This window comes from Brevundimonas sp. (genome assembly GCF_030682035.1).
In the GTDB taxonomy this organism is placed as follows: domain Bacteria; phylum Pseudomonadota; class Alphaproteobacteria; order Caulobacterales; family Caulobacteraceae; genus Brevundimonas.
The window spans coordinates 225,665-446,939 of sequence record NZ_JAUXQZ010000025.1; the positions used below are offsets into that span (position 1 = coordinate 225,665).

Genomic DNA, 221,275 nt, shown 5'->3' on the forward strand with positions numbered 1-221,275 from the left:
CTGACGCCTCCTACTGGGTCTACATCGTCCATCTGCCGCTGGTCATCGTCGGCCAGATCCTGGTGGTGAACGAGACCTGGCCATGGTTCGTCAAGTTCGGCGCGGTCGTCAGCGGGACGATGGCGATCAGCCTGCTCACCTACGAACTGCTGGTCCGCCACAGCTTCGTCGGCCGATGGCTGAACGGTCGCCGCATCCCCTGGCGTCGCCGGCCGGACGCCGAACTCGCCCCCGCCGAATAGCTTGCCATTACCCGCCGGCTCGTCCACCCCAAGGGCGAGCCGGCCCCGGAGAATCGCCCCATGTCCGCCAAGCCCCGCCTGCATTCCCCCGCGGACGACCTCGCCTTCATGCGCTCGATCGTCGAGGGCGGGGGACGGCCGCCGATGACCCTGGCGATCTGCTATCTGGCCGGTGGCCTGCTGTACGGCCTGCAGTGCCTGTTCCACGTCGGTCAGGCGACCGGGCTGATCCGCTGGCCCGATCTCGCCAACCTGGCCTTCGTCGCCGCCATCACCGTCGCCTTCCTGTCGATCCTGACCTGGGCCATCCTCAAGGATCGCAAGACCGGAGCATCCAATCGCGGGCCGATGGCGTCCCGCACGCTCAACGCCGCCTTCAGCGCCACCGGCATGGCCAACGGCGCCGTGATCATCATCTTCGGCGTGGGCGCATACAGGGACCAGGATTTCGCCATCTGGCTCTATTACGCGGCCATCGTCTTCGCCCTGCAGGCTGCCGCCTGGTACATGGCCTGGACGCTCAAGCGGAAGGGCTGGATGCTGGCTGTGGCGCTGGGCGGCTGGACCACGGCGGTGGCGCTCGGCGTGCTTGTGCGCGAGCCCCTGTGGTATCTCGGCGTCTGCACCGTCGCCCTCTTCCTGCTGTTCGCCCTGCCGGGCTGGATCCTGTTCCGCGACGCCCGCGCCGCCCCGAAGGGGGCCTGAGCGCGTCATGGGTCTGGCCGATCTGGGACGGATCGACGAGGTCATCCACGGCCGCATGCGGCTGGGGATCATGGTCTATCTGTCCGACGCCGACAGCGCCGACTTCACCGAGCTGAAGACCGTGCTCGAGGCCACCCAGGGCAATCTGTCGGTCCATCTCAAGAAGCTGGAGGAGGCGGGGTTCGTCGCCATCGACAAGAGCTTTCGGGACAACAAGCCCCTCACCCGCGTGTCGATCACCCCCGCCGGCCGCAAGGCGTTCGGCGCCTATCTCGACGCCATCGGCAGCCTCATCGGGGGCAAGGACTGATGGCGCGGCCCCCGGGACGACCTCGGGTCATGGGGATCGTCAACGTCACGCCCGACAGCTTCTCCGACGGCGGACATCTGGCGTCCGTCGAGGCGGCGGTGGCGCATGGGTTGCGGCTGGTCGAACAGGGCGCGGACTTCCTCGACATCGGGGGTGAAAGCACCCGGCCGGGGGCCGATCCTGTCGATCTGGACGAGGAAATCGCCCGCGTCGTCCCGGTCATCGAAGGCCTGCGCGCGTGCTGGCCCGGCCCGATCAGCATCGACACGATGAAGCCCGCCGTCGCCCGCGCCGCCGTCGCCGTGGGAGCAACGATGTGGAACGACGTGACCGCGCTCGGCTTCGCTCCGGACAGCCTCGCCGTCGCCGCCGAGCTCGGCTGCGACGTGGTGCTGATGCATATGAAGGGCGAGCCGCGCACCATGCAGGCCGATCCGCACTACGACGATGTGGTCGCCGAGGTCGCCGACTGGCTGGCCGCCCGGGCCGACATGGCGATGGCGGCGGGGGTGGCGCGTGAGCGGATCTGGCTCGATCCCGGCCTCGGCTTCGGCAAGACGGCGGCGCACAATCTGGCTCTGACGGCGCAACTGGGCCGGCTGACCGCGGCCGGATTTCCGGTCCTCTACGGAGCCAGCCGCAAACGGACGATCCAGTCCATCGACCCGACCGCCACCGACCCCGCCGACCGCCTCGGCGGCTCGCTGGCCCTGGCGCTGGAGGCCGCGGGGCGCGGGGCGTCCATCCTCCGCGTCCACGACGTGCGCGAGACGGTGCAGGCGCTGGCGGTTCAGGCGGCGGTGGCGACCGCTGCGCGACAGACTTGTTCGTCCGGCCCGTCTGCCGCATGGGACAAAGATGCTTGACCAGCCCTCCTTCCGCGGACGCGTCCTGATCATCGCCGGCTCGGACTCCGGCGGCGGGGCCGGGATTCAGGCCGATATCAAGGCCGTGACGATGCTGGGCGGATACGCAGCCACAGCCATCACCGCGATCACGGTGCAGAACACCCTCGGCGTCCACGGCGTGCATCCCCTGCCGCTGGACCTGATCGAGGCGCAGGCAAGGGCGGTGCTGGACGACATCGGCGCCGATGCGATCAAGACTGGCATGCTGGGCTCGACAGAGGTGGTGGAGCGGGTCGCGGCGATCCTCGATTCGTCCGAGGCCCCGGCGGTGGTCGATCCTGTCATGATCGCCAAGGGCGGCGCGGCCCTGCTGGCGGACGACGCTGTGGCCGCCGTGCGGGCGCTGATGATCCCGCGCGCGACCCTGCTGACCCCCAATGCGCCCGAGGCCGAGGCCCTGACCGGGATCGCCGTCGCCGATCTGGACGGCCAGCGCCGCGCCGGCGAGGCCCTGCTCTCGCTGGGTGCGCGGGCGGTGCTGATGAAGGGCGGCCATGTGCCGGGCATGACCGTCATCGACCTCCTGCTGACCCCGTCCGGCGAGACCCTGCTGGAGGGCGAGCGGTTCGACACGCGCAACACCCACGGCACGGGCTGCACCCTGGCCAGCGCCTGCGCGGTCGGGATTGCGCAGGGCCTGCCGCTCGAGGTCGCGGTGGCCAATGGCTGGGCCTATGTGGCCGAGGCGATCCGCCGGGCGCCGGGACTGGGCGGCGGACACGGACCGCTGGATCACGGCTGGCCGATGAGGGACCGGGCATGAGCGATCTGGAGGCCCGGCTGGTCGAGGTCGTCCGTGCTGACCCGGGGCTGATGAACGTCCTCACCACCGTGCGCGGCCTTGGTCTGCACGACTGGCGCGTCTTTTCCGGCGCGGTCTATCAGAGCGTCTGGAACGCCGTGACGGGCCGTCCGGCCGGCTATGGCCGCAAGGACTATGACCTCGGCTATTTCGATCCGGACACCAGCTGGGACGCCGAGGACGCCGTCATAAAGCGCGTCGCCGCCGCCTTCGACGTGCCTTTCCGGAGCGACGTCGAGGTGCGCAATCAGGCGCGCGTGCATCTGTGGTTCGCAGATCGGTTCGGCGAACCCTATGCACCCCTGACGGGCACGGACGAGGCCTTGGCCCGGTTCGTCGCCCCGGCCTTTGCGGTCGGGGTGCGGCTGGAGGAGCACCACACGATCAGCATTGCGGCTCCGTTCGGGCTTGAGGATGTGTTCTCGATGACGTTGCGGCCCAACCCCAACCGGCCGCTGGCGAAGGGGTGGGACAGGGTGGTGGCCAGTGCGCGCGCGCGCTGGCCGGAGTTGACCGTGATCGAATCGGAGCCTGCCTGATGCGCCAGTGGACCGTCGACGCCTTCGCCACCGCCCCGTTCAAGGGCAATCCGGCCTGCGTGGTCGAGCCCTTCGACCAGTGGCCGCCCGATAGCTGGATGCAGGCGCTGGCCAGGGAAAACAATCAGGCGGAGACGGCCTTCCTGCTGAAGACCGCAGATCCCGCCCGGTTCGGTCTGCGCTGGTTCACGCCCGGCATGGAGGTCAATCTGTGCGGCCACGCCACCCTCGCTTCGGCCCATGTATTGCTGGCCGAGCTCGGACTGGAGGCCGTCGCCCTGACCTTCGACACCCGCTCCGGCCCGCTGATGGTGGCGCGGGCGGGTCAGGGCTATGAGATGGATTTTCCGTCCGATCCGCCGGTCCGAACTGCGACGCCGGGCGGTCTGGCCGAGGCGCTGGGCGTGGCGCCGGTCGAGGTCTGGGCCGGGCGCTATCTGGTGGCGGTGCTGGAGAATGCGGCGGCGGTGCATGCCGTGAAGCCCGACATCCGTGCGTTGGCGGCGATTCAGGGCGCGGCGGGCGAGATCGGGCAGGTGATCATCTGCGCCTCGGCCGATGCGGGTGACGACGTCGATGTGGTCGACCGCTTCTTCGCGCCCGGCTGCGGGGTGGACGAGGATCCGGCGACCGGCTCGGCGCACTGCATCCTGGGGCCGCTTTACGCCGACCGGCTGGGCCGGGCGACGGTGCGGTTCCGGCAGGTGTTTCCGGGGCGCGGCGGGGACATCGCAAGCGAAATGCGGGGCGACCGCGTGCTGCTGCGTGGACAGGCCGTCACCGTGATCGAGAGCCGGCTCAGGCTCTGACACAAAGGAAAGGGGCGCGACCCTTCCGGATCGCGCCCCTCGGACCTTCGGGGAGGAAAGTCGGGCCCTAGTGGGTGTAGCCGGCGTGGTCCTGACGATGTTCGCGCGTCATGGCCGTCAGGCGGTCGTAGCGGTTCTGCAGATCCTGCCGTTCACGCCACGACAGGCCGCCCTGCTGGTAACGGTACTCAAGGCGGATCAGCCCGTCGACCTCCGTCTGAACATAGCGAGCCTCGCGGCGGCTCAGCCAGCCGTTGCGCAGGCCCCGGTCGATTAGCCGTTGCAGCTGGGTCCTGCGCTGGGCGATAGGCTGCCAGTTTCGATTATCGTGTCCGTAACGATCGCCGCGGTCGTCCAGGTCATAGCGGTCACCACGGTAGTCGCGGTCACCACGGTAGTCGCGGTCATCATGGTGGTCTCGGTCACCGCGGTAGTCCCGATCCCTCCGATGATCCTGTTCGTAGCCGCCCCGACCATCACGGTCCTGATGACCGTAGGACTGGGCCATGGCGGGGACCGCGACGGAAGCCGCGGCCAGGGCGAGGGCGGGGATGAAAAACTTCCTCATCATCGGACTTCTCCTTGAGCGTTCCACGCGGACCGGGTGGCCGGCGTTGATGCGAAAAGACCATTTCCCGGCTGAGTGCGAACTGAACGACGCGTGTCAGCTTTCATTCATCGACATGGATTCCTCCTGCCGCCCTGAGCGACTACTCTAACCGGCAAATCCGCGCCGTGCCCGGGGGGCGCGCAAATGGTGAAATATGTCTACACTTGTCGTTCAGCCGTCGTTCAGAGCCCGAGGCCTAGACGCTTTTCATGATCCGTCCCTCCGCCATCCTGCTTGCAGCCCTGATCGCCGCCGCGCCCCTGTCGCAAGCGGTGGCGCAGGACCGTGTCCAGCGGTTCGAACGCGAACAGGATCGCCCCGAGCGCCAACTGCAGGACGAACGCCCCCGCGTCAGCGTGGGCGAGGCGGTGCAACGTGCATCCTCGGGCCGTCCTGGCCGTTTTCTGGGCGCCAGCAACCGCGGCGATACGATTGTGGTCCGTTGGGAGTATCCCGGCGGCCGCGTGGCGGACATTATGGTGGACGGCCGTAGCGGTCGGGTCGTCGGAGAACGCTGAATGCGAGTCCTGCTTGTCGAGGATGATATCGACCTTTCTCGTCAGCTGAAGCTGGCTCTGGGCGACGCCGGTTATGCCGTCGATCACGCCGCGGACGGGGAGGACGCTCATTTCCTCGGCGACACCGAACCATATGACGTGGTGGTCCTCGACCTCGGCCTGCCGAGGATCGACGGCGTTTCAGTGCTGGAGCGCTGGCGTCGCGACGGCAAGACCACGCCGGTGCTGATCCTGACTGCGCGCGGCGCCTGGTCCGACAAGGTGGCGGGCTTTGACGCCGGGGCCGACGATTATCTGACCAAGCCGTTCCACACCGAAGAGCTGCTGGCCCGTCTGCGGGCCCTGTTGCGGCGCTCCGCGGGCATCGCCTCGGCGACGCTGTCGTGCGGCGGGCTACGCCTTGATCCCCGCGCGGCCCGCGCCACGGTCAATGGCGAGCCGCTGCGGCTGACGTCCCTAGAGTACCGGCTGCTGCACTATCTGATGATGCATCAGGGGCGTGTCATCAGCCGCACCGAACTGGTCGAACATTTGTACGATCAGGACTTCGATCGCGATTCCAACACTATAGAGGTCTTCGTCGGCCGCCTGCGCAAGAAGATCGGTCCCGACCGGATCGAGACCGTGCGCGGCTTGGGCTACCGCCTGACGCCGCTGGCCGGGGAGTCCGACGGGGCGTGACCGAAGGGGCGGGGGGCGAATTGGCTCCGGCCGACGACAGGTCCTGGGGCCGCTGGTTCGGGCGACCGGGCCGCAGCCTGACCCGACGACTGATCTGGCTGGCGTCCGGCTGGATTGTGCTGGCCCTCGTACTCACCGGCTGGGCCCTGACCAGCCAGTATCAGGAATCCGCCCTCCGACGACTCGGCAACATGCTGGGCGACACCATCGACGAGGTGGTGATCGCGACCAATGCCGGGCCGGACGGCGTGGTCGTGGCTGAAATCAGGGACGCACGGACGGACCGGGCGCTTTCCGGAAAATACTGGGCTGTCGCCGAGCTGGACGGCGCGGGCGGCGTGCGGTTCATCGCCGGCTCGCCCTCCCTGGCCGGGGAGCAGCTGGCCGTCCCGCGCGGTCTGCCGGCACGGCTGGGGGCCGCCACGGGCACGACGATCAGTTTCAACGACCCCGGCTTTCTGCGCCCCCCGCTGCGTCAACCTCTGCGCGTCGCGGCCAGCCTCAAGTCGCTGCCGGGGCGCAGTGAGCCGCTGATGTTCATGGCCGCGATCGACCGGACCAGTATCGAGAACGACACCCGCCAGTTCGCGACCTTCACCTGGACCTCCCTGCTGCTCCTCGGCCTGGGACTGGTCATCGCCGTCTTCCTGCAGGTGCAGATCGGCCTGCGTCCCCTGTTCAGCCTCAGGAACGAGATCGCCGACGTGCGCATGGGCAAGGCCGCCCGCATCGGTCGCACCTATCCGATGGAAATTCAGCCGCTGGCAGAACAGGTCAACCGCCTGCTGGACCAGAATCAGGAGACGGTTGAGCGCCAGCGCACCCATGTCGGCAACCTCGCCCATGCGCTGAAGACGCCCCTGTCTGTCATGCTGGCCGAGGCCGGCTCGCAGAAGGGCGACCTGCCAGACATGGTGCGCAAACAGACCGAGGTGATGAAAGCCCAGGTCGATCACCACCTGCGCCGCGCCCGCGCTGCCGCCCGTGCCCAGCTGCTGGGTGAGCGCACGCCTATCGCCGGTGTGCTGGACGAGATGGCGGTCATGCTGGAGCGGGTATTCGAAGAGAAGTCTGTCGAGATCGACTGGCGCGCGCCGGATGAACTCGGCTTCCGCGGCGAGCGTCAGGACCTGCAGGAAATCCTCGGCAATCTGATGGAGAACGCCTGCAAATGGGCGAAGCGCCGCGTGCGCGTCTCGGCCGGCCCGACCGGCCTGGGTCAGATGGTGGTGGTGGTCGAGGACGACGGACCCGGCCTGCCTGCCGACCAGCGAGCGGCGGCCCTGGAACGCGGCGCCCGCATGGACGAAACCACCCCGGGCTCCGGCCTCGGCCTCTCGATCGTGGTCGAGCTGACGCGAGCCTATGGCGGCAAGATCACCCTCGCCGACAGCGATCTCGGCGGCCTCAAGGTGTTGCTGGAACTGCCCGCGGCCGAGGCCTGACTCGTCCGTATGGATAGCGGTTGTTAACCCTGCCTGCCCATAGTTCCGCTTGACCGGGTGGGTTGGGTTCGGGGTTTTTCTTATGGCAGGGCTCACTGTCCCCCATCGCGTTGCGCTCACTGCCCTGCTGGCGCGGTGTCCCGAGGTTGCGCTCAAAGCCGTGTCCGCCGCTGTGGCGCCCATGGGCGGCGGCCGGGCGGCGGAACTGCGGATACTCATCGGGGAAGAAGCCCGCGACCGGCTGCGCCGCGCCAAGGTTCTGGCGCCGCTGATCCCCATGTTCCGTGCCCGCGCCGATGGCGTCGCCGCCTTGACCTTTCCGTCTCACGTCCTGCCGCGCCTGTGGCGCGCCGCCAGGGAACGCGAGCCTGATCATCTGCCCTACCTGGATCGGGATGAGCCCTCGACCATCGCCGTGGCGGACCGCTTCTGCCAGGCCGCGGCCCGCGTCGTGCGCGACCAGCCCGACCTGGTGTGGCCTCCTGGTGGCGATGAGACGGCGCGTCAGGCCGCCCTCGCCGACCTGGCGGCCTGCCTCGATCTGGCCCATCTGGCGCGACGGGGCCTGCCGTCTCTGGAGGTCTGGCTCAAGCGTCCGGACGGCGATCAGATCGCCGAACTGCGCCTGCTGCTCAAGGACTGCGCCGGTGTTCACGTCGACGGGGCCCAGCGCGTGCTGGAAATGCTGTTCGCCCACCTGGACGACGCCGTCCTGATCCTGCGCATCGTCATCCAGACTTCGCTGGCCGCTGGACGGGAGGGCTTCCTCAGCGAGTCGGAACTGGCCGGCTTCGTCGACCGGTTGATCGTCGGCGTCGACGTCCGCGCCCGAAGGATCGAGGCGTTCAAGCCGGGCGCTGATCTGGACCGGGTCGAAACGGTCATCGCCGACCTCAACTGGTGTGCCGCTGTGCTCGGTGAACTGGATGTGACCCTGACCCTCAATCCGCAGAGCGTATGGGGCAAGTCGGTGCGGGATGCGCGAGTCGTGATCGCCCGACGCCTGTCCGGCCTGTTGCGCGCGGCGGACAAGTCGGTGGATGAGGCCCTGCCGCTGGAGCGTGTGCAGATCGCCGGCCGCATGACCCGCAAGGCGCCCCGGCTGTCGACGCCCGTGGACGGCCCCACCGTCGACGCCGCGCTCAGCCTGCTGAAACTGGTCGGATCGGCGCGTGGCCCGGCCTCGACCTTCGGCTGCGAGGCCGATCGCAAGACCCTGGTCGACGCCCTGACCGACCGGCTGTCGGACCATGCCGACCAGACGCTGCGGATGATCAATGACGGCGAGGCCGAGGACGAGGCCCATGCCTTGGGTCTGGTCGAACTGGCCGCTGTCTGCCTCGATCACATCGACGCCGTCGAGCCCGCCCGCACGGTGCGGCGTCGGGCCGCGGTCGCGGGCGCCCCTGCAAAAGGGTCCGAGGCCTCGTCGCGGGCCGCCTGATCGGCTACATCGCCGGGGATGACGTCATTCTGGATCATGGCGGCGCTGCTGACGGCTCTCGCCGGCCTGTGCGTGCTGGCCGGCGCGCGTCGCGGCGCCGACGCCGATGAGACCGTTTCCGCCGCCGCTGAACTGGCCGAGCTGGATCGACTGAAGGCGCGGGGATTGGTGGATGAGGCCGGCTGGACCGCGGCCCGCGCCGAAGCCGGACGCCGCATTCTCGTCTCTGACCGGGAAGCCGCTCCGGTCCGGGCCGGAACGAAGGACCGGATCTGGGTGCTGGCCGGGCTGGGAGCCACGGCCGCCGCCGCGCTGGGCCTCTACGCCATGGTCGGCGCGCCCGGCCTGCGGGATCAGGCCTATGAGCGCCGCGTGAACCTGTGGGCGACCGAGCTGGAGACGCTGCAACCGCCACAGCTCGCCGCGGTGGCCGCCCGCGTGGTGCAGGAACGGCCGAACGATCATCAGGCGCTGACCATGCTGGGCGCCGCGCGGTTCGAGGCCGGTGATCCCATCGGCGCGGCCTCCGCCTTCCGTCGGGCCGTGGCGCTGCAACCCGACGACGCCCAGAGCTGGTCACGGCTGGGCGAGAGCCTGACGCGGGCAAACAGCGGGACGGTCGGCGGCGACGCCGAGGCGGCCTTCGCCCAGGCCCTGCGCCGCGACCCGGGCCAGCTGGGCGCGCGCTATTTCCTCGGCGAGGCGGCGTTGGTCCGCGGCGAGGCGGCCATGGTCCGGGCCATGTGGGGGCCGCTGATCGCCGCCCTCGACCCGGCCGATCCGCGCCGGGCGGACCTGCAACGGCGGATGCCGGGGGGAACGGAATGAGCTGGTTGCCCAAATCGCCCAAGGCGCGGCGTCGCCTGTGGGTTGTCGCCGCAGTCGCTCCGGTGCTGGCCCTCGCGGTCGGTCTGTCGCTGTACGCCATGCGCGACAACGTCACCTTCTTCTTCTCGCCGTCCGAGGCTACGGCCCAGACTGCGCCGGCGGGTCGGGTCATTCGCCTCGGCGGGTTGGTCGAAACCGGCAGCGTGGTGCGCGGCGCCGACGGCGAGGTCGCCTTCGCCATCACCGACAACGCCGCCACCACCCGCATTGTCTATCAGGGCGACCTGCCCGACCTGTTCCGCGAGGGGCAGGGGGTGGTCACCCAAGGCGCCTTCCTGCCCGACCGCAGTTTCCGCGCCACCCAGGTCCTGGCCAAGCACGACGAGACCTACATGCCGCGTGAGGTCGCCGACCGGCTCAAGGCCAAGGGCGAATGGCGACCCGAGGGCGGAGCGTCGGTCCCGGGAGCGGCCACCCGGTGATTGTTGAACTGGGCGCCTTCGCCCTGATCCTGGCGCTGGCGCTGGCGGTGCTGCAGACGGGTATGGCTGCGGCCGGCCGTCTGCGCCGCAGTCCTGTCCTGGCCGGCGCGGCCGAGGGCGCGGCCATGGCCTGTGCGATCGCTGTGGCTCTGGCTTTCGCCGCCCTGATCCAGGCCTTCGCCGTCTCGGATTTCTCGGTCGCCAATGTCGCGGCCAACAGCCACACCGACAAGCCGATGCTCTACAAGGTCGCCGCCGCCTGGGGCAGCCACGAGGGCTCGTTGTTGTTGTGGTGTCTTGTGCTCACCGGCTTCGGCGCCGTCCTGTCGCGGGCGCGCGGCCTGCCGTTCGGGCTCAAGGCCTCGGCGGTGGCGACGCAGGGGCTGCTGGGCGTGCTGTTCCTCGCCTTCGCCGTCTTCACCTCCAATCCGTTCGAGCGGATGGACCCGGCCCCGTTTCAGGGCGGCTCGCTGAACCCGCTGCTGCAGGATCCGGCGCTCGCCTTCCACCCGCCGCTTCTCTACCTCGGCTATGTCGGGTTTTCGGTCTGTTTCTCGCTGGCGGTGGCGGCCCTGATCGAGGGTCGGGCCAACTCCAGCTTCTGGCCGGCATGGGGCCGCTGGGTGCGGCCATGGGCCCTGGCCAGTTGGGCTTTCCTGACCGTCGGCATCACACTCGGCGCCTTCTGGGCCTATTATGAGCTCGGCTGGGGCGGCTGGTGGTTCTGGGACCCGGTCGAGAACGCCAGCTTCATGCCGTGGCTGGCCGGCGCCGCCTTGCTGCACTCCGCCGTGGTCACCGAGCGGCGCGGGGCGCTGGCGGGCTGGACCACCTTCCTGGCGCTCCTGGCCTTCACCTTCTCCATGCTCGGGGCCTTCCTCGTCCGTTCGGGCGTTCTGACCAGCGTCCACGCCTTCGCCGTCGATCCCGAGCGGGGCTTGATGCTGCTGGCCATTCTCGGCGCGACATCCGGGGCCGCCTTCGCCCTGTTCGCCGTGCGCGCGCCCCGGCTGAAGGGCGGGGGGATGTTCGCCCCCGTCAGCCGCGAGGGCGCGCTGGTGCTGAACAACCTGTTCCTGACCGCCGCCTGCGCGATGGTGCTGTTGGGCACCCTGTATCCGTTGATCCTGGAGGCGGCGAATGGGGCGACCATCTCGGTCGGCCCGCCGTATTTCGCCCTGACCTTCGTGCCGCTGATGGCCGTCGCCCTGCTGATCCTGCCCGCCGGGCCGCTGCTGGCCTGGAAGCGCGGCGACCTGAAGGGCGTGGGCCAGCGGCTGGCCGTGGCTGCGGGTCTGGCCATTCTGATCGCGCTGCTGGGCTGGATGGCGTTCGAGCCGAAGAAGGCCCTGTCCGCCGCCGGAATTGGCCTCGCCGCCTGGTTGATCCTCGGAACCCTCGCCGAGGTCGCCGAGCGGGTCCGTCTGTTCCGTGCGCCGCCCTCCGAGACCCTCCGCCGCGCACGCGGCCTGCCGCTCGGCGCCTGGGGCACGACCCTGGCCCATGCCGGGCTGGGGGTCTTCGTCCTCGGGGCCGTGGTCGAGACCGGCTACCGCGTCGAGGCCGCCCGTCCGCTGGCCCCCGGCCAGACCATCGAAGCCGGCAAATGGGCCGTACGCCTCGACTCGGTCCGGGTGGTCGAAGGCCCGAACTATCTGGCCGAACAGGGCCGGCTGACCGTGACCCTGCGCGACGGCGGCACCCCGAAGACCGTCACCGCCGAGCGCCGCTTCTTTCCCGCGGGTGGGCAGACCACGACGGAGGTCGGGCTCGATTTCCGTGGGCTGGACGACGTCTATGTGGTGCTGGGCGAGCGCGGCCGCACCGCCGCCGACGAACCGGCCTGGAGCGTGCGGGTGTGGTGGAACCCGTGGGCCCGGCTGATCTTTCTCGGCCCGGCGATCATGGCGCTGGGTGGGCTGCTGTCGCTGCTGGACCGCCGCCTGCGGCTGGGCGTGAACCGGCGAAAGGCGGGGTCATGAAGCGCGCCTTGCTGATCGCGGTCGTGTCGCTGGGCCTGACCGCCCCGCCGGTCGCCGCCCAGGAACCCCCGCCCGCTCCTGACCGTCCCTTGGCTGATGTGGCCCAGGAAGCCCGCGCCAAGGCCCTGTTCGCCGACATCCGCTGCGTCGTCTGCCAACACGAGGCCATCGCCGACAGCCCCGCCGGCATCGCCGCCGACATGCGACGACTGGTGCGGGAAGAGATCGCCGCCGGGCGCAGCGACGAACAGGTTCGGACCGATCTGGTCCGCCGCTACGGCGACTTCGTCCTGTTCACCCCGCCGTTGCGGGCCGGGACCTGGCTGCTATGGTTCGGGCCGCTGGCCGCCCTGCTGGCGGCGGGGGCCGGCCTGCTGTTCGTCGCGCGCCGCCGCCCGACCGAGACCACGCCTCTGTCAGCCGCTGAAGAGACTGATCTGGCGCGGATACTCGCCGATCAGGCGGTTCGCCCCGATCCTGACGCAAAGCCGTCTGACGACTAGGCGATGCGGACCTATCATTGCGCCCCAAGTCCGCATTGGGGCGTTGGTGAAACAGGCCGCAGACCTATATTGTAAGGCCGAACGGGCGTTCGGCGCCCGACGAGAGGATCGCAAGACACGCCTATGATGAAGCGCAAGGAATTCATGCTGGGGGCCATCGCTGGCCTGACCTTCGCCGCCGCGGCGACCGCCGGCGGCGTCATTGACTGGCCCTCGGCCCAGGCGGGTCCCGTAGCGGGCGTTACGGGCCGCCTCTCGCCCAACGCCGGCGGCTCCGGCCTCGCCTTCGCCCCACCCCAGGGCGCGCCCCTCAGTTTCGCCGACATCTTCGCCCAGGTCGCTCCGGCGGTGGTGCAGATCGAGGTCAGGACGCGGGTCCAGTCGCGCCAGCGTTTCGTGCAAATCCCTGGTCTCGGTGCGGTACCGGTCCCCGGAGCGCCACCGACCGAGGACGGCGAGGACGCCGAGGCCCCCACGGCTATGGGGGCCGGGTCCGGTTTCTTCATCGCCGCCAATGGTTTCATCGTCACCAACAACCACGTGGTCGCCGACGCCACAGAGATTCGCGTCAAGCTCGCCGATGGCCGTGAAATGGAGGCGCGCCTCGTCGGTCGTGACGAGAGCACCGACCTTGCGGTGATCAAGGTCGAGGGGACCGACTTCCCCTTCGTCAGTTTCGAGGAGGCAGCCGTCCCGCGCGTGGGTGACTGGGTCATCGCGGTCGGGAACCCGTTCGGTCTGGGCGGCACGGCGACCGCCGGCATCGTCTCGGCCCAAGGCCGGGACGTCGACAGCGCCTATGTGGGCTATCTGCAGATCGATGCGGCGATCAACCAAGGCAATTCCGGCGGCCCGACATTCGACATCTACGGCCGCGTCATCGGGGTGAATTCGGCCATCTATTCGCAGACCGGCGGATCGGTCGGGATCGGCTTCGCCATCCCCGCCTCGGTGGCCAAGCCGATCACGGATCGCCTGATGCGCGGCGAAACCATCGAGCGCGGCTACGTCGGTGTCGGGATCCAGAATCTCAGCCGCGATCAGATTGAGGCGCTGGGCCTGCCCTCCGACTTCACCGGCGCCTGGGTTGGAGAGGTCACCCCCGGCGGCCCGGCCGAGGCCGGCGGCGTCCGGATCGACGACATCGTTACGCAGATGAACGGGGTGCCCGTGCGGGACCGCACGGATCTGACGCGCCGCATCGGCCAGGTTCGGCCTGGCGAGACGATCCGGCTGGAAGTCCTGCGGGATGGTCGCCCGCTGGCGCTTTCCATTCGTGTGCGCGTACGTCCGCCCGAGTCGGAACTCAACAACCGGCCCGGTCAGGAGCAGGACGATCCCGCGGTGGTCGAGGGCGCGGGCGTGTCGGTCGGCGGCCTGACGGTCGCGCCCATGTCGGACACGCTGCGTCGGCGATATTCTATCCCGGCCGCGATCGACGGCTTGGTAGTGACGACGGCCGAAACCGTGGGCGAACTCAATTTCCGTCCCGGCTACGTAATCACGCGCAGCGCAGCCGGGCCTGTTCGGACCCCCGCGGACTTCGAAGCGGCCATCGCCGCCGCTCGCCGCGCCAACAGAGCGGGTGTCTATCTGGTTGTCTGGACGCCTCAGGGCCATACACCGATCGCTTTACCTCTTCCCAAACCTGAATAAGCCTTAACTGCCCCCATCGCCGCCGATGCGCTAACATCGGCGGCGATTCACGTTCGAGGGGCTGATTCCATGCGCATTCTGGTGGTCGAGGACGACGCTGAAGCCGCGGCCGCCATGGTCCGGGGACTTTCGGAAGCCGGGCACGAGCCGACCCACGCCGTCGATGGGGCCTTCGGGCTGCTGGAGGCGCAGAAGGGCGGCTATGACGTCTATGTCGTTGACCGGATGATGCCGCGTCTCGACGGCATCGGCATGGTCGAGACCGTGCGCAAGGACGGCGACCAGACGCCCGTCCTGTTCCTGTCCGCCCTCGGCGAGGTCGAAGACCGCGTCATGGGGCTGAAGGCCGGGGCCGACGACTATCTGGTCAAACCCTATGCCTTCTCCGAGCTGATCGCCCGGGTCGAGGCCCTGGCGCGCCGCCGCGAGACCGGGTCGGTCGCCACCATGCTCAAGGTCGGCGACCTCGAGATGAACCTCATCGCCCGCACCGTGCACCGCACCGGCAAGGAGATCGATCTGCAGCCCCGCGAGTTCCAGCTGCTGGAGTTCCTGATGCGGCACGCCGGCCAGTCCGTCACCCGCACCATGCTGCTGGAGAAGGTCTGGGAATACCATTTCGACCCCCAGACCAATGTCATCGACGTCCACATCAGCCGCCTGCGCGCCAAGATCGACAAGGGCTTCGACCACGCCATGCTGCAGACGGTGCGCGGGTCGGGGTATCGGCTGGAGCCCTGACGGCAGCCAGTGAAACTTCCCTCCCTCCTACGCCGCACGCCCTTCCGGCTGACGCTGCTGTTCCTCGCCCTGTTCGCGGCGGCGGCCAGCGCGATCCTGGCCTACGTCTATTTCGCATCGGCGGAGGAGGCGCGGGCCCGAACCGAGGCTGAGGTGACGAACGAGTTCACCGTCCTGACCGAAATCTACAGGCTGCGAGGGGTCGAAGCCCTGAACGCAGCCTTGATCGACCGGACGATCCGGACCGGACCCTATCTGTACATGCTGATGGACGCCCAGGGTCAACTGATCACCGGCAGCCTGACCGAGTCGCCGATCGAAATCGTGCCGCGGGGAACGGGAGACGAGGGTTCTGCGCCGGCGTGGGAGACCTTCCGCTACACCGACAATGACGCCAGCGGTCGGGTGACTCGGCCGGAGTCGCTGGGCGTGCAGGCGCGGCTGTCGGGCGGCGAAATCCTGTTTGTCGGCGAATCTATGGGCGACACCCAGGCCTATCTTGCGCGCCTGACCCAGGCGTTGTGGATGGCCATGGGCATCGTGCTCCTGCTCGGTCTGGCCGGCGGGGTGCTGGTCAGCCGTAACCTCGAACGCGCCATGGGCCGGTTGAGCAAGGTCGTCACGGCCGTGCAGGAGGGCGATATCAAGGCCCGGGCCGTGGTCCGGAACTCCGGCGACGAACTGGATGAACTGGGTGCCGGGCTGAACACCATGCTGGATCGGCTGGAGGGGTCGATGGCCTCGATCCGCCACGCCGGAGACGCCATCGCCCATGATCTGCGCTCGCCCCTGACCCGGATGCGGGCCAAGCTGGAGGTGGCGCTGATGGACGCCGAGGCCGGCAAGATCGACGGCGTCGACGCGGTCCAACTGGCCCTCGACGAGGCCGACAACCTGCTCAAGACCTTCAACACCGTCCTGGCCATCGCCCGTCTACAGGCGGCCGCCGGCCGTACGCCGGACCCCAGGGTGTTCGACGCCGCCGATCTGGCCGCCGACATGGCCGAACTTTACGAGCCGGCGAGCGAGGACAAGGGGCTGGAGTTCTCCGCCGAGATCGAGCGCGGCCTGATGATTGAGGGCAACCAGCCCTTCCTGGCCCAGGCCCTCGCCAACATCATCGACAACGCCATCAAATACACGCCGACCGGCGGCGCCGTCATGCTGCGCGCGCGCCGGCGTTCATCGGGCGAGATCGAATATTCCGTCACCGACACCGGGCCCGGCGTTCCCGAGGAAGACCGCGAGCGGGTCATCGAACGCTTCGTCCGGCTGGACAATAGCCGCACGGAGGCCGGCTCGGGCCTCGGCCTGTCGCTGGTCGGGGCGGTGATGGAGGCCCATGGCGGCCGCATCCTGTTGGATGAAGGCCCCGGCGAATACGGCGGCTTCGGCCCCGGCCTGCGGGTGGCCCTGGTCCTGCCGGCGACGGAATGAGCGGGTCGCTCGGCTCGCGGCTCGCCCCCTGTGGCCCGGTCGTAGACGCCGTCGCCGCCGATCGGGTCCATGAGCGCCTGTCCGGGGCGGCGAGCGAAGGCGGGTGGTCGGACGCGTTTGAAGCCGCCTGGCCCGCGCTCGTCCCCGTCTTTGCCGCCTCGCCCTATCTGGGCGGTCTGGCGCGCCGCTGGCCCGAGCGGCTTCGGCTGACGCTGGAGGCGGCGCCGGAGGATCGGCTGGCGGCGATCCTGTCCTCGACTACAGCCTTGGGCGGCGGCGCTGACGAGGTCCGCGCGCCCCTGCGCTGGCTCAAGGCCGAACTGCACCTGCTGACCGCCCTGTGCGATCTCGCCGGCGTCTGGGATCTGGACGCTGTCACCGGCGCGCTCAGCCGCTTCGCCGACGCCTCGACCCAGGCCGCCCTGCGGGCCGTCGCCCATGACCAGCGCGAGCGGGGCAAGCTGGTCTGCGCAGCCGACGATCCGCGCGGCCCCATACCTGGCCTGTTCGGCCTGGCGATGGGCAAGCACGGCGCCTTTGAGCTCAACTATTCCTCCGACATCGACATCAGCCTTTTCTGGGAGCCCGAGGCTTTGGAGAGCGCCCTGGCCGAAGGCGTCGAGCCGCAGAAATTCTGCGACCGCGCCGCCCATGCCCTGGCGTCGCTGATGCAGGAGCGGACCGGCGACGGCTATGTCTTCCGCTTCGACCTGCGGCTGCGGCCCGATCCTTCGTCCACCCCCCCCGTGGTCGCCGCTTCCATGGCGCTCGCCTACTACGAAAGCGTCGGTCAGAACTGGGAACGCGCCGCCTTCATCAAGGCCCGGCCGGTGATCGGCGACCTCGCCGCCGGCGCTGATTTCATCAAGGCGCTGAGGCCCTTCATCTGGCGGCGCAGCCTGGACTATCCGGCCATCCTGGACATCCAGTCGATCAAGCGCCAGATCCACGTTCACAAGACCGGCGAGGCCATGGAGGCCGCCGGGGCCAACCTGAAACTGGGCAGGGGCGGCATCCGCGAGATCGAGTTCTTCGCCCAGACGCAACAGTTGATCCTCGGCGGCCGCGACCCTGCGCTACGAAACCCACGCACCGTCGACGCTCTCGCCGCCCTTCGCGATGCCGGACATGTCAGCGTGGAGACCTGCGCCGGACTGACGGCCGCCTATATCGAGCTCCGGGGGCTCGAGCACCGCGTGCAGATGCTCGATGACGAACAGACCCACATCCTGCCGGCCGACCCCGCGCGGCGCGCGGCGGCGGCGGCCCTGGCGGGGGAGGGCGATCTTGCCGCCTTCGACCAAGGGGTCGAATCCCTGCTGGTGGAGGTCAACCGCACCTATGGCGAGCTGTTCGAGGGCGAGGAGGCCCTGTCCTCTCCCTATGGCTCGCTGGTTTTCACCGGGGTCGAGAACGATCCCGAGACCTTGGCGACGCTGGAGCGGATGGGTTTCACCGAACCGGCCGGCGTGGCCGACGCCATCCGCAGCTGGCACCACGGCCGCATCCCGGCGACCCGTTCGGCGAGAGGGCGGGAGCTGTTCACCCGGCTGGCCCCTCGCCTGCTGACCGCGCTGGCCGACATGTCACAAGGGGATGGGGGCGCGGCCGACGCCGCCTTTCGCCGCTTCGCCGTCTTCTTCGCGGGTTTGAACAGTGGCGTTCAGGTTCAGGCCCTGTTCCTGGCCCAGCCGAAGCTGTTTGACCTCGTCGTCGGCGTCATGGCCTTCGCCCCCCGGCTGGCCCGCACCCTCGGCCGCTATCCCGCCGCCCTGGACAGTATGCTGGACGCCCGTTTCGCCCGCGCCATTGACGAGGATTCCGGCCTGGTCGCCCAGATGAAGGCCGACGCGGCCGCGGCGCCCGATTTCGAAACCGCCCTCGACATCGCCCGCCGGGTGCACCGCGAGCAGATGTTCCGTATCGGCATCCAGACGTTGACGGGGCACGCCGGTCCGGAGGCGGCCGGCCGCGCCTATACGGCGCTGGCCGACGCCGTCATGGACGCCCTGGCTCCCGCCGCCATGGCCGAGGCGGTGCGTCAGGGCGGGGTCCTTCACGGCGGCGCGGTCGCCGTGGTCGCCTTGGGCAAGGCCGGCTCGCGCGAGATGACCGCCGGCTCCGACCTCGATCTGATGACCCTTTATGACGCGCCGGCCGAGGCCGTATCCGACGGCAAGGGCTGGGCCGCCGGGGTATTTTACTCCCGCTTCACCCAGCGGCTGATAGCGGCCCTGTCGGCGCATACGGCCGAGGGCGGCCTTTACGAGGTCGATATGCGGTTGCGGCCCGGCGCGGCCAAGGGGCCGGTGTCGCTGCGATTGTCGGCGGTTGAGGATTATTACGCGACCGAGGCCGACACCTGGGAGTTCATGGCCCTGACCCGCGCGCGGGTAGTCTGGACCGACGACCCGGACTTCGGCGCACGGGCGACAATGGCGCTGGAAGCCATACTGCGCCGGCCCCGACCGGACGCTGATGTCGCCGCCGACGCCCGCCGGATGCGCGATCTGATGGCGCGCGAGCGGCCGGGGCAGGGGCCGTGGGATCTCAAGCTCGCGCCCGGTGGTCAGGTCGACGCTGAGTTCGTCGCTCAGGTTCGTCAGTTGAAGTTCGCTGCGGCCGGCGGCCCACTGACGGTCTCGACGCTGGAGGCGCTCGCGGCGGAACCCGCTCTGGCCGAGGCTTGGCGACTGCAACAGGCGCTGGGCCAGATCCTCAGCGCGGCCTTCGACGAAAGGCCTGACCCCGAACACGAACCCGAGGGCTTCCGCCGCCGTCTGGCCGAAGCTGCGGGCCTGACCGATTTCGAAACCCTCAAGGCCCGGTTGGCCCAGGTTCGGACGGCCGCCCGCGCCGCTTTCGAATCGGTCCTGCCGCCCCCCCGCGACGGAAACTGACGGCAACGCCGTTTTAGTCTGCAGACAGGGACTGCGGCCGCGCAGGGCGGCCATGGAGATCACAAAGATGCACAAGACCCTTCTCGTCGGCGGCCTGGCCGCCCTGATGCTGGCCTCGGCCGGCACCGCCTTCGCCCAACAGGCTCCGGCGCGGCCCATGCGCGCCGATGCGGACGGCGACAGCCGCCTCAGCCGGGCCGAGTTCGTCGGACAACGTGTGCAGCGCTTAGCGGCGGCTGACGCTGACCACGACGGTTCGGTCACCACCGAGGAGCGCCGCGCCGCGATGCAGACCCGGATGGCAAGCCGCGCTGACGCCCGCTTCGACCGACTGGACGCCAATAATGACGGCGCCGTCAGCCGCACCGAGTTCGACGCAGCCCGCGCGGCCGGACGTGAAGCCCGCGCCGACCGTGGTCCCCGTCCGATGCGTCCCCATCGTGGCCCCGGTCGCGGCCAGCGCGGCATGGCCCGAATGGAGGCCCGCGCCCCGGTCGTCATCGCTGATGTCCAGGCTCGCGCTGAACAGGCCTTCACCCGTCTCGACGCCGACCACGACGGCTTCGTCACCGCCGCCGAGGGCCGCGTCGGCCGTCAGGCCATGCGCGAGCATCGCCGCGAGCGCATGAGCCAACGCCGCGCCGCGCGTCAGGCGTCGCCGCAGGCGCCCGCTTCGGAGTAGGGACGATGTCGGGGACGGCGGTCATCAACCGGGCGGCCCTTTCGGTAGCAACGGAAGAGGGCCGGAGTGGCGCTGATCGCCGACCCCGACGAGGAACTGGTGCGTCGCGTGGGTCGAGGGGACCCGGCGGCGATCCAGGCCATGGTGGCGCGCAAGCTGCCGCGCATGCTGGCGCTTGCGCAGCGGATGCTGGGCGACGCCTCCGAGGCCGAGGATGTGGCGCAGGACGCCATGTTGCGGGCGTGGAAACAGGCGCCACGCTGGACGCCGGGTCAGGCCAAGTTCGACACCTGGCTGCATCGGGTCGGGCTGAACCTTTGCTACGACCGGCTGCGGCGCCGACGCGAAACGCCCACGGCGACGCCGCCGGAACGGCCCGATCCCGGGCCCGCGCCGGATCGGGGGCTGTTGGCGGGGGACGTGGGCATGCGTGTCGATGCAGCGCTGGCTCGACTGCCGGACCGTCAGCGCGAGGCCATTGTTTTGTGCCACTATCAGGAGCTGACCAACATCGAGGCCGCGGCTCTAATGGAGGTCAGCGTGGACGCGCTGGAGAGCCTGTTGTCGCGTGGACGAAGGGCATTGAGACAAGCCTTGGCCGATATCCGGCCGGGTGCTGAAGGAGCAGGAGTGTGATGACGTCGGAACGGTTCCTCGTCTTGGTCGCGGCCTACGGCGCCGACGTGCGGCGCTGGCCCGAGGCGGAACGCGCGGCGGCCCGGGCCTTCGCCGTCGCCGAGCCGAACGCCGCCGCCCCGGCCCTCGCTGAGGCGGGCGCTGCGGACGCCCTGCTGCATGCCTCCCGCGTGGCCCACCCGTCTCTGGCCCTGCGCGATCGGGTCATCGCCTCGGCCGCCGGGGCCGGGTTGAAGGCGCGCCGCGAGGGCCGCCGTTGGCTGGATCGGCTGGCGTTGACGCTCGGCGCCGGCTGGGCCGCCGCCGCCTGCGCCGGTGTAGTCGCGGGCGTTATGATGACCAGCTATCTGACCGCCGACGCCCAGGCCGAGGCCGTCCTGTATCAGGCCTCCCTGCTCGGCGTGGACGATGCCGAGGTGCTCGGATGAGCCCCAAGGCCCTCAAGATCGCCCTCGTCGGCTCGGTGGCCTTGAACCTGTTCGCCGCCGCCGCCCTGACCACCCTGTTCGTCACCCGCGCCCAGGTGGAGGACCGGGTGGAGGCGCAGCACCGGACGCACCGCACCGGCTCGCCCATGCGGTTGATCGCCCAGCTCGATCCCGCCGTCCGGGAACGGGTCCGTGACACCTTGCGCGCATCGGCCCTTGCCGCCCGTCCTGATTTCGAGGAAGCGCGGCTGAAACGGCGCCAAGCCGTGGAGATGGGGCGTTCCGCGACCTTCGACACAACCCGGGCAACCGCCTTGCTGGAACAGTCGCGGACCGCCGAGTTGCGCGGCAGGGCGCGGCTGGAAGCCGACGCCGTCGCCCTGCTGGCGACGCTTGAGCCGGAGGATCGACGGGCGCTGTCGGAAATCCTGACCCGCCGGGGCCGTGCCGCGAACCGCGACCATGGCGGTCGGGAATCGCACAAGGAGGGATCGAGGACGACCCCTTCGACTTGATCAGGCGGCGCGTGCCTGCGTCGTCCGGGTCGGCTCGGTCTTCATCGGCGACCCCGGCCGCCGGATCGGCAGGTCGAAGCCTACGGTCGTGCCCCGGCCCGGCTCGCTCTCGATGCTCAGCGTACCGCCGTGCAGTTCGATCAGCGACTTGGTCAGGGCCAGACCAAGGCCGGTGCCCTGCGTCGTCTTGGAGTGCTGGCCCTCGACCTGTTCGAACGGCCGCGCCAGCCGGGTCAGGTCCTGGGCGGCGATGCCGATGCCGGTGTCGGTGACCGCCACCCGCAGTCGCTCGTCGTCCTCGCGAGAGATGGCCACGACGATGTGGCCGCCCTCGGGCGTGAATTTCACCGCATTCGAGATCAGGTTGAGAACCACCTGTTTCAGGCCGCGATAGTCGGCCTCGATCTCGGGCAGGTCCGGCGCATCGACCAGCAGGTTCAGGCCCGCCTCCTCGATTTTGCCGCGCATCAGTCGGGCGGCGTCGTCAACCACCTCCTTCAGCGACACGGTCTCATAGTGAAGCGTCAGCTTGCCGGCCTCGATCTTGGCCATGTCCAACACGTCGTTGATCAGCGAAAGCAGGTGCTGGCCTGACTTGAGAATATCGGCGGCGTATCCCTTGTATTTTGGATCGCCCATCGGCCCGAACATCTCTCCCGCCATGATCTCTGAGAAGCCGTTAATGGCATTCAGCGGCGTGCGCAGCTCATGGCTCATATTGGCGAGGAATTCCGACTTGGCCTGGTTGGCCGCCTCGGCCCGGGTCATGGCCACTTCGTATTTCCGCGCCAGCAGCGACAGCTTTTCCTCGCGATCCTCCAGCTCGGTGATGGTGACGTACAGCCGTTCGGTCGCCCGCTGCCGCTCCGCCTCCTTCTGCTTGATGGCGGTGATATCGGCCGCCGTAACCACCGAGCCTCCATCAGAGGTGAAGCGTTCGATCAGCTGCAGCCAGCGTCCGTCATGCAGCTCGATCTCGCGCGCGCCGGCCCGACCCCCGGTGGCCGGCTGGTCCGACTTGATGGCGAGGGCGGCAATCTGGTTCAGATCCTGTTTGAACACGCCACGCCGCACCACGCCGGGCTCGAACGCGAAGGCGTCATGAAACGCCTCGTTCGACAGGATCAGCCGGCCCTGCTTGTCGAACAGCACGAAGGCGTCCGATACGCTCTCGATCCCATCGCGCAGCCGGCCTTCGGCGGCCTGGGCATGGGCCTTGGCCCGGCGCGCCTCGGTGGTGTCCAGGGCCACGCCCAGCACGCAGGTGAAGCCGTCGCCGCCACGGTCGCCACGCGCCTGTCCCCGGGCGTCGATCCATCGCGCCCGACCCTCGGCGTCCGGCACCGGAAAGCTGACGTCGAAGGCTCCGAAGGTCTGGGCCTGACGCAGCGCGTGCAGCACCGCGTCATGATAGCGCGGATGGATCCGGGCCAGGATTTCATCGGACGGAATCGGTCCGCTGCGCTCCAGCCCCATCAGCTCCGCCATATAGTCAGACACCGTGACCTGATCCATTTCGATGTCCCATTCCCAGACGCCGCAGCGGGCGGCCTCGACGGCGCCGCGAAAACGCCGTTCCGAGGCCGCCCATGCCCGGCTGATGCCCTGTTGACGGCGTTGCAGGAGCAGGGCCAGCAAGACGACGAAGGCGCCGATGCCGACCGGCGCTGTCAGGACCCAGACGTCGTCCAGAAGAGCGTCTGCGCCCGTGTTCACGGGGGTCGACGCCACGGCGATCAGGCCGGTACCACCGATCGGCGCCCCGGTCCGGCGGATCGACTGCTCCCCGACGGTCAGCGTCACGCCCCGCCCGTCGGGCGCGATCGGGGTTGAGCCCAGACCAATGGCGGCGCTGTTTGTTCGCGCCCCTGCGAGGACCGCATCGGGCCCCGACAGAACCCACAGGTCCACGCCTTCGCGACGGGCCAGCGACGGCAGCGGCGCCCGGCCGACGATCCGGCTGCCGTCCGAAAGGTTTCGGGATACCAGGATGGCGCGACCGTCAGCGGACAGCAGGGGCCGACCCTCCGCCGCGGCGAAGGCGCGGCTATTGTCGCCCGCCGCCGCCAGCACGCGACCATCGTCCGCCACCACCGCAAAAGCCCGGCCCGGCGCCGCGGCCCGGGCGCGTTCGACGGCGATCCGCGGCTCGCCTACCGCAGCGCCGGCGCGAACCGCGGCCTCGACGGGCCCGACCCGCGTCTCGATCTCAAGCGCCAGCAGCCGCGCCTCGCGGTCCACGGCCGTCAGCCGCAGGGCGTCGGCCTCGTGGCCGGGCCGCGCCATCTCGCGGGCGAACAACAGAACATAGGCCGACACCGCCAGCGTCACGGTCAGTATGGCGATCCGTAACCATGGCGGGGGGGCCTTGCGCCGGTCCGCCGTACGCCGCCCCTCATTGGTTATGCGGCGCTCTTCACCCCGCAAGGCGCTCTCCCCAAAAGGATTCGACGTTGAACGGCGAATCTAGGCTGCGTCGCAGATTCCTGTCGAGGCTTGGTTAGAAGCCATCAACCTTTTGTGGCGCAGCCGAACCTCGAATATTGTTCGTTCACGGTGAATCTACCTGAAACAGAAGATGTTTCAGAATCACCCTATAGTGACCGATTTCGCTCTAGGCGGCGCGCGATTCCCGCAGTGGCGCGGCGACGACGTCGGATGGCGCGGCCAACACGTCGGTGACTGACTTCAGCACGGACCGGGCCTCGCGGGCCAGCATCTGCATTTCGGGTGGCGCGTCGTCCGGCGCCTCATCGACCGAAGCGGCGAGCCGCTCGGCTAGCGCCATCAGACGCGGCGCAGCGGCGATAAGCCGGGCCTGGAATTCAATCTGATCCGGGTCGCGGTCATATTCCGCGCCGGGCACCCGCCATCCGCCCCAGTCCGCCTGGTCGGTCACCACAACCGGATAGGTGCCGGGGAAGGGATGATGCGGGCAGTCGTCGGCGGTCTGCCACTTGTTGCGGGCCCGCATAAGCCGCCATGTCTCGCCGGTGTTCGCGGCGGGATCCTCGGTCGGCAACAGAAGTTCATTGCTCAGGAACTCCCGGCCGAGGCCGACGTCATAGGTGACGCGGACGGGCTCCTCGAACCCCTTGGCCCAGACGGGCTGGACCTTCTCGATCTGGGCCCAGGCGCCGACGCATTCGACCCAGACCTTTTGTCCCTTCTGGAACTGCGCGCGCGCCATCCATGTCTCCCGATCCGAACATCGAGAGTGCGCCCCCGCGGGTGAACAGCCGGTTCCGGGATAGGGTGAAGCAGACGTAAACGCCGGCTTCACCCCGACGCCGTCAGGCGCGGGAAATGTCTTCCAGCGCTTCGCCCGTGTATTTTTCCTTCACCCGGGTGGACAGGTCGCCCAGCGAGACGACGCCGACCAGACGGCTGTCCTTGTCCAGCACAGGCAGGCGGCGGATCTGTTTGGCGCCCATGGAATCCAGAACGGTCTTCAAGTCATCGTCGGCATTGGCGGTGTGCGGATTGCGAGTGATGTATTCGACCACCGGCGCGCCTGCGGCCGCGCCCTGGGCCAAGGCCCGGACGGTCAGGTCCCGGTCGGTGATCGTACCGATCAGCGTGTCGCCGTCGGCCACCGGCATGAAGCCGAAGTCCCCGGCCGCCATGCGCGAGGCGACCTCCTGAACGGTGTCGCCGGGACGGGCGACCTGAACGTCCTTGCTCATTACATCGCGGATTTTCATCGGTTGTCTCCTTGGATGGGTGCCGTGAAAACCCCTGTCTGCACTGCCGGTTCCGGTTCAGCCAGATGACTGTCAGACAACGAGGCCCTCAGGGTCGGGTCAGGCGTCGCGTGGTTTTCTGTGTCCACGGTCCACTGCGGATCGGAACGATGAGGACTACGACAATGAAAACCGCCATGATCCGGAAGGCTTTGCTTTCCACGCTCGCGGCGACGGCGGTCATGACGGCCACGCCGGCGCTGGCCCAGCAGGTCACCTTCTCCATCGGCGTGGGTTCACCGGGCTACAGCCAGGGCTATGGCTACGACCGCTATGGCTACGACCGCGGCTACGGTTACGACCGTGGCTATGGCTACGATCGCGGCTATGGCCATGATCGGGGCTACGGCAATGACCTGCAGTACCGTGCCCAGCGTCTGGAGCAGCAGATCAACCGTGTGGCCTACAACGGCCGCGTCAGCCGGGGCGAGGCTCAGCGCCTGAGCTGGGAAATGCAGCAGTACCGCAGCCTCGAATGGCGCTACGCCCGTGACGGCCGGCTGAGCCAGCGAGAGTACGCGGATCTGAGCTATCGTCTGGACCGGGTCCAGGCCCTGCTCCGGATGGACCGCCGCGACGGCTGGTAGGTCTCCGCGCACGTGAACAGAGGGCCGCCCCGGCAACGGGGCGGCCTTTCGTTTGTCCGGCTCTGCGGCTAAGCCGCAGCCACAAACCGGAGAACGACGATGACGGCGGCGAACGAGGCGAAGGCCATCCTGCAAAGGTTGGGTGTGAACGACGCCGTCTGGGGCGGGGCGTTGCCCACCCGCTCGCCGATCGACGGCTCCAGCGCCGGCGGTCTGGTCGAAACCGCCGATCTCGAAGGCGTCGTCGCCCGTTCGGTCGAGGCCTTCCATCAATGGAAACGCGTCCCCGCCCCGCGCCGCGGCGAACTGGTCCGCCTGCTGGGCGAGGAGTTGCGTGCCTCCAAGAACGACCTGGCCCGGCTGGTCACGCTTGAGGCGGGCAAGATCGTCTCCGAGGGCCTCGGCGAAGTGCAGGAGATGATCGACATCTGCGACTTCGCCGTCGGCCTGTCGCGTCAGATCTACGGCCTGACCATCGCCAGCGAACGCCCCGGCCACCACATGCGCGAGACGTGGCAGCCGCTGGGGCCGGTGCTGGTCATCTCGGCCTTCAACTTCCCGGTCGCGGTCTGGGCGTGGAACGCCTGCCTTGCTCTCGTCTGCGGCGATCCGGTGATCTGGAAGCCGTCAGAGAAGACCCCGCTGACGGCGGTGGCGACGCAGGCCGTCTTCGACCGTGCCCTCGCTCGCTTCGGTAACGCGCCCGCCGGCGTGGGCCAGCTGGTCATCGGCGGCCGCGACGCCGGCGAGGCCCTCACTACGGATCCGCGCATCCCCCTGGTCTCCGCCACGGGCTCGACCCGCATGGGCCGCGCGGTAGCCCAGACCGTCGCCGCCCGCCTCGGCCGCAGCCTGCTCGAGCTCGGCGGCAACAACGCCATGATCGTCACGCCCAGCGCCGACCTCGACATGGCCGTCCGCGCCATCGCCTTCTCCGCCGTCGGCACCTGCGGCCAGCGCTGCACCACCCTGCGTCGCCTGCTGGTGCATGAGAGCATCGCCGACGCCCTCGTCGCCCGCCTCGCTGCCGCCTATGAAACCCTGCCGGTCGGCGATCCGCGCCGGGACGGCGTCCTGATCGGCCCGCTGGTGGACGAGGCCGCCGGCGCGGCCTTCGACGCAGCCCTGCGTCAGGTCGAGGCCGAGGGCGGCGAGATCGTCGTCGGCGGCAATCGCGTCGACCGCGACGGAGTCTACGTCCGCCCCGCCATCGTCCGCATGCCGGCCCAGAGCGCGGTGGTGCAGCACGAGACCTTCGCCCCCATCCTCTATGTCCTGACCTGGTCCGACTTCGATCAGGCGGTGGCGATGCAGAACGCCGTGCCCCAGGGCCTCAGCTCCTGTGTCTTCACCGACAGCGTCCGGGAGGCGGAAGGCTTCCTCTCGGCCTGGGGCTCTGACTGCGGCATCGCCAACGTCAACATCGGCCCGAGCGGCGCCGAGATCGGCGGGGCCTTCGGTGGCGAGAAGGACACTGGCGGCGGTCGTGAATCCGGCTCCGACGCGTGGAAGACCTATATGCGCCGGCAGACCCAGACGGTGAATTTCAGCCGCGAATTGCCGCTGGCCCAAGGGGTGAAGTTCGACGTCTAGAGCACACCCCCACGCTATCGTCATTCCGGCGAAGGCCGGAACCCAGTGGCGCCGAAGGCGATCTGTTCAGGCAGGGTGTCCGCGACAGGTTCGCGCTCGCGCGCGCCGCGGGGTTCCGGGTCTCCGCTGCGCTTCGCCCGGAATGACGATAGCGGTTAGAGCACCCGCGCCAGCGCCTCCGCCAGATCGCCCTTGCCGACCACCTCGACGTCTTCCAGCCCCAGCCAACCGGCCATCCGCCTTAGCTCCGCTGCCAGCCGCGAGGCCGTAACCGGCGTCGCGTCGGGCTCGCGCCACGCCGCCTGCACCAGCAGCGTCCCGGCCTTGCGGTCCGACTTCAGATCGACCCGCGCCGTGATCGCCTCATCCTCGAGGAAGGGCAGGACGTAGTAGCCGTGGGCCCGCTTGTGCGCGGGGGTGTAGATCTCCAGCCGCACCTTGACCCCGAACAGCCGCTCGGTCCGGTCGCGGGTCCAGATCAGATTGTCGAACGGCGACAGCAGGGCCGCGCCCGTCACCTTGCGCGGCGTCCGCGCCCCGGCGGCCAGATACGCCGGATGCCGCCAGCCCTTCACCGACACAGGCGTCAGCTCGCCGGCCTCGACCAACTCCGCGACCCGGTCGCGCGCATCGGCCAGCGGCAGGCGGAAATAGTCGCGCAGATCCGCCGCCGTCGCCACGCCCATCGCCCGCGCCGACATGCGGATCAGCTCGCGCTGGGCGTCGGCTTCGTCAGGCGTCGGCAGATCGACGATCCGGGCGGGCAGGGCGCGTTCGGTCAGGTCATAGACCCGCTCAAACCCGTTTCGCGTCTTCGTGGTGATCAGCCCGGCCCAGAACAGCCACTCCAACGCCCGCTTGCCGTCCGACCATGACCACCAGCCGGGCGCACCGCGCGGTCCTGTGGCGAAGTCGCCGCCGGTGACCGGCCCGCGCCGTTCGATCTCGGCCAGCACCCCGTCGATATAGTCGCGCTTCTCTCGTCCGAACCGCGAAAGCCCGGTCCACATCGCCCCGCCCCGTGCCCGCGCCATCCGCCAGCGCAGCAGCGGCTGCATCTCCAGCGGCAGCAGCGAGGCTTCATGCCCCCAGTATTCGAACAGCCCCCGCCGCGCCCCCCAGGCCTCGGTCTCCAGCGCCTCGCGCGGATAGTCGCCCAGCCGCGAGAAGCCCGGCAGATAATGGGTCCGCGTCACCACATTGACGCTGTCGATCTGGATCACGCCCAGCCGCCGGGCGACATCCCGCACATGGCTGCGGCCGGCCGCGGCGGGCTGCGTGCGGCCGAACCCCTGGGCGGCCAGGGCGATGCGGCGAGCGGTTTTGGTTGAGAGGGTGTCGGTCACCCTCTCAACCTAGCGGTAGTTTCCCGGCGCGCCAGATGGACGGCGCGCCGGGATGGCGGAGATCGGCTACGGCGCCGCCCGCGCCGGCAAGCGCTGCGCCGCGCGGATCATCTGCACGAACTCGGCCCGCTCGCCGTAGGGGTCCTCGCCGCGGGCGCCCTGCGCCTGTTCCAGAACCGCGTCCCACTCGAAGCCATCGCCCAGCCAGGGATCGCCGCGCAGCCGCTGGCCGAAGGCGGCCACGGCGATGGCCCAGCGCGTGCTCTCGGGCGGCTGGGTGCTGATCCGGGCGCCGCCCGCATTCGACACCACCCGCTGCATCAGCTGCGAGTCGCGTTCGCCCGGCAGCTTGTAGCGGACCTTCACAAAGCCGACCTCGCCGTACGGATCGCCGCCGCCGACGCCGAGGCCGTTGCGGTTCGCGGGGTAGTGCCGCTCACCCATCTGGCTCGGCCCGCCCACCGGAGTGATCTCATACAGGGCGGTGACCGAAGCGCCGGAACCCACCTCGCCGGCATCGACGCGGTCATTGTTGAAATCGGCCTCGTCGAGCAGCCGGGTCTCATAGCCGATCAGCCGGTATTCGCTGACCCGGGCCGGGTTGAACTCCACCTGGATCTTGACGTCGTCGGCGATCGGGAAGGCGCCCCGGTCGAAGGCCGGACCGAACAGCCGCCGGGCCTCGTTCAGGTCGTCGACATACGCCGCCGTTCCGTTCCCGGCCTGGGCGATGGTCTGCATCCGCGCGTCCTGATAGTTGCCGCGCCCGAAGCCGTAGACCGACAGATAGACGCCGGTTTCCCGCTTGGCGGCGACATAGTCCTCCAGCCGCAGATTGTCGGTGACGCCGACATTGAAGTCGCCGTCGGTGAACATCAGGATGCGGTTGACCCGGTCGCGGGCGAAGCTGGCCTCGGCCTGCTGATAGGCGTTGGTCATGCCGGTCGCCCCGGCCGTGCCGCCGGAGGCGTACAGGCTGGCCACGGCGCAGCGAAGCTTCAGCTTCTGGTTCCCCGGCGTCGGGGCCAGCCGCGTGCCCGCGCCCTCGGCGTAGAAGGTCACCGCCGCCGTGTCCTGCGGCCGCAGCCGGTCGATGATCAGGTTCATCGACTTCTGCGCCAGCGCCAGCTTGTCCGGGCTGTCCATCGAGCCCGACACATCGACCAGGAAAGTCAGGTTCAGCGGCCGCCGCTCGTCCGCGGGCAGTTCGTAACCCTGTAGCGCGACATGGACGATCTGCCGCCCCGGCCCCCAAGGGGATTCAGTCACCGCCGTGGTGATGGCGAACGGTTGGGTCGACGCGGTCGGCCGCTCATAGCCGTAGTCGAAATAATTGATCAGCTCCTCGACCCGCACCGCATCGGCGGGCGGCGCGCGGCCCTCGTCCATGAAGCGCCGGACGTTGGCATAGCTGGCCGTGTCGACGTCGATCGAGAAGGTCGAGACGGGCTCGTCGGCGACCCGGCGCACCGGATTGGGGGTGGCGTCGGGGTAGCGTTCGGTGTCGGCGGGGCGGGGCGGGGAGATGATGCCGGGCTGCGGCGACGTAACCCGGGAACCGGTAACCACGACTGCATTGGTCACAGGCGGCGGTGGAGCAGTCGGCGGCGGCGGCGGCGGTGGAGCGGGCGGGGGCGGTGGCATGGGCGCGACATAGGCGGGCCGCGCGCCCCCGACGGCCGGCGGGGCCATGCTGCGTGCCGCCGCATAGTCGGCATTCCGCTCTTCCGGCAGGGTGAAGCCGAACACGCGACAGGCGGCGGGGGAGACCACGCCGTCCGACGGCTTGTCGGGATCGATCGCCCTGCCCTCCTGGGCCATGACCGGCAGGGGCGCCATCGGGGCGGCGAGGGTCAGGCTGACCAGACCGACGAGGGCTCGTTGCAACGGACGTTTCGACATCGCGCATCTCCCCTTGGTTGTGTGGTCACCATGAGGCCGCCCGGCCTCGGGCGAAACTGTGGCGCGCGGGTCTGACGAAGCCTGACGGCCCATGTGGCGTCCAGGGACCGGTGAAGGGTGGCGCATCCCCGCGTCACCCCCCAGTATCCAGCGAGGCCGCAGGGGACGCGAGATGCACGAGACGACCAGCATGGGGCTGGGTCACGCGGTGGCGCTGCTGGCGGCCATGGTCGTCGCCGCCACCCTGTTCCGCCGCTTCGGCCTGGGCGCCGTGCTCGGCTATCTGGCCGCCGGCCTGCTGATCGGGCCGTCCGCGCTCGGCGTGGTGGAGGACCCCCGGTCGGTGCTGCATGTCGCCGAGTTCGGCGTCGTCATGTTCCTGTTCATCATCGGTCTGGAGATGCGGCCCGCCCGGCTGTGGAGCCTGCGCAGGGAGATATTCGGTCTCGGCGCCGTACAGGTTCTGGCCTGCGCCCTGCTGTTGACCGGGATCGCTCTGCTGGCCGGATTGGCATTGTATGCGGCCCTGATCGCCGGCTTCGGCTTCGCCCTGTCGTCGACCGCCATCGTCATGCAGCTGTTGCAGGAGCGGAACGAGAACACCGAACCGGGCGGCCAGCGCGTGGTCTCCATCCTGCTGTTCGAGGACCTCGCCATCGTGCCGCTGCTGGCGCTGGTGGCGGTGCTGGGCAGCGCCGGGGGGTCCTCGGTCGAGACCGGTCATCCGATCTGGAGGACCGTCGGCCTGGCCATCGCCGCCGTGGCCCTGGTCTATGTCGCCGGCCGCTGGATCGTGAATCCCTTCTTCCGCCTGCTGGCCCGCTACGGCGGCCGCGAGGTGATGACCATGGGCGCCCTACTGGTGGTCCTCGGCGCCGCCTGGGCCATGGATCTCGGCGGCCTGTCGATGGCCATGGGGGCCTTCCTGGCCGGGGTCCTGTTGTCGGAATCGACCTTCCGCCACCAGCTCGAGGCCGACGTCGAACCCTTCCGGGGCCTGCTGCTGGGCCTGTTCTTCCTCAGCGTCGGCATGTCGCTGGACCTGCGCGTCGTGGTCGCCGACTGGGCCTGGGTGCTGGGCGGGCTGGCCGCCTTCATGTCCGCCAAAATGGTCGTGGTCTACGCCGTCGCCCGGCTGAAGCAAAAGCACGGCGAGGGCCTGCTGCGCGCCGCCCTGATGGGCGAGGGGGGCGAGTTCGCCTTCGTCCTCTATTCCACCGCCTTCGCGCTCGGCCTGTTCGACGCCCGCACGGCCGCCATCCTGTCGGCCGTGGTCATTCTGTCGATGGCCCTGACCCCGCTGCGGGTCATGTTGGCCGACCGCCTGCGCCCCGACGAGTCCCTGTCGGCGGATGACGCAGACGGCGTGGACCACGCCCACGACCTGCGCGAACGGGTGCTGATCATCGGCTTCGGCCGCTTCGCCCAGGTGGTGTCGCAGCCCCTGCTGGCCCGCGACGTGGACGTCTCGATCATCGATCTGGACGTCGAGATGATCCAGGCCGCCGGCAAGTTCGGCTTTAAGGTCTATTACGGCGACGGCTCGCGACTGGATGTGCTGCACGCCTCGGGGGCCGCCGCCGCCGAGACCATCCTGGTCTGCGTCGACAAGCCCGAGGTCGCCGACCGCATCGTCGAACTGGTCAAGGCGGAATTCCCCCTGATCAAGCTGTTCGTCCGCGCCTTCGACCGCGGCCATTCCCTGCGTCTGGTCGAAGCCGGGGTCGAATACCAGCTGCGCGAGACCTTCGAGAGCGCCCTTGTGTTCGGCCATCAGGTGCTGATCGACCTCGGCTTCCCGGACGAGGAGGCGCGCGAGACCATCGAGGACGTCCGCCGCCGCGACGAGGAGCGGTTCACCCTGCAACTGTCCGGCGGGCTCCAGGCCGGGCGGTCCCTGATGCGCGGCAACCTCACCACGCCCCGGCCCGCGCCCTACGTCAAACCCCGCCGCGAGGGCCAGGCCCTCAACGAAGAGGCGGCGGAGGTGCTGGAAGATGAGGACGCGAGAGAGCGGGAGGCGGCAGGCTAGACTTACCGGTATGCCTCCAGCTTGGCGTGAAGGGCGGCGGCTCTCTTACCGACTTCGACCAGATCCGCTTTCGCCAGTTCAGCGAGAGGGGTGTCGGGATTTGGGGAGGCGGTCTCGAGGTGTTCTACGACGAACCGGATAGCGGCCACGGTATCTTCAAATCGCTTATGGAGAACCGGTTCGTGGTGGGCCAACCGGTTGCGAGCCTGATAGATCTTCTCAAGCTGTACGGCGATGTCGGCGCGCCGCAGCTTCTTGCAAGGGAAGGTGCGCTTGAGGGTCTCGCGCCATAGCTTCTGATCGTACTCCGGGCCATAGAGCCGTTTCCAGAAATACATCGTGAGCTCGGCGATGACGGCGCCTTCGGGAACTTCGATCCGTTTCCGACGATCCTTGGCGCGTTTGAGATGGGACGTGTTTGGCGGTCGGCCTGCGGGATAGGCAAGGGCATCCAGATCAGCCTTGCCGGCCTGAGAAAGTTTGGAGTATTCAGCGCGCCGCGCGCTATCGAGCGCTTGCTCGATCTTCTTTCGCTCTGGTTCGCGCCATTTGAAGTGGACGGGTGTTTGCGTGAGCCAATGATCCACGCCGAAATAGTGCGCGAGGTTTTCGCCTACCGAGTTTCGGACGGCGATCTCCACCGTGGCGATGACGTTCATCAGGCCGGAACCTGCCCGAAGAGTTTCTTGGTGCAGGGCAATGGCTTCGGTCGGAGAGCCGGTCAGTCCTATCAGCGAGGCGAGCCTTGCCTGCGAGAGAAACCGTGTAATCGTCCGCGTGTCTTCCGCCGCTTCCCGCATTGACATTCAGCGCTCTTTCCACTAACTTCAGCCTCGAAAAGTCGAGACTCGATCGGCAGTCGCCGCAAGGCAAAACGGATCCTCGACTTCCCAAACCGAAAAGGCACTCTCGAATGCGGGGGTGCCTTTTCTCTTTCTGGTCTGTCGCTCGGACGCCAACCATGACGATATCGTGCGCGCGATGGTTTCCTGTCAAGGTTGTCGCACTTGAAGTGCCCTCCGATGGCTAGTCTGAACCGCCGCCTCTCGATCGCGCCCATGATGGACTGGACCGACCGGCATTGCCGGGCGTTCCATCGCGCCCTGACGGTCAAGGCGCTGCTCTATACCGAGATGATCACCGCCCCCGCCGTGGTCCACGGCGACCAGCAGCGATTGCTGGGCTTCGACGATGTCGAGCATCCGGTGGCCCTGCAGCTGGGCGGCTCCGATCCGGGCCAGCTGGCCGAGGCCGCGCGGATCGGCCAAGCCTTTGGTTATGACGAGATCAATCTGAACGTCGGCTGCCCGTCCGACCGGGTCCAGTCCGGCCGGTTCGGCGCCTGTCTGATGCGCGAGCCGTCGCTTGTCGCCGACTGCATGGCCGCCATCAAGGAAGCGGTCTCGGTCCCCGCCACGGTCAAATGCCGCATCGGGGTCGATGACCAGGACCCGCAGGTCTCCCTGTTCGCGACCGTGGACGCCTGCGCGGCGGTGGGGATCGAGGTCTTCATCATCCACGCTCGCATGGCCTGGCTGCAGGGCCTGTCGCCCAAGGAAAATCGCGATGTGCCGCCGCTGGACTATGCGCTGGTGCGGCGGCTGAAGCGGGAGCGGCCGCATCTGTCGGTGTCGGTTAACGGCGGAATCGCCTCGCTGGCTGAGGCCGAGACGCACCTGGACGACAGCGACGGCGTACGATTAGACGGCGTCATGCTGGGCCGCGCGGCCTATCATGAGCCGGCCATCCTGGGTCAGGCCGACCGCCGCCTGTTCGGCGGCGCGACGTCTGATGTTGACGCCTTCGCCGCCATCGACCGCTACCGGCCCTATCTGGCCGCGCGGCTCGAGGAGGGCGTCCACCTGCCGGCCATGACCCGCCATATGCTCGGACTGATGCACGGCCGCCCCGGCGCCCGGGCCTACCGCCGCATCCTGACGGTAGACTCCATCGCGCCAGGCGCGGGGCTGGAGGTCGTCGACCGCGCTGTGGACGCCGTGCGCGAGGCTGAGGCTCGGCTGGAGCTTCGCGGCGAGGCGGCCTGATCCCGCCCCTGTGATTGAACGGACACACCAGCGCGACAACCCTCAACCGCCTCGCCCGTGGGGGGAACGTCCCGGCGCCGCTTCGCATTTATTCCGGCAGGAGACCTGTTCCATGTCCAAGAGTCCGCCCGCCAAGCCCGACCTGCGCCTTGTCTCGGCCGAGGCCGAGATCTACGATCTGATGCGCACCCCCGCGACCACGGCGGACCGGGTCAAGCGGCTGCAGATGGAAGCCCGGGCCCTCGCCGTCGAACAGGTCGAGGCGCTGGAAAAACTGCTGATGCAGGCCTCGGCCATGGCCCAGGAGATCGCAGACGGCGGCGACGCCTATCCGGTCGGCGCGCGCGAACTGGCCGGCCGTCTGGCCGCCGACCTCCCGATCAAGGCCCAGACGCTGAAGGCCGTGGTCGGTCGGTCCCTCTAGGCCATGGACTCATTAGCGCGCATCCAGATTCTGGCTGATGCGAGCTTCACTCCGGCGAGGTAGTTTTCGGGGTCTTTGTCGTATCGGGTGGCGACGCTTCGGTAGTGTTTGATCTTGTTGAAGAAACGTTCCACGGCGTTTCTGTAGCGATACAGGAAGCGGCTGAAGGCGGGGATGTTGGTGCGGTTGGGCATGGGCTTGACGTTGGCCCAGGCTCCGCGATCGGCGAGGGTCGGCGCAGTCTGTCGTTCGGCCCAGTTGGCAATCCCGTCTATGGGTCTATGTCCTAGTGTAACCTTTCATGCTGCAGTTCCCCCCGCCTGAATTGCCGGAGATCGTCGTCACCGGCGCGCGCCTGCCGCCCGCCGCCGGGGAGGCCGCGTTCGCGGTCATCCGGCTGGCCGAAGCCGACCTGAAGGCCGAACAGCGTCTCGACGAAGCCCTCGTCTCCGTCCCCGCCGTCTCCTTGTTCCGTCGCACCTCAAGCCTGTCCGCCAATCCGACCACCCAGGGGATCAGCCTGCGCGCCTTCGCCCCGTCCGGCGCAGGACGCACCCTGGTCACCCTCGACGGCGTTCCGCTGAACGACCCCTTCGGCGGCTGGGTGATCTGGTCGCAAGTCCCGACCGAGAGCCTGTCCAGCCTCGACATCGTGCGCAGCTCGGGGGCCGGTCCTTATGGCGCAGGCGCCCTGACCGGCGTCATCAGCCTGCGGGAACGCGACGAAGGCGCCGTGCTGGACGCCTCGGTCGCCGACGACGGCAGTCGTCTGTCCGCTTCCGGCGCAACAGCCTTCGGCCCCGTCCGCCTGGTTGCCTCCGGTCTGTACGAGACCCGCGACGGCTATGTCCCGGTCCGGGGCTCCGCCGCGGGCGCCGCTGACACGCGGCTCGACCTTGAGGTCCGCAGCATGGCCCTGCGCGCCGACTTGCCGATCGCCGACGCCGTGATTTCCCTGCGCGCCGCCGCCTTCCAGGAAGAGCGCGGCTCCGGCCTCGCCGGCGCGCGAGCAATCGCCAGCGGAAACCTGCTGTCCGCGACCACCGCTGTGCAGCCACGTGCCGACCGCCTCGGCTGGCGTCTCCAGGCCTGGCGCCGCGAGACCGATCTGGCCAACACCTCCGTCGCGGTCTCCGCCGACCGCGCCACGACCACGCCCGCTAACGACCAGTTCGAAACGCCCGCCACCGGCTGGGGCCTCAACGCCGCCCTGCGCCGCACGATCGTTTCAGGCATCGGGAGGGCCGAATGGGAGTTCGGCGCCGACGCCCGCTTCAACGACGGCGAGACCCGTGAGCGGTTCCGCTTCATGGCCGGCGCCTTCACTCGCGACCGGATCGCCGGGGGCGAGACCTCGGTCGTGGGCGCCTATGCGGAGGGATCGTCGTCCGTCGGCCCATGGCTGATCGCCGGCGGCCTGCGGCTTGACCAATGGCGCAACGAGAACGGTCGCCGGCTGGAGCGCGACCGCGCCAACGGCCTGCCGACGCTGAACGAGACCGATCCGGACCGCTCGGGCGAAGTCGTAAGCGCCCGCCTGGGAGTCCGGCGCGAGATCGGTGCGGGACAGGCTCTGCGGCTGGCCGCCTACACCGGCTTCCGTCCCGCCACCCTGAACGAGCTGCATCGGCCTTTCCGCGTCGGCAACGACCTGACCGAAGCCAATGCCGCGCTGGAGCCCGAGCGGCTGACCGGTGTCGAGGCCGGCTGGGCATGGACCGGCGAGCGCGCGTCGCTGACCAACACGGTGTTCTGGAACCAGATCGACGCGGCCATCGTCAATGTCACCATTGGTTCGGGCCCCGGCGTCTTCCCCCGCGCCGGCTTCGTGCCCGCCGGCGGCGTGCTGCGCCAGAGGATGAACGCCGGGACCATCGAAGCCGCAGGGCTCGAGATCGACGGGCGGCTCGAGGTCGGGGAAACCCTGTCCCTCCGCGCGGCCGTGTCGATCACGGGTGCCCGCATCGACGGCGGCGTACGGGCCCCCCAGCTGACCGGCCTGCGACCGGCCCAGGCGCCGGAATGGAGCGCCACGGCCGGCCTGGACTGGCGCGCGACCGACCGTCTGACACTGGCTGCCGACCTGCGCCACGAAAGCCGTCGCTTCGAGGACGACCTCAACAACCGCGTGCTGGAGGCGGCCACGACCGCCGACGTCCGCGCCGAATGGGCGCTGAGTTCTTCCGCCCTGATCTGGATCGCCGCCGACAACCTGTTCGATGCAGACGTGGAAGTTTCTGAAACCGCCACCGGCGTTGCCGGCTTCGGCCCGCCGCGCACCTTCAGCCTCGGCGTCAGACTGTCGCGCTGATCCAGCCTTGGCGCGCTGGTCACGGGGCCGCGCCCCACGCGCCCGCTCCGCCGCCTTGGCGCGGGCGGGGACGCACCCGCCTTCGACCGCTGGCGTCTGGCCGAACGCAGCCATCTGAACCCCCGCAATCCGGCGGCGAGGCCTGGCTGACGGCCTTCGAGCCCGTGGGCCACGCGCCCGTGAGGGTCGCCGGCCAGCCCGCCCCGGCAGCCGCAACGGCCTACCCGACAGAAACCGGTCAGATTGTCCTTGCGAATGAGAATGTGTCGCATTATGAAGCCCCACCTTAGCAAAAACCCAAAGACGATAAATCCATGCGCGTGCTTCTGACTTCGACGGCGATTCTCCTGACATTCCCCGCTGTCGCGATTGCCCAGGACCGGCCGGCCAGTCTGGAAACGATCACTGTGACCGGCCAGACCCGCGGCTATATCGCGATCGACTCGGTGACCGCGACCAAGACCGACACCCCTCTGATCGATGTGCCCCAGAGCATCACTGTGGTGACGCGCGAGCAACTGGACGACCAGGCGCTGCACAGCCTCGGCGACGTCCTGCGCTATGTGCCGGGGACCACGGTCGGCCAGGGCGAAGGCAATCGCGACCAGATCACGTTGCGCGGCCAGAACACCACCGCCGACTTCTTCCTCGACGGCGTGCGTGACGACACCCAGTATTTCCGCGGCCTGTACAATCTCGAGCGGGTCGAGGTGCTCAAGGGCCCATACGCCCTGATCTTCGGGCGCGGCGGCGGCGGCGGCATCATCAACCGGGTGCAGAAAACGCCCAGCGCGAGCGGGATGTTCGCCGGCGGCCGGGTCAGCGCCAACAGCTTCGGCGCCTGGGACGTGTCGGCCGACGTCAACGCCCCCATCAGCGACATGGCCGCCTTCCGCATCAATGCCGTCTACGAGAACCTCGACAACCACCGCGACTTTTTCGAAGGTGAGCGATACGCGGTGAACCCCTATGTGGCAGTCAACCTCGGGGCCGGCTGGCGAGCCGGGCTGTCGTACGAATACGTCAACGATGACCGCGTCGTCGATCGGGGTGTCCCCTCGCTGGCCGGAGCGCCTCTCGGGGGCTATCGTGATCAATTCTTCGGCGTCCCGGGCGTAAACCGCACCACGCTGGAGGCCAATATCGTCAAGCTCCGCCTGGACGGCGTGCCGGCGGACAATGTCGAGGTCTCGACCACGGTCCTGTATGGCGATTACGACAAGGTCTACACCAACGTCTTCGCCAGCGGCGCCGCCACGGCGCAGAACGGGACGGTCCAGCTGGCGGGCTATACGGACCCCACCACCCGCCAGAACCTGCTGGTCCAGAGCAATCTGGTCTGGGACGTCCGGAGCGGCGACGTCGGTCACAAGGTGCTGTTCGGCCTCGAATACGGCGACCAGGACTCGACCAATCGACGCCGCAACGCCGCGCTGTCCAACACAACTTTCGACCTCGCCAACCCCGTGTTCCCGAGCGTCAGCTTTCCCGCGGTCAACCGCAACACGGTTTCGAACGTCGAATCGGTCTCGGCCTATGTGCAGGACCAGATCAGCCTCGGCGATCATTTCGAGATCGTCGCCGGTCTACGGTACGATCGCTTCGACATCACCGGAAGCGACCTGCAACCCAATCCGGACCGCCCCTTCGCCCGTACAGACGACAAGGTCTCGCCGCGCCTCGGCCTGATCTACAAGCCGCAGTCGAACGTCTCGATCTACGGCAGCTACAGCCAGTCATTCCTGCCCCGTTCGGGCGACCAGTTCCTGACGCTGTCGACGACCGAGCAGAACCTCGAGCCCGAGGAATTCACCAATCACGAGGTCGGCGCCAAATGGGACATCCGTCCTGACCTGAACGTCACGGCCGCGCTGTTCCGGCTGGACCGGACCAATGCGACCACGCCTAACCCGCTGAACCCAACGGTGACAATCAACGTCGGTGAGACCCGCACCGAGGGGTTCGAACTGGCCGTCACCGGACGATTGCTGCCGAACTGGCAGATCAGCGGCGGCTATGCCTGGCAAGACGCGCGGCTGCAGGGGAACGACTCGGTCCGCCTCGCCCAGACGCCGAAACAGCAGGCCAGTTTGTGGAATCGCTATGACGTCAACCCCCGCCTGGGCTTCGGTCTGGGCGTGATCCATCAGTCCAGCCAGTTCGCGGCGATCCGGACGACCGCGGCCACCACCCGCCTGCCCGCCTTTACCCGCGTGGACGCCGCCATCTTCTACGAGGTCAGCCACACGGTCGATCTGCAGCTGAACATCGAGAACCTGTTCGACACGAGCTATTTCTCGGATGCGCACAACAACTTCAACATCTCGCCGGGCGCCCCGCTGAATGCCCGGCTGACGCTGAGCGCGCGATTCTGACCGACCGGGATGCGCACTGGCTCTGGCTGATCCGCCCCTATCGCGTGACGACGTCCCGCCGCATCGGCGCCAGCCTGGCCAGGAACCGGTTCTGGGTCCGGAACGGCACGCCCTCGGCGTCCATCGCGGCCTGCAGATGCTCGACCAGCGCGCCCATGTCGGCGGGCTGGAGGCCGATGTCGTCGTGCGCATCCTGCATCGTCCGGCCGGAATAGGCGCAGCCGCCGTTGAGGATGTAGCAGAACTGCTCCTTCAGGGTCCGGCGCAGCCGAACCATGTCGGTGGCAGTGAATATCCCCGCAATGCGAGGATCGTCGACCGAGCGGTCCAGCAGGCCGTCGACGATCCGGTCCGAACCTTCGCGGCCATGGAAGGCCTCGAGCATCTCCGTGCCCTCGAAGGGGCCGGCGCCGGCGTTGGCTTCGGCAACCACATAGGGATCGACCGCCTCCTCGCCCGGCCGATGCGCCGGATCCTGCGCCATGGCGGGAAGTGAGAATGCCGCGACGGCGGCGGCCAAGGTCAGTTTGCCGATCATGTCAGAAGCCCGCCTGGAGGGAGAGGTAGAGGCCGCGCTGGTCGTCGAGGGTGGCGATCGAGCCCAGGTCCGCCCAGGCCGCCGTCACCGACAGATGTTTGTTGATCGCCCAGGCCGCATAAACGTCAAACCAGTCGTCCTCTCCGGCGAAGGACAGGTTGTCCGGCTTGGTCCGGTATTCAGCTCCGATCACCAGATTGCGGCTCAGCAGCCAGCCGACCGAACCCTCGAACTGGGCCTCATGGTCGTCATTGGCGTCGCCCCCAAAGCCCAGCAGGCCGGTCTGGTTGGCGTTGGTCCAACGCACCGCGCCGCTGACCAACACGCTCTCGGCCAGGAACAGTTTCGACGCCGCGATGAAGTAGTCTGTACCCTGATCATCCTGCCCGCCGACGGCGGCGATGACCGCGCCCTGATCGTTGGACTTGTGCTGCAGGCCGATCGCGATCTGGGGGACCCAGGTGTCCTGGTCATAGACCGCGTCGCCCGTCAGCCGGACCTTCACCCCGATCACGTCCTGGGTGAAGGTGAAGCCTTGACCCAGACCCAGCAGCGCGCCCGTATCGCCAGTGTCGAACTCCTGCCGCGCCGCTGACAGCTCAACCCGGTCCCACAGGCCGACCGCCACGCCCGCGGTGCGAAACTGATACTCGGGCAGATTGAGGATGGTGACGTGGGCGTTGCCGCCGATCCCGTCTTCCTCGCCATAGCCCGTGATGGTCGCCCAGGTGGACAGCCCGCCGCCGCCCGATCCCTCGATGGTCGAGACTCCGCCGGTCAGCAGCAGCTTGCCGCCGCTGCGTGAGTCCGGGATGAGAGACTGCGCCTCGGCGGCGCCGGCGATCGCGGCGATCGCGGCTATCGAAATCGCAAACGCCCAAGCACGGCAGGTCATCGTCGTCCCCGGTTTGGTTCCCTGCCTGGATAGGAAAACACGATTAAGCCGAAGTGAATTCCGAAGCAGATGGCATTAATATATCTATGGTTGTGTAATTCGCCGCCATAATCAGGGCGCGTATTTGGATTCACTTCGATTTCATCTTGTTTTTGTACGACTTGAGTAATGCGTGTTCTCTTTGCCTTCATCGCGGCGCTAGTTGTGTGTTCCCCGGCGATGGCGGGCGACCTGACGGTCAGCGTGCGCGACGCCGCCGGCCGGCCCGTGCAGGACGCGGTCGTGACCGTGCACCCCGCCGCCGGAGTGCCTCGCGGCGCCATCCGCTTCGCCTGGCCTCTGCGCATGGCGCAGCAAGACCTCCAGTTCCAACCCTATGTCCTGGTCGTACCGGTGGGCGGGACGGTCTCCTTCCCCAATCTCGATCGGGTCCGCCACCAGGTCTATTCCTTCTCGCGTGGCAACCGGTTTGAGCTTCAACTCTACGGTCGTGACGAGAGTCGCACCCACACCTTCGCCGCCGTCGGCGTGGCGGCCGTTGGCTGCAACATCCACGATCAGATGCTGGCCTATATCAAGGTGGTCGACACGCCTTGGGCGGCCAAGACCTCGGTCGACGGCGACGTGACCCTGCGGACGATTCCCGCCGGCGGAGCGACCCTGCGCGTCTGGCATCCCCGGCTCGCCGGCCGCGGCAATGAGATTTCCCGGCCCCTGACCATCGCGGTCGCCGCCGGCCGAAGCACCGTCAGCGGCGATTTTAGCGCCCGGGCAGCCGTACGGTGAGCGCGACCCGTCTGGTCAGCCTGGTCCGTTTTCGTAACCTGCGGACCCGGCTCACCGTGATCTACATGGGCCTGTTCAGCCTCGCCCTGCTGCTCGCCGCGGTGGCCGTCGTCACCGCTGTCACCAACAGCGCCCGACGCGTGGTGCGCGATGAAATGGCCGCCGCCGGCGCCGTCTACAGCCAGCTCTGGAGCGCGCGCTCCAGCCAGCTGCAGCAAGGCGCGGGCGTTCTGGCGCAGGACTATGGGTTCCGTGAGGCCGTCGCCACCAACGATGAAGCCACTGTTCGGTCGGCGCTGGACAATCTGCGCGCCCGCCAGCGGGTCGATGGGGCCCTGATCCTCGGCATCGACGGCCATGCAACGAGCACCGGTCTGGCATTGGACGACGCCGCCCTCGACAGGCTGTTCACCGGGCTGGAGTCCGGCCGGATCGAATCGGGCGTTCTGGCCATAGACGGACAAGCCTTTCAGGTCGTGGCCGCTCCGGTGAATGCCCCGGTCCTGATAGGCTGGGTCGTGTTCGCCGAGCGGCTGGACGCAGCCCAGATGCGCAATCTGGAACAGTTGTCGGCCATCCCCCTGTCGGCCGCCGTGGTGCTGAACAGCACCGCAGACGAGAGGCGTGAGGGGCCGATCACCGTCCAGTCTCCCGACGGTCCTTCCATGCGGCTCGACCGTCCCCTGCCCAGTTTCGACACGGCGGCGCCCGCCGACCTGGTCCTGACCTATCCGCTGAAGCGCGCCATGCGGCCCTATGAGGCCCTGTTCTGGTGGCTGGCCGCGATCGGCGTCGCCGGTCTCGTCCTGCTGATGGGCGGCACCTGGGCACTGTCGCGGGGCCTGACCCGCCCGATTACCGCCCTGGATGACGCCGTGCACCGGCTGCAACAGGGCGATTATGTCGAGGCGCCGGTGACTTCCGCGGACGAGATCGGTCGCCTGGCCGCCAGCTTCAACGCCATGATAGGCGACCTCAAGGATCGTGAGGCAAGGCTGACCCACATGGCCCTGCACGATCAGGAGACAGGCCTGCCCAACCGCCTGTCGCTGGAACGCCAGGCCGGCGCCCAGGTCGACGCCTGGGTCGTGTTGTTCGGGGTCGACCGCTTCGAGGTGGTCCGCAACGCCATCGGCTATGATTCCATGGCCCGGCTTCTCGCCGCGCTCGGCCGCCGGCTGTCCGCCCTTGCGGACGGTGCCCCGATGGCCCGCGTCGGCGCCGGGGCCCTGGGCCTGGTGATCGCCGCCGCCGACGAAGCCGAGGCCGTCGCCGCCGCCACTCGACTGGCCGAAGCGGCCCAGGCGCCGCTGACGATCAACGGCGCCCCGGTCGACATCGCCCTGACCGCCGGCGTCGCCGGCCGGGGTGCGCCGAGTTCCGACCTCGCCTCGCCCGTCGACCGCGCCGCTATCGCCGTCGATCAGGCCCGCGCGGCCCGTCGGATGGTCGCCGCCTTTGACGAGGCCGCCTACGGCGATCCCGGCGACAACCTGTCCCTGATTTCCGAGCTGATGACTGCCCTGCACGACGGTGATGTCACGCTGGCCTATCAGCCCAAGTACGATTTCCGCGCCGAGCGGATCACGGGGGTCGAGGCGCTGATGCGCTGGTCCCATCCGCGCCGCGGCTTCGTCCCGCCGGACCTGTTCATCGGCATGGCGGAAGAGACCGGCCACATCCGCCCCCTGACCGAATGGGCCATCCGCCGCGCGATCGCCGACCAGAAGACCATGGCCGCGGCCGGCCATGTCCTGACCGTCTCGGTCAACATCTCCGGCCGTCTGCTTTCCGATGAGAGCTTCGCCGATTTCGCCTTGGCGGAAGTCGTCGCCTCAGCGGCTGATCTGTGCTTCGAGATCACCGAGACGGCCGTCATGGACAACCCCGAACTGGCCCTGCACATCATCGCCCGCTTCGCCGAGGCCGGCATCGCCGTCTCGTTGGACGACTACGGCGCCGGCCTGTCGTCCCTGACCTATCTGAAGCAGATCCGGGCCGACGAACTGAAGATCGACAAGAGCTTCATTCTCAGCCTCGACCAGTCGTCGCGCGACGCCCTTCTGGTCAAGTCGACGATCGACCTGGCTCACAGCCTGGGCCTGAAGGTCACGGCGGAGGGCGTCGAGACGCCGACGGCGCTCGCCCTGTTGCGCGGCATGGGCTGCGACCTGGCCCAGGGCTATCTAATCGGCCGGCCTGTGCCGCTCGCCGTGCTGACCGAAAACCTGGCCTCGCCGACCACTCAAACAGACCTCGCACGTCAGGCCTGAGCCACCGCGACCTCTTTCATCGACACCGACAGGTCGGCCAGTCTCACGGCGTCAACCGCCTGCCCCCGCGAGATCATCAGCCGTCCCGCCATGAACTCCGCCGGAGCGTTGACCGCCTCGACGCAGACGAGGCGGTCTCCGGCCAGGTGGAAGACGGCGAACGCCCCGCCCTGGACATCGCCGCGCACGACCTGACGATCCGCCCCGTCAGGCAGGCCCGCAATCTGCAGCTTCACCTCATACTGGTCGGACCAGAACCACGGGACCTCGGGCGTCGGCGTCGGGCGGCCGGTGATAGCCGCCGCCGCCTGTTTCGCCTGCTCCAGCGCATTGGGCACGCTCTCCAGTCGATGCCGCCGCCCGCCGTGGACCGGAATCGGCCGGAACGTCATGTCGCCGATGGCCCAGATGGCCGGGTCCGAGGTCCGCGCCGCCTCATCGACCACCACCCCTTTTTCGCAGGCCAGCCCTGCCGTCCGCGCCAGCGCATCGTTGGCCAGCGCCCCGACCCCGACCAGCACCGCATCCGCCGCGATCAGCCGGCCGTCGCCCAGCCGGACGCCGCCGTCCTCGAACGCGACCACGTCCGCCGAGGTGAGCACCTCAACCCCATGCGCCCGATGATGGCTGGTGAAGAAGGCCGACAGGGTCTCTGACGCCACCCGCGCCAGCACCCGGTCCATTCGCTCGATGACCACCGCCTCGGCCCCCAGCGCCCGCGCCGAGGCCGCCGCCTCCAGCCCGACATAGCCGCCGCCGACCACTGCCAGCCGTCTGCCCGGCCGCACCGCCGCCTTCAGCCGTTCTGCATCCGCCAGCGTCCGCAACTCCAGCAGATCCGGCCGGTCAGCGCCCGGGAGGAGCAGCTTCCGCGCGGTCGATCCCATGGCCAGGATCAGGGCGTCGTAAGTCTCCACGGTCCCATCAGCAAAGGTCACGGTCCGCGCGGCCCTGTCGATCGCCGTCGCCGTCATGCCCGTGCGCAGTTCGATGTCGTGCTCGGCGTAGAAGAGCTCCGGCCGCAGCAGCAGAGCCTCCAGATCGGCCTCGCCCTTCAGCCAAGCCTTGGACAGGGGCGGCCGCTGATATGGGGCCGCCGGCTCCTCGCCCGCCAGCACGATCGGCCCCTGGTGCCCATACTGCCGCAGCAAGGCCGCCGCCGTCCCGCCGGCATGGCCCCCGCCAATGATGAGCACCTTGTGAATCATCCAGGCTCTATATCGGATTTTTCCACCCGCTCATCCTTTCCAGCGCGGCGCCTGCGGCCGTCACAACACAGGCGAGAAAAACCTGGACTCTCCGTGAAACCATTCTGGCAGGTCCGGGTTCGTGAGCGGTAACCGACACAGGCGTTTAGTATGACCACCGTTCCGGAGTCCCGCTCGTTTTCCGATGACGACGCGATGGCGGTCGCGGAAGCCTTGAAGTGGCAGGCCGCGTCGGCCCGCGCCGCCGGTGCGAAACATTGCGCTCGCCTGATCGACCAGCTGGAAGATGCACCCCCTACAGGCGGCAATGACGGCGCGACGCCACCGGGTTGAGGCCCCTTGACCGTTCCACTGTTACAGCATAGTGGAACGTACCATGATCGACACCTTGCCCCGCAACGCCGCCGCTACGGCCATCAGCCGCGTCGCCCTCTATGACGCCCTGCTGTCGCTGAAGTCGCGCCACGAGGTCGATGCCTTCCTGGCTGACCTGTGTACGCCTTCCGAGATGCGGGCCTTCGCCGAGCGGTGGGAGGTCGCCCGCCTGCTTGACGCCGGCGGCAAGTCCTATCGCGAGATCGCCGCCGAGGCCCAGGCCAGCCCGACCACCGTCGTCCGCGTCGCCCGCTTCCTCAGGGAAATGCCTCATCAGGGCTATCGCCTTGTGCTGGACCGCCTGAAACAGAAAGTCTGAGTACCCCGTCATGAGCACTGTCCAGGGCCGGTTGCGTATCGCCGTCCAGAAATCCGGCCGTCTGTCCGAACGCAGCCTCGACCTCGTCCGCGACGCGGGCCTGCGCGTGGTCAAGGGCAACAACGACCTGCTCTACCGGGTCGAGAACTACCCCATCGACCTGCTGCGCGTACGCGACGACGACATCCCCACCTTCGTGGCCGACGGCGTCTGCGACCTCGGCATCGTCGGCGAGAATGTGCTCGAGGAAGTCCGCAACGGCGGGCCGGTCGCCGAAGTGCTGATGCCGCTCGGCTTCGGTCGCTGCACCCTGAAGATCGCCGTGCCGCCGACCCTTGCCTATGACGGCCCGGCCTCGCTGGACGGCCTGCGCATCGCCACCTCCTATCCGAGGATCCTGCGCCGGTTTCTGGATGCTCAGGGCGTCTCCGCCGACATCGTCACCATGCGCGGCGCAGTCGAGGTCGCCCCCCGACTCAAACTGGCCTCCGCCATCTGCGACCTCGTCTCCACCGGCGCGACGCTCGAGGCCAACGGTCTGGCCGCAAAGGAGACGGTGCTGGACAGCCAGGCCGTGCTGATCAAGTCCCCGGTCGCGCCGGAGCCCGGACTGCAACACCTGCTGGACAGCATCATCGAGCGGATGGCCGGCGTGGTGTCCTCCCAGGGGGCCAAATACGTCATGCTCAACGCCCCCCGCGAAGCTCTGGCCGAGATCACCGCCATCCTGCCCGGCGCCGGCGCCCCGACCGTCATGCCCCTTGCGGGCCGCGACGACGCCGTGGCCGTGCATGCTGTCTGTCAGGAAGCGGTCTTCTGGGAGACGCTGGAACGGCTCAAGGCCGCCGGCGCCTCGGCCATCCTCGTCCTCCCCATCGAGAAGATGATGTGATGCGCCGGATTGATTGGAGCGCGCTCGACGCCGCGGGCCGCCTTGAGGCCCTCGCCCGCCCCCGCCGCCGCACCGAGGCGCGCGTCACCGACACGGTGCGCGAGATCATGGACGATGTCCGCACGCGCGGCGGCGCGGCGGTCACCGACTGGAGCCTCAAGCTGGACGGAGCCGCGCCGCGCCGTCTGGTCCTGACCTCCGAGCGCGTCGCCGCCGCTCGCGACGCCCTGCGCCCCGCCGACACCCGGTCCATCCGCATGGCCGCCGAGAACATCCGCATCTTCCACGAAGCGACCCGGCCCGAGGACACGCCCGACGTCGAGATCGTCCCCGGCGTTCGCTCGCGCCTCGTCTGGCGACCCCTGCGTTCGGCGGGTCTCTATGTCCCCGGCGGCTCCGCGCCGCTGTTTTCGTCCCTGCTGATGCAGGCCATCCCCGCCGCCGTCGCCGGGGTCGGCCGCCGCGTCGTCGTGACCCCGCCGTCGCCCTCGGGCGAGCCCCACCCCGCCATGATCTTCGCCGCCGCCGAGGCCGGACTCGAGGACCTCTGGCTGATTGGCGGAGCCCAGGCCATCGCCGCCCTGACCTTCGGGGCCGAGCTTGACGACGGAGTCATCGCGCCTTGCGACAAGCTGTTCGGCCCCGGCAACGCCTGGGTCGCCGAGGCCAAGAAACAGGCCGCCGCCCGGCCCGGCGGTCCCGCCGTCGACATGCCGGCCGGTCCGTCAGAGCTGCTGGTCATCGCCGACCGCGACGCCGACCCCGAGATCGCCGCCGCCGACCTGCTCAGCCAGGCCGAACACGACGCCGACGCCCAGGTCATCCTCGTCTCGGAAAGCCGGGCCAATATCGACGCCATCCTCGCCGAGGTGGACTACCAGCTTGAGACCCTGCCCCGCGCCGACATCGCCCGCGCCTCCCTCGCCGAGGGCCGCGCCATCCGGGTCCGCGACGTCGCCGAGGCCTGCGAGGTCGCCAATCTCTACGCCCCTGAACACCTCGCCCTTCAAACGGTGGACGCTGAGCAGCTGATAGCCCACATCGAGGCCGCCGGCGCCGTCTTCGTGGGGGCCTTCGCCGCCGAGACCTTGGGCGACTACGCCGCCGGCCCCAGCCATGTCCTGCCCACCGACGGCGCCGCTCGCACCATGGGCGGCGTCACCACGGCCAGCTTCATGACCTCCATGGCGGTCCAGGCCGTGACCGAAGCCGGCGCCGCCGCCCTCGCCCCCATCGCCGCCCGCCTCGCCCGGCTCGAGGGGCTCGAGGCCCACGCCCGCGCCGCCGATCTGAGGAGCGGCGCATGAACAACCTGCCCGCCCCCTTCTCGCCCCTCGTTTCCGGCGGTGAGGGCCTTGACCGTTATCCGACTGAGCCGCGCGCCCTCGCCGCCCGCATGGCCGAAATCTACGGCGTCCCGACCGACAACGTCCTGCCGGTGCGCGGCGCGACACACGGCTTCGAGCTCATCTTCCGCCTCGCCGCCCGCCAAGGCGGCGCCGTCTCGACACCGGAAGGCGAGCCGTTCGTTACCCTGCGCAATCTTTTTCCGGCGCCGAGCGGCCGCCAGTCGCCGGTCGCCGTGATCACGACCGCGGGCTGGCCGCTCGACGTCATCCTGCGCGACGCCAGAAAGATCGCGCCCGCGCTCTGCGTCGTCGATGAAGGCGCCATCGAGTTCGCCGATAGTCCGTCCACGGCCGCCCTCGTCAGAGAGGCCCCCAACCTGGTCGTCGTGCGCAGTCTCTCGCTAGCCTACGGCCTTGTCGGCGCCCGTGTAGGCGCCATGATCTGCGCACTCGAAACCACTGCCGCCCTAAGGAGCGTGCTTGAGCCTCATGCCCTGCCGGAGCCTTCGGTGCGGCTGGCCATGCAAGCGTTGGACCCGTCCCGTCTGCGCGAGACGGAATCCCGGATCAGCAGGGTTCGCGAGGAGCGCGCGCGCATGACCGCCGCGCTGGACGGCCTCATGCGTGTCGGCGGCCTCCCCGGACCGTCCCTTCGAGTGCAGCCAAGTGGCGTGGAAGCGGTCACCGCCCGACTGACTGCGCTGGGTGTGCCGTTCCAGATCGACGACGCCCTGTCGGTCCCGGTGTTCGAACGGCGCGAGCTCAACGACCGCACACTTCTGGCGCTCGGTGTAGAGAGTCCGCCCTCGCGCACCCACCGCACCGGCCAGGCCGTCCGCGACACGAAGGAGACCCGCATCGTCTGCGCCGTCGATCTCGACGCGACCGGCCCGGTCTCCATCGCCACCGGCGTCGGCTTCTTCGATCACATGCTGGAACAGGTCGCGGCCCACGGCGGCTTCTCCTTGCGGCTGGCCTGCGAAGGCGACCTGCACACCGATCCGCACCACACCATCGAGGACTCGGCCATCGCGCTCGGCCAGGCCCTGAAACAGGCGCTGGGCGAACGCCGCGGCATTGCCCGCTACGGCTTCGTCCTGCCGATGGACGAGGCCAACGCCTCGGTCTCGATCGACCTGTCCGGCCGCCCCTTCCCGGTGTTCGAGGGGACCTTCGCGACCCCCTTCATCGGCGACTACCGCACCGACCTGACCGCCCACGTCTTCCGCTCGCTGGCGGAACACCTCGGCGCCGCCATCCATGTTTCGGTGACGGGCGACGACGACCACCACAAGACCGAGGCCGTCTACAAGGCCTTCGGCCGCGCCCTGCGCCAGGCCATCCGCATTGAGGGCGACGTCGTACCGAGCACCAAGGGCGTGTTGTGAGCGAGGTCACCGTCCTCGCCTATGGCGCCGGCAACACCGCCTCGGTCCGCTTCGCCCTGGAGCGGCTCGGCGCGACCGTGCGCCTGACCGACGACCCGCTCGCGGTGACGGAGGCCGAGCGGCTGATCCTGCCCGGCGTCGGCGCGGCCTCCTATGCCATGGCGCGTCTGTCGACGCTGGATCTCGTCGAACCGATCCGAGCCTTTCCCCGCCCGCTGCTGGGCATCTGCCTCGGCCAGCAACTGCTGTTCGAGACCAGCGAGGAGGGCGAGCCCGTCCCCCTGCTGGGCCTGATCCCCGGCGCCGTCCGCCGGCTTGATCCGGGTCCCGGCCTGACCGTGCCCCACATGGGCTGGTCGCGGTTGTCAGCCGTCCGTCCCGACCCCTTGCTCGACGGCGTCGAGGACGGAGCTTACGCATACTTCGTCCATGGCTTCGTCTGTCCCGACGGACCCGCGACCGTCGCCCGCGCCGACTATGGCGGCCCTGTCCCTGCCATGGTCCGCAGCGGGCAACGCTGGGGCTGCCAGTTCCACCCCGAGCGCTCGGCCGCGACCGGGGCCCGCATCCTCGCCAACTTTCTGGACCAATCGGCATGATCATCTACCCCGCCATCGACCTGCGCGACGGCGCCTGCGTGCGGCTGATGCACGGCCGGTTTGATCAGGTCACCCGCTACGATGACGACCCTGCTGCCCGCCTCGCCGCCTTCGCCGCGGCGGGCGCGACCTGGGCCCATATCGTTGATCTCGACGGCGCCGAGGCCGGCCGTGCCGTCCAGCACGCCCTGATCGGCGATCTCGCCCGCGCCATCGACATCCGCATCCAGTCGGGCGGCGGGGTGCGCTCCGTCGACGACGTCGCCGCCCTTATCGACGCTGGCGTAGCCCGGGTCGTGGTCGGCTCGCTGGCGGTGTCGCAGCCGGAAACCGTCGCCGACTGGTTGCGCCGGTTCGGCCCGGACCGCATCACCCTGGCCATCGACGTCAAGGCTGACGGAGACAGTTGGGTCCCGGCCCTGAAGGGTTGGACCGAGGCTGCCCCCGTCGACCTCTGGGCCGCGCTGGACCGCTACCCACCCGGCCTCGCCCGCCACCTGCTGGTCACCGACGTCGGCCGCGACGGCGCCCTGACCGGTCCCAATCTCGACCTGCTGGGCCGGATCGTGCGCTGCCGCCCCGACCTGAAGGTGCAGGCCTCAGGCGGCGTCGCCTCAGTCGCCGACCTGACCGCCGCCGCCGCCCTCGGCTGCGACGGCGCCATCGTCGGCCGCGCCCTCTACGAGAACCGATTCACCCTCGAAGAGGCTTTGGCGGCATGACCGCGCGCCGCATCATCCCCTGTCTCGACGTCAAGGACGGCCGGGTGGTCAAGGGCGTGCGCTTCCAGGGTCACACGGACATGGGCGACGCCGCTGACCTCGCCGCCCGCTACCGCGATCAGGGCGCCGACGAACTGGTCTTCTATGACATCACGGCCAGCCCGGAGGGCCGCACCCTCGACTATGGGTGGGTCCGCGACATCGCCCGTCTGCTGGACATCCCCTTCAGCGTCGCCGGTGGCATCCGCTCGGTCGATCAGGCCGCCCGCTGCCTCGACCACGGCGCCGACAAGGTCTCGATCAACTCCCCCGCCCTCGAACGCCCCGAACTCATTGGCGAGATGGCCGAGCGGTTGGGCGGCCAATGCGTTGTCGTCGGCGTCGATTCGAAACGGTCCGGCGACGACTGGGTGGTCCATCAGTACACCGGCGACCCCACCGCCAGCCGCGCCGCCGGCCGCCGCACTCTCGACTGGATCGTCGAGGCCCAGACCCTCGGCGCCGGCGAGATCGTGCTCAACTGCATGGATGAGGACGGCGTCCGACGCGGTTACGACATCGCCCAGCTGGCCGCCGCCCGCGCCCGCCTGACCATCCCCTTGGTCGCCTCGGGCGGCGCCGGCGCGGCGGCGCATTTCCTCGACGTGTTCGAACAGGCCGACGTCTCCGGCGCCCTCGCCGCCAGTGTTTTTCACACCGGGGCGCTGGCGATTCCCGACCTCAAGGCGTTCCTGCATCAGGCAGGACAGGAGATTAGATTGTGATCATACAAAGACACCTTCCCCCCTCGCGGGGGAAGGGGGCCGGCGAAGCCGGTCGGATGGGGGTGCTTGTTCCGCCCGCAGTCTGTTCAGGGATGAGCCAACTGGATGTGGCGGTGTCTCACCCCCCATCCGCCTCGCTCCGCGAGCCACCTTCCCCCGCAAGGGGGGAAGGATGCTGAATCCCGACCAACTCGATTTCGACAAGTCCGGCGGCCTGATCCCCGTCGTGGTCCAGGATGCGGCTACCTTGCAGGTTCTGACTCTGGCCTACATGGACCACGCCGCGCTCGAAGAGACGGTCGCCTCGGGCGAAGCAACCTTCTTTTCGCGCTCGCGCGGAGGCCGCTGGCGCAAGGGCGAGACCTCGGGCGACCGGCTGCACGTCGTCTCCCTCACTCCCGACTGCGACGCCGACGCGCTTGTCCTCAAGGTCCGACCCATCGGCAACGCCTGCCACCTGAACCGCATCAGCTGTTTCGGCGAAGAGGACGCGCCAGGTCTCGGTCGGTTGGCCCGGTTGGAGGCGACCATCATCGAACGCGCCGCCGCCGACCCGTCCGAAAGCTTGACCGCCCGTCTGCTCGCCGAGGGCGTCAAACGCGTCGCCCAGAAGGTCGGGGAGGAGGGCGTCGAGACCGCTCTCGCTGGAGTCGCAGGGCCGGATTCGGAACTGGCGTCAGAGGCCGCGGATTTGGTTTATCATCTGATGGTGCTGCTTCGTGCGCGTCACATGGTGTTTCAGGACGTCCTCGACGTCTTGGCCCAGCGGGCGGAAGCGGCCAGACACAAACCCGGTCCAGCCGGGACCTGAATGAAGGAGAGCGCATGGCGGCCCTGGTGCTGTTCGGCGGCGGCGGCGACCTCGCCATGCGGATGTTGCTGCCTTCGCTCTATTTCCTCGAGCACGACGGCCTGCTGCCCGACGGGCTGAAGATCATCGGCGCGGCCCGTTCGAACGAGAGCCGGGATGAGTACGTCGCCAAGGTCCGCGCCGCGGTCGAGGGCAAGGCGATGGCCGACGAGGCGTGGTCAGACCAGGCTTGGGCCCGCATGGAGGCCCGCCTCGACTATCTGGCGGTCGACGCCACCAGCGCCGAAAGCCTGAAGCCGCTCAAGGACAGGGTCGGCGAGGGCGCCTGCACCTCATTCCTTGCGGTCTCGCCTTCGCTCTACGCCCGCATCGTCACGGCGATGCGCGCCTCCGGCCTCGCCGAGGCTGACGATCGCGTGGTGCTGGAGAAGCCGGTCGGACGAAATCTGGAGACCTTCCGCGAAATCGACGATGCGGTGGCCGATGCCTTTTCGGAACAACAGGTCTTCCGCATTGACCACTATCTCGGCAAGGAGACGGTTCAGAACCTGATCGCCCTGCGCTTCGGCAACACAATCTTTGAACCGCTTTGGAACAGCCTGTCGATCGACCACGTCCAGATCACGGTCGGCGAGACGGTCGGCGTCGGCGACCGCTGGCCCTATTACGACGAGTACGGAGCATTGCGCGACATGCTCCAGAACCACATGCTCCAGCTGCTATGCCTCGTGGCCATGGAGCCGCCGTCCGACCTCGACCCGGACTCGGTGCGCAATGAGAAGGTCAAGGTCATCCGCTCGCTTCGTCCGGTAACGCACGAAGAGGTCGAACGCGTCACCGTGCGGGGCCAGTACGTCGCCGGAACCAGCGAGGGCAAACCCGCCACCGCCTATGCCGAGGAACGCGGCCAGCCGTCGGACACCGAGACCTTCGTCGCCATCCGCGTCGACATCGACAATTGGCGCTGGGCCGGCACCCCCTTCTTTCTCCGCACCGGCAAACGGTTGGCCGAGAAGCGGACCGAGATCGTCATCCAGTTCAAGCCGGTGCCCCACTCCATCTTCGACCATGGCGCGCGCGGGGACATCCAGGCCAACCGGCTGGTGATTGAACTTCAGCCCGAAGAAGACATCGCCCTGTCCGTGATGAACAAGAGGCCGGGCCTGGACCAGCAGATGCAACTGCAGCCCATCCAGATGTCCCTGTCCTGGGGCCAGGGTGACAAGGACGCCAAACCGCCCCGCCGCCGCATCGCCTATGAGCGGCTCTTGCTCGACGCCCTCGCCGGCGACTCCACCCTCTTCGTGCGCCGCGACGAGGCGGAACAGGCGTGGAAATGGGTCGACGAGGTCTCCGACGCCTGGCGCGGCGCGGCCTTCAAGCCGAAGCAGTACGCCGCCGGGTCCTGGGGCCCGCCCGAGGCCGACCTGCTGATGTCGCGGACGGGGCGGGAATGGAACACCGGCCATGGGTGAGAGCCCACCGGCCATCGAAACCTTCGCGGACGGCGGCGACTGGGCTGACGCCTGCGCCGCCCGCCTGACCGACGCCCTGGCCGCCGCGCTCGCCGACAGTGGCAAGGCGGTCTTCGCCGGTTCGGGCGGCTCTACGCCCGCGCCCATCTACCGCCGCATGGCCCAGACAAACCTTGACTGGTCCCGCGTTGCGGTCACCCTGATCGACGAACGCTACGTCCCCGAGACCTCGCCCGAGTCGAACGCCGCCCTGCTGAAGCAAACCCTGTTGACCGGCCCGGCCGCCGCCGCGCGGTTCGTGCCCCTGTTCCACCCCGCCGTCACCGTCGATCGCGCCGCCGCCCTCGCGGCTCATGCCCTCGCGGCCGAAGGCGGCAAATTGGACGCCGTCCTTCTCGGCATGGGGGAGGATGGCCATATCTGTTCCATGTTCCCCGACAGTCCGACCCTCAGGACCCTGCTCTCGCCCGCGCTCCGACCCACCGTCCTCGGCGTGCCGCACGGCCGCGACGGCGCCGCGCCCAGCCTGGAGCGGCTGTCGATCAACCTGCCGTATCTGATGACCGCCCGCCGGGTGGTTCTGGCCCTCACCGGCGCCCCCAAGCGCGCCGTGTTCGAGCGCGAAGCCGCGGGCGACCCGCCAACGCAGCCCATCGCGGCCCTGATCGCCGCCAAGGCTCCGCTCGACGTTCTGTGGACGGAGAAAGCGTGATGCCGAAACTGCACCCCGTCGTCGCGGCAGTCACCGCCCGCATCGTCGAACGCTCCAGGGCGACTCGCGCCGACTATCTGCGCCGCATGGACGCCGCCCGCTCATCCGGCGCCGGCCGCGCCAAACTGTCCTGCGCCAACTGGGCCCACGCCTTCGCCGGCGCCCCGGTCAAGGACAAGCTAAACGCCATGTCGGGAACCCAGCCCAATGTCGGCGTGGTCACCGCCTACAATGACATGCTGTCGGCGCATCAGCCGTTCGAACGCTTCCCGCAGATCATCCGAGACGCCGTGCGCGAGGTGAACGCCACCGCCCAGGTCGCCGGCGCCACGCCCGCCATGTGCGACGGCGTCACGCAAGGGCGCCCCGGCATGGACCTGTCGCTGTTCAGCCGGGACGTCATCGCCATGTCCACCGCCGTGGCCCTGACCCATGACGCCTTCGATGCCGTGGTCTGCCTCGGCGTCTGCGACAAGATCGTTCCCGGCCTGTTCATGGGGTCGCTGGCCTTCGGTCACCTGCCCGTGGTCTTCGCCCCCGCCGGGCCCATGCCCTCAGGCATCCCCAATTTCGAGAAGGCCCGCGTCCGCGCCGAATATGCGCAAGGACGGGTCGATCGCGCGACCTTGCTCGAGAGCGAGATCGGGTCCTACCATTCGCCGGGCACCTGCACCTTCTACGGCACCGCCAACTCCAACCAGATGATGATGGAGTTGGGCGGCCTGCATCTGCCCTCGACCGCCTTCGTCCATCCAGAGACCGGCCTGCGCGACGCCCTGACAGCGGCGGCGGCGAAACGCGCGGTCGAACTGGCCCGGAGCGGTCAGAGCCGGATGGCCGACGTCATCTCCGAGAAGTCCGTGGTCAACATGATCGTCGCCCTGCTGGCCACGGGCGGCTCGACCAACCACGCCATCCATCTGGTCGCCATGGCGCGCTCGGCGGGCGTACTGATCGACTGGACCGACATGGACCAACTGTCCTCGGTCACACCGCTGCTGGCCCGGGTCTATCCCAACGGTTCCGCCGATGTGAACGCCTTCCAGGCCGCCGGCGGCGTGGCCTTCGTCGCCCGCGAACTGGCCGGAGCCGGCCATATCCATTCCGACGTCGTCACCATCATGGGCGAGGGCATCCACCACTATTTCCAGGAACCGATGCTGATCGACGGCGGATTGGTCTGGAAAGACGGCGTCACGGAAAGTCTGGACACGGACATTCTGCGCCCCGCCTCGGATCCCTTCGATCGCGAAGGCGGCCTGCGCCTCGTCCAGGGCGACCTCGGTCGGGCGGTGATCAAGGTATCCGCCGTCAAGCCGGAGAACCGCATCGTCGAGGCGCCCGCCGCCGTGTTCGAGACCCAGGAGGACGCGCTGCAGGCCTTTCAGGACGGCAAACTGGACCGCGACGTGGTCGTGGTGCTGCGCTTCCAGGGCCCCCGCGCCAACGGCATGCCCGAACTGCACAGCCTGTCGCCGGCTCTCTCCGTGCTTCAGGACAAGGGCTTCAAGGTCGCCTTCGTCACCGACGGCCGCATGTCCGGCGCCTCGGGCAAGACGCCCGCCGCCATACATGTATCGCCCGAGGCCCTCGCCGGTGGCCCCCTGGCCCATGTCCGCGACGGCGACATCATCCGCCTCGATCCCGAGGCGGGAGTGCTGACCACGATCGGCGTCCCCGACCTCGCCGCCCGCCCGGCCGCAACCCGGACCCCCGCCCACGCCACGGGCGCCGCCTGGGGCTATGGCCGCGAACTGTTCGGCGCCTTCCGCCAGCTGGTGGGACCGGCCGAGGCGGGCGCCTCCATCTGTTTCGCCTCGCCCACCGGCGCGGCCGGATACGCCGACGCCCCACCGGACTCCAACTTCGTCGATCGCACGGTGGACGCCTGATGGCCGCCCTCAAGGAGAGAGCCGCCGTGCGACGAACGATAGGGCAAGGTGAGGCCCGGACGCTTCTCGTCGGCGACGTCGGCGGCACCAATGCGCGGTTCGCCCTCGCCCGGATGATCGACGGCCGGCCCCTGCTCGAGCATCACGAAAGTTTTCCCGCCGAGACCCACCCGACCTTCCTCGACGGCGTCAGGGCCTTTGTCGACGGCTGTCCGGTCAAACCGGACGGCGGGGTTCTGGCCGTTGCGGGACCCATCACCGACGGCGCCGTTGACCTGACCAATTCGCCTTGGCGAACTTCCGAAACCGAGCTTCAGACCTTGGGGCTGAACCCCGTGCGCCTGATCAACGACTTCGAGGCCCTCGCGTGGGGCGCGGCCCTGGTGACCGGTCCGGAGCTGGCGTCCCTGGGCGGTCCGGCCGAGGGCGACCCCCATGCCGCCATCGCCGTGCTCGGGCCGGGCACCGGTTTCGGCGTCTCGGCCCTGGTGCGCGATAGCCATGGAAACGAAGTCGCCATGCCGTCCGAGGGCGGCCACGCCTGCTTCGCGGCGAACGACGCCGTCGAGGACGAGATCCTGCGGATCCTGCGCCGCCGCTACGGCCGGGTTTCGATCGAGCGGTTGATCTGCGGCCCCGGCCTGCTCAACCTGCACCGCGCCCTGGCCGAGATCGACGGGCGCCAGAGCCATATCGAAGACCCGGCCCTGATCACCACTGAGGCGCTCGAGAATCCGAACAGTCCCTGCGGCGCCACCCTGGCCCGCTTCTGCGCCATCCTCGGATGCGTCGCCGGTGATATCGCCCTGACCACCGGTGCGCGCGGGGGGGTCTATATCGCCGGCGGCATCGCCCCGCGCATACTGCCCTTCCTCAAGGCCAGCCCCTTCCGCGAGCGGTTCGAGCGCAAGGGGCGGTACGAGGATTATATGGTTGCGATTCCGACGAACGTGATCCTGCACAAACACGCCGCCCTGCTGGGGGCTGCCCGTGTGGCATTCACCAAGGAAAATTGAGGTTCCAACACTTTTTTCTCACGGGACCGTGAACCGAAGCGTCGCTGCTGAGTTATGAGGTTTCCACTCTGGAAGGATATCCTCATGCGTAAGATCATCACCGCCGCTGCCGCCCTGTTCGCCGTCGCCGGCCTCGCCGCCTGCGAAAGCCCTGCCGACAAGGCTGCCGAGGTCAAGGCCGACGCTCTGGAAGAGCAGGCTGCCGCCGCTCCGACGGAAGCCGCAGAAACGGCCCTGAACGAAAAGGCCGACACCATCGAACAACAAGCCGGCAACGCCGACGGCGGCGCGACCACCGCCAACACCCCGAACACCTCGCCGTCGGCCGCTAACCCCGGCCAGTAAGACGGTTCAACCGGGGCCTCATGACCCCCGGTTCAATCAGAACGGTCAGCCCCCGTCGCGCAAGCGGCGGGGGTTTTCCGTATCAGGCGCAAATCGGGGCTTCGGCGGCCAGGGAATGAAGGCGCTGGTCCGGCGCACATAGTCGGCATAGCCGGGCCGCGTGGCGTGGATGGCCTTTTCCGTGATGCCGATCCCGGACCATTTCGTCAGGGTAAAGGTCAGGAACAGCGGCCCCGCGATCGCCCACAGTCCCGGCCCGGTCTCGGCGGCGATCAGGTACAGCCCCCACCAGACGCAGGCGTCGCCGAAATAGTTCGGGTGCCGGGTCCAGCGCCACAGGCCCCTGTCCATCACCTGCCCCTTGTTGGCCGGGTCCTTCTTGAACGTCGCCAGTTGTGCGTCGCCAATACTCTCGAACCCGATTCCGACGACCGCCAGCACCGCCCCGCTCCAGCCGATCCCGCCCACAGCCGGCTCAATCGCGACCTGTCCCAGCTGCACCGGAAGCGATGTCAACCAGGCCAGCACCGCCTGCGGAAGAAACACCACCAGCAGCGCCGTCTGGCCCAAGCCCCAGCCCCGCGTCGTCTCCATCCGCTCGAGAATTTCGAGATAGCGGCCATCCGCGCCCTGCGCTCGCCAGCGCCGGTATAGATGCCACCCCAACCGCAGGGCCCAGACTCCGGCCAACCAGAGCAGCAGCCATTTGCGCGTCGGGTCGCCCTCGGTCCGCGGAAACGTCGCCAGCGCCAGCAACAGCATCCCCATCGGCCAGACGGCGTCGATGAAGCTGACGTCCTTCAGCCGCAGGGACAAGGTCCACAGACCGACCATCACCAAAACAATCAGGGCCAGGTTCAGGCCCAGCAGTACGGCGATCTCGTTCAGGCTCATGGGTCAGGAACGTCCGTGGAGAGGCGTCGGATGCGGGGTCCGTCAATCGACGCAGATCGTCGCCTCGGCCTTGCCGCCCTCGACAGTGGTGTAGCAGCCGAACCGGCTGCTGCTGGCCTGGCATTGGCCGACAGCGTTCGTTCCGGCGGCCGGCGCATTGGCCACGTCCCCGACCCGGCAGTCGCCCGCGCAGTCGTCGCCGTCGGTGCAGCGCCGCCCGGCGTCGGCATAGGTGATGACGCAGCGGACGGTCTGCATCCGGCCCTGTGGCAGCATCTTGCCGCCGCGTGCCGCGCAGGCCGCCGCGTCCTCGCTGCCCGCGATCGACTGGACCGCGGGCGTCGCCTCTGCGAGTTCCGTCTTGCCGTCGCTCGCCGGCATGGGCTGGCAGGCCGCCAATAATACCGCCGCCGCGATCAGAATGCGCTTCATGTCACTTGGCCCTTTTCGAAGCCGGTCCAGACGTCATCATAGTCTAGCTGCATGGTCGGCGATGTTTGCGCCCATTCCGTGGTCCGGATCGGCGCCCGGGTTTCAAACATAAAGGCCAGGGTGTCGGTGATCTTCACCGGTTTGAGGTCGGCGGCCACCGCCTTGTCATAGCTGGCCTGATCCGGCCCATGCCCGCTCATGCAGTTGTGCAGCGAGGCCCCGCCCGGCGCGAACCCGCCCTCCTTGGCGTCGTATTCACCGGTCACCAGCCCCATGAACTCGCTCATGATATTCCGGTGGAACCACGGCGGACGGAAGGTGTCCTCGGCCACCATCCAGCGCGGCGGGAAGATCACGAAATCGCAGTTGGCGGTCCCCGGCGTGTCACTGGGCGAGGTCAGGACGGTGAAGATCGACGGGTCCGGGTGGTCGAAACTGACTGTGCCGATCGTGTTGAAGCGGGCGGTGTCGTACTTGTACGGCGCATGGTTGCCGTGCCAGCCCACCACATCCAGCGGCGAGTGCGGAAAGATCGTCGACCACAGCCGGCCGCCATATTTCTGCACGCACTCGGTCGGCCGGTCGATGTCCTCGAACGCCGCGACGGGCGTCTGGAAATCACGAGGATTGGCCAGGCCGTTCGAACCGATCGGCCCCAGGTCCGGCAGGCGGAAGGCCGCGCCGTAGTTCTCGCAGATATAGCCACGGATCGGCCCGCTGCACTCGACCCGGAACCGCACCCCGCGCGGAATGACCACGATCTCGCCGGGGACGGCCTCGATACGTCCCATTTCCGTGACAAAAATCTGATTTCCCACCTGTGGGACAATTAGCATCTCTCCGTCAGCACAGTAGAAGACCCGGTCTTTCATCGAACGGTTGGCGGCATACAGGTGGATGCCGGTTCCGGTCCCCGTGTCAGCATCGCCGTTTCCGCCATAGGTGACCAGCCCCTCGACCCAGTCAGTCGGTTCAGTAGGGATAGGCAGCGGATCCCACCGCATCCGGTTCGGCGTCGGCGGCGCGTCGTGGAACGGCCCGGACCGCACCAGCCCCTGGACGAACGGCTTGTAGGCCGGGTGCTGGGCCGACGGCCTCAGCCGGTACAGCCACGACCGCCGGTTCTCGGCTCTCGGCGCCGTGAAGGCCGTCCCGGACAGCTGCTCCGCATACAACCCCATCGGCGCCCGCTGCGGCGAGTTCCGCCCCTCGGGCAGGGCGCCGGGCACGGCCTCAGTCGCGAAATGATTGCCGAAGCCGGACTGGTACTGGGGCGCGTTGGCGCGAGTCGTCATGGTGCGTATCTCCCGTGTCGGAGGTGTAGCGTCCCCGCTCCGGCCAAGCCACCCCGGTTAGTCGGTGGAGATGTCTTGCACGTCCATGGTCACAACCAGTTGACTGCCAGCCATTCCCGTTGAGCGTCGGTGTCCGGCACCTGCAGACCGCGCGCTTTGCCAATCGTTTGCAGGACCTGTTCGCTGCCCTGGGTTCCATCAAGATGCGCCATCAAGAAGGCGGCCATCAATGACGAACGCCCGATTCCAGCCCGACAATGGATCGCGACGCGCATGCCCGATCGGACGCGGGCCGACAGGTCGGTTACCAAGTTTCGGGCAGCTGTGATCGACGCCGGAACGCCACGGTCCTCGATGGGAAAGGCCAGAAACTCGATTCCGACCCTTCGGCAGGCATCGGCCTCATCCTGAAGCTCGAGATCAGCCACTTCGTGCTGCTCCAGAAGGCTGACGGCGACATCCACGCCCTCGCGCTTCCACATCGCGATCTCATCTTCCAGCCAGTCGCCGGCGCGCGGTCTCGCCATAATCGCAAGACGCCCGGGAGCTTCAAGCTCGATCCAGTAGAGCGTCATTCGATCAGCCTAGAACCCTTGGCTTCGCGCCATCCGCTCCTGATGGAACCCGGCGTCCCCCAGCAGCTCATTCAGCACCCGCACCCGCTTCATGAACAGGCCGACGTCAAACTCGTCGGTCATGCCGACGCCGCCGTGCATCTGCACCGCCTCCTGCACGGCCAGTTCGGCGACGCGCCCGGCCTTGGCCTTGGCCACCGAGACGGCCAGACCTGCGTCCTCCCGCCCTGCGTCCAGCGCCTTCAGCGCCCCCATCACCGCCGCCCGGGCGATCTCGATCTCGGCGAACAGGTGCGCCGAGCGATGCTGCAGCGCCTGGAACTCCCCGATCAGCTTGCCGAACTGTTTGCGTGTCCGCAGATACTTCAGCGTCGTCTGGAAGGCCTGATCCCCCGCCCCGTTCAGCGACGCCGCCGCACAGGCCCGGCCCAGGTTCAGCGCCCCCTCCAGCAGTGCCTCGCCGCCGTCGACCGACCCGATCACGGCATCGGCGTCGACCTCGACATCCGTCAGCGTCACCCGCGCCGCATTGTGGGCATCAACCATGACAGTGCGCTCGATCTCCACGCCGCTCGTCTTCGGATCGACGAGGAACAGGGTCAGCCCCGCCTCCGTCCGCGCCGCCACGATCACCGCATCCGCGACATGGCCGTCCAGCACGAACCCCTTGGCCCCGTTCAGCCTGAACCCGTTGCCCGACCGCTCCGCCACCGTGGCGATCCGCGCCGGCGCATGTTTGGCGCCCTCGTCCACGGCCAGCGACACGATCGCCTCGCCCGCCGCGATCCGGGGCAGCCAGGCCGCCTGCTGCTCCGCTGAGCCTCCATCGACCAGCACCCTGGCCGACAGCACCCCCGACCCGAGGAAGGGCGACGGCGTCAGCGTCCGCCCGAGCGCCTCGGCCATCACCCCGGCCTCGACCGCGCCGAGACCCGAGCCGCCGTGTTCCTCGGGGATGATGACGCCCGCGAACCCCATCTCCCCGAACACCCGCCACAGGTCGCGCGACACGCCGTCGGCGTCCTTGCTGTCGCGCAGCTTCCGCAGATGGGCGAGCGGCGCGTGTTCATTGAGGAAGCCGTCCGCGGCCTCCTTCAGCATCGTCTGCTCTTGGGTCAGGATCAGGGGCATTGTCGTTCTTGTCTCGCTTGTCGCGGTTATCGCGGGCCCGTTTGTCTCGGTTGTCTTGCCTGAATTGTCTTGGCTCGGAGGTCGCCCTTTTGGCGGCTTTCGGCGCTACGCCCCCGGCAGCTGAAGCAGGTGTTTGGCGATGATGTTCAGCTGCACCTCGCTGGTCCCGCCCTCGATCGAATTGGCCTTGGTCCGTAGCCAGTCGCGCGCCGCCTTGCCGCCGCGCGACCGCTCGCCCTCCCATTCCAGTGCGTCCGAGCCGCCCGCCGCCATCAGCAGCTCATGGCGGCGCTTGTTCAGCTCGGACCCGTAGTATTTCAGCATCGAGGCGATGGCCGGATGCGTCTGCCCCGCCTTCACCTGATCCCCGGTCCGCTCCATGGCCAGGCGGAAGGCGGCGGCATCGACTTCCAGCTCGGCGATCCGTGCACGGAGCATCGGCTCGTCCAGCCGTCCCTCGTCGTCCGTCCCGATCGATCCTGTGGCCACCTGTCCCAGCGGCCGCCCGCCGCCGACCTCGCCCATGGCCCCGATCATGGTTCGCTCATGCGCCAGCAGATGTTTGGCCACGTCCCAGCCGCGGTTCAGCGTTCCGACCAGATTGGCCTTCTCGACCCGCACATCGTCGAAGAAGGTCTCGCAGAACGGGCTCTTGCCGCTGATCAGCGTGATCGGTCGCGTCGACACCCCCTTCGTGGCCATGTCGAACAAGACGAAGGAGATGCCCAGATGCTTGGGCGCCTCCGGGTCCGTCCGCACCAGGCAGAAGATCCAGTCGGCCTTGTCGGCGTAGGAGGTCCAGACCTTCTGGCCGTTGACGATCCAGTGATCGCCCCGATCTTCCGCCCGCGTCTGGATCGCCGCCAGATCGGACCCCGCGCCCGGCTCGGAATAGCCCTGACACCAGCGGATCTCGCCGCGCACGATCTCGGGCAGGAAGCGCTGCTTCTGTTCCTCGGTCCCGAACGCCAGCAGCGCCGGCCCCAGCATCCACACGCCGAAGCTCGCCAGCGGCGATTGGGCGTCGATGCGGCGCATTTCCGAGCCCAGCACCTTGGCCTGTTCGCGGCTCAGCCCCCCGCCGCCGTATTCGGCCGGCCATTCCGGCGCGGTCCAGCCCTTCGCGCCCATCCGGTCGAGCCAGACCTTGTGCGCCGGCGTCGGATAGACGGCGTCGCGCCCGCCCCAGACCCGATCCTCGTCGCTCTCCACCGGCCCGCGGCACTCCGCGGGACAGTTGGCCTCAAGCCAGGCGCGGGTCTCCGCGCGGAATGCATCCAGATCTGACATGCCCACTCCTCGTCATCCCGGCGAAAGCCGGGACGTTAGCAGCGATTCACCGGTGACGCTGCGTCAGCTCCCGCTCGGCAGGAACGGTGAGAAGGTGATCACCGTGAAGGTGTCGCGGATATTGGCCCGGGTCTGCACCGCCTTCGTCACGAACGTCCCGATGTCCATGTCCCTGGGCAGTTGGAACTTGGCCAGCAGGTCGTACTGGCCCGAGGTCGAATAGACCTCCGAGACGTATTCGACATTGTCCACCATGTCGGCCGCCACATCATTGGCGTGGCCCAGCTCGCATTTGATGAAGACGAAGATGGCGGTCATCATGGCGGCGGTCCTTCCCGAGCGTTGGACGGTGTCTAGCGGATGATGGCGTGACGGGTAAGAGCGACGGGATCGACTACGAGGCGGAATATAACAACCGCGCCCGCGTTCCTGACCACCCCGCCGTCATGCAGCGTTGGCGCGAGACCGCCGACGCCGCGCGCTCGGCCCATCCGCCCGTCGGGATCGCCTATGGCCGCGGACCGCGCGAGGTCATGGATCTGTTCGAGGCCGCACCCGGCGCCCCGGTCGCCATCTTCCTGCACGGCGGCTACTGGCAGTCGCTGGACAAGGACTGGTTCTCCGGCCTCGCCCCGGCGCTTCTGGCCCATGGCGTCAGCCTCGCCATCCCCTCCTACGACCTCTGCCCCGCCGTCCGCCTCGGCGCCATCCTGCGTCAGGTCCGCAGCGCCGTCGAAACCGTACGTGAGCGCACCGGCGCCCGCCCGGTGGTCTTCGGCCATTCCGCCGGCGGACACATGGCCGCCTGCATGCTGAGCGAAGGCCGCGCCTCGGCCGCCGTGGCCATCAGCGGCGTTTTTGACCTGCGCCCCCTGATCCCGACTTCGCTCAACGCCGCCCTCGACCTCGACGAGCGCGAGGCCGCCGCCCTGTCGCCGATCCACTGGCCCGTCCCCAATGGGTCGACCCCGGGCGGCACCTTGCTGGACTGCATTGTCGGCGCCGACGAGAGCCCCGAGTTCCTGCGGCAGTCGCGCAGGATGGCCGACCATTGGGCCGCCCAAGGTGTCGAAACCTGCTACGAGGCGCTGCCGGGCTTGAACCACTTCACCGTGCTGGATCCCCTGTTCAACGCCGCCAGCGGGACGATCCGCCGCCTCGTCGCTCTCAACACGCTTGACCATAAAGGCGGCTAGTGTGTTTTTATGGTCCGTGTTCTGCGTCACCCCGAGGGCGCGTTCGTTATAGAGGTCCATGTTCCGCGCCATCTCCCGCTTCTTCCGTCAACTGCGTTGTCGCCGTCATCGCTGGCGTCCGGACCGGCGCGTCTCCGGGCGCGAGTTTTGCGACCTTTGCGGCGCCAGGCGGAAAACGAACTGAGCCGACCGCCGGTTCGAAACACAAAGTTCCACGCCTTCCCGCACCCGCGCTTTCCCGGAACGCGGCGGGTGGGATAAGCATGGCGGGCTGCCGGAGCGACCGGCGGAGGAAATCAGACCATGCGCCACGACCGCCTCGCCGTACTGACGGCCCTCGAGTCCCAGGGCGTGGCCCCTGTCTTCTACCACCCGGACGAGGCGACCTGCCTCGATGTCATCCGCGCCTGCGCCCGGGGCGGGGCACCCGTGATCGAGTTCACCAACCGCGGCGACTTCGCCTGTGACCTGTTCGGCGACATCGCGCGTGAGCTTCAGAAGACCGACCCCGACGTCATCCTCGGCATCGGCTCGGTGGTCGATGCAGGCACGGCGTCGCTCTATCTCAACCGCGGCGCCCGGTTCGTGGTCAGCCCCTGCCTGATCCCCGAGGTCGCCCGCGCCTGCAACCGACGCATGACCGCCTATTTCCCCGGCTGCGGCTCGGTCACCGAGATCGGCCAGGCCCATGAACTGGGCTGCGACATCGTCAAACTCTTCCCCGGCGCCTCCGTTGGCGGCCCCGACTTCATCAAGGCGGTGCTGGGGCCCATGCCGTGGACGAAGATCATGCCCACAGGCGGCGTCGATCCCGACGCGGCCAGCATCGCCAAATGGTTCGGCGCCGGCATCGTCGCCGCCGGCATGGGCTCAAAACTGATCACCGACGCGGCGGTCAAGGCCGGCGACTGGGCCGGGATCGAAGCGAATGTGCGCCAGACGGTCGAAGCGGTCGCGGCTTTCCGGGCCTCGCGCTAGCCTTCCGTCCACATCGCCTCAACCTCAGCCCGCGTCGGCAGCGACGGCTGGGCTCCGGGCCGTGTCGCCGCAAGGGCACCCGCCGCACAGGCGAAGCGCAGCGCTTCCTCGGCCGGCATCCCCTCCAGCAGGGCGACACAGATCGCTCCCACGAAGGCGTCGCCCGCCCCCGTCGCATCCACGGCCCTGACGCGCGGCGGCGTGGCCCGCGCCAGTTCCTGCCCGCGCTGGTACATGACCGCGCCCCTCGCTCCCTCGGTCACCACGACCCGGCCGCCGCCGTGATGCAGCATGTCGCCGTAGAAGGCGGCCTCGATCTCATTAACCACCAGCAGATCGGCCCGCCGCAGCAGCTGATCCGACACCGGCGCGGCCGGGGCCAGGTTGACGCAGACGAACTCCGTCGCCCGGCCGACCGCCGCCTCGACGGTGGCGATGGGCAGCTCCAGCTGCACGATCAGCGGACAGTCGATCCGCGCCGGAAGCTGTTCGGGCGTGACCCGATGGTTGGCCCCCGCACAGACCACGATCTGGTTCTCGCCCTCGTCGTCGACGGCGATCAGGGCCACCCCCGTCGGCTCGGCGATATCCGTCTCGACGCCCGACAGCTCCACGCCATGGGCCATCAGCAGGGCCATGGCCGCGCCGGCCATCTCGTCGTCGCCGACACAGCCGGTCAGGCTGACGTCGGCCCCCAGCCTCCGGGCCGCCAGCGCCTGATTGGCGCCCTTGCCGCCCGGATGCCGCGCCAGCGTCGCCCCTGTCACCGTCTCGCCCGGGCGGGGCAGGAACCGGCTGCTGGCGACAAAATCCAGATTGATTGAGCCGACGACCGTGATCCTCATTTTCCTCCCCCTTCATGGGGGAGGGGGACCGCGCGAAGCGTGGTGGAGGGGGCTGCCGGCCTCAAGCACGCTTCCCCGATCAGGGCGAACACCCCGTCGGCGTCCGCCGAAACGGCCCAGCGATGCGGCGCCATGGCCGGATCGACGCGAAACTCCACCGCCGTATGGCCGCGCGTCAGCTCGCTGTGCGTTTCGACCTCGATCCGGCACGGTTGCAATTCGAAAAGCGCCGGCTTCAGCAGCCAGGCCACCGGACAGGGGTCATGCACCGGCGGCGCGTCCCAGCCGACGATCTCCTTCTCGACCCGCTGCGAGAACCGCATCATCGACGCCGCCGCATCGGCAGACGGCGTGCCCAGCGCCTCCAGCGCCGCAATCCGGGCCCCGGCCGCCCGCACCTGATGCGTCGCGTCCAGCCCGAACATCACCACGTCGCAACCGGTCGCCAGCACCTCGGCCGCGGCCTCCGGGTCGGCCCAGATGTTGAACTCGGCCGAGGCGGTGATATTGCCGCCCTCCGACCGCGCCCCGCCCATCACCGCCACCGGCCCCAGCCGGTCCGCCAGCGCCGGTTCCTTGCGCAACGCCAGCGCCAGATTGGTCAGCGGCCCCAGCACCGCCAGCGCTACCGACTTCGCTGGCCGCCCCATGACCAGATCGATGATCGCGTCTACGGCATGCCCGTTCGCGCACGGCGCACCCGGCTCGAACGGCGTCATGTCGCCCAGCCCCTCGGCGCCGTGAAACTCTCCGGCCCCCGCCGGCTCGCGCCGCAGCGGCCGGTCGGCGCCCATGAACACCGGCACCTCCTCGCGGCCGGCGATCTGGCGCAGGATGCGCGCGTTCCGCGCCGTCTTCACCACCGGGACATTCCCGCCCACGGCGGTGATCGCCAGCAGCTCGAACGCGTCCGAGCCGAAGGCGAGCATCAGCGCCACGGCATCGTCCACGCCGGGATCGCAGTCGATGATGAGGGGTTGTTGGTTCACGGGATCAGCTTTGAGGGGCATCGCCTTCGTGGACAAGCCCATTGGCTCAAGGCGTGACCTTGCCCGACAACTGCGCGATCCGCAGGAACTGAAGATAGGACGCCCACGTGCCCGACCAACGCCCGCTGGCCCGTAGGGGATCGTCGCTGTCCGCCGGCATCTCCAATCCTTCGAGCATCCGCTTCTCCACCTGCAACAACAGGGCCCGATCCGCGGGCGTCAGCTGTCGATCGAGTTGGTCAAGCCATCGAGCAGCGATAATTTTTCTGGTGGCCACGCCCCGTGCTGAACAGTTTCGCACGACGAGAGCGGACTGGCCGGGTTCCGGCTTTTCCCACCAACAAGGCAGGGCGTGGTCATCGCATCTGTTCCAAGCCTCAACAAAGGCTTCCGGGCCTCCGCTCAGATCGGCTTGCGAGGCGCAGGTGGTCAGGGCCTCTACCTCCACCGAAAAGTCGCCGCATGTCGCCATATCGTCTCCGCCGAGGACGCAGCGTTCAAGACGAACCACATCTGACTCGCTGTATCGCGGCGCCGGGATCGTAGTCTGGACGGACAACAGAGCGGTGGCGGCAAGGGCGATCAGGGACATGGGTCAAAGCCGAAGATGGGGTTTGTCGGGTCACGGGATCAGGTTTGAAGCGGGTCGCGTCGATAGGCAACTCTCGCTTGGTTGCTGGTGGTTGGTGGTTGGTGATCGCTGCTTCCCTGATGGCGGAAGGGCGGCGCAAACCGCGCCACACCCCGGACTGGCGGCCAGCCACCAGCCATCAATCACCAACCACGCTTCGCCCGTCACTTGCACCGCGCCACGCACGCCGCCGCCAGCACCTCCGCTGAATCCACCAGCGGCACGGTCACGTCCTCAGCCCCCAGCAGCAGCGGAACCTCGGTGCAGCCGGCGATCACCGCCTCGGCTCCCGCCGCGACCAGCAGGGCCGCCAGTCTTCGCATCTCGGTGCGGGGGGCCTCGCCCACATCGCCGCGCTTCACCGCATAGACGCAGGCCATGAAACCTTCGCGCGCGGCCCCGCTCAGCCGCACGATCCTGGCGCCCTTGCCCTGCAGCGCCTTGGTGTAGAGCGCCTCGCCGCCCGGCGTGGCCAGGACGCCGATCTTCTTGGCCCCCCCCGCCGTCGCGGCCTCGGTGGTCTCTGCGATCATGTCGATGAAGGGCAGGCCGGCCTTTTTGACCCCCGCCGCCTGGGCGTGGGCGGTGTTGCAGGGCATGGCCAGCACCTGGGCCCCGGCATCGCGCAGCCGCATCGCCATCTGCCCCAAGGTCTTCTCCGCCGCGTCGGGCGCGCGGTTGCGGTCCGGCACCTGCGGATTGATGTCGGCGATGATGCGGATGTGGTCCTGATCGCCCTCGGCCGGCGTCAGCGCCTGCACCCGCGCCAGAAACGCCACCGTCGCCGCCGGCCCCATGCCGCCCAGAACACCCAGTACCTTGCTCATATTCTCTCCGCGTCCGGACGGCGCCTGCCGCCCGGAGGTTCAGCGGCCCTTATGCGCTGAAACCACGCCCAAACGCCAATCGCGGTCGGCGTCCGGGCCTACAGCGCCCCCTCGATCTCGCCCTGATAGCCAAACAGCCCCTGCGCCCCGCCCGTGTGCAGGAACACCACCGTCTCATTCTCGAACCGGCCCGCCTTCGCCAGGGCGATCAGCCCCTTCATCGCCTTGCCGGTATAGACCGGGTCCAGCACGATCGCGTCGGTCCGCGCCGCCAGCTTCAGGGCCTCGATTACTGCGTCGTCGATCAGGCCATAGCCTTCCCCGACATAGTCGCAGTCCGCGACCACCATCCCCGCCGTCACCGCGTCCGGACGCCCCAGCAGCGACGCCGTGTCGCGCGCCAGCTTCAGCACATTCTCTTCCTGCTTCTCCTTCGGCGCCCGCACACCGATGCCCAGCACCGGGATATCGGCCCCCATCACCGCCAGCCCGGCCACCAGACCTGCATGGGTCCCGGCGCTGCCCGTAGCGGTGATGATCCGGTCGATTTGCATGTCCAGTTCGTCGGCCTGGACGACGATCTCGCGGGCGCAGTCGACATAACCCAGCGCCCCCACCGGGTTCGAGCCGCCGCCAGGGATGATGTAGGGCCGACCACCGCGGGCCGTCACCTCGGCCGCCGTCTTCTCCAGCTCGGCGGGCATATCGCTTCCGCCCGGCACGGTGCGGATGCCCGCCCCGAACAGCCGGTCCATCAGCACATTGCCGTTGCGGGTGTAGTCGATCGCCTGCGACCCCGTCCGCTCTTCCAGAATGACCTCGCAGGCCAGGCCGTGCGCCGCCGCAGCCGCCGCTGTCTGGCGCACATGGTTCGACTGCACCGCCCCCTGGGTCACCAGCGTATCCGCGCCGCATTCGAAGGCGTCGCCCAGCAGGAACTCCAGCTTGCGGGTCTTGTTGCCCCCGCCAGCCAGTCCGGTGCAGTCGTCGCGCTTGATCCAGATCTCGACCCCCAGCGCCTCGCTCAACCGAGGCAGGGGCTCCAACGGCGTCGGCAGGTGGGCCAGTCGGATGCGGGGAAAGCGGGCGAGGTGCATGGGCGGAAACTCCTGAGGACGGCCTCCGTTACCACCCCGACGCCCGTCCGGGGAACTGTTGAGAAATTCGCGGGAACCGATCTACCCGACCGCAGTTTATCGATCGGACCTTGCGGCGATGCGCGCTCGACAGAGTCTATCGCGGCCCGGACCTGTGGACGCCCCCCCGATGCAGGCCGGGCCGCACCTTCCTCTCAGACGACGCGGCTCCGCTTGCCGACTCAGCTTGCGTGGCCTGATGCTGCGTTCATGGCCGAATCGCCCATCCGTCTGCGCAGCCGCCCCGCCACCGAGGCCCTCATCGTCGAGGCCGGCGAGCGCATCCTGCTGCGTGAGGGCTTCCCCGGCCTCAATGTCCAGACCCTCGCCGCCGAGGCGGGCTGCGACCGCAAGCTGGTCTACCGCTATTTCGACGGCGCCGACGGCGTCGTCGCCCGCATCGCCGCCCGCGCCCATGCCGAACTGGTACGCACGCTCGACGCCACGCCCCCCGCTGGCTCCGGGTCCCTGCGCGCCTTCGCCCGCGAGAGCCTGTCGGCCTGGCTCGGCGCGCTTCGAGCCAGTCCGTTGACCCTGCGGCTCATGGCCTGGGCCCTGGTCGAGGCATCGCCCCTGCTGAACCGCATCGAGTCCGAGCGGTCCGCCGTGCTTCAGGCCTGGATGCGCGAGCGCCGTCCCCGCCTGCGCCTGCCGCCGTCCGGCGACGCGGTGGCCATCAACGCCGTCCTGCTGGCGGCTGTCCAGCACCTGGCCCTCAGCGGCGGCACCCGCCCCGGCGTCGGTGGCGTGGCTCTGGACGAAGCCGGCTGGGTCCGGATCGAAGGCGCCCTTGGCGCGCTTCTGGCGGCCTTCCCGGATTGAAGCCCGCGCCGGTCGGGCGTAGGGTCCCCCCGTTCTCCGGGGGGTCGCACGCAGCGGCTGAGATTGGCGTATTCGCCTGACCCGTCGAACCTGATCCGGGTCATGCCGGCGAAGGGATGAGTACGCTGCCCCGCGGAACCGGGGCCTTGTCATCCCCGCGAAAGCGGGGACGCCCGACGTCGGCGGACCTCAACGCCAGAGGCCGCCATGAACATTCTCGTCACCCCGCCCGTCACGCCCGCAGAGCCCAATATCGATCTGGCGCTGTCCGACGCCCGCGAGGCGGTGATGAAGGAGACCGGGACCATCCCGACCGGCGAACGCGCCGGCAGCCGCAAGGTCTATGTCGCCGGCGCGCTCCACCCCGACATCCGCGTCCCCTTCCGCGAGGTCGCCGTCCACCCGTCGGCCAATGAGCCGCCGGTGACCATCTACGACAGCTCCGGCCCCTACACCGACCCGACCGTCACCATCGACATCAAGCGCGGCCTGCCGCTGGTCAAATCCAGCTGGCAGCTGGACCGCGGCGACATCGCCCCCGTGCTGAACCCCCGCGAGGTCAAGCCCGAGGACAACGGCCACGCCTCCGGCCGCCACCTCGCCCCCCGCTTCGACACCTCGCACCACCGCGTCTTCAAGGGCGTCGAGGGCCGCCCGGTCACCCAGTACGAATACGCCAACGCCGGGATCATCACGCCGGAGATGGAATACGTCGCCATCCGCGAGAACCTGCGGAGGGAGCAAGTGGCGAGTGGCGAGTGGCGAGTGGCGAGCGAAGACCCCGCCACCATCACCCTGCATGACGGCACGAAAATCAAGGCGATGTCGCCCGACTCCTCGCCACTCGCCACTCGCCACTCGTCACTCAGGGACGGCGAATCCTTCGGCGCCAGCATTCCCGACTATGTCACCCCCGAATTCGTCAGGGACGAGATCGCCCGCGGCCGCGCCATCATCCCCCACAACATCAACCACCCCGAAGTCGAGCCGATGATCATCGGCCGCAACTTCCTGGTGACGATCAATGCCAACATTGGAAACAGTGCGGTGTTGTCCAGCGTCGACGACGAGGTCGACAAACTGGTCTGGGCCACCCGCTGGGGCGCCGACAACGTCATGGACCTGTCGACCGGCCGCAACATCCACAACATCCGCGACTGGATCATCCGCAACAGCTCGGTCCCCATCGGCACCGTGCCGATCTATCAGGCCCTCGAGAAGGTCAACGGCGTCGCCGAGGACCTGACCTGGGAGGTCTATCGCGACACCCTGATCGAACAGGCCGAACAGGGTGTCGACTATTTCACCATCCACGCCGGCGTCCGCCTGCCCTTCGTGCCGATGACCGCCAGACGCGTCACCGGCATCGTCAGCCGCGGCGGCTCCATCATGGCCAAATGGTGCCTGTCGCATCACCGCGAGTCCTTCCTCTACGAGCATTTCGACGACATCTGCGACATCATGCGGGCCTACGACGTGTCGTTCAGCCTCGGCGACGGCCTGCGTCCCGGCTCCATCGCCGACGCCAATGACGAGGCCCAGTTCGCCGAACTGCGCACCCTCGGCGAGCTGACGAAGATCGCCTGGGCCAGGGGCTGCCAGGTCATGATCGAAGGCCCCGGCCATGTGCCGATGCACAAGATCAAGGCCAATATGGATGAGCAGCTGAAACACTGCCACGAGGCGCCCTTCTATACGCTCGGGCCCCTGACCACCGACATCGCCCCCGGCTACGACCACATAACCAGCGCCATCGGCGCGGCCATGATCGGCTGGTTCGGCACGGCCATGCTCTGCTACGTCACGCCCAAGGAGCACCTCGGCCTGCCCGACCGTCAGGACGTCAAGGACGGCGTCATCACCTACAAGATCGCCGCCCACGCCGCCGACCTGGCCAAGGGCCACCCGGCCGCACGGATGCACGACGACGCCCTGTCCCGCGCCCGGTTCGAGTTCCGCTGGGAAGACCAGTTCAACCTCGGCCTCGACCCCGAGACGGCCCGCAAATACCACGACGCCACCCTGCCGAAAGAGGCCCACAAGACCGCCCACTTCTGCAGCATGTGCGGCCCGAAATTCTGCTCGATGAAGATCAGCCAGGACATCCGCAGGGATGCGGCGGCGCAGAACGATGCGGGCGGTTCGCTGGTGGAGGCCGCCATGGCCGAGGCCGGGATGGCGGAGATGTCGGCGAGGTTCCGCGCGGGGGGGAGCGTGATGGAGGTGAAGGTGTGAGACGAGCGCTCTTGCGATGACTCTCGCTTAGCGCGCATGATGACCGGCGTTACGGGAGGGCTTGTGCGTCGATGGTTGATATTAGAGTAACCGATCTAACGGAGATGAATGCCGGAAATTTCTGTTTGGCTGGATGGGATCAAGCAGGCCAGCGCATGGTCCGCCCCCTACCGAACGGTGGAAATTGGACGATGGCCATGCTCCAACATTTCGGCATTGTCCCAGGCAGCCTCCTTCGCATAACGCCTAGCGGCAACGCTAATGGCGAATACCCTCATCTGACAGAGGACACACGCATCGAGCTTGGAGGAATCACCAGTATTCCCGCGCAGGCCATGCAGTGGTTTGGCCCAAATGCTCCCACGACCGCGGCGACAGTGGCCGATGCCTTTCAAGGCCAGCTCCAGCACAACAAGCAATTCAGGGGCGTCAACCAAGGGAATTATGTTGCCAGAGGCACGCACTCTCGGTCTCTCTGGGGGGTGACCATCCCGAGGGCTAACATTAGTTTTTCGACCGAATTCGAAAAGCTGAAGGCAACGGTAGTGGACGCGAGCGGAGCCTATCAACTCGCGGTTAGCAGCCACGCTTTGAAAGCAATTTGGAGGAATGGCGGGGTCCAAGCGATCCAGCGGGCGCTGCCTCAAAGCGGCCAGCTTCATGTTCGAGTTGGCCTCGCTAGGGCATATAATGTTGCGCCTGATAGATGTTCCGCCATGGTGAATGGTGTGTACTGGTAGGACCAATCCGCAGCGCAATGGCAAAATTCTGGACCCTTGGTCACTCGTCGCAGACCTACGAAAGATTTTCGAGCCTGCTGCGGTCGTTCGGCATCACGGCGGTGGCAGATGTTCGATCTTCCCCCTTCTCGCGACACTTTCCACATTTCAATCGAGACGACTTGAAGAATTCCCTGAAAAGAGATGGCCTTTCTTACGTCTTCATGGGGAAGGAACTTGGGGGAAGGCCAGCCGATCCAGACTTATTTGTGAACGGTGTCGCCAACTACGAGAGGATGTCTGAGACGACTTCTTATAAACTCGGACTTGAGAGAGTGATCGGCGGTGCGTCCGGACATCGGATCGCACTGGTTTGCTCTGAAGCTCACCCTCTGGATTGCCACAGATGTTTGCTGGTTGGTCGATCTCTTATCGAAGGCAAACATGAGGTTGATCATATTTTGCCCGATGGCTCCGTCCGATCTCAGAACCAAATCGAAACAGACATGGTTGTCATGGCGGGGCGTACTGAGCCTGATTTTTTCATGAGCGCTAGCGAGCTAGTCGATACGGCTTACCGCGAAAGAGCGTCTCAAGTCGCGTATTCCACTGTGATCAGACCTCGCCCCGCCGCGCTGGCAAACTCTCGGTAGTTAAATGATAAGTGTTACGACCATCGGCTTTACAAAATCAAATGCGAGAAACTTCTTTGAACGCATTCGCAGCGCTGGAGTAAGAAAGGTCGTCGACGTTAGGCTCCATAATACTTCGCAACTCTCTGGATTCGCCAAATCTGACGATTTAAGTTATTTCTTGAAATCTATTCTTGACATCAATTATGTTCATACGCCTCTATTGGCCCCCGAAGATGAGATGTTGAAGGCCTACAAGCGTGATGGAGGTGACTGGCGCGCTTACGAATTGAAATTCATGGACCTCATGGCTAAGCGAAAGATCGAAGATCGCCTGAAGCCGGGTATGTTCGATCACGCGTGCTTGTTGTGTTCGGAAGACACACCTCATCATTGCCATCGTAGATTAGTCTGCGAATACCTTAATTCGAAGTGGGATCGGGTGCTTTCCGTCAAGCATCTCTAGCTGGTCATGCCCACCCTCGTCCTCCTCGCCGGTCCGAACGGGGCCGGGAAGACCACCTTCATCAACGGCTTTCTGCGCCAGCGCGCGGCGACGTTCCAGTTCGTCAATCCCGACGAGGTGGCGCGCTCATTGACGGGATCGGGTCCGGCCCGCGATCTGGCCGCCGGGCGGCTGGTGCTGGAACGGCTGGATCAGCTGTTCACGCTGCGCGCCGACGTGGTGCTGGAAACCACCCTGGCCACCCGCTCGCACGCCGTGCGCATCCGCGACTGGAAGGCGGCCGGGTATCGGGTCGAGCTGATCTATCTGCGTCCGCCCTCGGCGGCGTTCTCGATCGCCCGCGTGGCGCGCCGCGTCGCACGCGGCGGGCATGGCATCCCGGAGGACACCTTGCGCCGCCGGTTCGGGCTCAGCCTCGACTATCTGGAGACCGTCTACAAGCCGATCGTGGATCGCTGGCAGGTCTACGCCAGTAGCGACGAGGGCCTCGTTCTGCTAGAAGAATGGCCGTCATGAGCATCAAGTTCGATACCGAAACCATCCTGAAAGCCGGGCGCGCGGCCGCCCATACGGCCAAGCACGGCACGCGCGAGGAGCAGTCCGGCAAGTTCCTGCCGCCCCCCGGCTGGAAGGGTCACCTCGTCACCGCCGCCGACGCCGCGCCCACGAAGCCGCGCAAGGCGAAGGCGGCGTAAACAGCGCCGCCCCTTGTCATCCCGGAAGCCGCGCAGCGGCTATCCGGGACGGGACGCACCCCTCCCCACCACCCCCCGCCCGGAAGGCGCGCTGCGCCTGTCCGGGCGACAGGTCGGGGCCGGACCGCGCGGCTCCCGGCTCAGCCCTGACGGGCTGTCCGGGAGGACATGCCGGGTGGACTCATCGTCCGGCTCTGCGCCGCTGCGCGGCGTGGCCGGGATGACAAGCAAGGATCAGAGCTCCCCCGCCATCCCCCGCAGCGCCTCCTCGAACACCCCCGCCGGCTGCCCGCCGGAGATCAGCCACTTCCCCTCCACCACCACGGCGGGCACGCCGGTGATCCCGCGCGAGACCCACAGCGCCTCCACCGCCCGCACCTCGGCGGCATGGAGGTCGTCGGCCAGCACCTCGACCGCCGTGGCCCGGTCCAGCCCCGCCGCCGCCGCCGCGTCGGCCAGCACCCCGGCGTCCGTCATGACCTTGCCGTCGGTGAAATGGGCCGTGAACAGGGCGGCCTTCAGCGCCCTCTGTTCCGCCATCCCCAGCGTCCCGGCCCAGTGCAGCAGCCGGTGGGCGTCGAAGGTGTTCCAGATCCGGCTGTCCTCGCCCATCCGCATCTCGAACCCCGGCCACGCCTCCGCCGCCCGTTGCGTGATCATCGCCCGGTTGGCCGCCGACTGTTCGGGGGTCGAGCCGTATTTGCGGCCGATATGGTCGACGATGTTTTCGCCCTCAGCCGGCATCTGCGGGTTCAGTTCGAACGGCTGGAAATGGATCTCGGCCTCGATCCCCTCGCCCTTCAGCGTCGCCAGCGCCGTCTCCAGCCCCCCCAGCCCCACCACACACCAGGGGCAGACGATGTCGGAGACGAAGTCGATGTGCAGGGTGCGGGTCATGGGGCGGGGTCCTTGTCCGCCCCATATGGTCCTTCTCCCCTTGCGGGAGAAGGTGAGCGCGCTTCTCGTGTCGCGGCTCTCGCATTAAACTTCTTCATGCATCAGGCGCCGCACAAGTCGAACACTTCGGACGGTGTTTTTCACGGCGGAGAGGCCTCCGGCGCCCACGGCTTCCCGGATCGTGAAACCCGCGGTACCGTCGCTCCATGAAACAGCTGACCCCCGCCCTCGCCGCCGCCCTGGCCCTCGGCCTCGCCGCCTGCACCCCGCCCGCCGAGGCCCCCGCGGACGCACCCGCCGCGCCTGCCGTGGCGGACCCCGCAGCCCCTGCGACCCCGGCGCCGGCGACCGGCGCGGCCTATGCCCCGACCGAGGCGCTGCTGGCCTCGACCGGCGTGACCTTCCCCAATCCGGGCGGGCGCGGCACCGGGTTCGAGGTCGCCTTCGGTCGCCCGCAGGCCGAGGTGATCGAGACCCTGACCCAGTTCCGCGGCGCCGCCCCGACGGTGTCCCAGAACGCCGAATGCGGGGCCGGACCGCTGACCTTCGCGACCTGGGGCGACGGCTTGCAGCTGCTGTTCCAGGACGGCGCCCTCGCCGGCTGGGCCGCCGGGTCCGGAACGCCCCGCGGCTTCAGGACCATCAAGGGCATAGGCATCGGCTCAACCCTGGCCCAGTTGCGCGCCGCCCATCCGGGCGTCGAGGTGGCGACCAACAGCCTGGGGCCGGAGTTCGGCGCCGACGACGTCTATGGCCTGGCCTCAGGCACGGGTCCGGGCGCCACGGTGACCGACCTGTGGGCCGGCGTCAGCTGCAATTTCCGCTAGGGGCGGGGCCAGGACCGGGGTGATGACCGCGACCGATCCCCTGCTGTCCCCCGGCCCCGACCACGCCGCCTCCGAGGCCGCCCTGCGCGCCTGGGCCTCGGCCCGCGACCCGGCCGCCCGCACGGCCATCGAGACCGACCTGTGGCGCCGCTTCGGCCACACCCTGACGGTGGTGGTGGTCGACATGTGCGGCTTCTCGCGCCGCGCCCGCAACGACGGCCTGATCGGCGCCCTGTCGATGATCGCCACCCTGCGCGTGTCCATCGCCGAGGTCGCCGTCCGCCACGGCGGCCGGACCATCAAATTCGAGGCCGACAACGCCTTCCTGACCTTCGACGAATCCGCCCCGGCCCTGACCGCCGCCCGCGACGCCCTCGCCTCGCTGCGCGCCGTGGCCGACCAGCCGATCAAGATTTCCGTCGGCATCGACCGCGGCCCGGTCCTGCTGCTGGACGGCACCGACCTCTATGGCGAGCCGGTCAACATCGCCAGCAAGCTGGGTGAGGATATGGCCCGGCGCGGCGAGATCCTGCTGACCCCCGCCGCCGCCGCCGATCTGCCGGACACCTGGGGTCTGCGTCCGATCTCGCTCAGCCTGTCGGGCGAGCCCTTCGCCGCCTTCACCGACCCGCCGAAATAGGAGGGATCAGACCCGCTCCACACACATGGCCACGCCCATGCCGCCGCCGATGCACAGGGTGGCCAGGCCCCGCTTCGCATCCCGCCGCTTCATCTCATAGAGCAGCGTCGTCAGGATGCGGGCGCCCGAGGCCCCGATCGGATGGCCGATGGCGATGGCCCCGCCGTTGACATTGACCTTGTCCGGATCGAGCCCAAGCTCTCTGAGCACGCACAGGCTCTGGGCCGCGAAGGCCTCGTTGGACTCGACCAGATCGAGGTCGGCGACGGACCAGCCGGCCTTCTCCAGCGCCTTCCGCGACGCCGGGATCGGCCCGGTGCCCATGACCGCCGGATCGACCCCCGCCGTCGCCGAGGAGACGATCCGCGCCAACGGGGTGAGCCCCCGGACCCTGGCGTCATCCGCGCTCATCAGCACCAGCGCCGCCGCCCCGTCATTGAGGCCCGAGGCGTTGGCCGCCGTGACGCTGCCCTCCTTCGTAAAGGCCGGCCGCAGCCCCTGCATGGCCTCCAGGGTGGCGCCGTGGCGGATGAACTCATCCCTGTCGACGACCGTATCGCCCTTCCGGCCCTTGATGGTCACCGGCACGATCTCGTCATCGAACCGCCCCGCCTTCTGCGCCGCCTCGGCCTTGTTCTGGCTGGCCACGGCGAAGGCGTCCTGATCAGCCCGGCTGATGCCGAAGGCGTCCGCCACATTCTCGGCCGTCTGGCCCATGTGATAGCCGTTGAAGGCGTCCCAGAGGCCGTCCTTGATCATGGTGTCGATCAGGCTGAGGTCGCCCATCTTCTGGCCGGTTCGCAGGGCCTGGGCATGCGGAGCCTGGCTCATGCTCTCCTGCCCGCCGGCCACGACGATGCGGGCGTCGCCGAGGGCGATCTGCTGCGCCCCGAGGGCCACCGCCCGGAGGCCTGAGCCGCAGATCTGGTTCAGGCTCCAGGCCGCGGCTTCCTTGGGAATACCCGCCCCCATCGCCGCCTGCCGCGCCGGGCCCTGCCCCGCCGCCGCCTGCAGCACATGGCCCAGGATCACCTCATCCACCTCCTCCGGCTTCACTCCCGCCCGCTCCAGCGCCGCCCGGATCGCCAGCTCGCCCAGCTTGGACGCGGGCAGGCTGGACAGGCCGCCGAGGAAGGACCCGACAGGCGTGCGGGCGGCGGAGACGATGACGACTTCAATGGACATGCAGGACCCCTGGGACCGGCCGCGGGCGAGGGAGCGCCCGGGCCATGGAAAACGAAACCTCTACGCCCTTCCCGGGCATTAGGCCGCGCGAAACCAATCGTGCCGTTTCTGCCGCATCCCGCAGCCTTCGTCACGCATGACGACCCCGTTCAGCCAATGGTCACCTGCCCACGCTTACATTGGCGGGAACAAACAGAGCGAGAAAGGCTTGATGGGGCCATGCTCAAGAGACTGAAAAATGTATTCGTGCAGGTCTGCGTCCCCGACGAACTGGACATGGCCGAGCACTACCGGACCCCGGCGGAGAAGACCGCCGACCTGATCGTGCACGTGGTCGGCCTGACCCTGGCCGCCGTGGGCGGCATCGTCCTGGCCGTGCTGGCGGCGATCTATTCCGGCATCGGCGCCGTGGTGGCCACCGCCGCCTACGCCCTGTGTCTGATCGCCATGCTGGCGGTCTCGACCGTCTACAACCAGACCCGCCCCTGCGCCGCCCGGCCCATCCTGCGCCGCATGGACGAGGCGGCCATCTTCCTGATGATCGCGGGCAGCTACACGCCCTTCACCACCCAGAGATTTGAGGGCGCCTGGGCGATCGGTTTCACCGTGCTGGTCTGGGTGGTGGCCTTGGCTGGCGTGTTCACCAAGCTGGTGGCGCCACGGATTTCCGACGCCTTCTGGGCCGCCATCTATGCGTTGTTCGGCTGGCTGGCGTTGATCGCCCTCAAGCCGTTGGTCGACACCGTCCACCCGATCGCCTTGGCCCTGCTGGTGCTGGGCGGACTGATCTATACCGCCGGAGTCTTCGTCTTCATCAGCCCCAGGGTGAAGTTCCGCCGCGCCATCTGGCATGGGTTCGTCGTCACCGGCGCTACCGTACACTGGGCCGCCGTGCTGGTGGGCGTGGTTCTGGCCCCAGCGACGCTCGGCTGATTTGCATGCGGCTTCGCGCTGCGGGATAGTGCGGCAGTGCAACAGGTCAGGGGTTTGGCGTGGCGGACAAGAAGGCCGGAGCGGGTGAAACCGTCGTCATCAAAAAATACGCCAACCGGCGGCTCTACAACACGGCCACCAGCGCCTACGTCACGCTCGAGGACCTGGCCAAAATGGTCCGCGAAGGCACCGATTTCGTGGTCTTCGACGCCAAGACCAATGACGATCTGACGCGCCAGATCCTGACCCAGATCATTTTCGAGGAAGAAAGCCGCGGCGAGGCCCTGCTGCCGGTCCAGTTCCTGCGCCAGCTGATCGGTTTCTACGGCGGTCAGATGCAGGGGGTGCTGCCCAGCTATCTGGAGATGTCGCTCGACAGCTTCAGCCGCCAGCAGGACCAGATGCGCGGCCAGTTCTCCAAGGCCTTCGGCGCGGCGCCCGGCGCCGGCATCCTCGACGAGGCCGTCAAGCGCAACATGGCCCTGTTCACCGATGCGATGAAGATGTGGCCAAGCTTCGGCGCCCTGACTCCCGGGAGCCAGGCTCCCGGCGCGGCCCCCGGGTCCAGGCCAACGCCCACCGCCGACCCGCTGGCCGAGATGCGCCGCCAGATGGACGAGATGCGCAGCCAGCTCGACAAGCTGTCCCAGTCCCCGGGCAAGGGCGGCTGACATGACCGACGAGGTTCGCCCCGTCGGTCCTGCCCAACGCCGCGAAGACCGCCGCGCGGATGACCGGCGCGCCGCCGAACGCCGGGCCGCCTCTGCGTCGCGCGCCCTTGTCCCGGTGGACTTTCCGGCCGAGCCTGCCGAGCCCCCGGCAAGACCTGCCCCGACCCCGGCCGCCGACCCCGGCGCGGCCATCTTCGCCGCCCAGCTTATGGGCCAAACGGGCCAGCGTCGCGGCCTTAAGGGTGGCCCTCCCGTCTTGGATGCGGCCCGGTCGGCCTATCTCGGAACCAAGCATTCCGGCGCCGCCGAACGCCGCCCGCAGCCGGGCAAGGCGAAAGACACCGACGTCTGAGGCCGCGGCACGGTCCTTGCTGAACGACAGGGCTTCAAGCCTCGTTCGGGACCGCCGCCATGCTGACCATCCTCGCCCGCACCATCGACATCACGGTCGTGGCGCTGATCTTCGTGGCGTTTTCCTGATTTTCAAAGACCGGAGCTCTTGAGCATCTCCCTCCCCTTCATGGGGAGGGTGGTCGCGAAGCGACCGGGTGGGGAAGGACGAAGCCGGGCGCCTTCGCGCTATCGCGCGCCGCTGGGTTCCGGGTCTCCGAGCCGCTGCGCGCCTCTCCGCCCGGAATGACGATAGCAGGGAGGGGTGATCCGCCTTGACCCCTCACCCGCCGCTTCGGATCATGGCGCATGCCCAGACCCGTTGTGCTCACACCCTGGACCCCGGACGGGGCCGTCCGGGCCGGGGCGCTGATCGCGGCGCTACAGGCGGCCGCGCCCGGGGCCTGCGTCGCCGTGCATCATGTCGGCTCGACCGCCGTGCCCGGCTTGATGGCCAAGCCGGTCATCGATCTGCTCGGCGAGACCGGCGATCTGGCGCGGATCGAGGCGGCGCGGCCGGCGCTGGAAGGTTTGGGGCTGGAGGGGCTGGGCCGGCGTCGGCGCGGCGAGAACGGCGTGGCCGGGCGGCGCTATTTCACCCGGGACGATCCGGAGACGGGGGCGCCCGGCGTCCATCTGCACGTCTACGCGGCGGGGGACCCGGCCCTCGCCTGGCGCCTGGCCTTCCGCGACCGGCTCAGGGCCGACCCCGCCACGGGCGCCGCATATGCGCGCGAGAAGCTGCGCTGCGCGGCCCTGCATCCGGACGACAGCGGGGCCTATGCGGCCTGCAAGAAGGCGTGGACGGACGGGGTGGCGGCGGAGGCGGTGCGGGGGTGGGGTGGCGGGGGGTGACGAGCGCCGTCAACGAGCGGATCGCCCGTTCATGCATGCTGCGGGCCGGAGAGGCGGATTATGCCCGCCGTTTTTCGACGTGATGAGGAGCAGGTGGCGGGCTACAGTCGCCGAATGATTGGACTTTGCCATCATCGACGATGAAGGTTCCATTCATTTTCTTCGCCAAACGTTTAGCGGTCTCAATGAGGTTCCTGATCTCCTCGTCACGGTCGACGTGATGATGATTCACAGGCCTGCTCCTGATTCGCGATTGAGCATGTTAAGTTAGCACGTTCAGATTCGCTTCGCATCATCGTTGGAAAAGAGCGCACAGGAATGTCAGGCGAAACGTTTCGAGACTCGCCGGAGCTCGTCTTCGGTATTGCCGGTGCCATAGGCATTGATGTTGACGAGATTGTCGCGAGCCTGAACTCGGCACTTAGCGGTGTTGGGTATTCATCAGAAGCGATCAAGCTGACTGATGAAATTGCTGCGTACAGCCCCACGACGGTTGCACCAACCAGCGCCGACTACGATGCCAAAATGAACTACAAAATGGATGTCGGAAACGAGTTGTGCGCCCGGTTCAAGGACAAAGCCACGCTTGCCCGAATTGGCGTTCGCGCTATCCGGAACCGCCGTCGTTCTCGGACCGGAAATTTCGAGTTGGCGCTAAGCGCGACGGCATTCGTAGTTCGCCAGCTTAAGCGACCTGACGAAGTAGACCTTTTTCGCCGCGTTTATGGTCCCCGCTTCTTTTTGATCTCTGCGTATGGTGGCGAAGCCGCTCGCAGAGACCGCCTTGAACGGCAGCTCAAGCGGAGCGTCTCAACGAGAAAGTCGGCCGCTGATATTGCGTGCATCGCGGAGCGGCTGATGGAACGCGACTCCGTAGAGACCCGCGAGCCGTTTGGACAAAACCTCCAGGAGACGTTTCCGATGGCAGATGTGTTCATCGATGGCGTCAACAAGGTCGAGATGGATCGGACGCTCACTCGTTTTACGGAAGCGCTTTTTGGAAAGACCGATATCTCTCCGTCGAAAGCTGAGTACGGAATGTATGCCGCAAAGTCTGCAGGACTTCGTTCAGCCGACCTATCCCGTCAAGTCGGTGCGGCCATCTTCTCTGATGATGGCGAGTTGATCACTCAGGGCTGCAACGAGGCACCCAAGGCGTTCGGAGGTACTTATTGGGACCTCGAAGAACCCGACCATCGCGATGTGAAACTCGGCTATGATCCGAACGAAATCTACAAGAAGGAAATCGTGCGTGATCTCATCGAACGGTTCATCGATGACGGGCTTCTGTCAGAGAAGGCAACTGACCTCGGGGGACCTGCAGACATCGTTGACGCCATAACTGCCAAGGCCAAGGCTCCCGGTTCAAAGGATGGTGCCCTGGTCGGTGCCGCGATCCTCGATCTAACGGAGTATGGCCGGATCGTTCACGCCGAGATGTGCGCGATATGTGACGCGGCCAGGCTAGGGCGGAGCATAAAAGGGGCGACTCTGTTCTGCACCGTGTTTCCCTGCCACAATTGCACTAAGCATGTCTTGGCGAGCGGGATAAAGAAGGTCGTCTACATAGAACCGTACCCGAAGAGCAAAGCCAAAGAACTCCACGAGAACGAGATTGAAATAGAGGCGGAAATCGCGGGCCGAGTCTCCTATGTGCCGTTCCTTGGAATATCGCCTCAAAGATACAGAGACATCTTCCAGAAGAAAAAACGTAAGGGCCCGGACGGTAAAGCTAACGCGTGGTACGAGGGCCGCCCTCAACCACTAATCAACGCAGCAGCACCATCCTACTTCGACGTAGAGGCTCTCGCGATCAGCAACACCCTTCTGGGCACTCTGCAGGACACGCAGGCTGATCCCGCGGGAGACGTGGAGCCCGATATGGTCGAGCATCCCGCGGCGGGAGGCACCCCAGCCTAATGCACCCGCGCCTTCCCGATGCTCAGCCCGCCATCCCCCGCTGACACCGCGATCACGCTCCCGTCCTCGATCTCCCCGCCCAGCAGCTTCTTCGCGATCGGGTCGACGAGGTCCTTCTGGATGACGCGCTTCAGGGGCCGCGCGCCGTAGACCGGGTCGTAGCCCTTGTCGGCCAGCCAGGCCCAGGCGCTGTCGTCGAGCGACAGGGTCAGCCGCCGGTCGGCCAGCAGTTTTTCGAACCGGGCCATCTGTATGCGGACGATCCCCGCCATCTGGTCGCGGCCGAGGCGGCGGAAGAGGATGATCTCGTCGATGCGGTTGAGGAACTCGGGGCGGAAATGGCCGCGGACCTGTTCCATGACGTACGGGCGGACACTCTCGACGTCGTCGCCCTCGCCCTGACCCGCCAGCGCCTCCGAGCCGAGATTGCTGGTCATGATGATCAATGTGTTCTTGAAGTCGATGACGCGGCCCTGACCGTCGGTCAGGCGGCCGTCGTCCAGCACCTGCAGCAGGACGTTGAAGACGTCGGGGTGGGCCTTTTCGACCTCGTCGAACAGGACCACCTGATAGGGGCGTCTACGCACCGCCTCGGTCAGGGCGCCGCCCTCGTCATAGCCGACGTATCCGGGCGGGGCGCCGATCAGGCGGGAGACGCTGTGCTTCTCCATATATTCCGACATGTCCATGCGGGTGATGGCGGCCTCGTCGTCGAACAGGAAGGCGGCCAGGGCCTTGGTCAGCTCGGTCTTGCCGACGCCGGTGGGGCCGAGGAAGAGGAAGCTGCCCAGCGGGCGGTTGGGGTCGTTCAGGCCGGCGCGGGCGCGGCGCACGGCGTCGGCGACGGCGGTCAGGGCCTCGTCCTGACCGACGACGCGGCGGCGTAAGGACTCCTCCATGGCCAGCAGTTTCTCGCGCTCGCCCTCCAGCATCTTGTCGACCGGGACGCCGGTCCAGCGGGAGACGACCTGGGCGATCTGTTCGGCGTCGACGACTTCGGGGGTCAGGGGTCCGGCGCCGGAGGTTTCGGCGGCCTCGGCCTCGGCCAGCTGTTTCTCGATCTGGGGGATCTGGCCATAGGCGATCTCTGACGCGCGGCCGAGGTCGCCGGCGCGCTGGGCTGCGGCCAGTTCGGCGCGCAGGCGGTCGAGGGTTTCGCGGGCCTGGGCCCCTTGCCCGACCTTGTCCTTCTCCGACTTCCAACGGGCGGTGAGGTCGTCGGACTGGCCCTCGAGGTCGGCGATCTCGTCTTCCAGTTTTTCGAGGCGGGCGACCGAGGCCTTGTCGGTCTCCTTCTTCAGGGCCTCGCGCTCGATCTTGAGCTGGACCAGACGGCGGTCGATCTCGTCCAGCGCCTCGGGCTTGGAATCGACGGCCATGCGCACGCGCGACGCGGCCTCGTCGATCAGGTCGATGGCCTTGTCGGGCAGGAAGCGGTCGGTGATGTAGCGGTGCGAGAGGCTGGCGGCGGCGACGATGGCGCTGTCGGAAATGCGCACGCCGTGGTGGACCTCGTACTTCTCCTTGATGCCGCGCAGGATGGAGACGGTGTCCGCGACGCTGGGCTCTTCCACGAAGACGGGCTGGAAGCGGCGGGCGAGGGCGGCGTCCTTCTCGACGTGTTTGCGGTACTCATCCAGCGTGGTGGCGCCGACGCAGTGCAGCTCGCCACGGGCCAGGGCGGGCTTGAGCAGGTTGGAGGCGTCCATGGCGCCGTCGCCCTTTCCGGCGCCGACCAGGGTGTGCATCTCGTCGATGAACAGGATGATCCCGCCCTCGGCGGCGGTGACCTCGGCCAGCACGGCCTTGAGCCGCTCCTCGAACTCGCCGCGGTATTTGGCCCCGGCGATGAGCGAGCCCATGTCGAGGGCCATGACGACCTTGTCGCGCAGGCTCTCGGGCACGTCGCCGTTGACGATGCGCAGGGCCAGGCCCTCGACGATGGCGGTCTTGCCGACGCCGGGCTCGCCGATCAGCACGGGGTTGTTCTTGGTGCGGCGGGCGAGGACCTGGATGGTGCGGCGGATCTCCTCGTCGCGGCCGATGACGGGGTCGATCTTGCCGTCGCGGGCGGCCAGGGTCAGGTCGCGGGCGTAGCGTTTGAGGGCGTCATAGGCGTCTTCGGCCCCGGCTGAGTCGGCGGTCTTGCCCTTGCGCACATCGGCGATGGCGGCGTCGAGGGCGTCAGGGGTCGCGCCGACGGAGGACAGGACGGCGGCCGCGACGCCGCCATCGCGGGCGATGGCGGAGAGCAGGCGTTCGGTGGTGACGAAGGCGTCGCGGGCCTTTTTCGAGGCCTCCTCGGCGGAGGAGAAGACGCGGGCGGTGTCGCCGTCGAGATAGAGCTGGCCCGAGCCGCCCGAGACCTGGGCGCGCTTCTTGAGGGCGGTTTCGACAGCGGCTTCGGCTTTTGCGGGATCGCCGCCGGCGGCGGTGATCAGGTTGCGGGCGAGACCGTCGCGCTCCTCCAGCAGCACCTTGAGCAGGTGTTCGGGGGCGAACTGCTGATGCCGCCGGGCGAGGGCCAGCGACTGGGCGGACTGGACCGCCTGTTTGGCGCGGTCGGAGTAGAGGTCGAGGTTCATCTTTGTTGGCCTATCGCTCGGCGCGCGGCGCCTCGCTGCTTGAGGCCGTCGGGCGCGCCCTCACATGCAAGCTGCGCGCCGTCCGGCTGGCGATCAGGTGGGTGTGGCGGCGCGGGCACACAAGAGGCGGCTGGCGGGGCGGACGGGGCCGCGCTAGCGTCCACCCAGTTCAGTCCGGGAGCCGCTTCATGTCTATCCGCCTTACACGCCGCGCGGCGCTGGTTTCGTCCGTCGCCGGAGCGGCCGCCCTGCCGTCCAGCGGCTGGGCGCAGACTGCGGCCAACGACGCGGTCTCGCTGGCGGATCAGGTCGACATCTATGTGAAGCGCGTCATGGCCGGGTTCCCGGACCAGCCGGCCGTGTCGATCGCGGTCGTGAAGGACGGGCAGCCGGTGCTGACGCGCGGATACGGCGTGAGGGCCATCGGCGGGGCGGCGGTGGACGAGCACACCCTGTTCGCCATCGCCTCCAACACCAAGGCGGTGACCTGCGCGGCCCTGGCCATCCTGATCGACGAGGGCAAGGTGAAGTGGGACGAGCCGGTGCGGACGTATCTGCCGGGGTTCAGCCTGTCCAGGCCCGAGCTCAACGACATGGTGACGGTGCGCGATCTGGTCAGTCACCGGATCGGCTTCGGCCTCGGTGCCGGGGACTTGCTGTTCTGGCCCAACAGCGACCGGACGCGGGCGGAGATCATGGCCGCCGTGCCGCATGTGCCGATCGAGGACAGCTTCCGCACCACCTACCACTACTGCAACCTGATGTTCGTGGTGGCGGGCGAGGTGGTCGCCGCGGCCGCGGGGATGGCGTGGGAGGATTTCGTTCAGACACGGATTCTGGACCGGCTGGGCATGACCGGGACCCTGCCGCTGATGACCGCCGCCGACCCGGCGAAATCAGCCCTGCCGCACGGCCGGGTGGGGCCGCCGCTGCGCTATCAGGGCGAGATGCAGACCATCGGCCAGTCGATCCAGGAGGTCTGGAACTGGTCCTCGGCGGGGGCGGCGGGCGGCTTTGTCACCACGCCCGTCGACTGGGCCAAATGGATCGCGGTGCAGCTGGCGCGCGGCGCCCTGCCGGACGGGACGCGGCTGTATTCGGAAGCGCGGGCCAATGAGATGTGGCGGCCCAACATCATCATCTCCAACTCGGCCGGGCCGACAGAGACCCTGCCGGGGCGAGCCATCGCCTCGACCTATGCGACGGGCTGGCAGGTGCAGGACTATCGCGGCGAGCGGATGATCACCCACGGGGGCGGGGCGCCCGGCTATGTTTCGGGGACGGTGCTGATCCCGGGACGCGACGCCGGCTTTTCCTATTTCACCAACGCCGAGGAGAGCTTCCTGACGCGGGCGCTGCGCAGTGGCATCACTGACATCGTGATGGACAAGACCGGCTTCGACTGGATCGCGGACGGTCAGCGGCTGCAACGCGAGGGCGACGCGGCTTCGGTCGCGGCGGCGGCGGAGATCGACGCGAAACAGGCCGCGGGCGCGCCCCCGTCCCTGCCGCTCGCGGCCTATGCCGGGACCTGGCACGACCCCTGGTATGGGGACATCACCATCCAGGCCCGGGACCTCCAGCTGTGGTTGAGCTTCAGCCGGACGCCGGCGTTGCAGGGACCGGTCGAGCCTTATGACGGCGACACCCTGCGGACGCGGTTCACGGACAGGCGGGAAGAGGACCTGTTCATCACCTTCACGCTGGAGAACGGCCGGCCCGTGTCAGCGACGATGAAGGCGGTCAGTCCGGATGCGGACTTTTCGTACGACTACCACGACCTGCGGCTGACGAAGGTTTGAGCCGATGATCAGCGGAAGTTCAGGCTCTTGTCATCCCGGAACCAGCTCGATCAGGTCGAGATTGGACTCGGCCTGGGGCCAGGGGATGACCAGCCGCCAGCGGCGTTCGCCGATCCGCTCCAGCACGGCGATCAGGTCGCGGTCGGGGCGCTGGCCGTAGGAGTTGGCGGGCGGTTCGGCGGCGAGGGACAGTGAGCCCAGCATGACCATCTGACGGTCGTTCTCGGTGAACAGCAGGCCGCCGGGACGCTGGCTGCCGGTCAGTTTGGAAAATTTCAGGCCGCGGGGCGTCGCCTCGATACGACAGGCGAACCAGTCGTAGACGACATAGCCGAGGCCCTCCTCGCCGCCCTGGGAACCCAGTTTGACGGTGCGGCAGCGATAGTCGCCGGGCGGGGGCGCGACAGAGGACCGGGCGGCGCGGGGCTCGATCAGGTCGCCGAGACCGGTCAGGTCGCCTGAGCCGGGCTGGCGCCGGGCCTGTTGCAGGGCGAGGGACCAGGCGGCGTCGCGGCGGCTGTAACGATCACGGTCGGAGGCGGTGACGATGCCCCGCCAGTCGCGCAGGGCGCCCGCCCCTCCGGACCCGCCGGGAGGGGGCGGCGGCGGGGGCGTGGAGGCGCAGGCGGCGAGGACGAGGCTCGCAAGCACACTCAGGCTTGCGAGACGGCGTCGGACCGAAGACCGCGACAGGCAGGACATGGGCGCTCCGGAACAGATCGGCGCATTCTTTGGGCCAGCGAAGCGTCGCCGCGTCAAGCGGGCTCGCGCGCAGGCGGCGTCCTGATCAGTCTTCGGCGGCGGGCGCTTCGGCCTTGCGGCGGGGCGCGCGGCGCTTGGGCGCGGCGGCCTCTTCCGGCGCCTCGGCGGCCTCTGACACGGCGGGGGCCGGGGCGGTCGAACGGGTCAGGAAGCCCGGCAGGGCGGAACCAATCCCGTCGTCGGTGGCCACGCCGGCGTCGCGGCGGGGTTTGCGTTCGGGTCGTTCGGCGCGCTCAGCGCGCGCGGGACGTGGCGCGCGCTCGGGGGTTTCGGCGCGGACTTCCGGGGCCTCGTCGGACGGTGCGGGAGGGGCCTCGCCCTCGGCGCGGGGCTCGCCGCCTTCGCGGTCGAAGCGGGCGTTGCGTTCCAGCTGGCGGCGCTCCCAGCGCTCGCGGCGGGTCTCGCGGCGGCTGCCGTCAGCATTGAAGCCGCCCTCGCCCTCGGGGCGGGGCTCGCGCGGCTCGCGGTCCTGACGCGGCTGGTCGTCGCGGTCGCGCCATTCGCGGCGCGGCTGCTCGGCCTGACGGTCGTTGGGGCGGTCGTTCGAGCGGTCGACGGGACGGTCGTTTGAGCGGTCAGGACCGCGGTCGTTCTGGCGCTCCTCATTCTCGCGCTGGCGGGCCTCGATCTGGGCGATGCGGTCGGCCTCGACCTTTTCAGCGGCCATAATGGCGGCGGCCTGGGCGCCGGTCTCGTCCTCGAAATCAATATCGAAGCCCTGGCCGGCCAGTTCGCGCTGGGCGATCTCGGACACGGGGCGCGAGGGCTGAAGGGCGCGCAGGACGCGGAAATAGTGCTCGGCGTGCTGGGTGTAATTCTCGGCCAGGACGCGGTCGCCGGCGGCCGAGGCGTCGCGCGCCAGCTGCATATAGCGCTCATAGACGGTCTGGGCGTTGCCCCGGACCTTGATGTTCTCGGGCCCTTGGGAGTCCCACGAACGGTTCGGATTGGTGGCGTTGGCGTTGCTGCTGCCGCCGCTGCCGCCGCCGGGCTTCCTGTTGCGTCCGCGCTGACGCTTCATGCCCTTGAAATCTCTCATCGGACGCTACCGTGCTTTGCATGAGGGACGGTCCGGGGCGAGAGCCGCGGGCGCTGTCCGTGTGGTCGTTCCGCTTCGTTCCGGGGCCAATCCCCGCTGACGATGTGATCGGAAATACGTCGCCGCCCCGTGGTCCGCCTGACCGGATGGCCAGACCGTCACTGCCCTGATGCGCGCGTGGATGGGCCAGAAGCGGACCAAGGCGTGCGTTTTGGGTGGGAAACAGGCGAAGACTTAGCGCGCTCTGGCGGGGTTTCCAAGGGGAAGTTTGCGCCGCTAAACACGGGTGCTTGCAAATCAGTCCGCCTCGGCGTCGGAATAGCCCAATGGGCATCAAACTCCGATCGCGGTCGGCGCTTATTCCGTTAGCGCTCTGGAGCGCCGTCACAGTCTTAGGCGTGGCGCTGGTAGGCGGCGTCAGCGATCAGCAGGCTCCGGGTTATCCAAACCTCGCCCAAGTCATCTACTATGTCGGAGTTCCAGGCTTACTGGCGAGCGCGGCCCTTCTCACGGCTCTGTTCGCCGGCAAGAATGGTGGGCGTCTGCTTGCCTTCGTGCTTCTGCTACCGGGGTTGATCCTTTTCTTCGGCTTCACCGGCGGGGTTTAGAGTTACATCTTCGGGATCGGGTTTGTCCTCGGGTCAGGCCCGTTGGTGACGACGCGGTCGCGGTCGGACAGGTCCTTGACGACGATCACCCTCCCGAAGCCCGCGGCCTCGAACAGGGCCTTGACCTGCGGGCCCTGGTCCCAGCCGATCTCGACGGCGAAAACGCCCTCGGGGCGGAGGATTCGGCGGATCTCGGGGGCCAGTTCGCGATAGGCGACCAGACCGTCGGGGCCGCCGTCGAGCGCCAGCAGGGGGTCGTGGTCGCGGACCTCGGGGTCGAGGCCGGGGATGTCGCTCGAGGGGATGTAGGGCGGGTTGGAGACGACCAGATCGAAACTGTCATCGCCGAAACCCGCAGCCCATTCGGTGCGCAGGAAGGTCGCGCGGTTGTCGAGTTCGAGGTTGGCGGCGTTCTCCTTTGCCACGGCAAGCGCCTCGGACGAGATGTCTGTGCCGACGCCGCGCGCCCCGGCCCGCTCGGCAAGGGTCGCCAGCAGGATGGCGCCTGAGCCTGTGCCCAGGTCGATCATCTCGAACGCCTGATGCGGCGGGAAGGCCAGCATGACCACGTCGAGGATGGCCTCGGTGTCCGGGCGGGGGCTGAGCACGTCGGGGGTGACGTTCAGCATGATCTTCCAGAAGCCCTTCTTGCCGAGGATGCGCGAGACGGGCTCGCGGCGCAGACGGCGCTCGACATAGGCGTCGAGAACGGCCTGCTGGTCGGGCGTCACCACGCGATAGGGATCGGCGATGATGTCGGTGCGGCCGGCGCCGGTGGCGACCTCGAGCAGCAGGCGGGCGTCGATCGAAGGGCTGTCGATGCGGCCGGCCTTGAGCGCGGCGGTCGCGGCTTTCCAGGCGGTGACGAGGGTCGGGGCTGGGCTGGATTCGGTCATCCGCTGGCATTGGCGCGGCTTTGCGGGGATATCAAGCATGACGGCGCCGGAACGCACCTCGGTACAAGCCGTTGGGGCCGGGATGAAGAAGCAGTCGGGCGACAAGGGCGGGCTCGGGCCGTGGACCATGATGGGGGCCATCGCCGGCGGGCTGGCGGCCGGGGCCGGGGCCGCGCACCTGATCTATACGCGCGGGCACAGATTCGGGCTGGAGCTGCGCAAGGAGCGGCCGGAGCCCCTGCCCCCGAAGGCGCCGACGCCGGAAGATTTCGAGGCGAAGGAGCCGGGACGGGGGCGGCTGGCGCAGCGGCCCCGCGAGATTCCGCACAAGGGCTGGGTCGACATCTTCTGGCGGTTGGGCGTGTCCTATTTCGGCGACCGGATCGGGTTTCTGGCCGGGGGGGTGACCTTCTTCGTCATGCTGTCGCTGTTTCCGACACTGGCGGCCTTCGTGACCATCTACGGCCTGTTCGCCGATCCGACCGACGCTTCCGCCCGCGTATCCTTCCTGTATTCGGTGATGCCGTCGGGGGTGGCGCAATTCCTGTCGGGCGAGATGCAGCGGCTGGCGGAGAACTCGAACACCCAGCTGACCTTCACCCTGGTCTGGACCCTCGCCCTGTCGCTGTGGACCGCGAACGGGGCGATCAAGGTGCTCTTCTACGGGCTGAACGTCGCCTACCACGAGGTCGAGAAGCGCAACATCGTGCGCTACAACCTGATGTGCATGGCCTTCACCATCGGCGGGCTGGCCTCGATCCTGCTGGTGGCGGCGGTCATCGTCGGTGTCCCGCTGGTGCTGGGGGTGTTCGGCTGGGCGGCGGAGTGGAGCTATCTGGCCCCGTTCCGCTGGCCTGTTCTGCTGGTGGTCTATGGGGCCGCTCTCACGCTGATCTACAGGATGGGACCGTGCCGCCAGAGGGCCCGATGGCGGTGGCTGACCCCCGGGGCGATCTTCGCGGCGTTGTTGAGCCTGACCCTGTCGCTGATCTTCAGCTGGTATCTGCAGACCTTCGTGCGCACGGCGTCCTACGGCCCGCTGGCGGCGATGATGGGCTTCCTGCTGTGGACCTGGCTGAGCGTGCAGATCATCCTGATGGGCGCCGAGTTGAATGCCGAGATCGAGCACCAGACGGCGATGGACACGACAACCGGCGACCCGCTGGCGATCGGCCAGCGCGGCGCGGTGGTAGCCGATACGGTGGGGCCGAAGCGCGGCTCGCCGGCGGCGCTGGCGTTCACGCTGAAGCACGCCGAGGCGCTATCGGACCGGCTGTTGAAACGGCGGATCAGGAAGGGCTGATCAGCTGAACTCCGCCTCAAGGTCCGCCAGGCGCGCGGCCTGATCCTCGGCGATCAGGGCGTTGAGCAGGGGGTCGATGTCGCCCTCGAGGATCTGCGGCAGGCTGTGCAGGGTCAGGCCGATGCGGTGGTCTGTGACCCGGCCCTGCGGGAAGTTGTAGGTGCGGATGCGTTCCGAGCGGTCGCCTGATCCGACCTGGGATTTGCGCGAGTCGGAGCGGGCGTCGTCCTTCATCTGGCGCTGCATGTCATAGAGGCGGACGCGCAGGTTCTTCATCGCCTTGTCGCGGTTGACGTGCTGCGACTTCTCCGAGGACGTCACCACAATCCCGGAAGGGAAGTGGGTGATGCGGACGGCGGAATCGGTCTTGTTGACGTGCTGGCCGCCCGAGCCGGAGGCGCGGAAGGTGTCGATGCGGATATCCTTGTCCTGAATGTCGATCTCGACATCCTCGACCTCGGGCAGGACGGCGACGGTGGCCGCCGAGGTGTGGATGCGGCCCTGCGCCTCGGTCGAGGGCACGCGCTGCACCCTGTGGACGCCGCTTTCGAACTTCAGCCGGCCGAACACGCCATCGCCGGTGACGGTGGCGATGATTTCCTTGTAGCCGCCGGCGTCGCCCTCGGTGGCCGAGTCCAGCTCGACCCGCCAGCCGCGCGTGGAGGCGTAGCGGGAGTACATGCGGAACAGGTCGCCGGCGAACAGGGCGGCCTCGTCGCCGCCGGTGCCGGCGCGGACTTCCAGCACGGCTGAGGCGTTCTCGTCGGCGTCGCGCGGGGCCAGCAACAGGGCGACGTCCCGCTCCATATCGGGCAGGCGATCCTTCAGCGTCCGAAGCTCGTCCACCGCCATCTCGGCCATCTCGGGGTCGGCGGCCATGACCTCCAGATCGGCCATCTCGGCCCGCATCTTCGCCAGCGCCATGACGGCGTCGGCGACGGGTTTCATCTCGGCATGCTCCTTCGAGAGCCGGACAATCTCCTGGCCGTCGCTGGCCGCGCCCATGCGCGCCTCCACCTGGTGGAAGCGGTCGAGCACCTGATCGAGCCGGGCCTGGGGCAGTCGCAAGGGGAAAGCGCCTCTTCAAACGGGAGGCGGTGTTTACTCCGCCGGACCCGGGCCTGTCGATGCGGCGCGGCGATGGCGTGATCGTGACCGGGCGTCACAACGACGTCAGGGTAGGTTCGCCGGAACGGTTCCGGCCCTGGCTGAGCCGTAGGGCTGTGACGGTGCGGAGGACCGCAACCAACGGCGCGGCGGCGCTTTGCGTCCGGCGAGCCACGCTGTTTCAGATTGGACTGAATGGAAACCTTCCTGCTGTTTTTCGTGGTCGGCGCCCTGGCCCAGGCGGTCGATGGGGCGCTGGGCATGGCCTATGGGGTGATCGCCAATACGGTGCTGTTGTCCTTCGGCGTACCGCCGGCGACCGCCTCGGCCAGCGTCCATGTGGCCAAGATTTTCACGGGCGGGGCCTCGGCGGCGTCGCATGTGATGCACAAGAACATCCTGTGGCCGCTGTTCTGGCCGCTGGCGGCCGGCGGCGTGGTGGGCGGGATGTTGGGAGCCTATGTGCTGACCGGGGTCGACGGAGACCGGATCAAGCCCTTCATCCTCGCCTACCTGCTGGCGATCGGCGGCTGGGTGCTGTGGCGCGCCACGCGGCCGATGCGGTCCCGCGAAATGCCGCCGAAGCTCAGCGGGCCGTTGGGCCTGGTCGGCGGCTTCCTTGACGCGATCGGAGGCGGCGGCTGGGGGCCGACGGTCACCTCGACCCTGGTCGGAGCGGGCGCGGACCCGCGGCGCGCCATCGGCACGGTCAACACCGCCGAACTGCTGGTGACCAGCGCCATTTCGGCGGCCTTTCTGGCGGCCTTGTTGAGCGGCCGCTGGGCAGGCGGGGCGCTGGAGGACCACGGTGCGGCCATCGGCGGTCTGATCGTCGGGGGCCTGATCGCCGCTCCGTTCGCGGGCGCCATCACCAAACGAATCCCCGCCCGGGTGCTGACCTATGCCGTCGGCATACTGATCGTCTCGCTGGCGGCCTATCAGGCGCTGCAACTGGCGGGGATGGTCCCGTAGTCGGCGGAGGATCAGCCGGCCGGGTGTGTTTCCTTGAAGCTCGGGCGGTTTTCCAGCGCCGCCTGCAAGGCCATCAGCCCCGGCCGACCGGTCGCCAGATCAAAGCCGGGATGCCGGAAGCCGATCCAGGTCACGGCGACGCCGGCGGTGATGACGCCCATGTCCAACCGGGCCGGATCGGGGCGGGCGGCCTCGAGCGCATCGAGGGCGCGGCCCATGTTTTCGGTCCAGCGGGCGATCCAGCTCGGCGAGCGCTCGTCCTCGGGACGGCGCAGCTCCAGCAGAAGTTTGACGCCCATCTCCAGCGCCTGATTGCCCAAGGTCTCAAGCCGCCGCACGCGGAGCCGATCGGCGCCGTCGGCCGGGAGCAGCCGCGGGCCGTCGCCGAGGGCGTCGAGGTATTCGCAGATCACCGGACTGTCGTTGAGCGGCAGGCCGTCCTCCGCGATCAGGGTCGGGACCTGAACGACCGGATTGGACGCCAGCAGTTCGGGCGCATTGGCGTAGGGATCGACCGCGACCTCTTCGATCCGGTCGATCAGCCCCGTCTCACGGGCCACGATCCGGCATTTACGGGCGAAGGGGGACGGGGCGGTGATGTAGAGTTTCATTCGAAACAGCGTCTTTCGCGTGGGCGCGCCGTTCCGAGGAAAGGTTGGCGACCTGTTCCTGTCACGACCGTGGGGTTCAGGGATAGTGCTGGCGCGAATGAAGAACCCGCAGGATGTGTATGGCGTCTTCCCGCACAGCATAGATGTAGATGTAGTTCGGATGCACCACGGCTTCCCGTGTACCCGGCTCCCGCCCTTCCCGATGCAGATACGGATAGGACGGCAGTTTCTCGACGCTGGTTTTGATCAGATTGTTGATCCGGGCGGCACCGGACGGGCTGCGCCGACGAATGAAGTCAAGCGTGACCCCAAGGTCATATCGCGCGCGACGGCTCCAGATGACCAGCAGCATCAGGCTTCTGGCTTGGCCTTGCCGTCAATGATGGCCTGCATCTCGGCCATGACCTGTTCATGCGGGATGCCGGGGCGAGGATCTTCCAGGGCCTCACGCACCTTCGCCCGGAACCAGACGTCATAGGCCTCGGCCTCTTCGGTCGTGGCGAATTCAGATTCTATGGGAGTGAGCGCGGGCATGGGAGGAATATGCGCCCGCCCCGGTCAGCCCGCAACCGTTTGCTACCCTACGGCGACCAGCGGCGCGGTCTCAACCGCCCGCGCGGCGTCCAGTTCGGCGGCCCGGGCTTCGACCAGTTCGACGATATGGTCGATCATGCCGTCGTTGTGTTGTTTGTGGGCCATCCTGCCGTTGACATAGACCATGCCCGAACCGGCCCCGCCGCCGGTGAAGCCAACGTCCGTGTACAGAGCTTCACCCGGTCCGTTGACGACACAGCCGATGATCGACAGCGACATCGGCGTGGTCACATGGGCCAGCCTCTCTTCGAGGATGCCGACGGTCTCGATGACGTTGAAGCCCTGACGCGCGCACGACGGGCAGGCGATGATATTGACCCCCCGGTGGCGCAGGCCCAGCGATTTGAGGATGTCGAAGCCGACCTTGATCTCTTCCACCGGATCGGCGGCGAGGGAGACGCGGATGGTGTCGCCGATCCCGGCCCAGAGCATGTTTCCCATGCCGATGGCCGACTTGATCGTGCCGGAGCGCAGCGGCCCGGCCTCGGTGACGCCGAGGTGGAGCGGGCAGTCGATGGCATCGGCCAGAAGCTGATAGGCGGCGACGGTCAGGAAGGGATCGGACGCCTTCACCGAAATCTTGAACTCGTGGAAGTCGTGGTCCCGCAGGATGCGGGCGTGGTTGAGGGCGGACTCGACCATGGCCTCGGGACAGGGCTCGCCGTATTTCTCGAGGAGTTCCTTTTCCAGCGAGCCGGCGTTGACGCCGATGCGCATGGAGCAGCCGTGGTCGCGGGCGGCCTGGATGACGTCGCGGATGCGGTCAGCCGAGCCGATATTGCCGGGATTGATACGCAAACAGGCGGCGCCGGCCTGGGCCGCCTCAATGCCGCGCTTGTAGTGAAAATGGATGTCGGCGACGAGCGGGACACGGGACTCGCGGGCGATGGTGCGGAACGCCGTCGTCGAGGCCTCGTCGGGGCAGGAGACGCGCACAATGTCGGCGCCGGCCTCTTCCAGCTGGCGGATCTGCTCCAGCGTGGCCGCCGCGTCGGACGTCGGCGTATTGGTCATCGACTGGACGCTGATCGGCGCATCGCCGCCCACGGGGACGGAACCGACCATGATCTGGCGGCTTTTGCGGCGCTCGATGTGGCGCCACGGGCGGATGTGAGAAAGGTCAGCGCTCATTTCAGCTGAACATAGGCCCTCGATTGCGGCATGGCCACGACGCCAAGGGCGCAATCAACCGCCCGTGGCGCTGACCACCCCGCTCTGGACCGTGACGGTCTGAAGCTGGGCCTGGGCCTGGACGGCCGCGACGCGGGCGGCCTCGGTGCGGGCCGCGACCTCGGAGGCGGCCTGACGGGCGAGGCCCTGTGCGCGCGTGTTGAGCTGGTCGAGCGGCGTCAGCTGGGCTTCCAGCCGTCCGCCGTGCTCGCCGTTCAGATAGACGTCGAAGGCCGTCCATTTGGAGGCGTCGATCGTGGCCGCGATCCCGGCCGGCGCGCGCCAGGCGTCGCCGGCGGCCAGTTGGCGCGCGAACAACACCCGACCGTCGGCCATGCGGACCACCAGGCCGGCGGCTTCACGGGCCTGGATCACCACCTGGGAGGCGCTGGCCGAAGCGCCGTAGATGGCGCCGCGTGGGTTGAAGGCCCGCTGCACCGGGGGCGCGCCCGCGGCGGCGGCGGTGATGGCTTCGCGTGAGGCCGGATCAAGGCCGGTCAGTTCGGTCTCGAGGCCGGGCGTGATGTAGAGGGCCGGAATGGTCTGGTCGGGCGGCGCCGGGCGTGGCGCGGACAGGCTCAGGGCGGCGGGCTGGCCGGGCACGGCGCCCAGGGTCCAGCTTTCCGGCGTGGCTGCGAGGTCCGACGGCTGGGGCGCGCGCATCAGGCTGACGCGCTGGAAGACGTTCCAGCCAACGACGGCGATGACCAGGGCCAGGCCGGCGGCAATCAGACGGGGGGAGTAGCGGCGGACTTCCTCGAAGGCGACGCCGACGGGGGCCTGGAGCGGTATCGACGGGTCAGGGCTTTCGCGCCTGAACCGCTCGACCGCGAGCTGTTCATCGAGGCCCAGCGAGCCGGCGTAGGCGCGGACATAGCCGATGGAGAAGACCCGGTTGGGCAAGGTCGAGAAGTCGTTCTGCTCCAGCGCGGTCAGATAGCGCGACGGAACGCGGGTGATGCTGGACAGTTCTGCCAGCGAACGGCCGGAGTGTTCGCGGGCGATCCGGAGGCCGTCGCCCAGAGTCGACGCGTCCGTGACGGAAGGCACAATGTCCTTCCAGTCTGGATGAGCTTCGGGGCTCGCCCCCGTATCCAGCGCCATTACGCCTGACCCCACACTTGGCGAGCGCGAGGGTTCCTCACGCGTCGCCATACTCGAACCAGCGGCCTGTATCATATCGGGATGACAGTTCCGGCCCGCCCCCGCAGACCACCAGGTTCCAGCTTGTGGATAACTCATTAGAGCCGCCCGATCAACGATTTGTTAGGCGTCCCGGCGTGTCGGACCGGGACGGTTCAGATCGTGACGTTCAACTTCCGGGCCAAGGATTCGAGCTCGCCCCGGATCGAGCCGGCGGAGGAGCCCAGCAGATTGGCCATGCCCCGCCGGGCGGCGGTCAGATCGGCCGACAGGATCATCCGCTTGACCGGCCCCACCCCGCCGGCGGGGGCCGACAGGCGGGTGAAGCCCAGTGTCAGCAGGGCGAAGGCTTCCAGCGGCTTGCCCGCCATTTCTCCGCAGACCGAGACCGGCGTTCCGGTATCGGCGCATTTCTTCTGGATTTCGGCGAGGGCGCGCAGGGCCGGGGGCGACAGGGGGTCGTAGCGGTCGGACACCAGCGGGTTCGTGCGGTCGGCGGCGAACATGTACTGGAACAGGTCATTGGTCCCGACCGAGACGAAGTCTGTCAGCGGCAGAAGCGCGTCAAGGTGCCAGAGCAACGACGGACATTCGATCATCGCCCCGACGCGCAGCAAGGCCGGCAACGCGCGGCCCCGCCGCCTGGCCCAGGCGCATTCGACATCGACCAGTTCGCGGGCCGCGCGGAATTCGTCGACCGTGGCGATCATCGGGAACATAACGCGGAGCTCGCGGTCGGCGGCGGCGGTCAGCAGCGCGCGCAGCTGCAGCCGCAGCAGGCCCGGCCGGTCGAGGCCGAGGCGGATGGCGCGGCGACCCAGGGCCGGGTTCTCTTCCCGCTCGGTCTCCAGATAGGGCAGCACCTTGTCGCCGCCGATATCGAGGGTGCGGAAGGTGACGGGGCGGTCGCCCGCCGTGTCGAGGACCAGTTTGTACAGAGCCGTCTGGCTGGTCAGCCGGGGCAGTTCCTCGGAGACCATGAACTGGAATTCTGTGCGGAACAGGCCGATGCCTTCGGCGCCGGTGGCGTCCAGATTCTCGAGGTCGACGGCCAGGCCGGCATTGGTCAGGACAGTGACGCGGGTTCCGTCCAGGGTGACGGCGGGGACGTCACGCAGTTTGGCGAACTCGGCCTGGCGCGCGCTGCGGACCAGCATGCGCGACTGGACGGCCGTCAGCATGTCGGGGCGCGGGCGCAGATAGGTCTCGCCAGTCTCGCCATCGACGATGACCAGATCGCCCTCGGACAGCCGGTCGCGCAGGCCCATGATACGGCCGACACAGGGTATCTGCAGGGCGCGGGCGACGATGGCGGCGTGGCTGGCGGCCGAGCCTTCCTCCAGCAGAAGGCCCCTCAGTTTATGGCGCGGATATTCCAGCAAATCGGCCGGGCCGAGGTTGCGGGCGACGAGGATGGCGTCGTCGGGCAAGTCGCGCTCACCCGGCTTGTCGCCGGCGAGCACCCTGAGCAGCCGGTTCGCCAGGTCCTCGAAGTCGTGCAGCCGCTCCTTGATGTAGGGGTCACGGGCCTGGGCGAAGCGGGCGCGGTGTTCGTTGCGGACGCGGTCGACGGCCGCTTCGGCGGTCAGGCCGGTGCGCACCGCCTCCTCCAGCGACCGGTTCCAGCCCCGGTCGTCGGCGAACATGCGGTAGGTTTCCAGCACCTCGAACGGCAGACCCGCCAGCTTGCCCTGACCGCCGTCGAGGATGGAATCGATATTGGCCTTGAGCCCGATCAGGGCCTCGCGGAGACGGATCTCCTCGACCTGCTGGCTCTCGGCCAGAAGGTTCTCGGGCGCGACGGGCGCCTCGTGCAGGATGACGTGGCCATAGGCGAGGCCCTCGGCAAACCGCTGGCCCTTGAGGCGTTCGGGGCGGTGGGGCGCGACCTCGATGTCGCGCAGCTCGTCCTGGGCCAGCAGTTCGCCAGAGGCCACGGTCTCGGCCAGGACCATGGCGATGGTCTGGATGTCCTCGACCTCCTCATCGTCATAGCGCCGTTCGGAACGGTTCTGGACGACCAGCACGCCGATGGCCCGGCCGCCGCGCAGCAGGGGGGCGCCGAGGAAGGCGTGATAGGGATCCTCGCCCGTTTCCGGGCGATAGGCGAAGTTGGGATGGGACGGGGCGTCCGACAGGCTGATCGGGGCGGCCGAGCGGGCCACTTCGCCGACGAGGCCCTCGCCGGGGCGCAGCCGGGTGGCGTGCACGGCCTCGGGCTTCAGGCCCTGGGTGGCGAACAGCTCAAGCTCGCCCGAGGCGCGACGCAGATAGATCGAACAAACCTCGGCCACCATCGACTGGGCGATGATGCGCACGACGGTATCGAGCCGGTCCTGGGCCGGCGACGCCCCGGCCATGGCTTCGCGAATCTGGCGAAGGAGGTTCCGCGGCCCCGTCGTCAATCCGCCAACCGGCATGGCCCCTCCTGATGAACGACGCCGCAGATGGGCGCCGTCCGGCTCAATTCCTAGACGTCTTCGAGTCCATAGGCCGCATGAAGCGCACGAACGGCCAGTTCTGCATACGCTGCATCGATAAGAACGCTGATCTTGATCTCGGATGTCGAGATGGCCTGAAATTTCACGCCCTTGTCGGCGAGCGCGCGGAACATGGTCTGGGCCACGCCGGCGTGGCTGCGCATTCCGACCCCAACCACCGAGACCTTGGCCACGTCCTCGTCGATGCGCAGCTCCTGAAAGCCGATCTCGGCCTGCGCAGCGCGCATCAGCTCGGCGGCGCGGGCGGCGTCGCGGCGACCGGTGGTGAAGGTCAGGTTGACCGCCCCCTCGGTGCGTGACGAGCCCTGAACGATCATGTCGACATTGACGTTGGCCTCGGCCAGCCGGGTGAAGACGTCGGCCGGGGCGTCGACCCGGTCGGTCAGGCCCAGCAAGGTGAGACGGGCCTCGTCACGGCTCATGGTCACGCCGGATACGATGCGTTTTTCCACGATTTCCTCCTCGTCGCAGATCAGTGTGCCGGACTTGGCGGGCAGGATGCCGTTTTCGTCGGGCTCGATAAAGCTCGACAGCACCCGCACCGGCACGCGCCTGGCCATGGCCAGTTCGACGGAGCGGGTCTGTAGCACCCTGGCCCCGAGCGAGGCCATTTCCAGCATCTCTTCGTACGAAATCTTCTCGAGGCGGCGGGCTTTGGATTCGATGCGGGGGTCGGTGGTGTAGACGCCGTCGACGTCGGTGTAGATGTCGCAGGCGCAGCCCAAGGCCGCCGCCACGGCCACGGCTGAGGTGTCCGAGCCGCCCCGACCCAGGGTGGTGATCCGGCCCGAGCGGCTGACGCCCTGGAAGCCGGGAACGACGGCGATCTCGCCCTTGTCCATGGCGGCGCCCAGCACCTCGCCGGGCACGTCCTCGATGCGGGCGCGGCCGTGGGCCTCGTCGGTGAGGATGGGAATCTGCCAGCCCATCCAGCTGCGCGCGTTCAGCCCCATGTTGCGCAGCGTGAGGGCCAGCAGGCCGGCGGTGACCTGTTCGCCCGAGGCGACGACGATGTCGTATTCGTCGTCAGACAGCTCGATGCCCTGCCCCGGCCTTCCGGCGCCGTCGGTCCAGGCGACCAGTTCATTGGTTTTCCCGGCCATGGCGGAGACGACCACGGCGACCTGTTTGCCCGCGGCGGCCTCGGCGGCGACGATGCGGGCGGCGCGACGGATGCGTTCGAGGTCGCCCATCGAGGTGCCGCCGAACTTCATCACCAGTCGCGTCGTAGCTGGCCGCGTCATCGTGGCGGATCGCCCCATCTTGCGTGGAGGGCCGCGCGGGTTCATCCCACAGCCCATGGCCGCTTCTAACGACACGGTATCGGTGCGCAAACCCCAAAGCGGCGCGGAATTCGACGAGGGGGCCGCCGGTCCCTCGATCGACCCCGCCGATGTGGCCCGGTTTTCGGCCCAGGCGGCGGAGTGGTGGGACGCGCACGGACCGTTTGCGCCGTTGCACAAATTCAATCCGGCCCGGCTGGCCTTCGTGCGCGACCGGGCGGCGGAGCGGTTCGGAAAGGATGTGAAGAGCCGCGCGCCATTCGACGGCCTGACCCTGCTCGACATCGGCTGTGGCGGCGGGCTGATCGCCGAGCCGATGCGGCGGCTGGGGTTCGCGGTCACCGCCGTCGACGCCTCAGCCGAGAACATCGGCACGGCGAAGGCGCATGCGGAGCAGCAGGGCCTCGACATCGCCTGGCGCGCCGCGACGGTGGAGCAGATGGAGGCCGAAGGGGCCGGACCATTCGATGTGGTGTTGACGCTGGAGGTAATCGAACACGTCGCCGATCCGCCGGCCTTCATCCGCGCCTGCTCGCGGCTGGTGAAGCCCGGCGGGATGATGATCGTCGCCACCCTGAACCGGACGCTGAAGTCGCTGGCGCTGGGCAAGGTCGCGGCGGAATACATCCTGCGCTGGGTGCCGGCGGGGACCCACGACTGGCGGCAATTCCTCAAGCCCGACGAAATCCGGCTGATGCTGTCGGAAGAGCCGGTGGCGGTGAGTGGACCCTATGGCCTGGTCTATGATCCGTACACGGATCGTTGGAGCGAGAGCGACGACGCGGGGATCAACTATATGATGGTTGCGACGCGGGACTGAGGCGGTTCATCGGGGGTTCATCGACCTGACATCGAAGTAACGGGACAGCCAAGCTTGACGATGAGATGAGGGCCTTCCCTTCAGTTTCCCACCTCAGGAGCCCCCATGAAACGCCTGCTCATCCTCTCCGCCCTGTCCGTCGCCCTCATGACCTCGGCCTGCGTCACCGTCATCGACGCCTCCGACAGCGACGATCTGGCCTGGCACGGCGAGAGCGCCCAGCCGTTCGATGAAGCCCGCGCCGCTTGCCGCACCTCGACCGGCAAGGGTCAGCGCCGCGACGAATTCCGCGCCTGTATGGCCGACAAGGGTTGGGCCCGCAGCTAATCCGTTAGCTGTCGCGCCATATAGCGGGCGTCCGGGCCGTAGCCGGCCGGTTTATCCACCATGCCTCGCGGATCCTCCACCACGAAGCCGTGCCGTTCCCAGAACGGAGCGGCGTCGTTGACGGCCACGAGCGTCAGGGCCGGCCAACCGGCGGCGCGGGCGTCGGCCGCCAGACGCTCGACGATGGGGCGGGACCAGCCGCCGCCGCGGACGGCCGGGTCGAGCGCGAGGTCATGCAGGTACATCACCGAAGCGTCGTGCGGGATCGTATCGATCAGTGTGTTGAGCGCCGGGGCGGCGTCCGCGGTCCACGGATAGGCGACGAGATAGCCCTGCGGCGGCCCCTCGCCATCGGCGAGGATGAAGCAGCCGGAGGGGTTAAGGGCCAGCCGGTTCTCGAAACAGTCGCGGCCCTCGAAATGGTCGGGGAAGCCGATAGCAGCGATGGCGGCGACGGCGTCCAGATCAGCCCAGGCCATAGACCGCCACCCGAGGGCCATCAGTTCAGCTTGTCCGGGGCCGGAGGGACCAGCGGCAGGGCGGCGCAGGGGACGCCGTCGTCCTTGAGCTTCTTCACCTCGGCGGGGGTGGCCTCGCCGTAGATCTCGCGCTTCTCGGTGCGCCCCTCATGGATGTCACGGGCTTCGCGGGCGAAGGCGTCGCCGACATAGTCGAAATTCCGCTCGACATGGGTGCGGACCTCGCGGGCGGCCTGCGTCATCAGGGTCCGCATCCTCGCGGGATCAGCCGCGAGGGCGGTCTTGCGGGTTCCCGCCACCGCCGGCGACATGATCTGTTTCGACACAACGCTGGAGCCGCAATGGGGGCATTCGACCAGCCCCCGCGCCGCTTGGTCGTCATAGTCCGCCGAGGCGCCGAACCAGGCCTCGAAGCCATGGCCCCCGTCGCACTGGAGGGCGTAGCGGATCATGCCGGAGCCTGGAATTCGCGGTCGTGGGTCAGCTGCGGCACGGCGAGGCGGGCGCGGGTGACGGCCTCGAAATCCAGGGTGGCGAACAGAACGCCCGGTTCGTCGTGGTCCAGTTTGGCGACCACCTCGCCCCATGGCCCGACCACCGTCGACCGGCCCCAGGTGCGGCGGCCGTCCTCGTGCGCGCCGGCCTGGGCGGGGGCGAGGATGTAGCAGCCGGTCTCGATGGCGCGGGCGCGCAGCAGGGTCTCCCAGTGGGCCTCGCCGGTCGGGACGGTGAAGGCGGCGGGGACGGCGATCATCACGGCCCCGGCTTTCGCAAGCGCGCGGTGCAGCTGGGGGAAGCGAATGTCATAGCAGATGGTCAGGCCCAGCTTGCCCCAGGGCGTGTCGGCCACGACGGCTTCGTCGCCGGGCCGGATGGCGGCGCTTTCGCGCCAGCGTTCGCCGGTCGGCAGATCGACATCATAGACGTGCAGCTTGTCATAGGTTGCGACCACCGCGCCCGCATCGTCGATCAGCAGGGAGCGGTTGGCGGCGCGATCGTCGCCCTCATGCCCCGACTTGACGATCGCCGAGCCGATCAGCAACCAGACGCCCAGCTCCTGGGCCAGGGCGCGCAGATTGCCGACCACCTCGTCGCGGTCCTGGGAGGTCAGGGCGGCGGCGCGGGCGGCGGGGTCCTTGATCAGGAAATTGGTCGCCTCCGGCGTCAGGATCAGCTTCGCCCCCCCCGCCGCCGCATCGCGGATCAAGGGCTCGACGTGGGCGAAGGCCGCCGCCGGGCTGGCCGGGGTGCGGGTCTGAATCAGGGCGATCGGAAGGGTGCTCATCCAGCCTCGAGCAATGCGTCCAGCTCACCCCGCCGGTCAAGCGCATGCAGTTCGTCGGAGCCGCCGATGTGTTTTCCACCGATGAATATCTGCGGGAAGGTCATGCGGCCGCCGGAACGCTGGATCATCTGCTGCTTCTTCGCCGGGTCATGGGAGGCGACGATGTCCTCATAGTCGGCGCCCTTGCGGTCCAGCAGGTCACGGGCGGCGTAGCAGTAGCCGCAGCCGGGCTTGGTGTAGATGACGACGTCGGCCAACGGGGTACTCCAGTTTGATATCGCCGCCCTCAAGCAGCGAGCCCGTCATCCCCGCGAAGGCGTGGACGCGCGGCGAGCGGGCTATGCTCATGTAGTCAATTGCCGCGCCGTGCGCACCCGGGCCACGACGGCCAGGTCCACGGCGCGGGCGCCGGCCTCGAGCAGCGCGCGGGCGCAGGCCTCGGCGGTGGCGCCCGTGGTCAACACGTCGTCGACCAGAAGGATGCGACGCCCCTTGATCCGGCGGCGGCCTTCCTCACTGACGGCGAAGGCCTTTTTGACGTTCAGGCGGCGACCGCGCGCGGACTTGCCGCCCTGGGTGGTGGTGTGGGTCGTGCGGATCAGGGCCTCGGGCAGATAGTCGAGGCCGGCGTCGCGGGCCAGCGGCCGGGCGATCTCGGCGGCCTGGTTGAAGCGCCGGGACAACAGGCGGAAGCGGTGCAGCGGCACGGGGGCGACGGCGTCGGCTTCGTCCAGCAGGGGCGCGGCCGAGCGGGCGATCCAGCGGGCGAAAAGCGGGGCGAAGGGCTGGTGGTCGCCGTGCTTGAACTTGAGGATCAGCCCGCGCGAGGCCTCGTCATAGACACAGGCCGCCCGGGCGCGGGCGAAGGCGTAGGGCTGGGCCAGGCAGGCGGCGCACCGCGCCGACGCGAAGGGTCCGCCGTCCATCTCGAATCCCGCGCCGCAGCCGTCGCAGACCGGGTCCTCAAGGAAGATCACCCGGCTCCAGGCCCCGGCGGTCAGGCCAGCCGAGGCCGTCGCCTCTGGACTATCGTGGGCGAGCGACGGCAGCAGCAGGTCCGCCACGCCGCGGCCCAGCGCGCGGGCGCCGAGCGCGATCCGCGGGACGGCGGCTTTCAATCGATCGCGCCAGACCCCATCCTGAAGCCGCATGAGCCCCTCCTCCGATCCTCCCCGCATCTTCGACGTTCAGCGCCGCACGGCAAGGCTTGAACGCAGCGAAAAGACGCTTTCCCGCGCCGACTTCCTGCATGCGCGGGCGGCGGACAATGCGGTCGGCAGTCTGGAAGCCCTCATGCGGAACTGGCCCGGAGCGGCCGATCTGTCAGCGCATCCCGGAGCCTTCGCCGCGGCCCTGGTCGACAGCCCGGCGGCGGAACGGGTTGGACCGGTGAAGGCGGTGGGCGACCGGGCCGCGCGGGCGGGTCCGGGCGTCGCGCCGCCTGATCTCGCGGACGGGTCGCAGGACCTGATCGTCTCGTTGATGAGCCTGCATTGGGCCAATGACCTGCCGGGCGCCCTGAGCCAGATCCGGCGAGCCCTGAAGCCGGACGGGCTGTTTCTGGGCACATTGTTGGGAGCCGGGACGCTGAAGGAACTGCGGGCGGTCCTGACCGAGGCCGAGCTGGAGGCGCGCGGCGGGGCCCAGGCGCGGGTCTCGCCCTTCGCCGACGGTTTTGACGGCGCGGCCCTGTTGCAGCGGGCCGGGTTCGCCCTGCCGGTGGCCGACGTCGACCGGGTGACCGTCCGCTATCCCGACCTGTTCGCCCTGATCCGCGACCTGCGCGCCATGGGCGAGACCAATGTGCTGACAGGGGCCGTGCGGCCGCTGACACGCGGCATCCTCGGCCGGACGGCGCAACTCTATGCGGAGCGGTACGCCGACGCCGACGGCCGCATCCCCGCGACCTTCGAGATCGTCCACCTGGCCGGCTGGGCCCCGCATGAGAGCCAGCAGAAGCCGCTGCCGCGCGGGTCGGCGAAGATGCGGCTGGCCGATGCGCTGGGGGTCAGAGAGCAGACGGGGGAGGAGTGAGCCTCACCCGCCCATGGCGCTGCGGAGCATGTCCATGGCGCCGTTGAAGATGCCGCTGCCCGTCGCCCCGAAAGCGTTCAGGGCGCCGAGGATGACCAGGAACATCAGGGCCAGGATCATGCCGTATTCGATCGCGGTCGCGCCGCTTTCGTCGCGCCGGAGGCGGGTGAGGAAGCGTTTCAGCATCGGCCCCCTCCTTGCGGCGGCTAGAGAAGGTCGCGAAGCCAGGCGACCAGGGGTTCGTCGGCCGGAGGCATGGGAAAGTCCGAAAGCTGGCTCGGCCGGACCCATTTCAGCGCCGCATGCTCGCGGTTCTGAACCACCCCCGACCAGCGTCGGCATAGCCAGAGTGGCATCAAGAGGTGAAATGATTCGTAAGCGTGGCTGGTAAACACGAATGGGGCGAGACAGGCCTCGGTAACGTCGATGCCAAGTTCTTCCTTCAGTTCGCGGATCAGGGCGGCCTCGGGCCGTTCGCCGGGCTCGACCTTGCCGCCCGGAAACTCCCACAGACCGGCCAGTTGCGTGCCCTCGGGCCGCTGGGCGATCAGCACCCGGCCATCCGCGTCGATCAGGGCCACGGCGACGACGAGGACGGTGGGCAACCCGTCGCTCACGACCGGTAGTCGCCGTTGATCTCGACGTAGCGCTTGGTCAGGTCGCAGGTCCAGACGGTGGCGGAGGCGCGGCCCCAGCCGACGTCGACGGTGATGTCGATCTCGGCGTTCTTCATATAGGCGCTCATCTTCGCCTCGTCGTAGTTGGGGGCGGGCGCTCCGTCGACGGCGGCGACGTGGGGGCCAAAGCGGATGGCGAGGCTGTCGCGATCGACCGGCTCCTCGGTCTTGCCGACGGCCATGACGACCCGGCCCCAGTTGGCGTCCTCGCCCGCCAGGGCGGTCTTGACCAGGGGGCTGTCGGCGATTGACTTTGCCAGTTTACGGGCGGAGGCGGGCGAGGCGGCGCCGTCCACGGTGACCTTGACGAATTTGGTCGCCCCCTCGCCGTCGCGGACCAGCTGGTGGGCGAGGTCGAGCATGACCTTGTCGAGCGCGGCCGAGAATTCCTTCAGCCGGCGGTCACCAACCCGGCCGATGCGCGGCGCGCCCGAGGTGCCGGTGGCGAACAACAGGCAGGTGTCATTGGTCGAGGTGTCGCCGTCGACCGTGACGCTGTTGAAGGTGGTGCGCACATGCAGGCCCAGCAGGGCGCGGAGCACGGCGGGCGAGATGGCGGCGTCCGTGACGATGAAGCCCAGCATGGTGGCCATGTCGGGGGCGATCATGCCCGACCCCTTGGCGATGCCGGCGATGCGGACCTTGCGACCCTCGATCTCGCATTCGGCGTACGACCCCTTGGGGAAGGTGTCGGTGGTCATGATGGCCTGACCGGCGCGGGCCCAGCCGTCAGGGTCCAGCCCCGCCTCGATCTCGGACATCCTGGCGACGATCTTGCGGTCGTCCAGCACCACGCCGATCACGCCGGTGGAGGCCAGCATGACGTCGCGCTGGCGGCAGCCGAAGCGTTTGGCGACCTCGGAAGCCGTGCGGCGGGCCGCGTCGGCCCCGGCCTTGCCGGTAAAGGCGTTGGCGCAGCCGGCGTTGACCACCAGAGCCCGCACGTCCTGACCACCGTCGGGGGCATCCAGATGACGTTTGCACCAGTCGACCGGCGCCGAGCCGATCTTGTGCCGGGTGAAGACCCCGGCGCAGGTCGTGCCGCGCGCGAAGCTGAACACCACCAGGTCGTCGCGCTCGTGCTTGTAGAAGCCGGCCCGGGCGGTGGCGATCTCTACCCCGCCGATGGGCGGGATAGCCGGGAAGGGCACGGCCAGCGGCGAAATTTCGAGGCCCGGCTTGCCCGGCGCGGCCTTGGGCGGCGGCGCAGCGGCCCGCTTCAGGGCGGCGGTCAGCGGGTCGAAGGCCTTTTCGATGGCCTGTTCGATCTTCTGGCCGGTCGAGGCGCGTCCGGCCTCGGGGGGACGGCTCATGACGCCTTCTTGGGCGCAGGCTGCGCGGCGACGGCGGGCGGCGACGCCGGGGGCGAGGCGGGCGCGGCGGGCGTGCCGGCCGAGGGCGTGGGCGGGCGCGGCGCCGAGGCCGGCTCCTGCGAGCGGGGCGTGTCGCCGGGCAGAAGCACCTCGACCTCGGCCTTGCCGCGCAACTCCTCAAGCAGCTGGCGCACGCCCTCATAGGTCAGGTAGCGGACGATCTGTGGCCGGGCCTGTTCCAGCGTCGGCGGGGTTTCGCGGCGGCGGTCCTCGACCCGCAGCACAGCCCAGCCGCCCTCGGTCTGGAACGGACCGACGGTCGAGCCCGCAGGGCGGTCGCGCAGGGCGTTCTTGTAGGCCTCGGGCATGACGTCGATGGTCCGGTAGCCGAGGTCGCCGCCGGAATAGCGGGTCGCGTCGTCGATCGAGCTTTCGGCGGCCACGGCCTCGAAGGCCGACCCCTGCGCCAGAATGCCGATCACGGCGTCGGCCTCGGGCCGGGTTCGCGACAGGATCAGGCGGACGCGGACTTCCTCAGAGGTCTGCGCCAGACGCACCTGCTCCTGATAGATGGTCTCCACCGCCCGGTCGGAGATCGAGCCGTTGACCACGGTCTCGACAAGCATGTCGCCGAGAATGCGCTCGCGCGTGGCTTCCAGCCGGCGCTGGGCGAGGGCGGAGTTGTCGAGGCCGCGGCGCTGAGCCTCGCTGGCCAGCAGCTTCTGGTCGATGACCTCGTCCAGCACCCGGCGGAACAGGTCGGAGGTCACGTCCAGCGGCTCGCCCTCGCCGACCAGACCCTGGGCCACCGCTTCGCGCTTGACGTCAGAAGCCCAGATGGTCTTGCCCTGGACCTCGGCCACGGCGCGATCGCCGGGTTCGGGGGCGCGGTCGGCCTCGCCGCGGGGGCCACAGGCCGCGAGGGTCAGAAACGCCGCAAGAAGTACGGGGACGAAGGGGTTGAAAAGCCGCATTTGGGCGCGCTCCGTCACGGGGCGACAAAGCCCCTCGCGTTGACAGGGATAAGGCCGGTGCTTAAGTCCCGCCTGCGCCCAAGTCGAGGGGTTTTCGAACGATCGCGCGGCCCTCGCGCGCGCCTGTGACAGGCGCACCGGGCCGTCGTCGCCGAGACCCCCTCCCCCCGCGCAGTCGTCGCCGCTCCTTCGGGACCTTATCAGTACCAGAGCCCCTGTCGCTCGCCCGCCTTCGGATCATCCATGCTCGGCATCGCCAAGAAGATTTTCGGCTCCTCCAACGACCGCAAGGTCAAGGACTTCATGAGCCGGGTTCAGAAGATCAATGCGCTGGAGGACCGGTTCGCCGCCCTGTCGGATGACGAGCTGCGCATGATGACCGACGCCTTCCGCGACCGGATTGAGGGCGGCGAGACCCTGGACAAGATCATGAACGAGGCCTTCGCAGTGGCCCGCGAGGCGTCAAAGCGGGTGCTGGGTCAGCGCCAGTATGATGTTCAGCTGGCCGGCGGCATGATCCTGCACGACGGCGGCATTGCCGAGATGCGCACGGGCGAGGGCAAGACCTTGGTCGCCGTGGCGCCAGTGTACCTCAACGCGTTGGCGGGCAAGGGCGTGCACGTCATCACGGTCAACGACTATCTGGCCCGCCGCGACGCCGAATGGATGGGCCGGGTCTATCGCTTCCTGGGCATGGACGTCGGGGTCATCGTCAACGGCCTGTCCTCGGGCCAGCGGCAGGCGGCCTATGCGGCCGACATCACCTACGGCACCAACAACGAGTTCGGCTTCGACTATCTGCGCGACAACCTGGTCTATGACCGTAAGGAGATGGTGCAGCGTCCGCACCATTTCGCCATCGTCGACGAGGTCGACTCCATTCTGGTGGACGAAGCGCGTACGCCGCTGATTATCTCGGGCCCGACAGAAGACCGGTCGGACCTCTATCTGATCGTCGATGGGATCATCAAGGAACTGATCCTCGACACGACCACCTTCGATCTGGACGAGAAGCAGCGTCAGGCGCTGCTGACCGAGGAGGGTTCCGAGAAGATCGAGGAGATCATGGAGCAGCGCGAGCTGTTCGCGCCCGATACCACCGGTCTGTACGACGCCGCCAACATCACCCTGGTGCACCACATCAACCAGGCCCTGCGCGCCAACACCCTGTATCAAAAGGACAAGGACTACATCATCAAGGCCGGCGAGGTCATGCTGATCGACGAGTTCACCGGCCGGATGATGACCGGGCGCCGCCTGTCCGAGGGCCTGCACCAGGCCATTGAGGCCAAGGAAGGCGTCAAGATCCAGCCCGAGAACCAGACCCTGGCCTCGGTCACCATCCAGAACTATTTCCGCCTGTACGAGAAGCTGTCCGGCATGACTGGCACGGCCGCGACCGAGGCCCAGGAATTCCTCGACATCTACAAGATGGACGTCCTGGAAGTGCCGACCAATCGGCCCGTCAAGCGCATCGACCACGACGACGAAATCTTCCGCACCGCCGCCGAGAAGAACCAGGCCATCGCCGCCCTGATCGCCGACTGCCACCTCAAGGGCCAGCCCATCCTGGTCGGCACGGTATCGATCGAGAAGTCCGAGACTCTGTCTGAATTGCTCAAGACCTATGAGCACAAGGTAGAGACCGGCCGCAGCCTGAAGCCGGCGTTCGTGGGCAAGGACAAGGAGGCCGCCAAGATCGGCGACGCCGCCTATGACATCACCTACGAGGTTCTGCTGCGGGGTATTCCGCACAGCGTGCTGAACGCCCGCCAGCACGAGCAGGAAGCCTATATCGTCGCCGACGCCGGCCTGCCGGGGGTGGTGACCATCGCCACCAACATGGCCGGCCGCGGCACCGACATCCAGCTGGGCGGCAACCTGGACATGCGGCTGCAGAAATGGCGTCAGGACCGACGCAACCTGGCCATCGAGGTCACGCCCGAGGACGAGGCCGTCGAAGAGACGCGACTGAAGGCCGATATCGCGGTTCAGAAGGAAATCTCGCTGGCCGCCGGCGGCCTGTTCGTTCTGGGCACCGAGCGCCACGAGAGCCGCCGCATCGACAACCAGCTGCGCGGCAGGACGGGCCGTCAGGGCGACCCCGGCACCTCGAAATTCTTCCTGTCCTGCGAGGACGACCTGCTGCGCATCTTCGCCGGCGACCGCCTGGACGCCATCATGCGCAGCTTCGGCGTGGCCGAGGGCGAGGCGATCAGCCACCCGTGGCTGAACCGCGCCGTCGAAACGGCCCAGAAGCGGGTCGAGACCCGCAACTACGACATCCGCAAAAACCTGTTGAAGTACGACGACGTCGTGAACGACCAGCGCAAGGCCGTGTTCGAGCAACGCCAGGAGTTCATGGACGCCACGGACCTGTCCGAACTGGTGGGCGAGTTCCGCAACGACGTGATCGCCGACCTGATCGAAAAGCATATGCCGCCCAAGGCCTATGCCGAGCAGTGGGACATCGACGGTCTGGACGAGAAGGTAAAGTCGACCCTCGGCCTTGAGCTGCCGCTGCACGACTGGGCCGCCGAGGAGGGGGTTTCGAACGAGGAGTTCGAGGAGCGGCTGCTGGCCGCCGCCGACGCGCGCGCCGCCGAGCGGCTGGAGCAGATCGGGGTGGAACAGACCCGCGGCCTCGAGCGGCAGTTTCTGCTGCAGATGATCGACATGCAGTGGCGCGAGCATCTGGTTCATCTGGACCACCTGCGCGGCGTCATCGGCCTGCGCGGCTATGGCCAGCGCGATCCGCTGAACGAATACAAGACCGAGGCCTTCAACCTGTTCGAAACGCTGCTCTATGAGCTGCGCCACAACGTCACCCGCTGGCTGATGACGGTCGAGTTCCGCTTCGAGGCCCCGCCGGCGATGGACATGCCCGAGTTCCAGGAAATCCATCTGAATCCAGGCACGGGCGAGAACGAGATGTCGAACCCGCTGGCGCAGAATCCCGAAGGGATGGCCCAGGGCGACGACCGCGCCCGCCTGCCGGTCGATGTCCTGCCCGTCGGCTGGGAGCGCACGCCCCGTAACTCAGACTGTCCCTGCGGCTCGGGGCGGAAATTCAAGCACTGCCACGGTAGTTTGATCTAGGCTTCAGGATCAGTCAGGCGGGCGTCGCGCGGAACCGGGGCCGGGGCGGACGGACGGCGTCCCGCCCGGCAAACCTCACGATCCGCCGGAATTTGGGACAGTCCACAAGACCCGGCGCTGTGCAGGCCGCGGCATGCAGCAGCCCCTCCCGCATCCGGGAGAGGACTTCGATGCGGCGCCCCAATTCCTCGGCCTTTGCCCTGAGGCGGGTCTTGTCGATGTCCGGCCGCCCCGGCCCGGTCAGCATCGCCGCAATCTCATCAAGTGAAAAACCGGAGGCCCGGCCCAGTGCGATAAGGGACAGCCGCTCGACCGTTTCGGAATCGAACAGACGCTTGAGGCCGCGCCGGCCCGTAGAGACGATCAGCCCCTTCTGTTCATAAAATCGGAGCGCGGATGCGCGGACGCCGGACCTGCGGGCCAGTTCCGAGATATCGATGTCGAACACTCTTGACCTCAAGTCAGCTTGAACTTGCAGAATGAGCGGGCAGGACGAAACCTGCAACAGCGAAAGAGAGCACCATGACAAGCAACGCCGCGTCGGGGACCCTTACAGGGGCCTACTGGAAGCACGCCGGGGGCGGCGCCTGGGCCGAGCATCAGGGCTTGCTCGACCGGCTTAACCAACCCGTCGGCGACATCGTCGCCGAGCGCGCCGATCCGGGCGCGGGAGCGCGGGTGCTGGATGTGGGATGCGGAGCGGGAGCGACCACCCTGGAAATGGCGCGACGCGTCGGCCCGGAAGGACAGGTCGTCGGCATCGACGTCTCAGAGGCGTTGCTGGAGCTCGGCCGGAAAAGGGCGCGGGCGGAGGGGGTGACAAACGTCAATTTCCTTGGTGCAGACGCCGGAACCCATGACTTCGGCGAACCGGGTTTCGACGCGGCGATCTCACGCTATGGCGTAATGTTCTTTGAAGATCCGGACGCCGCCTTCGCCAATCTGCGCCGGGCGGTCCGGCGGGGCGGCGGACTCACCTTCGCCTGCTGGCGCAGCGCCGCCGAAAACCCCCTGACCCTGGTCCCGCTGGAAGCGGCGGCGCCCTTCCTGCCCGAGCTCCCCCGCCCGCCCGCGGAAGGTCCGGGCCGGTTCGCCTTCGCTGACGCTGATCGGGTCCGGGGCATCCTCGACCGCAGCGGATGGCGACGGGTGGCGATCGAGCCGCTCGATGTCGCAACCCCGCTGTCCTTCGATGAACTCATGACCCTCAGCCTGCGGTTGGGCCCTCTAGGAACGATCCTGCCGGATCAGGGCGAGGAGGTTCGGGAACGTGTCAGAGATGCCGTCGCCACCCGCTTCAAGGGCTACGTCGAGGACGGAATGATCCCAATGACGGCGGCCTGCTGGCTGGTCACGGCGACCGCCTGACCGCTGGCGGCGTCCGTTCAGCCATGCGAAACCGTCGCATGACCTACAAGGCCCAGTTCTCCCGCGCCCTGTCGCTGGACCCCGAGCGACTGCATTTCGCGGCGCACAGCCATCACCTGTGGCCGGACGCCAGTTTCGACGGACAGGTGCGGGCGTGGGTCGAAGCCAACCAGTTCGCCGACCGGAAATGGGACCTGATCTTCGGCGAGGTCATTCCCGAGGCGCAGGCCCATATCGCCAGCGAGCTGAACCTGCCGGGCGCCGACACGGTGGTGTTCGCGCCCAACACCCACGACCTGCTGCTGCGGATCATCTCGGGCATCGAGAGCAAGCCGGTCCGCATCCTGTCGACCGACGGCGAATTCCACTCGTTCCGGCGCCAGGGCCGGCGCTGGGAAGAGGCGGGCGAGGCGGTGATCACGCGCGTGCCGCTGCATCCGTTCGAGACCTTTGACGACCGGTTCGTCGAAGCGGCGCGAGGGGGCGGTTTTGATCTGATCCTGGTCAGCCAGGTCTTCTTCCGCACCGGACAGGTGTTCGGCCGCATCGCCGAACTGGCAGCCCTGGCCGATCCGGCGGGGCCGTGGGTGGTCATCGACGGCTATCACGGCTTCATGGCCCAGCCGACCGACCTGTCGGCGGTGGCGGACCGGATCTTCTATCTGGCGGGCGGCTACAAATACGCCATGGCCGGCGAGGGCGTCTGTTTCCTTCACGCGCCGGACGGCTATTGCCCAAGACCCGTAGTCACGGGCTGGTTCGCCGAGTTCGGCCATCTGTCGGGGCCGCCGGGCGGGGTGCAATACCGCAGCGACGGCGGCCGTTTCTGGGGCGCGACGTTCGACGTCTCTCCGCTGTACCGGTTCAACGCTGTGCGGCGGATGCTGGACGAGGCGGGGCTGACCACGGCGGACGTCAGCGCTCACGCCCATGTGCTGATGGCGCGGTTCCAGACGGCGGTCATGGGCGGCGAGGCCGGGCGACTGGCGTCGGCCGAGCTGATCAATCCGCTGACCGGCGAGGCCCGGCGGGCGCGTTTCCTGGCCTTCCGGCACGACGACGCCCAAGCGTGGCGGTCGCGGCTGCTGGAGGCGGGCGTGGTGACCGATGTGCGCGACGACGTGATCCGCTTCGGCTTTGGCCTGTATCAGGACGCCGCCGACGTCGAACGGCTGATCGCCGCCTGCAAGCGGGCGCTCTGACCGTCCCTAGAAAAAGGTCGAGTCCTCCGCCTGTTTCGGCTCGGGCGCCTTGCGTGGAACGCGGGGCGCGGGGGCGGTTGGCGCGGGCGTCACGCCGGGGGCGGCGCCCGGAGTGGGCGCAACAGGCGGCAGGGTCGGATAGGGCAGGCTTTCGGGACTGCCGTCGCCCGGAAAGGCCTGCGGCGGCTGCGGATCGCCCGGCGCGACGACCGGCGGGTCCAGACGATCGGGCGCGTCCAGATCGTCACGGATGAAGACCCAGGAGCGGCTGTCGGAACAGGCGCAGGCCTTCATGAAGCCCTCGCGGTCGCGCCAGATGACCAGCGGATAGCGCGCCTGCAGACCCGCCTCCTTGAGATCGGCGGTCAGGCGGGCGACGAAATCACGCCCGGCCTCGACCACCGCGCCACGCGCCAGATTGCCGTCGGCGGCCGGGATGCCCGCGGCGGTCCAGTTGCGCACCGGCGTGGCGGTCCAGCGCTGGTACAGGGTCCAGTCGCGGGTCAGCCACAGCTCGGCGATGGTGGCGCGCTCGGCGGCGGTGGATTGCGCCAGACCCTCGCGGTCCGGACGGGCGAACAGGATGGTGCGGGCCTCGATGCCCGCGGCGCGCAGCTTGGGAATCTCCTCGCGCTCGTACCGGGCCATGGCCGCGGAGTCGCGATAGCCGATGATGTAGAGCGGCTCGCCGCCGCCGCCCGCCGAGACCCAGGACGCCTCGTCCAGCAGGCGCTGGATTTCGGCCTGGTTGCGGGTCACCGTGACCGGCTGGAACCGGGAATAATAGTTCCAGTAGGCCCAATAGCCGACACCCGCGAGGATCAGGCCGATGACGGCCGCCAGGGCCGACCAGATGAAAAAGCGACGCATGCGGGGGGACGCTCCAGCTTCACGGTTCGCAGAGTCTAACGCCTAGCACCGAATTGGGTTGTCGCGCACGCCTGTGAGGCGAACCGTCACCCCATCGTCGGGATGACGAAGCTGGAATCCGCGTGCTCCAGATCGCTGTCCGGCCAGCGCGCCGTGACGGTCTTGACCTTGGTCCAGAATTTCACGCCCTCCATGCCGTGCTGGTTGGTGTCGCCGAAGGCCGAGCGCTTCCAGCCGCCGAAGGTGTGATAGGCGACCGGCACCGGGATGGGGACGTTGATCCCGACCATGCCGACATTGACGCGGGCGGCGAAGTCGCGGGCCGCGCGGCCGTTCTGGGTGAAGATGGCGACGCCGTTGCCGTACTGGTGCTTGCTGGGCAGGCTCAGCGCCTCTTCGAAGCTGGCGGCGCGGACGATCTGCAGCACGGGGCCGAAGATTTCCTCCTTGTAGGACTCCATCTCCGGGGTGACGTGGTCGAACAGCGATGGGCCGATGAAATAGCCGCGCTCGTGTCCCTGCAGCGAGAAGCCGCGGCCGTCGACGACCAGTTCGGCGCCGTCCTTGACCCCCTGTTCGATCCAGCCCTCGACACGGACCTTGTGCTGGGCCGTGACGACGGGGCCGTAGTGGGCGCCGGCGTCGGTGGAAACGCCGACCCGCATGGTCGGAATCTCGGCGATCATCCGTTCACGGAGTTCGTCGGCGGTTTTCTTGCCGACCGGCACCACGACGGGCAGGGCCATGCAGCGTTCGCCGGCCGAGCCATAGGCGGCGCCGGACAGGTCCTTGATCACCTGGTCCATGTCGGCGTCGGGCAGGACGATGCCGTGGTTCTTGGCCCCGCCCATGGCCTGGACCCGCTTATGGTTGGCCGCGCCGGTCTGGTAGACATAGTGGGCGATGTCGGACGAGCCGACGAAGCTGACGGCATGGATCAGCGGATGGGTCAGGATGGCGTCGACCGCCGCCTTGTCGCCATGCACGACGTTGAGCACGCCCGCCGGAGCCCCGGCTTCCATCATCAGCTCGGCCAGACGGACCGGCACGGACGGATCGCGCTCGCTGGGCTTGAGGATGAAGGTGTTGCCCACCGCGATGGCGACGCCGAACATCCACATCGGGATCATGGCCGGGAAGTTGAACGGGGTGATGCCCGCCACCACGCCCAGCGGCTGGCGCATCGAATAGACGTCGATGCCAGGACCCGCGCCCCAGGTGTATTCGCCCTTCAGCGCATGCGGGATGCCGCAGGCGAACTCGATGACCTCGAGACCGCGCTGGATGTCGCCTTTCGAGTCGGCGATGACCTTGCCGTGCTCGGCGGAGAGCAGTTCCGCCAGCTCGTTCATATTGGCCTCAACGAGGCGTTTGAACTCGAACATCACCCGCGCCCGACGCTGGGGATTGGTCGAGGACCAGCCGTCGAAGGCGTTCCGGGCGGCCTGGACCGCGCGGTCCATCTCCGCGACCGAGGCCAGCTGGACGCGGGCCTGAACCTCGCCGGTGTTGGGGTTGAACACGTCCGAGAACCGGCCCGAGCCGCCCGTGAAGGACGCGCCGTCGATGAAATGGTTGATCTCACGCATGAAAGCGGTCCTCGGAATAGAAGCGGCTTGTTCGGGTTGGCAGCGGTTTAGCCCCTGACCCGCGCCGGCGCCAGCGCCTCTAGACCGCGGCGTCGAACAGGGCGTCGCGGGCGATGTCGGACTGGAGCATGGGGAAGAAATGCGTGCCGCCCTGCACAGTCCCGACCGTGACATGCGGCAGGCCGCGCCGGTTCTCTGACAGATGGCAGGGCGAGGCCCCATCGGCCTTGAGAATCGTCACCGGACAGTCGAGGCGTTTCAGGGCGCGCCATGGGTCGTGGCTCTGGGCGGCGTAGTTGGAGGCCTCCCAGGCCGGGTCGCAGGCCAGGGTGAAGCCTTCCGGCGTCTCGGTCAGTCCGTCGGCGATATAGTCAGCCAGCATCATCTCGGGCCAGCCGCGAAAGGCGCCTCGGCCCTGATAGGCCGCCATGGCCTGTTCCCGGCTGTCGAAGACCCTGCGGCGGCGCAAGGCGTTCCGGACCAGAGGGATACGCGAGGCGATCCGGTCGAGCAGCGGCAGCTTGAAGGCCGCAACGGCCCAGCGGCTCCAGATCACCGGATCGAACAGGACCAGACCGCCGACGCGGTCGGGGCGTTCCGCCGCTGCCAAAAGCGCCGAGGTTCCGCCCATCGAATGGCCGGCGAGGACAATCGGCGGACCCTCCAGCGCGTCCAGCAGGGCGACGAGGTCGTCACGGTGATCGTGCCAGTCCCGACGGCCGCCGCCCTCGGCCGGCAGGGTCGTGCCCCCGTGGCCGCGCAAGTCCGGCGCCCAGATGCGTAGACTGCCCGACAAGGGCGCCAGCAGGGTCCGGTAGGTCAGGGCGTTGAAGCCGTTGGCGTGGACGAAGACCAGATCGACCGGCCGCCTGGCGTCGCCGAAGTCGAGGACGCACATCTGGCCCTCGCCCCAGCGGTTCGAGACCGGCAGGCTCAGGCGACGGGGCGGAGAGAGCCGGATCGCATCCATGCGGGGCAGATAGGGGATCGGGGAGGCCCGCGCCAGTTCACCCGAGGGAACTGTCAGCCCCCTATGCAGGCCGGACAGCGGCCGTGGGCCTCGATGGTGGTGCGGGCGATGACATAGCCGGCGGCCTGGGCGGCGCGGCCCAGATCGCCAGCCACCGGCGCCGAAACCTCGGTCGTCGCACCGCAACAGTCGCAGATCAGGAAGGCGGCGGCGTGGTCTATCGAACCGGAGGTGCAGGCGACATAGGCGCTGATCGAGGCGATGCGGTGGGCCAGACCCTTGCGCTCGAGGAACTCCAGGGCCCGATAGACGGTCGGCGGCTTGGCCGGCTGGCCGTCCTCACCGAAGCGGGCGATCAGGTCATAGGCCTTCACCGGCTCGCCAGCGGCCAGCAGCAGTTCCAGCACGCGCAGGCGCGGCGGCGTCATCCGCTCGCCCTCGGCGGTCAGGCGGCGATCCGCGGCCTGTATGGCCCGCGCGACATCGGCGGCCCCCGGGGGACCGTCGGCATGATGGTGGCCGCAGGTTTCGCTCATGTCCCTGAGCTAGGCCCTCGGGGGCGGTCTCGCAACTCGGGCGCTTGACGAACCGTGATGTTATCTCATAACACCATATCATCGCTATTGTCTGGATGTTCCCATGAGTCTCGCCGTTGTATCCCGCGCCGCCCTTCTGACCGCCGTGGGCTGGGCCGGCCTCGCGGGCGCCGCAGCGGCCCAGAGCGCGCCGCGCTCGACCGAACTGGACGAGGTCATCGTCACCGGCGCCCCCTTCGGCATCAGCGCCCGGGCCACGACCATCGCCACCACGGTGATCGACGAAGAGACCCTGGCCGCCGCCCCGGCGGCGTCGCTGGGCGATCTGGTCGCCGGCCTGCCGGGCATGCGCTCGACCGATTTCGCGCCCGGCGCCAGCCGGCCGGTGATCCGCGGGCTGAGCGGGCCGCGGGTGCAGGTGCTGACCAACGGCATCGGCCTGATCGACGCCAGTTCTGTCTCGCCAGACCATCAGGTGGCCACCGACCCGGCCGAGGCCAGCCGGATCGAGATCGTGCGCGGCCCGGCCACCCTGGCCTATGGCGGCACCGCCATCGGCGGCGTGGTCAATGTGCTGGACAACCGCATTCCGACCGAAATGCCCGACGGCGTCGACGGCATGGTTTCGACCCAGGCGTCCAGCGTGGACGACGGCCGGTCGGTCGCGGGCCGGACCACCTTCGCCCTGGGACCGATCGCGGTCAGCCTGGACGGCGTCAGCAAGCGTGCGGACGACTACGACATTCCCGCCCCCGCCATTTCGCAACGGCTGGCCGACGCCGACGGCATCGCTCGCGGGCCGGGCGGGACGCAGCGCAACAGCTTCTCGGAACTGGACAGCTGGGGCGTGGGCGCCTCGTGGATCGGTTCGCGCGGCTTCCTCGGCGCGTCCAGGAAGGACCTGTCCAGCACCTACGGCACCGTGGCCGAGCCCGACGTCTTCATCCAGCTGGAACAGACCCGCGAGGATGTGCGCGGCGAGCTGCGCTTCGACGGCGGCCCGTTCCAGAAGCTGACCGGCTCGTGGGGGCACGCCGACTACACCCACACCGAGTTCGAGGGACCGGGCAATCCCGGCACCGTGTTCCGGTCCGACGGCCAGGAGGCGCGGGCGGATCTGGTGCAGCGGACCCGCGACGGGTGGAACGGCGCCGTCGGCGTGCAGACCCTGTCGCGGACCTTCGAAGCCATCGGGGCCGAGGCCTTCGTGCCTGCCAGCGAGGTCGAGGAAGCCGGCATCTACACCGTCCAGCGGCTGGACCGCGCGGGCTGGGGGCTGGAAGGCGGCCTGCGCTATGATCGGCGCTCGGTGATCGCGACGCCGTTGTCGGGCGGATCGGAAATCGAGCGCGACTTCAGCAATTGGTCGGGCTCGGCGGCGGCCTTCATCAAGCCCTCGCCCAGCCTGTTCCTCGGCCTGAGCCTGGCCCACAACGAGCGTGCGCCGTCCGAGGTCGAACTGTTCGCCGACGGCCTGCACATCGCCACCGGCGTCTATGAGACCGGCGATGTGACGCTGGACAACGAGACCGTCACCACGATCGAGGGCACGGTCCACTATGACGTCGGCCGATTCCGCGGCGACCTGCACCTCTACGCCTCGAAATACGACGGCTTCATCGATGAGCGCGACACGGGTGCGGTGTTCGTCGACGGCGGCGAAAGCTTCCCCATCTTCCAGTTCGTCCAGACAGGCGCAGACTTTCGCGGCTTCGAGGCCGAGGGCGAGTATGGCCTGTGGTCCAGCGGCGATCGCGGCCTGACGCTGGAGGGGGCGGTCGACTTCGTGCGTGCGGAAACCGACCTGGGTCCGGCGGCCCGCATTCCGCCCTACAGTCTGACAAGCCGGCTGGTCTGGACCTCCACGCCGTTCGACGCCTCGCTGGAGGTCCGTCATGTCGGTGAACAAGAGCGGCTGGCGGACCACGAACTGGGCACGGACGCCTACACTATGGTCAACCTGTCAGGCGCCTGGCGGCCCTTTGCGAACAAGGCCGTGACCCTGTTCGCCGAGGGTCACAACCTGACCGACGCCGAGGCGCGCGAGCACGTCAGCTTCCTCAAGGATGTCGCGCCCCTGCCGGGCCGGAATTTCCGGGCCGGGATCAGCTACCGGTTCTAGACGGAGGGCGGCGCCGGGCGAGCCGGGACGCCTGAAGGGCGAGCCGGTTTGCCGCCCTGACGTGTCTGCGCTAGACACGCGCCTTCCTTCATCAGCAGAGCCCGTTTCGCGTTCATGACCGACACCACCGCCACCGCCAACGCCGCCCTGTCCGGCAACGTCCTGTTCTACGGCAAGCCCGAGCCCCTATCGGTCGAGGCCCACGGCGCCATGGGCGTAGATCCCGTTGAAAAGCCTTATGGTTTTGTGGCCCAAACCAATCTGGTGCCGCTGACGGTGACCGAGTTCGCCCCGGCCGCCCTGTCGTATCCGGTGATCTTTGTCGGCGACGCCCGGATGCCGGTCGCCGTCATGGCCCTGCGCGGCGGCGAGAACCTGTTCGTCAGCGCCACCGGCGAGTTCCGCCCCGAGGCCTATATCCCGGCCTATGTGCGCCGCTATCCGTTCGTCTTCGCCAATGACGAAGTCCAGAAGCGCCTGATCCTCTGCGTTGATCGCGATGCGCCCTTCATCAAGGACGGCGGAGCGACCCCGCTGTTCATCGACGGCAAGCCTTCGCCCTACGTCGAACAGGCGATGGAATTCTGCAACAATTTCGAACTGGAGCGTCAACGCACCGACGCCTTCGTCAAACTGCTGACCGATCTGGACCTGTTCGATACGCGCGAGGCGGTGTTCACGCCGCGCAATCCGGACGGCGCCCCGGCCGCCCCGCAGAAGATCGCCGAATATTTCGCCGTCTCGGAAGACAAGCTGAAGGCCCTGCCGGCCGAGAAGCTGGCCGAACTGCGCGACAACGGCGCCCTGGGCCAGATCTACGCCCATCTGGTGTCGCTGCTGGGCTGGGACCGCCTGATCGCCATGACCTTCCAGCGCAACGCCGCCGCGGCGGAGCCGGCGGCCGGCAACGCCTGAGTGAGTGGCGAGTGACGGGAGGCGAGTGACGGGTGGCGAGTGATCACGCACTGGCCGCCCGTGCCGGCTAACACGCCTGCCGCTCTCGCCACTCGCCACTAACCACTCGCCGCTACCTTCGGGCCAGCAGCGACCGTGTCAAACACGAGAAGACCAGCCTGCCGGCCTCGTCGAGCAGGTCATGCTGGGCGATGACGATGCCCTTTTCGTCACCCACCGGGTCCTTGCCCATGACGGTCATCCGGCCGCGCATCAGCTCACCGGCAGGCGGATTGCGCATATAGCGCAGGCCGTCGACCGCCAGCACCTTGGACTGGGCCCAGCCCGAGGCCTTGTCGGCGAACAGCCGGCTCCACAAAGCATAGACCATGGCGTCCGGCGCGCCGTAGGCCGCGTCCCAGCCGGGCAGGAAGCGTTCGACGAACAGGTCGAGCGAGGCCGCGTCGACCATACAGGCGCCGAGGGTCACAACCTCGCCCACGCCCAGATCCTCGAAATGGACGTGCAGCGGTTCGGTCATCCGTTCGGTCCCATCAGCCCGCGGGCTCTTCCGACACCCGGACCAGCAGCTTGCCGTCGTGGTCGCCGGTGAACAAGCGGTTCAGCGAATCCAGCGCGCCTTCGAGCCCGTCATCGACGTGGACCTTCCATTTGACCTCGCCGCTCTGCAGCCACGGACCCATTTCAGCGACCATTTCACGGGCCCGGTGGGCGTAATCGAGCACCAGGAACCCCTGGACGTTGAGTCGGTGGGTGATGATCCGGCTGAAGTTCGGCGACGGCGGCGCCTTCGTTGCGTTGTAGGCCGAGATCAGACCGCAGACCGCCATGCGGCCGTGGGTCTTCAAACGGTTGAAGACGGCGATCATGATATCGCCTCCGACGTTCTCGAAATTGAGATCGATCCCGTCGGGCGCCAGTCGGTCCAGCGCCTCGCCCACATCCTCGTTCTTGTAGTCGACAGCAGCGTCGAAGCCGAGTTCCTCGGTCAGCCAGCGGCATTTGTCAGCGCCGCCCGCGATGCCGATGACGCGGCAGCCGCGCGCCCTGGCCACCTGGCCCGCGATCGATCCCACGGCGCCGGCGGCGGCGGAGATCACCAGGGTCTCCCCGGCCTTGGCCTTGAGCACGTCGGTGACGCCGAAATAGGCCGTCAACCCGGTCATGCCGAGCACGCTGAGATTGGCTGTCAGCGGCATGCCGGGCGCACGGTGGACCTGTCGCAGCTCCATCTCATTGACCACTGCGTAGTCCGACCAGCCGCCGGACATGGGTGTGACGACATCCCCGGCCCGGAACCGGCTGGAGCGGCTTTCCTCGACAACACCCAAAGTCAGGCCACGCATGACGCCGCCGATGGGCACCGGCGGCAGATAACCCTCGGCGTCGTTCATCCAGGTGCGGTTGGTGGGGTCCAGCGACAGATAGACGGTGCGGACCAGCACCTGGGATTCGTTCAGCGCGGGAACCGGCGCCTCGACCAGCTCCAGGTCGCCCGGCCGGATCAAACCCCTGGGCCGCTGGCGCAGCACCCACTGACGATTCACGCGAGCCATGGCCATCTCCGGGTCTTTGTCGGGTTTTCTTTGTGAACCCGCATAGTCTGCAAGGCGCGGCCCGCTGTCCAGCCGGAGCAAAGAAAAAGGCGGACCGGGAGGTCCGCCTCGAAGTGGCATCATCGAGAATGAGGCGCGGAGGCGACAGGCTGACTTGCGCCAGCCTCAAGTCGGGGGGGCGTCGCCGCCTCCGCACGAGGATAACGGCAGATCGCCCATCCGGTTCCGGACTTTTTGAATCTTTTTTCGCGCCTCGGGCGACCCCGGAACAGCGGCGCTTCGGCCCGCGTTCAGGGGAGGTAGAAACATCGCCGACGGAGCCGCGCCATGACCCATCAATCGCCGCACGACAAGGCCGCCGACGCGGTGCACGAAGGCCGCCCTGTCGAGGCGCAGTATGTTCGCGGAGGCGGCGACGGCCGCCGGATCCTCATCCTGCTGCTGGTGTCTCTGTCGGCCGTCGCTGTGCTGTTGTTGGGTATGTGGTTCGTCAGTCAGGGCGGTTTCGCCGAGACCAACGCCAACACAGGCGCCCAGGCCGTCGATGTAAAGGCCTTCGACGACACGGGACCCGCGCCGGCGCCGACCCCGGCGCCGCAATAGGCCGGAGACGCAAAAAGCCCCGGTCATGCGACCGGGGCTTTTCCTTTGTCCGGGGCGTGGCTTTACGCCGCCGCTTTCTGACGCGACGGGTGGAAGAACAACGCCTGGCTGATCGCCGCCTTCACCGTCTCCGGCTGGAAGGGCTTGGTGATCAGGAAGGTCGGCTCGGGCCGTTCGCCGGTCAGCAACCGCTCGGGGAAGGCGGTGATGAAGATCACCGGCACGTCGATCCGCTTGAGGATGTCCTTGACCGCGTCGATCCCCGACGAGCCGTCGGCCAGCTGGATATCGGCCAGAACCAGACCGGGGCGATGCCGGGCTACGGCATCGACGGCCTCGTCATGGGTGGTGGCGGTGCCCGTGACGCGGTGGCCCAGTTCCTTGACCAGGCTTTCGATATCGGCCGAGATGATGGCCTCGTCCTCAATGATCAGAACATCGGTGGCCAGTTCGGCGTCGATGTCGGTCTGGGCTTCCGAGATCAGGCGTTCCACGTCATGGGCGTCGGCGTCGAGGATCTGGGCGGCTTCCGAGGGGGTGAATCCCTCGAGCGCCGTCAACAGGAAGGCCTGGCGTGAGCGCGGGGCGATCCGCATCAGTCGCCGCGAGGCGTCGTCATCGCGCCCCTCCAGGCCGCTCTTGTCTTCAAGTTGCGCTCCGGTGGTTGTCCAGATGGCGTGGAACACATGGTAGAGCGCCACCCGCGGCGTCATTTCCGTCGGCAGTTGCCGTTCCCCGGCGGCGAGGGCTTCAAGCGCGACGCGAACATAGTTGTCGCCCGTCGTCTGATCGCCGGTAAGCGCCCGAGCGTAACGGCGAACGTATGGCAAATGCGGCGCAAGGCGGGCCAGCAGGCTCATTCAATAAATCCCCGACAGAAGGCTGCTCCGATCATGGATCAGCTGCAGGCCCGTCAACGTATCAAATCCGCCACGGTTCCGCCCAAGTCCACAAGCTTGAGCATTTATCGTCCATCCCCTAGGAACCCCCCCTGCGGGGCGGCGTTTCGGCACTCGCAACAACTATCGTCAGGGTGGCGGCCGTTTTTTCAATGACAGATAATTCCGATCCCCCCGGCAAGCCTCCCAAGGGCGGCGCAAGCCTGGAGGAAGCCCGCCTTCGCCAACAGGCGATCGGCGTCAAACTTCGTCATATGTTTGATGAGGTCGTGAACGAGCCGGTCCCCGACGAGTTCCTCGACATCCTGCGCCGGGCCGACGATCGCTCTTCGGGTGGGAGCGGCGCATGAGCGGCGCCTCTCGTCCGCCTCCCAAACCGCCCTCAGCCGATGACGACGCCTTCAAGCAGGAGCTGGTCATGCTGATCCCGCATCTGCGGGCGTTCGCGCGCACCCTCACAGGGGACCCCACCGCGGCTGACGATCTGGCCCAGGACGCCATGATGAAGGCGTGGGACGCACGCGCCAGCTATCAGATGGGCACCAATATGAAGGCCTGGACCTTCATGATCCTGCGCAACCAATTCTATTCCGAAAAGCGCCGCTCGTGGCGCCAGACGCAACTGGACCAGGAGGCCGCCGAGCGCACCCTCGTGGCGGTGGACGACCCGGAATCGCCGGTGGCGCTGGACGAACTGCGGTTGGCCCTGGCCACCCTGCCGGAAGAACAGCGCGAGGCGCTGATCCTGGTGGGCGCCGGCGGCTTCGCCTACGAAGAGGCCGCCGAGATCTGCCAATGCGCGGTGGGTACCGTGAAGAGCCGGGTGTCACGGGCCCGCAAGGCCCTGCAGGCCACACTGGAAAAGGGCGGCTACGCGCCCGCGACGGCCGCGCCGCCGGCGACGCCATGCGCTCCATCCTGGCGGCCGCAGACCGTCTGAGCAGCGTCAGGCAGGGCTGACGCTTTGGCCCCGCTCGGCCGAGCGTTCGCCAAGGGAGTAGGACGGGGTCTCGCACCTGCAAAATTCCAGGGTATCCGCTTCCGGCTGGGTTCGGCCATGGCTATCGCCCTGCTGCCGTTGCTGATTCTCGGCGGCTTCCAGGCCCAGTCGGCGTTCAGGAACCAGGACGCCGAGCGCCGCTCAGACTTGCAACTGGCTGCCGAACGCACGGCGGCCGGCGCCAAGGCCAGGCTGGACAGCACAGGCATACTGCTTATGGCGCTGCGTCCCGAGGCGCTTGAGGTGTTCTGCGAACCGCGGCTCAGCGATCTTGTCGATCGGCTGGAAGATCTGGAAGGGCTGGTGCGACTGACCCCGACCGGCGCCACGGCCTGCGCTTCCGACAGCCTCGGCGCATCGCCCCCGGCCTGGCTGACCGCGGTCGGGTCCAGTCCCTGGTTTGAGAGGCTGCGCGCCGGCGAGGGCACGGTTCTGGCGCGAGCGCCGGCCGTGGCCGGTCAACCGCCGGGCCTGATCGTCGCCATCCGGCTGGAACGACCGCTCGGCCGGTTCGACGGCGTCATGGCCGCTGTGGTTCCACTGTCCCGTCTGCAGCCCGATGTGGACGATCCCGCCCTTCCCGAAGGGTCGCAGGCGGCGCTGACCGACGCGGACGGACGGCTGCTGACGGCCAGCGACATCGGCGCCTTCACCCTGACGGGCGACGAGCCGCTGACCGGGTGGATCCAGCGGGCGAGATCTGACGCCTCGGCCATCTTCGAGGCGAATGATGCGGACGGCCAGCACCGGGTCTATGCCGGGGCGGCGCTGGCCGGGCGTGACGTCTATGCCCTGCTTTCAGCCCCGGCGCCGGGGCTGCTATCCTGGGCCCGACTGAACCCGGTCGGGGCCCTGGTCACGCCGCTGCTGGCCTGGTTTCTGGCCTTCTCCATGGTCATGCTGGTCAGCGAGCGGATCGTCATCCGCTGGCTGAACTATCTGGAGCGGGTGGCGTCCATCTATGCGAAGGGGCGCTTCTCGGTGCGTCCGGTTCAGGCCATGAACGCCCCGGCGGAGATCCGCGTTCTGGCGAGAACGCTGGACGAACTGGCCGAGTCCATCGTCACTCGCGACGCCGCCCTGACCGCCTCCCTCGCGGAAAAGGACGCGCTGATGCGCGAGATCCACCACCGGGTGAAGAACAATCTGCAGATCATTTCGTCGCTGCTGTCGATGCAGCAGCGAGCCCTGACCGATCCGGCGTCCAAGGCGGCGGTCGGCGACACGCGCCAGCGCATCTCTGCGCTCGCCCTGATCTATCGCACCCTCTACCAGAGCGACGACCTGCGCTATGCCGACGCCCGCGTCTTCCTCACCGAACTGGTCGGACAATTGGTCGCCAGTGAAACCGGACGCGGTCACTTGGTCACCTCCTCGGTCGAGGCGGACTCGCTGGTGGTCGATCCTGACAAGCTGGCGCCGTTGGCTCTGTGGCTGGTCGAGGCCGTGACCAACGCCCAGAAACACGCTTTCGTTGGGCGTGGCGGCGACCTGAAGGTCCGGTTCATCGTGCACGGCGACACCAGTGTGCTGGAGGTTCAGGACGACGGGCCGGGCGTCAGCGAGACCTTCCGCGCCGGCGTGGGCCGTACCCTCATGGGGGCGTTCGCCAAACAACTGCGGGGCTCGGTCGAAATGGTCCCGGCCCAAGGCGGAGGTATGGTCGCCCGCATGACATTCGCCACGCCGGAGGCCGTCGTACCGACTGATCCAACCGATCTGGGAACTCCGGCCGGGTCGTCACGTTGATAAGGCAGACGCCACCCGCCTGACTTCAAGGAGTACCCCATGCGCAAGTTGTTCGTTCTCTTCGCCGCCGCCGCCGCCTTGACCACCGCCGCTTGCAATACCGTCGCAGGCGCGGGTGAGGACGTCTCAGCCGCCGGGACCGCGGTCGCCCGATGCGCTGACGGCAAGACCTGCTGATTCAGGCGCCAGCCCATAGGCAGCATCCGAGATCCCGACCGCGTTTCCCCCCGACGCGCGGCTCGGTTGAAGAAGGCCCGTCAGCATCCCCCCCGCTGGCGGGCCTTCGTAATTCCCGGCGCCCCTCTTGCGAGCGGTCCGGCACCGACCCTGCCCCCGCGCCTATTTGCGGGATCGGCGACGCCGTCTAGCATGCGCAATGCAGGCGTCCGCAGAGACGCTGTGACGACGCGGGGAGGCGATCGATGATGGATACGGTTGAGACCAGGGCGGACCCGAGCCTGAGAACGGTGGTGGTGGCGTCAGCCGCGGGCACCGCGTTCGAGTGGTATGACTTCTTCGTCTTCGGCTCTCTGGCCACCGTCATCGCGCGGCATTTCTTCGCCGACGCCGGCGAGACGGTCGCCTACATCCTGGCCCTGCTGACGTTCGGCCTCGGCTTTGTGGTACGGCCGCTGGGCGCGCTGGTGTTCGGCTGGTTCGGCGACCGGACGGGCCGCAAGACCACCTTCCTGGTCACCATCACCCTCATGGGTGTCGCCACGGTCGCAATCGGCCTGTTGCCGGACTACGGCCAGATCGGCCTGGCCGCGCCCATCCTTCTGCTGATCATGCGGGTGCTGCAGGGATTCGCCCTCGGTGGCGAATACGGCGGGGCGGCCATCTATGTCGCCGAACATTCACCGCCGAAGAAGCGCGGCCTGCTGACCGGCTGGATCCAGACTACCGCCGCCTTCGGCCTGATCGGCGCCCTGTCGGTCATCCTGATCACCCGCCAGATCGTCGGCGTGGAAGCCTTCGACGAATGGGGCTGGCGCATCCCCTTCCTGCTGTCCGCCCTGCTGCTGATCGTGTCGCTGTGGATCCGGCTGAAGCTCAACGAGAGCCCGGCCTACCAGCGCATGGAGGCCGAGGGCGGCGAGCGGCGAGCGCCGTACAAGGAGGCCTTCTTCCGGTGGGGCAACGGCCGGTTCGTGTTGATCGCCCTGTTCGGCATCATGATCGCGCAAGGGGCGGTCTGGTACTGCGGCTATTTCTACACCCGCTTTTTCATGGAGCGGGTGCTCAAGGTCGACGTCAACACCGTCGACCAGCTGGTGTTGATGGTGACCGTCGCCTCTGCGGGCCTGTACGTTTTCTTCGGCTGGCTATCCGACCGGGTCGGACGCAAGCCGGTGATGCTGTTCGGCATGATCCTGGCCCTGGTCGCCTTCTTCCCTGGCTTCCACGCCCTGACAAAAGCCGCCAATCCGGCCTTGGCCGAGGCGCAGGTTTCCGCCCCCGTGACCGTGGTCGCCGACCCCGCCACCTGCGCCCTGCAGTTCGACCCGATCGGCAAGGCCGCCTTCTCCAGCTCGTGCGACATCGCCAAGAGCGTGCTGTCCAACGCCGGTGTCTCCTACGGCAACGCCGAGGCCGCACCGGGCTCGATCGCCATGGTCCGGGTCGGCGGAATCGAGATCGCCTCGGTCGAGGGAGCCGGCATGGACGTCAACACGCTGAAGGCCGCGCGCACCGGGGTCGAAACCCGGATCAAGGCGGCGCTGGCCGAGGCGGGCTATCCGGCGAAGGCCGATCCGGCGCGGATCAACATGCCGCTGGTGTTCGGCATATTGATGATCTTCATGTTGGCGGCCACGGCGCTCTACGGACCGCAGGCGGCGGCGCTGGTCGAGCTGTTCCCGACGCGGGTGCGCTATACGGCGATGAGCCTGCCCTACAACATCGGCACCGGCTGGGTCGGGGGCCTGTTGCCCGCCGCCAGCTTCGCCCTCGTGGCCTGGTCAGGGAACATCTATTTTGGCCTCTGGTATTCGGTCGCGTTTACGGTGATCGCCGCCGTGGTCGCCCTGATCTGGCTACCAGAGACCAAGGGGCGGGACCTCGACGCGATCGGGACCTGAGTGACGGCGGTGAAGCGGCGGCGGTTCAAGCCTCTGGTCTGGCCGGTCGCGCTGCTAACGGTGGGCGCGGCGGCCAGCTGGCTGGCGGAGTTCGCCGTCGGACGGTGGCAGGACTACCAGCTGTACAGCCTGGCCCGGCCCGTCGCAGACCTGCTGATGCTCATCGGCGCGGTCTGGCTGGTGGCGGCGGTCGTCGGCGGGGTGCGGAACCGTCGCGGCTGAGGTCAGACCTTTTTCAGATCGGCGATGAAAGTCTGAACCTCATCATGCATCCAGTGAGCGCCCTGCGACCAGAAGCGGGCGAGCGCCTCGTGATTCAGCCTCACCCAGTCGATCACCGCCGGCGCCCTGCGATTGAGATCGCGGGCCGCCATGCTGCGGGCGAGCAGGCGCGGCTCCGACGCCACCGCGACGGAGAAGCTCGGCTGGCCCGGACCGGTCTTCAGGTCGTATTTTACCCGAGGACCATGGGATCCCATGACGGTCGAAATCGTGATGACGCCGGGCGCCCCCGTCCTGTCTTCGCCGAGGTTCGCCATGTCGAAGACGTCCTCCTCGCCGAGCGCGCCGATTTCCTCGTCGAGGGTCGGCTCGCGATCGATCCAGACGGCGATGTTCTCGTTCATGGTCACGGCGCGGATAAGACGCCTCCCGGCTCACAGGTGTCAAACGGTTGCAACTGGAACGCGCTTATGGCCTCGCCACCCGCTCAAACCGGCAAGGCTCCCCGTTTCACCACCGTCCGCATGGCCACGCTCGACGAGACCCGGGTCACGCCGGGGATGCGGGTCAGTTCGCGCGAGTGGACCCGCTCCAGGTCGTCGACGTCACGCACCACCAGCCGCAGCAGATAGTCCGAGCCGCCGGTCATCAGATAGCATTCGACCACCTCGGGCACGGTCGAGATGGCGGTCTCGAAGGCGGTCAGGGAGGCCTCGGCCTGGGACGACAGGGTCACCGTCACGAAAACGCTGATCGGCAGGCCGACGGCGCGTTCGTTGATGATGGCGGCGTAGCGGCTGATGACCTGAGCCGCTTCCAGCGCACGCAGCCGGCGCAGGCAGGCGCTCTCCGACAGGTTCACCGCCTTGGCCAGATCGGCGTTCGTCATCCGGCCATCGCCTTGAAGAGCGCGGATCATCTTACGGTCGGTGTCGTCCAGAGCTACGGCAGAAACGGTCTTCAATGATGCACTCCTTCGCAGGTTCTGCGACTTTATCTTGATATTGCGATGAAAAGAACAGGAACCTGCGGTGGGACCGCCGCTAGATTGCCGCCGAAACGCGGCCGCCGCAGATCGGCCCGTCCGCTCAGAAGGAAACGGTCATGCGCGTCGGCGTCCCCAAGGAAATCAAGAAGAACGAACACCGCATCGGCCTGACGCCGACGGCGGTGCGCGAATACGTCGCCCACGGCCACACCGTCTCCATCGAGACCGGCGCCGGCCTCGGCGCCGGCTTCACCGACGCGGACTACAAGAAGGCAGGCGCCAGGATCGTCTCGACCGCCGCGGAGATCTTCGCGAACAACGACATGATCGTGAAGGTCAAGGAGCCTCAGAAGGTCGAGTGGGAAATGCTCCGCGAGGACCAGATCCTGTTCACCTACCTGCACCTGGCCCCCGACCCCGAGCAGACCAAGGGGCTGATCGCCTCGAAATGCGCGGCCATCGCCTATGAGACCGTGACCAACGCGCAAGGCGGGTTGCCGCTGCTGGCCCCGATGTCCGAAGTCGCCGGACGGATCGCCGTCTTCTCGGCCGCCGAGACCCTGCTGAAGCACAACGGCGGCATGGGGCTGCTGTTCTGTGGCGTCCCGGGCGTGGCCCCGGCCCGCGTGCTGGTGCTGGGCGGCGGCGTCGTCGGCCTGAACTCCGCTCGCATGGCCATGGGGCTGGGCGCCGAGGTGGTGGTGCTGGAACGCTCGATCCCGCGCATGGCCTATATCGACGAGGTCACCAACGGCCGCGTCATCACCCGCTATTCCTCGATCGGCGCGGTCGAGGAGGAGATGGTCAAGGCCGACGTCATCATCGGCGCTGTGCTGGTTCCGGGCGCCGAGGCCCCCAAGCTGATCAAGCGCGAGCACCTCAAGCAGATGAAGCCCGGCTCGGTGCTGGTCGATGTCGCCATCGATCAGGGCGGCTGTTTCGAGACCAGCCACGCCACCACCCACGAAGACCCGACCTATGTGATCGACAATGTGGTCCACTACTGCGTGGCCAACATGCCGGGCGCCGCCCCGCGTACGTCTTCGGAAGCCCTCAACAACGCCACACTGCCCTTCGGCCTGGCCCTGGCAGACAAGGGTCTGGAGGCGCTGAAGGCCAATCCGCACCTCGCGCGCGGCCTGAACGTGCTCAAGGGCGAGATCACCTATCCAGCGGTGGCCGAGGCGCTGGGCATGCCGTGGAGCGATCCGTTCGGGGTGTGGGCGAAGGACTGATCAGGGATCGATGTTGGGGCGGGAATAGCGCGTAATCTTCGCAATCTTTCCGCCTTCGACCTGAACGTTGGTCTGGAACTCGCTATTACCGAGTATCACGAGGTAGTTGGGCTCGGCGCAGGTCCAGCCGGTCCGGGCGAGGCCGGGGAGGTTGCCGAGGCCAAAGGACGACTGGCCACAATCGATCGCCTCAATGCCGCCCGTGGTTCCCGAAAGCCTGAAGGTGCGAAACGCGTCCGCTGCATCGTCGCCGACGCAGAAATTGCTGGTCACGCACTGCGGCGTTTGAGCTCCGGAACTGCTTCGGATCAGCCACTGGGTGAAAGGTGCAGTGACCGTTCCCGCGCCGAAGCAGGCAGCCGCAACCGCCAGAACACCGAGTATTCGCATGTCTTGCTCCCCCTCAACGCTCAACAGACCGCAAACTCGCCCGCATCGCAAATGTCGGCGTTGGTGCCCGCCTGTAAATCGCCGCTCTCTTGCGCCATAAGCCGCGCTCAAGCAGCGAGGCTCCGCGAGCCGAACGGTAGCGCCCCTCTTGGAAATCCCGCGATGAAGTTTCTCGACCAGGCCAAGATCTACATCCGCTCCGGCAACGGCGGGGGCGGCTGCGTCTCGTTCCGGCGCGAAAAATTCATTCCGAACGGCGGGCCGGACGGCGGCGACGGCGGCAATGGCGGCAACGTCTGGATCACGGCGGCCGACGGCCTGAACACCCTGATCGACTTCCGCTACCAGCAGCATTTCAAGGCCGCGACCGGCACCCACGGCATGGGCCGGCAGATGCATGGGGCCAAGGGCGAGGACATCATCCTGAAGGTCCCCGTCGGCACCCAGGTCCTGGACGACGACAAGGAGACGGTGCTGCTGGACATGGACCATGTCGGCAAGACCGAGATGCTGCTCAAGGGCGGCAACGGCGGCTGGGGCAATGTCCATTTCAAGGGCCCGTCCAACCAGGCGCCCGCCTACGCCAACCCCGGTCAGGAGGGTCAGGAGCGCTGGATCTGGCTGCGGCTGAAACTGATCGCCGACGTCGGCCTGGCCGGCCTGCCCAACGCCGGCAAGTCGACCTTCCTGGCGGCGGCCTCGGCGGCCCGACCCAAGATCGCCGACTATCCGTTCACGACGCTGGTGCCGAACCTCGGCGTGGTCGATCTGTCGCCCACCGAGCGGTTCGTCATCGCCGACATCCCCGGCCTGATCGAGGGCGCCTCGGAAGGGGCCGGCCTCGGCACCCGCTTCCTCGGCCACGTCGAGCGGTCGGGCTGTCTGATCCACCTGATCGACGGGACACAGGACGACGTCGCCGGCGCGTACCGCACCATCCGCCACGAGCTGGAGGCCTATGGCGCCGGTCTGGCCGACAAGGCCGAGGTGCTGGCCCTGAACAAGATCGACGCCCTGACCCCCGAGGCGCGCGAGGAAAAGGCCGCCGAGCTGGAAGCCGTCGCCGGCCGCCGCCCCATGCTGGTGTCCGGCGTGTCGGGCGAGGGCGTGACCGAACTGCTGCGCGCGGCCTGGACCGAGGTGCGTAAGGACCGTGGCGAGATCGCCCCGGCCGAGGAGGACGAGACCGTCATGGAAACCCCCGGTGGCTGGGAGCCGTAGCCCCGGCCGCCCCGGCGTGTTAGCTCCCTCGTGAGCATAAGTCCGCGCGAGCCCTGTTGTCTTGTCTTTCTTCCACGCCGGACCCGCGCCGAAAGCCAGAGGGCCTCGTCCCGGCGTCCTGCGCGACGGGCTGGACCTGCAGCCCGGCATGGCCGTCGGCCTGTTCGGCGGCTCCTTCAATCCGGCCCATGACGGCCACGCCCATGTGGCCGAGACGGCGATGCGGCGGCTGGGGCTGGACCGGGTGATCTGGCTGGTGTCGCCGCAGAATCCGCTGAAGGACGCCCGCGACAGCGCGCCGCTGGCCGAGCGCATGGCCTCGGCGCGGACGGCGGCGAAGCTGGCGGCGGACGGGCGGGCCATGATCGTCTCGGACTTCGAGACCCGCGCGGGGACGCAATGGACCGTCGACACCCTGCGCGCCCTGACCGCCCGGCACCCCGGCGTGCGCTTCGTCTGGCTGATGGGGTCCGACAATCTGGCCAGTTTTCACAAATGGCGCGGCTGGACCGACATCATGCGGATGATGCCTGTGGCGGTGATCGCCCGGCCGGGGTCGCTGCACCACAGCCGCACCGCGCCGGCCGCCGCGCGCTTCGCCCCGGCGCGGGTTCCGACCAGCCAGGCACGGCTGCTGGCCGACCTTGAGGCTCCGGCCTGGACGTATCTGACGGCTCCGCTTAACCCACGCTCCTCAACCGCGCTGCGGGCCGCGCGTGACGCCGCCGCGCATTTGTGATAGGCTGCCGCTTTAGTAATCTCCCCGGAGCCCTCCGCTGACCCCCTCGCCCGCGCACGATGCGCAAGACGCCGCCGTTTCAAACACGGCGCACGAGATGGACGAATTCGAACCCATCCGCTCCGAAGACGGGTCACCGATAGATGGGCCGCAGGCTCCCCTTCCCGTCGGCTCCACCGTTCTGGAAACGGCCATCCTGTCGCGTCTCGACGACGACAAGGCGCAGGAAATCGTCCTCATCGACCTGAGGGGCAAAAGCCCGATGGCCGACAGCATGATCATCGCCTCGGGGCGGTCGCACCGTCACGTCGGCGCCCTTGCCGACCACCTTCTGCGCGCGCTGAAAGAACAGGGTCTGGGCAAGGTCAAGGTCTCGGGCCTGCCGCACTGCGACTGGGTGCTGCTGGATGCGGGAGACGTCATCGTCCACCTGTTCCGCCCGGAAGTCCGCGCCTTCTACAACATCGAGAAGATCTGGTCGGTCGAGAGCGGCCACCGCGTCGACGCGCGCGTCTGATCCGCTGAACCTGTGAAGCTGGTTGTCATCGCCATCGGCAAGCCGGGGCGGGGACCCGAGGCCTTGCTGGCGGCAGACTACGCCGAGCGCGCTACCCTGGCCGGGCGGGCGCTGGGCCTCGGCCCGCTGGAGCTGGTCGATCTGGAGCCGCGAAAGGCCGGCAAGGCGCCGGAGGCGGAGCTGATCCTCAAGGCCGCCGAGGGGGCGCATCTGATCGCCTGCGACGAACGCGGCCGGACCTTTTCCAGCCGGACCTTCGCCGACCATATCGCCATGCTGCGGGACCGCGGCGAACGACGCCTGGTCTTCGCCATCGGCGGGGCTGACGGGCTGGACGACAGCGTGCGCGACGCGGCCGGCTCGACGCTCGCCTTCGGGCCCCAGACTTGGCCGCACGCCCTGGCCCGGGCCATGCTGGCGGAACAGCTGTATCGCGCCGTGACCATTCTGGCCGGGTCACCCTATCATCGCGACTAAGGCGAAATCGGTAAGGATGCGCTGGCATCCGAACTCGGATATTCGCTCAGACTCCATGCGCGCCCCGATCCTGATCCTGATCCTGTGTCTGAGCCTGATTGCCCTGCCCGTGGCGGCGATCGCGCGCCAGTCGCCCCCCGAAGGCGAGGTCAAACGGCTGCAGGCCGAGTTCCGTGACGAACGCGCCCGCGCGCGCCGCCTGCGCGAAGAGGCCGCCGGAGCCACGCGCGAGATCGCCGGACTGGAACGCCAGTTGAACGACCTGCGCGCCGCGGTCGGGCAGGACGACGCCGTGATCACCGGCCAGCGCGCGCGACTGCGCGAGCTGAGCGCGCGCGAGGCCGCCCTGGTGGCCCAGCTGTCCCGGGCGCGAGGCCGCCAGGGGCGGTTGCTGTCGGCCCTGCAGATGATGAGCCGCCGCCCGCCGCCGCCGCTTCTGGTCCCCGCCGACAGGGCGGTGGACACAGTGCGGGCCGCCATACTGATGCGGGCCATGGCCCCTGCGCTGCAGGCGCGGGCGCAAGGGTTGGCCGATCGTCAGGCCGAGGTCGTGCGGGTGCGGCGTCTCAGCGCACTGAACAGCGAACAGCTGTTCACCACCGAAAGCGCCCGGGGCGACCGCCGCGCAGAAATCGAGGCCTTGACGGGACGCAAGACCGCGCTTCAAGCGGTGCTCAGGGCCGAGGCCGAGGGCGCCGAACGGGCCACGCGGGTGCTGGAGGCGCGGCTGCGATCACTCGGCGCCGCCGTTCCGCCCGCCGAAACTGAGACCGAGCCGGCCGCGACGCGCCTGCCCGCGGGACGCAGCCGTCTGACCGCACCGGTCGAGGGCGCGCCGTCGCGTCGGTTCGGTTCGGGATCGAGCGGCTGGAGCTGGCGCGCCGACGGGGCCGAGGTCCGCGCCCCGGCCGCCGGACGCGTGGCCTTCGCCGGACCGTTGAGCGGCTGGGGGCAGGTGGTGATCCTCGACCTCGGACCCGGCTGGCGCGCGGTGATCTCGGGACTGGACGAACTCTCGGTCGACGCCGGCGACCGGGTTGTGGACGGCCAGACCCTCGGCCGCACCGGCGCGGACGGGGAGCCGGCGTTCGAGCTGCGCCGGGATGAACGCCCGATCGATCCGGCGCCGTGGTTGAGGTGAAACAGGAGTGACGAGTGGCGAGTGACGAGTTGTCTGGGCTGGAGCAGGGCCGGGTCGGCCGATTCCCGTCTGATCGCCAACCTCTCGCCAAGCGAAACCGCTTCCCATCCGCCGATGACGCTGATTTTATCCGGGAATCGCCGATCGGCCACGATTTCGTCGCCGGTCGGTCCGTAACTGCCTGATCAAGAGCCGCTTCCCCGGCCATCGTCCGTTCGCTGAAAGAGACCTGATGCGTAAATTGTTGCTGGTTGGCGCCGCCGCCGTGACCCTGGTGGGGCTCGGCGCCGCGAGCGCCACGGGCCAGACGCCGCGTAACGAGGCGTTCCGCATGCTGGCCCTGTTCGGGGACGTGCTGGGCATTGTCGAACAGGCCTATGTCGTGCCCGTCGACGACAAGAAGCTGATCGAGGCGGCGCTACAGGGCATGATGGGGGCGTTGGACCCCCATTCCAACTACCTGCCGCCCGCCGGCTATGACGAGCTGCAGGAGCGCACCTCGGGGGCCTATTCGGGCGTGGGGCTGACCATTCAGGCCGAAGGCGGGCTGGTGAAGGTGATCTCGCCGATGGACGGCGGACCCGCCGCCCGCGCCGGGGTCAACGCCGGGGACGTCATCTCCTCCATCGAGGGCCAGAGCGCCGCGGGCCTGACCGTCAGCCAGGTCTCGGAAAAGCTGCGCGGGGCCGTCGGCACCTCGGTCAAGGTCACCTTCCTGCGCGACGGCGAGGAGCCGCGCGAGGTCACCCTGACGCGCGAGGTCATCAAGATCGAATCCGTCACCGGCCGGATCGAGGGCGAATTCGGCTATCTGCGGGTCTCGACCTTCAACGAGAACACCGGGCGTGAACTGGGCGAGACCATCGCCCGGCTCAAGGCCGAGAACCCCGACATCAAGGGCTATGTGCTGGACCTGCGCAACAACGGCGGCGGCCTGCTGGACGCGGCCATCGCCGTGTCGGACGCCTTCCTCGAACGCGGCGAGATCGTCAGCCAGCGGGGTCGCAAGGCCGACCAGATCCAGCGCTATGGCGCGCGGCCGGGCGACCTGACCGGCGGCCTGCCTCTGGTGGTGCTGATCAACTACGGTTCGGCCTCGGCCTCGGAAATCGTGGCCGGCGCCCTTAAGGATCATCAGCGGGCGACGATCGTCGGCCTGACCAGCTTCGGCAAGGGTTCGGTCCAGACGGTCATCCCGCTGCGCAATGGCCAGGACGGGGCCCTGTCGATCACCACGGCGCGCTACTTCACACCGTCGGGCGCCTCGATCCAGAAGATCGGCATCGAGCCCGATCTGGAAGTGTCCCGCTCACTGGCCGAGGCGCGGATCGTGTCGCGGTCGAACTTCATCTATTCCGAGGCCGCCTACGCCACGGCGCTGGACGCCTCGATCGGGGCCGAGCGCAAGGGGCCGCACACCCCGCACGAGGCGCCCGGCGAAGGCTGGCCCGAGGACAAGGACTATCAGCTGGAGCGGGCCTTCGATGTGCTGCGCGCGGGCGGGAACCTGGCCCAGCTGGCCGCCGCGCCCGAGGGTATTGTGGTGACCGCGCCGGGCACAGCCCTGGCCGCAGCAGAGCCGGAGCCTGCGCCGGAAAACTGACCTGCAAACTGACGCCGGATGACTAACGGTGCGTTAGGCTTTCTTAACCGACGCCCGCCACTGTGAGCCGTGAAGGAGTCCGCTTCGCGGACCCCCGTTCGAGCGTCCAGTCCTGCCCATGTTCGCCAAGCGCCAGTCTGTCCTCGCAACCACCGCCGGAGCGCCCCCGGTGCGCCGGTCGTTGCGCGAAAATCTCGCTCCGGTCGGCCGTATCCTGAAAAAGCCGCCGGTCGCCGTCACCGCCGCAGGCTTGCTGCTGCTCGCCGCCGCCGCCCTGTTCGTCACCGTGCTGGGCGACCCCCGCGCAGGGGCGCCATCGGCCCGCGCGGCGCTGAAGCGCGAAGTCGCTGTCGCCGCCCCGCCGCCGACCGGTCTGGAGGCCTTCTCCGTCGGCGCCTACGGCTCGTGGCAGGATCTGGCCGGCGAAGGCGGCGCCGCCGTCGATCCCGCCCTGGGCGGTGAGGCGGTCATCACCCTGCCCAACGGCGCCACGGTATCCGGAAACGGCGCACCCGTGACCGCCCCGCGTGTCGCCGCCAGCCCCCTGCCCGCCGCCCCCATCGCCGGCCTGAGCCAGCCGGGGCCCAACGGTCCGCTGCCGACCATCGCCACGGACGGTCGCGTGCCGGCCCAGGCCTATGCCCGCCCGTTCCGCTCCAACGGCCGGCCGCGCGTCGCCCTCATCGTTGGCGGCCTGGGTCTGAACGCCGTGACCACCCGCGCCGCGATCGAACGCCTGCCCGCCGAGGTGACCCTCAGTTTCGTCCCCTATGCCGAGGGCCTGCAGGGCTGGATCGACCTGGCCCGCGCCCAGGGCCACGAGGTCATGCTCGAGATGCCGATGGAGCCCACCGGCTATCCGAACAACGACCCGGGCCCCCACACCCTGCTGGCCTCCGGCCAGCCGGCCGACATCCAGGCGCGGATGAACTGGCTGCTGGGACGGGCGACCGGCTATTTCGGCGTCACCAACTATATGGGCGACCGGTTCGCGACCTCGGACACCGGCATGACCGCCTTCATGACCATCCTGCGCCAGCGCGGTGTCGCCTTTCTCGACGACGGCTCGATGAGCCGCCGCCCCGGCGCCTGGGCCCGGGCCAGCGCCAACCGCATCATCGACCAGGAACAGAACCCCACCGCCATCGTCGGCGAGCTGAACGCGCTGGAGGCTCTGGCCAAGGGTCGCGGCCAGGCCCTGGGCGCCGGCTTCAGCTATCCGGTCACGGTCGAGGCTGTGGCCCGCTGGACCGCTGACATGGACGCACGAGGGCTACAACTGGCTCCGGCGAGCGCGATGACGCAGCGGCCGGGAAGATAGGGAGTGGCGGGTGGCGAGTGGCGAGTGACGAGGACTCGCTGAACCGGTTCTTGCCCCGCGCCTTGACTCGCCACTCGCCACCCGCCACTCGCCACTCATGGACCTCTCCCGCTACCGCCCCAACGTCGGCGTCGTGCTGTTCCATCGGGATGGGCGCGTCTGGTACGGGCGTCGGGCAGGGACCGAGGGGCCTCACAACTGGCAGTTCCCGCAGGGCGGCGTCGACGACGGCGAGGACCTGGAGCTCGCCGCGCGGCGCGAGCTGGCCGAGGAGACCGGGGTCGTATCGGCCGAACTGATCGCGCGGACCGTTGAATGGATCGCCTATGACTTCCCGGCCGACTACGGCGGGTCCAAGGCCGCCCGCGGCTGGGCCGGCCAGAAGCAGCAGTGGTTCGCCTTCCGCTTCACCGGCGAGGAGTCCGAGATCGATCTTGAGGCTCATGAAGAGATCGAGTTCGACGCCTGGCGCTGGGGCGCGCTGTCCGACGCCCCTGACCTGATCGTGCCGTTCAAGCGGGCGTCCTATGAACAGGTCGTGGCCGTGTTCGCACCGTTGGTGGTCTAGGCGGCCGCGCAGCCCTGCGGTTTGAGCACCCGTTTCGTTGAAGCCGGGTATTTCGCCATCAGACGCGCCGGCCGGATCGGGCGGGCGCTGAACCCGCCGCCGCAGTTGGGGCAGACGCCCTTCAGGACGCCGTCCACGCAGTCGGCGCAGAAGGTGCATTCAAAGGTGCAGATGCGCGCCTCGGCGCAGTCGAACGGCAGGTCACGGTCGCAGCATTCGCAGTTGGGACGTAGTTCGAGCATGGGGCCTCCATTCCTCCCCGCCTTGGGGGAGGGGGACCATGCGAAGCATGGTGGAGGGGGCGGACGCAAGCACCGGCGCCCGGGACGCCCCCTCCACCGTCGTGCCGACGGTCCCCCTCCCCCGTTCCGCTTCGCTACTCGGGGGAGGACTTCGACCGGCCGAGCGCCAGCTGGACAAGGCCATAGACCGCCACCAGCGCCCATGCGCCTTCCATCAGCACCGCCGACAGGTTGAAGTCGAAATAAAGCGACACGAGGATCAGCAGGGCGCCGGTCAGATTGAGCGCCAACGCGGGCGCCTGTGCCGGGTCCAGCTTCTTCGCCGTAGCGCCGGCATAGGCGATCAGGATGCACAGGACGCCGACGACGCCGAGAAGATCAGGGAGGGTCATGGCCCGTCCTTAGCGCGGGGTGGTCGTCTCGGCCACAGCCGGAAGACTTCACAGATGACAGGCGGCGACGGCGCAGCTTGTCATCCCGGACGCGGCCTGGCCGCGATCCGGGACGGGATGGAACTTCCAAAACGAAAACTCCCGGGCAGCTCGCAGAGCTGAACCGGGAGACGGGTGGCGTCAACCGTGCTCCCGGACAGGCGCGAGCGCCTTCCGGGAAGGACGATCAGGGAGCATAGCCGTCCCCGATAGCCGCTGCGCGGCTTCGGGGATGACAAGGCCCTACCCCGCCGTCACTTCCGAAGCCTGTTCGGCCAGGATGGTCAGGCCGGCCGGGGTTACGTCGGCGAAACCGCCGTGGACCTCGAACTGACGCCGCGAACCGCCGTCGATGACGGTGACCACGCCCTCGCGCAGCGCCGTCATGAAGGGGGCGTGGTCGGCCAGGACGCCGAAATCGCCCTCGACGCCCGGCGCATCCACCTGATCGACGAGACCGTTGAAGACCTCGCGCTCAGGCGATACCAGCGAAAAGCTGAGCTTGCCGGCCATGGATCAGGCCGCCTCGGCGGCGAGCTTCTGGGCCTTCTCGACCGCCTCCTCGATGGCGCCGACCATGTAGAAGGCCGCTTCCGGCAGGTGGTCGTATTCACCGGCGACGATGCCCTTGAACGAGCGGATCGTGTCTTCCAGCGAGACGAATTTGCCGGGCGAGTTGGTGAACTGCTCGGCCACGAAGAAGGGCTGCGACAGGAAGCGGCTGATCTTGCGGGCGCGCGAGACGATCAGCTTGTCGTCTTCCGACAGCTCGTCCATGCCGAGGATGGCGATGATGTCCTTCAGCGACTTGTACTGCTGCAGCACTTCCTGGACCGAACGGGCGACGCGGTAGTGTTCCTCGCCAATGACCAGCGGGTCCATGATCCGCGAAGTCGAGTCGAGCGGGTCCACGGCCGGGAAGATGGCCTGGGCGGCGATGTCACGGTTCAGCACCGTGGTCGCGTCCAGGTGGGCGAAGGAGGCGGCGGGGGCGGGGTCGGTCAGGTCGTCGGCGGGCACATAGATGGCCTGGACCGAGGTGATCGAGCCCTTCTTGGTCGAGGTGATCCGCTCCTGCAGATTGCCCATCTCGGTGGCCAGCGTCGGCTGGTAGCCTACGGCCGAGGGGATGCGGCCCAGCAGCGCCGACACTTCCGAACCGGCCTGGGTGAAGCGGAAAATGTTGTCGACGAACAGCAGGACGTCCTTGCCCTCTTCGTCGCGGAAATATTCGGCCTGGGCGAGGCCGGTCAGGGCGACGCGGGCGCGGGCGCCGGGAGGCTCATTCATCTGGCCGTAGACGAGGGCGCATTTCGAACCCTCGGTCGAGCCGCCGTTCTTGGCCGGGTCCACGTTGACGTTGGACTCGATCATCTCGTGATACAGGTCGTTGCCTTCGCGGGTGCGCTCGCCCACGCCGGCCAGCACCGAATAGCCGCCGTAGGCCTTGGCGATGTTGTTGATCAGCTCCTGCATGGTCACGGTCTTGCCCACGCCGGCGCCGCCGAACAGGCCGACCTTGCCGCCCTTGGTGTAGGGGCACATCAGGTCGATGACCTTGATGCCGGTGACGAGGATTTCCGACGACGTGGACTGCTCTTCGAACGAAGGCGCCTCGCGGTGGATCGGGCGGTACATGGTCGTCTTGATCGGGCCCTGTTCGTCGATCGGCGCGCCGACGACGTTCATGATCCGGCCGAGGGTGCCGGGGCCGACCGGGGCCAGGATCGAGGTGCCGGTGTCGACCACGGCCTGACCGCGGGTCAGACCTTCCGAGGTGTCCATGGCGATGGTGCGGACCATGTTCTCGCCGAGGTGCTGGGCGACCTCGAGCACGAGGGTGAACGGCTTGCCGGTCTTCTGATCGACGTTCTGCGTCTCCAGAGCGTTCAGGATCGCCGGCAGCTGGCCGGTGAACTCGACGTCAACGACGGCGCCGATGACCTGGGCGATCCGGCCCACGCCGGTGCCGGCCGTGACGACGGCGTTGCCGGTCGCGGCGGCGGCCTTGGGAGCCTTGGGAGCGACCGGCTTGCGGGCGGCGGGTTTCTTCGGAGCGACGGTGTCGGTCATGGCGGTGCGGCTTCTTCTAAAAGTCTTGTCGGAAAGGGTCAGGCTTCGACGAGGTCGAGGCGGCGTTCGATGCGGGCGATGCGTTCTTCCAGCCGATCAATGCGCTGGCTTTGACCGGCGGGGCTGACCTGAACCTGGCCCACCTGGAGCTCAAGGCCGGACAGCCGGCTCTTGATGTCGATGATGTCGAGCGCCATCGCATCCGTGGTGGCGCGGATGTGCTTGAGATGCTCGAGCATCAGATGAGCGACGTCGTCGGTCACTTGAGCTTCCTTTCGACCCGGAGAGCGTAACACATAATACGTTACAGCGCCTCCGCGCCGGCGATGATCTCGATCAGTTCGGTGGTGATCTGGGCCTGGCGTTTGCGGTTGTATTGGAGGGTCAGGCTGTTGATGAGGTCGCCCGCATTGCGGGTCGCGTTGTCCATGGCGCCCATCTGGGCCCCGAAGAAGCTGGCCTGGTTCTCGTAGAGGGCGGCCAGCACCTGGGTGGTGATGTTGCGCGGCAGCAGCGTCTCGAGAATCTCTTCCTCCGAGGGCTCGTATTCATAGGTCGCGCCGTTCAGGTCGATCGGCGGAGCGTCGCCGTCGACGACCGCCGGGATCAGCTGCTTCGGCGTCGGGATCTGGGCGATGACCGACTGGAAGCGGCTGTAGAACAGGGTCACGACGTCGGCGTGGCCGGCCTCGAACTCCTCGGCGATCAGGGCCGCGATCGGCTCCGCCGCCGGCAGGCCGATGACCTTGTGGTCCGACATCTCGAAGGTCCTGACCAGCTTGTCGCCGTACAGGCGGGACAGGCCGTCGCGCGACTTGCGGCCCACGGCGATGATGCGAACGTCCTTGCCGGCGGCGATCAGACCGTTGATCCGCTCACGCGCAGCCCGGATGACATTGGTGTTGAACCCGCCCGCCAGACCCTTGTCGCCGGTGGCGACGACGATCAGGTGTTTCTTGTCCGAGCCGGTGCCCGCCAGCAGCTTCGGTGCGCCGTCGCCCGACACGCCCGCCGCCAGATTGGCGATGACGGCGGCCATCTTCTTCGCATAGGGACGGGCGCTTTCCGCCTGATCCTGGGCGCGCTTCAGCTTGGCCGCGGCGACCATGTTCAGGGCCTTCGTGATCTTCTGCGTGGACTTCACGCTTCCGATCCGATTGCGCATTTCCTTGAGGCTGGCCATCCGGGGCTACTCTCTCGCTATCCGGGCCGGTCTCAGGCGAACGTCTTGAGGAAGGCTTCCAGCACCGACTTGAGCTCGGCTTCGAGCTCGGCGGTGAGGTCCTTCTTGGCGCGGATGCCGTCCAGCAGGGAGGCGTTCGACGACTTGATGCGGGCCAGCAGCTCGCTCTCGAAACGGCCGATGTCGCCGACCGCGATGCCGTCCAGATAGCCGCGCGTGCCGGCGTAAACCGAGACGACCTGCTCCTCCATGGTCAGCGGGCTGTACTGCGGTTGCTTCAGCAGTTCGGTCAGGCGCGCGCCGCGGGCCAGAAGTTTCTGGGTCGAGGCGTCGAGGTCCGAGCCGAATTTCGCAAAGGCGGCCATTTCCCGATACTGGGCCAGCTCGCCCTTGATCGAGCCGGCGACCTTCTTCATCGCCTTGGTCTGGGCCGAGGAGCCCACGCGCGACACCGAGATGCCGACGTTCACGGCCGGGCGGATGCCCTGGTAGAACAGGTCGGACTCGAGGAAGATCTGGCCGTCGGTGATCGAGATCACGTTGGTCGGGATATAGGCCGAGACGTCGTTGGCCTGGGTCTCGATCAGCGGCAGGGCGGTCATCGAGCCCGAACCGTAGTCGGCGTTCAGCTTGGCCGACCGCTCCAGCAGGCGGCTGTGCAGATAGAAGACGTCGCCCGGATAGGCCTCACGGCCCGGCGGGCGGCGCAGCAGCAGGGACATCTGGCGATAGGCGACAGCCTGCTTCGACAGGTCGTCATAGACGATCAGGGCGTGCATGCCGTTGTCGCGGAAGAACTCGCCCATGGCCGTGCCCGAGAACGGGGCCAGGAACTGCAGCGGGGCCGGCTCGGACGCCGTGGCGGCGACGACGATGGTGTAGTCCAGGGCGCCGCGCTCCTCGAGCGTCTTGACGATCTGGGCCACCGTCGAGCGCTTCTGACCGATGGCGACGTAGATGCAATACAGCTTCTCGCCTTCACTGGTCGCGGCGGCGTTGGTGCTCTTCTGGTTCAGGATGGTGTCGATGGCGACGGCGGTCTTGCCGACCTGACGGTCGCCGATGATCAGTTCGCGTTGGCCACGGCCGATCGGGATCAGGGTGTCGATGGCCTTCAGGCCGGTCTGCATCGGCTCATGCACCGACTTGCGCGGGATGATGCCGGGAGCCTTGACGTCGACGCGGCGACGCTCGGTGAACTGGATCGGGCCCTTGCCGTCGATCGGCTCGCCCAGCGGATTGACGACGCGGCCCAGCAGGCCCTTGCCGACCGGCACGTCCACGATCTCGCCCAGACGGCGGACCTCGTCGCCCTCGGCGATCTGATTATCCTGGCCGAAGATCACGGCGCCGACGTTGTCGCGCTCGAGGTTCAGGGCCATGCCCTTCACGCCGGCCTTGGGGAACTCGATCATCTCGCCGGCCTGGACATTGTCCAGACCATGGATGCGGGCGATGCCGTCGCCGACCGACAGCACCTGGCCGACGTCGGACACGTCGGCTTCAACGCCGAAGGAGGCGATCTGCGACTTGAGGATGGCCGAGATTTCGGCGGCGCGGATGTCCATGACAGGCTCTCTGTTATCGTCTTGTCAGCGCGGCCCCGTCGGAGCCGCGAGTGTTGGGTTCAGGCGCGTTTCAGCGCAAACTTCATCTGGTCGAGCTTGGTCTTCAGCGAGGCGTCGAACAGTTTCGAGCCGACCTTGACCTTGAGGCCGCCCAGGATCGACGGATCGACGCGGGCGGTCATTTCGGGGTCCTTGCCCAGCGAGGTTCGCAAGGCGGACTGGATGGATTTCATCTGGGCGGCGGTCAGGGCCTGGGCCGATACCACCTCGGCGGCGACGACGCCGGTCTTCTTGGCATAAAGCAGGTCGAAGCCGGCGATCACGCCGGGCAGGTCGCGGGCGCGGCCGTTCTGGGCCAGCAGACCGAGAAAATTGCGGGTGACGCCATTGAACTTCGCCTTGGCGGCGATGGCGGTCAGACCCTTCTGCTGGTCCTCGGCGGCGATGACCGGCGACTGCGCCAGACGGCGCAGGTCGGCGCTGTCGTTCCACGCGGCCCGTAGCGAAGCCAGGTCAGCGCGCACGGCGTCCAGAACGTCCGTCTCGTCAGCGAGGTCGAACAGCGCCTGTGCGTAGCGCTCGCCGACTTCCGTCGTCCTGTAGTCGTCAGCCACTTGTCATGTCCGCGCGGTTGGCGTTCGGGTTGGCGACCGGCGGCGTGTCCGCGCCAGTCAAATGTCTGAAATGCTTTGAGAAAGCACTTGGGGGACGCGTCTTGCAACGCGCCCTCCGGCTCAGCCGGGCGCCTGATAGCATCCATCCCCCGTCGCCGCAACCGAAGCGGGCCGCGATGGGCCGTCGGATTGCCGCACCCGGTCAGTGGGCGGGGCGCTTCTTGTGCGGGACAAGGTGCAAGATCGCCACGGTGGCGCCGCCAGTCACCAGGCCGACGACGGCCGAGGCGGCAGCCGTCGCCAACCATCCCGTCACGGGACCGATGAGCGGGACACGTCCGGCGGCGTGTCCCAGACTCTCGACAATGCCGGGCACGAGATCGAAGTGGTACTCGTGCAGGCCGTGGACCAGAATCCCTCCGCCGACCCACAGCATGGCCAGGGTGCCGATGGTCGCAAGCCCGGCCAGCACGATCGGCATGGCGTGGACCAGGCCTCGACCCAGCGCGCGCGCCGGCGCCGAGGGCCGCTCGGCCAGATGCAGGCCGATATCATCCATCTTCACGATCAGCGCCACGGCGCCATAGACCGCCACGGTGATCAATAGTCCGACGAGGGCCAGGGCCGCCGCCTGGGTCGCCAGCGGGCGATTGGCCAGGTCGGCCAGGGCGATGGCGGTGATTTCGGCCGACAGGATCAGATCGGTGCGGATCGCCGAACCGACCATCTTCTTTTCCTGTTCCTCGGACGACAGGGCCAGCTCGTCTGTCGGGGTCTCGCCATCGCCGTGACCCGCCAGCGTCTCCCACAGCTTCTCGGACGCCTCGAAGCAGAGATAGGCGCCGCCGATCATCAGAAGCGGCGTCAGCGCCCAGGGCGCGAAGGCGCTGATGGCCAGCGCTCCGGGCAGGAGGATCAGGAATTTGTTCTTCAGCGAGCCGATGGCGATTTTGCGGATGATCGGCAGCTCGCGCTGGGGCGAAAACCCCATCGCGTAACCCGGGGTCACAGCTGCGTCATCGACGACCACGCCGGCGGCCTTTACGCTGGCCCGGCCGGCAGCGGCGGACACGTCGTCAACCGAGGCCGCCGCCATTTTGGCGATCGTGGCGACGTCGTCGAGAAGGGCGGCAAGACCTGAGGGCACGCTTCACCTGACAAAACGATGCAGTTCGTCCTTGGCTAGGCGAGGCTGCGAGCCGGGTCCAGAGGCGCCGATAGTGCGCGGCGCCCTGACGCGCCCTGCTGCGGCTGAAAATTCTGGCGCGGCCCGCGCGGCTGGCATATCCCAATCCCATGACCGAAATCGCCGCACTGCTATCCGATCCCGCCGCCTGGGCGGCCCTGATCACCCTGGTGGTCATGGAGGTGGTGCTGGGCATCGACAACCTGATCTTTATCTCGATCCTGTCGAACAAACTGCCGCCGGAACATCGCCAGCGCACCCGCCGCATCGGCATCGGCCTCGCCCTGATCATGCGACTGGCCCTGCTGGCCACCATCGGCTGGATCGTCGGTCTGACCAAGCCGGTGTTCGACCTCGGCATGTCCGGCGCGGGCTGGGACACCGCCTTCAGCTGGCGCGACCTGATCCTGATCGCGGGCGGCCTGTTCCTGGTCTGGAAGGCCACGACCGAGGTCCACCACGCGGTCGACGCCAGTATCGGCGACGACCTGCTGGAGAAGAACAAGACCACGGCGGTGATCAACAACGTCGGCGCCGCCATCGGCCAGATCATCCTGCTGGATCTCGTCTTCTCGATCGATTCCATCCTGACGGCGGTCGGCATGACCGACCATGTGCCGATCATGATGGTCGCCGTGGTCATCGCCGTCATCGCCATGCTGGTGGCCTCGGACCCGCTGGCGGACTTCATCGACAAGAACCCGACCATCGTCATGCTGGCCCTCGGCTTCCTGCTGATGATCGGCATGGTGTTGATCGCCGACGGTTTCGGCGTCCATGTGCCCAAGGGCTATATCTACGCCGCCATGGCCTTTTCGGCCTTGGTCGAGGGGCTGAACATGATGGGACGCGGCGCCTCGGCCAAGAAGGCGGCGGCCCTCGCAGCCCGACAGGCGGCGCTGAACAAGGCCGAGACGGCCGAACCGGGAATCTGACCATGCGGGCCGCCATCCTTCTTCTCGCTGCGCTTCTCATGCCCTTGCCGGCGGCGGCGCAGACGGCGGCCCCGCCTGTTCCCGCATCCTCCCCGGCCCAGACCCCGGTCCCGGTCTATGGCTTCGAGGTCGTGCGCGCCTATCCGCATGACCCGACGGCCTTCACCCAGGGGCTGGTGTTCCGCGACGGCGAGCTGCTGGAAAGCACCGGCCGGTATCCCTCCACAGTCCGCCGCGTCCGGCTGGAGGACGGCGTCATCCTGCAGCGGCGCGGGCTGGATGAGGACTATTTCGGTGAGGGACTGACCGCCGTCGGCGACCGCGTGCTGACCCTGACGTGGAAGGGCGGCAAGGGCTTCATCTGGAACCCCGAGACGCTCGAGCCCGAGGGCGAGTTCGCCTATGCCGGCGAGGGTTGGGGCCTGACGCACGACGGCACGCGCCTGATCCTGTCGGACGGCACGGCGGCGCTGCGCTTCCTCGATCTCGCCACCCTGGCCGAGACGGGCAGCGTCCCCGTCTCCATGCAGGGCCGTCCGGTCAGCCGGATCAACGAGCTGGAATGGATCGAGGGCGAGGTCTTCGCCAACCTGTGGCAGACCGATTATATTGTCCGCATCAACCCGGTGACCGGGGAGGTCACCGGCGTCATCGACCTGACCGACCTGATGCCGGACCGCAGCGGACTGGACCCGACAGACGCCGTCCTGAACGGCATCGCCTGGGATCCCGTGGGCCGCCGCCTGTTCGTAACCGGCAAAAACTGGCCGACCGTGTTCGAGATCAGACTCACGGGGCCGCGCTAGCATCGCTTCGCGCGACCCCAGCGCTTTCTCTCGTTGGGCCGCGGTCAAAAGGCTCCGCCTTTTCGACCCGACGCGGCCTCGCGCTCAAGCAGCGAGCGACCGCGTCGCGAGCGTTAGCGCCCTACAAGAAGCTGTACGGGTCCACGTCGACGCTAAGCCGCACCGACCCCGGAATCTTCACCCGCGCCAGCCAGACCCGCAGGAAGCCTTGGAGGTCGACGTCGCGGTCGGCGCGGACCAGCAGCCGTTTGCGGCGGCGGCCGCGCACAAGGGCCAGCGGCGCGTCGGCGGGGCCGTAGACTTCCAGCCGCTCGGCGTTGGGAATCGAACCGGCCAATTCGCGCGCCAATTTCTCCACCGCGGCCGCATTTTCGCTCGACAGGATGATCGCCGCCAACCGGCCGTAGGGCGGCAGGCAGGCCGCCTCGCGCTCGGCCATCTCAGCCGCGACGAAGGCGTCCCGGTCTCCGGCCGCCAGCGCCTTCAGCACCGGATGCTCGGGGGTCCAGGTCTGCAGGATGGCCCGGCCCGGGCGGTCCGCCCGGCCCGCTCGACCCGTGGCTTGGGTCAGCAACTGGAACGTGCGTTCCGCCGCCCGCAGGTCGCCGCCGCGCAGGCCCAGGTCCGCGTCGACCACGCCGACGAGGGTCAGCAGGGGAAAGTTGTGGCCCTTGGCCGCCGCCTGGGTGGCGACGAGGATGTCGATGTCGCCGTCCGTCATGCGCTGGATCAGGGCGCGGGCCGACCTGGCGTCTGGCGTGGTGTCGGAGCTGAACACCGCCGTGCGCGCCTCGGGGAACAGCTGGCGCACCTCCTCCTCGACCCGTTCGACGCCGGGGCCGACGGCGACGAGGCTGTCGGCCGCGCCGCAGGACGGACAGTGTTTCGGCCGCGCCATGGTGAAGCCGGTCAGGTGGCAGACCAGCCGCCCGGTGTAGCGATGCTCGACCAGCCAGCTGTCGGTGTCGGGCGCCGTCAGCCGGTGGCCGCAGGCCCGGCACAGGACCACGGGCGCATAGCCGCGCCGGTTCAGGAACAGCAGGGTCTGCTCGCCGCGCGCAAACGTCTCGCCGATGGCTTCCCGCAAGGGCTGGGACAGCCAGGTCTGGGGGTCGGGCGGGCAGGTGCGCAGATCCAGAAGCGTCACGTCCGGCAGCATCGCCGCCCCGTGCCGCGCCGCCAGCTTGAGCCAGCCGTAGCGGCCCTGATAGGCGTTCCACAGCGTCTCCAGCGAGGGTGTGGCCGAGGCCAGCACCACCGTGGCCCCCTCGATCCGCGCCCGCGCCACAGCGAGGTCGCGACCATGATAGATCAGCCCCTCCCCCTGTTTGAACGAGCCGTCGTGCTCCTCGTCGACCACGACCAGCCGCAGATTGAGGAAAGGCAGGAACAGGGCCGAGCGCGCGCCGACCACGATGTTGCAGCGGCCGGCGACCACCGCCTCCCAGACCTGGCGGCGACGAGGCGGGGCGACGCCGGAGTGCCACTCGGCCGGGGCCGCGCCGAAACGGGCGGTGATGCGGGCGATCAGGTCCTGGGTCAGGGCGATCTCGGGCAGCAGGATCAGGATCTGCGCCGCGGGGTCGGCCCTCAGCGTCCGCGCCGCCGCCTCCAGATAGGCCTCGGTCTTGCCCGAGCCCGTGACGCCGTCGAGCAGGAAGGGGGCGAAACCGCCCTTCCCGGTCGCCACCGTGATCGCCGTGGCCGCCGCTGCCTGATCGGGATTCAGCGCGCCCGGAGCATGGTCCGGGTCGGGCGGGTCGAAGGCGGCCTCCGCCTCGATCTCGATGATCTCCAGCACACCCTCGTCGAGCAGACCCTTGACCACGCCCGATGAGACGCCCGCCGCCCGCGCGAGATCGGGGCCGGGCATTGACCGCCCTCCCAGCCTGTCCAGTACCGCCGTCCGCGCCGCCGTGGGCCGGGCGGGAAGCCGCTCGCCGACCCGACGCACCCGCCGCTCGGGCCGCGGCCGGGGCGCGCGCAGCCCTTTCAGCGCCGCGGCCGCCATCTCCCCGGGCGGACTCAGCGTCCAGCGCGCGGCCCATTCGACGAAGTCCACGGTGCGTTCGGGCAGCCGCGGTTCGTCAAGCAGATGGTCGATGGCCTTCAGCCGCCGGTTCGAACCGGTCGTCTCGCGCGCCTCGGACACGACGCCCCGGATCAGGCGCGGGCCCAGCGGCACGGCGACCTGATCGCCGCGCGCCGCCTCCATGCCTTCGGGGACCTCATAGTCAAAGGCCTCGGGCACCGGCAGGGGGATGAGGACGCTGGCGACTTTCACCGCCCTTCGCGCTCCGCTAGAGAGACACACATGAAACTCTTCCTCGACACAGCCGACGTCGCCGTCATCAAGGACATGGTCCCCACCGGCATGGTGGACGGCGTCACCACCAATCCCTCGCTGATCGCCAAATCCGGTCGCAACATCGCCGAGGTCATCGCCGAGATTTGCGCCCTCGTCGAGGGGCCGATCTCCGCCGAGGCCGTGGCGACCGATTTCGAGACCATGGTGAAGGAGGGCGACAAGCTGGCCGCCATCGCGCCGAACGTGGTGGTCAAACTGCCCCTGACCTGGGACGGGCTGCGCGCCGCGCGGGCCTTCGCCGACAAGGGCATAAAAACCAACGTCACCCTGTGCTTCTCGGCCGCCCAGGCGATGTTGGCCGCCAAGGCCGGCGCCACCTTCATCTCGCCCTTCGTCGGCCGGCTGGAAGATCACGGCGCTGACGGCATCGGCCTGCTGGAAGAGATCCGGGTGCTCTACGACGTGCACGGCTTCGACACGCAGATTCTGGCCGCGTCCTTGCGCAATCCGGCCCATGTCAGCGCCGCCGCGGTCGCCGGCGCCGACGCCGCGACCATCCCCGCCGACGTTTTCAAAGCCCTGGTCAAGCACCCGTTAACCGACAAGGGGCTTGATGCCTTCCTGGCGGACTGGGGAAAGACGGGCCAGTCCATACTGTAGAGTCACCTCGAGGAGAGGGCATTGAGCGGCAAGCCTGACCCCTCCCTGAAGCCTCCGGCAGCCGAGCCCCATTGGCCGGAGATGCGCGCCTGGCTGCAGGCCAATCCCCGGACCCTGCTCGACGACCGGTCGCTACTGGAAGAGATCGGGCTCAAGCCCCACGGTCGCAATGTCGTGGAGTTCGGCCGCGCCGCCCTGACGCGGCTGGAAGAAGTGGCCGAGCGCGAGGCCGACGCCCGCAAGCGGATCGAGTCCATCGCCCGCGCCAACTTCGCCGCCCAGACCCAGACCCATGTCGCCGCCCTCGACCTGATGGAGGCGCGCAACCCCTCCGACCTCGCCCGCCGCCTCGACGCCGTGGCGCAAGGGCGGTTCGGCCTGGCCGGGGCCGCCATCGCCCTCGAGAAGCCCGGCGGCGTGCCCTTCGGCTGGCGCGGACTTGAGCCTGGCGGGGTCGATTCCCTGCTGGGAGAGCACGGCCTGACCTGGCTGGGTCCGAATTTCGACGGCCTGAACCTGTTCGGCGCGTCGGAGGCCGAGGTGAAGTCGGTGGCCCTGATCCGCATGGCGCCGCAGTTCCCCGGCGCGGACATGCCCGCCCGCCACGCCGTCTGCGCCTTTGGTTCCCCCGAAGAGGACGGTTTCACCCCCACCATGGGCTGCGAACTGGTGGCCTTCATCGCCCGGGTGGTGGAACGGACAGCCGAGCGATGGCCGATCCTCAACTGACCTCCGCCGATCAGGCGCTTGCGGCCTGGCTCGAGCATCTGGCCCATGAACGGCGGCTGGCTCCGAACACGCTGGAGGCCTATGGCCGCATCGGCCGGCTGTACCTCGCCTTTCTCGAGCGGCACCGGGGCGGGCCGCAGCGTTTGGCCGACCTTGGAACCGTGACCGCCGCCGAGGTTCGCGCCCATCTCGCTGAGCGTCGCTCAGGGGACCATCCGCTGGCCGCCCGGTCGATCAGCCAGACCCTGTCGGCCATTCGCGCCTTCCATGGCTTCCTCGACCGCCGCTGCGCCACCCCCGCGCCGCAACTGGCGCTGGTGCGCGGGCCCCGCATCAAGCCGTCCCTGCCCCGCCCTGTCAGCGAGGATCAGGCGCGCGGCCTGTTGCAGGAGACCGACGCCGACCCCGACGCGGAACCCTGGGAGGCCGCCCGCGACCGGGCCGTCCTGACCCTTCTGTACGGGTGCGGTCTGCGGATCTCGGAGGGGTTGTCGCTGATCCGATCCGACGCACCGCTGGCCGAGGCGCTGCGCGTCGTCGGCAAGGGCGGGAAGACCCGGCTGGCTCCGGTCCTGCCCGCGGTGCGCGCGGCGGTGGATGCCTACCTGGCCCTGCAGCCCTTCCCGCTCGGACCCTCCGACGCCCTGTTCCGCGCCAGCCGTGGCGGCCCTTTGGGTCCGCGCCACGTTCAGGCGACCGTGCAAAAGCTGCGCGGCCGGCTGGGCCTGCCCGCCACGGCCACGCCCCACGCCCTGCGCCACAGCTTCGCCACCCATCTGCTGGGCGCCGGCGCCGACCTGCGCTCGATCCAGGAGTTGCTGGGCCACGCCAGCCTGTCGACGACGCAGAAATATACCGCCGTGGACGCCGCGCGCCTGCTCGAGGCCTATGCCACGGCCCATCCGCGCAGTTGAGCCTTCAGGCGATCACGCCTGCATCGTCCAGCCTTCGACACCCATGGCCGCCTGTTTGACGGCTTCGGAGCGGGTCGGGTGGGGGTGGCAGATGCGGGCGACGTCTTCCGACGCGCCGCCGAAAGCCATGGCCACACAGGCCTCGCCGATCATCTCGCCCGCCTGCGGTCCCAGAATGTGGACACCCAAGATGCGGTCGGTCGCGGCGTCGGCCAGCACCTTCACGAAGCCGTCGGTCTCGTGGTTGATCTTGGCCCGGCTGTTGGCGCTGAACGGAAATTTCCCGACCTTGTAAGCCACGCCCGCCTCTTTCAGCTGGTCCTCGGTCTTGCCGACCCAGGCGACCTCCGGGGCCGTATAGACCACGCTCGGCACCAGATTGTAGTCGACATGACCGGCCTTGCCCGCGATCAGTTCGATCACGGCGACCGCATCCTCCTCGGCCTTGTGCGCCAGCATCGGGCCGTGGGTGACATCGCCGATGACCCACACGCCTTCCGCGACCTTGAAATGGTCGTGGCCGACGAAGCCGCGCTTGTCGGGCGTGACGCCCACCGTCTCGAGACCCAGGCCTTCGGTGTAGGGACGGCGGCCGATGGCGACCAGAACCACATCGCCTTGCAGCGTCTCGGCGGTCCCGCCCGCGGCCGGCTCGACGGTCAGTTCGACGCCGTCCTTCGACGATTTCGCCGCCGTAACCTTCGACCCCAGTTTGAAGGCCAGGCCCTGTTTGGTCAGGCTGCGCTGGAAGGCCTTGGCGAGGTCGGCGTCCATGCCGGGGGTGATGCGGTCCAGATACTCCACCACCGTCACCTGCGCGCCCAGCCGACGCCAGACCGAGCCCAGCTCCAGACCGATGATGCCGGCGCCGACGACAATCAGATGTTTCGGCACGGCCGGCAGGGACAAGGCGCCGGTCGAATCCACCACCTTGTCGTCCTCGAAGGCCACGCCGGGCAGGGGCGAGGGCTCCGAGCCGGTGGCGACGACGATATTCTTCGCGGCCAGAGCGGTGACCGTTCCGTCAGCGGCGGTGACCTCGACCCGCCCCGGACCAGCAATGCGGCCGCGACCGCGAACCCAGTCGACCTTGTTTTTCTTGAACAGGAATTCGATGCCCTTGGTGAGGGCGATCACGCTCTCGGCCTTCTGGGTCATCATCTGCGCCAGATTGAGCTTGGGCGTCACCTCGATGCCGAGGCCGGCGAACGCCTTGCCGGCCATCTCATAGAGTTCGGACGCGTGCAGCAGGGCCTTGGAGGGCATGCAGCCGACGTTCAGGCAGGTTCCGCCCAGGGTGTCTCGCATCTCCACACAGGCGGCGCTCAGGCCCAACTGGCCCGCCCGGATCGCCGCATTGTACCCGCCCGGACCGCCGCCGATGATGACGACGTCATACGAGGCGCTGGGAACGGCGGCTTCAGCCATGGAATCTCTCGGGTCTGTCGTGGGCGCGGGAAGGCGCGCGGAACCTAACGGCCCGTCCGCGAGGGTCAACCGTTGCGGCGCATATAGGAGGCTTCGCCGTCAATCCGCAGGCCTGGTTCAGAAATTCAGCTGGCCCGCTTCGCGCTTGCGCCGGATGCGGCGGCCGGCGACAACCACCAGCACGCCGAGCAGGAACAGGGCGCCCAGCACCAGCCAGACCGGTTCGACCGGCAGGCTGTTCATGGCCTCGGGCGCCGCCATGGTGGTCGGGCCGCCGGATCGCGCCGCGGCGTCGCCGCCGCCCTGACCGAGCGCCAGCCGCAGCACGGCGTCGGCGATGAAGCCGAGGAAATAGGCCACAGCGGCCTTCGGATTTCCGGACCCCAGCAGCAGGGCGGCGACCAGATACAGTCCCACCGCCCCGACCCACAGAATCCACATCGGCAGGAAACCGAACAGTTCGCCGCCGGCCTCGGCCTCGGCGCCCATGCGCGACGCGGCCGCATCGGGTCCCGCGCCTTCGAGCATGGGAGAGATGAAGGGCCAGGCCAGCCAACCGGCGTAGCCAATGACCGCCAGCACCACGATGAATCGCAACAGCTTCATATTGAGCCTCCCGCCCCCGCGTTTACTACCATAACCCGGTCCCACGAACGGCGAAAGGCGGCGGCTCAGGCCGCGTTGGGAAGGGTGACCGATACTTCCGCGCCCCCGCCCGGTGCGCTGTCGATCGACAACACGCCGCCCGACTGGCGGGCGAAGGCGTAGGCCTGCGACAGGCCGAGGCCCGCCGCACCGTCGCGGGTGGTGAAGAAGGGTTCGACCGCGCGAGCGGCGAGATCGCGGTCCATGCCCGGGCCGCTGTCCCGCACGCTCAGACGCACCCCGCCCTCCAGCATGGTTTCCAGCCGCACCGCAACCGACCCCCGGCCGGCGACGGCCTCCACGGCGTTCTGGGTCAGGCCGCGAACCGCGCCTTCGAAGGCGACGGGGTCGAGGCGCACGGGTGCGGCTTCAGACGGCCCTTCGATCATCAGGTCGATGCCCGGCCCGCCCATGGCGCGCAGGCGGGTCTCCATGCCGCGCAGCAGCACACCGGCGTCGAGGACGCGCAGTACCGGTTCGTCGTCACCCTGCGAGAAGGCGGTCAGCCGTCGGGTGAGAATTTCGCCCCGCTGGCCGGCGGCCAGGGCAGCCTGGCCGATGCGGCGCACCCGGGCCGGGTCGTCGGCCTGGCGCAGCATCATGTCCAGGGCGCCGGTCATGACCCCCAGCAGGGCGTTGAAGTCATGGGCCAGCCCGCCCGTCAGGCGGCCGACGCTCTCCATACGGCGGCCCCCGACCAGCTCGGCCTCGGCGTCTTCGCCGGCCTTGCGCGCGGCGGCCCAGGCGGACTGGGCCTCCTCGCGGGCGGCGGCGGCGGCGGCGAGCGCTTCCCCGGCCTGACGGCGAGCGTCCTCGGCAGCTTCGCGCAGGGCGAGGGTCTCGTCCGACGCAGTCTCGGGCTCGACCTCCACGACGACCGGTTCAGACGCCGGGGTCGGCTCCGCGCGCTCTCCGGCCAGCAGCAGGGCGTCAGCGATGCCGTCGGCGTCGGTCAGCGGCAGCATGGACCAGCGGATGCCATCGTCGGCTCCGCGGTGCGAGACGAAGGCCTCGGCCTCGCCGGCGGGGGCGGACAGGGCGGCGCGCAGGGCCTGGCGGCCTTCGACCCGCTCATCCTCAGCCAGGAACAGTTCGGAGAAGTCACCGTCAGCCTCGGGGCGGCCCAGCACCAGCAGGGCGGTGCGGTTGGCTTCGCGCACCCGGCCGTCGGCGCCGACCACGATCAGCGCGCTGGAAGCGGCGTCGAAGACCCGGCGGGTCAGGTCGTCCGACGAAACTGCAACGGGCTCCGGCATGATCACTTCGGGGGTCTGTAGCCCTTCGGTCTCGACGATGGCGGCGGTCGAGCCGGTGATCTGGCCCAGTTCGTTCTCGATCGGCATGGCCGTGACCGAGACCAGCATCTTGCGGCGCGAGGCGGGGTTGGCCAGCAGATGCTGAAACCCGCGGACCGTCTGGCCGCGCAGGGCGCGGGCGCTGGGCAGCAGGTCCGGCGGCACGGGCCGACCGTCCGGGAAGGTGATGCCCCAGGTGGCCGAATGAAAGCGCAGGCCGATCAGCTCGGCGTCCTTGCGACCCAGCAGCTGGTGGGCGGCGCGGTTGGCGAAGACGAATTTTCCTTGCCGGTCGGTCTCCACGAGGGCGACGGGAATGGCGTTCAGGGTTTCGAAAAGACGCTTCTGGGAATCGTCGGCGACCCGCTGGATCAGATCAAGCTGATCCGAGGCGCTGACGTGGCGCGTACTGTTGCGAAAGGCGAACCACAGGGCGACGAGGCCCACGATCCAGCCCACGACGGCGACCGCTCCCAGCACCCACATCCAGTTGACCTGGCCTTCGAGAAACATGCGACCCGACTGTCCCGTTATGGCGCCACACGCGCCTGTCCGGGAGACACCTTGCAAACGGCGAACCGAACCGGTCCGCTTTCGCCCCGAAGGCGACCTAGCCGGGCTTGACCGCGCCGTCCAGCGTCACCGTACCGGACCGGGACGGTGCTCGATCTGGTTCAGGCGGTCCCGGCTAGATGCCGCCCGGCCGAGAGGAAATGCGCCGCCCGGGCGCAGAAAGCAGGAAAGCCCGATCACGGGGACCGGGCTTCCTGGGCTTCGACTGGAGCGGGCGAAGAGATTCGAACTCTCGACCCCAACCTTGGCAAGGTTGTGCTCTACCACTGAGCTACGCCCGCATCTCAATCGAGAGCGGGGCCTATAGCGGAGGGGCGGCAAACCCTGCAAGTCCCTTTGCGGAAGATTCCGCAGATGCGCTCAAGTAGCGAGGCTCCGCGAGCCGAGCGTAGCGCTCGCCGCGCCTAACGCGGCGCCAACCGTATCGCGCCGTCGAGGCGGATGCATTCGCCGTTGATGTAGACGTTTCTGGCTAGTTCCAGCACCAGGGAGGCGTAGTCCGCGGGCGTGCCCAGGCGGCTGGGGAAGGGGATGGCGGCGGCCAGCGCGTCCTGAATCTTCTGGTCCATGCCGGCCATCATCGGCGTCCACATGATGCCGGGCAGGATGGTATTGCAGCGGATGCCTTCCTGGGCCAGATCGCGGGCGACCGGCAGGGTCATGGCGTAGACGCCGCCCTTGGATGCGGCATAGGCCGCCTGGCCGATCTGGCCGTCCTGCGCCGCGACCGAGGCCGTGTTGACGATCAGGCCGCGTTCGCCGTCGGCCATCGGCTCCAGCGCTGCCATGCCGGCCGCCGACTGGCTCAGGACGCGGAAGCTGCCGAACAGATTGACCCGTACGGTGCGCTCGAAACCGGCCATGTCATGGGCGCGGATCTCGCCGGTGTCCTTCTTGCGGCTGACGGTCTTCTGGCCCGTGGCGATGCCGGCGCAATTGACCGTCAGACGCTCCTGGCCGTGAGCGGCGCGGGCCTTTTCAAAGCCGGCGGCGACCGAGGCGTCGTCGGTCACGTCCACATGGCAGAACACCCCGCCCAGCTGTTCGGCGATGACCTCTCCACGCTCGGCGTTCATGTCGAACAGGGCGACCTTCGCGCCCGTCGCTGCAATGGCTCGCGCCGTGCCTTCGCCCAGGCCCGAGGCTCCGCCCGTCACCACCGCCGCGATCGAACTGTCGAGTTTCATGGCCGCAGCCCCTATGTTGATTTTGAACCGAGATCCGTCGCGGGGATTTAGCCGCCATGACCACCAATGCCAAACCCGTCTCGCCCGAAGACGCGCTGGACCCGTCCCGCGCCCTCGTGCCGTCTGTCCAGCAGGTCAATGAGGTGCGGGTGCAAAAAGGGTTCTGGCCCAAGATCCGGCGCACCGCGGCCCGAATTCCCTTCGCCCGGCAGGTGGTCAGCGTCTGGTATTCGGCCCGCGATCCCGAGACGCCGACGGCGGCCAAAGGGATCATGCTGGGGGCGCTGGCCTATTTCGTCCTGCCGTTCGACGCCATTCCCGACATCTTCGCCGGCATCGGCTTCACCGACGACGCCGCGGTCATCGCGGCCCTGATCGCCACCCTGGGCGCCAACATCAAGCGCCGGCACAAGGATCAGGCGACCGCCGCGCTGGAGCGGCTGCGCGACGACTGATCAGCGACGGGCCGCACGGCTTAGCGGGGCCGCCTCAGCGGCGGAATCGGCAGCAGCATCCCCACCCTGGCGCGGTAGTCGCGATAGCGATCGCCAAAGACCGTGATCAGATCACGCTCTTCCAGCTGGATCGCGATCAGGACATAGGCGGTCGTGGCCAGGGCGAAGAACAGCCGGCCCTGGCTCATCGTCGGGGCCGCGAAGAAGCTGATGACGAAGCCCAGATAGAGCGGGTGGCGCACGACCCGGTAGAACAGTGGGGTGCGAAAGTCCGAGGGCGGAATCTCGCGCCGCCGCCTGTAAGCCCAGACTTGGCGCAGGCCGAACAGATCAAAATGGTTGATCAGGAAGGTCGACAGCAGGACCGTGGCCCAGCCGAACCAGAACAGGGCCCAGATGGCCGTCGCCGCCGGACCAGCCGGGACGCTCCAGACCACGTCCGGCATGGGCCGCCACTGCGACATCAGCAGCAGCAGCGCCAGGCTGGCCGCCAGCACATAGGTGGAACGCTCGACCGGCGGCGGCACGAATCGGGTCCACCAGCTCTTGAAGGCCGGCCGCGCCATCAGGCTATGCTGGACCGCGAACACCACCAGCAGAAGGGTGTCGACGACGAGAGCCGTGATCAAAGGACCCGCCGGCCCCGAATCGATCGTCTTGGCCACGCCAAAACCACCGACAAAGGCCGTCGACCACAGGAAGGTGACGAAGAAGATTGCATAGGCGAAAAGCCCGTAGATGACCGCCAGCCAGCGCATGTCGTGCCCCCGAGGCCGATGCCGCGGTCCATCGTCCGCGCAAGCTTGGCAATAACACCGTTATATCACGAAGCCAACACGGCTCCTGCCACGCCGACGTCAGGCCTCGATCGTCACCACCACCTTGCCCATCACCGACCGGTCGCCCAGAGCCTTGATGGCCTCATGGGCCCGTTCCAGCGGGAAGGTCTGGCTGACGCGCGGGCGGATCTTGCCGTCCTCCCAGAAGCGCAGCAGATCGGCCATGTTGGCGGCGTGGGCGGCCGGGTCGCGCATCACGGCCGCACCCCAGAACACCCCGATCACCGACACCGACTTCAACAGCGTCAGGTTCAGCGGCAGGGCCGGTATGCCGGCCGGGAAGCCGACCACCAGATAACGCCCGTTCCAGTCCATCGCGCGCAGGGCCGGCTCGCAATAGTCGCCCCCAACGGCGTCATAGACCACGTCCGGCCCGTCGCGGCCCGAGGCCAGCTTCAGCTCGCCCGACAGCTCCTTCTGGGCCGCCTTGTCCATCTTGCCGGTGGGATAGATCAGGCCGTTGTCGGCCCCCGCCTCCAGCGCGAACTGGACCTTGTCGTTGGTCGAGGCGGCGGCGATGACATGCGCGCCCATGGCCTTGCCCAGCTCGACCGCGGCCACGCCCACGCCGCCGGCGGCGCCCAGCACCAGCAGGCTCTCCCCCGCCTTCAGCTGCGCCCGGTCCTTGAGGGCGTAGTAGGACGTGCCATAGGTCATCACCAGCGCAGCGGCCGTGTTGAAATCCATCGCGTCGGGGATTTTCATCACCGAGGCGGCGGGGACGGCCAGCCGCTCGACCATGCCGCCCCAGCCGGGCACGGCGATGACCCGGTCGCCCTTGCGGACGCTGGTCACGCCCTCGCCGATCGCCTCGACCACGCCCGCGACCTCGCCGCCGGGCGAGAAGGGGCGCTGCGGCTTGAACTGGTATCGGTCCTCGATGATCAGGGTGTCGGGGAAGTTGACCCCGATGGCCCGCACGTCGATCACCACCTCGCCCTTCATCGGCCGGGGGTCCATCACCTCCTCGACAACCAGGGTTTCGGGACCGCCGGGGGCCTTGGACAGGACAGCGCGCATTGTTTCAGGTCTCGCTTCGCTCGGAAGGCCTGTCGCGCTTCGCGCGACTTGAGGCCCTCTTGTCAGGGGTGGGGGAAGACGTGGTCGGTAGTGTTCCGTCGCGGGTGAGGCTAATCAGCGTCCCGCCCGTTTAAAAGGGGCGATCCGGAGACGACCCAGTATGACGGCCCTCATTCTGCACGGCGGCGCCGGCGCGCGACGCGACCGCGACTATAGCGCCGAGACCGCTCACATGCGCGAGGTGGTCACAGCCATGCGGGCGCGGCTGGCGGACGGCGCGTCTGCGCTGGACGTTGCGGTCGAGGCGACGGTCCTGCTGGAGGATTCGGGTCTCTATGTCGCCGGGCGCGGGGCCTCGCCGAACCTCGCGGGCGCGTATGAGCTGGACGCCAGCCTGATGGACGGCGACGGTCGACGGCCCGGCGCCGTGGCCGCCCTTCAGGGCTTCCGCAATCCCGTACGCGCCGCCCGCGCGGTGATGGACCACACCCCCCATGTGATGCTGGTCGGCGAGGGCGCCTGTCGGTTCGCGGCTGATCAGGGCCTTGACCGGATCGACGACCCCGCCGCCTGGTTCACCCACGCCGGTCAGGGCGAGGACAACCACCCGCCCGGCACGCTGAGCCACGGGACGGTCGGCTGCTGCGTGCTGGACCGCGACGGGCGGCTTGCGGCGGCGACCTCGACGGCGGGCGTGTTCGGCAAGATGCCGGGACGCGTCGGCGACACCCCCATCCCCGGCGCCGGCAGCTGGGCCGACGGCCGCGTTGCGGTCTCGGGCACCGGTCAGGGCGAGTATTTCATCCGCGTCGCCGCCTGCGCCCAGGTCAGCTGGCGCGTCGCCGGGGGACAGACTCTCGTCGAGGCCGGGCGCGCCGTGATCGACGAGATCGGCGACATGGGCGGCGACGGCGGCCTGATCGCTCTGGACCGCCTCGGCAACATCGCCCATCCCTTCAACAGCCAGGGCATGAAACGCGCCTGGTTGACCCCCGACGGCGAGATCGGGGTCGAGGTGTTCGGGCCCTGACGACAGCTCAGGGCTGTTCGATGACAAGGGCGCTGAGCGTCCTCTTTCAGGCCCCAAGCTTGGCGCCGCTCCCGACCCCTTGGCGGACACTTTCGACCCGCCCGCAGAGGTTATCTACCTCTTTGTAGCCACAACCCGGAGGAAAGTTGCGGGTATTTCGGTGCTATCCTCGCCGGCGCGATTGTACTCTTCGAACAGCTTCGTGAGCTCGGTTTCAAGCTGCTCAGCCTTGCCATCCTTTGAGGCCGCCTCAAACGCGTTCATCGTCGGGCCGTAATATTGCTTAAAGGTTTGGAATAGCTCGCGCGGCGGACCAGCACAGCGGAAGATATAGGTCGCGCGCTCGCAAGAGATATTCTCAGCTGACACGCCAGCCGCCCCGAAGCGCTCACGAACGTTGTCCTCTACACCCCACGTGACCGGGCTGATGAACCCCTCGGGCGGCGGCGGGGTGTAGGCAGCGCTCGTTTTCAGGACCTGCGCGATCAGGGTTGGATCGCCGGGAATCCAGCTCCCCATGACGATTCGCCCCCCCTTGCGCGTGACCCGCACCATCTCTTTCGCCACATCAAACGGTCGCGGCGCAAACATCGCGCCGAAGATACTCACCACAAGGTCAAAGCTCTCGTCGGCGAGATCCCGCAGGTCCGATGCGTCGCCCTCCTGGAACCGAAGGTTGCCCAATCCCGCCGCAGCCGCCCGGGCGTTGCCGGCAGCCACGAGATTCTCAGCGATATCCACTCCCAGGACGTTGGCGCCTCGCTGGGCTGCCGGTACTGCGGTCGTGCCGTCGCCGCAGCCCAGGTCGAGAATGTCCAGGCCCGGCTTCAGGCCAAGTCCTTCCACCAATTCCTCACCGCTTTCCCGCATCGCGGCGGCGATCTTGGTGAAGTCCCCCTTCTCCCACAGCGCCTTGTTCGGATTCACGGCCTCGCCTCCCTTTTCCCGGAGCCGACACTTAATCACACCCGGCTTGAGGTGTCAGTGAGGTGCTCTCGATGAATGCTTTTTGCCATAATTCTCTACGTCCGCACACGGCCTCCACCCCTTGCGGACAGAAAGGCGTAGCCGAATCTTACCGGCCGCTCAAATGACGAGGTCTGATTTTGAGGCCAGTGACGAAACGCCCTCAATGTGCGATAACCGCGTTCTTCGGCTCCGCCAACCGGAGCAAGCGCGAGGGGGAAGCAGCAATGAAAAATTCCGGCAGATATTTGCTCGCCGCGGCGTTTGCGCTGTCGACGGCTTCGTGCGCGACCGTTCCGCCGGCGACCGTCGCCGGCGACCCAAGCCTTGATGAAGCTCGCGCAGCGACGGATAGGTTTAAGGACGTCAACGTCGCACTTCGCGAAGGATATGTCCGCGATCCGATGGACCATTGCGTGACGGCGGTCGAAATGGGCCTGCCAGCAAGCGCCGGCGCGATGGGCATTCACTACAGCCGTCCGGACCTGCTCGGGCTGCCTCCCGGGGCGCCGACCGCGCGCGTCAACGGGAGCGGCATTCATACCGATTTCCGCAATCCGGCTATCCTGATTTACGAACCGCAGGCCAACGGAAGCCTCGAGCTGGTGGCGATCGAGAATCTGGTGTTCCAGCAATCTTGGCACGCTGCCGGGCACGCCGGTAGGCCGTCCTATCTCGGCGTCAGCTACGACGCGATGGCCGACGATCCAGCGACCGCGCTCGATGAGGCTCACATGTTCGAGCCTCATTACGACCGGCACGTATGGCTGTACCGCGCCAATCCGAGCGGCGTGTTCGCCCCGTTCAACCCGGCGGTGAGTTGCGCCCACCATAGGGCGGCCCACGCGCATTCCGGCTGACTGCGGGCCCATGGAGATGCGCGACATCCGCTAAATGTCCGCTCACCACCCTATCCCGCCCTTCGAAAAGTCCGCTTTCGGCGCACCAGCCTCGCATCAACAAAAAGGGCCGGCCGATCGCTCCGCCGGCCCTCAATCGTTTGGCCTAACGGGCGTTCGCGCTACTGGAGGCCTTACTCGGCCCCCCGCGCCAGATTGCGCAACACATACGGCATGACCCCGCCGGCCTTGAAGTAGTCCAGCTCGGTCTGGTTATCGATGCGGCAGCGGACCGGGAAACGGGCCATCTTGCCGTCCGAGGGACGGAACAGCTCGACCCACAGGTCCTGACGCGGCTTCAGCTTGCCGACATTGACGTCCGACAGACCGCGGATGGTGACGATCTCCTCGCCCGTCAGACCCAGGCGGGTCCAGCCCTCCGCCTTGAACTGCAGCGGCACGACGCCCATCCCGACCAGGTTGGAACGGTGGATACGCTCATAGCTCTCGGCCAGCACCGCGCGGACGCCCAGCAGGCGGGTGCCCTTGGCTGCCCAGTCGCGCGACGAGCCGGTGCCGTATTCCTTGCCCGCGAACACGACCAGCGGCCGGCCCTCGGACTGGTAGCGCATGGCGGCGTCGTAGATCGACATCGTGTCCTGCGAGGGGAAATGCTTCGTAACGCCGCCCTCGATGTCCGGGGTGATCTTGTTGCGGATGCGGATGTTGGCGAAGGTGCCGCGCATCATGACTTCGTGGTGGCCACGGCGCGCGCCGTAGCTGTTGAAGTCGAGGGCGTCGACGCCGCGATTGGTCAGCCAGGCGCCCGCCGGCGAGGTCTTCTTGATCGAACCGGCCGGGCTGATGTGGTCGGTGGTGATCGAGTCGCCGAAAATGGCCAGCACCCGCGCCTCGATGATGTCGGAGACCGGCGCCGGCTCCATCGTCAGCCCCTCGAAATAGGGCGGGTTGGCGACATAGGTCGAGCTGTCGTCCCAGGCATAGGTCTGGCCGCCCTCGACCTTGATGCCCTGCCAGTGCTTGTCGCCCTTGAAGACGTCGGCATAGCGTTTGGCGAACATGGCCGGGGTGACGCATTTCTTCTGGATGTCGGCGATCTCTTTCGAGGTCGGCCAGACGTCCTTCAGGAAGACGTCCTTGCCCTTCTTGTCCTTGCCGATCGGATCCTTCGAGATGTCGATCCGCATCGAGCCCGCCAGGGCGTAGGCCACGACCAGCGGCGGCGAGGCCAGATAGTTGGCCTGGACGTCGGGGTTCACCCGGCCCTCAAAGTTGCGGTTGCCCGACAGCACCGAGGTGGCCACCAGACCATTGTCGTTGATGGCTTTCGAGATGCTGTCCGACAGTGGCCCCGAGTTGCCGATGCAGGTGGTGCAGCCATAGCCGACCAGATTGAAGCCCAGGGCGTCCAGATCGGCTTGCAGGCCGGCGGCGGTCAGATAGTCGGTGACCACCTGCGAGCCGGGCGCCAGCGAGGTCTTTACCCACGGCTTGACCGACAGGCCCAGCTTCTTCGCCTTGCGCGCCACCAGTCCGGCGGCGATCAGAACCGACGGGTTGGAGGTGTTGGTGCAACTGGTGATGGCGGCGATGACCACGTCGCCGTCGCCGAGATCGAATTTCTCACCCTCGACCTTCACGCGCGGGGCGTCGGTCGGGCGGCTGAACACTTCGGTCAGGGCGGTTTCGAAGGCCGGGGCGGCGATGGTCAGTTCGACCTTGTCCTGCGGGCGTTTCGGTCCGGCGATCGACGGCACGACCGAAGCCATGTCCAGTTCCAGCACGTCCGAGAAAACCGGGTCTTCCGAGGTCTCGTCGATCCACAGCCCTTGCGCCCTGGCATAGGCCTCCACGAGGGCCACCCGGGCCTTGTCGCGGCCGGTGGCGGTCAGATAGCCGATGGTCGCCGCCGAGACGGGGAAGAAGCCGCAGGTGGCGCCGTATTCCGGGGCCATGTTGGCGATGGTGGCCTGATCCTCGATGGTCAGGCTGATGACGCCGGGGCCGAAGAACTCGACGAACTTGCCGACCACGCCCTTCTTGCGCAGCATCTGGGTGACGGTCAGGACCAGATCGGTCGCCGTCGTCCCCTCCGACATCGCCCCGGACAGGCGGAAGCCGACGACTTCCGGGATCAGCATCGGGATGGGCTGGCCCAGCATGGCGGCCTCGGCCTCAATGCCGCCGACGCCCCAGCCCAGCACGGCCAGACCGTTGATCATGGTGGTGTGGCTGTCGGTGCCGACCACGGTGTCGGGATAGGCGACGGTCGCCTTGCCCTCGGCCACGGTCCAGACGGTCTGGGCAAGGTTCTCGAGGTTGACCTGATGGCAGATGCCGGTGCCGGGGGGCACAACGCGGAAATTGTTGAAGGCCGACGAGCCCCAGCGCAGGAATTTGTAGCGCTCGATGTTGCGCTCATATTCGCGCTCGACGTTCTGGTTGAAGGCGCCGGGGGTGCCGAAATGGTCGACCATGACCGAGTGGTCGATGACCAGATCGACGGGATTGAGCGGATTGATCTTGGTCGCGTCGGCGCCGAGGGCCGACATGGCGTCGCGCATGGCGGCCAGATCGACGACGGCGGGAACGCCGGTGAAGTCCTGCATCAGCACGCGGGCGGGGCGGAAGGCGATCTCGTGCTCGACCGAGCCCTTGTTGTCGATCCAGGCGGCGACGGCGCGCAGGTCGGCTTCGCTGACGGAAACCCCGTCCTCGTTGCGCAGCAGGTTCTCCAGCAGCACCTTCATCGAGCGCGGCAGGCGGGAAATCCCGGTCAGGCCCGCTTCCTCAGCGGCCGGAAGGCTGTAATAGGCGTATTTCTTGCGCCCGACGGTGATGTCCCGGCGGGTCTTGAGGCTGTCGACTGACGGCATGGAGAGGCTTCCTCTGGTTCACGCCGCCCGACAATCCGGTTGCACGAACGCGCGACTGACGACGGGGCGCACAGGTCCCCGCCGCGCGCGGCGAACGCCTGCTGCGGCGAGGCCGGATATAACGAGGGTTCCGGGCGCCGTCCATGTATCCACGTCGGCGGCATGGGCATTGCGACCGAGTCGCAATCCGTCTTCCTTCCCCCCTTGCGGGGGAAGGTGGCTCGCGGAGCGAGACGGATGGGGGGTGAGACACCGATCCAGCCCGGTCGCCGCTGATCATTCCGCAGACTGCCGTCTGAAGCAGCCCCCCCATCCGACCGGCTCCGCCGGCCTCCTTCCCCCGCAAGGGGGGAAGGAATGTTAGATGCCACCTCCCTCTCCGTCTCCCGTGGCGAACGCGTGTTGTTCCGCGACCTGTCGTTCAACCTCGCCTCCGGGGAAGCGGTCGCCCTCACAGGGGCCAATGGCGCGGGCAAGACCAGCCTGCTGCGGGCGCTCGCCGGCTTCATCCGGCCCGACGCCGGGACGATTGCCTTCGCAGACATCGAGCCCGCGGAAGTCCGGGCGAGCCACATCCATTGGCTGGGCCATCTGGACGGGCTGAAACCCGGCCGCCGCGCTCGCGACGAACTGACCTTCCAGGCCCGCTGGGCCGGGGCGGACGCGGACGGGATCGCCGCCGCCGTCGATGTGCTGGCTCTGGAGCCCTTGCTGGACCTTGAGGTGCGCAAGCTGTCGGCCGGACAGCGCCGCCGTCTCGCCTTCGCCCGATTGATCGCCGCGCCGCGTCCGCTGTGGCTGCTGGACGAGCCGTTCGCCCCGCTCGACGCCCGCTGGCGGGCGGCGCTGGGCCTGATGATGCAGGCGCATCTCGACAAGGGCGGAGCCATTCTCGCCGCCGTCCACGACCCCCTGCCGGTGGCGGCGCGCGAACTGGTGATCGGCGGCGTGTCATGACCCGCCCCCTGACAGCTCCACCATCGACTCCCCTCTCCCTTGGGGAGAGGGGCGGGGGTGAGGGGTTACCGTGTTCGCCGGCCTGGCGCCGGACGCCCTCACCCTTTCAGGCTCCGCGCTGCCCTATGGGTCGCGCAAGAACGACCACTGCGCGGTCGTGCGCTCAAGCCCTCTCCCCACGGGAGAGGGACGCATGAGCGGCTTTCTCACCTTGTTCCGGCGGGAACTGGCGCTGGCCTGGTCCGGCGGCGGCGGCCCCTTGCTGGCCTGCGGCTTCTTCCTGTGCCTGACAGTGCTGGTCCCGCTGGCGGCGGGCGGCGATCCGGCAGGCCTCAGGCCGGTCGCGGGCGGGATCGCCTGGCTGGCCTTGGCCCTGTCGTCGATCCTGTCGCTGGAGCGGTTGTTCGAGCGCGATCTGGAGGACGGGGCGCTGGACCTGATCGCGCTGGGTCCCGCGCCGCTGGAACTGGTCGTCCTCGCCAAGGCCAAGGCCCAGTGGCTGGCCGTCGGCGTGCCTCTGGCCCTGACCGCGCCGATCGCCGCCATCACGCTCGGCCTGCCGCCTTCGCTCGCCCCTCTGGTCGCGCTGTCAGCGTTGGTCGGCTCGCTGGGGTTCGCCCTGACCGGAGCGCTCGGAGCCGCGCTGGCGCTCGGATCCACACGCGGCGGCCTGCTGATCGCTGTGGTGGTCCTGCCGCTGTTTATTCCGCCGGTGGTGTTCGGCGCGGGTGCGCTGGAGCGGGCCGCCAACGGCCTTGACCCGGCCCCCGCCCTCGCCTTGCTTGTGGCTTACGTCCTGTTCGCCGCCGTGGTCACGCCCTTCGCGGGGGCCGCGGCGATCCGCAACGCGCAGGGCTAGCGCAGACCGCGCTCAAGCAGCGAGCGACCGCGTCGCGAGCGTCCGTGCAACACGTCAGACCTTCTTGACGAACTCGGTCCGCAGCACGAGGCCGCGCACCTTTTCGACATTGGCCTCGATCTCGTCCGTGTCGCCGGTCAGGCGGATGTTCTTGACCAGCGTTCCACGCTTCAGCGTCACCCCGCCCGAACCCCTGACCTTGAGGTCCTTGATCAGGGTCACGCTGTCGCCGTCGGCGAGGACGGCGCCGTTGGAGTCTTTCGTCACATCGTCGGTCATGGCGGGGCCCTTCGGATTTCAGGCGCGACGCTCTAGCACAGGCCTCGCCGCCGTATAGCGTCGCGCGCGCCGGGCCTCTAAGAGAACTCCCGATGTTCCTCGCCAACCCCGACCGCTTTCTGCGCTTCACCCGCCCGCTGACGCCGGTGCTTTGGGGGCTGGCCGCCGTTCTGCTGGCGGTCGGGACATGGTTCAGCTTCGCCGCGCCCGAGGACTATCAGCAGGGTGATACGGTGCGGATCATGTTCGTGCATGTGCCCGCGGCCACGCTCGGGCTGATGGCGTATGGGGCGCTGGGCGTTTCGAGCTTCTTCGCCCTGGTGTTCCGCCATCCGCTGGCGGACGCCGCCGCCCGCGCCGCCGCCCTGCCCGGCGCCGCCTTCACCGCCCTGGCCCTGGTCACCGGCAGCCTGTGGGGCAAGCCCATGTGGGGCGCATGGTGGGCCTGGGGGGACGCGCGGCTGATGTCGGTGCTGATCCTGTTCCTGTTCTACCTCGGCTATATGGCGCTGAGGGCCTCGATCGACGACGAGGCGAAGGCGGCCCGGGCCGCGGCAGTGCTGGGGCTGGTCGGGCTGATCAATCTGCCGATCGTCAAATTCTCCGTTGACTGGTGGAACACCCTGCACCAGCCGGCGTCGCTTCTCAGGGCCGATGGGCCGTCCATGTCGGCGGTCTATCTGACGCCCCTGCTGATGATGATGGCCGCTTACGCCGCCCTGTTCATGGCCATCTGGCTGACGTCGATCCGCACCGGGATCGTGCGCCGCCGGGTGCTGACGATCCGCGCCCGCCGCGCTCTGGAGGCCTGAAGATGTTCGACCTCGACATGGGCCGTTATGCCGCCTTCGTCTGGCCCGCCTGGGTCCTGAGCGCCGCCGTCCTGGCCGCGCTCGCCGCCCGGGCCTTGATCGCGGCCCGCCGCTGGTCGGCTGAACTGGAGCGGCTGGAGGACGAGCCGCACCGCGCTCAAGTCGTGCGAAGCACGGTAGCGCCCCAACAATGAGCCGCTGGCTGTCCCTGATTCCGCTGGTCGTCCTCGCGGGGCTGGCGGTGTTGTTCATCGGCTGGTCGCTGAAGGGCGATCCGGCGGTCAAGCCCGACGCCCTGATCGGACAGCCGATCCCCCAGACGGTCCTGCCGATGCTGACCGGCGATCAGTCCGGTCCCGGACATCTCGACCTGAAGACCGCGGGCGTCGGCAAGCCCATGCTGGTCAATGTCTTCGCCAGCTGGTGCGCGCCGTGCCGGGCCGAGCACCCGCGGCTGATGGCGCTGAAGGCCCGCGGCGTCGCCGTGGTCGGCGTGGCGTGGAAGGACGATCCGGTCGCCACCCGCGCCTTCCTCGACGAGCTGGGCGACCCCTTTTCCATGGTGCTGGTCGACCGGGAGGGTCGGGCGGGCCTCGATCTCGGCATCACCGGCGCGCCCGAGACCTTTGCGGTCAACGCCATGGGCCAGGTCGTGGCCAAGTCGTCGGGTCCGTTGGTCGACGCCGCCGAGATCGAGCGGCTGGTCGCGGCTATCCAGGGCCCGGCTCGTCCCTTGCCGACAGCGACATCGCGCGGCTAGAGCCATCGTCGCGTGAGTTGATGCGCGTGCTCCAGCGAGAGCTGGTTCATCACAACGGACGACTGGCCTAGACCATACTGGCGTTAACCCCTTTCCGACGGTTTTCGTTAACCCTGTCGCCATGAGCGCGATTCGACCCAACCCGCCGCCCGTCCCGTTCCTGCCGCAGCCCGCCGGGCAAGCCCCTGTGCGCGCCGCGCGCTCGGATTTCTTCAAGAGGGCGCTGGATGCGGTGCAGGCGGGCGGAACGGAACCGACCCCCCGGGTCGCCCAGGCCTCAGCCTCGCCCCCGGTTCAGGAAGAGCGGCCGACCCGCCCCGGCGCCCTGCTGGACATCCGCGTCTGATCATCCCCAGCGGCGTTCGGCCTTCACGCGAAAATGAGCGGCGCGTTTTCGCCTCTCGTGATTAACCTCTCCGCCATGCGGACGAGGGGCTGGATCATCCCTGTGGCGGCTCTCGCGGCCGCTCTTGTCGCGGCGGGGTCGGTGGCTCAGCCGTCGTCGGCCCGCGCCGCCCGCGAAGTCGCGCCGCCCCGCGAGCCCGTGGTCATCGAACTGTTCACCGCCCAAGGCTGCGCCGGCTGTCCCGAGGCCAACGCCCGGTTCGAGTCCGTCGCGGCCGAGCCGGGGGTGATCGCCCTGACCTATGCCGTCGACTACTGGGACTATCTCGGCTGGGAGGACACCTTCGCCCGGCCCGAGTTCGCCCAGCGCCAGCGCGCCTATCGCAAGCCCCTGCGGCTGCGCGACGTGGCGACGCCGCAGGTCGTGATCGACGGGCGCCGGCAGGTCGTGGGCGCCCAGGCCCCGGCCCTGCAGAGCGCCATCGACGAAGAGGCGGCTAGCCGTGTGTTTCCGCCCGAGATCGAGTTTCGCGCCGGCGGCGACCGCGTGGGCGTCGGCTCTGGCCAGGCGCCCGTGGGCGGCGCCGAGGTGGTGGCCGTGACCTTCACGCCCGGCCCGCAGGAAGTCGTGATCGCCCGGGGCGACAACCGCGGGCGCACGGTGCGGCACATGAACGTCGTGCGCTCGGTCCGGACCCTCGGAGACTGGACCGGGCGACCTGCCCTCTACGCCCTGCCCGGCGCCCGTGAACCGGGTCAGGCCGTGGCGATTCTGGTCCAGGCCAGGGATGACCGGCGCATCCTGAACGGCGCCGTCCTGGCCCCGCGCTGAACCGCCGGCCGCGCCCTGTCAGCTTCCGTCAGTATCCCTGTTCTCGCAAACCCCCGGACAGTGCATGATTGGCCCCCAGTCCATGGGCCGGATAGCGGGCGGGAGCGGTGATGCGTATCGGCGGACGGACCTGGATCGGTGCAGGCCTCGCGATCGGCCTGCTTTTCGGCGCCGCCGCCGTGGCGACCGCCGGACAGGACGACGCCGTACTGACGCCGGTCGCACGCGGCGTGACCCAGGTTCTGACCGCCGCTGAATTGGCCGCGTGGGGGCGGGATCGCGGCGATGCCGGAGCCCTGATCATGGCGGCGCGGCTGCTGGCCGAGGTGCCGGTGCGCCAGACCGACGCCGACGGCGACGAGGAAGCCTTCTTCACCGCCACGAGCCTGCTCGACGAGGCGGCCGCCATGGCGGGCGACAACACCGGCCTCATTGACGCCATCGACCGGCTGCGCGATCCGCTGACGCGCGGCGTGCGCTCTTCGGCCTTCGGGACCGGACCGGTGCTGACCGTGAAATCGCTGCGGGCCCGCGAGAGCTGGGCCTTCGATGTCGAGGCGCGGGGGGGCGAGATCCTGCGCGTCGCGGCCATCGGCGACGGCGACACCAATATCGACCTGACGGTGCGCGATGCGCGCGGCGCCGTGGTCTGCCGCGACGGCTTCGGAGACCACTATCCGGTCTGCACGGTATCGCCGCGCGCCGGCGGCCAGATGCGGATCGACATCGTCAACCGCGGCGACGTCTGGACCAAGGTCCAGGTCCTGAGCAACTGAGGCCCGAACGGATGATCCCAGCCTGGGCGGCAAGATGTCTGGCTTCGGTTGCCGCAATCGCCGCCGTTCTCGCCGCCGGCCCCGCCCCCGCACGTCAGGAGACGACCGCCGCCCTGCGCGCCGAGGCGTATGAGGCGGCGCAATGGGCCATCGCTTCCGACGCCGCCGACGCCCTGGCGCGGGTCTCGGCCCGGTTCGCCCAGGGTGACGACGCGCTGGGCCGCCTGGCGGAAGAACGTGAGAACCTGATCCAGCGCCGCGACCGGCTGGAGCGCGAGCTCGAGCGGCTTTACGCCTCCGGTGACGCCGACGCCTTGGCCGACCGCACCCGCGCCCGCGCGATTTGGGAGACGACGGTCGAACGGCTGCGGGCCGTGGACGCCGACATCGACGCCCGCTTCCCCGCCTATTCCGAACTGACCAGCCCGCGCGCCCTGTCGATCGCGGAGACGCAAGCCCTGCTCGGTCCGGACGAGGGCCTGCTGCTGGTGCTGGTCAATCCCGAAGCGACCTATGTCTGGGGCATATCGCGCGAGCGGGTCGAATGGGCGCGGGCGGAGACGCTGGGCGACGCGGCGATGGCCGCGGCGGTGAACCGGCTGCGAGCCTCCCTGACCAGCGCAGACGTGCGCGGCGGTCAGGACGTCGATCCGATCCTTTTCGCCGGGCCGCAGGCGACTCCGTTCGACCGGACCACAGCGCATCGTCTGTATACGGAACTTGTTCGGCCGGTCGAGGCCGCTTTCGTGGGCAAGAAGACGCTGATTTCGGTCGTCACCGGCGCCCTGACCTCCCTGCCGCTGTCGGTGCTGACGACCAGCGCGCCGACCGGCTCAGACGCCGCGCCCGAGGCCTTGGCGGCGACGCCCTGGCTGATCGACCGCTACGCCCTCGCCACCCTGCCGTCGGTGTCCAGCCTGGAAGCGCTGCGTTGTCACCTTGTCGCCGACCCGGCGCTGCGCAGCCCCGGATGCCCGCCGCGCCGGGGGGCCGTGGTGCGCCGACCCGAAGCCGGCGGCGCCCGCCTGCTCCTCGCCGCCTTCGGCGCGCCCCTGCTGACCGGCGAGCCTGCCAACGCCACACGCGGCTCGCCGGCGGCCGACGACGTCACGGGCGAGGGGCGGCTGGCCGATGTCCGCAAGCTGCGCGCCCTGCCCTCCCTGCCCGGTTCGAAACTGGAGCTGGAGACGCTGAAATCCCGCTATCCCGGGTCGCTGGTCCGCATCGGTTCCGAGGCCACCGAGCGGGCCGTGCGCGCCGACGACGCCGACGCCCTGTCGCGAGCGCGGTTCGTGGTCTTTTCGACGCATGGGCTGATGGCCGGCTCCGCCGCCGCCGAGCCCGGGCTGGTGATGACTCCCCCGGATCAGGCCACCGAAGCCGACGACGGCTATCTGAGCGCCTCGGAGGCAGCACAGTTGCGGCTCAACGCCGAGTTCGTGGTGCTGTCGGCCTGCAACACCGCGGCCTCCGACGGGCGGCCCGGCGGCGAGGGACTTTCCGGACTGGCGCGCGCCTTCTTCTATGCGGGCGCCCGGTCGGTGATGGTGTCGCACTGGGAGGTGTCGGACGCCGCGACGACGACCCTGATCACCTCGGCCTTCGCCGATCTGGACGGACCCCACGCCACTGATTCCGGCGTGCGCGCCCGGGCGCTGCAGGCGGGCATCCGCGCCGTCCGCGCCGAACGGCGCTGGGCGCACCCCGCCTATTGGGCGGCTTTCACCCTCGTCGGAGAGCCCGGCTAGGCTCCGGCCTTCTCAGCGAAGTTCAGCGCCCCTGCCGCCAGCATCGGCACCTGCGCCGCCATGGTGCGCGCGTGGCTCGAGGCGGCCGTGCCGTCTCGCACCCGCCCGGCGATGCCCTGACAGATGGCGGCCAGCCGGAACAGATTGTAGGCGAACAACCAGTCCAGATTGGCGGGCGTCGTACCGGTCAGCCGGGCGTAGCGTTCGACCGTTTCCGCCACCGAGGGAATGCCCAGCGCCTCGATGTCGGCGCCCGCCAGTCCGTTGCGCGCCGTCGCTGGAATCACCCAGGCGATCAGCAGGTAGGAAAAGTCCGCCATCGGATCGCCGAGCGTCGACAGCTCCCAGTCCAGGACCGCGCGAACCTGCGGCCCGTCCGGGGCAAGGATCAGATTGTCGAGGCGGAAGTCGCCGTGGACGATCCGTGTCGGCCCGTCTGGCGGCAGGGTCGCGGGCAGGAATTCGATCAGCCGGTCCATGGCCGGGATCGGATCGATCTCCGAGGCGCGATACTGTTTGGTCCAGCGCCCGACCTGCCGCTCGAAATAGTTGCCGGGCCGTCCGTAGTCGGACAATCCGATGGCCGCGGGATCGAAGGCGTGCAGGACCGCCAGAGTATCGACCTGGCTGTCGTAGATGGCGCGGCGCCGGGCGGGCTCCAGACCCGGCAGTTTCAGATCCCACAGGACCCGCCCCTCGACCTTGTCCATGACATAGAAGATTGAGCCAATGACGGTTTCGTCCGTGCACAGGGCCCAGGGCCGGGCCACCGGATAGCCCTGTTTATGCAAGGCCGAGATGACGGTGAACTCGCGGTCGACGGCATGGGCGCTGGGCAGCAACGTCCCCGGTGGTTTGCGGCGCAGGACATAGGCGTGGTCGGGCGTGACCAGTTCATAGGTCGGGTTCGACTGGCCGCCCTTGAACTGGCGCACCGTCAGCGGCCCGGCATAGCCTTCGACATTCGCCGCCAACCAGCGGTCCAACGCGGCCTCGTCCAGCGCATAGCGGGGATCGACCTCGCGCGTGCCGGAGAAGGTCGCCTGAGCATCGGAATCGGGCGCGTCGTCGTCGGCGGGCTGGGTCATGCGTCTTCCGGATGGGCGGCGATGATGGCGGCGCGCACGGCGCTGCGCCAGCCCCTCAGCAACCGGGCGCGTTCGTCGGCCTCCATTCGCGGCGTCCAGCGCGCCGGAGCCTCGACGGGATGGTCCTCCAGATCGCTGATCAGGCCGATGCCCAGAGCGGCCAGCCTGGCCGCGCCCAGGGCCGTCATTTCCTGAAAGGCCGGGCGTTCGACCACGACGTCGCAGATGTCGGCGACGAACTGCATGGCGAAGGCGTTGGCGGTGACCCCGCCGTCGACCTTGAGCACCTTGAGCGGCGGCGCCCCGTCCTTCGCCAGCGCGTCGAGCAGGTCGCGGGTCTGATAGGCCAGAGATTCCAGCGCCGCCCGCACCATCTGGGCCGGACCGCTGTCGCGGGTCAGGCCGACGATGGTCCCGCGCGCCTCCGGCTCCCACCACGGCGCGCCGAGGCCGGTGAAGCCGGGGACCAGATAGACGCCGCCGTTGTCCTCCAAGCCTTCCGCCATGGCCTCGGACTGGCCCGCGTCGCTGATGACCTTGAGCCCGTCCCGCAGCCACTGGATCGCCGACCCGGCCGAGAAGATCGAGCCTTCGAGAGCATAGGCCACGTCATCGCCCACGGCGTAGCCCAAGGTGCCCAGAAGCCGGCTGGTGGAGCCGACGGGTTCAATCCCGACATTGGCGACGAGGAAGGCGCCGGTGCCGTAGGTGATCTTGGCGTCTCCGGCCTTGAGCGCGCCGTGACCGACGAGCGCCGCCTGCTGGTCTCCCGCCGCGCCGTGGATCGGGACGGCCGTGCCGAACAGGGACGGGTCACAATCGCCGAGATGATCCGCACAGCCGCGGATTTCCGGCAGAGCCGCAATCGGCACATTGAACAGCCCGGCGAGGTCCGGCCGCCATTTCCGGACGGCGAGGTCCATCAGCGAGGTGCGGCTGGCGTTGGTCGCGTCGGTGACGTGGCTGGCGCCGCCGGTCAGTTTCCAGATCAGCCAGGTCTCGATGGTCCCGACCTTGACCTCGCCCGCCTCGGCCCGGGCACGCGCGCCGGGCACGGCGTCCAGCAACCAGGCGAATTTCGAGGCCGAGAAATAGGGGTCGAGAATCAGGCCGGTCGCCGCCTGCACCATCGGCTCATGCCCGGCCGCGGCCAGTTTCGAGGTCACATCCGCCGTGCGCCGATCCTGCCAGACGATGGCGCGATGCAGCGGCTCACCGGTCGCCGCGTCCCAGAGCACTGAGGTCTCACGCTGGTTGGTGATGCCGATGGCGGCGAAACGTTCGACCCCGCCGGCCTCCTCAATGACCGCGCGGCAGGTCTGCAGGGTCGCCCCCCAGATCTCTCCGGCGTCATGCTCGACCCAGCCCGGATGCGGGAAATGCTGCTCAAGCTCGATCTGGCTGACGGCGACAGGCTGTAAACCGCCCTCGGGTGCGGCCTCGAAGGCGATAGCCCGGGTCGAGGTCGTGCCCTGGTCGATGGCGAGGATCAGAGACTTCATCCGGGCAGGTTAGAGTGACCTTCGGGATACTCAACCGCTGATCCCGGCGAAGCCGGAACCCATGAGTTGGGGGTTCGGGGCCGGAAGGTTCATCACGACGAACACAACGGGTCACAACGGACACGACGGGATGGGAACGAGGCGCAGACCCCGTTGTGTCCTTTGTGAATTCGTCGTGTCCTTTGTGATGAACCTTCCGGCGGTCAGGACGACGCCCTTAGGCCCGGCTTTCGCCGGGACCGATGGGTCGGTATGAGTCTCCCATGCACACCGCCTCATTCGCCGGCGTCCGCGACGCCGCCCGCCAGATCGCCGGCCATGCCGTCCGCACACCCCTGATCGAGAGCCCCGCGCTCAACGAGCGGCTGGGGGGCCGGGTGCTGATGAAGGCGGAGAACCTGCAGCTTGCCGGGGCCTTCAAATTCCGCGGCGCCTGGAACCGGATCAGCCGGCTGACCGACGCGGAGAAGGCGCGCGGGGTCGTGGCCTATTCCTCGGGCAACCATGCCCAGGCCGTCGCCGCGGCGGCGCAGATCCTCGGCGTCGAGGCCATCATCGTCATGCCCGCCGACAGCCCCAGGGTGAAGGTCGAGGGCGTCATCGGTTTCGGCGGCGAGGTGCGGATGTACGACCGCTATACCGAAAGCCGCGAGGCCATCGGCGAGGAGATCGCGGCTTCGAAGGGCTCTATCCTCGTCCGTCCGTTCGACGACCCCTTCGTCATCGAGGGGCAGGGCACCATCGGGCTGGAGGTCATGGAACAGGCGGACGGCCTGATCGATCAACTGGTCTGCGGCGCCTCGGGCGGTGGCCTGATCGCGGGCGTCAATCTGGCGATGGAGGCCCTGTCGCCAGACACCCCGGTGATCGCGGTCGAGCCGCAGCACTACAACGACATGCAGCTGTCGATCGCGGCGGGCGAGCGGCTGACCCATGCGCCGGCGCCCGGGACCATCTGCGACGCCCTGATGACCGACCGGCCGGGCGAGCTGACCTTCCCGATCAACCGCCGGGTCGACCGGGTCGAGACAGTGTCCGACGCCGAGGTGGCCGAGGCCGTGCGCTACGCCTTCCGGGTGCTGAAACAGGTGGTCGAGCCGGGCGGCGCCGTGTCGCTGGCCGCCGTCCTGGCCGGCAAGGTCGAAACGCGCGACCGCACCACCGCCGTCATCCTGTCGGGCGGCAATGTTGATCCCGTTCTGTTCGCCGCCATCATCGAAGACCGGTTCGATCCGGAAACCTGGGGGAAGTCCGCATGAGCCGCACCGAACGCAAGGGAACGCCGATCCCCGTCGCCGACCTGTCCGGCCTGATCGGTCAGGAGATCGGCGTCAGCCGCTGGATCACCGTCGACCAGGCCCGCATCGACGCCTTCGCCGAGATCACCGAGGATCGCCAGTTCATCCACATCGATCCCGTGGCGGCGGCCCAGACCCCGTTCGGCGGCGCCATCGCCCACGGCTTTCTGACGCTCAGCCTGCTCTCGGCCATGACCTATGACGCCGTCCCGCCGCTGGAAGGCGTGGTGATGGGGGTCAACTACGGCTTCGACAAACTGCGCTTTCTCGCGCCGGTGCCCGCCGGCTCAAACGTCCGTGGCCGGTTCAAACTGCTGTCCGCCGAAGACAAGGGCGGCGGGCGGTGGCTGCTGAAGCACGAGGTCACGGTCGAGATCGACGGCGCGGAGAAGCCGGCCCTGATCGCGGAGTGGCTGGGGATGCAGGTGGTGGGTTAGGAGGCCGCAGATATCGCGTACGGCGACCGACGGGTCAGGATAGCTTTCTCAGCATCGTCGTCCAACAGGACCAACAACCTCGCTTGAGCGGCACGCGCAGCTTCCACAACCTCCAGCCACTTGGGGTCGGCCAAGATCACCTCGGGATCCGAATGGCGCAGATCGACGTAAGCATCAAAGCGGGCGTGAAACTCCGCCGCCGCTGAGGCCTCTGCTGGGGTCAACAGCCCCTCATCAACGACGCCCGAATAGCTGTCGCGAGAGGCAAGGCGCAGGTCGTCGAAGTAGCACGCCACATACTCCACATATGAGTAGTGGGGGTTGGTATTGTTCGGGTTTAACCAAGCCCGTTTCTGAAGATTGAAGTCCGCAAGCTCCTGAAGCGAACCCAGCCAGTTTTGTCGCCATGCCGATCGAACATCCGGGATCACAGCCTTCACCCCTCCCCCAGACACCTCAACGCCACTTCCAGATTCCGTAGCCCGTCCTCGCCCGTGACCGCCGGCGGTTCGCCTGTGCGGATCGCGTGGGCGAAGGCCTCCAGCTCCTTCTTCAGCGGCTCGGCGGGCCAGCTGTTGACGGCCCGGGTCTGGTAGGAGCCGTCGGCCTGCTGGCCGAAATACTCCGTGACCTGACGGGTCATCAGGTCGGCGACCACAAACCGGTTCATGGTCGCAACCTGCAGGGTGCGGACCTTGTAGGGCGTCACCCAGTTGGTGGTGATATGGGCGATGGTCCCGTTGGCCAGACGGAACTGCAGCAGGGCGGTGTCCTCACGCTCGGCCTTGGTGCGGGCCAGCTGGGGCTGGACCTCAACGATCTCGGAATCCGTCAGGTGACGGATGATGTCGATGTCGTGCACCGCCAGATCGATGACGACGCCAACTTCGCCCATGCGCGGTGGGAAGGGGCCGACGCGGGTGACCTGGATCGAGATGACCTGGTCGCCGTCGATGGCGCGCTTGACCGCATCCACGGCCGGGTTGAAGCGCTCGACCTGGCCGACCATCAGCACACGGTCATTGGCGTGGGCGGCGTCGATCATCCTTTGGGCGTCGGCGACTGTGGCGGCGATCGGCTTCTCCACCAGCACATGGACCCCGGCCTCAAGCAGGGCGACGCCCAGCTCGGCGTGGTGCCGGTTCGGCGTGGCGACCACCGCGGCGTCGAGGCCGGCGGCGACGAAGTCAGCGGCGGTGGTGAAGGCCTTCGCGTCATACAGGCCGGCGACGCCCTCGGCCGTGGCGGCGTCGGGGTCGAAGACGGCGGTCAGGTCGAAGTCGCGGATGTCGCACAGGACGCGGGCGTGGTTGCGCCCCATGACGCCGGCGCCGGCGACGCCGACCTTGAGCGGGGGAAGGTGTTGGGTCATGCGATGATCCTAGCGGAAGCTGGCGACCGCCGCGATAATCCCGTCCTGTGTCGCTTCATCGAGATCGGCGTGCATCGGCAGGCTGATCACCCGCCCCATCAACCGTTCGGTGACCGGCAGGCCCTGCGGTCCGCGCGGGTACATGTCATAGGCCGGCTGCAGGTGCAGCGGGATCGGATAATAGACTGCCGTCGGCACCCCCTGCGCCTTCAGATGGGCGGCCAGACCGTCGCGGTCGCCATGCTCGATCGTATACTGGGCCCAGTTGGAGACATTGCCGGCGGGCACGTCCGGCACAGCGGCGACGTGAGGGCGCAGGCCCGAATTGTAGCGGGCGGCGATCCGGTTGCGCCATTCGATCTCCTGACCGAACACCTTCAGCTTCTCGATCAGGACAGCGGCCTGGATGGTGTCCAGACGGCTGTTCAGGCCGATGCGCATGTTCAGATATTTGGGGTCGTGGTCGAAGGTCCTGCCCTCCAGATCGCGCGCCACCGCCTTGCCGTGCACGCGGAGGGAATCGATCAGCTGGGCCAGGTCGTCGTCATTGGTCAGCACCGCCCCGCCGTCGCCGTAGCAGCCCAGCGGTTTGGCCGGGAAGAAGCTGGTGGTGGTGATGTCCGCCCATTTCAGCGGATGCTCGCCGTCGATGGTGCAGCCGAAGCCCTGGGCCGAATCGCAGATCAGCTTCAGCCCGTGCTTGTCGCAGATCGCCTTGATCGCCGGATAGTCGGCGGGCTGGCCGAACAGGTCGACGGCGATGACCACACGCGGCTTGAGGCGACCTTCCTTGATCGTCGCCTCGATCGCGGCCTCGAGGTGGCCGGGGTCGATGTTGTAGGTCGTGGCGTCGACGTCGACGAAGACCGGCTCGGCGTCGAACCATGGCACGATCTCGGCGGTGGCGGCGAAGGTGAAGCTGGGCACGAACACGGCATCACCCCGCCCGATCCCCCAGGCCATCAGCGGCAAGGCCAGGGCATCGGTGCCGTTGGCGCATCCCAGGGCGTGCTTCGCCTGACCAAAGGCGGCCAGATCGGCCTCGAACTGGCGCACCTGCGGGCCCATGACCCAGGCGCCGCCAACGACGGCGTCCTGCACGGCGGCTTCGATCCGGCCGTTGAGGCGAAGGCGCTGGGCCTGCAGGTCGATGAAGGAAATACTCATGTCGGAAGGGTCTCCGGACGCGCGGCGGGCGGCGTCAGCGCCGTAGTGGTTGCGGCCTCCTACCAAATCGGCCGCCTCCAGGCCAAATCCGCGGCCGTCACTTCGCGTGACGGGTTGCAACGACCGCGCCGGGCGTCGTATTCGCAGCGACCATGACATCCGGCGTTCCCGCCGTGTTTCTCGACCGCGACGGCGTGCTGATCGAGGACACCGGCTATCCCCATCTGGAAGAGCATCTGCGCCTGACGCCCGGCGCGGCCGAGGCGGTGCGGCAGTTGAACAAGCTCGGCTATCTGTGCGTCATCGTCACCAACCAGTCGGGCGTGGCCCGGGGCCTGTTCAGCGAAGCCCAGATGAAGGCCTTCAACGCCCTGATCGTCCGCAGACTGGCGGCCAAAGGGGCGGTGATCGGCGCCGTCTACGCCTGTCCCTTTCACAGTGAGGGTCGGGTCGAAGCCTATATCCATCCGGACCATCCGGACCGAAAACCCAATCCGGGCATGATCCTGCGGGCCATCGCCGACCAGAACATCGATCCGGCGAAGAGTTTCATGATCGGCGACCAGCCGTCGGACATGGAGGCCGCTCGCCGCGCCGGGGTGCCGGGCTTCCGCTTCGAGGGCGGCGACCTGCACGAATTCGTCCGGGAACTGCTGGGCCATTGAAGAGCTGACATCGGCTGTCAGTTCGCGTCGGGTGGGATTTCCCTCGCCCGTTAAATAGACTGGGCCGTCAGCCTTCGGAGCCTGCCCCCATGTCCCAAACCTTCGCCGAGCGCCGCTGGACCAGTTCCGACGGCCTGTGCCTGTACGCGCGCGACTATGCCGCGGCGTCCGGGACGGCGAAGCTGCCGGTCATCGCCATCCATGGCCTGACCCGCAACTCGGCCGATTTCGACGCTATCGCTCCCCTGATCGCCCAGAGCGGCCGGCGGGTGCTGGCCGTGGACATTCGTGGCCGTGGCCAGTCGGACCGGGCCCCCGACCCGGTGACCTACCAGCCCGCGACCTATGCCCAGGACGTGCTGGCCCTGCTCAACCAGTCGGGCATCGAACGGGCCGTCTTTCTGGGAACATCCATGGGGGGGTTGATCACCTTGGCCGCTTCCGGCCTGCGTCCGAAAGCTGTCGCCGCCGCCATCCTGAATGATATCGGACCGGACGTGGTCTCTGAAACCCTGACCGCCATCGCTGACTATATTTGCGCCCCGCCGGTGGAGATTGCGACTTGGGACGAGGCGGCCGCCTATATCCGGAGCTTCCAGTCAGCCAATTTTCCTCGTTATACCGACGCCGACTGGGATTCCTTCGCGCGGCGCACCTTCCGGGTCGGGACGGACGGGTCGCTGGTTCTGGACTACGACCCGGACATCGCCGTTCCCGTCCACGCCGACGGCCCCAAGGTCATGGTGCCGCCCCTCTGGCCCCAATTTCGACGACTTGCGAAACAGCGACCTGTCCTGCTGGTGCGTGGCGAACTCTCGAAATTGCTCGGCCCGACCCAGGTAGCGAAGATGCGCAAGCGCGCCCCAAAGATGGATTTCGTCGAAGTCCCCGGCGTCGGCCACGCGCCCATGCTGGACGAGCCCGAGGCCAAGGCGGCGATCTTTCCGTTTTTGAGCGAACTGCCCTGAAAGAGGCAACAGGCATCAGGCATCAGAAAGGTCGTGAACCTGAGGACCCGTTGCCTGATGCCTGATGCCTGCTGCCTCAGTCCGGCACGTTAGTCTCCAGCTCGTCCAGCCACACCCGCGCCGTCGCGTCTGACGGAGCCCGCCAGTCGCCACGGGGCGAGAGCGATCCGCCAGTGACGACCTTCGGCCCGTTTGGCAGCGCTGACCGCTTGAACTGGCTGGTCTGGAAGAAGCGGAACAGGAATTTGCGCAGCCAGCCCTTGATGGTCGCGAGATCGTAGGCGACGCGCTCGTCGTCGGGCGTATTGGCCGGCCATTCGCCGGTCGCCGCATCCTTCCACGCCTGATGCGCCAGATAGGCCACCTTCGAGGGCTTCATCCCGAAGCGGGTGACGTAGAACAGGAAGAAGTCGTTCAGCGCATAGGGGCCGACCGTGGCCTCGGTCGACTGGATCCTGCCGTCGGCGCCGGCGGGGACCAGTTCCGGCGAGATCGGGGTGTCAAGCACGGCGTGCAGGACGGCGGCGGCCTCGCCCGCGTGCTCCCTGTCGGCCACCCAGCGGATCAGGTGTCGGATCAGGGTCTTCGCCACCCCGCCGTTGACGTTGTAATGGCTCATATGGTCGCCGACGCCATAGGTGGCCCAGCCCAGCGCCAGTTCCGACAGGTCGCCGGTGCCCAGCACAAAGGCCCCGTTCTGGTTCGCCAGCCGGAACAGATAGTCAGTTCGCAGACCGGCCTGCACATTCTCGAAGGTGATGTCGTGCACCGGCTGTCCCATCGAGAACGGATGGCCGATGTCGGCCAGCATCTTCTCGGCCGTGCGGCGGATGTCGATCTCGTGCGCGCTGACCCCCAGCGCCTTCATCAGGGCATGGGCGTTCGACTTCGTCCCGTCCGAGGTCGCAAATCCCGGCAGGGTGAAGCCCAGGATATTGCCGCGCGGCAGTTTCAGCCGGTCGAACGCCCGGCAAGCCACCAGCAGGGCCTGGGTCGAATCCAGCCCGCCTGAGACCCCGATGACGACGCGCTCGCCGTTCGTCGCCTTCATCCGGCGCATCAGCCCCTGCACCTGGATGTTGAAAGCCTCGAAACAATCCTGGTCCAGCCGGGCGGGGTCGTCAGGCACGAAGGGGAACCGGTCCATCGGGCGGATCAGATTGCCCGGCCCTTCGCTCTCGTGCGCCTCGAAGGGCACGACGGTCGCGGGCTCGCCCTCGATCCGGGCGCAGTCGGCGAAGGTTCCGTTGCGCAGTCGGTCCAGACCGATCCGCTCCACGTCGATGTCGGCGAGGGTCAGATGGCTTTGCAGCGAAAACCGCTCGCCCTCGGCCAGTTTCGCGCCCAGCTCATGGATCGTCGCCTGACCGTCCCATGCCAGATCGGTGGTGCTCTCGCCCCAGCCCGAGGCGGTGAAGACATAGGCCGAGATCGTCCGCATCGACTGGCTGGCGCACAGCACGGCCCGCTCGTCCGCCTTGCCGATCAGGATGTTGGAAGCCGACAGATTCAGCAGAATGCGCGCCCCGGCCAGGGCCGCGCGCGTCGACGGCGGCTGCGGGGCCCAGAAGTCCTCGCAGATCTCGGCGGCGAAGACGAACCCCGGACGGTTTGCCGCCTCGAAGATCAGGCCCGGCGCGAAATCGACCGTCTCGCCGTTCAGGACCACCGAGTCCTCGGACCGGCTGGCCGCCGGCGCGAACCAGCGCTTCTCGTAATATTCGCGGTAGTTGGGCAGATAGGTCTTGGGCACGACGCCCAGCACCGCGCCCGAGCCCAACACCACGGCGCAATTGTAGAGGGCGTCGCCGTTGCGGATCGGCGCGCCGACCACCGCCACGACCCCGGCCTCATCCGCGACCCCGGCCAGTTCGGCGATGCGCCGCTCCACCTCGGCAAGCAGCGCGTCCTGCATCAGCAGGTCGTCGATGGCGTAGCCGCTCAACGACAACTCGGGGAAGACGATCAGGTCCACGCCCTGCTCGCCCGCCTGACGGATCAGGGCGGCGTGTTCCTCCGCATTGGCGGCCGGATCGGCGATGTGCACGACCGGCGTAGCGGCGGCCACGCGGACGAAGCCGTGGGTGCGGGGGTTATGGAACGCTTCGGCCATCATCTCTTCCGCTCATCCCCGCGAAAGCGGGGACCCAGTGCTGTCCAGCGAGGCGCGGCTGGATCAAGGGATATGCTCATACAGGACATAACGAATCACCCAAAGAACTGGGTCCCCGCCTTCGCGGGGGGATGAGCGGATTTCAACAACCGAGCGAACTTTCACCCTTTTGGTGATTTTACCGAACGAACCGGCTAAGCCCGGTCCATGAACGATACGCCGAAAAAGGGCTGGCTCTCGCGGCTGAGCGAGGGACTTTCCCGCTCCTCCAAACAGATGACCGAGCAGGTCGTCGCCGCCTTCGTCAAGGAACCTCTCAGCGAAGCCGCGCTGGACCAGCTGGAAGAGCATCTGCTGGAAAGCGATCTCGGCCCGGCCGCCACCGACCGCATCGTCGCCCGCTTCCGCGAGCTGCGCTTCGGCGCCGGCGCCAATGAACACGAGGTCAAGGAAGCCCTGGCCGAGGCCGTCGCCGCCGAACTGGTCCAACACGAGGCCCGCTACGAGCCCCTCAACGGCCCCCGCCCCTTCGTCACCCTGTTCGTCGGCGTCAACGGCTCCGGCAAGACCACCACCCTTGGCAAGATCGCCGCTGACCTGACCGGACAGGGCGCCAAGGTGATGATCGTGGCCTGCGACACCTTCCGGGCCGCCGCCCGCGAACAACTGAAGATCTGGGCCGAACGCGCCGGCGCGACCTTCGAGAGCCGCCGCGATGGAGCCGATCCCGCCGGCCTGGCCTTCGACGCCTATACCAGGGCGAAGGCCGAAGGATACGACGTGGTCCTGATCGACACCGCCGGCCGGCTGCAGAACAAGACGGCCCTGATGGACGAACTGCTGAAGATCGTGCGCGTGCTGAAGAAGATCGATCCGGAAGCCCCGCATGAGACGCTGCTGGTGCTGGACGCCACTGTGGGGCGCAATGCGCTGGAGCAGGAAAAGGTCTTCGGCCGCACCGCCTATGTCTCGGGCGTGGTCATGACCAAGCTGGACGGCACGGCGCGCGGCGGAGTTCTGGTGCCCGTCGCCCAGGCCTCGGACGCGCCGATCAAGCTGATCGGCGTCGGCGAAGGCGTCGACGACCTGCAACCCTTCGACGCGCGAGCCTTTTCAAGATCGCTGGTGGGGCTTGAGGACTGATGCATGAGTGACGCCGGCGAACCCGAACCCACCCTAAAGAAGGAGTCCGGCCTGCGTCAGGCCGTGGATTTCGGCGGTCTTCTGGCCTTCGGTCTCGCTTTTCTGGTAATGCGCCTGCGCGGCATGAGCGGCGAAGAGGCCCTGGTCCAGGCGACGTGGTTTCTGGTCGCCGGGTCCGCGGTCGGTGTCGCGGTCGGTCTGATCGTCGAGAAACGTCTGGCCCTGATGCCCCTGCTGGTCGGCGGTTTCGCCCTGGTCTTCGGCCTGCTGACCGTGCTGACCGGAGACGGCCTGTGGGTGAAGGTCAAGGTCACGGCGTTGAACCTGTCGCTGGCGGTCGCCCTGATCGGTGGCGCACTGCTCAACAAACAGCCACTGAAGGCCCTGCTGGGCACGGTGATCCCGATCAACGATCGGGCGTGGCGCACGCTGACCCTCCGCTACGGCGTCTATTTCTTCGCGGTCGCGATCGTCAACGAACTGGTCCGCAGCGAGGCGCTGGTCGGCTGGGCCGCCGCCCAGCTCGGCCGCGGCGACGTCGATCCGGCCGACGTCTGGGTCAGCTTCCGGGGTGTGCTGTGGATCGCGTCCTCGGCCTTCGGCCTGTCGCAGATCCCGCTGATCATGCGCAACCTCACCTCGACCGATGCGCCGGTCGATCCCATGGCCCCGGCGGGGCCGGATACCGCGCCATGAACCGCCGGCGGATCATCCGTCGTCAAACCGTTAAGTGCGACTGCTAGGTCTGCCTCATCGAGGCCCAAGGGATACGGTTCATGGTCAAGTCCGGGAACAAGTCGAAGCGCAGCGGGAGTCTGGGCGGATCGCCCAGCCATCTGATGCACCGTGTGCTGCAGTTGGCGCTCGACATCTATTCCGAGGAGACCGGCCCCGATGGCCTGACCCAGCGTCAGTTCGCCGTGCTGGAGGCGGTGTCGCAGAAATCCGGCCTGACCCAGACCGATCTGGTCCGCGCCACCGGCATCGACCGTTCGACCCTGGCCGACCTGGTTTCGCGCATGACCACCAAGGGCCTGCTGGCCCGCGAGAAATCGGCCGTCGACGCCCGCGCCAAGGCGGTCAGCCTGTCCGGCCCCGGTCAGATCGCGCTGGACGCCGCCCGCCCGAAGGTCGAGGCCGCCGACAAACGCATTCTCGCCCTGCTGCCCAAGCCCAAGCGGGAAGGCTTCCTCGGCCTGCTGGCCGAACTGGCCGGCGAGGCCGATGCGGCCCCCGACAAGGCCAGGGCCGAGGCCCGCGCCGCCAAGAAGGCCGCGCGCGAGGCGAAGAAGCTGGCCAAGAAGGCGGCCAGGCCGGCGAAGGCCGAAAAGCCGGCCAAGCCGGAAAAGTCCGAGAAGCCGAAGAAGGCCGCGAAGCTCAAGCTCGTCGAACCAGCGTAAGCGAACCCTCTCCCGATGGGAGGGGGAGGCCCTCTCAATCCATCAGCTGCTGGCTCAGATAGACATAGTGCCGCGCCCAGCGCCTCGCGTTGGCGACCGGATCGGCGTCGTTGGAATGGCCGCCTGAGGTCTCTTCGTAATATAGGTGGTCATAACCCATGTCGGTCAGGCGGGCGGCGAACTTCCGCGCATGACCCGGATGGACGCGGTCGTCGCGGGTGTTGGTGGTGATATAGGCGCGCGGATATTCCGCTCCCGGACGAAGGTTCTGATAGGCTGAGTAACGCGCGATCCAGGCGGCTTCCTCGGGGATGCGCGGGTCGCCGTATTCGCCGATCCACGAGGCCCCGGCGGGCAGTTCGTGATAGCGCAGCATGTCGATCAGCGGGCTCTCGATCACCGCCGCATGGATCAGCTCCGGGTGCTGCGTCATCGTCACCGAGGTCAGCACCCCGCCGTTCGATCGACCATAGATGCCGGTGCGGCGCGGCGAGGTGATCCCGCGCCGGTGCAGGTCGGCGGCCACGGCGGCGAAATCGTCAAAGGCCAGCTGGCGGTTCTCGTTCAGCACGCTCTGGTGCCATTGGGGCCCGAACTCGCCGCCGCCGCGGATGTTGGCGTTGACATAGACCCCACCGTTCTCGAGCCAGAGCTTTCCCATCTCGGCGATATAGGCCGGCGGCTTGGACAGCTGGAACCCGCCGTAGCCGTAGATGATCGTCGGCGCGTGGCCGTCCATGACGAGGTCGCGCGGTCGGGTGACGAAATAGGGGATCATGGTCCCGTCCGAGGACCGGGCCTCGAATTGTTCGACGACATGGGTCGAGGCGTCGAAACGGGCGGGGGCGGTGCGTAGGGTCTCCACCTGGCCGGTCCGAGCGTCGGCGAGCCTCAGCGTCGAGGGCGTCAGGAAGCCTTCGACGGAATAGAAGAACCGGCCGCTGCTCCGGGACAAGTCTCCGAGGTGGACCGAAACGTTTTCCGGCACCTGGACGCTCCGGTCCTCCCAGCGCCTCGGGCCCCATTCGAATACCGTCAGGCGCCCACGGACATTGTCGTAGATCGTGGCGGCGATCTCCTCGTCGAGGACGTTGATCTCTTCCACCGACTGCCGCTCCGAGGGCGAGAAGACCAGCATGTCCGCGGGCGAGGTCAGGGCGGCGTCGCGCACCTCGCCCAGTCGGCTGATCGGCGGCGCCAGTAGCGAGCCCGCCGGATAGGTGTGGCCGTCAAACGTCCATGGCTCCTCAATGGTGAAGACGAGCCGGTCGCCCATCGCACCCCGCACCGACACGCGCTCGGGCAGCATGAGCCGGTACGGGCGGCCGTCAGATCCCAGCGCCCAGGTCTCGCTACGGAAGGTGTCGAGTGGGCGGCTGATGATCGTCGCGAGCGCCCGGCCTGAGCCGTCGCGAAGCACTGAAGCGCTGACCCCATAACCGCCGTCGCCGATGTCCCCCCGATAGACCTCCGCCGCCTGCGCCAGCGTCTGGCCGCGCCTCAGCGACTTGACGATGAAGGGGTAGCCGCTCTCGGTCAGCGTGCCCGGGCCGAAATCCGTGGCGACCAGCAGCGTGTCCCGGTCCAGCCACTCCAGCCGGTGCTTGCCCTCGGGCAGGATGAAGCCGTCCTCGACCCACAGGCCGGTGGACGCATCAAACTCGCGCACCACGACGGCGTCCTTGCCGCCGTCGGACAGGGAGATCAGGCAGCGGGTCTCGTCGGGGGCGAGGCAGTCGGCGCCCTTCCAGACCCAGTCGCGGCCCTCGGCGCGGGCCAGGGCGTCGATGTCGAGCATCGTCTCCCACTGCGTGCTCGTTGACCGATATGAGTCCAGCGTGGTGCGCCGCCACACGCCTTTCGGATTGGCCGCGTCCTGCCAGAAATTGCCGACACCCTCGCCGAGGAAGCTGGGCGAGGGAATGCGGTCGGTGGCGGTCAGGATGGCCTCGGCCTGCTGGCGGAAGGTCTCATAGCGCGGGTCGCCGGTCAGGGCGGCCAGCGAGCGCTGGTTCTCGCCCGCGACGAAGGCCATGGCCTCGGTCCCGTTGACCTCTTCCAGCGCCAGATGGTCGTCGGCGGCGCGGACGCCGGCGGGGGTGAGGTCGGACGGCATGTGCGGCGGCGGGGTCTGCAACGGACGCGGAACATCGGCCACGGTCACGGCCGGAACCTGCATCATCGCCGGGTCGCCCGCGCAGGCCGCGAGCATCAGCGCCGGAATCGCGGCGGACAGGATCAATCGCTTCATTTCAAACTCCGCACATCTATTCCTCCCCCAACGGGGGAGGGGGACCATCCGAAGGATGGTGGAGGGGTGTTGGACCGTGCGCGGTGGAAAGACCCCTCCACCGCTTCGCGGTCCCCCTCCCCCGGTGGGGGAGGAACGCGTGGCCTACTCCGGCGGCGGGATCTGCGTGTCCATCAGTCGCCGGGTCAGATAGGTGTATTCCAGCGCCAGCCGCCGGGCGGTCTCGCGCAGATTCGCCCCTGCCGCGTGGCCGCCGTCGGTGTTCTCGTAGAACAGCACCGGATAGCCCAGTTCCTCCAGCCGCGCCGCCGCCTTGCGGGCGTGGCCGGGATGGACGCGGTCGTCCTTGGTCGAGGTGTGGATGAAAACCTCGGGATAGGGCTGGTCGGCGCGCAGGTTCTGATAGGGCGAATAGGCCTGGATCCACGCCCGTTCCGCCGGAACGTCCGGATTGCCGTATTCGGCCATCCACGAGGCCCCGGCCAGCAGGCGGTGGAAGCGCAGCATGTCGAACAGCGGCACCTGGATGACCGCGGCGTTGATCAGGTCCGGACGCTGGGTCAGCATCGCCCCCATGAACAGCCCGCCCTGCGAGCCGCCCATGATGCCGAGCTTCGGCTGGCTGGTGACGCCGCGCGCGATCAGGTCGAGCGCCACGGCCTGATAGTCCTCATGCGCGCGCTGGCGGTTGGCCTGCAGCGCCGCCTGGTGCCAGTTGGGACCGAACTCGCCCCCGCCTCGGGTGTTGGCGACGACATAGACCCCGCCCCGCTCCAGCCACAGCTTGCCGACCGTGGCCGAATAGCCGGGCAGCAACGACGACTGAAAGCCGCCGTAGCCGTACAGCAGGGTCGCGTTCGAACCGTCCATGGCCATGTCGCCGCGATGGACGACGAAATAGGGGATCATCGTCCCGTCGGCCGAACGGGCCTCGAACTGATCGACGGTCATGCCCGTGGCGTCGAACTTGGCCGGCAGGGTCTTGGTCAGGTCCGACGCGCCCGTCGCGGCGTCGGCCAGATACAGGCTGGACGGGTTCAGATAGCCGGTGACGCTGACAAAGACGCGGTCGTCCCGCTCGCTGGCCGAGCCGACGCCGACCGAGACGTTCTGCGGCAGATCCAGACGGCTCCGCGTCCATTCGCCCGACGGGTTGGGCTCATAGACATAGACCGAGCCGCGCACGTTTTCGTACAGGGCCACGACCAGCTTGTTGCGGGTGTTGGAGATGCCCTCGATGGCCTCGCGCGGACCGGGGCGGATGACCAGCTGCGCCTGCGCGGTCGGGTCAGCCAGCCAGGCCGCCAGATCATAGGCGATGACGTCGCCGGTCCTGAAGTCCTGCCCCGATGGCGCGGTCCAGTCCTGATCGGTGGTGAAGACCATCTGGCCGCGCACCAGCGCATTGATGTTCGACTTGGCCGGAAGTTCCAGCTTCGTGGTCGTGCCGTCCGGGTTCAGCCGGTGGGTCTCGCCCTCATAGAAGCTGACACCGCGGTTGATCAGGGTCGCCCGCACCACGCCGTCGGCGTCACGCAGCGTATAGCCCGAGACCGAGACATCCGTCGGCTGGCCGGTGAAGACCGTCCGGGCCTGGTCGATCGTCTGGCCGCGCCTCAGCACCTTGACGATCATCGGGTAGCCCGAGCTGGTCAGGGTGCCGGGACCGAAGTCGCGCGAGATCAGCAGGGTGTTTTCGTCCACCCAGGTCGCCCCGCCCTTGGACTCCTCGAGCACGAAACCGCCCGCCACGAAGGTGCGGCTGGTCCGGTCGAATTCGCGGATGGTGACGGCGTCCTTGCCGCCGTCCGACAGGGAGACGAGGCAGCGCGTTTCATCCGGCGGCAGGCAGGTCGCGCCCTTGTAGACCCAGTTCTTGCCCTCGGCGGCGGCCAGGGCGTCGAAGTCGAGGATGGTCTCCCAGTCCGGCGCCTCGGTGCGATAGCTGTCCAGCGTCGTGGTGCGCCAGATGCCGCGCACATGCTCCGCGTCCTGCCAGAAATTGTCGATCGTGCCGTCGTGGTTGAAGCCCGGCGAGGGAATGCGGTCGCGCGACTGGACGATCTCCAGCGCCTGCTGGTGCAGGCCTTCGAAGCGCGGATCGCCGCGCAGCACGCCCAGCGAATGCTCATTGTGGGCATTGACCCAGGCCATGGCGCGTTCGCCGTCGATCTCCTCGAGCCACAGATAGGGGTCGGTCGCGTCCGAGGTGGCGAAGCCGCCCGAGGTCTCGGCGGCGGCCGGCGCGGGAGCAGAGGTCTGGGCCATGGCGGCGCTCGAAAGGGCGGTGGAGGCGAAAAGCGCGACGAGCGCAGCGGTGCGGATCATGTGGCGGTGTCCCCGACGGGTGGTCGGGCGGCACCTTACCGGGCGGCGGGGCGGCCACAAGCCGCAGCGGGCCGAGGTTACGGCTTTGTCATCCTGGAGGCGCCCAGTCTCGCGCCTTGAGCCAGGACACGCTATTTACGGCAGGATGACCCGACCCTTCGTCAAGATGAACGGCGCCGGCAACGATTTCGTCGTCGTCAATGCGCTGGAGACGCCGTTCTCACCGACGGCCGACCAGGCGCGCGCCATCGCTGACCGCGAGACCGGCGAGGGCTGCGACCAGCTGATCGCGCTCGAACCCTCGGACCGCGCCGACGCCTTCATGCGGGTTTGGAACGCCGACGGCGGCGTGGTCGAGACCTGCGGCAACGCCCTGCGCTGCGTCGGCTGGATGCTGCTTCAGTCGAGCGGCAAGGCCGAGGTGTTGATCGACACCCTCGGCGGGCCGACCACGGCTTGGCGTGCCGAAGGCCGAGGCCGTGTCGGGTCGGGAGGCCCCGAAGGGCCGACGACCACGGCCCACATCAAAGTGGATATGGGCGCGCCGCGTCTCGACTGGGCCCAGATCCCGCTCGACGAGGAAATGGACACCCGCGGCATAGAGCTTCAGGTCGGCCCCATCGACGACCCGGTGCTGCACACGCCCGGCGCTGTTTCCATGGGCAATCCGCACGTCGTCTTCTTCATGGACCGTGCGCCCAACGACGCCTTCGTGCGCGGCACAGGCTCGCTGATCGAACACCACCCGCGCTTTCCCGAGGGCGTCAACGTCGGCTTCGCCCACGTCATCGCGCCCGACCATATCCGGCTGCGGGTCTGGGAGCGCGGCGCCGGCCTGACCCGGGCCTGCGGCACCGGGGCCTGCGCCGCCCTCGTCGCCGCCGCCCGCCGAGGTCTGACCGGTCGCGCGGCGACCATCGAGGTCGATGGCGGCGAACTGCGGGTCGAGTGGGACGAGGCGACCGACCATGTCTTCATGACCGGGCCGGTCGAGGTCGAACGGACGGGCACGCTGAAGGTCTGACCCCTCCCTGCTATCGTCATTCCGGGCGAAGGCGAGCGAAGCGAGCCGTAGACCCGGAACCCAGCGGCGCGCGATAGCGCGAACCTGTGGCGGAGCCCCCGGTCTCCGGGCTTCGCGCCCGGCGCTCCGCCGGCCCTTCCCATCCCAACCGACGGATTTCCGGCGGCGACGCGCCATGCCTGACGGTTGTCGCCGCCCCTTCCCCGGCTTAGGAACAGCCATGGCCGATCTCACAGACAAACAGACCTTCTCCGACGAAGACGCGCTGGAGTTTCACCGCAGCCCGACCCCGGGCAAGATTTCCATGGCGCCGACCAAGCCGATGGCGACCCAACGCGACCTGTCGCTGGCCTATTCGCCCGGCGTGGCCATTCCGGTGCTGGCCATCGCCGCCGATATCGACAAGGCCTACGACTATACGTCCAAGGGCAATCTGGTCGCCGTCATCTCCAACGGCACAGCCATCCTCGGGCTCGGCAACCTCGGCCACATGGCGTCCAAGCCGGTGATGGAGGGCAAGGCCGTCCTGTTCAAACGCTTCGCCGACGTCGACAGCTTCGACGTCGAGGTCAAGACCACCGACCCGGACGAATTCATCACCGTGGTCAAGAACATCGGCGACACCTGGGGCGGCATCAATCTGGAGGACATCAAGTCCCCGGAATGTTTCGTCATCGAGAGCGAGCTGCAGGACCTGCTCGACATCCCGGTCTTCCACGACGACCAGCACGGTACGGCCATCATATCGACCGCCGGCCTGATCAACGCCTGCCACATCACCGGCAAGAAGCTGGAGGACATCAAGGTCGTTCTGGCCGGCGCCGGGGCCGCGGGCCTGTCCTCGATCGGACTGATGAAGGCCGTCGGGGTCCGGGCCGAAAACACTGTCATCGTCGACCGCGACGGCGTCGTCTGGAAGGGCCGCGACAATGTCGACCAGTGGAAGGCCGCCCACGCCACCGACACCCCGCACCGCACCCTCGCCGAGGCCATGGTAGGCGCCGATGTTGTCCTCGGCCTCTCGGCCAAGGGGGCGATCACCAAGGAAATGGTCGCCTCGATGGCGCCCAATCCGATCATCTTCGCCATGGCCAATCCGGACCCGGAGATCACGCCCGAAGACGTGCTGTCCGTGCGATCGGACGCCATCATGGCCACCGGCCGCTCCGACTACGTCAACCAGGTCAACAACGTCCTCGGCTTCCCCTACATCTTCCGCGGCGCGCTGGACGTGCGCGCCCGCCGCGTCAATCACGAGATGAAGATCGCCTGCGCCCAGGCCTTGGCCGCCCTCGCCCGCGAGGACGTGCCCGACGAGGTCGCCGCCGCCTATCGCGGCCGCAAGCTGAAATTTGGCCCCGACTACATCATCCCGACGCCGTTCGACCCGCGCCTGATCTGGTACATCCCGCCCTTCGTCGCCCAGGCCGCGATGGATACCGGCGTGGCGCGCAAACCGATTGAGGACATGGACGCCTACCGGACCGAACTGCGGTCGCGCCTCGATCCGTCCGCCGCCCTGATGCAGAACATCTCCGGCGCCGTGCGCGCCGCGTCCAACAAGCGCGTCGTGTTCGCCGAAGGCGAGGAGACCGCCGTCATCCGCGCCGCCTGGGGCTTCAAACAGGCCGAACTGGGCACGCCCATTTTGCTGGGCCGCGAGGAGCTGATCCGCAAGAACGCGGCCGAGGCCGGCCTGATCTTCGACGACATGGGCATCGAGATCGTCAACGCCCGCGTCAGCGAGCATAACGCCGACTACACCGACTGGCTCTACGCCCGGCTTCAGCGCCGGGGCTATCTGCGCCGCGACGTTCAGCGGATGATCAATCAGGACCGCAACTATTTCGCCGCCGCCATGTGCGCCCGCGGCCAGGCCGACTGCATGGTCACCGGGGTGACCCGTAATTTCAACATGGTGCTGAAGGAGGTCCGGCGCGTCCTCGACGTCAAGGAGCGGATGATCGGCCTGTCGATCCTGCTCGCCAGGGGGCGCACCCTGTTCGTCGCCGACACCTCGATCCACGAACTTCCGAACGCGGAGGAACTGGCCGAGATCGCCATCCAGGCCGCGGCCACGGTGCGCAAGCTGGGCAAGACCCCGCGCGTGGCCTTCCTCAGCTATTCGACCTTCGGCAACCCTCCGGGCGATCGCGGCGAGAAGGTGCGCGAGGCCATCCGCATCCTCGACGCGCGCGGCGTCGATTTCGAATACGAGGGCGAGATGCCGCCGGAGCTGGCGCTCGATACCGACGCCCGGGCGGCCTATCCGTTCATGCGCCTGTCGGGCCACGCCAATGTGCTGGTGATGCCGGCGATCCATTCGGCCGCCATCTCGACCCGACTGGTCCAGCAACTGGGCGGCGCGACCGTGATCGGGCCGTTGCTGGTCGGGCTTGAGAAGTCCGTCCAGATCGTCAGCCTCGGCGCCTCGGTCAGCGAAATCATCACCGCCGCCACCTTCGCCGCCTATGACGAAGGGGCTGTGGCGGAGGGCTAGACGAGGCCCGCCGCAGCCTTCAGCCGGCGATTCCGGCGATCCAGCATCCAGCACAGGATGACGGCCGGAATCCCCACGGCCGCAGTGCCCGCGAAGAACAGGGCATAGGCGACCATCAGCTCATGCCCTTGCTGCAAGCCCTCGACGACCACGCCCGAGAAGCCCTTCAGGAACTTGCCGAGCAGGGCGTAAAACGAACTGAGCAAGGCGTACTGGGTGGCCGTATAGCCAATGCCGGTGAGGCTCGACATGTAGGCGACGAGGGCGGCGCCGGCCAGGCCTTCGCTGAAGTTCTCGACGAACAGGACCCCGGCGAACATCGGCGTTGAGAGCCCGACCAGCGCCATCAGGGTGTAGCCGAGGTTCGACATCGGGCCGATCAGGGCGCCGAGCAGCAGGGTCCGGCCAAAGCCGAACCGGAGCGCGCACAGGCCGCCGGCGGCGATGCCGGCGATCGAGCCCGCCAGACCGAAACTGAGGCGCATGGCCCCGATGGCCTCCTTGGTCAGACCTAGTTCGAGATAGAAGGGTCCGACCATCGGTCCCATAACGAAGTCCGGCAGCCGGTAGAGGCTGATCGCCGCCAGCATCAACAGGGCGGCGGTCTTGTGCGTCTTCAGGAAGTTGATGAACGGGCCCACGACCGCGTCGAACATGCCGCGCGGCGTCCATGGCGCTGCGCCTCCGGTGGCTTTCGCGATGGCCGAACGATCCAGCGGTTCCTTCGCGAACAGGGTCGCGACGATCGCGATCGACATGGCCGCGCCCCAGATGCCGTAAGCCCCGTTCCAGCCGAACCAGGTGGCGAAGAACAGGATCAGCGCATTGCCGGCCAGAATCGCGAACCGGTAACCCAACTGGTAGGCCGAGGTCAGCAGGCCCAGGTCCTCATCGTTCTCGGCGCTCTCGATCCGCCAGGCGTCGACGACGATGTCCTGGGTCGCTGAGGCGAAGGCCGTGACCAGAGCGGCCGAGCCCAAGGCCGTTAGTCCGCCTTCCGGGCCAATAATGGCCATCGCGATCAGGGCTGCCCCGACCAATATCTGGGACAGAAGCATCCAGCCGCGGCGGCGCCCGAACCGCCCGAGAATCGGGACGTCGAACCGGTCGACGACCGGCGCCCAGAGGAATTTGAAGGAATAGGCCAAGCCGACCCAGGAGATGAAACCGATGGCGGATAGCGCCACGTCGCCCTCCGCCAGCCAGAGGCTGAGCGTCGCGCCGGTCAGCAGGAACGGCAGGCCGGAACCGAAGCCCAGCAACAGGGTGATCAGGACGCGCCCACGACCCAGCGCCTTGAAAACCTCCTTCACGCCCGCCTTGCGCGGCGCGGTTTCTGTGGCGTTGTCGGTCATCGGTGCGTCCCTCTAAGCGACGCCCCCGCGTCCTACCCGAGGGCGACCTTGGCGCGGTCCGTGCGGTTCGTCCAGCGGGCGAGTGAAGCGCGCAGGGATTCCAGCTCCAGCGGCTTGACCAGATGATCGTTCATGCCGGCTTCGAGACAGGCCTTGCGGTCCTCGGCGAAGGCGTTGGCGGTCAGGGCGACGATGGGCGTCCGGTCTCCCCGCGCCCGGATGGCCCGCGCCGCGCTGGGGCCGTCCATGCCGGGCATCCGCATATCCATGAAGACGAGATCATAGCGAGCGCGCTTCATCGCATCGACCGCCTCATGGCCGCTGGCGGCGGTCTCGACGGCACAGCCCTCGCGGCGCAGCAGGGTCGCGGCCAGCAGGGCGCCGACCGGATTGTCCTCGACCAGCAGTACGCGCGTGCCCGAGAACCGCGTCGGGGCGACGCGGTCGTCCTCGGGCGGCGGCGGGGGCGGCAGGCCGGGCTGGTGCCCATGGCCCGCACCGGACGCAGCCAGCACCCGCTCGGCCAGGGAGGCGCGGCGCAGGGGCTTGATCAGATAGCCCTGGAAACCGGCCCCGCGGTAGCGGGCGATCAGGTCGCGCTCGGCAGGCTTGAGCAGGACGATGGACTTGGCCGCGGCGGGCCTCTGGACCAGACCCTGCCCCGCCTCGCGCGCGGCGTGATCGATCAGGACAACGCCGGCGTCCTCGCGCACCGTCCCGCCCGAGGCCTCGATCTGGGCCACGGCGGCGGCGCGGACGAAGGGATCAAGGGTGACCACCGAGACGGCGTGGCCGGTCAGGGGGGTTCCGCGCCTGGGTGACCTGGGCGACGCGTCAAAGGCGGCCTCGAAGCGGAACCGCGCGCCCGGTCCGCCGGGCCGGTCGTCCACCGTCACCGCGCCCTGCATGGCGGCGGCGAGCTTGGAGACCACCGCCAAGCCCAGGCCGGCGCCGCCGAAACGGCTGGCGTCCGAGGCGTCGACATGGCCGAACTCCTCAAAGATGCGCGTCCGCGCCTCGGCCGGAACGCCCGGGCCGGTGTCGTCGATGATGAAGGCGAGCCGGGGCGATTTGATCGGGCCGCCGGTCCGCTCTACGGTGATGCGGACTCCGCCGGTCTCGGTGAATTTGACGGCGTTTCCCGCGAGGTTGAACAGCACCTGCCGCAATCGGCCTTCGTCGCCCATGATGTCGACGGCACCCGGCGCCACCGACCAGGCGATCTCCAGCCCCTTTTCGTGGGCGCGCGGACTGAGCAGTTCTGCGACTCCGCGCACCAGCGCCTCCAGATCGACGGGGGCGTGATCGAACTCAAGCTTTCCGGCTTCCAGCCGGGCGTAGTCGAGCAGGTCGTTGACCAGCCCCAGCAGATGCTCGGCCGACGACCGCGCCGCCTCGGCATAGGCCCGCTGGGCGCCGTCCAGCCGGGTGCGCGACAACAGACCCAGCATGCCGATGACGCCGTTGAGGGGTGTGCGCATCTCGTGGCTCATCAGGCGCAGGAACTGCTGTTCCGGAACCTCCGTCTCCGCACCTGACTTCACCCGCCGCGCCATACCGGTCTCCTCGATCGGCATCCTGCCCGGCAATCCCTTAAGACCGGCTCAATCGGCCCGGTTAAGAACCCCACGACAAATAGGGATGCCGCCGCATGACAGGCCCTGCGACCCGCCCTGCGGCGACATCCTGCGGTATCGGGCGATCGGGCTGAGAACAGATAGTCCGACGTGGTCAGCAATTGGTCGTGGCCGTTGCGATCAGAACGCCGCCGTCCCAGCTCGCTGGTCGATCTGCCTCTCAAAATCGCCCTGCGCCCCGACCGTTGAGCGGCGATAGACCAGGGCCTCGGCGATGTGGCGGCGCAGGACGCCGTCGCATCCATCCAGATCGGCGATGGTGCGGGCCAGCCGCAGCGTTCGGGTCCATCCCCGCGCGGTCAGGCCGCCGGCCTGCCCGGCGCGCATCAACAGGGCCCGCCCGGCGTCATCCGGCGTCGCGAACCGGTCCAGGATCTCGCCCGAGGCGCGGGCGTTGACGGCCTGGTCGCGGGCCGTGTCCGGGTCGATCCCGGCGGCGTGCAGCCGGACTTCCTGCATGGCGCGGGCGGCGAACACCCGGGCCGAAGCCTCGGCCGTGCCCTCGGCGGGCGGCGGCAGGGCCATGTCAGCGGCCGTGACCGGTGGGGTCTCCACGGTCAGGTCGATGCGGTCGAACATCGGGCCCGAGATGCGGTTCTGATAGTCGCGCTGGCAGCGCGGGGCCTTGCCGCACGCCCCCTTGCCGCCGCCTCCGATTCCGCACCTGCACGGATTCATGGCGGCGATCAGCTGGAACCGGGCCGGATAGCGGACATGGGCGTTGGCCCGGGCCACGACGATCTCGCCTGTCTCAAGCGGCGCACGGAGGGAATCGAGGGCCTGGGCGCTGTACTCGGGCAGTTCGTCCAGGAAGAGGACTCCGTTGTGCGCGAGGGAAGCCTCGCCCGGTTTGGCGCGCAGGCCGCCGCCGGTCAGGGCGGCCATGGAGGCGGAATGGTGCGGCGAGCGGAACGGCCGGTCGCGGGTCAGGGCGCCGCGCTCGATCAGCCCCGCCACCGACCAAACCATCGAGGTCTCCAGCAGCTCCCTGGGCGTCAACGGCGGCAGGAGGCCCGGCAGGCGCGCCGCCATCATCGACTTGCCCGAGCCGGGCGGGCCGACGAACAGCAGATTGTGGCCGCCGGCGGCCGCGATCTCCAGCGCCCGTTTGGCGCTCTCCTGACCCTTGACCTCGCGCAGGTCCGGGACGCGATCGCCGGATCGCATCGCCCCGGGCTCGGGCCGCCGCAGGACCTGGGTTCCCTTGAAGTGGTTGACCAGGCCGATCAGGGAGCGCGGCGCCAGAACCGCCACATCTCCGGCCCAGGCAGCCTCGGGTCCGTTGGCCTCGGGGCAGATCAGTCCGAGGCCCATGGCGTCGACCGCCACCGCCGCGGGCAGGGTTCCCCCGACCGGGGCGATCCGGCCGTCCAGCCCCAGTTCGCCCACCGCCGCCCAGCCGGACAGCATGTCGGGCGGGATGACGCCCATGGAGGCCAGCAGGGCCAGGGCGATAGGCAGGTCGAAATGGCTGCCCTCCTTGGGCAGGTCGGCCGGGGCCATGTTGACGATGATCCGCTTCACCGGAAGAGACAGGCCGATGCCGGCGAAGGCGCCGCGGACCCTTTCACGGCTTTCGGCCACGGCTTTATCGGCCAGCCCCACGATGGTGAAGGAGGGGTTGTCGCCGCACGACAGCTGCTGGACCTGCACGTCAACCCGCCGGGCGTCCACACCCTCGAAGGCCACCGTCACCACGCTGGCGAGCATCATCACCTCCCGTTATGCGAGAGAGAACGAACCATGAACCGGATGGCTTGGCAAGAGCGGCGTCAGGCTGACCGCTTTTTCTCCACCACGTCCCACATCAGGGCCGCGGCATCGATGCCCGTGAAACGCTTCAGCTGTTGGGCGCCGGTGGGGGAGGTGACGTTGATCTCGGTCAGGTAGTCGCCGATCACGTCGATGCCGACGAAGATCAGGCCCCGCCGCTTCAGTTCGGGGCCGATAGCGGCGCAGATCTCGCGGTCGCGCGCAGTCAGCTCGACCGGCGCCGCCGTGCCGCCGACGCGCAGGTTCGAGCGCACCTGGCCAGAGGCGGGGATGCGGTTGATGGCCCCGACCGGCTCGCCGTCGATCAGGATGATCCGCTTGTCGCCCTTCGACACCGCCGGGATGAATTTCTGGATCACCAGAGGATCGCGACTGCCCGTCATGTGGATCTCGATCAGGGCCTCGAGATTGGGGTCGCCGGCCTTGAGCTTGACCACGCCCGAGCCCGCCGCGCCGTGCAGGGGCTTGAGCACCACGTCGCCGTGCCGTTCGTGGAAATCGACCAGGGCGACCGGGTCCGAGCTGATCAGGGTCGGCGGGGTCAGGCGGGGGAATTTCGTCACCAGCAGCTTCTCGGGCGCGCTGCGTACCTCGGCGGGATCGTTCACCACCAGCGTCCCCGGATGCACCGTCTCCAGCAGATAGGTCGAGGTGACATAGGCCATGTCGAAGGGCGGATCCTGACGCATCAGGATGACATCGACGTCGGCGGCCAGGTCCAGCTTCACCTCGTCGCCGAAGGCGACGTGGTCTCCCTGGGTCTGACGCAGGGTGACCGGGCGGGCGCGGCAGAACAGGCGGCCGTCCTCCAGCGCCAGGGTGCGGACGTCATAGACCCACTGCGCGTGCCCGCGGTCCTGGGCCGTGGTCATCATCATCCATGTGGTGTCGGACTCGATGTTGACCGCCTCGACGGGGTCCATCTGGATCGCGACTCTGAGCATGGGCGTCTTCCTTGGCCTACCGCGCTTCGCGCCATTTGAGGCCGGACCACGAGGGACAGACAGCCGCGCACTGGCTAATGGGTAACGGTGGGCGGCGGCGCAAGCCTAGTTCAGCTGCAGCCTGACCCGGTCGACCGACATCTGGCGCGTGATCTCCATCGGATCATCCACCGTGCGAGCCCGGGCCAGGGCTTCGAGCGCACCGGCGAGGGAGCCCTGTTTCTCCCGCGCGGCGGCGACGTCCAGCCAGGGTCGGTGGTCCTCGGGGTCCAGCAGGGCGCGGCGCAGGGCCGAACGCTCGGCCCCTTCATAGTCCGCCGCGCGGATGGCCCGGCTGAACAGAACGTTCTGCAGCCGGATCAGGGCCTGGCGATCGGTGACCGGGGCCATCAGCACGTCCAGCCGGTCGGCGACGTGCGGCGTCAGCCCGGCCCGCAGGGCGCGGCGGGTCAGTTCCGACGGCAGGACCAGCCGGCCCTGGCTGAACGGATCCAGCGCCACCGGCCCCTCCGGCGTCTCGACCCGCAGCAGGAAGTGGCCGGGGAAGTCGACGCCCTGAGCCTTGACTCCCGCCCGCCGCGCCGCGTCGAGGTAGAAGACCGACAGGGCCGCCGACAGGCCGCGCCGGGTGTCGGCCACATCGATGACGTCGGTGTTTCCCGGGCTGTCGTAGTGGATCAAGTCGCCGTTGAGGCGCAGGTCCGAAGCCATGGTCTCGGCCAGGGCGTCGTCGGGGCTCTCCCCGCCCATCCTCTCGGCCAGCCGTTCGGCGGCGGCGGCGGCCAGGGTCCGCACGGGCTCGGGATCGCGGAACGGATAGTCGTGGATGGCGCAGGCGATGGCCGCTTCGAGCAGCGGAAACACCTCGTCCTCGGCCTGTCCGGCGCTGGTCAGCGTCTCGATCGCTTCATCGCGGGTCATGCGGCGCCCCTCCCGAAGGCGGCAATCCCGCGACGATGGCGCGGAAACCGGCCGGGAGCCAGCGCCACCATATCGATTCGCAGCACATGACCGGCCAAGCTGGGTCTTTGGCGCAACACCGACCGACCGGCGGAGAGCAGCCGGTCGTACTGGTCGGGGCCGAGGGCGGTGAGCGCCCCTTCAAGGGTGGCGCGGCGTTTGACCTCGACCACGGCCAGAACCTTGCCGCGGCGGGCGAGGATGTCGATCTCGCCGGCGCGGGTCTTCAGACGGAAGCCGAGCACCTGATAACCCTTGGCCATCAGCAGGGCGGCGGCCAGCCATTCCGAGCGATGGCCGAGCCGGTGGGAGACGGCCCCGAGGGCGACGCGCCAGCCGCGCTTGGTCCGCGCGACCCTCGGCGCTTTCAGGCGGCTCGCGGGCCGTTCCGGGCTCACCGGCCCTGCAACTCCAGCGCCCGCTTGTAGAGCGGTTTGCGCGGCAGGTTCAGGGCCTTGGACACCTCCGCCGCCGCCTCGCCGGGGGGCAGGCGGGTCATGGCCTCGGCAAGCGCCGCGTCGGCGTCGGCCTCGGAGGCGACCTCCATCTCGCCGGGAGCCACGACGATGACGATCTCGCCCTTGGGCGACTGGCAGCGGGGATCGGCGGCCAGTTCGGCGAGGGAGCCGCGTACGCACTCCTCGTACAGCTTGGTCAGTTCGCGGGCGACGGCGGCGGGGCGCGGCCCCAGCACGGCGGCCATGTCAGAGAGGCTGTCGGCCAGACGTGGACCGCTTTCGAAGAAGACCAGCGTCTGGCGGGCGGTCCTGACCTCTTCCAGAGCCGCGCGGCGGGCGCCGGATCTGGCGGGCAGAAAGCCGGCGAACAGCACCCTGTCGGCGGGCAGGCCGGCGATGCACAGGGCCGCCAGCAGGCTGGACGGGCCGGGAATAGGATGGACCGGCAGGCCGGCCGCGATCACCGCCCGGGCTACGACGAAGCCGGGGTCGCTGACCAGCGGCGTGCCGGCGTCGGAGACGAGGGCGACCACCGCCCCCTCGCGCAGCCGTTCGATGGCCAGTTCGGCGGCGCGCGGCGAGGCGTGGTCGTCGCACCGCTCCAGCTTCGCCTTCAGCCCGTAGGCCGACAGGAGTTTGGCGGTGACCCGGGTGTCCTCGGCCAGCACCAGGTCGGCGGCGGCCAGAACGTCGAGCGCCCGCAGGGTCATGTCCCTCAGATTCCCGATCGGCGTCGCCACCAGATAGAGGCCGGACGCCACGGGGCGCGGCGGCGGGACGGTCGGCGGGAACGGCGAAGGATCAGGGCTGGACTCTGGCATCGGCGGGACCGTGCCAGCGGGGACCGCCCGGCTCAAGGGCGGGCGATTGAACGCCGCGCGGTGGAGTGGGCGCGGCCGACCCCGGAAAAATGCCGAAAAGCGAGACTCTCGCCCCTCGGCGGCGGACGCTGGAAGGGGGAATTGCGCGGGGTAGCGCGCGATCCGGGCTGGCCGGATCGTTGGGTATAGCGATGTCAAAGACCGTGGCGGCGGGATTTCAGTCCCGAGCAGAGCATTTTATCACGGTCGCAAGGGGCGTCAGGGAAACAGGCGGGGTTTGGCCGGCGCATCAGGGCGAGAGGGCACGGTCGGGGTGCGAAAGGAACGGAATACCGGGGGCGGGAATGTCGTCTTTTGGCGCGGGCGCGACCACTTGGCTGATCAAGATCCCGAATGCTCACCGGGATCGAATCTCGCCATAAAGCATTGATAGTCAATATAGACGGAGCTGCGTGAGCTGGACCGTGTATTTTGGTCCAACAGTATCAGTAAAATACAGCGTTCTTTAAGTGTAGACGCCGACAATTTTCGGCCGGCGCATGATTTCGCGCGCCGCTCAAGCTTGACCATTGCACCGAAAGCGCGAGAACGGCGGTCTCTATACCTTCCTGTCCATGTAAAATTTACAATCGCCTTTTGTTTCGCAATTGCCTGGGCCGCGCTCAGCATCGCCCTGTCACTGCGCTGGCTCGCCGACCTCGCCGACCTCGTTTCCTTCCCGCTGGCCCTGATCATCATCGGCTTCATCGCCTATGTGCCGGGCTTCATGAACGCCTTCATGATCGGCACGATCATCCTCGACCGCCGACCGCCGCACACGCCGCCCGCGATCTACCCCCCCGTCAGCATCCTGGTGGCCTGCTACAACGAGGCGCTCAACATCGGGGACACGCTGAACAGCCTGGCCCGCCAGGACTACCCCGGGCGGTTCGAGGTCATCGTGCTGAACGACGGCTCTGACGACGACACCGCCCTGGTCGCGGCGCGGACGGTCGGCCGGGTGAAGGCGCGGTCGCAGGCCGAATTCCGGCTGATGAATTTCGAGGTCAACGCCGGCAAGTCGACGGTGCTGAACCGGGGGCTGGCGTTCGCGGCGCACGATCTGGTCGCCACGGTGGACGGGGACTGCTGGCTGCGCACCGACGCCCTGCGCCGGATCGTCGAGCGGATGCTGTCAGATCCGCCGGGCACCGAGGCCGTCGCCGGGGCGGTGCTGGTGCGGAATTCACGCCGCAACATCCTGACCCGCGCCCAGGAGTGGGATTATTTTCACGGCATCGCCGCCGTCAAACGCATGCAGAGCATGTACCACGGCACCCTCGTCGCCCAGGGAGCCTTCTCGCTCTACACCCGGCGCGGGCTGGAGGCGGTCGGCGGCTGGCCGCCCTGCGTCGGCGAGGACATCGTCGTGACCTGGGCGCTGCTGAAGGCGGGCTATCGCGTCGGCTATGCCGAGGACGCCCTGGTGTTCACCAATGTCCCGCACGAGTTCCGGCAGTTCGCCAACCAGCGGCGGCGCTGGTCGCGCGGTCTGATCGAGGCGTTCAAGGCTCACTGGCCGCTGCTGTTCAAATGGCGGCTGTCCACCCTGTTCATCTGGTGGAACCTGTTCTTCCTGCCGCTGGACCTTGTCTACACCTTCGCCTTCATCCCGGGGCTCATTCTGGCGCTGTTCGGCATCTATTGGATCGCCGGGCCGTTGACGTTGGCGGTGCTGCCGCTGGCGGCGGTCTGGAACTGGTTCATCTACCGGGTCCAGCGAAAGATGTTCCGCGCCCAGGGCATGCGGGTCCGGGGCAATGCCGACGGCTTCCTCTTCTACGTCTTCGCCTACAGCCTGCTGATGCAACCGGTCTGCGTCGGCGGTTATTTCGCTGAATTGGCCGGTCTGAGAAAGAACTGGGGAACGAAATGAATCGCATCCTCGCAATGCTGCTGGGCGCGGCGGCGCTTGTGTTCGCCCCGGCCGTCGCGGCCCAGGAAATCCCTTACTGGCAGGCCGTCAGCGCCGACCTGTTCGCCTCGACCGACGCGGACGAGGCGGAGACGGTGAAGGCCGGGGTCAGCTTCGACTGGCGATATCGCGGTCCGGGGGACTATCAGGGCGGCCGCCTGGAGGCCGCGCGCTTCTCGCCCGCGACCGGACCGTCCACTGAGGAACAGCGCCTCTACTACCGGTTTGCGCAAACCGGTGAGGACTGGTCGTGGAACGGCATGGTCGGGACCAATGGCGAGACCGTCCTGGGATCGCTGAGCGTGCACAATAACGATCGCATCCGGCAGGAGTATTTCATCGAGCGCGAACGCCTCGAGACGGCGCAGGGTCTGGACCAGGACCTCTACCATACCTTTGTCGGGGCGGCCTTCGACCTGCCGATCGATGAGCGCAACACGCTCACAGCGCTGGTCGGAGTTCAGGATTTCGACGGCGAGAACCTGCGCACCCACCTGCGGGCCCGCGCCATCCACGTGGTCAAGCCGGAATGGGGGCTCAGCGTCCAGCTCCGGACCCGATATTTCCATAACAGCGTGCCCGCCGAGGCCGACTATTTCTCGCCCGAATGGTACGTCGAGGTCCTGCCGGTCGTGCAGGTCCAGCGATTCCACAATGGCTGGCGCTATCAGGCGGCCGTAGGCATCGGGGCGCAGCGCGAAGCCGGGTCCGACTGGCGTGCAGCGCGCCATTTCGAGGCCTCGGTCACCAGCCCGCCGATCAGCCGTGACTGGCATGTCAGGGCAGCCGTCGTGCACAGCAACGCCCCGGTCACGTCGGAGCGGGGCTATGACTACAGTCAGGTCTCGCTGTCGCTGACCCGGGCGTTCTGACGGGGCGTCACACCAGCAGCGCCCTCAACACCCCGTCCAGCACCGGCCGCCCGGCGCTTGTCGCCCTGACCCGGCCCGCCTCCACGGTCAGGAACCCGTCCGCGATCAGTCCGGCCAGCGGCTCCGTCTCCACACCCCGGCCCAGCAGCGCCAGATCACTCACCGCCACGCCCTCGACCGTCCGCAACCCCAGCAGCACCTTCTCCTCCGCCGCGTCCCGCGCCGACTGCGTCTCCCGCTCGCTCCACGGCGCGCCCGTCGCGACTCCCGCGACATACGGACCGATCCCTTTGTGCGCGACGGTCGCCGTCCTTGCCCCACCCAGCGTCAACCGCCCATGCGCGCCCGGTCCTACGCCCAGATAGTCGCCGCCGCGCCAGACGTGGAGGTTGTGCGCCGATCTCGCCGCCTCGCCGCGCGCATGGTTGGAGACCTCATAGGCGTCGAAGCCGGCGGCCTCGAGCACGGTCTGGGTGGTTTCGTACAATGCGGCGGCGCGGTCCTCGTCGGGCGGGGTCCAGGCGCCGCGGGCCACGGCGCGGCCGAAGGCGGTCGTGGGCTCTATGGTCAGCTGATAGGGCGAGACGTGTTCGAAGCCGAGGTCGAGGGCCTCGGTCAGCTCGGCGCGCCAGCCTTCGACGGTCTGGTTGGGAAGGGCATGGATCAGGTCGATCGACAGGCGGGGGAAGGCGCGGGCGGCGACGGCGACGGCGCGGCGGGCCTCGTCCGCCGAATGGTTGCGGCCGAGGAAGGCCAGGGCCGCGTCGTCCAGCGCCTGCACCCCCATGGACAGGCGGTTGACCCCTGCGTCGGCCAAGGCGGCGAAGCGGGCGGACTCGGCGTCGGTGGGATTGGCCTCGAGCGTGATCTCCATGGCGCCGCGCGGCGGGAACAGGGCGCGGGCGCGGGCGCTGATGGCGGCCACGGCTTCGGGCGCCATCAGCGAGGGCGTGCCGCCGCCGAAGAAGATGGAGGCCAGCCGGCGCGGGCCGGTCAGGGCGGCCTGGGCTTCCATGTCTGTGAGGATGGCGTCGGCCAGCGCCGCCTGTTCGTCGGTCCTGCCCCGGTCACGGACGACGTTGAAGTCGCAATAGGGGCAGATGCGGGCGCAATACGGCCAGTGGACGTACAGCGCCACGTCCGTTCCGGGATCAGGAACCGGGTCAGTCAATCAAACACGCCTTCAGCTTCTCGAACGCCCGCGCGCGGTGGCTGATGGAGTCCTTCAGGACAGGGTCCAGTTCGCCGAAGGTCTGGCTCTGCCCGTCGGGAATGAAGATGGGGTCATAGCCGAAGCGGCGGTCGCCACGCGGGGGGAAGGTCAGCAGGCCGTCGACCCGGCCCTCGACCACCACGGCGGGACCCTCGGGCCAGGCCACGGCCAGGGCCGAGGTGAACCAGGCGCGGCGATCCGGCGAGCCGGTCTCTTCCAGCCGCTCCTCAACGCGGCGCATGGCGAAGGCGAAATCCTTGTCCGGACCCGCCCAGCGCGCCGAGAAGATGCCGGGCGCCCCGTCCAGGGCCGCGACCGACAGGCCCGAGTCATCGGCCAGGGCGACTTCGCCCGCACGGTCCGCCGCGTGGCGGGCCTTGAGCAGGGCGTTGCCCGTGAAAGTGCTTTCGGTCTCGTCCGGTTCGGGCAGATCCAGGCTCGCAGCGGTAACCACCGCGTAATGTCCGCCCAGAAGCGCGTCGATCTCGACGGCCTTGCCGGGATTGTGCGTCGCCACGACCAGCCGCATCCCCTTGATAAGCTTCAGATTCATCCTGATCACGCGCTCCGCAACAATCTATTGCCAAAGTTTAATATCGTTAAACGATATGTAACGTGCCTTTCCTCAGGGCACGTCCTATCTATGCCTTCAAGGACGGACGCCGCGACGTTCCCCGAACAAGCCGATACCGGCAAGATCGATGCAGCGGAATAACATAAGAGGGGTGAAAACGTCCCTCACTCAGGACCAACGGAGAACGACTATGAATACCATGAGCGCATCGCACTTCATCGAGAAGATCGGCCACGGCATCCTCAACGCCTTCCTGCTCGCCGCCCTGCCGACCGCCCTGGTCACCACCCTGATCCAGGCCCTGTGACACCCTTCTGGCCTCAAGTAGCCCGAAGGGCGGTAGGCCAAACCAAAAGAGTCTCACAGGAGCTTTGACGATCGGCATGACAATCGCGATGAATAAGACCGCGTGTGGCTTCGCCGGACCGCGCGCGGCATCCTCGCCCCGCCGACCGGCCCGCTGACAGAGAGGCTGACCCATGCGTTTCCCGAAGTCGCTTTCGATCGGGATCCGCGTGCCCTCCCTGCCGGGCCTGCACGCCCGCTCCATGTCGCCGCTGCTGAACGCGGCCCTGGGAGCCGCCTACTGGCTGATGATCGTGCTGACGGTGGTCGTGGTGGCAGCCTTCGTCGTCACTCTTTTCCTCCCCATGGGACCGACCGGCCTGATCTTCAGCGATGGATCGGGCGGCACCGAGATTCCCGTTTCCCGCACCTACATCCTGTTCGGCTTCGGCGCCTTTGTCGGATATTTCGGCGGCTTCGCCCTGATCCTCAGGCTGTTGAGACGCATCTTCCACACGCTCGCGACGGGCGACCCCTTTCATCCGTCCAACGTCAGCCGCCTGAAACAGATCGGCCTGACCCTGGCCACAGTCACGGGCGGCGCCTGGATCGGCCAGACCCTGGTGGCCCGCCTCGCGCGCGGCGAAATGGACCCGCCCAGCCTGTTCGACCTGGTCACACCCGCGTTTTCCGTCCTGGTCGTCTTCGTCCTGGCCGAGGTGTTCCGCGAAGGCGCGCGCCTGCGCCGCGAATCCGAATTGACAATATGAGTGGCCGCGCGATCAAAAGGCGCCGCCTGTTGACGCTTCGCGCCGCCCTTCGGGTCGACCCGTCGCGCGTCGACAGATAGAGAAGACCCCATGGCCATCCGCGTGCAACTCGATCGCATCCTCCTCGAACGGCGTATGTCGCTGACCGAGCTGGCCGACCGCGTCGGCGTGACGCTGGCGAACCTGTCGATCCTCAAGACCGGCAAGGCGCGGGCGATCCGCTTCACCACCCTGGACGCCCTGTGCCGCGAGTTGAACTGCCAGCCGGGCGACCTTCTGGTCCAGGCGCCGGGGCCGCAGGACATCGGCTCGGACGAGGACCCGGACGGGAACGCCCCCGGCACGACATGAGCCGCCGCGACGACCTGAGCCCTGACGACCGCCGCATCTGGGCCCGCGTCGCCGGCTCGGTTACCCCCCGCAAGCCGAAGAAGGCGGCGCTCGTGATCCCCGGCGCAGCGGCGGTCGACCCGCCCGCCGCGCCACATCCGAAGGGCCCGGTCAAGGCCCGCAGCGTCTCCCTCGCATGGAGCCCGCCCGCGCCCCCGGCGCCCGATCGCCCTCGCGGCCACCCCGAAGAGCTTGAGCCCCGCCGCCAACGCCGGCTGTCGCGCGAGCGCGACCCGATCGAGGCGAGGTTCGACCTGCACGGCTTCGGCCGCTTCCAGGCCCAGGACGCCCTGACGGCGTTCCTGCTGGGGGCCCAGGCGCGCGGCTATCGCTCGGTGCTGGTGATCACCGGTCAGGGGCGGCGCGGCGGAATCGGCGTGATCCGGGCGTCGGTGCATGAATGGCTGCAGAGCCCGGCCTTGCGCGGGGTGGTGTCAGGCTTCGCGCCGGCGGCGCGGCGCCACGGCGGCGACGGCGCCCTGTATGTGACGATCAGGCGGGGTTGAGCGTGAGCCCCGCCTCTTTCGCAAGCCCTTCCAGCGACGTCATCGGCCTCGGGCCCCAGTGGGCGATGACCTCCGCTGCCGCCAGCGAGCCCAGCTTGCCGGCGTCCTCGAGCGAGAGGTAGCGGGCGAGGCCGAGCAGGAAGCCGGCGGCGTACTGGTCGCCGGCGCCGGTCGTGTCCACCACCTTGTCGACCGGGAAGGCCGCGACCTCGACCCGTTCGTCGCCCGACAGGATCACCGAGCCTGCGGCGCCGCGGGTGATGGCGGCGACCTCGACCATGGATGCCAGCTGCGCGGCGGCGGCGTCGAAATCGTCCGTCTCGAACAGGGCGGCCAGTTCGCCCTCATTGGCCAGGACGATGTCGGCCGAGGCTTCAATGAAGGCCAGCAGTTCGGCGCGCCAGCGGGCGACGACGAAGGTGTCGGACAGGGTGATGGCGACCTTGCGTCCGGCGGCGTGGGCGCACGCCGCGGCGGCCTCGAAGGCGGCGCGGGCCGGGGCCGGATCGAACAGATAGCCTTCCAGATAGACGATGGCCGAGGCGCCGATCAGATCGGCGTCGATGTCGGCGGCAGACAGCTGGTTGGCGGCGCCGAGGAAGGTGCACATGGTGCGTTGGCCGTCGGGCGTGACATTGATCATGCAGGCGCCGGTGGCGGCGCCCGGCAGCACCGGCGTGTCGAAGGCGACGCCGGCGGCGCGGATGTCGTGGCTGAAGACCCCGCCCAGCACATCGTCCGCGACCTTGCCGATATAGGCCGCGCGGCCGCCTAAGGAGCCGACGCCGGCGACGGTGTTGCCCGCCGACCCGCCCGAGGCCTCAACGCCCGCGGCCATGGCGGCGTACAGCGCCCCGCACTGTTGCGCATCGACCAGCTGCATGGAGCCGGCGGTCAGGCCCTGGGCCGTCAGGAAGGCGGGGTCGCAGGGGGCGAGCACGTCGACGATGGCGTTGCCGACGGCGCAGACGTCATAGGTGGGGTTCTGGGTCATGGGCGGGGGCCATAGCGGGCGCGGAACGGATTGGCGAGAGTCTCCGGCGGATTCCCCTGCTTTCGTCATCCTCCGGCAAGCCGCGTGAGCGGCGCGGACCGGGGGACCCAGCGGCGCGCGAGAGCGCGAACCTGTCGCGGGCTCCGCTGTCGGACATCGTCTGCCTGAATAGATCGCCTTCGGCGCCGCCGGGTCCCCCGGTCTCGGCTGCCAATAGGAGAAGGATCCGATCCACTCCACCGACCTCAACAAGGCCAGGACTCCGCCGCGCCCGGCGGGAGGCCGGCGTCCTCGCGCCAGGCGTCGCGGTTCGCCTGCAGGGTCACCTCATCCAGATACGACAGGGGGTGCAGCCACCCCGTTTCGCTCCAGAAGGCCCCGGTCCAGCCGTGACGGACCGCCCAGGCCCGGTCGCAGGCCGCCGTCCCGGGCGGAAGGTTCTCCGCCCGCCATTCCGGCACGAAGCCGAGGTGCCAGACCGGAACCTGCTCCAGCGGCCCGCCCCGCATCGCCTCGGCCAGCTTGGCCGCCAGCAGCCGCGTCTCCTCCAGCTGGTATTCGAACTCGGCCTGTTTGCGTTGGGCGTAGCGGTCCCGGCCCTCCGCCGGCTCCGGATCCGGATCGGCGGTGGCGCGCCGTTTCCCGCCTTCCGACGCCCGGCGTCGCCACAGGTTGGCCAGGCCGACGTCATACCGCTGGGCCAGCGAGGCCGCGGTCTCTCCCGCCTCCCATGCCCGGCGCACCGCGCGCCAGGTGTCTTCGCATCTGAGTTTTCGGGCGTATCCCTCGTACATGGACGCAGGATCGGGCGCCGCTACGACAGAATCGGTCGTGCTCGGACCGCACGGTCAAGGGGCGACGGCCGGGTGGTTCATCACAAAGGACACGAAGGAAGGCACGAAGGGACCGGGGGTGCGTCCACGCCGGACGTGCCTCCCGACCACTGGACTGCGGCTTCGCCGCCTTGATCAAATCGACAGCCGGTGTTGATGGAGGGTTCGTCTCCGTCCACCGCTCAGAACCCGTTGTGTCCTTTGTGATCCCTTCGTGTCCTTCGTGATGAACCAACCACCGTTGGCAGCGAGGGAATCGAAGGCGGGTCCAATTACCCGAAGGGGACCCTAGACTTCCGGCTGGGGCGGCGCGGTGATGACCTCGACGTTGTCGTTCAGCAGATAGGCCAGTTCGTCGAGGGCGACGCGGCGGGCGGCGGGGGTGGCGGCGGCCTCGACAGCGGCGATCTTGACCGGGATGTCCTCGGAGATGCCGCGCAGGATGCATTTCAGGTCGCCGTCCGTGCCGCGCTCCTTGAGGATGACGTGGCCCTGCATATCGAGGGCGGCCAGTTCGACGGCCTGGGTGCGGAAGCCGACGAAGGCGGGACCGGCAGCGAAGTCGGACTGATCCACCACCCCGGCCTCGATCCAACCCTGGACCACGCCTTTCAGGGCGCCGGAACGGGCGATGATGTCGGCGAACAAGGGCTCCCCCGCGACCGAGACCGGTGCGTCGGCCGCAGGCGGCGGCAGGGCCGCGGCCAAGGCCACATTGGGGTCGGAGAGCAGCAGGGTGACGGCCAGGGCGACGCCGCAGGACATGGCTAACCTCATACTAGTTGGCCGAATCGCGGATTCAGCGTTGAACCGGCTTACGCCCGACCCGTAAACGAGGGTTTACCTTTTCCGAATTTCGAGCTCGCCCGATGACCGCCCGCACCCAGGCTCTCGACATGCTCCGTGGCGTCGCCCGCAAGGACGCCGGCGGGCGCATCGTCCATCAGTTCGCGACCGATCCCGGCCGCATCGACCGCATGGGGGTGGAAGCGGCGGGCCTGTATCTCGATTTGTCGAAACAGTCGTGGAGCGCCGAAGGGTTCGAGGCCGCGCTGGATCTCGCCCGCACCTGCGATGTCGAAGGGCGGCGCAATGCCCTGTTCGGCGGTGAGGCCGTCAACAACACCGAGGGCCGCGCGGTGCTGCATCCGGCGCTGCGGGCCGCCGACGACGCGGACTTCCGCGCCCTGGGCCAGCCCGTGTCCGCCGCAGTGGCCGAAGCGCGCAAGGCCATGGCCGCCTTCGCGACCGACGTCGGCTCGGGCGCCGAGACCGGCGGGACCAAACAGCCGTTCACGGCCGTCGTCCACATCGGCATCGGCGGCTCAGACCTGGGGCCACGGTTGTTATGGGACGCGCTGCGGCCGCTGGAGCCGGTCATCGACGTGAGGTTCGTGGCCAATATCGATCCGCGCGACATGGGCGAGGCCCTGGCCGGGCTGGACCCCGAGACGACGCTGGTGGTGGTGGTGTCCAAGACCTTCACCACCCAGGAGACGCTGGCCAACGCCGAACTGGCCAAGGCCTGGCTGGCCGAGAGCCTGTCGCCCCGCCGGATGGTGCATCATCTGATCGGGGTGACGGCGGCGCCGGACAAGGCCGAGGCCTGGGGTTGCGGCCGGACCTTCGGCTTCCGCGACTGGGTCGGCGGGCGTTATTCGCTGTGGTCGGCGGTCAGTCTGTCCGTCGCGGTGGCCTTGGGCTGGGACGTGTTCGAGCGGGTGCTGAACGGCGCCCGGGCCATGGATGAGCATTTCCTCGCCGCTGATATCGAGCGCAACGCTCCGGTGCTGCTGGCCCTCGCCCAGATCTACAATGTCGAGGGCCGCGGGCGGCATGCGCGAACGGTGGCGCCCTATGCCCATGGCCTGCGTCGCCTGCCGGCCTTCCTGCAGCAGCTGGAGATGGAGTCGAACGGCAAGCGGGTGAAGCGCGACGGCTCGCCGGTCGACACCGCCACCGGTCCCATCGTCTTCGGTGAGCCCGGCTCCAACGGTCAGCACGCCTTCTTCCAACAGATTCACCAGGGGCCGCAGGTCGTGCCGGCGGAGTTCATCGTCGTAGGCCATACCTCGGGCGAGGCCATGGATGCCCGCGAGGGCGACGCCCCCCTGTGGTCCAACGCCCTGGCCCAGGCCCAGGCCCTGATGGTCGGCAAGACGGAGGCTCAGGCGCGGGCCGAGCTGATGGCGGCGGGCGCCGACGACGCCGAGGCCGACCGCCTGGCCCCGCACAAGGCCTTCCCCGGCGACCGGCCCTCCACCACCATCCTGATGGACGCCCTGAGCCCCGAGGCGGTCGGGGCGCTGATCGCCCTCTATGAGCACAAGACCTTCGTCGAGGGCGTGATCTGGGACATCAACAGCTTCGACCAGTGGGGGGTGGAGCTGGGCAAGGCGCTGGCGAAGGCGGTGCTGGAGGACGTCGCGGCGGGGGAGCCGTCGGCCGGGCTGGATCCGTCCACGGCGGAGCTGATGAAGCGGCTGATGGTTTAGGGGCGAGGGCGAGAGGCGGACACACTGACGGTCCGCCATCCGCGCAAGACCAATGCTCTGGGGAAGCGGTGCATTATTGCTTTCGATGGCGGTAGGCTTCGCTGTCGCAGAAGTCGCTGGACTCATCTTCGCGGCACTGATCGCGGCGCCAGCATTCGTCCTGTTTGTTGGCTCTGTGAAAGTCTGGCCCGGCTATGCCAACCCGGCAACCAACAGCGCGAAAGTCCGCCAGGGGTCGAGGCCTACTGTCGCCCAAGGAGGAAGAGCGGACGCGCCCCCAACCATTTCTCCCGCGACTGGAGCAACCCCGAACGGCATTGCTGCGTAACTTACCCGGGTGATTTGCGCGAATGGGAGTTTGGACGTAACCTGCGACGATCCTTGGGATGACAAGACCGATGAACCGCGTCCGCCACAGCTTGTTGGCTTTGACCGCTGCCGTGGCCGCGCTTCTGGCGACGCTTTTTGTGGCGACCGCGACGCTGGCGTCAAGCCTTCCAGGACAGGAGGGGTTTGGCGTCGCGATGTCGTCGGAAATCCCCTGTGAGTCACAGACCGCCATCTGTACGACAGACTGCGCGGTTCTTTGTCAGGCGCTGATGGTGCAGCCGCCGATGATGGATCAGCCCGCAAGCCCCCGTACGACGACCTACCGCGTCCGCCCGGCCGTGCTTCGTTCGCTTAGCGTTGAAGCGGAAGACCCGCCTCCCCGATAGCCGGCGAGGTCGATCCGAAGTGGAACTTAATCAATCAAAGAAATGGATTTCGTCATGAAAAGAACTCTGATTGTCGCCGGCCTGCTTCTGCTGGCTTCCGGCACTGCCGCTATGGCCGCCTCTCCCGAGGCTGTCCTTCAAGCGGCCTGCGCCTGCTGCGAAGCAGTCGCTGCTGCTTGCTCCTGCTGCTAGGTTAGCGGCCAGGTAAAGTGGAGCGCCCGGCCGAAAGGCCGGGCGTTTTGCTATTGCGGCTGGCCTTCGCGACGATCAGAACCTACCCGGTTGCATCATCATCGCAATCGCGGTCGCGATAGCGGCTCTGGGCGTCAGCCGGGCTCGCAGCCATCACGAACTGTCCCCCGCCGGGCCTGTAGGCACGGGCGCCTGAATGCCCCAGGTTCGCCATTCATCCACCGTTCATCGGGAAAGGCTTGTCAATGCCGGCCAGGACGGTCGAACATGGGTATCGGATGCAGGGGAGTGCTTTGGTGCGTTGGGTGCGAAGTGGAGTGATCATCCTGGCCCTGGCGGCGCTCGCCTCCTGTGCCTCCGCCCAGGAGCGTCCGCCGTACGTGCCGCCGCCGGTGACCGCGCCACCTCCACCTCCACCTCCACCTCCACCTCCACCTCCACCCCCGCCAGCGCCACCGCCTCCTCCCTCCGACGTCCGCATTTCAGCCCCCTCGGCGCTCGACCGCGTGGCCGAAATCCTGGCGCGCGAGCCGGACGCGGAAAAGGCGGCCGTGGCCCTGATCGCCCTGACCAATGAGCGGTTCGCCGCGGGCGACCTGCCGGGGGCCGAGGCCGCCATCGCCGCCGCCATCGGGGCCGTCGAAACCCGCCTGGGGGCCGACGCGTCACAGATCGGACGGCCGCTGGCGGTGCGGGCGAGGCTGAAGCTGGAGCAGGGCGATTACAACGGCGCCCTGGCCGACATCGAGCGGGCGCTGGCCTTGCTCGACAAGGCGGCCGCGCCCGACCTGGTCGAGCGCGCAACACTGATCTACGACCGCGCCCGCGCCTATGACTTCCTGGGTCGCAACGAGGATGCGGAGACCGCGGCCCGGGCGAGCCTTGCCCTGCGGCGCGAACATCTGGGCCCGGTCCATGAAAAAACCGCCGACAGCCTGAACCTGGTCGCCAACGCCCTCACCGCCCAGGGCCGACACGCCGAGGCCGACCCGCTGTATCGCCAGGTGCTGGGCATGTACGAGGTGCTGTACGGCCCGACCGACTATCACGTCGCCATCGTGCTCTCGAACCTCGGCAACTCCCTGCGCCGCACCGGGCGGGCGCATCAGGCCGCGCCGCTGTATGCGCGGGCCGTGGCCATCGCCGAACAGGCGAACGACCCGGTGCTGCTGGCCCAGTGCCTGACCAACCAGGGCTGGTTCCTGCATGTGACGGGGGATGGCGTGGCCGCCGAGCCGGCGTTCCGCCGGGCGTTGGAGCTGGCGCTGCAGATCGTCGGGCCGGACCATCCGTTCACAGGCAACGCGCGGGCCAATCTGGGCTATGCCCTCTCCGACCAGGGGCGCTGGGCCGAGGCCGAGGCCCCGTTCCGCGAAGGCCTGGCCGCCTATGAGGGCGGAGTGGGACCCGACAGCCCCGACCTGCTGGACACGATCGAGGGATATGCCGCCGTACTGGACCTGCTGGGCCGCGCTGATGAGGCCGAGGCCCTTTACCGGCGGGCGCTGGCCATCGCCTCGACCCGCCTGCCCCCCGCCCATGCCGACGCCATGGCGGGGGTCCAGAAGCACGCCGGCTTCCTGATCAGACAGAACCGCCCGGACGAGGCGCTGGGCCTGGTCCGGACGGAGTTGGGCGACCTGTTGGGGCAGGACGGACGGGGCCGCGACTGGCGCACTCGCGTGCGTGGCGCACGGCCTCTGTTCGCCCGCCAGGTCGAGGCCGGCTGGGCGCTGGCTGCAGCCCCTAGCGGGGGTAGGACATCGGCACACTGAGGTCGGCGCCCGAGGCCGCGACGGTGAACTTGACCATGTCGAAGGTCGGCGGGCCGCGCAGGGCGTCGCCATTGACCATGGCCCAGCCCTCGCCCGGCATATAGCCGTTCATCTTCATCCGACCGTCGGCGTCCTCGTCATGCAGGACCATCAAGGCGTAATCGCCCGGCGCGACATCATTGAAAGTTACGCGCACGGTTCCGGCCGCGGGGTGGTCGACGCGGTCGGCGTAGGTGGCGGAAGCCTGCATGAACTCGCCGCGTGTCTGCAGCGACGCCAGCAGGACGCCGCCGCGGGCCTCCACTCCGGTCAGGGTCACGGTGACATCCTCGGCCATGGCGGGGGCGGCGAGGGAAACGGCCGCGGCAGCGGCGAGCGACAGGGTCTTGAACAGCATGAAAGCCTCCTGGTCAGTGAGCGACGGGCCATCCCATCGCAACGTGTAGAGAACTTTACATTGCAAAGTACATTGCGTCAAGCTCATTACGCCCGCCGCGCTTGACGCCCCGGCCCGCCCCCCCTATCTGCCCGCCGTTAGCACTCTCGTGTCCCGGCTGCCAAAGCCGCGCGGGAAGGCCTCAAGACACTCTCAGGGAGACAGACAAATGGCGTTTCGTCCGCTCGGCGATCGCGTGCTCGTGAAGCGCGTTGAAGAAGAATCCAAGACCAAGGGCGGGATCATCATCCCCGACTCGGCCAAGGAAAAGCCCCAGGAAGGCGAAGTCGTCTCCGTCGGCCCCGGCGCCCGCGATGAAGACGGCAAGCATGTCCCCATGGACCTGAAGGCCGGCGACCGCATCCTGTTCGGCAAATGGTCGGGCACCGAGGTCAAGCTGGAAGGCGAAGACCTGATCATCATGAAGGAATCCGACGTGCTGGGCGTGCTGTCGTAAGCACCCGCGTCTGAATTCCAGTCCCCACACACTCTTCAAGGAGCTGCCAGATGGCTGCCAAACAAGTTCAGTTCTCCACCGATGCGCGCGAAAAGATGCTGCGCGGCGTCAACATCCTGGCCAATGCGGTCAAGGTCACCCTGGGGCCCAAGGGCCGCAATGTCGTGATCCAGAAGTCCTTCGGCGCCCCGCGCTCGACCAAGGACGGCGTCACCGTCGCCAAAGAGATCGAGCTGGAAGACGCCTTCGAGAACATGGGCGCCCAGCTGATCCGCGAAGTCGCCTCCAAGACCAATGACAAGGCCGGCGACGGCACCACCACCGCCACCGTCCTGGCCCAGTCGATCGTCCAGGAAGGCCTCAAGGCCGTGGCCGCCGGCATGAACCCGATGGATCTGAAGCGCGGCATCGACAAGGCCGTCACCGCCGTCCTCGCCGAAATCAAATCGACCAGCCGCAAGGTCAGCGCCAACTCCGAGATCGCCCAGGTCGGCACCATCTCGGCGAACGGCGACAAGGAAGTCGGCGACATGATCGCCAAGGCCATGGAAAAGGTCGGCAACGAAGGCGTCATCACGGTCGAAGAGGCCAAGACCGCCGAAACCGAACTGGACGTCGTCGAGGGCATGCAGTTCGACCGCGGCTACCTCAGCCCCTATTTCATCACCAACGCCGACAAGATGGAGGTTCAGCTCGAGGAGCCGCTCATCATGCTGCACGAGAAGAAACTCTCGTCGCTGCAGTCGATGCTGCCGATCCTGGAAGCCGTGGTCCAGTCGGGCCGCCCGCTCCTCATCATCGCCGAGGACATCGAGGGCGAGGCCCTGGCCACCCTGGTGGTCAACAAGCTGCGCGGCGGCCTGCGCGTCGCCGCCGTCAAGGCCCCCGGCTTCGGCGACCGCCGCAAGTCGATGCTGGAAGACATCGCCGTCCTGACCGGCGGCCAGGTCATCTCGGAAGACCTCGGCATCAAGCTGGAGAATGTCACCATCGACATGCTCGGCAAGGCCAAGAAGGTCACCATCACCAAGGACGACACCACCATCGTCGACGGCGTCGGTGAGAAGGACGCGATCGAGGCCCGCATCGGCCAGATCAAGAAGCAGATCGAGGACACCACCTCGGACTACGACAAGGAGAAGCTGCAGGAACGTCTGGCCAAACTGGCCGGCGGCGTCGCGGTCATCCGCGTCGGCGGCTCGACCGAGGTCGAGGTCAAGGAGAAGAAGGACCGCGTCGACGACGCCCTCAACGCCACGCGCGCCGCGGTTGAAGAAGGCATCGTCCCCGGCGGCGGCATCGCCCTGCTGAAGGCGACCAAGGCGCTTGAAGGCCTGAAAGGCGACAACGCCGACCAGACCGCGGGCATCGCCATCATCCGCCGCGCCATCCAGGCCCCGATCCGTCAGATCGTCGAAAACGCGGGCGTCGAAGGCTCCATCGTCGTTGGCAAGGTGCTGGAAAACGCCTCGCCCACCTACGGCTTCAACGCCCAGACGGAAGAGTATGTCGACATGATCCAGGCC

Annotated in this window: 221 protein-coding genes, 1 tRNA gene, 1 pseudogene and 1 riboswitch (2 of these 224 cut by a window edge); of the genes and pseudogenes, 125 read left to right on the forward strand and 98 right to left on the reverse strand. The window is 68.3% G+C overall.

Annotated elements, in window-relative coordinates; translation table 11 throughout:
* The 7 genes in view from Q8K49_RS06425 to Q8K49_RS06455 are tightly spaced (at most 60 nt apart) and all read left to right on the forward strand, a layout consistent with a single transcriptional unit that may run on beyond the window.
* A protein-coding gene (locus Q8K49_RS06425) for an acyltransferase family protein (RefSeq protein ID WP_305304910.1) crosses the window boundary here: on the forward strand, window positions 1–242 show its end. Its footprint begins 976 nt before the window's first position; the window shows 242 of its 1,218 coding nt (coding positions 977–1,218); its start codon lies beyond the left edge, outside the window; its stop codon occupies window positions 240–242.
* A 60-nt stretch (window positions 243–302) separates the two neighbouring features.
* Window positions 303–947, forward strand: a complete 645-nt coding sequence (locus tag Q8K49_RS06430; protein ID WP_305304911.1) for a hypothetical protein — start codon at window positions 303–305, stop codon at window positions 945–947.
* A 7-nt stretch (window positions 948–954) separates the two neighbouring features.
* Complete coding sequence (locus tag Q8K49_RS06435) at window positions 955–1,257, forward strand: transcriptional regulator (RefSeq protein ID WP_305304912.1); 303 nt, start codon at window positions 955–957, stop codon at window positions 1,255–1,257.
* Between the two features lie 29 nt (window positions 1,258–1,286).
* Window positions 1,287–2,123 (forward strand): dihydropteroate synthase, encoded by an 837-nt coding sequence (gene folP, locus Q8K49_RS06440; RefSeq protein WP_305304913.1) that lies wholly within the window; start codon window positions 1,287–1,289, stop codon window positions 2,121–2,123.
* Window positions 2,116–2,928: a bifunctional hydroxymethylpyrimidine kinase/phosphomethylpyrimidine kinase gene (gene thiD / locus Q8K49_RS06445; RefSeq protein ID WP_305304914.1), complete on the forward strand. Its 813-nt coding sequence runs from the start codon at window positions 2,116–2,118 to the stop codon at window positions 2,926–2,928. Before folP ends, thiD begins: the two co-directional genes overlap by 8 nt.
* A complete protein-coding gene (locus tag Q8K49_RS06450; protein WP_305304915.1) occupies window positions 2,925–3,506 on the forward strand; it encodes a nucleotidyltransferase family protein in 582 nt (193 codons plus the stop codon). Before thiD ends, Q8K49_RS06450 begins: the two co-directional genes overlap by 4 nt.
* On the forward strand, window positions 3,506–4,315 hold the full coding sequence (locus Q8K49_RS06455; RefSeq protein WP_305304916.1) for a PhzF family phenazine biosynthesis protein: 810 nt from the start codon (window positions 3,506–3,508) through the stop codon (window positions 4,313–4,315). Before Q8K49_RS06450 ends, Q8K49_RS06455 begins: the two co-directional genes overlap by 1 nt.
* 67 nt (window positions 4,316–4,382) lie before the next feature.
* On the opposite strand, the gene Q8K49_RS06460 is transcribed toward Q8K49_RS06455, so the two are convergent.
* On the reverse strand, window positions 4,383–4,886 hold the full coding sequence (locus Q8K49_RS06460; RefSeq protein ID WP_305304917.1) for a hypothetical protein: 504 nt from the start codon (window positions 4,884–4,886) through the stop codon (window positions 4,383–4,385).
* Window positions 4,887–5,134: 248 nt separating this feature from the next.
* On the opposite strand from Q8K49_RS06460, the gene Q8K49_RS06465 reads away from it, so the two are divergent.
* The 16 genes from Q8K49_RS06465 to Q8K49_RS06540 all read left to right on the forward strand — a co-directional run bounded on the left by Q8K49_RS06465 (window position 5,135) and on the right by Q8K49_RS06540 (window position 21,803).
* Entirely contained in the window at window positions 5,135–5,443 is a 309-nt protein-coding gene (locus Q8K49_RS06465) for a hypothetical protein (protein ID WP_305304918.1), read from the forward strand.
* Window positions 5,444–6,124, forward strand: a complete 681-nt coding sequence (locus tag Q8K49_RS06470; protein ID WP_305304919.1) for a response regulator transcription factor — start codon at window positions 5,444–5,446, stop codon at window positions 6,122–6,124.
* The gene (locus tag Q8K49_RS06475) at window positions 6,121–7,569 is read left to right on the forward strand and encodes an ATP-binding protein (protein WP_305304920.1); all 1,449 of its coding nucleotides are present in this window, start codon (window positions 6,121–6,123) and stop codon (window positions 7,567–7,569) included. The genes Q8K49_RS06470 and Q8K49_RS06475 overlap by 4 nt, the downstream gene beginning before the upstream one ends.
* Before the next feature lie 160 nt (window positions 7,570–7,729).
* The gene (locus Q8K49_RS06480) at window positions 7,730–9,013 is read left to right on the forward strand and encodes a hypothetical protein (RefSeq protein ID WP_305304921.1); all 1,284 of its coding nucleotides are present in this window, start codon (window positions 7,730–7,732) and stop codon (window positions 9,011–9,013) included.
* A gap of 18 nt (window positions 9,014–9,031) precedes the next feature.
* A complete protein-coding gene (gene ccmI / locus Q8K49_RS06485; protein WP_305304922.1) occupies window positions 9,032–9,841 on the forward strand; it encodes a c-type cytochrome biogenesis protein CcmI in 810 nt (269 codons plus the stop codon).
* A complete protein-coding gene (ccmE, locus tag Q8K49_RS06490) occupies window positions 9,838–10,323 on the forward strand; it encodes a cytochrome c maturation protein CcmE (protein WP_305304923.1) in 486 nt (161 codons plus the stop codon). Before ccmI ends, ccmE begins: the two co-directional genes overlap by 4 nt.
* A complete protein-coding gene (locus Q8K49_RS06495) occupies window positions 10,320–12,305 on the forward strand; it encodes a heme lyase CcmF/NrfE family subunit (protein ID WP_305304924.1) in 1,986 nt (661 codons plus the stop codon). The genes ccmE and Q8K49_RS06495 overlap by 4 nt, the downstream gene beginning before the upstream one ends.
* A complete protein-coding gene (locus Q8K49_RS06500; RefSeq protein WP_305304925.1) occupies window positions 12,302–12,808 on the forward strand; it encodes a cytochrome c-type biogenesis protein in 507 nt (168 codons plus the stop codon). Before Q8K49_RS06495 ends, Q8K49_RS06500 begins: the two co-directional genes overlap by 4 nt.
* 123 nt (window positions 12,809–12,931) lie before the next feature.
* Window positions 12,932–14,464: a trypsin-like peptidase domain-containing protein gene (locus Q8K49_RS06505; protein WP_305304926.1), complete on the forward strand. Its 1,533-nt coding sequence runs from the start codon at window positions 12,932–12,934 to the stop codon at window positions 14,462–14,464.
* Window positions 14,465–14,533: 69 nt separating this feature from the next.
* Complete coding sequence (locus Q8K49_RS06510) at window positions 14,534–15,205, forward strand: response regulator transcription factor (protein ID WP_305304927.1); 672 nt, start codon at window positions 14,534–14,536, stop codon at window positions 15,203–15,205.
* 9 nt (window positions 15,206–15,214) lie between these two features.
* Window positions 15,215–16,642: a HAMP domain-containing sensor histidine kinase gene (locus tag Q8K49_RS06515; protein WP_305304928.1), complete on the forward strand. Its 1,428-nt coding sequence runs from the start codon at window positions 15,215–15,217 to the stop codon at window positions 16,640–16,642.
* Window positions 16,639–19,542: a bifunctional [glutamine synthetase] adenylyltransferase/[glutamine synthetase]-adenylyl-L-tyrosine phosphorylase gene (locus Q8K49_RS06520; protein ID WP_305304929.1), complete on the forward strand. Its 2,904-nt coding sequence runs from the start codon at window positions 16,639–16,641 to the stop codon at window positions 19,540–19,542. The genes Q8K49_RS06515 and Q8K49_RS06520 overlap by 4 nt, the downstream gene beginning before the upstream one ends.
* A gap of 67 nt (window positions 19,543–19,609) precedes the next feature.
* Window positions 19,610–20,224 (forward strand): EF-hand domain-containing protein, encoded by a 615-nt coding sequence (locus Q8K49_RS06525; RefSeq protein WP_305304930.1) that lies wholly within the window; start codon window positions 19,610–19,612, stop codon window positions 20,222–20,224.
* 66 nt (window positions 20,225–20,290) lie between these two features.
* A complete protein-coding gene (locus Q8K49_RS06530; RefSeq protein ID WP_305304931.1) occupies window positions 20,291–20,860 on the forward strand; it encodes an RNA polymerase sigma factor in 570 nt (189 codons plus the stop codon).
* On the forward strand, window positions 20,860–21,288 hold the full coding sequence (locus Q8K49_RS06535; protein ID WP_305305166.1) for a hypothetical protein: 429 nt from the start codon (window positions 20,860–20,862) through the stop codon (window positions 21,286–21,288). Before Q8K49_RS06530 ends, Q8K49_RS06535 begins: the two co-directional genes overlap by 1 nt.
* Window positions 21,285–21,803: a periplasmic heavy metal sensor gene (locus tag Q8K49_RS06540; protein ID WP_305304932.1), complete on the forward strand. Its 519-nt coding sequence runs from the start codon at window positions 21,285–21,287 to the stop codon at window positions 21,801–21,803. The genes Q8K49_RS06535 and Q8K49_RS06540 overlap by 4 nt, the downstream gene beginning before the upstream one ends.
* Here the strand turns inward: Q8K49_RS06540 and Q8K49_RS06545 are convergent, their stop codons facing one another.
* The 3 genes from Q8K49_RS06545 to Q8K49_RS06555 all read right to left on the reverse strand — a co-directional run bounded on the left by Q8K49_RS06545 (window position 21,804) and on the right by Q8K49_RS06555 (window position 25,507).
* Complete coding sequence (locus Q8K49_RS06545; protein ID WP_305304933.1) at window positions 21,804–24,230, reverse strand: cell wall metabolism sensor histidine kinase WalK; 2,427 nt, start codon at window positions 24,228–24,230, stop codon at window positions 21,804–21,806. It lies immediately after the preceding gene.
* 187 nt (window positions 24,231–24,417) lie between these two features.
* A complete protein-coding gene (locus tag Q8K49_RS06550) occupies window positions 24,418–24,993 on the reverse strand; it encodes a hypothetical protein (protein ID WP_305304934.1) in 576 nt (191 codons plus the stop codon).
* 103 nt (window positions 24,994–25,096) lie between these two features.
* Window positions 25,097–25,507 carry a CBS domain-containing protein gene (locus Q8K49_RS06555; RefSeq protein WP_305304935.1) on the reverse strand — a complete coding sequence of 137 codons (411 nt, stop codon included), beginning with the start codon at window positions 25,505–25,507 and terminating at the stop codon, window positions 25,097–25,099.
* 176 nt (window positions 25,508–25,683) lie between these two features.
* Between Q8K49_RS06555 and Q8K49_RS06560 the strand changes: the two genes are divergently transcribed.
* A complete protein-coding gene (locus tag Q8K49_RS06560) occupies window positions 25,684–26,133 on the forward strand; it encodes a hypothetical protein (RefSeq protein ID WP_305304936.1) in 450 nt (149 codons plus the stop codon).
* Between the two features lie 99 nt (window positions 26,134–26,232).
* On the forward strand, window positions 26,233–27,726 hold the full coding sequence (locus tag Q8K49_RS06565) for an aldehyde dehydrogenase family protein (RefSeq protein ID WP_305304937.1): 1,494 nt from the start codon (window positions 26,233–26,235) through the stop codon (window positions 27,724–27,726).
* A 155-nt stretch (window positions 27,727–27,881) separates the two neighbouring features.
* On the opposite strand, the gene Q8K49_RS06570 is transcribed toward Q8K49_RS06565, so the two are convergent.
* Both Q8K49_RS06570 and Q8K49_RS06575 read right to left on the reverse strand, forming a co-directional pair.
* A complete protein-coding gene (locus Q8K49_RS06570; protein ID WP_305304938.1) occupies window positions 27,882–29,072 on the reverse strand; it encodes a winged helix-turn-helix domain-containing protein in 1,191 nt (396 codons plus the stop codon).
* Between the two features lie 66 nt (window positions 29,073–29,138).
* Complete coding sequence (locus tag Q8K49_RS06575; RefSeq protein WP_305304939.1) at window positions 29,139–30,974, reverse strand: VWA domain-containing protein; 1,836 nt, start codon at window positions 30,972–30,974, stop codon at window positions 29,139–29,141.
* Between the two features lie 172 nt (window positions 30,975–31,146).
* Between Q8K49_RS06575 and Q8K49_RS06580 the strand changes: the two genes are divergently transcribed.
* Entirely contained in the window at window positions 31,147–33,006 is a 1,860-nt protein-coding gene (locus Q8K49_RS06580) for a monovalent cation:proton antiporter-2 (CPA2) family protein (protein ID WP_305304940.1), read from the forward strand.
* Window positions 33,007–33,008: 2 nt separating this feature from the next.
* Here the strand turns inward: Q8K49_RS06580 and Q8K49_RS06585 are convergent, their stop codons facing one another.
* Window positions 33,009–33,812 carry a hypothetical protein gene (locus Q8K49_RS06585; RefSeq protein ID WP_305304941.1) on the reverse strand — a complete coding sequence of 268 codons (804 nt, stop codon included), beginning with the start codon at window positions 33,810–33,812 and terminating at the stop codon, window positions 33,009–33,011.
* A gap of 216 nt (window positions 33,813–34,028) precedes the next feature.
* On the opposite strand from Q8K49_RS06585, the gene dusA reads away from it, so the two are divergent.
* Together dusA and Q8K49_RS06595 are read left to right on the forward strand one after the other, a co-directional pair.
* Window positions 34,029–35,051: a tRNA dihydrouridine(20/20a) synthase DusA gene (gene dusA / locus Q8K49_RS06590; RefSeq protein WP_305304942.1), complete on the forward strand. Its 1,023-nt coding sequence runs from the start codon at window positions 34,029–34,031 to the stop codon at window positions 35,049–35,051.
* Between the two features lie 112 nt (window positions 35,052–35,163).
* A complete protein-coding gene (locus Q8K49_RS06595) occupies window positions 35,164–35,475 on the forward strand; it encodes a hypothetical protein (RefSeq protein ID WP_305304943.1) in 312 nt (103 codons plus the stop codon).
* On the opposite strand, the gene Q8K49_RS06600 is transcribed toward Q8K49_RS06595, so the two are convergent.
* On the reverse strand, window positions 35,472–35,669 hold the full coding sequence (locus tag Q8K49_RS06600) for a hypothetical protein (protein WP_370867738.1): 198 nt from the start codon (window positions 35,667–35,669) through the stop codon (window positions 35,472–35,474). The two genes, Q8K49_RS06595 and Q8K49_RS06600, sit on opposite strands and share 4 nt — an antisense overlap.
* Window positions 35,670–35,776: 107 nt before the next feature.
* Between Q8K49_RS06600 and Q8K49_RS06605 the strand changes: the two genes are divergently transcribed.
* Window positions 35,777–37,786 carry a TonB-dependent receptor gene (locus tag Q8K49_RS06605; protein ID WP_305304944.1) on the forward strand — a complete coding sequence of 670 codons (2,010 nt, stop codon included), beginning with the start codon at window positions 35,777–35,779 and terminating at the stop codon, window positions 37,784–37,786.
* 314 nt (window positions 37,787–38,100) lie between these two features.
* Window positions 38,101–40,161: a TonB-dependent siderophore receptor gene (locus Q8K49_RS06610; RefSeq protein ID WP_305304945.1), complete on the forward strand. Its 2,061-nt coding sequence runs from the start codon at window positions 38,101–38,103 to the stop codon at window positions 40,159–40,161.
* Window positions 40,162–40,198: 37 nt separating this feature from the next.
* On the opposite strand, the gene Q8K49_RS06615 is transcribed toward Q8K49_RS06610, so the two are convergent.
* Both Q8K49_RS06615 and Q8K49_RS06620 read right to left on the reverse strand, forming a co-directional pair.
* Entirely contained in the window at window positions 40,199–40,699 is a 501-nt protein-coding gene (locus tag Q8K49_RS06615; RefSeq protein ID WP_305304946.1) for a group 1 truncated hemoglobin, read from the reverse strand.
* 1 nt (window position 40,700) lies between these two features.
* Window positions 40,701–41,594, reverse strand: coding sequence for a DUF3034 family protein (locus Q8K49_RS06620; protein ID WP_305304947.1), 894 nt, complete (start codon window positions 41,592–41,594; stop codon window positions 40,701–40,703).
* 168 nt (window positions 41,595–41,762) lie between these two features.
* Between Q8K49_RS06620 and Q8K49_RS06625 the strand changes: the two genes are divergently transcribed.
* Window positions 41,763–42,380, forward strand: a complete 618-nt coding sequence (locus Q8K49_RS06625) for a methylamine utilization protein (protein WP_305304948.1) — start codon at window positions 41,763–41,765, stop codon at window positions 42,378–42,380.
* Window positions 42,377–44,653, forward strand: a complete 2,277-nt coding sequence (locus Q8K49_RS06630) for a bifunctional diguanylate cyclase/phosphodiesterase (protein ID WP_305304949.1) — start codon at window positions 42,377–42,379, stop codon at window positions 44,651–44,653. Before Q8K49_RS06625 ends, Q8K49_RS06630 begins: the two co-directional genes overlap by 4 nt.
* Here the strand turns inward: Q8K49_RS06630 and Q8K49_RS06635 are convergent.
* Entirely contained in the window at window positions 44,644–45,861 is a 1,218-nt protein-coding gene (locus Q8K49_RS06635) for an NAD(P)/FAD-dependent oxidoreductase (RefSeq protein WP_305304950.1), read from the reverse strand. The two genes, Q8K49_RS06630 and Q8K49_RS06635, sit on opposite strands and share 10 nt — an antisense overlap.
* Window positions 45,862–46,011: 150 nt before the next feature.
* On the opposite strand from Q8K49_RS06635, the gene Q8K49_RS06640 reads away from it, so the two are divergent.
* The 14 genes from Q8K49_RS06640 to Q8K49_RS06705 all read left to right on the forward strand — a co-directional run bounded on the left by Q8K49_RS06640 (window position 46,012) and on the right by Q8K49_RS06705 (window position 58,520).
* The gene (locus Q8K49_RS06640) at window positions 46,012–46,194 is read left to right on the forward strand and encodes a hypothetical protein (RefSeq protein ID WP_305304951.1); all 183 of its coding nucleotides are present in this window, start codon (window positions 46,012–46,014) and stop codon (window positions 46,192–46,194) included.
* Between the two features lie 43 nt (window positions 46,195–46,237).
* Window positions 46,238–46,555, forward strand: coding sequence for a YerC/YecD family TrpR-related protein (locus Q8K49_RS06645; protein ID WP_305304952.1), 318 nt, complete (start codon window positions 46,238–46,240; stop codon window positions 46,553–46,555).
* A gap of 10 nt (window positions 46,556–46,565) precedes the next feature.
* On the forward strand, window positions 46,566–47,447 hold the full coding sequence (hisG, locus tag Q8K49_RS06650; RefSeq protein WP_305304953.1) for an ATP phosphoribosyltransferase: 882 nt from the start codon (window positions 46,566–46,568) through the stop codon (window positions 47,445–47,447).
* Window positions 47,447–48,754, forward strand: a complete 1,308-nt coding sequence (gene hisD, locus Q8K49_RS06655) for a histidinol dehydrogenase (RefSeq protein ID WP_305304954.1) — start codon at window positions 47,447–47,449, stop codon at window positions 48,752–48,754. The genes hisG and hisD overlap by 1 nt, the downstream gene beginning before the upstream one ends.
* Window positions 48,751–50,184 (forward strand): imidazoleglycerol-phosphate dehydratase HisB, encoded by a 1,434-nt coding sequence (gene hisB, locus Q8K49_RS06660; RefSeq protein ID WP_305304955.1) that lies wholly within the window; start codon window positions 48,751–48,753, stop codon window positions 50,182–50,184. The genes hisD and hisB overlap by 4 nt, the downstream gene beginning before the upstream one ends.
* Window positions 50,181–50,783 (forward strand): imidazole glycerol phosphate synthase subunit HisH, encoded by a 603-nt coding sequence (hisH, locus tag Q8K49_RS06665; RefSeq protein WP_305304956.1) that lies wholly within the window; start codon window positions 50,181–50,183, stop codon window positions 50,781–50,783. The genes hisB and hisH overlap by 4 nt, the downstream gene beginning before the upstream one ends.
* Window positions 50,780–51,505, forward strand: coding sequence for a 1-(5-phosphoribosyl)-5-[(5-phosphoribosylamino)methylideneamino]imidazole-4-carboxamide isomerase (gene hisA / locus Q8K49_RS06670; RefSeq protein ID WP_305304957.1), 726 nt, complete (start codon window positions 50,780–50,782; stop codon window positions 51,503–51,505). The genes hisH and hisA overlap by 4 nt, the downstream gene beginning before the upstream one ends.
* Entirely contained in the window at window positions 51,502–52,269 is a 768-nt protein-coding gene (hisF, locus tag Q8K49_RS06675; RefSeq protein WP_305304958.1) for an imidazole glycerol phosphate synthase subunit HisF, read from the forward strand. The genes hisA and hisF overlap by 4 nt, the downstream gene beginning before the upstream one ends.
* Window positions 52,270–52,441: 172 nt before the next feature.
* A complete protein-coding gene (gene hisIE / locus Q8K49_RS06680) occupies window positions 52,442–53,080 on the forward strand; it encodes a bifunctional phosphoribosyl-AMP cyclohydrolase/phosphoribosyl-ATP diphosphatase HisIE (protein WP_305304959.1) in 639 nt (212 codons plus the stop codon).
* Between the two features lie 14 nt (window positions 53,081–53,094).
* Window positions 53,095–54,555, forward strand: coding sequence for a glucose-6-phosphate dehydrogenase (zwf, locus tag Q8K49_RS06685; RefSeq protein WP_305304960.1), 1,461 nt, complete (start codon window positions 53,095–53,097; stop codon window positions 54,553–54,555).
* Window positions 54,548–55,267 carry a 6-phosphogluconolactonase gene (gene pgl, locus Q8K49_RS06690; RefSeq protein WP_305304961.1) on the forward strand — a complete coding sequence of 240 codons (720 nt, stop codon included), beginning with the start codon at window positions 54,548–54,550 and terminating at the stop codon, window positions 55,265–55,267. Before zwf ends, pgl begins: the two co-directional genes overlap by 8 nt.
* A complete protein-coding gene (gene edd, locus Q8K49_RS06695; RefSeq protein ID WP_305304962.1) occupies window positions 55,267–57,159 on the forward strand; it encodes a phosphogluconate dehydratase in 1,893 nt (630 codons plus the stop codon). The genes pgl and edd overlap by 1 nt, the downstream gene beginning before the upstream one ends.
* A 26-nt stretch (window positions 57,160–57,185) precedes the next feature.
* Window positions 57,186–58,175 carry a glucokinase gene (glk, locus tag Q8K49_RS06700; RefSeq protein WP_305304963.1) on the forward strand — a complete coding sequence of 330 codons (990 nt, stop codon included), beginning with the start codon at window positions 57,186–57,188 and terminating at the stop codon, window positions 58,173–58,175.
* 84 nt (window positions 58,176–58,259) lie between these two features.
* The gene (locus Q8K49_RS06705; protein WP_305304964.1) at window positions 58,260–58,520 is read left to right on the forward strand and encodes a hypothetical protein; all 261 of its coding nucleotides are present in this window, start codon (window positions 58,260–58,262) and stop codon (window positions 58,518–58,520) included.
* Between the two features lie 45 nt (window positions 58,521–58,565).
* Here Q8K49_RS06705 and Q8K49_RS06710 read toward each other — a convergent pair whose 3' ends face one another.
* From Q8K49_RS06710 to Q8K49_RS06740, 7 genes are all read right to left on the reverse strand, one after another.
* Window positions 58,566–59,414: a DUF1295 domain-containing protein gene (locus Q8K49_RS06710; RefSeq protein ID WP_305304965.1), complete on the reverse strand. Its 849-nt coding sequence runs from the start codon at window positions 59,412–59,414 to the stop codon at window positions 58,566–58,568.
* A 42-nt stretch (window positions 59,415–59,456) separates the two neighbouring features.
* Window positions 59,457–59,846, reverse strand: a complete 390-nt coding sequence (locus Q8K49_RS06715; protein WP_305304966.1) for a hypothetical protein — start codon at window positions 59,844–59,846, stop codon at window positions 59,457–59,459.
* Entirely contained in the window at window positions 59,843–61,141 is a 1,299-nt protein-coding gene (gene hmgA / locus Q8K49_RS06720; protein WP_305304967.1) for a homogentisate 1,2-dioxygenase, read from the reverse strand. The genes Q8K49_RS06715 and hmgA overlap by 4 nt, the downstream gene beginning before the upstream one ends.
* Before the next feature lie 89 nt (window positions 61,142–61,230).
* Entirely contained in the window at window positions 61,231–61,716 is a 486-nt protein-coding gene (locus Q8K49_RS06725) for a protein-tyrosine phosphatase family protein (protein WP_305304968.1), read from the reverse strand.
* A 9-nt stretch (window positions 61,717–61,725) separates the two neighbouring features.
* Window positions 61,726–62,847, reverse strand: coding sequence for an acyl-CoA dehydrogenase family protein (locus tag Q8K49_RS06730; protein WP_305304969.1), 1,122 nt, complete (start codon window positions 62,845–62,847; stop codon window positions 61,726–61,728).
* 105 nt (window positions 62,848–62,952) lie between these two features.
* Complete coding sequence (locus tag Q8K49_RS06735; RefSeq protein WP_305304970.1) at window positions 62,953–64,137, reverse strand: acyl-CoA dehydrogenase family protein; 1,185 nt, start codon at window positions 64,135–64,137, stop codon at window positions 62,953–62,955.
* 63 nt (window positions 64,138–64,200) lie between these two features.
* Entirely contained in the window at window positions 64,201–64,458 is a 258-nt protein-coding gene (locus Q8K49_RS06740) for an Lrp/AsnC ligand binding domain-containing protein (RefSeq protein ID WP_305304971.1), read from the reverse strand.
* Window positions 64,459–64,505: 47 nt separating this feature from the next.
* Here Q8K49_RS06740 and Q8K49_RS06745 point away from each other — a divergent pair, with 47 nt between their 5' ends.
* A complete protein-coding gene (locus Q8K49_RS06745; protein WP_305304972.1) occupies window positions 64,506–65,333 on the forward strand; it encodes an alpha/beta hydrolase in 828 nt (275 codons plus the stop codon).
* Between the two features lie 303 nt (window positions 65,334–65,636).
* Window positions 65,637–66,311, forward strand: a complete 675-nt coding sequence (locus Q8K49_RS06750; RefSeq protein WP_305304973.1) for a bifunctional 4-hydroxy-2-oxoglutarate aldolase/2-dehydro-3-deoxy-phosphogluconate aldolase — start codon at window positions 65,637–65,639, stop codon at window positions 66,309–66,311.
* Here Q8K49_RS06750 and Q8K49_RS06755 read toward each other — a convergent pair.
* The 5 genes from Q8K49_RS06755 to Q8K49_RS06775 all read right to left on the reverse strand — a co-directional run bounded on the left by Q8K49_RS06755 (window position 66,308) and on the right by Q8K49_RS06775 (window position 70,700).
* The gene (locus Q8K49_RS06755) at window positions 66,308–67,156 is read right to left on the reverse strand and encodes a ribokinase (RefSeq protein ID WP_305304974.1); all 849 of its coding nucleotides are present in this window, start codon (window positions 67,154–67,156) and stop codon (window positions 66,308–66,310) included. The two genes, Q8K49_RS06750 and Q8K49_RS06755, sit on opposite strands and share 4 nt — an antisense overlap.
* Entirely contained in the window at window positions 67,153–68,145 is a 993-nt protein-coding gene (locus tag Q8K49_RS06760; RefSeq protein ID WP_305304975.1) for a nucleoside hydrolase, read from the reverse strand. The genes Q8K49_RS06755 and Q8K49_RS06760 overlap by 4 nt, the downstream gene beginning before the upstream one ends.
* Before the next feature lie 46 nt (window positions 68,146–68,191).
* A complete protein-coding gene (locus Q8K49_RS06765; RefSeq protein ID WP_305304976.1) occupies window positions 68,192–68,737 on the reverse strand; it encodes a hypothetical protein in 546 nt (181 codons plus the stop codon).
* 203 nt (window positions 68,738–68,940) lie between these two features.
* Window positions 68,941–69,603: an aspartate/glutamate racemase family protein gene (locus Q8K49_RS06770; protein ID WP_305304977.1), complete on the reverse strand. Its 663-nt coding sequence runs from the start codon at window positions 69,601–69,603 to the stop codon at window positions 68,941–68,943.
* A 98-nt stretch (window positions 69,604–69,701) separates the two neighbouring features.
* Window positions 69,702–70,700, reverse strand: a complete 999-nt coding sequence (locus tag Q8K49_RS06775) for a D-cysteine desulfhydrase (protein ID WP_305304978.1) — start codon at window positions 70,698–70,700, stop codon at window positions 69,702–69,704.
* A 249-nt stretch (window positions 70,701–70,949) separates the two neighbouring features.
* Here Q8K49_RS06775 and Q8K49_RS06780 point away from each other — a divergent pair, with 249 nt between their 5' ends.
* The 6 genes from Q8K49_RS06780 (at window position 70,950) to Q8K49_RS06800 (ending at window position 76,308) form a co-directional block, all read left to right on the forward strand.
* Window positions 70,950–71,561, forward strand: a complete 612-nt coding sequence (locus Q8K49_RS06780; RefSeq protein WP_305304979.1) for a TetR/AcrR family transcriptional regulator — start codon at window positions 70,950–70,952, stop codon at window positions 71,559–71,561.
* A 27-nt stretch (window positions 71,562–71,588) separates the two neighbouring features.
* Window positions 71,589–71,696, forward strand: a riboswitch (TPP riboswitch).
* A gap of 72 nt (window positions 71,697–71,768) precedes the next feature.
* Complete coding sequence (thiC, locus tag Q8K49_RS06785) at window positions 71,769–73,796, forward strand: phosphomethylpyrimidine synthase ThiC (RefSeq protein WP_305304980.1); 2,028 nt, start codon at window positions 71,769–71,771, stop codon at window positions 73,794–73,796.
* Window positions 73,797–74,553: 757 nt separating this feature from the next.
* Window positions 74,554–75,168, forward strand: coding sequence for a DUF488 family protein (locus Q8K49_RS14840; protein WP_370867748.1), 615 nt, complete (start codon window positions 74,554–74,556; stop codon window positions 75,166–75,168).
* A 4-nt stretch (window positions 75,169–75,172) separates the two neighbouring features.
* Window positions 75,173–75,613 (forward strand): DUF488 family protein, encoded by a 441-nt coding sequence (locus Q8K49_RS06790; RefSeq protein ID WP_305304981.1) that lies wholly within the window; start codon window positions 75,173–75,175, stop codon window positions 75,611–75,613.
* Between the two features lie 6 nt (window positions 75,614–75,619).
* Window positions 75,620–76,129 carry a zeta toxin family protein gene (locus Q8K49_RS06795; protein WP_305304982.1) on the forward strand — a complete coding sequence of 170 codons (510 nt, stop codon included), beginning with the start codon at window positions 75,620–75,622 and terminating at the stop codon, window positions 76,127–76,129.
* The gene (locus Q8K49_RS06800; protein ID WP_305304983.1) at window positions 76,126–76,308 is read left to right on the forward strand and encodes a hypothetical protein; all 183 of its coding nucleotides are present in this window, start codon (window positions 76,126–76,128) and stop codon (window positions 76,306–76,308) included. Before Q8K49_RS06795 ends, Q8K49_RS06800 begins: the two co-directional genes overlap by 4 nt.
* Window positions 76,309–76,542: 234 nt before the next feature.
* On the opposite strand, the gene Q8K49_RS06805 is transcribed toward Q8K49_RS06800, so the two are convergent.
* Window positions 76,543–77,205 carry a DsbA family oxidoreductase gene (locus Q8K49_RS06805; RefSeq protein ID WP_305304984.1) on the reverse strand — a complete coding sequence of 221 codons (663 nt, stop codon included), beginning with the start codon at window positions 77,203–77,205 and terminating at the stop codon, window positions 76,543–76,545.
* Window positions 77,206–77,411: 206 nt separating this feature from the next.
* Between Q8K49_RS06805 and Q8K49_RS06810 the strand changes: the two genes are divergently transcribed.
* Window positions 77,412–78,032 (forward strand): hypothetical protein, encoded by a 621-nt coding sequence (locus Q8K49_RS06810; RefSeq protein ID WP_305304985.1) that lies wholly within the window; start codon window positions 77,412–77,414, stop codon window positions 78,030–78,032.
* A gap of 22 nt (window positions 78,033–78,054) precedes the next feature.
* Window positions 78,055–78,672: an adenylate/guanylate cyclase domain-containing protein gene (locus Q8K49_RS06815; protein ID WP_305304986.1), complete on the forward strand. Its 618-nt coding sequence runs from the start codon at window positions 78,055–78,057 to the stop codon at window positions 78,670–78,672.
* Between the two features lie 6 nt (window positions 78,673–78,678).
* Here Q8K49_RS06815 and Q8K49_RS06820 read toward each other — a convergent pair whose 3' ends face one another.
* Window positions 78,679–79,857, reverse strand: a complete 1,179-nt coding sequence (locus tag Q8K49_RS06820; protein ID WP_305304987.1) for an acetyl-CoA C-acetyltransferase — start codon at window positions 79,855–79,857, stop codon at window positions 78,679–78,681.
* A 219-nt stretch (window positions 79,858–80,076) separates the two neighbouring features.
* Here Q8K49_RS06820 and Q8K49_RS06825 point away from each other — a divergent pair, with 219 nt between their 5' ends.
* The 5 genes from Q8K49_RS06825 (at window position 80,077) to Q8K49_RS06845 (ending at window position 84,626) form a co-directional block, all read left to right on the forward strand.
* Window positions 80,077–80,790 carry a hemolysin III family protein gene (locus tag Q8K49_RS06825; RefSeq protein WP_305304988.1) on the forward strand — a complete coding sequence of 238 codons (714 nt, stop codon included), beginning with the start codon at window positions 80,077–80,079 and terminating at the stop codon, window positions 80,788–80,790.
* 59 nt (window positions 80,791–80,849) lie between these two features.
* On the forward strand, window positions 80,850–81,461 hold the full coding sequence (phaR, locus tag Q8K49_RS06830) for a polyhydroxyalkanoate synthesis repressor PhaR (RefSeq protein WP_305304989.1): 612 nt from the start codon (window positions 80,850–80,852) through the stop codon (window positions 81,459–81,461).
* A gap of 1 nt (window position 81,462) precedes the next feature.
* Complete coding sequence (locus Q8K49_RS06835; protein ID WP_305304990.1) at window positions 81,463–81,813, forward strand: hypothetical protein; 351 nt, start codon at window positions 81,463–81,465, stop codon at window positions 81,811–81,813.
* Window positions 81,814–82,160: 347 nt separating this feature from the next.
* Window positions 82,161–82,706 (forward strand): GrpB family protein, encoded by a 546-nt coding sequence (locus Q8K49_RS06840; RefSeq protein ID WP_305304991.1) that lies wholly within the window; start codon window positions 82,161–82,163, stop codon window positions 82,704–82,706.
* Window positions 82,707–83,024: 318 nt separating this feature from the next.
* Window positions 83,025–84,626 carry an anti-phage dCTP deaminase gene (locus tag Q8K49_RS06845; RefSeq protein WP_305304992.1) on the forward strand — a complete coding sequence of 534 codons (1,602 nt, stop codon included), beginning with the start codon at window positions 83,025–83,027 and terminating at the stop codon, window positions 84,624–84,626.
* Here the strand turns inward: Q8K49_RS06845 and clpB are convergent.
* Window positions 84,623–87,211, reverse strand: coding sequence for an ATP-dependent chaperone ClpB (gene clpB, locus Q8K49_RS06850; RefSeq protein ID WP_305304993.1), 2,589 nt, complete (start codon window positions 87,209–87,211; stop codon window positions 84,623–84,625). The genes Q8K49_RS06845 and clpB overlap by 4 nt on opposite strands.
* A gap of 188 nt (window positions 87,212–87,399) precedes the next feature.
* Between clpB and Q8K49_RS06855 the strand changes: the two genes are divergently transcribed.
* The gene (locus Q8K49_RS06855) at window positions 87,400–89,013 is read left to right on the forward strand and encodes a serine hydrolase (RefSeq protein WP_305304994.1); all 1,614 of its coding nucleotides are present in this window, start codon (window positions 87,400–87,402) and stop codon (window positions 89,011–89,013) included.
* A 30-nt stretch (window positions 89,014–89,043) separates the two neighbouring features.
* Here Q8K49_RS06855 and Q8K49_RS06860 read toward each other — a convergent pair whose 3' ends face one another.
* Both Q8K49_RS06860 and Q8K49_RS06865 read right to left on the reverse strand, forming a co-directional pair.
* A complete protein-coding gene (locus tag Q8K49_RS06860) occupies window positions 89,044–89,664 on the reverse strand; it encodes a DUF4893 domain-containing protein (RefSeq protein ID WP_305304995.1) in 621 nt (206 codons plus the stop codon).
* Between the two features lie 136 nt (window positions 89,665–89,800).
* On the reverse strand, window positions 89,801–90,814 hold the full coding sequence (locus tag Q8K49_RS06865) for a DUF4167 domain-containing protein (RefSeq protein WP_305304996.1): 1,014 nt from the start codon (window positions 90,812–90,814) through the stop codon (window positions 89,801–89,803).
* Between the two features lie 326 nt (window positions 90,815–91,140).
* Here Q8K49_RS06865 and Q8K49_RS06870 point away from each other — a divergent pair, with 326 nt between their 5' ends.
* Entirely contained in the window at window positions 91,141–91,422 is a 282-nt protein-coding gene (locus Q8K49_RS06870; RefSeq protein ID WP_305304997.1) for a hypothetical protein, read from the forward strand.
* Window positions 91,423–91,424: 2 nt separating this feature from the next.
* Here Q8K49_RS06870 and prmC read toward each other — a convergent pair whose 3' ends face one another.
* A complete protein-coding gene (gene prmC, locus Q8K49_RS06875; protein WP_305304998.1) occupies window positions 91,425–92,318 on the reverse strand; it encodes a peptide chain release factor N(5)-glutamine methyltransferase in 894 nt (297 codons plus the stop codon).
* A 37-nt stretch (window positions 92,319–92,355) separates the two neighbouring features.
* On the opposite strand from prmC, the gene Q8K49_RS06880 reads away from it, so the two are divergent.
* Entirely contained in the window at window positions 92,356–93,621 is a 1,266-nt protein-coding gene (locus Q8K49_RS06880; protein ID WP_305304999.1) for a YihY/virulence factor BrkB family protein, read from the forward strand.
* On the opposite strand, the gene prfA is transcribed toward Q8K49_RS06880, so the two are convergent.
* Complete coding sequence (gene prfA, locus Q8K49_RS06885) at window positions 93,622–94,689, reverse strand: peptide chain release factor 1 (protein WP_305305000.1); 1,068 nt, start codon at window positions 94,687–94,689, stop codon at window positions 93,622–93,624.
* A 234-nt stretch (window positions 94,690–94,923) separates the two neighbouring features.
* Between prfA and Q8K49_RS06890 the strand changes: the two genes are divergently transcribed.
* A complete protein-coding gene (locus tag Q8K49_RS06890) occupies window positions 94,924–95,700 on the forward strand; it encodes a sulfite exporter TauE/SafE family protein (RefSeq protein WP_305305001.1) in 777 nt (258 codons plus the stop codon).
* Window positions 95,701–95,711: 11 nt separating this feature from the next.
* Here the strand turns inward: Q8K49_RS06890 and Q8K49_RS06895 are convergent, their stop codons facing one another.
* The 7 genes from Q8K49_RS06895 to Q8K49_RS06925 form a co-directional block, all read right to left on the reverse strand.
* On the reverse strand, window positions 95,712–96,311 hold the full coding sequence (locus Q8K49_RS06895; protein WP_305305002.1) for a glutathione S-transferase family protein: 600 nt from the start codon (window positions 96,309–96,311) through the stop codon (window positions 95,712–95,714).
* Between the two features lie 76 nt (window positions 96,312–96,387).
* A complete protein-coding gene (locus Q8K49_RS06900) occupies window positions 96,388–96,663 on the reverse strand; it encodes a type II toxin-antitoxin system RelE/ParE family toxin (protein ID WP_305305003.1) in 276 nt (91 codons plus the stop codon).
* Complete coding sequence (locus Q8K49_RS06905; RefSeq protein WP_305305004.1) at window positions 96,663–96,845, reverse strand: hypothetical protein; 183 nt, start codon at window positions 96,843–96,845, stop codon at window positions 96,663–96,665. Before Q8K49_RS06905 ends, Q8K49_RS06900 begins: the two co-directional genes overlap by 1 nt.
* A 42-nt stretch (window positions 96,846–96,887) precedes the next feature.
* Complete coding sequence (gene ispG / locus Q8K49_RS06910) at window positions 96,888–98,036, reverse strand: flavodoxin-dependent (E)-4-hydroxy-3-methylbut-2-enyl-diphosphate synthase (protein WP_305305005.1); 1,149 nt, start codon at window positions 98,034–98,036, stop codon at window positions 96,888–96,890.
* 54 nt (window positions 98,037–98,090) lie between these two features.
* The gene (locus Q8K49_RS06915; protein ID WP_305305006.1) at window positions 98,091–99,125 is read right to left on the reverse strand and encodes a RodZ family helix-turn-helix domain-containing protein; all 1,035 of its coding nucleotides are present in this window, start codon (window positions 99,123–99,125) and stop codon (window positions 98,091–98,093) included.
* Window positions 99,126–99,373: 248 nt separating this feature from the next.
* A complete protein-coding gene (ptsP, locus tag Q8K49_RS06920) occupies window positions 99,374–101,638 on the reverse strand; it encodes a phosphoenolpyruvate--protein phosphotransferase (RefSeq protein WP_305305007.1) in 2,265 nt (754 codons plus the stop codon).
* Between the two features lie 50 nt (window positions 101,639–101,688).
* A complete protein-coding gene (locus tag Q8K49_RS06925) occupies window positions 101,689–102,963 on the reverse strand; it encodes an aspartate kinase (protein WP_305305008.1) in 1,275 nt (424 codons plus the stop codon).
* A gap of 55 nt (window positions 102,964–103,018) precedes the next feature.
* Between Q8K49_RS06925 and ubiG the strand changes: the two genes are divergently transcribed.
* Together ubiG and Q8K49_RS06935 are read left to right on the forward strand one after the other, a co-directional pair.
* The gene (gene ubiG, locus Q8K49_RS06930; RefSeq protein ID WP_305305009.1) at window positions 103,019–103,822 is read left to right on the forward strand and encodes a bifunctional 2-polyprenyl-6-hydroxyphenol methylase/3-demethylubiquinol 3-O-methyltransferase UbiG; all 804 of its coding nucleotides are present in this window, start codon (window positions 103,019–103,021) and stop codon (window positions 103,820–103,822) included.
* Window positions 103,823–103,927: 105 nt separating this feature from the next.
* Entirely contained in the window at window positions 103,928–104,149 is a 222-nt protein-coding gene (locus tag Q8K49_RS06935; RefSeq protein WP_305305010.1) for a hypothetical protein, read from the forward strand.
* On the opposite strand, the gene Q8K49_RS06940 is transcribed toward Q8K49_RS06935, so the two are convergent.
* From Q8K49_RS06940 to Q8K49_RS06960, 5 genes are all read right to left on the reverse strand, one after another.
* A complete protein-coding gene (locus Q8K49_RS06940) occupies window positions 104,146–104,649 on the reverse strand; it encodes a GNAT family N-acetyltransferase (protein ID WP_305305011.1) in 504 nt (167 codons plus the stop codon). The two genes, Q8K49_RS06935 and Q8K49_RS06940, sit on opposite strands and share 4 nt — an antisense overlap.
* Entirely contained in the window at window positions 104,649–105,080 is a 432-nt protein-coding gene (locus tag Q8K49_RS06945) for a DUF1178 family protein (RefSeq protein WP_305305012.1), read from the reverse strand. The genes Q8K49_RS06940 and Q8K49_RS06945 overlap by 1 nt, the downstream gene beginning before the upstream one ends.
* On the reverse strand, window positions 105,077–105,913 hold the full coding sequence (locus Q8K49_RS06950) for a carbon-nitrogen hydrolase family protein (RefSeq protein WP_305305013.1): 837 nt from the start codon (window positions 105,911–105,913) through the stop codon (window positions 105,077–105,079). The genes Q8K49_RS06945 and Q8K49_RS06950 overlap by 4 nt, the downstream gene beginning before the upstream one ends.
* Window positions 105,910–106,170, reverse strand: coding sequence for a glutaredoxin 3 (gene grxC / locus Q8K49_RS06955; protein ID WP_305305014.1), 261 nt, complete (start codon window positions 106,168–106,170; stop codon window positions 105,910–105,912). The genes Q8K49_RS06950 and grxC overlap by 4 nt, the downstream gene beginning before the upstream one ends.
* 87 nt (window positions 106,171–106,257) lie before the next feature.
* Window positions 106,258–107,064, reverse strand: a complete 807-nt coding sequence (locus tag Q8K49_RS06960; protein ID WP_305305015.1) for a ComF family protein — start codon at window positions 107,062–107,064, stop codon at window positions 106,258–106,260.
* Here Q8K49_RS06960 and Q8K49_RS06965 point away from each other — a divergent pair.
* Window positions 107,063–107,947 carry a methyltransferase domain-containing protein gene (locus Q8K49_RS06965; RefSeq protein ID WP_305305016.1) on the forward strand — a complete coding sequence of 295 codons (885 nt, stop codon included), beginning with the start codon at window positions 107,063–107,065 and terminating at the stop codon, window positions 107,945–107,947. The two genes, Q8K49_RS06960 and Q8K49_RS06965, sit on opposite strands and share 2 nt — an antisense overlap.
* A gap of 3 nt (window positions 107,948–107,950) precedes the next feature.
* Here the strand turns inward: Q8K49_RS06965 and Q8K49_RS06970 are convergent, their stop codons facing one another.
* Genes Q8K49_RS06970 through Q8K49_RS06985 form a run of 4 tightly spaced genes read right to left on the reverse strand, consistent with a single transcriptional unit; the run spans window position 107,951 to window position 110,911 of the window.
* On the reverse strand, window positions 107,951–108,133 hold the full coding sequence (locus Q8K49_RS06970; protein WP_370867739.1) for a Flp family type IVb pilin: 183 nt from the start codon (window positions 108,131–108,133) through the stop codon (window positions 107,951–107,953).
* A 20-nt stretch (window positions 108,134–108,153) separates the two neighbouring features.
* Entirely contained in the window at window positions 108,154–108,552 is a 399-nt protein-coding gene (locus tag Q8K49_RS06975; RefSeq protein WP_305305017.1) for a (deoxy)nucleoside triphosphate pyrophosphohydrolase, read from the reverse strand.
* 8 nt (window positions 108,553–108,560) lie between these two features.
* Window positions 108,561–109,937, reverse strand: coding sequence for a bifunctional glutamate N-acetyltransferase/amino-acid acetyltransferase ArgJ (gene argJ, locus Q8K49_RS06980; RefSeq protein WP_305305018.1), 1,377 nt, complete (start codon window positions 109,935–109,937; stop codon window positions 108,561–108,563).
* Window positions 109,934–110,911, reverse strand: coding sequence for a peptidylprolyl isomerase (locus tag Q8K49_RS06985; protein WP_305305019.1), 978 nt, complete (start codon window positions 110,909–110,911; stop codon window positions 109,934–109,936). Before Q8K49_RS06985 ends, argJ begins: the two co-directional genes overlap by 4 nt.
* Window positions 110,912–111,154: 243 nt before the next feature.
* Between Q8K49_RS06985 and secA the strand changes: the two genes are divergently transcribed.
* Window positions 111,155–114,010 (forward strand): preprotein translocase subunit SecA, encoded by a 2,856-nt coding sequence (gene secA, locus Q8K49_RS06990; protein ID WP_305305020.1) that lies wholly within the window; start codon window positions 111,155–111,157, stop codon window positions 114,008–114,010.
* A gap of 13 nt (window positions 114,011–114,023) precedes the next feature.
* On the opposite strand, the gene Q8K49_RS06995 is transcribed toward secA, so the two are convergent.
* Window positions 114,024–114,515, reverse strand: coding sequence for a helix-turn-helix domain-containing protein (locus Q8K49_RS06995; RefSeq protein ID WP_305305021.1), 492 nt, complete (start codon window positions 114,513–114,515; stop codon window positions 114,024–114,026).
* 17 nt (window positions 114,516–114,532) lie between these two features.
* On the opposite strand from Q8K49_RS06995, the gene Q8K49_RS07000 reads away from it, so the two are divergent.
* Both Q8K49_RS07000 and Q8K49_RS07005 read left to right on the forward strand, forming a co-directional pair.
* On the forward strand, window positions 114,533–115,378 hold the full coding sequence (locus Q8K49_RS07000; RefSeq protein WP_305305022.1) for a class I SAM-dependent methyltransferase: 846 nt from the start codon (window positions 114,533–114,535) through the stop codon (window positions 115,376–115,378).
* Between the two features lie 38 nt (window positions 115,379–115,416).
* Window positions 115,417–116,580 carry a class V aminotransferase gene (locus Q8K49_RS07005; RefSeq protein ID WP_305305023.1) on the forward strand — a complete coding sequence of 388 codons (1,164 nt, stop codon included), beginning with the start codon at window positions 115,417–115,419 and terminating at the stop codon, window positions 116,578–116,580.
* Window positions 116,581–116,586: 6 nt separating this feature from the next.
* Here Q8K49_RS07005 and Q8K49_RS07010 read toward each other — a convergent pair whose 3' ends face one another.
* From Q8K49_RS07010 to Q8K49_RS07025, 4 genes are all read right to left on the reverse strand, one after another.
* Window positions 116,587–117,450, reverse strand: coding sequence for a hypothetical protein (locus Q8K49_RS07010; RefSeq protein ID WP_305305024.1), 864 nt, complete (start codon window positions 117,448–117,450; stop codon window positions 116,587–116,589).
* 86 nt (window positions 117,451–117,536) lie between these two features.
* On the reverse strand, window positions 117,537–119,039 hold the full coding sequence (locus Q8K49_RS07015; protein ID WP_305305025.1) for a CoA-acylating methylmalonate-semialdehyde dehydrogenase: 1,503 nt from the start codon (window positions 119,037–119,039) through the stop codon (window positions 117,537–117,539).
* 79 nt (window positions 119,040–119,118) lie between these two features.
* Window positions 119,119–120,009: an alpha/beta fold hydrolase gene (locus Q8K49_RS07020; RefSeq protein ID WP_305305026.1), complete on the reverse strand. Its 891-nt coding sequence runs from the start codon at window positions 120,007–120,009 to the stop codon at window positions 119,119–119,121.
* Window positions 120,010–120,062: 53 nt separating this feature from the next.
* The gene (locus Q8K49_RS07025; protein ID WP_305305027.1) at window positions 120,063–120,545 is read right to left on the reverse strand and encodes a Fur family transcriptional regulator; all 483 of its coding nucleotides are present in this window, start codon (window positions 120,543–120,545) and stop codon (window positions 120,063–120,065) included.
* A gap of 103 nt (window positions 120,546–120,648) precedes the next feature.
* Here Q8K49_RS07025 and Q8K49_RS07030 point away from each other — a divergent pair, with 103 nt between their 5' ends.
* Together Q8K49_RS07030 and Q8K49_RS07035 are read left to right on the forward strand one after the other, a co-directional pair.
* Window positions 120,649–122,667: a TonB-dependent receptor gene (locus Q8K49_RS07030; protein WP_305305028.1), complete on the forward strand. Its 2,019-nt coding sequence runs from the start codon at window positions 120,649–120,651 to the stop codon at window positions 122,665–122,667.
* A 114-nt stretch (window positions 122,668–122,781) separates the two neighbouring features.
* Window positions 122,782–123,582, forward strand: a complete 801-nt coding sequence (locus Q8K49_RS07035) for a SapC family protein (RefSeq protein WP_305305029.1) — start codon at window positions 122,782–122,784, stop codon at window positions 123,580–123,582.
* A 112-nt stretch (window positions 123,583–123,694) separates the two neighbouring features.
* Here the strand turns inward: Q8K49_RS07035 and Q8K49_RS07040 are convergent, their stop codons facing one another.
* Both Q8K49_RS07040 and Q8K49_RS07045 read right to left on the reverse strand, forming a co-directional pair.
* Window positions 123,695–124,102, reverse strand: a complete 408-nt coding sequence (locus Q8K49_RS07040) for an acyl dehydratase (RefSeq protein WP_305305030.1) — start codon at window positions 124,100–124,102, stop codon at window positions 123,695–123,697.
* Between the two features lie 13 nt (window positions 124,103–124,115).
* Window positions 124,116–125,138 (reverse strand): NADP-dependent oxidoreductase, encoded by a 1,023-nt coding sequence (locus Q8K49_RS07045; protein WP_305305031.1) that lies wholly within the window; start codon window positions 125,136–125,138, stop codon window positions 124,116–124,118.
* A gap of 327 nt (window positions 125,139–125,465) precedes the next feature.
* Here Q8K49_RS07045 and Q8K49_RS07050 point away from each other — a divergent pair, with 327 nt between their 5' ends.
* Window positions 125,466–125,741, forward strand: coding sequence for a hypothetical protein (locus Q8K49_RS07050; protein ID WP_305305032.1), 276 nt, complete (start codon window positions 125,466–125,468; stop codon window positions 125,739–125,741).
* Window positions 125,742–125,803: 62 nt separating this feature from the next.
* Here the strand turns inward: Q8K49_RS07050 and Q8K49_RS07055 are convergent, their stop codons facing one another.
* Window positions 125,804–126,601: a response regulator gene (locus Q8K49_RS07055; RefSeq protein WP_305305033.1), complete on the reverse strand. Its 798-nt coding sequence runs from the start codon at window positions 126,599–126,601 to the stop codon at window positions 125,804–125,806.
* 191 nt (window positions 126,602–126,792) lie between these two features.
* Here Q8K49_RS07055 and Q8K49_RS07060 point away from each other — a divergent pair, with 191 nt between their 5' ends.
* From Q8K49_RS07060 to Q8K49_RS07085, 6 genes and pseudogenes are all read left to right on the forward strand, one after another.
* Window positions 126,793–126,990: a NepR family anti-sigma factor gene (locus Q8K49_RS07060; RefSeq protein WP_305305168.1), complete on the forward strand. Its 198-nt coding sequence runs from the start codon at window positions 126,793–126,795 to the stop codon at window positions 126,988–126,990.
* Window positions 126,987–127,600: pseudogene (locus Q8K49_RS07065) on the forward strand (sigma-70 family RNA polymerase sigma factor). Before Q8K49_RS07060 ends, Q8K49_RS07065 begins: the two are co-directional and overlap by 4 nt.
* A gap of 97 nt (window positions 127,601–127,697) precedes the next feature.
* A complete protein-coding gene (locus tag Q8K49_RS07070) occupies window positions 127,698–129,389 on the forward strand; it encodes a sensor histidine kinase (protein ID WP_305305034.1) in 1,692 nt (563 codons plus the stop codon).
* Window positions 129,390–129,428: 39 nt separating this feature from the next.
* The gene (locus Q8K49_RS07075) at window positions 129,429–129,566 is read left to right on the forward strand and encodes an entericidin A/B family lipoprotein (RefSeq protein ID WP_305305035.1); all 138 of its coding nucleotides are present in this window, start codon (window positions 129,429–129,431) and stop codon (window positions 129,564–129,566) included.
* Between the two features lie 245 nt (window positions 129,567–129,811).
* Window positions 129,812–131,470 (forward strand): MFS transporter, encoded by a 1,659-nt coding sequence (locus tag Q8K49_RS07080; protein WP_305305036.1) that lies wholly within the window; start codon window positions 129,812–129,814, stop codon window positions 131,468–131,470.
* Entirely contained in the window at window positions 131,471–131,692 is a 222-nt protein-coding gene (locus Q8K49_RS07085; protein WP_305305037.1) for a hypothetical protein, read from the forward strand.
* A 2-nt stretch (window positions 131,693–131,694) separates the two neighbouring features.
* Here the strand turns inward: Q8K49_RS07085 and Q8K49_RS07090 are convergent, their stop codons facing one another.
* Both Q8K49_RS07090 and Q8K49_RS07095 read right to left on the reverse strand, forming a co-directional pair.
* Window positions 131,695–132,096, reverse strand: a complete 402-nt coding sequence (locus Q8K49_RS07090) for a hypothetical protein (RefSeq protein WP_305305038.1) — start codon at window positions 132,094–132,096, stop codon at window positions 131,695–131,697.
* 83 nt (window positions 132,097–132,179) lie between these two features.
* Window positions 132,180–132,656, reverse strand: coding sequence for an Lrp/AsnC family transcriptional regulator (locus Q8K49_RS07095; RefSeq protein WP_305305039.1), 477 nt, complete (start codon window positions 132,654–132,656; stop codon window positions 132,180–132,182).
* Between the two features lie 140 nt (window positions 132,657–132,796).
* Between Q8K49_RS07095 and ald the strand changes: the two genes are divergently transcribed.
* Window positions 132,797–133,915 carry an alanine dehydrogenase gene (gene ald / locus Q8K49_RS07100; RefSeq protein ID WP_305305040.1) on the forward strand — a complete coding sequence of 373 codons (1,119 nt, stop codon included), beginning with the start codon at window positions 132,797–132,799 and terminating at the stop codon, window positions 133,913–133,915.
* Here the strand turns inward: ald and Q8K49_RS07105 are convergent, their stop codons facing one another.
* Window positions 133,916–134,305: a hypothetical protein gene (locus Q8K49_RS07105; protein WP_305305041.1), complete on the reverse strand. Its 390-nt coding sequence runs from the start codon at window positions 134,303–134,305 to the stop codon at window positions 133,916–133,918.
* A 162-nt stretch (window positions 134,306–134,467) separates the two neighbouring features.
* On the opposite strand from Q8K49_RS07105, the gene obgE reads away from it, so the two are divergent.
* The 8 genes from obgE (at window position 134,468) to Q8K49_RS07145 (ending at window position 141,892) form a co-directional block, all read left to right on the forward strand.
* Window positions 134,468–135,526 carry a GTPase ObgE gene (gene obgE, locus Q8K49_RS07110; protein ID WP_305305042.1) on the forward strand — a complete coding sequence of 353 codons (1,059 nt, stop codon included), beginning with the start codon at window positions 134,468–134,470 and terminating at the stop codon, window positions 135,524–135,526.
* Between the two features lie 61 nt (window positions 135,527–135,587).
* Window positions 135,588–136,265, forward strand: coding sequence for a nicotinate-nucleotide adenylyltransferase (locus Q8K49_RS07115; protein ID WP_305305043.1), 678 nt, complete (start codon window positions 135,588–135,590; stop codon window positions 136,263–136,265).
* Window positions 136,266–136,362: 97 nt separating this feature from the next.
* Window positions 136,363–136,782: a ribosome silencing factor gene (gene rsfS / locus Q8K49_RS07120; RefSeq protein ID WP_305305044.1), complete on the forward strand. Its 420-nt coding sequence runs from the start codon at window positions 136,363–136,365 to the stop codon at window positions 136,780–136,782.
* A 12-nt stretch (window positions 136,783–136,794) separates the two neighbouring features.
* On the forward strand, window positions 136,795–137,259 hold the full coding sequence (gene rlmH, locus Q8K49_RS07125) for a 23S rRNA (pseudouridine(1915)-N(3))-methyltransferase RlmH (RefSeq protein WP_305305045.1): 465 nt from the start codon (window positions 136,795–136,797) through the stop codon (window positions 137,257–137,259).
* A gap of 55 nt (window positions 137,260–137,314) precedes the next feature.
* The gene (locus Q8K49_RS07130) at window positions 137,315–138,400 is read left to right on the forward strand and encodes a murein hydrolase activator EnvC (protein WP_305305046.1); all 1,086 of its coding nucleotides are present in this window, start codon (window positions 137,315–137,317) and stop codon (window positions 138,398–138,400) included.
* Window positions 138,401–138,632: 232 nt separating this feature from the next.
* On the forward strand, window positions 138,633–140,003 hold the full coding sequence (locus tag Q8K49_RS07135; protein WP_305305047.1) for a S41 family peptidase: 1,371 nt from the start codon (window positions 138,633–138,635) through the stop codon (window positions 140,001–140,003).
* Window positions 140,004–140,121: 118 nt separating this feature from the next.
* A complete protein-coding gene (locus Q8K49_RS07140; protein WP_305305048.1) occupies window positions 140,122–141,324 on the forward strand; it encodes a divergent polysaccharide deacetylase family protein in 1,203 nt (400 codons plus the stop codon).
* Window positions 141,325–141,421: 97 nt separating this feature from the next.
* Window positions 141,422–141,892: an RNA pyrophosphohydrolase gene (locus Q8K49_RS07145; protein WP_305305049.1), complete on the forward strand. Its 471-nt coding sequence runs from the start codon at window positions 141,422–141,424 to the stop codon at window positions 141,890–141,892.
* Here Q8K49_RS07145 and Q8K49_RS07150 read toward each other — a convergent pair.
* The 9 genes from Q8K49_RS07150 to Q8K49_RS07190 form a co-directional block, all read right to left on the reverse strand.
* On the reverse strand, window positions 141,889–142,134 hold the full coding sequence (locus Q8K49_RS07150; protein ID WP_305305050.1) for a DUF1272 domain-containing protein: 246 nt from the start codon (window positions 142,132–142,134) through the stop codon (window positions 141,889–141,891). The two genes, Q8K49_RS07145 and Q8K49_RS07150, sit on opposite strands and share 4 nt — an antisense overlap.
* A gap of 134 nt (window positions 142,135–142,268) precedes the next feature.
* Window positions 142,269–142,526 (reverse strand): hypothetical protein, encoded by a 258-nt coding sequence (locus tag Q8K49_RS07155; RefSeq protein WP_305305051.1) that lies wholly within the window; start codon window positions 142,524–142,526, stop codon window positions 142,269–142,271.
* A gap of 282 nt (window positions 142,527–142,808) precedes the next feature.
* Complete coding sequence (locus Q8K49_RS07160; protein WP_305305052.1) at window positions 142,809–143,078, reverse strand: ATP synthase F1 subunit epsilon; 270 nt, start codon at window positions 143,076–143,078, stop codon at window positions 142,809–142,811.
* Between the two features lie 3 nt (window positions 143,079–143,081).
* Window positions 143,082–144,638, reverse strand: a complete 1,557-nt coding sequence (gene atpD, locus Q8K49_RS07165) for a F0F1 ATP synthase subunit beta (protein ID WP_305305053.1) — start codon at window positions 144,636–144,638, stop codon at window positions 143,082–143,084.
* A gap of 38 nt (window positions 144,639–144,676) precedes the next feature.
* Window positions 144,677–144,901, reverse strand: a complete 225-nt coding sequence (locus tag Q8K49_RS07170; protein ID WP_305305054.1) for a hypothetical protein — start codon at window positions 144,899–144,901, stop codon at window positions 144,677–144,679.
* A 41-nt stretch (window positions 144,902–144,942) separates the two neighbouring features.
* Window positions 144,943–145,821, reverse strand: coding sequence for a F0F1 ATP synthase subunit gamma (locus Q8K49_RS07175; protein WP_305305055.1), 879 nt, complete (start codon window positions 145,819–145,821; stop codon window positions 144,943–144,945).
* A 32-nt stretch (window positions 145,822–145,853) separates the two neighbouring features.
* A complete protein-coding gene (atpA, locus tag Q8K49_RS07180; RefSeq protein ID WP_305305056.1) occupies window positions 145,854–147,389 on the reverse strand; it encodes a F0F1 ATP synthase subunit alpha in 1,536 nt (511 codons plus the stop codon).
* Window positions 147,390–147,448: 59 nt separating this feature from the next.
* The gene (locus Q8K49_RS07185; RefSeq protein WP_305305057.1) at window positions 147,449–148,003 is read right to left on the reverse strand and encodes a F0F1 ATP synthase subunit delta; all 555 of its coding nucleotides are present in this window, start codon (window positions 148,001–148,003) and stop codon (window positions 147,449–147,451) included.
* 202 nt (window positions 148,004–148,205) lie between these two features.
* Window positions 148,206–149,150: a DUF808 domain-containing protein gene (locus Q8K49_RS07190; RefSeq protein ID WP_305305058.1), complete on the reverse strand. Its 945-nt coding sequence runs from the start codon at window positions 149,148–149,150 to the stop codon at window positions 148,206–148,208.
* Window positions 149,151–149,299: 149 nt separating this feature from the next.
* Here Q8K49_RS07190 and Q8K49_RS07195 point away from each other — a divergent pair, with 149 nt between their 5' ends.
* Both Q8K49_RS07195 and Q8K49_RS07200 read left to right on the forward strand, forming a co-directional pair.
* A complete protein-coding gene (locus tag Q8K49_RS07195) occupies window positions 149,300–150,124 on the forward strand; it encodes a TerC family protein (protein ID WP_305305059.1) in 825 nt (274 codons plus the stop codon).
* Window positions 150,125–150,126: 2 nt separating this feature from the next.
* A complete protein-coding gene (locus Q8K49_RS07200) occupies window positions 150,127–150,930 on the forward strand; it encodes a glutaminyl-peptide cyclotransferase (RefSeq protein ID WP_305305060.1) in 804 nt (267 codons plus the stop codon).
* A gap of 121 nt (window positions 150,931–151,051) precedes the next feature.
* Here the strand turns inward: Q8K49_RS07200 and Q8K49_RS07205 are convergent, their stop codons facing one another.
* Window positions 151,052–153,214 (reverse strand): primosomal protein N', encoded by a 2,163-nt coding sequence (locus tag Q8K49_RS07205; RefSeq protein WP_305305061.1) that lies wholly within the window; start codon window positions 153,212–153,214, stop codon window positions 151,052–151,054.
* Between the two features lie 30 nt (window positions 153,215–153,244).
* Here Q8K49_RS07205 and fsa point away from each other — a divergent pair, with 30 nt between their 5' ends.
* The 3 genes from fsa (at window position 153,245) to Q8K49_RS07220 (ending at window position 155,541) form a co-directional block, all read left to right on the forward strand.
* Complete coding sequence (fsa, locus tag Q8K49_RS07210) at window positions 153,245–153,898, forward strand: fructose-6-phosphate aldolase (RefSeq protein ID WP_055831708.1); 654 nt, start codon at window positions 153,245–153,247, stop codon at window positions 153,896–153,898.
* Window positions 153,899–153,979: 81 nt separating this feature from the next.
* Window positions 153,980–154,627 carry a DUF484 family protein gene (locus Q8K49_RS07215; RefSeq protein ID WP_305305169.1) on the forward strand — a complete coding sequence of 216 codons (648 nt, stop codon included), beginning with the start codon at window positions 153,980–153,982 and terminating at the stop codon, window positions 154,625–154,627.
* Window positions 154,609–155,541 (forward strand): tyrosine recombinase XerC, encoded by a 933-nt coding sequence (locus Q8K49_RS07220; RefSeq protein ID WP_305305062.1) that lies wholly within the window; start codon window positions 154,609–154,611, stop codon window positions 155,539–155,541. Before Q8K49_RS07215 ends, Q8K49_RS07220 begins: the two co-directional genes overlap by 19 nt.
* 12 nt (window positions 155,542–155,553) lie before the next feature.
* Here Q8K49_RS07220 and lpdA read toward each other — a convergent pair whose 3' ends face one another.
* The 5 genes from lpdA to Q8K49_RS07245 form a co-directional block, all read right to left on the reverse strand.
* Window positions 155,554–156,969 carry a dihydrolipoyl dehydrogenase gene (gene lpdA, locus Q8K49_RS07225; RefSeq protein WP_305305063.1) on the reverse strand — a complete coding sequence of 472 codons (1,416 nt, stop codon included), beginning with the start codon at window positions 156,967–156,969 and terminating at the stop codon, window positions 155,554–155,556.
* Window positions 156,970–157,086: 117 nt separating this feature from the next.
* Window positions 157,087–157,575 (reverse strand): hypothetical protein, encoded by a 489-nt coding sequence (locus Q8K49_RS07230; protein WP_305305064.1) that lies wholly within the window; start codon window positions 157,573–157,575, stop codon window positions 157,087–157,089.
* 65 nt (window positions 157,576–157,640) lie between these two features.
* A complete protein-coding gene (locus Q8K49_RS07235) occupies window positions 157,641–159,422 on the reverse strand; it encodes an ATP-binding protein (protein WP_305305065.1) in 1,782 nt (593 codons plus the stop codon).
* Between the two features lie 266 nt (window positions 159,423–159,688).
* Window positions 159,689–159,763 (reverse strand) — tRNA-Gly (locus Q8K49_RS07240).
* A gap of 123 nt (window positions 159,764–159,886) precedes the next feature.
* Window positions 159,887–160,669, reverse strand: a complete 783-nt coding sequence (locus tag Q8K49_RS07245; protein ID WP_305305066.1) for an SDR family oxidoreductase — start codon at window positions 160,667–160,669, stop codon at window positions 159,887–159,889.
* Between the two features lie 56 nt (window positions 160,670–160,725).
* Here Q8K49_RS07245 and Q8K49_RS07250 point away from each other — a divergent pair, with 56 nt between their 5' ends.
* Entirely contained in the window at window positions 160,726–161,124 is a 399-nt protein-coding gene (locus Q8K49_RS07250) for a YkvA family protein (protein WP_305305067.1), read from the forward strand.
* A 20-nt stretch (window positions 161,125–161,144) separates the two neighbouring features.
* On the opposite strand, the gene mddA is transcribed toward Q8K49_RS07250, so the two are convergent.
* Window positions 161,145–161,882, reverse strand: coding sequence for a methanethiol S-methyltransferase (mddA, locus tag Q8K49_RS07255; protein WP_305305068.1), 738 nt, complete (start codon window positions 161,880–161,882; stop codon window positions 161,145–161,147).
* Window positions 161,883–161,981: 99 nt separating this feature from the next.
* Complete coding sequence (locus Q8K49_RS07260; protein WP_305305069.1) at window positions 161,982–162,983, reverse strand: NADPH:quinone oxidoreductase family protein; 1,002 nt, start codon at window positions 162,981–162,983, stop codon at window positions 161,982–161,984.
* Between the two features lie 160 nt (window positions 162,984–163,143).
* Between Q8K49_RS07260 and Q8K49_RS07265 the strand changes: the two genes are divergently transcribed.
* Entirely contained in the window at window positions 163,144–164,013 is an 870-nt protein-coding gene (locus Q8K49_RS07265; protein WP_305305070.1) for an isoaspartyl peptidase/L-asparaginase family protein, read from the forward strand.
* A gap of 114 nt (window positions 164,014–164,127) precedes the next feature.
* Here the strand turns inward: Q8K49_RS07265 and Q8K49_RS07270 are convergent, their stop codons facing one another.
* Window positions 164,128–164,940, reverse strand: a complete 813-nt coding sequence (locus tag Q8K49_RS07270) for a class I SAM-dependent methyltransferase (protein WP_305305071.1) — start codon at window positions 164,938–164,940, stop codon at window positions 164,128–164,130.
* A gap of 266 nt (window positions 164,941–165,206) precedes the next feature.
* Here Q8K49_RS07270 and Q8K49_RS07275 point away from each other — a divergent pair, with 266 nt between their 5' ends.
* The gene (locus Q8K49_RS07275) at window positions 165,207–165,839 is read left to right on the forward strand and encodes a hypothetical protein (RefSeq protein ID WP_305305072.1); all 633 of its coding nucleotides are present in this window, start codon (window positions 165,207–165,209) and stop codon (window positions 165,837–165,839) included.
* 173 nt (window positions 165,840–166,012) lie between these two features.
* Here Q8K49_RS07275 and acnA read toward each other — a convergent pair whose 3' ends face one another.
* Window positions 166,013–168,715, reverse strand: coding sequence for an aconitate hydratase AcnA (gene acnA, locus Q8K49_RS07280; RefSeq protein ID WP_305305073.1), 2,703 nt, complete (start codon window positions 168,713–168,715; stop codon window positions 166,013–166,015).
* Between the two features lie 357 nt (window positions 168,716–169,072).
* On the opposite strand from acnA, the gene ccmA reads away from it, so the two are divergent.
* Both ccmA and ccmB read left to right on the forward strand, forming a co-directional pair.
* A complete protein-coding gene (ccmA, locus tag Q8K49_RS07285; RefSeq protein ID WP_305305074.1) occupies window positions 169,073–169,672 on the forward strand; it encodes a heme ABC exporter ATP-binding protein CcmA in 600 nt (199 codons plus the stop codon).
* Between the two features lie 193 nt (window positions 169,673–169,865).
* The gene (gene ccmB / locus Q8K49_RS07290) at window positions 169,866–170,531 is read left to right on the forward strand and encodes a heme exporter protein CcmB (RefSeq protein ID WP_305305075.1); all 666 of its coding nucleotides are present in this window, start codon (window positions 169,866–169,868) and stop codon (window positions 170,529–170,531) included.
* Window positions 170,532–170,585: 54 nt separating this feature from the next.
* On the opposite strand, the gene Q8K49_RS07295 is transcribed toward ccmB, so the two are convergent.
* Window positions 170,586–170,810 (reverse strand): alkylphosphonate utilization protein, encoded by a 225-nt coding sequence (locus tag Q8K49_RS07295; RefSeq protein WP_305305076.1) that lies wholly within the window; start codon window positions 170,808–170,810, stop codon window positions 170,586–170,588.
* Between the two features lie 92 nt (window positions 170,811–170,902).
* Here Q8K49_RS07295 and ccmC point away from each other — a divergent pair, with 92 nt between their 5' ends.
* From ccmC to Q8K49_RS07330, 7 genes are all read left to right on the forward strand, one after another.
* Complete coding sequence (gene ccmC, locus Q8K49_RS07300; RefSeq protein WP_305305077.1) at window positions 170,903–171,622, forward strand: heme ABC transporter permease CcmC; 720 nt, start codon at window positions 170,903–170,905, stop codon at window positions 171,620–171,622.
* Window positions 171,623–171,624: 2 nt separating this feature from the next.
* A complete protein-coding gene (gene ccmD, locus Q8K49_RS07305; protein ID WP_305305078.1) occupies window positions 171,625–171,816 on the forward strand; it encodes a heme exporter protein CcmD in 192 nt (63 codons plus the stop codon).
* Window positions 171,813–172,382, forward strand: coding sequence for a DsbE family thiol:disulfide interchange protein (locus tag Q8K49_RS07310; protein WP_305305079.1), 570 nt, complete (start codon window positions 171,813–171,815; stop codon window positions 172,380–172,382). Before ccmD ends, Q8K49_RS07310 begins: the two co-directional genes overlap by 4 nt.
* Before the next feature lie 121 nt (window positions 172,383–172,503).
* Window positions 172,504–172,728, forward strand: coding sequence for a hypothetical protein (locus Q8K49_RS07315; protein ID WP_305305080.1), 225 nt, complete (start codon window positions 172,504–172,506; stop codon window positions 172,726–172,728).
* A gap of 102 nt (window positions 172,729–172,830) precedes the next feature.
* Window positions 172,831–173,559, forward strand: a complete 729-nt coding sequence (locus Q8K49_RS07320; RefSeq protein ID WP_305305081.1) for a thioredoxin family protein — start codon at window positions 172,831–172,833, stop codon at window positions 173,557–173,559.
* A 110-nt stretch (window positions 173,560–173,669) separates the two neighbouring features.
* Complete coding sequence (locus Q8K49_RS07325; protein ID WP_305305082.1) at window positions 173,670–174,335, forward strand: hypothetical protein; 666 nt, start codon at window positions 173,670–173,672, stop codon at window positions 174,333–174,335.
* Between the two features lie 11 nt (window positions 174,336–174,346).
* Window positions 174,347–176,083 carry a CHAT domain-containing protein gene (locus Q8K49_RS07330; RefSeq protein WP_305305083.1) on the forward strand — a complete coding sequence of 579 codons (1,737 nt, stop codon included), beginning with the start codon at window positions 174,347–174,349 and terminating at the stop codon, window positions 176,081–176,083.
* Here the strand turns inward: Q8K49_RS07330 and Q8K49_RS07335 are convergent.
* The gene (locus Q8K49_RS07335; RefSeq protein ID WP_305305084.1) at window positions 176,080–177,171 is read right to left on the reverse strand and encodes a phosphotransferase family protein; all 1,092 of its coding nucleotides are present in this window, start codon (window positions 177,169–177,171) and stop codon (window positions 176,080–176,082) included. The genes Q8K49_RS07330 and Q8K49_RS07335 overlap by 4 nt on opposite strands.
* On the reverse strand, window positions 177,168–178,673 hold the full coding sequence (gene glpK, locus Q8K49_RS07340) for a glycerol kinase GlpK (RefSeq protein ID WP_305305085.1): 1,506 nt from the start codon (window positions 178,671–178,673) through the stop codon (window positions 177,168–177,170). Before glpK ends, Q8K49_RS07335 begins: the two co-directional genes overlap by 4 nt.
* 263 nt (window positions 178,674–178,936) lie before the next feature.
* Here glpK and Q8K49_RS07345 point away from each other — a divergent pair, with 263 nt between their 5' ends.
* A complete protein-coding gene (locus tag Q8K49_RS07345) occupies window positions 178,937–179,932 on the forward strand; it encodes a threonine/serine dehydratase (protein WP_305305086.1) in 996 nt (331 codons plus the stop codon).
* Complete coding sequence (locus tag Q8K49_RS07350; RefSeq protein ID WP_305305087.1) at window positions 179,929–180,408, forward strand: MaoC family dehydratase; 480 nt, start codon at window positions 179,929–179,931, stop codon at window positions 180,406–180,408. Before Q8K49_RS07345 ends, Q8K49_RS07350 begins: the two co-directional genes overlap by 4 nt.
* Here Q8K49_RS07350 and Q8K49_RS07355 read toward each other — a convergent pair.
* From Q8K49_RS07355 to Q8K49_RS07365, 3 genes are read right to left on the reverse strand one after another with little or no spacing between them, the layout of a single operon-like run.
* Complete coding sequence (locus Q8K49_RS07355; RefSeq protein ID WP_305305088.1) at window positions 180,405–180,848, reverse strand: hypothetical protein; 444 nt, start codon at window positions 180,846–180,848, stop codon at window positions 180,405–180,407. The genes Q8K49_RS07350 and Q8K49_RS07355 overlap by 4 nt on opposite strands.
* Window positions 180,845–181,780, reverse strand: coding sequence for a Gfo/Idh/MocA family protein (locus Q8K49_RS07360; protein ID WP_305305089.1), 936 nt, complete (start codon window positions 181,778–181,780; stop codon window positions 180,845–180,847). Before Q8K49_RS07360 ends, Q8K49_RS07355 begins: the two co-directional genes overlap by 4 nt.
* A 9-nt stretch (window positions 181,781–181,789) precedes the next feature.
* Entirely contained in the window at window positions 181,790–182,947 is a 1,158-nt protein-coding gene (locus Q8K49_RS07365; protein ID WP_305305090.1) for a DegT/DnrJ/EryC1/StrS aminotransferase family protein, read from the reverse strand.
* A gap of 152 nt (window positions 182,948–183,099) precedes the next feature.
* Here Q8K49_RS07365 and Q8K49_RS07370 point away from each other — a divergent pair, with 152 nt between their 5' ends.
* Together Q8K49_RS07370 and Q8K49_RS07375 are read left to right on the forward strand one after the other, a co-directional pair.
* Window positions 183,100–183,612 (forward strand): HAD family hydrolase, encoded by a 513-nt coding sequence (locus tag Q8K49_RS07370; protein WP_305305091.1) that lies wholly within the window; start codon window positions 183,100–183,102, stop codon window positions 183,610–183,612.
* Window positions 183,613–183,701: 89 nt separating this feature from the next.
* On the forward strand, window positions 183,702–184,580 hold the full coding sequence (locus Q8K49_RS07375; RefSeq protein WP_305305092.1) for an alpha/beta fold hydrolase: 879 nt from the start codon (window positions 183,702–183,704) through the stop codon (window positions 184,578–184,580).
* A gap of 76 nt (window positions 184,581–184,656) precedes the next feature.
* Here Q8K49_RS07375 and Q8K49_RS07380 read toward each other — a convergent pair whose 3' ends face one another.
* Complete coding sequence (locus Q8K49_RS07380; protein WP_370867740.1) at window positions 184,657–186,696, reverse strand: NAD(+) synthase; 2,040 nt, start codon at window positions 186,694–186,696, stop codon at window positions 184,657–184,659.
* Window positions 186,697–186,900: 204 nt separating this feature from the next.
* On the opposite strand from Q8K49_RS07380, the gene ftsY reads away from it, so the two are divergent.
* From ftsY to Q8K49_RS07395, 3 genes are all read left to right on the forward strand, one after another.
* Complete coding sequence (gene ftsY, locus Q8K49_RS07385) at window positions 186,901–187,836, forward strand: signal recognition particle-docking protein FtsY (RefSeq protein ID WP_305305093.1); 936 nt, start codon at window positions 186,901–186,903, stop codon at window positions 187,834–187,836.
* 3 nt (window positions 187,837–187,839) lie between these two features.
* Complete coding sequence (locus tag Q8K49_RS07390) at window positions 187,840–188,532, forward strand: inner membrane-spanning protein YciB (RefSeq protein WP_305305094.1); 693 nt, start codon at window positions 187,840–187,842, stop codon at window positions 188,530–188,532.
* Between the two features lie 80 nt (window positions 188,533–188,612).
* Entirely contained in the window at window positions 188,613–189,236 is a 624-nt protein-coding gene (locus tag Q8K49_RS07395) for a MarR family winged helix-turn-helix transcriptional regulator (RefSeq protein WP_305305095.1), read from the forward strand.
* A 34-nt stretch (window positions 189,237–189,270) separates the two neighbouring features.
* Here Q8K49_RS07395 and Q8K49_RS07400 read toward each other — a convergent pair whose 3' ends face one another.
* Both Q8K49_RS07400 and Q8K49_RS07405 read right to left on the reverse strand, forming a co-directional pair.
* Window positions 189,271–191,487 (reverse strand): prolyl oligopeptidase family protein, encoded by a 2,217-nt coding sequence (locus Q8K49_RS07400; RefSeq protein ID WP_305305096.1) that lies wholly within the window; start codon window positions 191,485–191,487, stop codon window positions 189,271–189,273.
* Between the two features lie 144 nt (window positions 191,488–191,631).
* Window positions 191,632–193,815, reverse strand: coding sequence for a prolyl oligopeptidase family serine peptidase (locus Q8K49_RS07405; protein ID WP_305305097.1), 2,184 nt, complete (start codon window positions 193,813–193,815; stop codon window positions 191,632–191,634).
* Between the two features lie 145 nt (window positions 193,816–193,960).
* Between Q8K49_RS07405 and dapF the strand changes: the two genes are divergently transcribed.
* A complete protein-coding gene (dapF, locus tag Q8K49_RS07410; RefSeq protein WP_305305098.1) occupies window positions 193,961–194,839 on the forward strand; it encodes a diaminopimelate epimerase in 879 nt (292 codons plus the stop codon).
* A 220-nt stretch (window positions 194,840–195,059) separates the two neighbouring features.
* Window positions 195,060–197,339 (forward strand): NADP-dependent malic enzyme, encoded by a 2,280-nt coding sequence (locus Q8K49_RS07415; RefSeq protein ID WP_305305099.1) that lies wholly within the window; start codon window positions 195,060–195,062, stop codon window positions 197,337–197,339.
* On the opposite strand, the gene Q8K49_RS07420 is transcribed toward Q8K49_RS07415, so the two are convergent.
* The 7 genes from Q8K49_RS07420 to rsmI form a co-directional block, all read right to left on the reverse strand.
* A complete protein-coding gene (locus Q8K49_RS07420; RefSeq protein ID WP_305305100.1) occupies window positions 197,336–198,694 on the reverse strand; it encodes an MFS transporter in 1,359 nt (452 codons plus the stop codon). The genes Q8K49_RS07415 and Q8K49_RS07420 overlap by 4 nt on opposite strands.
* Window positions 198,695–198,726: 32 nt before the next feature.
* Window positions 198,727–200,271, reverse strand: coding sequence for a response regulator (locus Q8K49_RS07425; RefSeq protein WP_305305101.1), 1,545 nt, complete (start codon window positions 200,269–200,271; stop codon window positions 198,727–198,729).
* Between the two features lie 180 nt (window positions 200,272–200,451).
* On the reverse strand, window positions 200,452–202,041 hold the full coding sequence (locus Q8K49_RS07430) for a YifB family Mg chelatase-like AAA ATPase (RefSeq protein ID WP_305305171.1): 1,590 nt from the start codon (window positions 202,039–202,041) through the stop codon (window positions 200,452–200,454).
* Window positions 202,042–202,103: 62 nt separating this feature from the next.
* Complete coding sequence (gshB, locus tag Q8K49_RS07435) at window positions 202,104–203,048, reverse strand: glutathione synthase (protein ID WP_305305102.1); 945 nt, start codon at window positions 203,046–203,048, stop codon at window positions 202,104–202,106.
* Between the two features lie 105 nt (window positions 203,049–203,153).
* On the reverse strand, window positions 203,154–203,969 hold the full coding sequence (locus Q8K49_RS07440; protein WP_305305103.1) for a SirB1 family protein: 816 nt from the start codon (window positions 203,967–203,969) through the stop codon (window positions 203,154–203,156).
* The gene (locus Q8K49_RS07445) at window positions 203,966–204,406 is read right to left on the reverse strand and encodes a YraN family protein (RefSeq protein WP_370867741.1); all 441 of its coding nucleotides are present in this window, start codon (window positions 204,404–204,406) and stop codon (window positions 203,966–203,968) included. Before Q8K49_RS07445 ends, Q8K49_RS07440 begins: the two co-directional genes overlap by 4 nt.
* Window positions 204,403–205,287 carry a 16S rRNA (cytidine(1402)-2'-O)-methyltransferase gene (gene rsmI / locus Q8K49_RS07450; protein ID WP_305305104.1) on the reverse strand — a complete coding sequence of 295 codons (885 nt, stop codon included), beginning with the start codon at window positions 205,285–205,287 and terminating at the stop codon, window positions 204,403–204,405. The genes Q8K49_RS07445 and rsmI overlap by 4 nt, the downstream gene beginning before the upstream one ends.
* A 562-nt stretch (window positions 205,288–205,849) precedes the next feature.
* Between rsmI and Q8K49_RS07455 the strand changes: the two genes are divergently transcribed.
* The gene (locus tag Q8K49_RS07455; RefSeq protein ID WP_305305105.1) at window positions 205,850–207,202 is read left to right on the forward strand and encodes a glycosyltransferase family 2 protein; all 1,353 of its coding nucleotides are present in this window, start codon (window positions 205,850–205,852) and stop codon (window positions 207,200–207,202) included.
* A complete protein-coding gene (locus Q8K49_RS07460; RefSeq protein ID WP_305305106.1) occupies window positions 207,199–208,113 on the forward strand; it encodes a hypothetical protein in 915 nt (304 codons plus the stop codon). The genes Q8K49_RS07455 and Q8K49_RS07460 overlap by 4 nt, the downstream gene beginning before the upstream one ends.
* A gap of 7 nt (window positions 208,114–208,120) precedes the next feature.
* Here Q8K49_RS07460 and hemW read toward each other — a convergent pair whose 3' ends face one another.
* Window positions 208,121–209,284 (reverse strand): radical SAM family heme chaperone HemW, encoded by a 1,164-nt coding sequence (gene hemW / locus Q8K49_RS07465; RefSeq protein WP_305305107.1) that lies wholly within the window; start codon window positions 209,282–209,284, stop codon window positions 208,121–208,123.
* The gene (locus Q8K49_RS07470) at window positions 209,277–209,879 is read right to left on the reverse strand and encodes a non-canonical purine NTP pyrophosphatase (protein WP_305305108.1); all 603 of its coding nucleotides are present in this window, start codon (window positions 209,877–209,879) and stop codon (window positions 209,277–209,279) included. The genes hemW and Q8K49_RS07470 overlap by 8 nt, the downstream gene beginning before the upstream one ends.
* A 500-nt stretch (window positions 209,880–210,379) precedes the next feature.
* On the opposite strand from Q8K49_RS07470, the gene Q8K49_RS07475 reads away from it, so the two are divergent.
* The 3 genes from Q8K49_RS07475 (at window position 210,380) to Q8K49_RS07485 (ending at window position 211,851) form a co-directional block, all read left to right on the forward strand.
* On the forward strand, window positions 210,380–210,955 hold the full coding sequence (locus Q8K49_RS07475; RefSeq protein WP_305305109.1) for a DUF2975 domain-containing protein: 576 nt from the start codon (window positions 210,380–210,382) through the stop codon (window positions 210,953–210,955).
* A gap of 90 nt (window positions 210,956–211,045) precedes the next feature.
* Window positions 211,046–211,306, forward strand: a complete 261-nt coding sequence (locus Q8K49_RS07480) for a helix-turn-helix transcriptional regulator (protein ID WP_304879058.1) — start codon at window positions 211,046–211,048, stop codon at window positions 211,304–211,306.
* Complete coding sequence (locus Q8K49_RS07485; protein ID WP_305305110.1) at window positions 211,303–211,851, forward strand: Smr/MutS family protein; 549 nt, start codon at window positions 211,303–211,305, stop codon at window positions 211,849–211,851. The genes Q8K49_RS07480 and Q8K49_RS07485 overlap by 4 nt, the downstream gene beginning before the upstream one ends.
* Here the strand turns inward: Q8K49_RS07485 and Q8K49_RS07490 are convergent.
* From Q8K49_RS07490 to Q8K49_RS07500, 3 genes are all read right to left on the reverse strand, one after another.
* On the reverse strand, window positions 211,838–212,845 hold the full coding sequence (locus Q8K49_RS07490) for an adenosine kinase (protein WP_305305111.1): 1,008 nt from the start codon (window positions 212,843–212,845) through the stop codon (window positions 211,838–211,840). The two genes, Q8K49_RS07485 and Q8K49_RS07490, sit on opposite strands and share 14 nt — an antisense overlap.
* A gap of 245 nt (window positions 212,846–213,090) precedes the next feature.
* Entirely contained in the window at window positions 213,091–213,588 is a 498-nt protein-coding gene (locus Q8K49_RS07495) for a hypothetical protein (RefSeq protein ID WP_305305112.1), read from the reverse strand.
* A gap of 378 nt (window positions 213,589–213,966) precedes the next feature.
* The gene (locus tag Q8K49_RS07500) at window positions 213,967–214,443 is read right to left on the reverse strand and encodes a hypothetical protein (protein ID WP_305305113.1); all 477 of its coding nucleotides are present in this window, start codon (window positions 214,441–214,443) and stop codon (window positions 213,967–213,969) included.
* A 104-nt stretch (window positions 214,444–214,547) separates the two neighbouring features.
* Here Q8K49_RS07500 and pgi point away from each other — a divergent pair, with 104 nt between their 5' ends.
* From pgi to Q8K49_RS07515, 3 genes are all read left to right on the forward strand, one after another.
* On the forward strand, window positions 214,548–216,173 hold the full coding sequence (pgi, locus tag Q8K49_RS07505) for a glucose-6-phosphate isomerase (RefSeq protein ID WP_305305114.1): 1,626 nt from the start codon (window positions 214,548–214,550) through the stop codon (window positions 216,171–216,173).
* Window positions 216,174–216,571: 398 nt separating this feature from the next.
* Complete coding sequence (locus Q8K49_RS07510; RefSeq protein ID WP_305305115.1) at window positions 216,572–216,889, forward strand: hypothetical protein; 318 nt, start codon at window positions 216,572–216,574, stop codon at window positions 216,887–216,889.
* 698 nt (window positions 216,890–217,587) lie between these two features.
* Window positions 217,588–218,856, forward strand: coding sequence for a tetratricopeptide repeat protein (locus Q8K49_RS07515; RefSeq protein ID WP_305305116.1), 1,269 nt, complete (start codon window positions 217,588–217,590; stop codon window positions 218,854–218,856).
* Here Q8K49_RS07515 and Q8K49_RS07520 read toward each other — a convergent pair.
* Window positions 218,828–219,253 (reverse strand): DUF2141 domain-containing protein, encoded by a 426-nt coding sequence (locus Q8K49_RS07520; RefSeq protein WP_305305117.1) that lies wholly within the window; start codon window positions 219,251–219,253, stop codon window positions 218,828–218,830. The genes Q8K49_RS07515 and Q8K49_RS07520 overlap by 29 nt on opposite strands.
* Before the next feature lie 208 nt (window positions 219,254–219,461).
* Between Q8K49_RS07520 and groES the strand changes: the two genes are divergently transcribed.
* Both groES and groL read left to right on the forward strand, forming a co-directional pair.
* Window positions 219,462–219,749, forward strand: coding sequence for a co-chaperone GroES (gene groES, locus Q8K49_RS07525; RefSeq protein ID WP_300470070.1), 288 nt, complete (start codon window positions 219,462–219,464; stop codon window positions 219,747–219,749).
* Window positions 219,750–219,799: 50 nt separating this feature from the next.
* Window positions 219,800–221,275, forward strand: the 5' portion of a protein-coding gene (gene groL / locus Q8K49_RS07530; protein ID WP_305305118.1) for a chaperonin GroEL. Its footprint extends 177 nt past the window's final position; only the first 1,476 of its 1,653 coding nucleotides appear in the window; the start codon lies at window positions 219,800–219,802; its stop codon lies off the right edge, out of view.

What these genes read in the sequence shown, in the direction of transcription:
- Q8K49_RS14840 (WP_370867748.1), top strand. Translation starts at nt 74,554, where the DNA reads ATGGCAAAATTCTGGACCCTTGGTCACTCGTCGCAGACCTACGAAAGA.
- Q8K49_RS07060 (WP_305305168.1), top strand. Translation starts at nt 126,793, where the DNA reads ATGACAGATAATTCCGATCCCCCCGGCAAGCCTCCCAAGGGCGGCGCA.
- Q8K49_RS07020 (WP_305305026.1), bottom strand. Translation starts at nt 120,009, where the DNA reads ATGGATGCGATCCGGCTCTCTCCGCCCCGTCGCCTGAGCCTGCCGGTC.
- Q8K49_RS07490 (WP_305305111.1), bottom strand. Translation starts at nt 212,845, where the DNA reads ATGACCCAGAACCCCACCTATGACGTCTGCGCCGTCGGCAACGCCATC.
- Q8K49_RS07155 (WP_305305051.1), bottom strand. Translation starts at nt 142,526, where the DNA reads ATGACCCTCCCTGATCTTCTCGGCGTCGTCGGCGTCCTGTGCATCCTG.
- gshB (WP_305305102.1), bottom strand. Translation starts at nt 203,048, where the DNA reads ATGCTCAGAGTCGCGATCCAGATGGACCCCGTCGAGGCGGTCAACATC.
- Q8K49_RS06615 (WP_305304946.1), bottom strand. Translation starts at nt 40,699, where the DNA reads ATGATCGGCAAACTGACCTTGGCCGCCGCCGTCGCGGCATTCTCACTT.
- Q8K49_RS06635 (WP_305304950.1), bottom strand. Translation starts at nt 45,861, where the DNA reads ATGATTCACAAGGTGCTCATCATTGGCGGGGGCCATGCCGGCGGGACG.
- Q8K49_RS06645 (WP_305304952.1), top strand. Translation starts at nt 46,238, where the DNA reads ATGATCGACACCTTGCCCCGCAACGCCGCCGCTACGGCCATCAGCCGC.
- dusA (WP_305304942.1), top strand. Translation starts at nt 34,029, where the DNA reads ATGGCTAGTCTGAACCGCCGCCTCTCGATCGCGCCCATGATGGACTGG.
- mddA (WP_305305068.1), bottom strand. Translation starts at nt 161,882, where the DNA reads ATGCGCTGGCTGGCGGTCATCTACGGGCTTTTCGCCTATGCAATCTTC.
- Q8K49_RS07430 (WP_305305171.1), bottom strand. Translation starts at nt 202,041, where the DNA reads ATGCTCGCCAGCGTGGTGACGGTGGCCTTCGAGGGTGTGGACGCCCGG.
- Q8K49_RS07070 (WP_305305034.1), top strand. Translation starts at nt 127,698, where the DNA reads ATGGCTATCGCCCTGCTGCCGTTGCTGATTCTCGGCGGCTTCCAGGCC.
- Q8K49_RS07335 (WP_305305084.1), bottom strand. Translation starts at nt 177,171, where the DNA reads ATGACCCAGCCCGCCGACGACGACGCGCCCGATTCCGATGCTCAGGCG.
- lpdA (WP_305305063.1), bottom strand. Translation starts at nt 156,969, where the DNA reads ATGGCTGAAGCCGCCGTTCCCAGCGCCTCGTATGACGTCGTCATCATC.
- Q8K49_RS07485 (WP_305305110.1), top strand. Translation starts at nt 211,303, where the DNA reads ATGAGCCGCCGCGACGACCTGAGCCCTGACGACCGCCGCATCTGGGCC.
- Q8K49_RS06870 (WP_305304997.1), top strand. Translation starts at nt 91,141, where the DNA reads ATGGGCATCAAACTCCGATCGCGGTCGGCGCTTATTCCGTTAGCGCTC.
- Q8K49_RS06895 (WP_305305002.1), bottom strand. Translation starts at nt 96,311, where the DNA reads ATGAAACTCTACATCACCGCCCCGTCCCCCTTCGCCCGTAAATGCCGG.
- Q8K49_RS06985 (WP_305305019.1), bottom strand. Translation starts at nt 110,911, where the DNA reads ATGCGGCTTTTCAACCCCTTCGTCCCCGTACTTCTTGCGGCGTTTCTG.
- Q8K49_RS06845 (WP_305304992.1), top strand. Translation starts at nt 83,025, where the DNA reads ATGTCAGGCGAAACGTTTCGAGACTCGCCGGAGCTCGTCTTCGGTATT.
- Q8K49_RS06865 (WP_305304996.1), bottom strand. Translation starts at nt 90,814, where the DNA reads ATGAGAGATTTCAAGGGCATGAAGCGTCAGCGCGGACGCAACAGGAAG.
- Q8K49_RS06835 (WP_305304990.1), top strand. Translation starts at nt 81,463, where the DNA reads ATGACCGACGAGGTTCGCCCCGTCGGTCCTGCCCAACGCCGCGAAGAC.
- Q8K49_RS07405 (WP_305305097.1), bottom strand. Translation starts at nt 193,815, where the DNA reads ATGATCCGCACCGCTGCGCTCGTCGCGCTTTTCGCCTCCACCGCCCTT.
- Q8K49_RS06765 (WP_305304976.1), bottom strand. Translation starts at nt 68,737, where the DNA reads ATGTCCCTGATCGCCCTTGCCGCCACCGCTCTGTTGTCCGTCCAGACT.
- ccmC (WP_305305077.1), top strand. Translation starts at nt 170,903, where the DNA reads ATGTTCCTCGCCAACCCCGACCGCTTTCTGCGCTTCACCCGCCCGCTG.
- Q8K49_RS07145 (WP_305305049.1), top strand. Translation starts at nt 141,422, where the DNA reads ATGGACCTCTCCCGCTACCGCCCCAACGTCGGCGTCGTGCTGTTCCAT.
- Q8K49_RS07220 (WP_305305062.1), top strand. Translation starts at nt 154,609, where the DNA reads ATGGCCGATCCTCAACTGACCTCCGCCGATCAGGCGCTTGCGGCCTGG.
- Q8K49_RS06705 (WP_305304964.1), top strand. Translation starts at nt 58,260, where the DNA reads ATGCGTAAGATCATCACCGCCGCTGCCGCCCTGTTCGCCGTCGCCGGC.
- clpB (WP_305304993.1), bottom strand. Translation starts at nt 87,211, where the DNA reads ATGAACCTCGACCTCTACTCCGACCGCGCCAAACAGGCGGTCCAGTCC.
- Q8K49_RS07380 (WP_370867740.1), bottom strand. Translation starts at nt 186,696, where the DNA reads ATGATGGCCGAAGCGTTCCATAACCCCCGCACCCACGGCTTCGTCCGC.
- atpA (WP_305305056.1), bottom strand. Translation starts at nt 147,389, where the DNA reads ATGGACATCCGCGCCGCCGAAATCTCGGCCATCCTCAAGTCGCAGATC.
- Q8K49_RS07275 (WP_305305072.1), top strand. Translation starts at nt 165,207, where the DNA reads ATGAAAAATTCCGGCAGATATTTGCTCGCCGCGGCGTTTGCGCTGTCG.
- Q8K49_RS06950 (WP_305305013.1), bottom strand. Translation starts at nt 105,913, where the DNA reads ATGAGCACCCTTCCGATCGCCCTGATTCAGACCCGCACCCCGGCCAGC.
- Q8K49_RS06740 (WP_305304971.1), bottom strand. Translation starts at nt 64,458, where the DNA reads ATGATGACCGCCATCTTCGTCTTCATCAAATGCGAGCTGGGCCACGCC.
- ccmA (WP_305305074.1), top strand. Translation starts at nt 169,073, where the DNA reads ATGTTAGATGCCACCTCCCTCTCCGTCTCCCGTGGCGAACGCGTGTTG.
- Q8K49_RS06455 (WP_305304916.1), top strand. Translation starts at nt 3,506, where the DNA reads ATGCGCCAGTGGACCGTCGACGCCTTCGCCACCGCCCCGTTCAAGGGC.
- Q8K49_RS07135 (WP_305305047.1), top strand. Translation starts at nt 138,633, where the DNA reads ATGCGTAAATTGTTGCTGGTTGGCGCCGCCGCCGTGACCCTGGTGGGG.
- Q8K49_RS07325 (WP_305305082.1), top strand. Translation starts at nt 173,670, where the DNA reads ATGCGTATCGGCGGACGGACCTGGATCGGTGCAGGCCTCGCGATCGGC.
- Q8K49_RS06510 (WP_305304927.1), top strand. Translation starts at nt 14,534, where the DNA reads ATGCGCATTCTGGTGGTCGAGGACGACGCTGAAGCCGCGGCCGCCATG.
- Q8K49_RS06905 (WP_305305004.1), bottom strand. Translation starts at nt 96,845, where the DNA reads ATGCCCGCGCTCACTCCCATAGAATCTGAATTCGCCACGACCGAAGAG.
- ccmB (WP_305305075.1), top strand. Translation starts at nt 169,866, where the DNA reads ATGAGCGGCTTTCTCACCTTGTTCCGGCGGGAACTGGCGCTGGCCTGG.
- Q8K49_RS07035 (WP_305305029.1), top strand. Translation starts at nt 122,782, where the DNA reads ATGACCGACACCACCGCCACCGCCAACGCCGCCCTGTCCGGCAACGTC.
- hisD (WP_305304954.1), top strand. Translation starts at nt 47,447, where the DNA reads ATGCGCCGGATTGATTGGAGCGCGCTCGACGCCGCGGGCCGCCTTGAG.
- Q8K49_RS06890 (WP_305305001.1), top strand. Translation starts at nt 94,924, where the DNA reads ATGGAAACCTTCCTGCTGTTTTTCGTGGTCGGCGCCCTGGCCCAGGCG.
- Q8K49_RS06640 (WP_305304951.1), top strand. Translation starts at nt 46,012, where the DNA reads ATGACCACCGTTCCGGAGTCCCGCTCGTTTTCCGATGACGACGCGATG.
- Q8K49_RS06715 (WP_305304966.1), bottom strand. Translation starts at nt 59,846, where the DNA reads ATGAAGCGCATTCTGATCGCGGCGGCGGTATTATTGGCGGCCTGCCAG.
- Q8K49_RS07475 (WP_305305109.1), top strand. Translation starts at nt 210,380, where the DNA reads ATGCGTTTCCCGAAGTCGCTTTCGATCGGGATCCGCGTGCCCTCCCTG.
- Q8K49_RS06450 (WP_305304915.1), top strand. Translation starts at nt 2,925, where the DNA reads ATGAGCGATCTGGAGGCCCGGCTGGTCGAGGTCGTCCGTGCTGACCCG.
- Q8K49_RS07415 (WP_305305099.1), top strand. Translation starts at nt 195,060, where the DNA reads ATGGCCGATCTCACAGACAAACAGACCTTCTCCGACGAAGACGCGCTG.
- hisG (WP_305304953.1), top strand. Translation starts at nt 46,566, where the DNA reads ATGAGCACTGTCCAGGGCCGGTTGCGTATCGCCGTCCAGAAATCCGGC.
- Q8K49_RS07030 (WP_305305028.1), top strand. Translation starts at nt 120,649, where the DNA reads ATGAGTCTCGCCGTTGTATCCCGCGCCGCCCTTCTGACCGCCGTGGGC.
- hmgA (WP_305304967.1), bottom strand. Translation starts at nt 61,141, where the DNA reads ATGACGACTCGCGCCAACGCGCCCCAGTACCAGTCCGGCTTCGGCAAT.
- Q8K49_RS07480 (WP_304879058.1), top strand. Translation starts at nt 211,046, where the DNA reads ATGGCCATCCGCGTGCAACTCGATCGCATCCTCCTCGAACGGCGTATG.
- acnA (WP_305305073.1), bottom strand. Translation starts at nt 168,715, where the DNA reads ATGCCGTCAGTCGACAGCCTCAAGACCCGCCGGGACATCACCGTCGGG.
- Q8K49_RS07365 (WP_305305090.1), bottom strand. Translation starts at nt 182,947, where the DNA reads ATGAGTATTTCCTTCATCGACCTGCAGGCCCAGCGCCTTCGCCTCAAC.
- Q8K49_RS06625 (WP_305304948.1), top strand. Translation starts at nt 41,763, where the DNA reads ATGCGTGTTCTCTTTGCCTTCATCGCGGCGCTAGTTGTGTGTTCCCCG.
- Q8K49_RS07010 (WP_305305024.1), bottom strand. Translation starts at nt 117,450, where the DNA reads ATGCGTCGCTTTTTCATCTGGTCGGCCCTGGCGGCCGTCATCGGCCTG.
- atpD (WP_305305053.1), bottom strand. Translation starts at nt 144,638, where the DNA reads ATGACCGACACCGTCGCTCCGAAGAAACCCGCCGCCCGCAAGCCGGTC.
- Q8K49_RS06825 (WP_305304988.1), top strand. Translation starts at nt 80,077, where the DNA reads ATGCTCAAGAGACTGAAAAATGTATTCGTGCAGGTCTGCGTCCCCGAC.
- Q8K49_RS07395 (WP_305305095.1), top strand. Translation starts at nt 188,613, where the DNA reads ATGGTCAAGTCCGGGAACAAGTCGAAGCGCAGCGGGAGTCTGGGCGGA.
- glpK (WP_305305085.1), bottom strand. Translation starts at nt 178,673, where the DNA reads ATGAAGTCTCTGATCCTCGCCATCGACCAGGGCACGACCTCGACCCGG.
- Q8K49_RS06945 (WP_305305012.1), bottom strand. Translation starts at nt 105,080, where the DNA reads ATGATCCGCTACGCCCTCCAGTGCGACGGGGGCCATGGCTTCGAGGCC.
- Q8K49_RS06710 (WP_305304965.1), bottom strand. Translation starts at nt 59,414, where the DNA reads ATGAGCCTGAACGAGATCGCCGTACTGCTGGGCCTGAACCTGGCCCTG.
- rsfS (WP_305305044.1), top strand. Translation starts at nt 136,363, where the DNA reads ATGGACGAATTCGAACCCATCCGCTCCGAAGACGGGTCACCGATAGAT.
- Q8K49_RS06585 (WP_305304941.1), bottom strand. Translation starts at nt 33,812, where the DNA reads ATGTCAATGCGGGAAGCGGCGGAAGACACGCGGACGATTACACGGTTT.
- Q8K49_RS06750 (WP_305304973.1), top strand. Translation starts at nt 65,637, where the DNA reads ATGCGCCACGACCGCCTCGCCGTACTGACGGCCCTCGAGTCCCAGGGC.
- Q8K49_RS07470 (WP_305305108.1), bottom strand. Translation starts at nt 209,879, where the DNA reads ATGAATCTGAAGCTTATCAAGGGGATGCGGCTGGTCGTGGCGACGCAC.
- Q8K49_RS07310 (WP_305305079.1), top strand. Translation starts at nt 171,813, where the DNA reads ATGAGCCGCTGGCTGTCCCTGATTCCGCTGGTCGTCCTCGCGGGGCTG.
- Q8K49_RS06500 (WP_305304925.1), top strand. Translation starts at nt 12,302, where the DNA reads ATGAAGCGCGCCTTGCTGATCGCGGTCGTGTCGCTGGGCCTGACCGCC.
- Q8K49_RS06460 (WP_305304917.1), bottom strand. Translation starts at nt 4,886, where the DNA reads ATGATGAGGAAGTTTTTCATCCCCGCCCTCGCCCTGGCCGCGGCTTCC.
- Q8K49_RS07390 (WP_305305094.1), top strand. Translation starts at nt 187,840, where the DNA reads ATGAGTGACGCCGGCGAACCCGAACCCACCCTAAAGAAGGAGTCCGGC.
- Q8K49_RS07140 (WP_305305048.1), top strand. Translation starts at nt 140,122, where the DNA reads ATGTTCGCCAAGCGCCAGTCTGTCCTCGCAACCACCGCCGGAGCGCCC.
- Q8K49_RS06465 (WP_305304918.1), top strand. Translation starts at nt 5,135, where the DNA reads ATGATCCGTCCCTCCGCCATCCTGCTTGCAGCCCTGATCGCCGCCGCG.
- Q8K49_RS07235 (WP_305305065.1), bottom strand. Translation starts at nt 159,422, where the DNA reads ATGTTTCTCGAAGGCCAGGTCAACTGGATGTGGGTGCTGGGAGCGGTC.
- hisIE (WP_305304959.1), top strand. Translation starts at nt 52,442, where the DNA reads ATGCTGAATCCCGACCAACTCGATTTCGACAAGTCCGGCGGCCTGATC.
- Q8K49_RS07315 (WP_305305080.1), top strand. Translation starts at nt 172,504, where the DNA reads ATGAGCGCGATTCGACCCAACCCGCCGCCCGTCCCGTTCCTGCCGCAG.
- Q8K49_RS06555 (WP_305304935.1), bottom strand. Translation starts at nt 25,507, where the DNA reads ATGAAAATCCGCGATGTAATGAGCAAGGACGTTCAGGTCGCCCGTCCC.
- Q8K49_RS07090 (WP_305305038.1), bottom strand. Translation starts at nt 132,096, where the DNA reads ATGAACGAGAACATCGCCGTCTGGATCGATCGCGAGCCGACCCTCGAC.
- Q8K49_RS07230 (WP_305305064.1), bottom strand. Translation starts at nt 157,575, where the DNA reads ATGAAGCTGTTGCGATTCATCGTGGTGCTGGCGGTCATTGGCTACGCC.
- Q8K49_RS06730 (WP_305304969.1), bottom strand. Translation starts at nt 62,847, where the DNA reads ATGCCCCTGATCCTGACCCAAGAGCAGACGATGCTGAAGGAGGCCGCG.
- Q8K49_RS06970 (WP_370867739.1), bottom strand. Translation starts at nt 108,133, where the DNA reads ATGCTGAAACGCTTCCTCACCCGCCTCCGGCGCGACGAAAGCGGCGCG.
- ccmD (WP_305305078.1), top strand. Translation starts at nt 171,625, where the DNA reads ATGTTCGACCTCGACATGGGCCGTTATGCCGCCTTCGTCTGGCCCGCC.
- Q8K49_RS06935 (WP_305305010.1), top strand. Translation starts at nt 103,928, where the DNA reads ATGAAACGCCTGCTCATCCTCTCCGCCCTGTCCGTCGCCCTCATGACC.
- argJ (WP_305305018.1), bottom strand. Translation starts at nt 109,937, where the DNA reads ATGAGCCGTCCCCCCGAGGCCGGACGCGCCTCGACCGGCCAGAAGATC.
- Q8K49_RS07000 (WP_305305022.1), top strand. Translation starts at nt 114,533, where the DNA reads ATGACAAGCAACGCCGCGTCGGGGACCCTTACAGGGGCCTACTGGAAG.
- Q8K49_RS07080 (WP_305305036.1), top strand. Translation starts at nt 129,812, where the DNA reads ATGATGGATACGGTTGAGACCAGGGCGGACCCGAGCCTGAGAACGGTG.
- Q8K49_RS07105 (WP_305305041.1), bottom strand. Translation starts at nt 134,305, where the DNA reads ATGCGAATACTCGGTGTTCTGGCGGTTGCGGCTGCCTGCTTCGGCGCG.
- Q8K49_RS07245 (WP_305305066.1), bottom strand. Translation starts at nt 160,669, where the DNA reads ATGAAACTCGACAGTTCGATCGCGGCGGTGGTGACGGGCGGAGCCTCG.
- Q8K49_RS07215 (WP_305305169.1), top strand. Translation starts at nt 153,980, where the DNA reads ATGCGCGCCTGGCTGCAGGCCAATCCCCGGACCCTGCTCGACGACCGG.
- Q8K49_RS06840 (WP_305304991.1), top strand. Translation starts at nt 82,161, where the DNA reads ATGCCCAGACCCGTTGTGCTCACACCCTGGACCCCGGACGGGGCCGTC.
- Q8K49_RS06600 (WP_370867738.1), bottom strand. Translation starts at nt 35,669, where the DNA reads ATGCCCAACCGCACCAACATCCCCGCCTTCAGCCGCTTCCTGTATCGC.
- Q8K49_RS07500 (WP_305305113.1), bottom strand. Translation starts at nt 214,443, where the DNA reads ATGTCCTGCGGCGTCGCCCTGGCCGTCACCCTGCTGCTCTCCGACCCC.
- Q8K49_RS06430 (WP_305304911.1), top strand. Translation starts at nt 303, where the DNA reads ATGTCCGCCAAGCCCCGCCTGCATTCCCCCGCGGACGACCTCGCCTTC.
- Q8K49_RS07075 (WP_305305035.1), top strand. Translation starts at nt 129,429, where the DNA reads ATGCGCAAGTTGTTCGTTCTCTTCGCCGCCGCCGCCGCCTTGACCACC.
- Q8K49_RS07265 (WP_305305070.1), top strand. Translation starts at nt 163,144, where the DNA reads ATGACGGCCCTCATTCTGCACGGCGGCGCCGGCGCGCGACGCGACCGC.
- prmC (WP_305304998.1), bottom strand. Translation starts at nt 92,318, where the DNA reads ATGACCGAATCCAGCCCAGCCCCGACCCTCGTCACCGCCTGGAAAGCC.
- Q8K49_RS06575 (WP_305304939.1), bottom strand. Translation starts at nt 30,974, where the DNA reads ATGTCGAAACGTCCGTTGCAACGAGCCCTCGTCGGTCTGGTCAGCCTG.
- Q8K49_RS06940 (WP_305305011.1), bottom strand. Translation starts at nt 104,649, where the DNA reads ATGGCCCTCGGGTGGCGGTCTATGGCCTGGGCTGATCTGGACGCCGTC.
- Q8K49_RS06470 (WP_305304919.1), top strand. Translation starts at nt 5,444, where the DNA reads ATGCGAGTCCTGCTTGTCGAGGATGATATCGACCTTTCTCGTCAGCTG.
- Q8K49_RS06770 (WP_305304977.1), bottom strand. Translation starts at nt 69,603, where the DNA reads ATGAGCAAGGTACTGGGTGTTCTGGGCGGCATGGGGCCGGCGGCGACG.
- hisF (WP_305304958.1), top strand. Translation starts at nt 51,502, where the DNA reads ATGACCGCGCGCCGCATCATCCCCTGTCTCGACGTCAAGGACGGCCGG.
- Q8K49_RS07350 (WP_305305087.1), top strand. Translation starts at nt 179,929, where the DNA reads ATGAGCCGCACCGAACGCAAGGGAACGCCGATCCCCGTCGCCGACCTG.
- thiD (WP_305304914.1), top strand. Translation starts at nt 2,116, where the DNA reads ATGCTTGACCAGCCCTCCTTCCGCGGACGCGTCCTGATCATCGCCGGC.
- Q8K49_RS07330 (WP_305305083.1), top strand. Translation starts at nt 174,347, where the DNA reads ATGATCCCAGCCTGGGCGGCAAGATGTCTGGCTTCGGTTGCCGCAATC.
- Q8K49_RS07345 (WP_305305086.1), top strand. Translation starts at nt 178,937, where the DNA reads ATGCACACCGCCTCATTCGCCGGCGTCCGCGACGCCGCCCGCCAGATC.
- Q8K49_RS07510 (WP_305305115.1), top strand. Translation starts at nt 216,572, where the DNA reads ATGAACCGCGTCCGCCACAGCTTGTTGGCTTTGACCGCTGCCGTGGCC.
- Q8K49_RS07400 (WP_305305096.1), bottom strand. Translation starts at nt 191,487, where the DNA reads ATGAAGCGATTGATCCTGTCCGCCGCGATTCCGGCGCTGATGCTCGCG.
- Q8K49_RS06820 (WP_305304987.1), bottom strand. Translation starts at nt 79,857, where the DNA reads ATGTCCATTGAAGTCGTCATCGTCTCCGCCGCCCGCACGCCTGTCGGG.
- folP (WP_305304913.1), top strand. Translation starts at nt 1,287, where the DNA reads ATGGGGATCGTCAACGTCACGCCCGACAGCTTCTCCGACGGCGGACAT.
- ispG (WP_305305005.1), bottom strand. Translation starts at nt 98,036, where the DNA reads ATGAGCGCTGACCTTTCTCACATCCGCCCGTGGCGCCACATCGAGCGC.
- Q8K49_RS06780 (WP_305304979.1), top strand. Translation starts at nt 70,950, where the DNA reads ATGGCCGAATCGCCCATCCGTCTGCGCAGCCGCCCCGCCACCGAGGCC.
- Q8K49_RS06735 (WP_305304970.1), bottom strand. Translation starts at nt 64,137, where the DNA reads ATGTCAGATCTGGATGCATTCCGCGCGGAGACCCGCGCCTGGCTTGAG.
- secA (WP_305305020.1), top strand. Translation starts at nt 111,155, where the DNA reads ATGCTCGGCATCGCCAAGAAGATTTTCGGCTCCTCCAACGACCGCAAG.
- Q8K49_RS06520 (WP_305304929.1), top strand. Translation starts at nt 16,639, where the DNA reads ATGAGCGGGTCGCTCGGCTCGCGGCTCGCCCCCTGTGGCCCGGTCGTA.
- Q8K49_RS06960 (WP_305305015.1), bottom strand. Translation starts at nt 107,064, where the DNA reads ATGCGGCTTCAGGATGGGGTCTGGCGCGATCGATTGAAAGCCGCCGTC.
- Q8K49_RS06535 (WP_305305166.1), top strand. Translation starts at nt 20,860, where the DNA reads ATGACGTCGGAACGGTTCCTCGTCTTGGTCGCGGCCTACGGCGCCGAC.
- Q8K49_RS06790 (WP_305304981.1), top strand. Translation starts at nt 75,173, where the DNA reads ATGATAAGTGTTACGACCATCGGCTTTACAAAATCAAATGCGAGAAAC.
- Q8K49_RS06775 (WP_305304978.1), bottom strand. Translation starts at nt 70,700, where the DNA reads ATGCACCTCGCCCGCTTTCCCCGCATCCGACTGGCCCACCTGCCGACG.
- Q8K49_RS06620 (WP_305304947.1), bottom strand. Translation starts at nt 41,594, where the DNA reads ATGACCTGCCGTGCTTGGGCGTTTGCGATTTCGATAGCCGCGATCGCC.
- Q8K49_RS07250 (WP_305305067.1), top strand. Translation starts at nt 160,726, where the DNA reads ATGACCACCAATGCCAAACCCGTCTCGCCCGAAGACGCGCTGGACCCG.
- Q8K49_RS07045 (WP_305305031.1), bottom strand. Translation starts at nt 125,138, where the DNA reads ATGGCTCGCGTGAATCGTCAGTGGGTGCTGCGCCAGCGGCCCAGGGGT.
- Q8K49_RS06550 (WP_305304934.1), bottom strand. Translation starts at nt 24,993, where the DNA reads ATGGCGCGCGCGCAGTTCCAGAAGGGACAAAAGGTCTGGGTCGAATGC.
- Q8K49_RS07360 (WP_305305089.1), bottom strand. Translation starts at nt 181,780, where the DNA reads ATGACCCAACACCTTCCCCCGCTCAAGGTCGGCGTCGCCGGCGCCGGC.
- Q8K49_RS06880 (WP_305304999.1), top strand. Translation starts at nt 92,356, where the DNA reads ATGACGGCGCCGGAACGCACCTCGGTACAAGCCGTTGGGGCCGGGATG.
- ccmI (WP_305304922.1), top strand. Translation starts at nt 9,032, where the DNA reads ATGACGTCATTCTGGATCATGGCGGCGCTGCTGACGGCTCTCGCCGGC.
- fsa (WP_055831708.1), top strand. Translation starts at nt 153,245, where the DNA reads ATGAAACTCTTCCTCGACACAGCCGACGTCGCCGTCATCAAGGACATG.
- Q8K49_RS06900 (WP_305305003.1), bottom strand. Translation starts at nt 96,663, where the DNA reads ATGCTGCTGGTCATCTGGAGCCGTCGCGCGCGATATGACCTTGGGGTC.
- Q8K49_RS06855 (WP_305304994.1), top strand. Translation starts at nt 87,400, where the DNA reads ATGTCTATCCGCCTTACACGCCGCGCGGCGCTGGTTTCGTCCGTCGCC.
- Q8K49_RS06810 (WP_305304985.1), top strand. Translation starts at nt 77,412, where the DNA reads ATGAAACAGCTGACCCCCGCCCTCGCCGCCGCCCTGGCCCTCGGCCTC.
- hisB (WP_305304955.1), top strand. Translation starts at nt 48,751, where the DNA reads ATGAACAACCTGCCCGCCCCCTTCTCGCCCCTCGTTTCCGGCGGTGAG.
- Q8K49_RS06725 (WP_305304968.1), bottom strand. Translation starts at nt 61,716, where the DNA reads ATGACGCTCTACTGGATCGAGCTTGAAGCTCCCGGGCGTCTTGCGATT.
- Q8K49_RS07200 (WP_305305060.1), top strand. Translation starts at nt 150,127, where the DNA reads ATGCGGGCCGCCATCCTTCTTCTCGCTGCGCTTCTCATGCCCTTGCCG.
- Q8K49_RS06525 (WP_305304930.1), top strand. Translation starts at nt 19,610, where the DNA reads ATGCACAAGACCCTTCTCGTCGGCGGCCTGGCCGCCCTGATGCTGGCC.
- Q8K49_RS06800 (WP_305304983.1), top strand. Translation starts at nt 76,126, where the DNA reads ATGAGCATCAAGTTCGATACCGAAACCATCCTGAAAGCCGGGCGCGCG.
- Q8K49_RS07040 (WP_305305030.1), bottom strand. Translation starts at nt 124,102, where the DNA reads ATGACCGAACCGCTGCACGTCCATTTCGAGGATCTGGGCGTGGGCGAG.
- Q8K49_RS07370 (WP_305305091.1), top strand. Translation starts at nt 183,100, where the DNA reads ATGACATCCGGCGTTCCCGCCGTGTTTCTCGACCGCGACGGCGTGCTG.
- Q8K49_RS07295 (WP_305305076.1), bottom strand. Translation starts at nt 170,810, where the DNA reads ATGACCGACGATGTGACGAAAGACTCCAACGGCGCCGTCCTCGCCGAC.
- Q8K49_RS07425 (WP_305305101.1), bottom strand. Translation starts at nt 200,271, where the DNA reads ATGCCGATCGAGGAGACCGGTATGGCGCGGCGGGTGAAGTCAGGTGCG.
- ptsP (WP_305305007.1), bottom strand. Translation starts at nt 101,638, where the DNA reads ATGCCGGTTGGCGGATTGACGACGGGGCCGCGGAACCTCCTTCGCCAG.
- Q8K49_RS07050 (WP_305305032.1), top strand. Translation starts at nt 125,466, where the DNA reads ATGACCCATCAATCGCCGCACGACAAGGCCGCCGACGCGGTGCACGAA.
- rsmI (WP_305305104.1), bottom strand. Translation starts at nt 205,287, where the DNA reads ATGCCAGAGTCCAGCCCTGATCCTTCGCCGTTCCCGCCGACCGTCCCG.
- Q8K49_RS07420 (WP_305305100.1), bottom strand. Translation starts at nt 198,694, where the DNA reads ATGACCGACAACGCCACAGAAACCGCGCCGCGCAAGGCGGGCGTGAAG.
- pgi (WP_305305114.1), top strand. Translation starts at nt 214,548, where the DNA reads ATGACCGCCCGCACCCAGGCTCTCGACATGCTCCGTGGCGTCGCCCGC.
- Q8K49_RS07150 (WP_305305050.1), bottom strand. Translation starts at nt 142,134, where the DNA reads ATGCTCGAACTACGTCCCAACTGCGAATGCTGCGACCGTGACCTGCCG.
- Q8K49_RS07195 (WP_305305059.1), top strand. Translation starts at nt 149,300, where the DNA reads ATGACCGAAATCGCCGCACTGCTATCCGATCCCGCCGCCTGGGCGGCC.
- Q8K49_RS07175 (WP_305305055.1), bottom strand. Translation starts at nt 145,821, where the DNA reads ATGGCCAGCCTCAAGGAAATGCGCAATCGGATCGGAAGCGTGAAGTCC.
- Q8K49_RS06560 (WP_305304936.1), top strand. Translation starts at nt 25,684, where the DNA reads ATGATCCGGAAGGCTTTGCTTTCCACGCTCGCGGCGACGGCGGTCATG.
- Q8K49_RS06435 (WP_305304912.1), top strand. Translation starts at nt 955, where the DNA reads ATGGGTCTGGCCGATCTGGGACGGATCGACGAGGTCATCCACGGCCGC.
- Q8K49_RS07160 (WP_305305052.1), bottom strand. Translation starts at nt 143,078, where the DNA reads ATGGCCGGCAAGCTCAGCTTTTCGCTGGTATCGCCTGAGCGCGAGGTC.
- Q8K49_RS06505 (WP_305304926.1), top strand. Translation starts at nt 12,932, where the DNA reads ATGATGAAGCGCAAGGAATTCATGCTGGGGGCCATCGCTGGCCTGACC.
- groES (WP_300470070.1), top strand. Translation starts at nt 219,462, where the DNA reads ATGGCGTTTCGTCCGCTCGGCGATCGCGTGCTCGTGAAGCGCGTTGAA.
- edd (WP_305304962.1), top strand. Translation starts at nt 55,267, where the DNA reads ATGCCGAAACTGCACCCCGTCGTCGCGGCAGTCACCGCCCGCATCGTC.
- dapF (WP_305305098.1), top strand. Translation starts at nt 193,961, where the DNA reads ATGACCCGACCCTTCGTCAAGATGAACGGCGCCGGCAACGATTTCGTC.
- Q8K49_RS06965 (WP_305305016.1), top strand. Translation starts at nt 107,063, where the DNA reads ATGAGCCCCTCCTCCGATCCTCCCCGCATCTTCGACGTTCAGCGCCGC.
- Q8K49_RS06815 (WP_305304986.1), top strand. Translation starts at nt 78,055, where the DNA reads ATGACCGCGACCGATCCCCTGCTGTCCCCCGGCCCCGACCACGCCGCC.
- Q8K49_RS06805 (WP_305304984.1), bottom strand. Translation starts at nt 77,205, where the DNA reads ATGACCCGCACCCTGCACATCGACTTCGTCTCCGACATCGTCTGCCCC.
- Q8K49_RS07025 (WP_305305027.1), bottom strand. Translation starts at nt 120,545, where the DNA reads ATGAGCGAAACCTGCGGCCACCATCATGCCGACGGTCCCCCGGGGGCC.
- Q8K49_RS06540 (WP_305304932.1), top strand. Translation starts at nt 21,285, where the DNA reads ATGAGCCCCAAGGCCCTCAAGATCGCCCTCGTCGGCTCGGTGGCCTTG.
- Q8K49_RS07460 (WP_305305106.1), top strand. Translation starts at nt 207,199, where the DNA reads ATGAATCGCATCCTCGCAATGCTGCTGGGCGCGGCGGCGCTTGTGTTC.
- hisA (WP_305304957.1), top strand. Translation starts at nt 50,780, where the DNA reads ATGATCATCTACCCCGCCATCGACCTGCGCGACGGCGCCTGCGTGCGG.
- pgl (WP_305304961.1), top strand. Translation starts at nt 54,548, where the DNA reads ATGGGTGAGAGCCCACCGGCCATCGAAACCTTCGCGGACGGCGGCGAC.
- Q8K49_RS06795 (WP_305304982.1), top strand. Translation starts at nt 75,620, where the DNA reads ATGCCCACCCTCGTCCTCCTCGCCGGTCCGAACGGGGCCGGGAAGACC.
- Q8K49_RS06580 (WP_305304940.1), top strand. Translation starts at nt 31,147, where the DNA reads ATGCACGAGACGACCAGCATGGGGCTGGGTCACGCGGTGGCGCTGCTG.
- Q8K49_RS07130 (WP_305305046.1), top strand. Translation starts at nt 137,315, where the DNA reads ATGCGCGCCCCGATCCTGATCCTGATCCTGTGTCTGAGCCTGATTGCC.
- Q8K49_RS06610 (WP_305304945.1), top strand. Translation starts at nt 38,101, where the DNA reads ATGCGCGTGCTTCTGACTTCGACGGCGATTCTCCTGACATTCCCCGCT.
- Q8K49_RS07055 (WP_305305033.1), bottom strand. Translation starts at nt 126,601, where the DNA reads ATGAGCCTGCTGGCCCGCCTTGCGCCGCATTTGCCATACGTTCGCCGT.
- ftsY (WP_305305093.1), top strand. Translation starts at nt 186,901, where the DNA reads ATGAACGATACGCCGAAAAAGGGCTGGCTCTCGCGGCTGAGCGAGGGA.
- Q8K49_RS06605 (WP_305304944.1), top strand. Translation starts at nt 35,777, where the DNA reads ATGCTGCAGTTCCCCCCGCCTGAATTGCCGGAGATCGTCGTCACCGGC.
- Q8K49_RS07260 (WP_305305069.1), bottom strand. Translation starts at nt 162,983, where the DNA reads ATGCGCGCTGTCCTGTCCAAGGCCCCCGGCGGTCCCGAAACCCTGGTT.
- Q8K49_RS06595 (WP_305304943.1), top strand. Translation starts at nt 35,164, where the DNA reads ATGTCCAAGAGTCCGCCCGCCAAGCCCGACCTGCGCCTTGTCTCGGCC.
- zwf (WP_305304960.1), top strand. Translation starts at nt 53,095, where the DNA reads ATGGCGGCCCTGGTGCTGTTCGGCGGCGGCGGCGACCTCGCCATGCGG.
- Q8K49_RS07440 (WP_305305103.1), bottom strand. Translation starts at nt 203,969, where the DNA reads ATGACCCGCGATGAAGCGATCGAGACGCTGACCAGCGCCGGACAGGCC.
- Q8K49_RS07005 (WP_305305023.1), top strand. Translation starts at nt 115,417, where the DNA reads ATGACCTACAAGGCCCAGTTCTCCCGCGCCCTGTCGCTGGACCCCGAG.
- Q8K49_RS06755 (WP_305304974.1), bottom strand. Translation starts at nt 67,156, where the DNA reads ATGAGGATCACGGTCGTCGGCTCAATCAATCTGGATTTTGTCGCCAGC.
- Q8K49_RS07015 (WP_305305025.1), bottom strand. Translation starts at nt 119,039, where the DNA reads ATGCGTGAGATCAACCATTTCATCGACGGCGCGTCCTTCACGGGCGGC.
- Q8K49_RS07520 (WP_305305117.1), bottom strand. Translation starts at nt 219,253, where the DNA reads ATGCTGTTCAAGACCCTGTCGCTCGCCGCTGCCGCGGCCGTTTCCCTC.
- ccmE (WP_305304923.1), top strand. Translation starts at nt 9,838, where the DNA reads ATGAGCTGGTTGCCCAAATCGCCCAAGGCGCGGCGTCGCCTGTGGGTT.
- Q8K49_RS06925 (WP_305305008.1), bottom strand. Translation starts at nt 102,963, where the DNA reads ATGACGCGGCCAGCTACGACGCGACTGGTGATGAAGTTCGGCGGCACC.
- obgE (WP_305305042.1), top strand. Translation starts at nt 134,468, where the DNA reads ATGAAGTTTCTCGACCAGGCCAAGATCTACATCCGCTCCGGCAACGGC.
- ald (WP_305305040.1), top strand. Translation starts at nt 132,797, where the DNA reads ATGCGCGTCGGCGTCCCCAAGGAAATCAAGAAGAACGAACACCGCATC.
- Q8K49_RS06565 (WP_305304937.1), top strand. Translation starts at nt 26,233, where the DNA reads ATGACGGCGGCGAACGAGGCGAAGGCCATCCTGCAAAGGTTGGGTGTG.
- ubiG (WP_305305009.1), top strand. Translation starts at nt 103,019, where the DNA reads ATGGCCGCTTCTAACGACACGGTATCGGTGCGCAAACCCCAAAGCGGC.
- Q8K49_RS07375 (WP_305305092.1), top strand. Translation starts at nt 183,702, where the DNA reads ATGTCCCAAACCTTCGCCGAGCGCCGCTGGACCAGTTCCGACGGCCTG.
- thiC (WP_305304980.1), top strand. Translation starts at nt 71,769, where the DNA reads ATGAACATTCTCGTCACCCCGCCCGTCACGCCCGCAGAGCCCAATATC.